Below are 228,843 nucleotides of genomic sequence, written 5' to 3' on the forward strand. Positions count from 1 at the left end.
TGTACCCCGAAGGGCCTTACCGCTCGACTTGCATGTGTTAAGCACGCCGCTAGCGTTCGTCCTGAGCCAGGATCAAACTCTCCGTTGAAGACTCTAGATTTACCCCGAAGGGCGAATCAGAAGTATCTCGAACCAGAGTCCGAAAACCTAGCAAAAATAGCCGGCTGGAAATTAGCCGACTCAAATGTCCGACCCTCACACGGGGGGTGAGAATCGGAACCAAATTTCAAAATTTGGCACTGACATTCATCGACACACTATTGAGTTCTCAAAGAACACACGCACAAACCATCTCCCGGGCTCTTAGTCCCGCTCGATCGTGAGGCAACTTTTACAGCTTAGCTCAGCCTTCACAGCGAAACCAAATCCGCTGGTCAGGTGGAACTAGTGTGATCATCAGGCGCTCCTCGTCCAACCTCGTTTCCCAGGCCCTTGGGGCTCCGGGTCGGTGTCCGTGTCGCTCTGACCTGGAATAAGTTACGTGTTGCGACGAACCAAAGTCAAATCGGCTGTCTACCTGCGCTTTTCCGGCACATCGGATGTGCGGCCCGGACGAGTCGAAGAGCGCGCGGCTCCGAATACCTCCCCACAACGCTGCCTATAGGTAAGGAGGTCTCGTGGCCGGAGCTGTTCGGGCGCGGACGGAGAGTCGCGAGGATCGGTCCGGAGTTCTGTATGCGGTGTCGCGGGCGACGGACGCCGCGCGAGCCGGCGACGTCGAGACCGCGGCACTACTACTCCGAGAGGCCGAACGGCTGGCGAGGAGAGACGACCGCACCGCGGGCAATCCGGCTGCCCACACCGCAGGAAAACGACCACTGCGGGCCGCGTTGACAAGCATCCCAGCAGCAACGATCGTCGGAGTGCGCCGTCTGACGGGGTTCTGTGCGTCATCTCGGTCTTACCCAGGGTGGTTGGCCCGGGCTCATGAGGCTCCGGGTCGGGACGAAGGAGTCTGCGTGAATTCAACGGTGGGCGAGCGAACGCCCGGCGATCAGGTGGGTGGGGCGGGCGGCCTCGTCTATGTCGTGTTCATTACCGCTGCGGCGGCCATGGGTGGGTTTCTGTTCGGGTATGACAGCTCGGTCATCAACGGTGCGGTCGAGGCGATCCGGGATCGGTACGACATCGGGTCGGCGACCTTGGCGCAGGTGGTGGCCATTGCATTGATCGGGTGCGCGGTGGGGGCGGCGATCGCGGGGCGGATCGCGGACCGGATCGGGCGCATCTGGTGCATGCGGATCGCGGCGACGCTGTTCACCTGCAGTGCGATCGGATCGGCGCTGCCGTTCGCGCTGTGGGATCTGGCGATGTGGCGTGTGATCGGTGGCATCGGGATCGGGATGGCGTCGGTGATCGGGCCCGCGTATATCGCCGAGGTGTCGCCGCCGGCGTATCGGGGGCGGCTGGCGTCGTTCCAGCAGGCGGCCATCGTGATCGGTATCGCCACTTCACAGTTGGTGAACTTCGCGATTCTGAAGATGGCGGGTAGTGAGCAGCGCGGTCACATCGCAGGGCTGGAGGCCTGGCAGTGGATGCTCGGGGTGATGGTGGTGCCGGCGGCGCTGTACGGGCTGTTCTCGTTCACCATTCCGGAGTCGCCGCGGTATCTGATCTCCGTCGGCAAGACCGACAAGGCCAAGGAGGTGCTGGCCCAGGTCGAGGGCGACAAGGGGAATCTCGACGCGCGGGTGGCCGAGATCGAGCGGGCCATGCACAGCGAGCATCGGTCGACGTTCAAGGATCTGCTGGGCGGGGGGTTCGGGTTCCTGCCGGTGGTGTGGATCGGTATCGGGCTGTCGGTGTTCCAGCAGCTGGTCGGCATCAATGTCGTCTTCTACTACTCGGCGACGCTGTGGCAGTCGGTGGGCATCGACCCGTCCAGTTCGTTCTTCTACTCGTTCACCACGTCGATCATCAATATCGTCGGCACTGTGATCGCCATGGTGCTGGTCGACCGGATCGGGCGGAAACCGCTGGCGCTCATCGGATCCACGGGCATGGCGATCTCGCTGGCACTGGAGGGCTGGGCGTTCTCCTACAAGTCCGGGTCCGGAAGCAGCGTGAGCCTGCCGCACACCCAGGGCATCGTGGCGCTCGTCTCCGCGCACTGCTTCGTACTGTTCTTCGCCATGTCGTGGGGTGTCGTGGTGTGGGTCTTGCTCGGCGAGATGTTCCCCAACAGGCTGCGCGCCGCAGCGCTCGGCGTGGCCGCGTCGGCGCAGTGGATCGCCAACTGGGTCATCACCGCCAGCTTCCCCAGCCTGGCCGACTGGAACCTGTCGGGGACCTACGTCATCTACACCGCCTTCGCCATCCTCTCGATTCCCTTCGTGCTCAGGTGGGTTCCGGAGACGAAGGGCAAGGCACTGGAAGAAATGGGCTGAACGGCTATTTGAGGATCTTGGTGATCTGGCCGGCGCCGACCGTGCGGCCGCCCTCCCGGATGGCAAATTTGAGGCCGATCTCCATGGCTATGGGTTGGATGAGGACCACCTCCATGGAGACGTTGTCACCCGGGAGGACCATTTCCACTTCCTTCGGAAGCGTCACCACGCCGGTGACATCCGTTGTGCGGAAGTAGAACTGGGGGCGGTAGTTGTTGAAGAAGGGGGTGTGGCGGCCACCCTCCTCCTTCGAGAGGATGTAGGCCTGGCCTTCGAACCGGGTGTGGGGTGTGACCGAACCCGGCTTGATGACGCACTGGCCGCGCTCCACATCTTCGCGCCGGACACCACGCAGGAGCAGGCCGACGTTCTCGCCGGCTTGGCCCTCGTCCAGCAGTTTCCGGAACATCTCGATGCCGGTGACGGTGGTCTTGGTGGTCTTCGGGCGGATGCCGACGATCTCCACCTCCGCGTTGACCTTCAGGACACCGCGTTCGATGCGGCCGGTGACAACGGTGCCGCGGCCGGTGATCGTGAAGACGTCCTCGATGGGCATGAGGAAGGGCTTCTCGACCTCGCGGGTGGGGGTGTCGATCCAATCGTCCACGGCGGCCAGGAGTTCGGTGATGGTGTCGCCCCACTCGCCGGTCGGGTTCTCCAGCGCCTGGTAGGCGGAGACGCGGACGATGGGGGTGTTGTCGCCGTCGAATTCGTATTCGCTCAGCAGGTCGCTCACCTCGAGTTCGACCAGTTCCAGGATCTCCTCGTCCTCGACCATGTCGCACTTGTTCAGTGCCACCACCATTTTCGGGACGCCGACCTGGCGCGCCAGGATGACGTGCTCCTTGGTCTGCGGCATCGGGCCGTCGGTGGCCGCGACCACCAGGATGGCGCCGTCCATCTGGGCGGCACCGGTGATCATGTTCTTGATGTAGTCGGCGTGGCCGGGGCAGTCGACGTGCGCGTAGTGGCGGTTCTCCGTCTGGTATTCCACGTGGGCGATGGAGATGGTGATGCCGCGCTGCCGTTCCTCGGGGGCCTTGTCGATGGCCTCGAAGGGTGTGAAGGGATTCAGGTCCGGATATTTGTTGTGCAGGACCCTGGTGATCGCCGCGGTGAGAGTGGTCTTGCCGTGGTCGATGTGGCCGATGGTACCGACATTGACGTGCGGCTTCGTCCGCTGGAACTTCGCCTTGGCCACTGGGAACCTCCTGTGCGCCCACGCGATTCGAGAGGGCACCGGAGGGTGGGGACACCGCGAAGTCATGCCCGACGGCGGTGTCTGTTCCAGGGTATTCAGGCGCCGGCCCGCAAAGGTCGAGAACAGCCCGAACCGGGCGTACAGGACTGTTGACGGGTGGTGTTCCGCTCGGCGAGTCCCCGGGAGACGCGCCGAACCCGCCTCGGGTGAGCAGGGGAAGTAACGTGGGCGGTTATGACAGCTGTTGCAGATCGTTCGCTCGGGCCGGAACTCGTACGCACCGTGGGCATCGGGCAGGCCGACGTCCTCGTCATCGGCCTCACCTCGACGGATGACGGGCCGGTCATCGCGCCCGCCGACGTCTTCGAGGATGTGCTGGACGGCGAGACCCGGGCGGCGCTGCTGACCGCACTGCAGGCGGTCGGGGCCAAGGGGAAGGGCGAGGAGGTCACGCGGGTGCCGGCTCCGGCCGGGCTGGGCGTCGACTACGTGCTGGCGGTCGGGCTCGGGGCCGAGGACAAGCTCGACGCCGAGCAGGTGCGCAAGTCGGCCGGTGCGGCCGGGCGGGCGCTGACCGGGGTCGCGACCGCGGTCACCACACTGTCGGGGCTCGACCTCGGCGCGGCGGCCGAGGGCTTCTACCTGGGCGCGTACCAGTTCACCACCTTCAAGTCCGCCAAGACCGCGCCCAAGGACGACGATCAGCCGGTCAAGCGCATCGAATTCCTGGTTCCCGAACCGGGATTCGGAGAAGAGTCGCTGTTCCGGGCGCAGGCCGTCGCCGAAGCCGTCGCCACCGCGCGGGATTTCGTGAACACCCCGCCCAACGACTTGTTCCCGGCCGAATTCGCCAACCGCGCAGCGGAATTGGCCAAGGCGGCGGGTCTGCAGGTGGAGATCCTGGACGAGAAGGAACTCGAATCCCAGGGCTACGGCGGCATTCTCGGCGTCGGCAAGGGCTCCTCGCGGCCGCCGCGACTGATCCGCATCACGTACGCGGGCGGCGACCCCAAAGTGGCGCTCATCGGCAAGGGCATCACCTTCGACACCGGCGGCATCTCCATCAAGCCCGCAGCGAACATGGAGAACATGACCTCCGATATGGGCGGCGCGGCGGCGGTCATCGCCACCACGCTGCTGGCGGCGCGACTGAGCCTGCCGCTCACGGTCATCGCCACCGTGCCCATGGCCGAGAACATGCCGTCGGCCACCGCGCAGCGGCCCGGTGACGTGCTCACCCAGTTCGGCGGGACCACCGTCGAGGTCATCAACACCGATGCCGAGGGTCGGCTCATCCTGGCCGACGCGCTCGTGCGGGCGGGCCAGGACGAGCCCGACTACGTCATCGACGTCGCCACCCTCACCGGTGCGCAGATGGTCGCGCTCGGCACCCGCACCCCGGGCGTCATGGGCACCGACCTCTTCCGCGACCGGGTGGCCCGCATCTCGCAGGCCGTCGGCGAGAACGCCTGGGCCATGCCGCTTCCCGCGGAACTGCGCGCCGACCTGAACTCCAAGATCGCCGACCTGCAGAACGTCGCGCCGCACCGGTGGGGCGGCATGCTGTCGGCCGGCCTGTTCCTCAAGGAGTTCGTCTCCGAGAGCGTGCAGTGGGCACACCTGGATGTGGCCGGTCCCGCCTACAACACCGGCGGGCCGTTCGGCTACATCGGCAAGGGCGGCACCGGCGTCCCGGTCCGCACCCTCATCGCGACCCTCGAGGACATCGCCGCCGAATAGCGAACAGCGGCAGTCGCACACGGACGCCCGCCCCGCTCGATGCGGGGCGGGCGTCGTCGTTCGGCGCGGCCGGACTCGCGCCGGACGTTCCGGGTCCCGGCGTCAGAGGTCCTGAGCCGCGCGGCGTTCGAGGATGCGGCGGCGCGCTTCGTAGTCGCGCATGCGCTGGGGGTAGCCGACTCGGCGGGCGTCGTAGACGGGGATGTTCAACGTGGCGGACAGGCGTTGCGCGCCGCGCTCGCCGACCGCGCGGCGGGTCCACGACCCGTCGTGGGCGACCAGGACGACCGAGACGTCGGACACGGTCGTACGCGGCTCGACGAAAGCCTCCACGCCGTAATGGCTTCGGGTCCAGGCGGCGAGATGCGCCATCGCCTCGGGGTCGGCATCACCCCGGCGCGCGGTGCCGCTGCGCCCGAACAGATCCAGGAAACCCATCCCCGGCTACCTCCTCTCCGGCCACGGAAAGACCGCCGGATAATTCGATAGTGCCAGCTCCCGGACCGTTCGCCAGTCCCCCGGCCAACCCCTAAGCAGCCCCACAGAATCCGTTCAGCCCAAGCTCAGCCCAGCGCCGGCTCCCGGGGACGACCACAGAAACGCGATTCGGCGAGCCCGGTGGCGCACTCGGCAATTCAGGGCGGGTGAGGCGATGCCGCGCGGGCCAAATCCATACGCCGACACGAGAGACATGCGAACGGGCGTTCGCGCGCCGACGGCGCCCATCGACATTGCGGCGAGGCCGTCGGCATCCTGCCTGCCCTCAACCGATTCACCACTCCCCCGCGAATTCATCACTCCCGCGACGCAACCGCCGCACTCCCCATGGACCCCCATCCATCCGGTCGGCGGGCGGCGGCGCGTTCAGCTAGCTGTCGGCTATCACGCTCAGCGTTGTCTCGACTCCCGGCCAGCGGCGCCCCGAAAAGGAGTGTCGCGCGCAAACGTGATACGTCTCATGCCATTCCCGCCAATTCACGCTCACGCCAGGGAGATCTCTTGCTCACGCGGGGGATCGCGACACTGAGAGGTCGGCGCAACGGCCGCCCTGTGACACGCCGCACCCGGACGAGTGCAAGGATGGGTGGCTGGAACAAGAACCAACACGGATCTCCGGTGCCACAGAATGATCGGTGGCCGTCGGGACGACACCGCGACCCGCGGTGCCATGCCCGCGGAGAGACGAACTGTTTAACCCGACGAGCAGTCAGAGGAGTCAACGGACATGACCTTCTCCGTCCAGATGCCGGCTCTTGGTGAGAGCGTCACCGAGGGCACTGTGACCAGGTGGCTGAAGCAGGAAGGAGACACGGTCGAGGTCGACGAGCCGCTGCTCGAGGTCTCCACCGACAAGGTCGACACCGAGATCCCGTCCCCGGTCGCAGGCGTTCTCACGAAGATCGTCGCCCAGGAGGACGACGTGGTCGAGGTCGGCGGCGAGCTCGGCGTGATCGGTGAGGCCGGTTCCGCTCCGGCCCCGGCCGCCGCCCCGGCACCCGCCGCCGCCCCTGCCCCGGCGCCCGCGCCGGCCCCCGCACCCGCCCCGGCCCCGCAGCCGGTCGCCGCCGCTCCGGCGCCGGCCCCCGCCGCGCCCGCCCCGGCCGCTGCCGCCTCCGGCACCCCGGTCACGATGCCGGAACTCGGTGAGTCCGTCACCGAGGGCACCGTCACCCGCTGGCTGAAGCAGGTCGGCGACCAGGTCGCCGTGGACGAGCCGCTGCTCGAGGTCTCCACCGACAAGGTCGACACCGAGATCCCGTCGCCGGTCGCCGGCACCCTGCTGGAGATCTCCGCGCAGGAGGATGACGTGATCGCCGTCGGCGGTCAGCTGGGCGTCATCGGCAGCGGCGTTGCTGCGGCCGCACCCGCCCCGGCCCCCGCGCCCGCTCCGGCGCCTGCCCCGGCTCCCGCTCCCGCCCCGGCTCCGGCCGCTGCGGCTCCCAAGCCCGCTCCGGTTCCGGCCGCGGCCACCCCGGCCGAGGAGCCCTCCACCAACGGCGGTCCCTACGTGACCCCGCTGGTGCGAAAGCTGGCCGCGGAGAACAACGTTGACCTCGCGACCCTCATCGGTTCCGGTGTCGGTGGCCGCATCCGCAAGCAGGATGTGCTCGCCGCCGCGGAGGCCAAGAAGGCTCCGGCCCCCGCCGCTGCCGTCGCGCCCGCCGCCGCTGCTCGGGTCGCCCCGGTCGCTGCCGCGCCCGCGGCGCGTCCGTCGCTGTCGCACCTGACCGGCACGGTCCAGAAGGCCAGCCGCATCCGGCAGATCACCGCGACCAAGACCCTGGAGTCGCTGCAGACCACCGCGCAGCTCACCCAGGTGCACGAGGTCGACATGACCAAGATCGCGTCCCTGCGCAACCGCGCCAAGGCCGCGTTCAAGCAGCGTGAGGGCGTGAACATCACGTTCCTGCCGTTCTACGCCAAGGCCGTCATCGAGGCGCTGGCCGTGCACCCGAACGTGAACGCGTCCTACGACTCCGACACCAAGGAGATCACCTACCACTCGGTGGTCAACCTGGGTATCGCGGTCGATACCGAGCAGGGTCTGCTCTCGCCGGTCATCCACAACGCCAACGATCTGTCGCTGGCCGGACTGGCGCGTGCGATCGCCGATATCGCCAGCCGTGCGCGCACCGGCGGCCTGAAGCCGGACGAGCTGGCCAACGGCACCTTCACCATCACCAATATCGGGTCGCAGGGCGCCCTGTTCGACACCCCGATCCTGCTGCCGCCGCAGGCCGCCATGCTGGGTACCGGCGCGATCGTCAAGCGCCCCATGGTGATCAGCGACGACGGCAGCGAGTTCATCGGCATCCGCTCGATGGCCTACCTGCCGCTCACCTACGATCACCGCCTCATCGACGGCGCCGACGCGGGTCGCTTCCTGACCACCGTCAAGCACCGGCTGGAAGAGGCCGCGTTCGAGGGTGACCTCGGGCTCTAATGCCGGATACGGGCGGCAGGATTGATCGGATGAAAGTCGTGATCGCCGGTTCGTCCGGACTGATCGGGACGGCACTCGTCGCGGCTCTGCGCCGCGACGGGCACGAGGTCATCCGCCTCGTGCGCCGTCCCGTGCACGCCCGCGACGAATTCATCTGGGACCCCGTCCGTTCCAATCTGGACGAGCGTGGGCTGCGCGGCGCCGATGCCGTGGTGAACCTCTGCGGCGCGGGCATCGGGCAGCGGCGCTGGACCGGCAGCTACAAACAGGAGCTGCGCGACAGCCGCATCGTCCCCACCGACGTGCTGGCCGCCGCGGTCGCCGCCGCGGGCGTGCCGACGCTGGTCAATGCCAGCGGCGTGCACTACTACGGCGGCGATCTCGGCGACCGCGTCGTCACCGAGAGTTCCCCCGCCGGAAAGGGTTTCCTGGCCGGCCTGTGCGCCGACTGGGAGGCCGCCACCGAACAGGCCGCCGACGCCGGCGTGCGCACGGTGCTGCTGCGCTCGGCGGTGGTGCTGGCCCGGCACGGCGGCATGCTCGGAATGCTGTACCCCCTCTACTTTCTCGGCCTCGGCGGGCGGCTGGGCAGCGGCCGCCAGTACGTCCCGTGGATCTCCCTGGACGACGAGGTCGGCGCGATCATCTACGCGCTCACCCACGAAAGCCTTTCCGGCCCGGTCAATATGGTCGGTCCCGCACCGGTCACCAATGCGGAGTTCACCCGCGCGCTGGGCCGCGTCATGCACCGGCCGACGCCCCTGATGGTGCCCGCGTTCGCGCTGCGGCTGGCCGTGGGCGAGTTCGCCGAAGAGGCAATCCTGCACGGCCCCAGGGCGATTCCCACCGCGCTCGAGGCCGCCGGATACCCCTTCCAGCACCCCACCATCGGCGCGGCACTGTCCGCGACGCTCGGCCAGTCCGGCTGATCCGGCCCGTTGCGGTGGGCGCGGCGCACGTCACAGCGGGCCCGTCGATACCGTGTGGAACGTGACCAATCATCCGTCCGACCTGCTGGTGCGGGATGCGCGCGAGAGCGATCTCCCCGAGATCCTGGCGATCCACAACAACGCCATCGCCGAGACCACCGCCATCTGGGATACCGAACTCGCCGACCTGGACGAGCGCAAGGCCTGGTTCGCGGCGCGGACCGGAGCCGGACATCCGGTGCTGGTGGCCGAGATCGACGGCAAGGTCGCGGGGTACGCCAGCTACGGGCAGTTCCGGCCGAAGGCCGGCTACCGGTTCGCCGTCGAGAACTCGGTGTACGTGTCAGATATATTCCAGCGGCGCGGAGTGGCCACGGCCCTGATGACCGAGCTGCTGGCTCGGGCACACCAGGGCGGCGTACACACCATGATCGCCGCGATCGAGTCGAGTAACCGCACGTCGATCGCCCTGCACGAGAGATTCGGGTTCCGGATCGTCGGGCAACTGCCGGAGGTCGGGCACAAGTTCGGCCGCTGGATGGATCTCACACTGATGCAAACCGTTCTCAATGAAGGGGTAACGTCGCAGCCGTGAGCACGAGCAGTACGGCCACCGCACCGTTACCCAGCGCGGTATCGGCCCGCTTCGACGGCACACCCCTTTCCGTCGAAAATCTGGGCCTCATCGACTATCAGGAAGCCTGGGAGCTTCAGCGCGCCATCGCCACCGAACGCGCCGACGGCATCGGGCAGGACCGGCTGCTATTGCTGGAACACCCCTTCGTCTACACCGCCGGCCGGCGCACCGAGCCGCAGGATCTGCCCTTGGACGGCAGCCCGATCATCGAGGTGGATCGCGGCGGGAAGATCACCTGGCACGGACCTGGGCAACTGGTCGGCTATCCGATCATCCGGCTGGCCGAGCCCGTCGACGTGGTGGCCTACGTACGCCGGCTGGAGGAAGCGCTCATCGCCGTCTGCGCACAGCTCGGACTGGAAACCGGCCGGGTGGAAGGCCGTTCGGGCGTGTGGGTGCCGGCAACGGAGTCCCAGCCCGAGCGCAAGGTCGCGGCCATCGGCGTGCGCGTCCAGCGCGGGGTCACCCTGCACGGCATAGCGCTGAATTGCAATTCCAGCCTGGACGGCTTCAATGCCATTGTGCCGTGCGGAATTCGCGACGCCGGGGTCACCACCCTGAGCCGCGAACTCGGGCGCGAGGTCACCGTCGACGAGGTGCGTCCCCTGGCAGCCGATGCGATCGCGCGCGCCCTCGATGGCGATCTGAAGGTGGCCGACCACACCATCTCCCACTGCGTGAAGACGTCGGCCGAATGCCCGGAACCGCTTCCCGCATCGACGACCGATCAGCTCCCGGTGGTGCCGCGAACCGTGCCCGCCAAGGCCGAATGATCATGAGCGTAGGGTGAACCAAGTGACCTCTGTCGATACCCCGGCATCCGATAACACGGCCGCACCCAATGGCCGCAAGCTGCTTCGCATCGAGGCCCGCAACGCCGAGACCCCGATCGAGCGCAAGCCCTCGTGGATCCGCACCCGCGCCACCATGGGACCCGAGTACACCGAACTCAAGGGTCTGGTGAAACGCGAAGGGCTGCACACGGTTTGCGAGGAAGCCGGGTGTCCCAACATCTTCGAGTGCTGGGAGGACCGCGAGGCCACCTTCCTCATCGGCGGTGAGCAGTGCACCCGCCGCTGCGACTTCTGCCAGATCGACACCGGCAAGCCCGCCGCCCTGGACCGGGACGAGCCGCGGCGCGTGGCCGAGAGCGTGCAGGCCATGGGGCTGCGCTACTCGACCGTCACCGGCGTCGCGCGCGACGACCTCGAGGACGGCGGCGCGTGGCTGTACGCCGAGACCGTACGCGCCATCAAGCGGCTCAACCCGCACACCGGCGTCGAGCTGCTGATCCCGGACTTCAATGCCGTGCCCGAGCAGCTGGCCGAGGTCTTCGAGTCCCGCCCGGAGGTGCTCGCGCACAACCTGGAGACGGTGCCGCGCATCTTCAAGCGCATCCGGCCGGCCTTCCGCTACGAGCGGTCGCTGGCGGTCATCACCGCCGCGCGCGAGGCCGGTCTGGTCACCAAGTCCAACCTCATCCTGGGCATGGGCGAGACCCCGGAGGAAGTCACCCAGGGCCTGCGCGACCTGCACGAGGCGGGCTGCGACATCATCACCATCACCCAGTACCTGCGGCCCTCCCCGCGCCACCACCCGGTCGACCGGTGGGTGAAGCCGGAGGAGTTCGTGGAGCACTCCAAGGCCGCCGAGGCCATGGGCTTCGCCGGGGTGATGGCCGGTCCGCTGGTCCGCTCGTCCTACCGTGCCGGTCGCCTGTACGCCCAGGCCATGCGCCACCACGGTCGCGAGATCTCTCCGGAGATGGCCCATCTCGCCGAGGAGGGCAGCGCGGCGCAGGAGGCGACCAGCGTCCTGGCGCGCTTCGGCTCGTAGCCGATCGAATTCGTGCACTGTGGCCCGGACGTCCCGTCCGGGCCACAGTGTTTTGCGACACCTCGCCAGGTGAACGCCGGGTATCGGCGCGCCATCCAAATCGGTTCGGTCGATTCGTGGACGTGTGCGCGGCGCTGGTGGGAAGCTCGAAGGACCGCATTGATCGACCCCGGGAGCGAGCCATGGTCGAGCGAACGACGACGTCGCAAGGTGTCAACGGCAGGGTGGTCGTGGCCGAAAGGCCGGCCGATATACGGAATGTGGTGCTGGTAGGGCACAGCGGGTCCGGGAAGACCACGCTGGTGGAGGCGCTCGCCGTGGCGGCCGGGGCGGTACCCCGGGCCGGGCGGGTCGAGGACGGCACCTCCGTCTCGGACTACGACGACATCGAGCAGCGACAACACCGGTCCGTGCAACTGTCGGTGGTGCCGATGGGCTGGGACCACGTCAAGGTCAATCTTCTCGACACCCCCGGCTACGCGGATTTCGTCGGGGAACTCAGGGCCGGTCTGCGAGCGGCGGACGCGGCCCTTTTCGTGCTCTCCGCCGCCGCGGGCGTGGAGGGCGTGAGCGGGGCGACGCTGGCACTGTGGGAGGAGTGCGCGCGTGTCGGCATGCCGCGCGCCATCGTGCTCACCCATCTGGACACCGCGCGCGCGGACTTCGAGGACATGACCGAGACCTGCCGCGAGATTCTGGGCGGCGGGCGGGCGGAAAGCATACTGCCGCTGCATCTTCCGGTGTACGGGCCCAAGGGCGCCGACGGGCACCGGCCGGTGACGGGGCTGATCGAACTGCTCACCCAGCACGTCTACGACTACGCCACCGGGGAACACGTGGAAACGCCTGCCTCCGAGGAGCAGCGGGAGCAGCTGGAGGAGGCGCGCAACCGGCTGATCGAGGGCATCATCGCCGAGAGCGAGGACGAGACCCTCATGGACCGCTACATCGGCGGCGAGGAGATCGACCTGGCCACGCTGGTCGCGGACCTCGAAAAGGCGGTGGCGCGCGGCAGTTTCCATCCGGTGCTGATCGCCGCACCGCCGCCGGAGGGCGCGCGGCAGGGGCTCGGGACGGTGGAGATCCTGGATCTGATCACGCGCGGATTCCCCACGCCCGCCGAGCATCCCGTGTCCGCGACCGGGTCCGGCGGCAAGGCCGCCGCGCTGGCCTGCGATCCCGCCGCACCGTTGGCCGCCGAGGTGATCCGCACCGCCTCCGATCCCTATGTGGGCCGGTTGTCGCTGGTGCGGGTGTTCTCGGGCACACTGCACGCCGACGACACCGTGCATGTGCGCGGGCACGGACAGGGCGACACCGGTGATCACGATGCCGACGAACGCGTCGGCGGGGTGTCCGCGCCGTTCGGGAAGCAGCAGCGGCCGCTGCCGCAGGCCATCGCCGGGGACATCGTGTGCGTGAGCAAGCTGTCGCACGCCGAGACCGGGGATACGTTGTCCGCCAAGGATTTCCCGCTCATCATCGAGCCGTGGGCCATGCCCGATCCGCTACTGCCGGTGGCCGTGAAGGCGCACAGCAAGGCCGACGAGGACAAGCTCTCGCAGGGCCTGTCCCGGCTGGTCGCCGAGGATCCGACGGTGCGGCTGGAACAGAACCCCGACACCCATCAGCTGGTGCTGTGGGTCCTGGGCGAGGCGCATCGCGATGTGGCGCTGGAACGGCTGCGGTCCCGGTTCGGAGTGCAGGTGGATGTCATCGACCACCGGGTGGCGCTGCGCGAGACCTTCGCCACCCAGGCGTCCGGGCGCGGGCGGCATGTGAAGCAGTCCGGCGGGCACGGGCAGTACGCCATCTGCGAGATCGAGGTGGCGCCGCTCCCCGAGGGGTCCGGGATCGAGTTCGTGGACAAGGTGGTGGGCGGAGTCGTTCCGCGCCAGTTCATTCAGTCGGTCGAGAAGGGCGTGCGCGCCCAGGCCGCGCGCGGTGTGGCGACCGGATATCCACTCGTGGATGTGCGGGTGACGCTGTTCGACGGGAAGGCGCACTCGGTCGACTCCTCCGACGCGGCCTTCCAGATGGCCGGGGCGCTGGCCCTGCGGGAAGCGGCCGCAGCGGCGCGCATCAACCTGCTGGAGCCGATATCCGAAGTGCACGTGGTGGTTTCGGACGACTACGTGGGACCGGTGCTGGTCGATCTGTCCAGCCGTCGGGGCCGGGTGCTGGGCACCGAGCCGGTCGGGCTGGGGCGCACCGCGATTCGTGCCGAGGTGCCGGAGCTCGAGCTCAGCCGCTACGCCGTGGACCTGCGTTCGCTGGCGCACGGCGGGGCCACCTTCACCCGCGCCTACGCGCGGCACGAGGCCATGCCCACCCAGCTGGCGGAGTCGATGCGGGACAAGGCCGGGAGCAACGGCTGAATCCGGCCGATCCGGCCGCCACCGATCCCACTGGGTGAGGTGACGGCCGTCGCCGCGGTACCGACCGCTCGCCATCCCGATGATCCCGTCGCGAACCGGGCGCACCCGGCCATTAAGCTGGACGCCATGGCAGCAGGCAAGGGCGGTAATCCGTCGAAGGAAGCGAAGGCCGCGGCGAAGGCGGCGCGCAAACAGGCGTCGAAGGAGCGCCGCCAGCAACTCTGGCAGGCATTCCAGATGCAGCGCAAGGAAGACAAGCTGCTGCTGCCGCTGATGATCGGCGCCCTCGTCGGCGTGACCGTGCTGTTCCTGGTGATCGGCCTGATCTTCGGCATGCAGTGGTTCCTGCTGCCGATCGGTCTGCTGCTGGGCGCGCTGGCCGCGTTCATCATCTTCGGCCGCCGCGTCCAGAAGAACGTGTACGCCAAGGCCGAGGGTCAGGCCGGCGCGGCCGCCTGGGTGCTGGACAACCTGCAGGGCAAGTGGCGGGTCTCCCCCGGCGTCGCCGCCACCACCCAGCTCGACGCCGTGCACCGCGTGGTCGGCCTGCCCGGCGTCATTCTGGTCGCGGAGGGTTCGCCGCAGCGCGTGAAATCCCTGCTCGCGCAGGAGAAGAAGAAGGTCTCCCGCCTGGTCGGCGACACCCCGATCTACGACGTGGTGATCGGCAACGAGCAGGACCAGGTGCCGCTGAAGGAACTGCAGCGCTACCTGACCAAGCTCCCGCGCAATATCGACACCAAGCGCATGGACCTCATCGAGGGCCGGCTGTCCGCGCTGGCCACCCGCGGCGGCCCGGCCCTCCCCAAGGGCCCGCTGCCGAGCGGCGCCAAGATGCGCGGCGTGCAGCGCAGCATCCGCCGCCGCTGACCCACCGGAACCTTCGAGGCCCGCGTCCCCAGGACGCGGGCCTCGTTCGTTTCCGAAATGCCTTCGGCCACAAGGCCTGACGCTCTCGCGCCGGCCGGGTCGTACCGAAGGATCAGCCGACGTAGCGGGAGAGGAAGCGGACGACGTCCGGGGTGACGGTGCGCCAGTACTCGTCGGTGTGCGTGCCCGGGGTGACCAGGCCGACCTCGGGGCGGGCGGTGGCGATGTAGCGGCGGCAACCGTCGATGAAGCGGTCGCGGTCGCCGCACCACACGCCGACGGGGGCCGGGCCCGCCTTGTCGAGGTTGCGCAGCGGGTCGAGTGCCGCCCACTGATCGGCATCGATGAAGGCGTTCCGCTTGGCCATTTCGGTCCACGAGGTGAGCAACCCCGGCGACATGGTGGCAACCGCGTTCAGCGGCCGCGCCTGCTCGAAGCGGCGGCGCGAGTACACGAGCGCGCCGAAGCCACCCATGGAGGTGCCGGTGCAGGCGAACGGCAGACCGCCCGGTGCGCCCAGACGGCGCTGCGCCAGCCACCCGGGAACCTCGTTGAGCAGCATGGACATTGGATCGTCGCCGGTGCCGTGGTCATGCCAGTAGTTGTCGCCGCCGTCGAGGGCCACGAAACCGAAGGCCGGGGACAACCGGGTGGCGACGCCGGCGGCCAGCACGTCGCCGATATTGCCGACGGCCGCGGTGCGGGCGGTGCCGTGCAGGCCGTGCAGCAGCAGCGACACGGGCAGGTTCTCGGTGGGGACGCCGGGCGGCAGGATGGTGACCAGGTCCACGTCGCGGCGGCGGGCGGCCGAGTAGACCCGTTCCACCCGGACGACGGGGGTGATGCCGGCCGCGGTCTGCCCGATCTCCGCCGGGTCGACCGCCGCATTGCCGCCCGCGCTGACGGCCGCGCAGGCGCCGGACAGGCCGAGCAGGCCGGTGGTCGCGAACAGGGACCGCCGGCTGATTCTCCACGCGGCGTCCCGGTAGCCCTCGACCATCGATCCTCCATCAGCACAGCATCAGCTATCTGCCCGACGGCAACCTGGCGGCTGCATCGCGGCAAATCGCCGCAACCATACCGATCGAAGGCAAACTGCGGTGAACATTTGGCAACGTCCTGCCACACACTGCACCAACAGCATCGCAGGTCACAGGCCCGGCGCAGACCAACGCGCGCGCTGGGCCGGGTTTCGAATCAATCCGCGCGGAAGTCCGCGGCGCGGGTCAGCGGCTGTAGACGAGGGCGGTGCCGGTGGCGCGATCGTGCATGCCGCGGCCGTCGCTGTCGGTGAACAGGGCGGGGATGACGAACAGCAGGATGAGCTGCCGGACCAGGGCGCGAATGAAACCGACCGGCGCCTCGGCATCGACCCGGCTGACCCGCAGCTTCAGGAAGTACTGGCCGGGCGTGAAGCCGAACAGCGTGACCGCGGCGATCCCCAGCACGAACCACACCAGCAGCGTCGGCGTCGACAGCGCCTGCGTGATGACCTCGAAGTGCGAGGGCGGTTGCTGGCCCTTCGGAATGGTCATCTTCGAGATGATGTGCTCGGCATCGGGCCGCACGATGATCGCGGCCAGGCCCATCGAGATGAACCAGTCGACGAGCAGCGCCAGGACGCGGCGGGTGAAGGGGGCGAGCGCGCCGCGTCCGGACGGCGGCAGGCCGAGTTCCTTGCCCTGGTAGTCACCGGGCGGGTTGTCTCCGGATTCGGCGTTCGGTCCGGACAGCCAGGAGCCGGTGATGCGAGCCATGGGCCCAGCTTATGCGGCGTCGGCGGGCCGGTTTCGCACCCCTGCCGGTCGGGGTGCGAGGACGGAACCATATATGGGTGCGTCCTAGCTGTTCACCCGGTCCCGGACGGGCGCGCAATCGCTCGGCATCCGAGATTGCCAGGTGGATGCCCGGCGGTGAGGATTGTCACGATAGCCGGGCCGGAGTTGGCAAGGCCCCTAATTTTTCAGAGTCTTAACAGCCGCTTCGGGCAGGTCGGTGGCAGGATGTCCCTGCTGGTCGAGCATTGCTCGGCGACCGCTGCGGCGTCTTCGCGAACCCGGGGGCACCGCCGAACCCCCGGCCAGCAGTGCGTGTAACACTGGCGAAACACAGCCTTGATTGCAGGGAAACACCGCGTCCATACCGTGTGGTCGCGACGAACCCATGCAGTCACCACTGGCTGGGAACCGATCCGTAAGGAGTACTAAGTGGCGTTCAGCACGGCCGACGAGGTCATCAAGTACATCAAGGAGGAGGAGCTCGAGTACGTCGACGTTCGGTTCACCGACCTCCCCGGTGTGCAGCAGCACTTCTCGATCCCGGCGAAGGCGTTCACCGCTGATCTCGCCGAAGAGGGCCTCGCCTTCGACGGTTCGTCGGTGCGCGGCTTCCAGTCGATCGACGAGTCGGACATGCTGCTGCTGCCCGACTTCAGCACTGCCCGGATCGACCCCTTCCGCGCCGCGAAGACGCTGAACATGAACTTCTTCGTGCACGACCCGTTCACCCGCGAGGCCTACTCCCGCGACCCGCGCAACATCGCGCGTAAGGCCGAGGAGTACCTGCGCTCGACCGGCATCGCCGACACCTGCTACTTCGGTGCCGAGGCCGAGTTCTACATCTTCGACTCGATCCGCTACGACTCGGCCATGAACGGCGCCTTCTACGAGATCGACTCGATCTCGGGCTCCTGGAACACCGGCGCCGAGTACAACGCCGACGGCACCCCGAACCGTGGCTACAAGGTGCGCAACAAGGGTGGTTACTTCCCGGTTGCCCCGTACGACCACTACGTCGACCTGCGCGACAAGATCTCGACCAACCTGCAGAACGCGGGCTTCGACCTGGAGCGCGGCCACCACGAGGTCGGCACCGCCGGTCAGGCCGAGATCAACTACCGCTTCAACACCCTGCTGGGCGCCGCTGACGACCTGCAGCTGTTCAAGTACATCGTGAAGAACACCGCGTGGCAGGAGGGTAAGACCGTTACCTTCATGCCGAAGCCGCTCTTCGGCGACAACGGCTCGGGCATGCACGCCCACCAGTCGCTGTGGAAGGACGGCAAGCCGCTGTTCCACGACGAGTCCGGCTACGCGGGCCTGTCGGATCTGGCGCGTCACTACATCGGCGGCATCCTGCACCACGCCCCGTCGCTGCTGGCGTTCACCAACCCGACCGTGAACTCCTACCACCGTCTGGTGCCGGGCTACGAGGCCCCCATCAACCTGGTGTACTCGCAGCGCAACCGCTCGGCCGCGATCCGCATCCCGATCACCGGCTCGAACCCGAAGGCCAAGCGCATCGAGTTCCGCGCGCCGGACTCCTCGGGTAACCCGTACCTGGCCTTCGCCGCCATGATGATGGCCGGCCTGGACGGCATCAAGCGCAAGCTGGAGCCGATGGCCCCGGTCGACAAGGACCTCTACGAGCTCCCGCCGGAGGAGGCCAAGAACATCCCGCAGGCCCCCACCTCGCTGGCGTCGGTCATCGACCGCCTCGAGGAAGACCACGACTACCTCACCGAGGGTGGCGTGTTCACCGAGGACCTGATCGAGACCTGGATCGACATCAAGCGCACCCAGGAAATCGCGCCCGTCAACCTGCGGCCGCACCCGTACGAGTTCGAGCTGTACTTCGACGTGTAAATCGTCGGGTCGCAAGCGATCTCAGGAGCCCCAGCCGCATCGCGGTTGGGGCTCCGCCCTTTTCCGGACGATGCCGGGCAGGAAGATTCGCCCTTGGTTGCGCGAAATTCACTGGGGCGCAAGGGCATTGAGGGTGGTCCAGGCATGGTCCCGGTGGGCGGGGTGGGAGGTTCGGTGGGTGGGAGGAAGCGTGGGTAGGACTGTGGGGGACGCGTAAGCACGCCTAGCGTCCCGGGCTGTGAAAACCAAACGTTTTGCACGACTTCGTGTTTCAGTATTCGCTTTGACTGCTATTGCCACTGCGGTGCTCGGTGTGGGAGGGCTGCCGACGGCCGTGGCTGCGCCGATCATGCGGGCGGATGCCACTCAGATCACGCTGCAGGGGGCGGTGAATGTCCGGGATGTGGGCGGATATGTCACCTATACCGGGGATCCGACCAGGTCCGGCAAGGTGATTCGGTCCGATGCGCTGAACAAGCTGACCGATGCCGATGTCCAGAAACTGGGCACGCTGGGCATTCAGAAGGTGATCGACTTCCGGACGCAGGCCGAGGTGCAGGCTCAGGGTGCGGACCGGCTGCCGGCCGGGCTGACCGCGGTGGCGCGGCCCATCGACGACGGCGGCATGTACCTGAAGATGGCGCAGGCCATCGGGTCCAAGGATCCGGTGCAGCAGCAGGCCGCGCTCGGGGACGGCAAGGCCGAGCAGATGATGAAGGACGCCTATGTCAGCTTCCTGAGAGCGGATTCGGTGGCCAAGTTCGGTCAGACCATCAAGGACATTGCGGCCGCCAACGGGGCGACGCTCTACCACTGCACGGCGGGCAAGGACCGGACCGGCTGGATGACGTATGTGCTGCTGCGCGCGGTAGGTGTACCGGAGACCATCGCGCGCAAGGACTACCTGCTGTCCAACCAGTACCGTGCCGCGGCCGACGCCGCCCAGCGGGCCCAGCTGAACGCGGCCGGGATCATGCAGAACCCCGACCTGCTGATCCCGCTGCAGGTGGTGAGTGACGAGTACCTGGACACCGCCGTCGACCAGATGAACCAGCAGTACGGCGATTTCGACCACTTCCTCACCAAGGGCCTGGGCCTGGACGCCGGCACCATCCTCCGGCTCCACCACAACCTGGTGGGCTGAGCCCACCACCACAACCGGGCCCCGTCGCAGCAGCTGCGGCGGGGCTCTGGTCATCCGGAAAGCGGCTCGCGGCCCGGTTGCGGCCCGATCCGCGCGAGTAGCAACAGCCGGCCGATTCAGGTATCGCGCTACCCGTGTCGGTGCGACCCGATCGGCGCAGGATCGTAGTCGTCACAACCCTGTACGTCACTCATTTCGGGGGGTATGCACCATGAAGCGTCTCTCGGAACGCCGACGGCTCACTGCCGCGGAGTTCGAGACCTGCACGGGCGAGTTCGAGCGGAGCGGTCGGTCCAGTGCCGCGACGACGCCACAGCGGACCGGTCGCGGCGTTGTCGCACTGCCGCGCCGGGGACACGGCGAGCACGTACCGGGGCAACTGGCCGGATTCCTGCCGAAGGATATGCCGGTTCACACCCGACCGCACACGGAAGCCGTTGTACTGCACGTGCATTCGCGCGGACTCACGGGTGACTGCCGGCCGCCGTTCGCGTCTTCCGGCGACGGGCGGCACCTGCTGACCGACCACACCTGGCCGTGGATTCTGACCGGGCGGGTCACCAACAGCGACGGCATGGCGGGGTCCGGCGTGCTGGTCGGCGGCCGGCTCATACTGACCGCGAACAATCTGCGGCCGAGCCGGAGCATCGCCCAGGGCAGCTGGTGGATGACCTTCTCGCCGCACTTCGACAGCGGCGCCGATCCGAACGCGCCGTTCGGTTCGAGCGATGTCAGCGATCTGGCGCACTACAACGCCGAGCGCGACACCGAATATGGTGCCGGGCACGACTTCATGCTGTGCCGGTTGTTCGAGCCCATGGGCCATCAGCTCGGGTTCCTGGGCGCCACCTCGTTCGCGGACAACTGGCGCGGGCTCCAGGTCTGGCACAGCATCGACTACCCGGCCGACGTCGGTGGCGGGACGCGTCCGGCGGTACAGATCAACCAGCGTGTGGAACACGATCACGACGACGACAGCGGGCGGTGCATCGAGGCCGGTCTCGATCACGGCAATGCGGGCGGGCTCTTCTTCTCCTGGTTCGACGACGGCCATGTCAGGCTGTGCGGTGTCGTATCGAGTGCGGAGAGCGTCGACGGCGATCTCGACCATGCCCTCGCGAGCGGCGACGACATGGTGTCCCTGATCAATTGGGGTCGCTCCACCTGGCCCGCGTGAACCGGAAGCGCCGGGTATGCCCCGCCCGCGGGCAGATCAGGGGCGGGGCGGCGCGGCGAACGCGGAGAGGTCCAGGGCGGTGGTCTCGGTCCAGCCGGTGGCGCGCAGGTCGTCGGGGGTGGGGACGCCGAGGGCCTCGTGCAGGCCGCGGGCGGCCGAGCGGGCCAGGTCCTCGAAGCCGGTGCGGGTGATCGGCCAGTGCATGGTGCGGTGCCAGTTCTCGATTTCGTGCCGGAGGGTGGGCGCGGTCCAGCCCAGTTCGCGCAGGAGGCGGTCGGCGGTCTCGGAAATCGGTTCGGCGAGATAGTAATTGCCGGTGAGTTCGGCGGAGAGTTTGATGTCGAACTGCTGGAATTGCACGTAGCGATTGCCGGTCGCGGCGAGGATGACGGTCGCGCGGGAGGGTAGTTTCGCAAGGCAGCCGGCCAGGCCGTGCACAAACACGTCCCAGTCGGTTGTGACAACTTGCAGGGGCTGGCTCCGGGTGCCCATCGCGGCCGATCATACGCCGTCAAAACATGGCGTCGGCGAAAAACCGTGGCGCCCAGTCCGATCAGCGGAAACCGCGGCGGCGTCGACTGGAGGACCGTCGCGGTTTCCGGGGTGATCGGCTTACCGCTGGTGGGGCATCGGGGCGGGGCCGAGTATGGCGAGGGGTGTGCGGGCCAGCATTCGCTGGTCGCTTTCCCGCGACGGGAGCAGCTGGCGGGCAAAGAATTCCCGTACCCGCCGCGACACCGAGTCGAAGACCGGAATCGACGCGGCCGGCACCGGAGCGGCCATTGCGTTCATTGCACTCCCCTCGACGTGTCAGGATGTTCGATAATTCATTCTGCCCATCGAACATCGGTGTGGCCGTTAATCTCTCGTGAATATTTGCTCGCCGGCGCGCGGATTGACGATTCCTTGACGCCGGCTCTCAGCCGAGCATTTCGAGATTCAGGTCGCCCAGCAGATCGGGGTCGGCCAGCATTTCGATGGCGGTGATGCGGCCGTCGACGACGGTGAAATCGAAGACGACGCGCGGGGTGCCGCCGGTCGACCACACCAGGCCGGCGAGGCCGTCGATGAGGGCCGGGCGGGCGGCCTTGGCGCGGCCCGCGAAGGTGGTCGCGACCGCCTGTGCGCCACGGACTTCGGGGTCCGCGCCCATGGTGACGCCGATGGCGTCGGCGCGCACCACCACGTCGGGGTCGAGCAGTTCCAGCAGGGCGGCGAAGTCGCCGCCGCGGGAGGCGGTCAGGAAGGCATTGACCACTTCCTGCTGGCGTTCGCGGTCGACGGCGATCTCGTCGACGCCGCGCACGCGGCGCCGGCCGCGGCTGGCGAGTTGCCGGGCGGCGGCGGGGGTTTTGCCGAGAATGGGGGCGATTTCCTCGAACGGGACGGCGAACATGTCGTGCAGGACGAAGGCCAGCCGCTCGGTGGGGGTCAGGGTGTCGAGCACCACCAGCAGGGCGGCGCCGATCGAATCGCCCAGCAGCGCTTCCTGTTCCGGGCCGAAGGTGGCCTCCGGCGCGTCGTAGTCCTCGAGCGCGTCCTCGCGCCGGGTGCCGCGCGACTGGAGCATGTTCAGGCAGACGCGGGAGACGACGGTGGTGAGCCAGCCGGCCAGATTGTCGATCCCGTCGGCCTCGGAGCGGCTCAGCCGCAGCCAGGCTTCCTGGACGGCATCCTCGGCTTCGGCGGAGGAGCCGAGCATGCGCTGCGCGAGCGCCTGCAGCCGGCCGCGCTGCAGCTCGAATTCCCGTGCCACCAGGTCCAGTTCGTCACGCTCGTTGCCCATTGCCGAAGTCTCCTCGATCACGACCGGTCGGTCCATCCGAACCGTGCGGGCACGTCCGGGAAACCGGGGCCCACACCTCCACGACCGATCAACCCGGCCGAATGTGACAGCGTCGATGAAATACCAGCTCAGAGGGGTCTCCGGTTCACCATCACCCGCGGCGAAGATCCGATCATGGACGCCGCCCACCACGTCGGCTATAACGGCAATGGCCGGAAACGTCGGCCTCGACCCGCACGGCGTGGCCGCCGTATCGCCACGGTGGAAGGAGCAGACGATCTTGTCCTCGGAACTCTCCGACAGCCCCGATCATTTCGAGGTGCGACCGGTGGGCCGGGTCCGCTCCCCGCTCATCGACCGCACCGGCGCACCGCGCCAGGCCGACGAGGACGCCCCACCCGCCGATATCGTCCTCGCCCCCGAATTCGCGGCGGCCGCAGCCGATCTGCGCCCGGGTATGCGCGTCGTCCTGCTCACCTGGCTGCACGCCGGGAGCCGCGATGTGCTCGCGGTCCATCCCCGCGGTGACCGCACGCGGCCGCCCACCGGCGTCTTCGCCACCCGCTCCCCCGACCGCCCCAACCCGATCGGCCTGCACGAGGTCACCATCACCACGGTGTCCCCGAAGGTCCTCGGTGTAGCAGGCCTGGAAGCCATCGACGGGACCCCCGTCCTCGACATCAAGCCGGTTCTGGGCGGCGTCGAAACCCGCTGACCGGCCCGGCTCGGGCGGGCGGCCGCGGGCCCGGCGTAGGTTGAGGATCATGGCGGCACCCAGGCATCCGATCCCGGCGGTCGGCACGCAGCGGCTGGCCGCGGCGTGTCAGGCCGAGGTGCCCGCATTGACCAAGCAGCTGATCGCGGCCATCTTCACCGACAATCCGGGGTGGACGGACTACACGGCGGTGCCGCGGGCGGACCTGCGGGACGGGTGCCGGCGGTATCTGACGCGGATCCTGGATCTGCTGGGCGGGCAGCCGCCGGATCCGGACGGGGACGATGTGGCCGCGGCCATCGGGCGGCGGCGGGCCGAGCAGGGCGTGCCGTTGGAGGCCATGCTGCGGACCTTCCGGCTGGGCGGCCAGATCGTCTGGGAAGCGTTGCTGGACAAGGCCGATGACATCGGTTCGGCGGAGACCCGGCAGGTCGGTTCGGCGATGTGGGCGGTGGTCGACGGCATGTCGTCGGCGCTGGTCACCTCGTACCGGAACACCGAACTCGACCGGGTGCGCAGCGACGAGCGGCGCAGGCATTCGCTGATCGAGGATCTGCTGGCGGGGCGGGCGCACGACGCCACCTTCGCCGCGCGGGCGGGACGCGAGCTGAATCTCCCCGCGAACGGGGCGTATCTGGTGGTGGTGGCGCGCGGTGAGGGCGGGCCGCGGCTGCACATGGGAGCGGAGGTGGCGCTGGGGGTGTCGGGGATCCGGTCGGTGTGGCACGAGCGGGTGGATTCCACGGTGGGGCTGGTATCGCTCGAGCATCGCGGGAGTTCGGCTGTGCTGCACCAGCTTCGGCCGCTGATCCGGGGGCGGGCGGGGGTCTCGCCGGCGGTGCCGGGCCTGGCGGGCATCGATACCGCGCACGGGCTGGCGGTGCTCGCGCTGGACACCGTGCCCGGCGATGAGCAGGGGCTGCTGGTTTCGCTGGACGAGCGCTACCCGGAGGCGCTGCTGCTGCGCTCCCCCGATCTCACCGATCTGCTCGTCGCGCGCACCCTCGGCCCGGTGCTGGAACTCCCGCCCAAGGAGCGCGACATTCTGCTGCGCACACTGACAGTCTGGCTGGCCGAGAACTGCTCGGCGGCCAATGCCGCGCCGAAGTTGCACTGCCATCGCAACACGGTCATCAACCGGCTGCAGCGCATCACCCTGCTGCTCGGCCGCCCGCTCGAGGGGCAGCGGGCCTACCTGGAGCTTTCCCTCGCGCTGGCCGCCCTGGGACTGGCCGGCGCCGACCGCGACTGAGCCGCCGGAAGCGCGCTACTCACGGGTACGAATTGTGCTCTGCGCCCAGCCGCGCCCTGTCATATATGGGCTTCCAGTGCATTGATTGTGCATTTGGTGACCGACAGACTCGATCGGAATGACTCGCATCACAACCGATGGCGGGTTACGAGAGCAATCGAGAACGAGGAGCACCACGAGTGCCGGAATTCGATCTTCTGGTGATCGGCGGCGGTCCGGGCGGTTACGTCGCCGCCATCCGCGCCGCCCAGCGGGGCCTGACAGTGGCCCTGGCAGAGAAGGAACGCCCGGGCGGCGTCTGCCTGAACTGGGGCTGCATCCCGACCAAGGCCATGCTGCGCTCCGCCGAGGTCTTCCACACCATCGCGCACGCCGCCGATTTCGGCATCTACGCCGATAACCTGCGCTTCGACTACGCCGCGGTGCGGCAGCGCAAGGACGGCATCGTCAAGGAGCTGACCGACGGTGTCGCGGGTCTGCTGAAGGCCAATGGCGTGACCGTCATCGAGGGCCACGCGCGCTTCACCTCGCCGACGACCGTCGAGGTCGTCGAGGCCGGTCCGTCGCCGATCTTCGAGGGCGGCCCGCGCTATGCCGCCGCCCCGACCGCGAACGCCGTCCGGACCGTGAGCGCGAAGGATGTCATCGTCGCCACCGGTTCGATCCCGGCCGTGCTTCCGATCCCGGGCGCGGATCTGCCGGGCGTGATCACCTCCGACGGCGCGTTCGGCCTCACCGAGGTGCCGAAGCGCCTGGTCGTGATCGGCGGCAGCGCGGTGGGCGCGGAGTGGGCCAACCTGTTCCACGAGTTCGGCAGCGATGTCACCGTGGTCGAGATGCAGGATCGCCTGGTTCCGTTGGAGGACAAGGAGATCGGCACCGCCCTGGTGCGCTCTTTCACCAAGCGCGGCATCAAGGTGCTGACCGGTGCGACGGTCACCGCCATCGCCCAGGGCGGCACTGGCCTCACCGTCACCGTCGGTGGCCCGCAGGCGCAGGAACTTGCCGCGGATGTGGTGCTGGTCGGCGTGGGTCGCCGCCCCAATACCGCCGGGCTGGGCCTGGACGTCGCCGGAATCGACACCGACGCACGGGGTTTCATCCCCGTCGACGCGCAGCTGCGCACTGCTGTCGAGCACGTCTACGCCATCGGCGATGTCACCGGTAAGGCGCTGCTCGCGCACGTCGCCTCGCACCAGGGTCTGGTCGCATCCGACACCATCGCCGGTCACGACGCCCACATCGACTACAACGTCATCCCCGCCGCGACCTTCACCCACCCGGAGATCGCCAGCGTCGGCCTCACCGAGGACGCCGCGAAAGCCGCGGGCCACGACGTCATCACCGCCAAGTTCCCGTTCGCGGCGCTGGGCCGGGCCAAGTCCTTCGGCGATCAGGAAGGCTTCATGAAGATCGTCGCGGGCCGGCAGCACCAGGAGGTGCTGGGCGTGCAAATCATCGGCCCGTCGGCCAGCGATCTCATTACCGAAGGGGCCCTGGCGATCTCGCTGGAGGCGACCCTCGACGAGCTCGCCGACACCATTCACGCCCACCCCACCCTCGGCGAGATCGGCATGGAGGCCGCCCTGGTCGGGCTGGGCCTGCCGGTTCACGTCGCGCCGCCCCGGAAGCGTTGAGGAGTTCCGTCATGACCACGACCACCGCCGCGCCGCGCAAGACGGCGCGCAAGGCGACCCGCCCGGCCGACCAGACCGCCGACGTAGCCGTATCGGAAAACGTCCTCGGCGGAGCCGATTTCGGCGGCGCGGATGCGGACACGCTGCGCGAGCTGTACACCGACATGCTGTTCATCCGCCGCTTCGAGGAGCGGACCGCGCAGGCGTACCAGCAGGCCAAGATCGGCGGCTACTGCCACCTCAACCTGGGTGAGGAAGCCACCGTCGTCGGCGTCGGAAAGGCCATGCGGCCCACCGACTATCTGTTCACCAACTACCGTGAGCACGGCTACGCGCTGGCCAAGGGCATCGAGCCCGGCCGCGTCATGGCCGAGCTGTACGGCCGCTCCACCGGCACCTCCAAGGGCTGGGGCGGGTCGATGCACATGTACGACACCGAGACCCGCCTGCTCGGCGGCTACGCCATTGTCGGCGGCCAGGTTCCGCTCGCCATCGGCGCGGCGCTGGCCATCGACTACCGCGGCGGCGACGACGTCGTGGTGTGCCAGATGGGTGAGGGCACCACCAATATCGGCGCCTTCCACGAGTCGCTGAACATCGCGGCGCTGTGGAACCTGCCCGTCGTGTTCCTGGTCATCAACAACCAGACCGGCATGGGCACCACCGTCGAGAAGTCCTCCGCCGAACCGGATCTGTGGAAGCGGGCGTCGTCCTACCGCATGCGGGGTGAGCGTGTGGACGGCACCGATGTGCTGGCCGTGCGCGAGGTCGCGAGCGATCTCATCGAGACCGCGCGTCGCGAGGGCAAGCCCGCCCTGCTCGAGGCCGTCTCCTACCGGCTGAAGGGCCACTCGGTCGTCGACCCGGCCAAGTACCGCACCGAGGACGCCGTCTCCACCGCCGTCGAGCACGACCCGATCGTGCTGTGGCACAACCGTCTTCTCGACGCGGGCGTGCTGAGCGAGGACTCCGCCGCCGCCATCGAGGCCGACGTCAAGGAACGCGTCCGTGCCGCGGTCGATTTCGCCGATCAGTCCCCGCACCCGGACCCGGCCACCCTGTTCGATTACAACTACGCGACCCCGGTCGCGGGCGATTCCCGTCGCCTGCCCGGCGATCCGCTCTTCACCGCCTAAGGACATCACCGTGGCTGTCATGACCTACCGTGAAGCGCTGCGCGAGACCCTCCGCGAGGAGATGCGGCGCGACGACGACGTCCTCCTCATCGGGGAGGAGATCGGCGTCTTCGAGGGCTCCTACAAGATCACCGCCGGCCTGCTGGCCGAGTTCGGCGAGAAGCGGGTGCGCGACACCCCGATCGCCGAAGAGGGTTTCGTCGGCGCGGCCATCGGCGCCGCCATGCTGGGCCTGCGCCCGGTCGTCGAGATCATGACGATCAACTTCTCGCTGCTGGCGCTGGACCAGATCGTCAATCACGCCGCCAAGATCTACGGCATGTTCGGTGGGCAGACGTCGGTGCCGATGGTCATCCGCACCCCCGGTGGCGGCGGCCAGCAGCTCGGCGCCACGCACTCGCAGAACATCGAGCTGTACTACGCGTTCGTGCCGGGCCTGAAGGTGGTCGCGCCGAGCACGCCCGCGGATGCGAAGGCGCTGCTCAAGGCCGCGATCGACGATGACGATCCGGTGCTGTTCCTGGAGAACCTCTCGCTCTACAACACCAAGGGCGAGGTGCCGGACGACCTGCCGCCCGCCGAGATCGGCAAGGCCGCGGTCACCCGCGAGGGCACCGACATCACGCTCATCGGTTACTCGCGCATGGCCACCGTGTGCACCCAGGTCGCGGAAAAGCTTGCCGCGGAGGGTATCTCGGCGGAGGTCGTCGACCTGCGCAGCCTGCGGCCGCTGGATCGCGACACCATTGTCGCCTCGGTCAAGAAGACCGGTTGCGCCGTCATCGGCGAGGACGACTGGCTGACCTACGGCATCGGCGCGGAGGTCGCGGCCTCCATCTCCGACGGCGCGTTCGACTACCTCGACGCCCCGGTGCGCCGGGTGGCCATGGCCGAGGTGCCGCTGCCCTACGCCAAGCCCCTGGAGAAACTGGCGCTCCCGTCGCCGGACTCCCTCTACAGGGCCGCCCTCGAAACCCTTGCCGCCGTGGGCAAGCGACGCTGAGAACCGGAAGGAATCATGCCTGAAGTAACCATGCCCCGGCTCTCCGACACCATGGAGGAGGGCATCGTCTCGGCCTGGCTCAAGCAGGTCGGCGACCAGGTCAACGCCGGCGAGATCCTCGCCGAGATCGAGACCGACAAGGCGCTGATGGAGCTCGAGGCCTACGAGGACGGCGTACTCGAGCAGATCATCGCCGCGCCCGGCACCACCGTCGCCATCGGCGAGCCGATCGCGATTCTCGGGGACGGCAGCGGGGCGTCCGCTCCGGCTCCGGCCGCGGCTCCCGCCCCTGCGGCTCCGGCCCCCGCCGCCATGACCGATAGCGCGCAGGCGAATTCGGCTCCGTCCGCCGGAAACGGCAGTGCCCCTGCGGTTCCGGCCGAGTCCGGTGAGCGCAAGAAGTCGTCGCCGCTGGCGCGCAAGGTCGCCAAGGAACTCGGCGTCGACATCGCCGCCGTGACCGGCACCGGCCCCGGCGGCCGCGTCACCAAGCAGGATGTCGAAAACGCGGGCAGCACAGTCGCTCCGGCCGCGCCCGCCGCTGCCGCCCCGGCTCCCGCCGCTCCGGCTCCCGCGATCGCTCCGGCCACCGGCGACTACGAAGAGATCCCGCTGACCACCATCCAGCGCGTCTCGGCCCAGCGCCTCACCGAGTCCAAGCAGCAGGCCCCGCACATCTATCTGACCAGTGCGATCGATGTGACCGAGCTGCTGGCCTTCCGCGCGCAGATCAACAAGACCCTGGAGGAGACCGGCTCCGGCAAGGTCAGCGTGAACGACCTGCTGGTGAAGGCGGTCGCCACCGCGCTGCGCCTGGATCCGGCGGTGAACGTCTCCTTCGCGGGCGACAAGCTGTTGCGGCACAACGCGATCAATATCGGTATCGCGGTCGCCACCGAGGCGGGCCTGCTCGTCCCGGTCATCCACGACGCCGACCGCAAGAGCGTGTCCGCCATCGCCGCCGAGGGCCGCGACAAGGCCGCCCGGGCGCGCGACCGCAAGCTGCGCGGCGAGGACATGGCCGGTGGCACCTTCACCATCTCGAACCTGGGCATGTTCGGCATCGAGCAGTTCACCGCGGTCATCAACCCGCCGGAGTCCGCGATCCTCGCGGTCGGCGCGGCCCAGGACGAGCTGAAGCTGGACGGCGAGAAGGTGGTGGCGCGCAAGATCCTTCGCGTCACGCTGTCGGCCGATCACCGTTCCATCGACGGCGCCGTCGCGGCCCGCTTCCTGCAGCAGTTGAAGGAGCTCATCGAGCATCCACTGCGCATCGTGACCTAGTCACGCCCCGATCGCCGTCCGGTTTTCGATCCAGGATCGGACGACGTCGCCCGCCACCCGGCGCGCGCGGTTACCCATGCCACGCCGCGCGACCGGCAGCCGTATTCACCCGGCGGCGGGTAGTGAACGCCGGATGGCGTGGACCGGGTTACCCGGCCGGTCCCCGCCATCCGGCTTTTCGCGTCTCTATGGCTAGCCTCGGGCGTGCATATTCTCGAATCCATGGGGTTGCGGCGGTTCCCGAAACTGACCTTCGGAGTATTCGTGGTGACGGCCGTGGTAAACGTCCTGCAATGGCTCGTACCCGGCACGCTGGCGCGCCTGGAGCGGACTTCATCAGGACTACATGGGGATTGGTGGCGCTCGGGCACAGCACTGTTCGTGCAAGATGGCGGATTCGCCGGCGCAACACTGAACCTGGCCTTCTTGCTGGCGCTCGGCATGCTTGCCGAGCAGGTGCTCCCGCAGTCCCGTTGGCTGCTCCAGTATTTCGGGATCGGGCTGGTGGTCGAGTTCATCGCGTACGCTTGGCAGCCGGTCGGCGGTGGGAACTCCATCGCCGATTGCGGTCTCGCCGGAGGGCTCGCAGTGGCGTTGTGGCGGCGGGACGAACGCCTGCCGCGTTGGTCGCTGACCGTCATAATGCTATGGAGCGCAGCCATGTTCGCCACCCTTGGAGACCGAGCGTGGTTGCCTGCGGTGTTGGGATGCGCGTTGCTCGTCGGGCCTGCAAATCTCATGGCGGCGCGTGGCCTGGACCTTCGCCGCCCGATAGCAGGCCTGCTCGCGCTTGTTGGCCTGGTCCTCGCTGCAGCTGCGAATATTCATGGCGCGGCCCTGATTCTGGGCACCGCTGCTGCGGCTGGTTCTGCCACCGGCGGTCAACACCGACGCCAGGAAACCTCCCCCTCCACGCAGGGCTCACCTGCGTAAAGCCCGGTGACGCCGGGCCTGCCGAGCCGAGGGCGGCCGTTCGAGCCCTGCTAACATCGCTGGTCGAGACGTGAATTCGCGCTGAACATGTTGCATCCCAGACGGTCGGAGAGGTGGATTGTGGGCGACGCCCGGACCGAACGATGGGCCGAACATCGGGTCGAGATGCGGCGCACTCTGATCGACGCGGCCATCCGCGTGATCGAGGCCGAGGGGCCGCAGGCCAGCATGCGCGCCATCGCCGCCGAGGCGAAGGTCTCCAAGCCCACCCTCTACCGGTTCTTCGCCGACAAGGCGGATCTGGCGCTCGCCATTGCGGATCGGGCCAAGCAGGACATCGTGCGCGGCCTGGCCGAGGTCCGCCGGCAGCCGGCGGGCAGCGCGGGGGCGATGCTGCACGCCGCGCTCACCGGATACGCCGCACTGATCGTGGATCATCCGCAGATCGCGCGGTTCCTGTTCCTCGACGCGGAGAGCCCGGGGGCCAAGTCGCTCGAGAATTGGCAGGCGATCCGCGCCGAGGTCGCCGATCTGGTGGTCCTGATCATCGAATCGTCCGGCGCCACAACGACGGGCGACGCATCCCTCTATGCCTCGATGATCGTCGGGGCGGTGGAGGGCGCAGCGAACTGGTGGTCCGCGCCCGCCGAAATGCCCGGCTCGGCCCAGGAATTCGTGGCGGCGGCGGAACCCGTGGTGCGGGCGATCATCGAGCGGGCCGCGACCGCCGCCGGCGTGACGATCGATTTCGACAGGCCACTCACCGCCGCCTCCTGACCTGCGCCGCCGACTGCACCCCGCCTAGCGTGCGACACATGTCGCCCGCTCGGCGGTGGGGCCACCGTACGGCTGCCAGATCAGGGCGAACTCGACGATGGCCCACTCTTGACTCCGCACCGGGGTCAGAACGCCGATTCTTCGAGGGTCATGATCTCGCTGTCGAGCGCGGCGAGGACCTCGAGGTCGGCGTCCAGTCCGGGCAGCACCTGCTGGGCGAAGAATGTCGCGGTGGCCACCTTGCCCTTGTAGTAGCGGCGATCGGTCTCGGCCGGGTCCGAATCGAGTGCGGTGAGGGCGGTTTCGGCGCCGGCGAGCAGGCGCCACCCGATGAGGAGGTCGCCGACGGCCAGCAGGAAGCGGACCGAGCCCAGACCGACCTTGTACAGCTCGTCCGGCTGTTCGCCGGCGGCCAGCAGATAGCCGGTCAGGATCCCCGCCATGTCCTGGACCCGTTCCAGCGCGACCGACAGCTGATCCTTGGCGAGCTTCAGCTGCTCCGGACCGTCGGCTTCCGCGGTCCGGCGCACCTGGGTGAGCACGTGTCCCAGGGCGACGCCGTGATTGCGGGCGATCTTGCGGAAGAAGAAGTCCTGCGCCTGGATCGCCGTGGTGCCCTCGTACAGCGAGTCGATCTTCGCGTCGCGAATGTACTGTTCGATCGGATAGTCCTGCAGGAAGCCCGAGCCGCCCAGGGTCTGCAGCGATTCCGCCAGATACTGGTAGGCGCGTTCGGAGCCCACCCCCTTCACGATCGGCAGCAGCAGGTCGTTGACGGCTGCGGCCAGTTCGGGGTCCGCGCCCGAAATGTGTTGCGCCACGACAGCGTTCTGATGCCCGGCCGTGTAGAGGTAGATCGATCGCAGCCCTTCGGCGTAGGCCTTCTGCAGCAGCAGGGATCGGCGCACGTCAGGGTGGTTGATGATCGTCACCTTCGGAGCCGTCTTGTCGGCCTGGCGGGTCAGATCCGCGCCCTGCACACGCTGCTTCGCGTAGTCCAGCGCGTTCAGGTAGCCGGTGGACAGCGTGGAGATCGCCTTGGTGCCCACCATCATCCGGGCTTCCTCGATCACCTTGAACATCTGCGCGATACCGTCGTGCACCTCGCCCACCAGCCAGCCGACCGCGGGAACGCCGTGCCCGCCGAGGGTCAGCTCACAGGTGGCCGAGGCCTTGAGACCCATCTTGTGCTCGACATTGGTGACGAACACGCCGTTGCGCTCACCGAGCTCACCGGTCTCCGGATCGAAGTGGAACTTCGGCACGAAGAACAGGGACAGGCCCTTGGTGCCCGGACCGGCGCCCTCCGGCCGCGCCAGTACCAGGTGCGCGATGTTCTCGAACAGATCGTCCGAATCCGCGCCGGTGATGAAGCGTTTGACGCCCTCGAGCCGCCAGGAACCGTCCTCCTGCCGAACGGCTTTCGTCCGGCCCGCACCGACGTCGGAGCCCGCGTCGGGCTCGGTGAGCACCATGGTGCCGCCCCAGTTCCGCTCCGTCATCAACTTCGCCCAGTGGCGCTGCTGCTCGGTGCCGACGCCGTGGAGGACATTGGCCATCATCGGGCCGATCAGGTACATGTAGGCGGCCGGTTGCGCACCGAGCACGAATTCCGAGATGGCCCAGGACACCATCGCGGGCGCCGGCATGCCACCGATCTCCTCGGCCTTGCCCACCCGCCACCAGTCCGCGCCGTACCAGGCCCGGACGGCCTGCTTGAAGTCTTCGGGCAGCCGCACCGCGTGTGCCGCCGCGTCGAAAACCGGTGGCGTGCGGTCGGTTTCGGCATAGGGCGCCGCCACGGGTCCCTCGGCGAGGCGGGCCGCTTCGGCCAGCATGGTGCGCACGGTGTCGGCGTCGAGGTCACCGAAGACGCCCGCGTCCAGGACGGTCCCGAGCCCGAACACCTCGAACAGGTTGAATTCGAGGTCGCGGACGTTGCTCTTGTAATGGCTCACGAGTCACCACTTTTCGAGAAACGGAACGGGCTGACAATGGCTTGTTAATGACCGATAAGTAAGGAACCGGCATCAATTCTCGCCATTCATGCACTGGTAGCAGGCAATTCGAATCGGATAAGTGAATGGCCGCTAAGTGGTGTAATTCACCGGGCCGCCGCACGGACGCTGACGGGGGCCGCCGCGATCCGCTCGTCGACCGCCACCAGGACGTCGACGAGATCGTCGCGCCACCGCAATCGCGGATTGCGGACGGCTTCGATGACGACCGTGATGGACGCGCGGATCAGCAGCCGCGCCACCGCCGCTGGGATCTCGGGCCGGACGGCTTCCAACATGCGCCCCCACTGGGCAATGCCGTCCAGGCGGACGCGCCGGTAGCGCTGCGCCGCGTCGGTGGGCAGGTAGCGGGTCTCGCTGACCGTAATGGCCAGCAGGTCCGGTTCGTCGACGCCGAATCGTGCGAAGCTGCGCATCAGCGAGCGCATCGACGCCTCGACACTGCGGGTCTCCGCAACCGCCCGTACCAGCGTCAACTGCAGCCACTCGTCCTGGCGTCGCACGATCCGATCGAGCAGCTCGGCCTTGTTCGAGAAGTGGTAGTACAGCGCGGGTCCCGAGACCCCCACCGCCGCGCCGATATCCTCGATGCCGACGGCGGCGAAACCGCGGCTGCTGAACAATTTGGCCGCCTCGGCGAGTATCCGCTCGGACCGAAGCGCTCGATCCAGTGCCGCATTCGCACCGTCGAGCCGCGCCGATCGCGCCGCCGAGCGTCCCGCCGGACGGTCCGGTAGTTCCGTCCGGATCACCTCGGCGACAACGGAATCGAGCACCTGAGCCGCGATCGGCAGAGGCAGCTCGGTCCGGTGATAGGACGGGCTGACCGCGACCGACAGCACGCACCAGCTCAGCAACTCGACATCGGCGACATTCAGTTCCGGACGACAACCGCGAATCCAGTGCCGGAGATATCCGGTGAGGCGGGCAGCGCGGACGAGCGCCGCGGTCCGGTCACCGGGCGCGAGATTGCGGAACTCCAACTGCCACAACCTGGGCAGCTCACGCAGTTCGAGAGCGACGCGGACCAGGGCGGCGGGCACGGCCGCCCCCGACGGGTCGGCCCGGTGGGCGGCGTCGACGCGCGCCAGGGTCTCGTCGAGGCCGACCAGCAGGCACTGCCCGAGCAGTTCCTGCTTACCACGGAAGTGCCGGTACAGCGCCGGTGCCGAAATGCCTACGGCCGCCGCGATATCGGACATGGAGGTGCCGTGATAGCCACCGTGCGCGAAGGCGTCCAGTGCGGCATTCAAGATCATGGAACGCCGGGCCGAGGGTCGTTTCCTGGTCGCAGCGGTTCTCGTCCGCCGGGGCGCCGGTGCCGACATCCGGTCAGGCCGTCCGGAGAGCGGCGGGCAGACGCGGCTCTGGCGGCAGCACGGTGCCCGTGGTTGCCGTGACATTCATGATGGGAAGGCTCCGTACTAGTACCGTCGGTACCGATACCGAGGGTACCACGGCGTGGCGGTTGCCACGCTCGCGACATGATGAGAAGATTCGTTAGTAAATCTCTCATCCTGTCGCCCTGTGCAGCCGGCAGGATCGGTTGATCAAAGGAGATCCACCATGACCGCCGCCGTCGCGCTCGACCACGAGTCCCGAGGTGCACGCCCCGAACGCCGCCCGTTCGGACCCGGCAGCCGGATGTGGGAGGACACCGGACTCGTCACCTTCTCACTGACGGCCGGCTCGGCATTCCTGCTGCAGACCATGGAACCCTCGATCGCCGCGGTGGTGGACGAGCACTCGACGTTCCGCACCGACGCACTCGGCCGCGCGGCCCGCAGCATCGCCTCGGTGATGATGTGGATCTACGGCGGCGAAGAGGGGCTCGCGGAAGCCGACCGGCTGCGAAAGATGCACGCCACCTTGAACTCCGCGGACGCACAGGGCGTCAAACACCGCGCCCTGTCGTCCGGCCCTTGGGCCTGGGTGCTCCACACCGCCATCTTCGCCTTCACCGAGGGCAACAAGTACTTCTCCAGCGATCAGCTGACCGAGGCGCAGAAGGAGTCCTACTACCAGGAGGTCGTGCAGCTCATGCGCAACTTCTCGGTGGCCCCCAAGGAGATTCCGCCCACTTATGCCGACTGGCTGCCCTGGTTCGAGGACCGGATCGAAAACCACCTGGTACCTACGAACGTGGCCTACGACTACCTGAAGGTGATCCGGAACATCGCCCCGCCCAAGCAGATTCCCACACCCCTGCACCCGGTGTGGCGCGTCGCGACCAAACCCGTCGGCCGCCTCCAGTACTTCTTCACCGTAGGCACCACCCCCGACGCCATCCGCGACAAGCTCGGGCTGGAATGGACCGCGAAAGACGAACGTGCCCTGCGCGTCCTGGGCTGGACCATCGGCCGCACCGTCCCGCTCCTCCCCGAGCGCGTCCGCTACTTCCCCATCGCCTACGAGGCCCGCCGCCTCGAACGCGACCGCGCCCGCCTCCGCAAGATGATCAACCTCCGTCCCGTGTAATCACCGGGATCGGGGAGCTCTCAGCATAGGAAACCGGGCGAGATGCCACGGTGAGAGCTCCCTTCCGTCAGGACAGCGGCCGGACCGGATGGCGAAGCAGGGTGCGCATGGCGGCGTCCTGGGTGCGGCGCGGGTCCGAGAGGTAGATCTCGTGGTGCCGGCCGTTCATGGTCAGGTGGTGTTCGGCCATGAAGGCTTCCATGCGGGCGAGGGTCTCGGGCTCGGTGGCGTACGGGCCGCGGTGCATGACCTGGATGGCGTCGCCCTCGGTGAGCTGTTCGAAAGTGGCTCCGGAGACCATGTCCGGGGTCACCGGGTCGGGCATGCGGATCATCATGGTCCAGTGCCATTCGTCACGCGGCACCTCCAGGGCGGGGCGGTCCGATTCGACCCACCACAGGCCCTCCAGCTTGGGAACCACGAAGTCGTTGCCCTCGGCCTTGGCGATCTTCTTGGCGCCGTAGGCCGCTCGGTACAGAGTCGAGACGGCCTCTGTGTAGGCGTCGCCGAGGGGTGCGCCGACACCGCTGACCGTCGCGTAGTTGCAGGTCCGGAAGGTGCGCAGGACGGGGTCGGTGGGGGCGTCGTAGTAGCGCCTGTCGGTCTTGGCCAGGTCCAGTTTCATGGGTGCTCCTCCCTCGGGGTCGATTCGAGAATGCGGTCTCCCGTGACGGGAGGGTCAAACCCGGCGTGGCGTGCCGACCGGGAACCGGACCGCGCACCCCGGTTCCTGGGGCTGGATCGCGGCCGCCCCAAGCACCAAGGTCACTATGGTGAGCATGCGGATGGTGTTGTGGCGCGCGTTGATCAGCGTGCTGCTACTGGTGGTGGGGGTTGTGGCGGTGCCGGGGCGGGCGGGGGCCGAGGCGCAGTATCAATGGCGCGAGGAGTTCATCACCGCACCGGACGGGACGCGATTGCACGCGGACGTGCTGCGACCGGTCGGAATCGCCGACGATGTGCGCACACCGGTGATCATGACCGTCAGCCCGTACCGGGCGCACCTCATGCGATTGAGCGAACCGCGGATCAAGGGCGGGCCGTCCACCGCCGATCTGCCGGCGTCGATGTTCCTGCAGGCCGGATACACCTACGTGATCGTGGATCTGCGCGGGTTCGGCGGCTCGAACGGCTGTCCCGATTTCGGCGGGCCGGGCGAGCGGTCGGATGTGAAGACCGCGGTGGAATGGGCTGCGGCACAGCCGTGGTCGACCGGCCGGGTCGGGCTGGTCGGCACCTCCTACGAGGGCTGGACCGGGCTCATGGGACTGGCCGAGCAGCCTGCGGGCCTGGCGGCGGTGGCCTCCTTCGAACCGGTCGTGGATCCCAGCACCTACCTCTACATGCAGGGCATCGCCTGGAAGTTCTCGCTCAAGCCGATCAGTGAGAACGGCTTCCGGCCCGGCGATCTCGCGGGCTTCGAGCATCTGATGATCGCCTCCACGCCCGCGTATCCGACCGATTCGGTCGAGTACAAAGCGAATGCTTCGAGCATCGATCCGGCCTGCTATCAGCACTACCTCGCCGAAACCACCAACCACGACGCGAATTCCGCATTCTGGCGGGACCGGGATCTGGTGGAGAAGGTGCGGGGCAACACCATTCCGCTGTTCCTCAGCCAGGGCTTCGTCGACTACAACACCCGCCCCGACCGGGTCTTCCCGCTGTGGAACGCGCTCGGCCCGGGCGAGCACAGGGCCTGGTTCGGGCAGTGGGGCCACCGCGACTGCACCGAGAAATGCGGTTCGCCCGACTTCGCCACCGAGCTGCTGGCATTCTTCGACCGGCACGTTGCGGGCAAGGACGTGACGGTGCCCGGACCCCGGATCACCGTCGGCCAGTTCGACGGCCGCTGGCGTTCGGAGACCGCGTGGCCGCCCGCCAACAGCCGCGCCATGGACATCGATCTGCGCACCGGACGCTACAACGACCGCGGCCTGATCCCGGGTGCGGACCGCGAGATCTGGACCGTGACCCAGCCGCTCGACCAGGACCAGCACCTGTCCGGTCAGGCGACGGCCACCCTCGGCCTGGACGGGCCCGCCGCGGCGGCCGTGACCGTCGAGGTCTACGACATCGACCCGGGCAACCGGGCGACCGTCATCACCCGCGGCATCGCCCCGGTCACCCCGACCGCCCAGGTCCGGCTGCTCGCCCAGGACTGGCCCATTGCCGCCGGTCACCGGATCGGCATCCGCATCACCGACGTGGTCGACGACGTGTGGGCGCATCCGCCGGCCTTCGCACCGGTCACCGTCACCACGGCCCAGATCCACCTGCCACTGCTCGCCGCGATCCGCACCCCTGATCTGCCCGGCGACATGAGCGAGGCCATTCCGAAGTGGCGGAACGAGAAGTCGGTCTCGCTGGCCCCGGATGTGGTGAACAATGCCAGTGTGACCGTGAACTTCCCACCCAGGGCCGGCGGCTAGGCCCATGACCAGCACCGCGCCGACCGACGCCCGCACCGTCGACGATGCCACCGCCGAGCGGCTGGCCGCGGCGCTACGCTGCCGAACCGTCTCCTACGAGGACCGCGATCGCATCGACCCCGCCGAATTCGACCGGTTCATCGCCCACCTCGAACAGTCCTTCCCACTGGTCCACACCCACCTCACCTGGGAAACGTTCGGCCACAGCCGCCTGTACCGCTGGGCGGCCGCCGACGGGCCGGATGAGACTGTGGCGGCGATTCTGCTGGCGCATATGGATGTCGTGCCGGTGGACGATCTGGCGGCGTGGACGCATCCGCCGTTCGACGGCGTGGTGGATGACGAATTCATCTGGGGGCGTGGGGCTATCGATGACAAGAGCCGGGTGCTGGCGATTCTGGAGGCGGTCGAGCGGGCGCTGGGTGCAGGTGTACGCCCCAGGGAAACTGTCTATCTCGCGTTCGGGCACGACGAGGAGATCTTCGGCGCCGAGGGCGCGGGACGGATGGCGCAGCGGTTGCGTGACGCCGGTGTCCGGGCCCGGTTGCTGGTCGACGAGGGCGGCGTGATCACCACGGGCGTGGCCGACGGGATCGACGTGCCGGTGGCCACGATCATGGTGGGCGAGAAGGGGTTCGCGACGGTGCGGCTGTCGGTGACCGATGTGGGCGGGCATTCGTCCATGCCGGGACGGCAGACCGCGGTGGGGCGGCTGGCGCGGGCGGTGGCGCGGATTCAGGATCATCCGTTCCCCTTGCGGTTGACGCCGGTCGCCGTCGACATGCTCACGCGGGTACGGGAATTCATGTCCGAACCGCGCCGGACGCTGCTCGGGCTGGTGCACGTGGCCGGGGCCATCGCGGCGCGGGTGCTGGCGGCCCGTCCGCAGACCGAGGCGCTGGTGCGCACCACCACCGCGCCGACCATGATCAGCGGCGGCGTGAAGCCCAATGTGCTGCCGCAGCGGGCCGAGGCGTTCGTGAACTTCCGCATCCTGCCGGGCGATTCGGTGGCCGATGTGCTGGCCCACTGCCGGAAGGTGGTGCGGGACAAGGGCGTATCCATCGAACTCGAGGGCACCACCTCCGAGCCCTCGGCCGACCCGTCGGCGGGCCCGGACTTCGATCTCGTCGCCGCCGTCGCGCGCGAGGTGGCGCCGGGCATCGCCGTCACGGTCGGCGTCGTCCCGGGCGCCACCGACTCCCGCTACTACGACGATCTCGCGGCCACCCGCTGTAATTTCGCGCCGATCATCCTGACCGCTACCGATCTGGAACGCATCCACGGCACGGACGAACGCATCTCCCGTGCCGATTACGCCCGATTGATCCGATTCAACCGGCTTCTGCTCGACCGCCTGGTCGGCTGACCCGGCAACCGCCGCTCCCACCGCGCGGATTCGCCCGTCCGGCCCCACGACGCGCCGGATGCGCGAGAATGACTCCGCCGGTACTCGACATTTCGGGCGCACCGTGTTGGGCGGGCGCACCCTCCGGCAGCGTGACGACCTGAAGGGAGCGGCGAATGACCCGCACGGAAACCGGTGAATTCCAAGGAGCGGAGGGCCGCGTGTTCTGGCAGGCGTGGCTGCCCGACGGCGAACCCCGCGCCGTCGCCGAGATCGTGCACGGGTACGCCGAGCACTCCGGCCGGTACGCGCATGTCGCGCAGCGGCTCACCGAGTCCGGGTTCGCGGTCTACGCGCTCGACCACACCGGACACGGCAGATCGGAAGGTCCGCGGGCGAATGTCGTCTCGCTGGATACCGCGGCCGACAATGTGCGCACCATGCTCGCCACCGCCACCGGACGGCATCCCGGACTGCCGAGCTTCCTCATCGGCCACAGCATGGGCGGCCTCACCACCGCCTACCTGGCCACCCGCGACCAGCCGGAGGTCACCGGCATCGTGCTGTCGGCCCCGGCCATCGATATCGAGGCGGGCAACGCGGTGCAGCGCCTGGCCGCGCCGCTGGTGTCGAAGTACCTGCCGAATCTGCCGGTGGTGAAGCTGGATTCGAAGCTGGTGAGCCGCGACCCCGATGTGGTGCGCGCCTATGACGAGGATCCGCTGGTGCACCACGGCGGCGTCCCGGCCCGCACCGCCGGTGAGATGCTGCGCGCGGGCGAGTACGTCAAGTCCCACCTGGACCGCCTGACCGCCCCGCTGCTGGTCCAGCACGGCACCTCCGACGGCCTCGCCTCGCCCACCGGCAGCGACCTGCTGGAGCGGAGCGCGGCGTCGAAGGACAAGACGGTCATCCGCTACGACGGGCTCTACCACGAGATCTACAACGAGCCCGAACAGGACAAGGTGCTCACCGACCTGGTGAACTGGCTCGAGGCGCACCTGCCGCAGAACTGAGCCGGCGGCTGTAACCGGCCGGAATCCACTGCGCCACTCCGGATTCCGGCCGTTGGTCCGCTACCGGTAAGGCTTCAGGCAGGCGTCCTCGCCGTCCAGCACCCCGGTCCGGAATGCCTCGAGCCGCACGAAGCCGCTGGGGACCACAGCGCCGTTGACGTCGGCGGCGGCCAGCCCGTCGAGCAGCAGTCCGGAGATCGCCGCGTCGAGATCGGTTGCGGAGAGCTGCAAGTCGCTGCCGGGCCGGCTGAGCTGGGTGCTGTACGCGCCCGAGAAGCAGGCGGCGCGCAGACCCGCGGTGTCGGCCCCGGTGATGCTCAGCTTCCGGGCCTGCTGCACGGCGAGCATGTAGCGGGAGACGAAGACGACGAAGGCGTTGTAGTCGCCGCCCACCATGGCGGAGAACAGATCGCCGTTGTCACCGGCGACCGCCCGTTTCGCCAGGGCAGGCACGTCGGTGCCGATGACATTGGTGCTCGGACAGTACGAAACCGGTTGGGTCGCGGTCACGTTCGGGCAGGTGCGGGTGACTCCCGTGTAGTCGTAGGCGGGTTCCGGCTGGATCGGGTAGGTGCGGGCCAGCGACTGCGCCACCAGCGTCAGGTCGGGCTGGTCCACCGGCAGCTGCTTGGCCTTGTCCCCGGGCTGGAAACTGGTGGGCAGGGTGCCGCGCCGTTTCTGAAGCTCGCTGCGGGTGATGCCCTTGCACGCGGTCGCGCCGTCGGTGTAGCCCATCTGCACGGCGGTGACCCGTTCGAACGCGGTCCCGTGCTCGTCCTGCGACGCGCCGGGTTCCCGGTCCCGGAAGGAGATGACCGCGGCCAGCACGCCGTTCAGCCCGTTGGTGGTGTTGAGGGTGAAGTGCCGCGAATTCCCTTCCGCCACCGAGCGCAGGAACACCCCCGCGAAGCAGTCGGCCTGCTGTTCGCGCACCACGCTCGAGGTGAAGAAGCCGTTCAGTTTGGCCTGCGCCTGGACGGAGTGCCCGTATTCGTGGGCCAGCACCATGACCACCGCCAGCTGCCCGAACTTCTTCACGAGTTCGGGCAGCAGGGTGCCGCGGTCCCAGCCGATGGTCTGGTCGACGCTGCAGTAGGCGGCATTGACCTCCTGATAGGTGCTGCTGCGGCAGAAATCGACGGCCCTGGCGCGGGGCGCGGTGGAATCCCAGGAGATGAATCGGGTCACCGGGGTGAAGGTGCCCGGAAAGGTCTTGGCGTACTGCCCTTTCCAGTAGTCGGCGATATCGGAGATGGCGTTCAGGGCCAGCTTGTCGATGGCCCCGCCGTCCCCGTTCTCGGCCCGCAGATCCGCGTCCGGCACCCCGGCCCGGGGACCGCTGGGCCCGCTCGCCGAAGTCTGCCCGGTCAGCTCCCACGGATTGGTCGTGGCCGGAGCCGAAACATTCTGTGCGGCCGGTCCTTTGACGGCCGAACAACCGCTGAGGACCACCCCCGCCACCAAGAGCACGACGGCCAGCCCCAGCCGCACCCGCGACGTCCCCATCTCGCCTCCCGCTTACCACTCGGGACCTGCTCCGAGTATCCACCGACATATCGCACCAAGTCCCCGGTCTCGCAACGGCCGGTGGGAATCATCGGCCCGGTCACGGCGCGCCGCTCGCGACACGCATCCGGAAAATCAGCTGAGACGGCCGCCGCATTCATGGCACAGTCGAGCATCATGAGCGACTACCGCCGCCTGAACCGGGCCAACTGGGACGATCGTGCTCCGCTGCACGCCGGTTCCGGCGAGTACGCCCTCGACAAATTCCGGACCGATCCGTCGTTCCTGAGCCACGTGGTCCGCTTCGACCTGCCGCGCCTCGGCGACATCCGCGGTCTGGACGCGGTGCACCTGCAATGCCACATCGGCACCGACACACTCTCCCTCGCGCGGCTGGGCGCCACCATGACCGGCCTCGACTTCTCCCCCGCCTCGCTGGCCGAGGCTCGCAAGCTCGCCGAATCAAGTTCCACGCCAATCGATTTCGTCGAGGCCGACGTGTACGACGCCGTAACCGTGCTCGGCGCAGCACGATTCGATCTCGTGTACACCGGCATCGGGGCGCTGTGCTGGCTGCCCGACATCCGCCGGTGGGCCGAGACGGTGGCCGGGCTGCTGCGGCCGGGCGGGCGGCTGTTCATCCGCGACGACCACCCGGTCCGGATGGCCGTGGACGAGGCCCGCACCGACGCGCTCACCCTCGGCTACCCGTACTTCGAGACGCCGGAGCCCATGGTGTTCGAGGACGGAACCACCTATGTGGACACCGATCTGGCGGTCGCGCACAGCACCACCCACGAGTGGAATCACGGCCTCGGCGAGATCGTGGAGGCCGTCCTGCAGGCCGACCTGACCCTCACCCAGCTGGTCGAGCACCACAGCGTGCCATGGGAGGCGCTACCCGGTCGCATGGTGTACGGCGAAGACTCCGAATGGCGGCTCGCCGAACACCCCGAACGGCTGCCCCTCAGCTTCACCCTCCAGGCGCGCAAACTCTGATATCGAAAAATGTTCGTGCGCATCCGGTTCCGCCCCGGATACGATCCCGGAAACCCTCAGCGCCGCGGGTAGGGGTCCATGTTGCGTAGCTGTTGCCGGTGGGTTCGTTGCAGTTCGCCCGCCCGGGTGAGGAAGCCCGCGATCATCTCCAGTTCCGCGGGATCGAACCAGCTCAGCATCAGCTGGTAGCCCTCGTCGACCAATGGTGAGATGAGTTCCTGCACGCGACGGGCGGCGAGATCTGTGGCAACCACGATCACACGGCGACGATCGGTGGGGTCCAGCGAGCGGGCGATATAGCCCTGCTTCTCCAGCCGGTTGAGCATGACCGTGACACCTGCGGCAGTGAGGCCCAGCCGTTCGGCGAGCATTCCAGGTGTCGTGGACTTCCCTTCCCCGAGGACGATTTCCAGCGCACGTCGATCGGTCTCGTTCACGCCCAGCAATCTGATCGATTCGCGGGCCAGATCCTCGATGGTTCCGTGATAGAACTCCAGGGCCTTTCTGAGCTCTACTGCGATCCGAGCGGGTTCGATTGACATCGGACGCACAGGCTCCCACCCTCGAACACTGGAAACACGAAACCTCTCAACCAAATTCACCGAGGTCGTGCCGGACATGTACTGCACGACGACACCGAAGCCGATACGATAGTCGGTATTGCACACCCCGGCCAGAGTGGCTGTCGCCGCACGAAAGCCGAAGCGCGCGAATACGATCCGGGGCGGCGAGTGTCCGATCCGATCGGACGGAACCTGGACTGGGCTGCTGGTAACAGCCCAGTCCAGGCACATTCACCACATTCGACCGGCGCGGATACTGCGCGTCACGCTGCTCCGCCTACCCTCCGGTCAGCTGACAGCCGTGGTGGTGAGGGTCGGGGATGGATTCGGGTAGCACGCGGTCGCGACACCGCCGACCCATTGCACGTTGGTCGTCATGGTCATACCGGGATTGGCATAACTGGTCCCCGCATACTTGCTGGTGATCGGCGTTCCGGGAGTCCCGGCCGTCACATTGATGGTCACCGCCGGCGGCGTGAAGCTCGAGCCTCCGGCGATCGGACCCGGCACGGTGAGAACGACATTCCCACCCGAGGTGGTGACGGTGCCGGCCACGCTCCCACCGGAAGCGGTGGCCGAGACCAGCGTCGAATTCGCCGGAGTCGGGAAGATCATCTTCAGGTTGCTGATGCTCGTCACCGTGAAGCCCGAGGCCGAACTGGGAACCGTGGATACACCGGGGGTGAGGGTAATGGCCACCGCGGAGCCGGATGCCGCCGAACCCGGCGCGGCACCATCGACCGATGTGGTCATGTTCGAGGTTTGGCCTATCCCGAAGATCGTGCCCTGGCAACTCCAGTTCACGCTCACGGGGGCGGCATTTGCGGGTGCGGCTAAACAGAAGGCAGTGGCCAGCGCCACTGGCGTAACAACTCCGGCACGAAGCAGCACGGATGCGGTCGATCTCATAACTATCTCCAAAAGGTGAAGCAACAGCACGGGCGAGATGTCGCGCCGTAACCGTAAGGGATCTAAAATATAACCTGTTCTCATCCGGCTGTGATCGAGATCTAAAATAACGTTTTGGCATCGATGGCTCGCCGGAGAGCGGTTCCGGCAGATCCTTATCCGCTATTAAATATTCAGCCTGGAAAGTTAATTCCACTAAAACTTCGACACCACCCGACCGGCACCATGCCGCCCATCGGGGTTCCGATCACGGGACGAGTCCGCGGAGGATTCGATCAAATACAAGCCCTGACCTGGTGTTACATCCGATGTCAATCAGCACCGCCATCACATGCGGTCAGCGAGTCCCAGGATTCCTTATTACAGAAACCGGTCTCTTGAAAACTGCACCCACCAACTCGCCCAACCAGAAGGTGGCTGTATATGAGATCGGAGATTTCTCCCATCAAGAGACCATTATGCGTATGCAAAGGTATTTTGCCGCGCGTTCACTCGGCGACGGAGCACCGCTCGAGCCCCTGGTGCCCCTATTCGGCTCCGAAGTTGCCGACGACGCCAGGCGAACGACCTTACTCGGCTCACTCGGCAACATCGTGAAGTAGTCTCGCCCGGCGAATATCCTTTTTCGGGCATTTCTATACCCGCGACCTGCCATGCAGTCGAAACGGCCGAGCGAGCGACGAAAGAATTCGGTTGGTGTGGCCGATCTCGTCCGAATCGGCGAATCGCGCGCGGCGGAACCGACACCCCGCCCCGGGCGTCAAAGTGGAGGAGACCGGATGATGGGAGGACGCCGATGGAACCGGAAGCCTTGCGGCGCAGGGCCCGATTGAGTCAATCGGGGGCCGAGCATGAGCAGTCACGCATCGCCATACGCGGACTCGACCCGGATTACATCCGGCAGCTGGAGCACTTCCCCCGGTTCACGCACGAGCAGATCCATTCCCGGGTCCAGGCCATGAACCCCGGCGACATGCACGCCGCCGCCCAGATCTGGGTGAGTATCGCCGACAGCATGTTCGGCGCCCTGAGCACCCTGCACGCCACCGTCCAGACCACCCTCGCCGACGCCATGTCCGGCCATCTCGCCGACGCCGCCGAGACCGCCGCCCGCCAATTCGTCCGCGACGCCACCGATGTCGCCGAAATCGCGCACAGCACCGGCCACCGCGTGATCGCCGCCGCCTACGGCGCCGAAGCCGTCCGGAAAACCGTGCCACCACCCGTATCCGACGCCGCCGCCGACATCAAAGACGAGCAGTACCACCTCGCACTGGCCGCCCTGGATGCCAACTACGTGCCGATCTACCCACCCGCCGGCACAGCTGTCCCCGCCTTCTTCGCACTCAGAGCTCCCGGCGACACCGCATCCGAAAACCTCGGCGGCACACCCGATTCCGCCCCGGACACAGGCCGGCCCGCCACCCCGCTCTCGAATACCTGGAGCGGCCCTGGTGGCGGTGACGATCCCGGACCTCAGCCTCCCGCCACCACGGCCGCCGCAGCCGATCCGGGCGATTCCCAACACCTTCCGGGCTCCGGGACAGAAGCCGATGCGCAAGATCCGGCATCCCGGAGTCCCGACCGCCGAACCCCCGGCGATCAGCCCTCGACCGACCCTCATCAGACCGATCTCGAAACCGAGCCCGCCACCACCACCCCACCCACTTCGCCGTTCACCCCGACCCCCGGCGGCCACCAGACCATCCCGCTCTCCCCCACCCCCACTACCCCCGATCCGGGTCGCAGCTTCCCCGGCCCGGCCAGCCCCGAACCCCTCACCCAGCCGAGACAACCCAACTCCCCCAACCTCTCCGCCCCACCCGGCTCAGCACCTTCGGGCATGTTCGCCCCCGCCGGCCGCCCCACCACCGACCCGGATTCATCCCACCGCACCCCACCCTGGCTCATCCGCGACCGCCAGGACGAACTCCTCGGCAACCCCCTTCCCCACGTCCCACCCACAATCGGTGCCGAATTCCCCGCAGCCCGAAACGATCTCGTGCAACCCGACATCGACGACCCAGTCTGATCCCGCGGCCGAACGTGCGCCGCGAGCCAGCGATGGAGCGTTTCCGCCGCTGCGTCGCGCGGCACGCCTGCGGCCTCGAACAGGTCCTCCACCGCGACCGCCGTTCCCCGGCAGACGAGAGGGATCTCACCGATGTGCGCCTACTGACGGCGACTGGCTGCAACGTCGCAAACAGGCAGGGCGTGAGGAGGATTCGCTCTACCGGCGGGCTCCTACTCGCCGCCGAAGACGCGTTCCACGACCGTTTTGGCGCGGCGGGTGACCCGCATGTAGTGGTCGAGGAATTCGCTGCCGTCGTCGTTGGGCCAGCCGGCAACTCGAGCTACGGCGGAGAGCAGGGTGCCGGGGCCGGGGAGTTGGTCGGCGGGTTTGCCGCGGACCAGGACGAGCGCGTTGCGGGCCTTGGTGGCGGTGAGCCAGGCGTCGCGGAGGAGGGCGGCGTCGGCGCTGTCGATCAGCTCCGCGCGTTCGATGGCGTCGAGGGATTCGAGGGTGGAGGTGTTGTGGAGTTCGGGGACCTCGTGGGCGTGCAGGAGCTGCAGGAGCTGGACGGTCCATTCGATATCGGCGAGGCCGCCGCGGCCCAGTTTGGTGTGGGTGGCGGGGTTGGCCCCGCGCGGGAGGCGTTCGGAGTCGACCCGGGCCTTGATGCGGCGGATCTCGCGGACGCCCTCGGGGGACATGCCGCCCTCGGGGTAGCGGATGGGATCCATGGTGCGCAGGAAGCGGATTCCGAGTTCGCGGTCGCCGGCGACCTGGTGGGCGCGCAGCAGGGCCTGCACTTCCCACGGTTGCGCCCACTGCGCGTAATAGGCGGAGTAGGCGGCGAGCGTGCGGACCAGCGCACCGTTGCGGCCTTCGGGCCGCAGCCCGGCATCGACCTGGAGCGGCGGGTCGGTGCTCGGCGCGCCGAGCAGTCGCTGCACCTGTTCGGCGACGCTGATCGCCCATTTCACGGCGACGGTCTCGTCCTCGCCGGGCCGCGGATCGCACACGAACAGCACGTCGGCGTCGGAGCCGTAGCCGAGTTCCATCCCGCCCAGCCGGCCCATGCCGATGACGGCGAAGGCGGCGGGCGCGGGCCTGCCGAGTTCGGCCTCACTGGCCCGGATCACGGCCTGCAGCGCCGCCTCCAGGGTGGCGATCCACACCGAGGACAGCGCCTCGCACACCTGCGGGACGTCGAGCATGCCCAGCACATCCGCCGAGGCCACACGGGCCAGCTCGTGCCGGCGCAGCGAGCGCGCGGTCGCCACCGCCCGCCTCGGGTCGTCGTAACGCCGTGCGCCGGAAAGGATTCCGCGCGCCACATCCGAGGGCTTGGTGGCCAGCAGCAGCGGCCCGTCCGGCCCGTCGGCGTACATGCGAATGGTCTCGGGCGCATTGATCAGCAGATCCGGCAGGTACGCCGAGGACCCGAGCACGATCATCAGCCGCTGCGCGATGGCGCCCTCGTCGCGGAGTTCGCGCAGGAACCAGATCTCGTTGTCGAGCCCCTCCGACACCCGTCGGTAGGCCAGCAGGCCCGCGTCGGGATTCGGTGTCTCACCGAGCCATTCGAGCAGGGTCGGCAGCAGCAGCGCCTGGATCCGCCCCTTGCGCCCGACCTCCCCGGTCAGCGCCTTCAGATGCCCGAGCGCGTTCTCCGGCGCCACATAGCCCAGCGCGGCCAGCTGCCGCACCGCCGCCTCGGGGCTGAGTCGCAGACTGTCGGCGTCCAGGCGCGCAACCGATTCCAGCAGCGGCCGGTAGAACAGTTTGGCGTGCAGCCGCCGCACCCGCACCGCATTGCGTTTGATCTCGCTGGTGAGCACCCCGACCGCGTCCTGCCGCCCGTCGGGCCGCATGTGCGCGGCGCGGGCCAGCCAGCGGATGCCCTCCTCGTCCTCTGGGGCGGGCAGGGTGTGGGTGCGCTTGAGTCGCTGCAGCTGCAGGCGGTGTTCGAGCAGCCGCAGGAATTCGTAGGAGGCGGTCAGGTTGGCGGCGTCGTCGCGGCCCACATAGCCGCCCGCGGCCAGTGCGGTCAGCGCCTCCACCGTGCCCTGCACGTGCAGCGATTCGTCGGCCTTGCCGTGCACCAATTGCAATAGCTGGACAGCGAATTCGACGTCGCGCAGACTGCCGTGCCCCAGTTTCAGTTCGCGTTCGCGCAGGTCCGCGGGTACCAGGTCCTCGACGCGCCGCCGCATGGCCTGCACATCCGCCACGAAGTCCGGTCGCTCGGAGGCCGCCCACACCATGGGCATCAGCGCGTCGCGGTAGGCGGCGCCGAGTGCGAGATCGCCAGTGGCGGGCCGCATCTTGAGCAGTGCCTGGAATTCCCAGGTGCGCGCCCAGCGCTTGTAGTAGGCGATGTGCGAGTCCAGGGTCCGCACCAGCGCGCCGGCCTTGCCCTCCGGCCGCAGCGCCGCGTCGATCTCGAAGAAGGCCGCGCTGCCCACGCTCATCATCTCGGCGGCGAGCCGGGTGGCGGTGGTATCGGCCGGTTCGGCGACGAAGATGACGTCCACATCGGAGACGTAATTCAGTTCCCGCGCACCGCATTTGCCCATGGCGATCACGGCCAGCCGGACCGGCGTCTCCCGGTCGGGGCACACCCGCGCGATCGCCACCGACAGCGCCGCGGTGAGCGCCGCGTCGGCCAGATCGGTGAGGTGCCGGCCGACCTGCTGGTACGGCAGCACCGGTTCGTTCTCCACGGTGGCGGCCAGGTCGATGGCGGCCAGCAGCATGAGCTGATCGCGATACCGCTTGCGCAGCAAGGCGATCGCCTCCGGCCCGGCCACGCCCGCCCGGTGCATCATGGGCCCGGCGTTCTCCCCGGTCTCCGGGGTGGCGTGCACGGCGTCCAGCAGATCCGCGAGCAACTCCGCGCGATCGGGCAGCGTCTTCCGCTTCAGCAGCTGCCAGGAGGCCGGATCCGCCACCAGGTGATCGGCGAAGGCGCTCGACGAGCCGATGAGGGCCAGCAGCCGCCCGCGCAGCGCGGTGTCCCGGCGCAGCTCGTAATCCAAAGCGGCCCAGTCGCTCCCGAGTTGCTCGCGCAGCCGGATGAGCGTCAGCAGCGCCAGATCGGCGTCGGGGGACCGCGACAGCGCCCACAGCAGTGGCACGCTGTCCACGTTGTCCCACGCCAACTCTCGCAGAGAGTCGGCGGCCGACGGCTCGAGCAGACCGAGCCGTCCGACACCGGGTACAGCGGAGCGAGCAGTCGGTGGCCGAACCATGCCCTTCAAATTACATGTCACGCTGATCGGACGTGCCGCCCATCCCTCTCAAACGGGACATCGTTGCCCGCTCGCAGCCGGTTCGACTCCTGAATGCACCCGCCCCGGTCCCGAAAATCCCGAGAGCACTCCACCCACAGTTCGCGGCCCGCCTCGGCCTGGACTGCGCTCCGCCTCCCCGCGCTTGGAGCGGGGGAGCGAAGCGGAGGAGCGGAGGAGGGAAGGCCGAGGTTCCGGCTCCATAGACCTGCGCCTTGGCCGCGAACCGCCCGGAGCGAAGCGGAGGGCAAAATGTCACAGCCCCAGGTATTCCTTCAGCTCGTACGGCGTCACCTGGGCACGGTAGCCCGCCCACTCGCGGCGCTTGTTGCGAAGGAAGAAGTCGAAGACGTGCTCGCCCAGCGTCTCGGCGACCAGCTCGGACTTCTCCATGGCCTTGAGCGCCTCGTCCAGCGACGCCGGCAGTTCGCGGAAGCCCATGGCGCGACGCTCGGCGCTGGTCAGCGACCACACGTCGTCCTCGGCCTCCGGCGGCAGCGTGTAGCCCTTCTCGATGCCGCGCAGGCCCGCGGCCAGCAGCACCGCGAAGGCCAGGTACGGATTGCAGGCGCTGTCAGGGCTGCGGATCTCGACGCGGCGCGAGGCCGACTTGTTCGGCGTGTACATCGGAACCCGCACCAGCGCAGAGCGATTCGACCGGCCCCAGGAGGCGGCCGTCGGCGCCTCGCCGCCGTGGATCAGGCGCTTGTAGGAGTTCACCCACTGGTTGGTGACCGCGGAGATCTCGTGCGCGTGCTCGAGAATGCCCGCGATGAACGCGCGCGCGGTCTCCGACAGGTTGTCCGGGTCGTCCGGGTCGGCGAAGGCGTTCTGCTCACCCTCGAACAGCGACATGTGGGTGTGCATGGCCGAACCCGGGTGATCGGCGAACGGCTTGGGCATGAAGCTGGCCCGCACGCCCTCGTCGATGGCCACTTCCTTGATCAGATAGCGGAAGGTCATGACGTTGTCGGCCATGGACAGCGCGTCCGCGTAGCGCAGGTCGATCTCCTGCTGGCCCGGCGCGCCCTCGTGGTGGCTGAATTCCACGGAGATGCCCATGGATTCCAGCGAGTCGATGGCGTGGCGGCGGAAGTTCGGGGCCTCGTCGTGCACGGCCTGGTCGAAGAAGCCGCCATTGTCGGCCGGGACGGGCATCGTGCCGTCGTGCGGGCCCGGCTTCAGCAGGAAGAACTCGATCTCGGGGTGCACGTAGCAGCTGAAGCCCAGGTCACCGGCCTTGTTCAGCTGGCGGCGCAGCACGTGCCGGGGATCGGCCCAGGACGGCGAACCGTCCGGCATGGCGATATCGCAGAACATGCGCGCCGAGTGCTGGTGCCCCTTCGACGTGGACCACGGCAGCACCTGGAAGGTGGACGGATCCGGCTTGGCCACCATGTCCGCCTCGGAGACCCGGGCAAACCCCTCGATGGCCGAACCGTCGAATCCGATGCCTTCCTCGAAAGCGCCCTCCAGCTCGGCGGGCGCGATCGCGACAGACTTGAGATATCCCAGGACATCGGTGAACCACAGTCGCACGAATCGGATATCCCGTTCTTCGAGCGTCCGGAGCACGAATTCCTTCTGACGGTCCATGACCGCGAGCGTAGGGTCCTGGAGTTAAATCCGTGTTACATGAACGTCAGGAGGCGCGGCGAGTCGTGCCCACTCAACACGTGAGGCCCGCCGCAGGCTCTTTCAGATCAACGAGATACGAAATCACCGGGTCGTCGACACACTGAACTCCGGAGAGCGACACGGTGTGTCGGGTGCCCTTGTAGGTGATCAGCGACGCGCCGAGCTGCTGCGCGAGGTTGACACCGGCCTGGTACGGGGTGGCCGGGTCCTCGGTCGTGGAGATCACCACGGTCTTCGGCAGTCCCTGGATCGAAAGCTTGTGCGGCGCGCTGGTATTCGGGACCGGCCAGATGGCGCACAGCTCCAGCGGCGCGGCATTGCTGCCGTGGCCGTCGTCGAGGAAGGGTGCGACGCGGCGGTAGTCGGCGTCCTGCTTGGCCGCGACGGACCGGTCGGTAATGGCCGGGTCGTCGACGCAGCGAATGGCATTGAACGCGTCGGAACTGTTGTCGTAGGTGCCGTCGTCGTGGCGGCCGTCGTACATATCGGCGAGGGCGAGCAGCGTGTCGCCGCTGCCCTGGGCCAGTTCACGCAGGCCCTTGGTGAGCGCGGGCCACAGCCGGTTGGAGTAGAGGGTCTGCTGCACACCGGTGATGGCGTCGCCGTAGTGCAGACCGCGCGGGTCCTGGGTGGGAACCGGCTTGTCCCACAGCGGATCCACCAGCGAGCGGAACTTCTTGGTGGCCTGCCCCGGGTCGTCGCCGAGCGGGCAGTTGGTCTTCTCCTTGGCCGCGCAGTCCACGGCGTAGGCGTCGAAGGCCTTCTGGAAGCTGGCGGCCTGCGCCACCGACTCCTTGACCGGGTCCTGCTCGGGGTCCAGCGCACCGTCGAGCACCAGCGCGCGCACGTGGTCGGGGAACTTCTCGGCGTAGGCGTAACCGAGGCGGGTGCCGTAGGAGTAGCCCAGGTAGGTCAGCTTCTGATCACCCAGCGCTGCCCGGATCACGTCCATGTCCTGCACGACCTCCCGGGTGCCGACGTGGGCCAGGAAGTCCTTGCCGGTGCGTTCGACGCACTTGCCGGCGAAGTCCTTGTTCTCGGTCTCCGCGGCCGCGATGCCCGCGGGCGAGTTGTCCTTGTTGGGCTCGGCGCGCTGGGCGTCGTCCTCGGCCGCGGTCATGCACTTGATCGCGGGCTGCGACGCGCCGATGCCACGCGGATCGAAGCCGATCCGGTCGAACCGTTCGGCCAGCTGGGTGCTGTCACCGAGGGTGACCATGTTCAGTCCGGTCACGCCCGGACCGCCGGGGTTGAGCAGCAGCGAGCCGATCTTGTTGCCGGTGGCCCGGACCCGCGAGATCGCGATCTTGGCGGTCGCACCGTTGGGATTGGCGTAGTCGACCGGCACCGTGACCCGCGTGCACTCGGAGTTCTTGGGCATCTCGTCTTCGCTGTAATCCGCACAGCTGCCCCAGGTCAGGGTCTGGTTGTAGAAGGAATCCATCCCCACCGGTGTGCTCGAGGTGGGCTTGCCGTCCACCACGCTGGTGCACGCAGCCGCGGTCATCGCCAACGCCGTCACCAGGAGCACGACCCGGCCGGTTCGCATCAACGCCATCCCACGATCGTGCCATCCCGCCGAAATCACCCTCGCACCCCTCGTCCGGTCCATATATCTCTCTGTTTACATTCCGGCCGCCACCGTTGTTCGCATTGCGGCCGTCACCGCTGTGTACATCGCGCTCGCCACCGCTGTGCGAAACGTGACGCATGGCACGGATTCGGCAACGGTAGAGGTTCGGAGCCGAGACCACCGAGTACGTGGGCGTTCACACGGTAAGTCCCCAGTCCGCTCTCAGAAACGGCATGCTTAATGGGAGGTGACCTGGGGGCTCTACTGATGAGGGATGCCATGACCGTGCAACCACATTCGCCGAATCGGTCCGCCGCGGCCGGATCCGGTTCATCGCGTTCACGCACCATCCGGGCCGCGGCCGCCGCGGCAGTGGCGCTGGCCGCCACCCTGGGCCTGGTGGCCTGCGGGCCGTCGACGCTGCCGGGGAATCCGATCGCACACTCGCCGGGTGGCGTCACCCAGAGCCAGCCCATCGACTTCACCACGCCCCCGGCCGATCTCGACTCCGCCGTGCAGGGCGTGGTGCCGGGCATCGTGGACGTGAACACCGAGCTGGGGCTGCAGAACGGTGAGGGCGCGGGCACCGGCATCGTGATCGGTTCGGACGGCTATGTGCTCACCAACAACCACGTGGTCGAGGGCGCGACCAAGATCTCGGTCACCGATCTGGGCAATGGCCGGACCTACGACGCCACCGTGGTCGGCTTCGACCGCAGTGAGGACATGGCGGTCATCAAACTGACCGGTGCGTCCGGTCTGCAGACCGCGCCGCTCGGCGATTCGGACAAGGTGGCGGTCGGCGACACGGTGGCCGGCGTCGGCAATGCGGGTGGACGCGGCACGCCCACCGCGGCGGCGGGCACGGTGACCGCCCTGGACCGGGCCATCACCGCCAGCGACGACTCCACCGGCAGCTCCGAGCAGCTGACCGGGCTCATCCAGGTCGCCGCCAATATCGAACCCGGGGATTCGGGCGGCCCGCTGGTGGACGCGGCCGGACAGGTCATCGGCATGGACACCGCCGCCTCCAAGGGCTTCCGTTTCAGCATCGGCGGCGGCGAGGGCTTCGCCATCCCGATCAACAAGGCGCTGTCGGTGGCCAAGCAGATCGAGGCCGGCCAGGCCTCGGACCGCGTGCACATCGGTGACACCGCGTTCATCGGCGTCTCGGTCAGCTCGGTCTCCGGCGGCGCGGAGATCCGGGGCGTAGTCCAGGGCGGCCCGGCGGATCAGCTCGGTCTCGAGGCCCGCGACGTCATCACCGGCGTCGACGACCACGCGGTCACCTCGGCCAACGCCCTCACCTCGACCATGGATCAGCACCACCCGGGCGACACCGTCACCTTGAAGTGGACCGACCAGACCGGCCAGTCCCGGTCGGCCCAGGTCCAATTGGGCAAGGGCCCGATCGGCTAGCGAGTTGCGGGGAGAAGAGGCGAGGGGTGCATCCCTCGCCTCTTTCTCTGCGCACGGTGTCTCTCATCTGCGCGCGGTGTGAGGAATTGCATCCCTGCCGGGAGCGGCCGGAATGGCAGACTGACATTCGTCAGAACAACCCGGGGACCCGGTCATGGGCCTCGAGGAACGACGAAAGGGACGATGATGTCCGTATCCGATGCGGAAACCCCTGTGTACGGGTCTGCGGCGCCGAAGACTCCCACCCGGCGGAAGACGCGGGTGCAGCACCTGCAGCAGATGAAGCAGGCCGGTGAGCGCTGGTCCATGCTCACCGCATACGACTACTCCACCGCCCGGCTCTTCGAAGAGGCCGAGATTCCGGTCCTGCTGGTCGGCGATTCGGCCGCCAATGTGGTGTACGGCTACGACACCACGGTCGCGATCACCGTCGACGAGCTCATCCCGCTGGTGCGCGGCGTGGTGCGCGGGGCGCCGCACGCGCTGGTGGTGGCGGATCTGCCGTTCGGCAGCTACGAGTCCTCCCCCGAGCAGGCCCTGGCCACGGCCGTCCGCTTCATGAAGGAGGGCGGCGCGCACGCGGTGAAGCTGGAGGGCGGCGAGCGGGTGGCCGACACCATCCACAAGCTGACCGCCGCCGGTATTCCGGTGATGGCGCACATCGGGTTCACCCCGCAGAGCGTCAACACCCTCGGCGGGTTCCGGGTGCAGGGTCGCGGCGACGGGGCCGAGCAGCTCGTCGCCGACGCCATCGCGGTGCAGGAGGCCGGGGCCTTCTCGGTGGTCATGGAGATGGTGCCCGCCGAGCTGGCCGGGCAGGTCACCCGCAAGCTGACCATTCCGACCGTCGGCATCGGCGCAGGCGCGGAATGCGATGCGCAGGTGCTGGTCTGGCAGGACATGGTCGGCTACACCGGCGGCAAGACCGCCAAGTTCGTCAAGCAGTTCGCGGATGTGGGCGGTCAATTGCGTACCGCCGCAGCCACTTACGCCGACGAGGTGCGGCGCGGCGTGTTCCCGGGTCCGGAGCACAGCTACTGAGCCGCCCGGCCGCGCAGTGATCGAGGACGCCCCCGCGAGGACCGCGGGGGCGTTTCTTTCATAGCAATAGGCTATTGGAATCTATTCGCCGCCGATCATCTCGGTCCACTGCGAACTTTTGGTGGCAGACTCGGAAGCCAACGAGCTGGATCGACCAAAGGGAAGTTCATGGATCGTGGAACGAGTCGCTGGATTCGGCGGGCGCCGCTACTGGTCGCGGCGGTCGCCACCGTCGCATTGACCGCGGCCTGCGGGGGCAACTCCTCGACGGGCTCGACGCAGCCGCAGGGCTCCTCCTCACCGCTCTCCTCGACGCCGGGCAAACCGACCACCACGGGCGGACCGACCACGTCGGCGGGCAGTGGCTCGGGGCTGACCGTCTCCGATGAGGCGGCCAAGCAGCTGTGCGACCTGATGCGGCCGCAGCTGTCGGACTGGCGGGTGCAGACCCCGACCATGGACAAGATCTCGCTGAACGCGACCGTGATCCAGTGGGCGACCCAGAACGGCTTCCTGCTGCAGTTGCCGAGCAATCGGGGCCTGGTCGACCAGGTCACCACCAAGGCCTGTCCGGATGTGCGCGCTCAGGCCCTCTCCGCGATCGAGATCCCGGATCTGGCCTCGGGCCTGGCGGCCGGCTGATGCGCACCCTCTACCCGCCGATCGAGCCCTACGAGCAGGGCATGCTGGACGTCGGCGACGGCCAGCAGCTCTACTACGAGGTGAGCGGGAATCCGGACGGCAAGCCGGCGGTCTTCCTGCACGGCGGCCCCGGCGGCGGCACGTCGCCATATCACCGGCAGTTCTTCGATCCCGATGCCTACCGCATCGTCCTGTTCGATCAGCGGGGTTGCGGCCGGTCCACGCCGCACATCGCGGACGGGGCGAGCCTCGAGCACAACACCACCAGGCATCTGGTCGCCGATATCGAAAGGCTGCGAACGCATCTCGGCGTCGAGCAGTGGCTGGTGTTCGGCGGCTCCTGGGGTTCGACGCTCGCGCTGAGCTATGCGCAGGCCCATCCGGACCGGGTCACCGAACTGGTGCTGCGCGGGATATTCCTGTTGCGGCGCAAGGAAATCGATTGGTACTACAATGGCTCCGCGGGGTACGTGTACCCCGATGAGTGGGAGAAGTTCCTGGCGCCGGTGCCGGAAGCCGAACGCGGGCAGGACCTGATCGAGGTCTACCACCGCCTGCTGCACTCCCCCGATGCCGCCCTTGCCACCGACGCGGCCGTCGCGTGGTCCACCTGGGAGGGTGCCACGAGTTCCCTGCTGCCCCAACCGGAACGGGTCGCCGAAACCGCCGACCCGCGCTTCGCGCTGGCCTTCGCGCGCATCGAGAACCACTATTTCGTCAATCACGGCTTCCTCGACGAGGGGCAGCTGCTGCGCGACATCGGGCGTATCGCCGACATTCCCGGCGTCATCGTGCAGGGCCGCCACGACGTGGTGTGCCCGGCCACCAGCGCCTGGGATCTCCATCGGGCCTGGCCCGGTTCGGAATTGCACCTGGTGCCCGACGCCGGCCACGCCGCTCTCGAACCCGGCATCACCCACCATCTGGTGGAGGCCACGGACAAGTACAGGATGTAGATGAGTACCACAGCCGGTCCCGCATTGGTCGACGCCGTAGCCGCCGATGTGGACCGGCTGTGTACCGCCGAACCCGATGTGCGCCAGGACCTTCCGGATTCCGTGCACAAGATGCGGGTCGCCACCCGGCGACTGCGCAGCGTCCTCAGGTCCTACCGCCGGGTGCTGCGGCGCAAGCCGGTCGGCGAGATCACCGACGAATTGCGCTGGCTGGCAGGACTGCTCGGGGTGGCGCGCGACGCCGAGGTGCGGGCCGATCGGTTCGCCGCGCTGCTCGGCGACACCGGGGTGCCGTTCGACGAGCAGACCGTGCCGCTGGGCGAGAAATCCGCTCCCCGAAAGGATTTCGGCCAGCGACTGGTCGACGAGGAGCGCCGGTTCTACGCCGCGGCGCACCGGGCGGCGGTCGACGCCTTCGACAGCCGCCGCTACCGCAGCCTGGTGAAGCGCCTGCACCGGCTGATCGCCGACCCGCCGCTGCGCGCCTCGCACGCCGACGAGCCGGCCCAACCGGTCTTCGCCGGCGTGCTGCGCCACGACTTCCGGGAACTGCGCCGCCTGGTGCGCACGGAGCCCGGCCTGTCCGGGGAGGAACGCGTCGAGCGTCTGCACGATATCCGCAAGGCCGCCAAGCGATTGCGCTACTCGGCCGAGGCCGCCACCGAGGTGCTCGGCAAGCCCGCCGAGGAGCTCGGCAGGAAGGCCAAACGCCTGCAGGGTGTGCTCGGCGATCACCGGGACGCCGTGGAGGCCCTGGAAACCCTGCGCACCCACGCCTCCGAGGCCGGCGAGTCCGGCTACCAGCGGCTCTGCGATGCCGAGGAGGCGGCGGCCGCCAAGGCGCTCGAGGAGTACCCGGACGCGATCGAGTTCCTGCGCGAACAGCCGCTCGCTTGACCAGCGCCCGGCCGGCTAGTTGATGCGCATGCTCGCCGGGTCACCGTGGCCCCAGCCGCTGGGATGCGCCCCCTCGACCGCGGACACCGTTTCACCGTGGTGATGCCCGTTCGGGTCGTGCTGGTGCCCGTTCGAGTCGTGGTGGTCCCGGTGCGCGCCGTGCGGCATGATGCGGTCGATCCAGGCCAGCAGCACCGCCGAAACCACGAATGCCAGGTGGATGAGCACCGGCCACAGGTAGCGCGCACTGTGCGCGCCCGGATCGGTGTCGGTGGTGATGGAGATGAACGTCTTCAGCAGGTGGATCGAGGAGATGCCGACAATGGACATGGCCAGCTTCACCTTCAGCACATTGGCGTTCACCTGTGCCAGCCACTCCGGCTGATCCGGATGCCCGTCGATGCGCAGGCGCGACACGAAGGTCTCGTAGCCGCCGACGATCACCATGATCAGCAGGTTGGAGATCATGACCACGTCGATCAGCCCGAGCACCGACAGCATGATGCTGGTCTCGACATTGCCGTCGGCGAACAGCCCGTGCACCAGATCCCACAGCTCGCGCAGGAACTGCCACACGTACGCGGCCTGCGCCACGATCAGACCCAGGTACAGGGGTAGCTGCAGCCAGCGGCTGAGGAAGATGAAATAGCCCAGACTGCGCTGCTGGGCGGCCTCGGGGGAATTCGCGTTCGGGTATGGAAAAGCCATGGGACTCAATACAGCACGCGCGAAATCAAGCACCGATCAGTAATCGATCACGACCGCGGGCCCCGCTCGGGAATTGATGTCTTCCTGATCGATCGTTGATGTGCGCGCCGATAGGTTCGCCGCGTGCAACACGGAATTCAGCAGAAACGCCGCGGCCCGCTGTGGCTGGTCGCGATCGCGGCGGCGCTCATCGTGGGCCTGGTACTCGCGCTGTCCACCTACGAGGTGGGCCGGACGCGGGCGGAGGCCTCGCATCCCTTCGGCAATACAGCGGTCAGGGATCGGGTGGACCTGGGCATCTGGGTCGCCAAAATCGACCCGGTCACCCAGACCACCACCGTCGAGGTACTGGCTACCCCGCGTGGCGCGCTGGCGGACAAGAACGGCAATTTCGCCGCCGACACCCTCATCTACACCTCGGCGCTCAAGGCCGATCCGATCAAAATCAAGGCGGGCGAACCGATTTCCGCGGCCGAGGTGAAGGTCGTGGTGGAGGGCACACTCACCGACTACCCGTTCGACGCCTACGACGCGGTGCTGGCCTTCGATGTGTTCAGCGGCGACCGGCGCCTGCCCACCGCCGCTACCGTGGCCAGCGGGGACACGCTGTTCGCGGTGAGCGAGCAACCGGAATCCGGCGCCGACGACGGCATCGATCTCGGCTTGCACGCCGCCCGGTCCGTCCCGTCGCTGACCTTCGCCCTGTTCATCATGATCCTCATGCTGGGTCTGGCCCTGGCCGCGGCTATCGCCTGCTATTACGTCCTGGCCGGTAAGCGCGGTCTGATGTTCCCGGCCGTATCCATGATGGGCGCACTGCTTTTCGCGCTGGTGCCGTTGCGCAATGCGGTACCGGGCGGCGCACCGATCGGGTCGATCATCGATTTCACATCGTTCTTCATCGCGGAGGGCATCATCTCGGCGGCCCTGGTGGGCACCGTGATCGTCGGCTACCGCGTCGAAATGGCGAAGGAACGTGAGGAAGAAGCGGCCACGCAGCATCCGACCGAGCAATTCCGAATGCTAACGCCACAGCGGTGATTCACCATTCGGCGAGCGAACCGTCCCTGCGGTGCCAGATCGGATTGCGCCAGCGGTGCCCGGTCTCGGCGGCGCGGGCGACGGCACGCTCATCGATGCGGAGGCCGAGTCCGGGTTCGCGCGGCAGGCCGACGTAGCCGTCGCGGTAGTCGAAAACCGTGGGGTCGATCAGATAGTCGAGCAGGTCGGAGCCCGTGTTGTAGTGGATGCCCAGGCTCTGCTCCTGGATGAGCAGATTCGGGGTGGCGAAGCCGACCTGCAGGCAAGCGGCCAGGGCGATCGGACCGAGCGGGCAGTGCGGGGCCAGGGCGACATCGCGGGCCTCCGCCAGTGCGGCGATGCGCCGGACCTCGGAGATGCCGCCCGCGTGGGACAGGTCCGGCTGCACCACGGCCACACCGCGATCCAGCACCGGGAGGAAGTCCCACCGCGAATACAGCCGCTCGCCGGTCGCGATGGGAATGCTGGTGCCGCTGGTGATCTCGCCGAGGCGGTCACCGGCCTCCGGCACCAGCGGTTCCTCGACGAAGAACGGCAGGTACGGCTCGAGCAGGGGCAGCACGCGCCGTGCCATGGCGACGGACAGGCGGCCGTGGAAGTCGACGGCGATATCGAAGTCGTCGCCGGTCGCCTCCCGCACGGCGGCCACCCGGTCGACGATGTCGAGGGTCGCGCGGGGCGTGTCGATCGGCTCCAGTTCGGCCGAGGCGTTCATCTTGATCGCGGTGAAGCCCTGGGCCTTTCGCTCCCGCGCGGTGGCCACGACATCGGCGGGGCGATCGCCGCCGATCCAGCTGTAGACGCGGATCCGGTCGCGCACCGCACCGCCGAGCAGCTGCCACACCGGTACGCCGAGCGCCTTGCCGGTGATATCCCACAGGGCCTGGTCGATGCCCGCGACCGCGCTCGACAGGATGGGTCCGCCGCGGTAGAAGCCCCCCTTGGTGAGGGCCTGCCAATGTGCCTCGATGCTCATCGGGTCCTTGCCGACGAGGTAGTCGGACAGTTCTTCGACGGCGGCGGCCACGGTGTGGGCGCGGCCCTCGATCACGGGCTCGCCCCAGCCGGTGACGCCTTCGTCGGTGTCGATGCGCAGGAAGCACCAGCGCGGCGCGACCAGGTAGGTGGTGAGTGCGGTGATCTTCACCGGGATTCCTTTCGCACGCTCCAGCCACCGTCGACGACCAGGTTCGCGCCGGTGATGAAGGAGGCGTCGTCGGAGGCGAGGAAGGCGACCGCGGCCGCCACCTCCTCCGGCATGCCCAGCCGATCCAGCACCGTTGCCCGAGCGGATAATTCGCGCCCCTCGGCGTCCACGTCGTCCCACACGGGCGTCAGGATGGGTCCGGGCAGCACGGCGTTCACCCGCACCCGGTCCTGCCCGTACTCGACCGCCAGCTGCCGCACCAGGGCGGTCAGCCCGCCCTTGGCCGCGGCATAGACCGGATACCCGGGCAGCCCGAACTGAGCATGCACGCTGGATACCGCGACCACATTGCCACGCTGGGCCCGCAGGTCATCGATGAACGCCCGCACACCCAGGAACAGCGGCGTCAGATTGACCGCGAGCCCGTCGTCCCACTGCCGCCTGCTCAATTCGTGCGCCGGCACGATCGCCTGCCGAGAAGCATTGCTGCACAGGAAATCCAGGGGCCCGAACCGATCGTTCACCCGCGCCCGCAACGCGTCCCACGACTCCTCGAGCGTCACATCGCACCACTGGAATTCGGCCTGCGCCCCCATCGCCCGAATCTTCTCCGCCACCTCACGCCCACCGACCTGATCGATATCCGCGACGACGACCGCCGCCCCCTCGGCCGCCAGCCGCCGCGCCGTGGCCGCCCCGATCCCCGAGGCCGCCCCGGTGACGACCGCGACCCGGTCCATCAGACGACACATGCTCTTCCCCTTCGTCCTCATCGCTGAACATCGGCCCCATCGAGCAGCCCGAGCTCGTCCCGATAGGGCAGCCCCGCCCAATCCCCCGGCACCGACACCGCGAACGCGCCGCAGATGGACGCCAATCGCAAACGCTCCGAGACAGATCCGCCGTCCAGCAGCCCGGCCAGATACCCGGCGACGAACGCGTCCCCGGCACCGATGGGATCGACCGCGGTCACCGGCACGGCCCCCTCACGAAGCAGCGTCCCATCGGCCCAGGCCGCCGCGCCCTCGGCCCCGAGCTTGAGCACGACTTCCGAAGGACCCAGGGCCGCTAGCGATTCGGCCACCCACGTAAGATCCGTCAACGCGTCCGAGTCCGGCACCCACCGCACCGAGCTAGGATCGCTCGCACGAGCGTCCATCGGAATCCGCTGGCCTGTGCCATATTTCGCCGATACTGCCAGGGCAGCAGAGCCTCCGGTCGAGTTGTCGGCCGCCGCGTGCGAAAGCTCCGGGCGGCAACCACGCAGCAGCAAGGCCGCCTCGTCCGCGCCCGCGAAGAGGATGTCGGCTCGCGACGCCAGCTCGGCCAGCTCGGCCCCCGCTCGGGCCGGTGTCCACAGTGCGCGGCGATAGTTGACGTCCAGGGATATCGGGACGCCCGCGCCGGCTGCGGTGTCTACAGCAAGATCCACTGCAGCACAGGCTGAATCGCTCAGGGCGGGGGTGATTCCCGTGATGTGCAGGACGCCCGCGGCGGCGATCCGAGCGGTGTCGATCTCGTCCACCGACAGGCGGGAACCAGCCAGGCTACGCCGGTAGTAGGTGACCCGGGTCCGGTCGGCCGTGCGGCGCTCGCGCAGCATCAGCCCGCTCGGCAGCTCCGGATCGATGCGACAGCGCGCGACGTCCACTCCTTCGGCACGCAATCGTTCCAGGATCATCCGGCCCACGGCGTCCGCGCCCAGACTGCCGATCCAGGCGCTCTCATGCCCCAGCCGCCGTACGCCGACCGCGACGGTGGCCTCCGCCCCGGCGAAATCCAGCCGCATGGGCGCGCCGGGGGCCAGCGGACCGGGGTCGGTCGCCGCCACCACGCCGAGCGCCTCCCCGAGCGTTACCAGTCCGCCCCTCATGACAGCTGGTCCCGAACGGCGAGCACGCGCTCCCGCAGCGCGTCGAGATCACCACCGGCACAGGCGTCCCCGATGAGCGGCGATCCGATCCCCAGTGCCGCGGCCCCCGCATTCAGATACGCGCGGACCGCACCGAGCCCGATCCCACCGGTGGGCACCAGCGGAATATCGGGCAGCGGCGCACGAACAGCCTCGATGTACCCCGGCCCGCCCACGGCGGCCGGAAAGACCTTGACCATGGTGCTGCCCGCCGTCCACGCACGATGAATCTCGGTGGGCGTCAACGCACCCGAGACCACCGGCACACCGAGCCGACGACCCTCGGCGATCACCTCGTCGATCACCGCCGGGGTGATCAGGTACGCCGCACCCGCCTCGACCGCGAGCGCCGCATCCTTCGCGGTGAGCACGGTGCCCACTCCGATCGGATGCGCGAAGCCCGCGCATTCACGGACAGCCTCCAACGCCCCGGCGGACGTCAGCGTGAATTCCACCGCGGTGATACCGGATTCGTGCAGCGCCGCGGTCACCTCGGCGAACCTGTCGGCGGTCGGCGCACGCAGAATCGCGATGACCGGAATCTCCGGCCGCAACGGGTCGACGGATGCCGGATCCGCACGCGGTGTCTCATCGGGCATCGGCGGAGACCAGCCTCTCGTCTGCGAACGGCGTCGACGGCAGACCGGCCACTCCGGGAACGCAGGCGAACAGCCTGCCCGCGTGGGGTTCTCGTGCGGCGTGGTCCTCGGCCGCGGTGGTTATCACCAGAACATCCAGGTCGGGTCCGGCGAAGGTGCAGCTCGAGACCTGGGAGGGGCCGACTTCGACTGTGGTGTGGGGGTTGCCGGAGGGGTCGAAGGCGCGGACCTGGCCCGCACCCCAGACGGCGATCCAGACGTTGCCCTCGGCGTCCACGGTCAGGCCGTCCGGTTCGCCGTCGGGGAAGTGCGCGAATGGCCTGCCCTCGCTGAGGGTTCCGGTGTCGAGGTCGTAGTCGAAGGCGTCCACGCGGTGGGTGGGACTGTCCGCGTAGTAGAGGGTGTGGCCGTCGGGGCTCCAGCCGAGACCGTTGGAGATGGTCACGCCCGTGCGGAGGGTGGCCAGAGTGCCGTCCGGATCGAGGCGGTAGAGGGCGGCGCTGTCCGGCACCCCGTCTTCGGACATCGTGCCGGCGAGCAGTGTGCCGCGCGGGTCGACCTTGGCGTCGTTCAGGCGACGGCGCACTCCGTCGTCCGGGAGCGGCAGGGTGACAACCGGGCTGAGTGGCCGAGCGAATGTTCCGCCCGGAGACTTCTCGAACGAGCGCTCAGCGGCGACAGGACTGTCGACGCGGAAGATGGTGTCTCCCATCGTCGCCAGCAGTCCGCCGGAGGCGCACGGCAGTACCGCGCTGACCGGCGGGTCGAGGCTGATGGTCGCCCGGAGGGCGAGGTCGGGGGTGCTGCCGGTCAGGGTGGCGCGGTGGATGTGGCCGCCGCGGATGTCCACCCACAGCAGTTCCCCGGTGCGCGGGTCCCAGACGGGTCCCTCGCACAGGCGGCCGGGCGGGGGTTCGCACACGTGTGCCCTGAGAGTTCTCATGGTGAGCTCCGGCCGCTATGTCGGCAGTCCGACGGCGCGTTCGCCGCTGCGCCGCTGTTGGATTACCACGGCCGCGACCAGCAGCGAGCCCTGGGCGACGTTCTGCCAGAACGTATTGACGCCCACCACGTTCAGGCCGTTGTCCAGCGCGCCGAGCAGGATGACGGCGAGCAGCGTGCCGCCGACCGTGCCCTTGCCGCCCTTGAGGGCGCAGCCGCCCAGCGCCGCCGCGGTGATCGCCTTGAGTTCGAGGCCCTCGCTACCGGAGACCGGCTGACCGGATCCGGTGCGGGCGGTCAGGATGATGCCCGCGATGGCCGCGACCACGCCCGCCAGCATGTACACCGCGATGAGGTACTTGTTGATGTTGATGCCGGAAAGTCGTGCGGCCGTGTCGTTTCCGCCGATGGCGTAGATATTGCGTCCGATGTCGGTGTATTTCAGCAGCACGTGCACGCCCAGCGCGACCAGGCCGAGGACGATCACCGGCACCGGCAGCCCGAGGATCTTGCCGCGCGCCAGGAAGATGAACACATCGTTGTCGAGGACGAAGCCCTGCGCCTTGCCGCCCGAGATCAACTGGGCCAGACCCTTGTACGCGGCCAGCGTGGCCAGGGTCGCGATGACGGGGTTGACCCGGCCGTAGACGATGATGATGCCGTTCGCCAGGCCCAGCACCAGTCCGACACCGATCGCGGCCAGGATCCCGGCGAAGGCGTTGCTCCCGGCCGAGGTGAAGGCCATGGCGCTGACGACCGAGGCGACACCCGCCTGCGAGCCGACCGAGATGTCCAGGGCGCCACAGATGATCACCACGGTCTGCACGACGGCGAGCAGCCCGAAAACCGTGACCGCGTCACCGATTCCGGCGATATTGCGCGGATCCAGATAGCCGTCGTTGAGCCAGGCGAAGATCGCCACGACCACCACCAGCGCGCCGATCAGGCTGAGATTGCCGGTGCCGATGAACCGGATCACCCGGCGCGGGGTGAGTGCGGTCAAACCGCCGAGGTAGCGGGCGAATACGGGTGTCGGCGCGGAAACCGCTGTCTCCGTATTCATGTCGATTCGTTGGTCGGTCATGATTTCCTAAGGTCGCTGCGCGGTCAGGTCGTCAGCCATAGCCAGGGCGAGGATCGCCTCCTCGCTGGCGTCGGCGCGGTCCAGTTCGCCGGTGACGCGGCCCTGCTGCATGACGACGATGCGGTCGGCGAGGCCGAGGACTTCGGGGAGTTCCGAGGAGATGACCAGCACCGCTACACCGGACTCCGCCAGTTCCTCGATGATGTGGTAGATCTCGATCTTCGCGCCCACGTCGACGCCGCGCGTAGGTTCGTCCAGGATGAGCACGCTGGGTTTGCGGGCCAGCCAGCGCGCCAGCACCACCTTCTGCTGATTGCCGCCGGAGAGCTTGCGCACCTCCTGCTCGATCGAGGGCGTCCGGACCCGCAGCGACTCGACGTACCGGAGCGCGAGCGCGCGTTCCGCACCGCGGCGCACGAAACGCCAGTGCCGCAGACGATCCAGCATGGCGAGCGAAATATTGTCGCGCACACCGCGATGCAGCAGCAGCGCCTGCGCCTTGCGTTCCTCGGGCGCGTATCCCATTCCGGCCCTGACCGCGTCGCGCGGCTGGCGCAGCCGCACCCGGGTGCCATCGATCCGCACCTCCCCGGACCGGATCGGCAGGTCCCCGGCCAGCGCGCCCGCCAGCTCGGAGCGACCCGCGCCGACCAGCCCGGCCAGCGCCACCACCTCACCCGCGCGCACCCGCAGGCTCACGTCACGCACATCGTCGGTGGTCACGTGGTCCACCTCGAGCAGCACCCGCCCGAGTTCGGAATGCTTGCGTGCGAACACGGTCGAGAGATCCCGGCCGACCATCATCCGCACGATCTCCTGATCGTCGGTGCCGGCCGTGTCGCGCACGCCGACCAGCGCGCCGTCCCGCAGCACGGCCACCCGGTCGGCCAGCTGGAAGATCTCCCGCATGCGGTGCGATACATAGATCACGGCGAGGCCGCGGTCGCGCAGGCGGCCGATCAGCGCGAACAGTGATTCGGTCTCGTGATCCGACAACGAGGAGGTCGGTTCGTCGAAGGCGATGACCTTGGCGTCGGTGGTCAGTGCCCGCATGATCTCCACCAGCTGCCGTTGTGCCGCAGTCAGTTTCGAGCCGAGGGTGTCCGGATCCAGATCCCGGTCGAAGCCGAGCCGGGCGAGATCCGCGCGCACACGGGCCCGCAGTGCCGCGCGATCCAGCAGCCGGCCCACGCGGCGCGGCAGCGCGCCGAGGTAGACGTTCTCGGCGACCGAGACGTGCGGCACGATCTCCGGCTCCTGGCCGATCACCCGGATGCCCGCGGCGCGCGCCGCTGCGGGACTCGCCAATTCCAGTGGCACACCGTCGAGTTCGAGGGTGCCGCTGTCGGGACGATGGTCACCGCCGAGGATCTTGATGAGCGTGGATTTCCCCGCGCCGTTCTCCCCCATCAGCGCGGTCACCATTCCGGCGGGGAAGTCCAGGCTCACCTCGCGCAGCGCGGGCACGCCCGCGAAGCCCTTGGTGAGCCCGGAGACCCGCAGTCCCGTCAGCTGCACGTGACGCCTGCCTGCTGCCAGTTGGTGGCGTCCACCATCTTGGTCGGGGCGAATGCCTCGGCGGGCATGGACTTTCCGTTCTTCAGGTAGTCGTACATGGTCTGCACGGCCAGCGCGCCGACGTCCTTGCCATTGATGAACAGGGCCGCCTTGAAACCGGTGGGCTTGCCGCCGCGCCATTCCTTGCAGGCCAGATACGCGCCGAGGCCGACGCCGAGCACATTGTCGGCGGAGTAGCCGGCGTTCTGGATGGCCGCGACACCGCCGCTGACGTTCTCGTCGTTGCAGCCCATGACGATCCAGTTCTTGACCGAGCGATTGCCCGCGACAGTGGCGGAGATCTTGTTCTGCGCGTCCGACGGGGTGTTGTCGGTGCCGACCTCGATCACCTTGACGTCGGCGCCCGAAGCATCCTTGAAGGCCTTCTGATTCGCCTTCACCCGATCGGTGCAGACCGTCACGTCCTGCTTCCAGGCATCGACGATCGCGGTGTCCTCCGCCTTCCAGCCCGCCTTCTTGAAGTCCTCGCCCGCGCGGGTGCCGACCTCGGTTCCCATTTGCGTGCCACTGAATCCGACGCGCGGCACCAGATTGTCCTTGATGCAGGAGGCCGGATCCGGGCCATTGGTGCAGACCTGGTCGTCGGAGGTGAGCAGGGCGACGCCGCCCGACTTGGCCAGCTGCGCGACCTGCGGGCCGACCGAGGGATCCGGAACGACCACGATGACGCCATTGGCCTTCTGGTTCACCGCGTTCTGCACCTCGGTGACCGCCTTGTTGGCGTCATTGCCGAGGTTGACCACCTTCAGGTCGACGCCGAGTTCCTTGGCCTTGGCCTTGGCGCCGTCGGCCTCGCCGATGAAGTACTCCTGGTCGCCTTGCTTCTGGGCGTAGACGAGGTTGATCGTGCCCGAAGTGTGCTGCGGGCCTGCGTCGTTCGAGCCGGAATCCTTGCCCGACGAGCAGGCGGTCGCGGCCAGGGCCAGAGCGGCTCCGCAGACCAGCGCGCTGGTCCATCGGCGTCGGTGGGTCCAGGACATGAGCACTCCTAGGTGATCTGCCACACAGTAGGCATCGGTAGTGATGCCGGTTACAGTAGGACTTCGGATAACTGTTGTAAATAGTGTTGGCGGAAGTAGTCTCACGAAGAGCTCGGGTATCTTCGCGAGCAGCAGCGAAAGGAGCGGGCGAGGCCGTGTACCAGTTGACCGCGCGGGATATCAGGCGCCGCAACAGGTTCTGCGTACTGCAGGCGGTGTACGCCGCGGCAGGGCACACGAGCCGGCAGGAGATCGCACAGGCCACCGGGCTGTCGTTCGCGACGGTCGGCAATATGATCGCCGAACTCCTGGACGTGGGGGTGCTCGCCGAACTCGGCTACGAGGCAGCGGGAATCGGACGGCCGCGCGCCCAGCTCGCCATCAATCCGGACCGCGGCAGGCTGATCGGCGTCGATATCGCCGAAACCAGTATCCACGTGGACGTTTTCGACCTCGCAATGTCGGTGCTGCGGTCGAGTGAGATCCCGGTCGATCCCGCCGCGACCACGCCCGACGACATCGTCGAGCTCATCGCGGAGGGCATCGAGGAGGTCATGGCAGGCGATGCCGACAAGGTGCTCGGCATCGGCCTGAGCGTGCCCGGCCTGGTCGAACCCGAGACCGGGAAGTCGGTGTTCTCACCGTACTGGCACTGGCACGACGTCCCACTCAAAGCCCTGCTCGAACAGCGGCTACCGTATCCCCTCTACCTGGACAATCCGCTCAAAGCCAGTACCGCGGCGCAACTCTGGTTCGGCGCCGGCCGCGATGTCGACGACCTCATCGTCGTCACTCTCCGCGCGGGCGTCGGCATCGGCGTCGTCATCGACGGCATGCTCTACCGCGGCGTCACCAACAGCGCGGGTGAATGGGGCCACACCAACCTGGTCCTCGACGGCCGACCCTGCACCTGCGGCCGCAACGGCTGCGTCGAAGCCTATGTCAGCGCCCCCGGAATCTCCGCGACCCTCCGCGAAATCGATTCCGCGAGTGACCTTCTCGCCGACAACGCCGCCACCACCGTCGCGGCCGTGGCCACAGCCGCCGCCCGCGGCGACGAAACCGCCCACGCCGTAATCGAAAAGACCGGCCACTACCTGGGCGTGGCCATAGCCAACCTGGTCAACCTCTTCAACCCCCGCCGCATGGTCTTCGGCGACCTGGTCGCCCGCCAGCTCGGTACCCCACTACTGGAAGCCACCCGCCGCGCCGCCGCCCACCACGCCATGTCCGACCCCTTCGCGGCCGTGACCCTCGAACTCGACACCCTCCCCCACAACCCTTCCAGCCTCGGCGCGGCAACCTTCGCCCTGGAGGGATTCCTGGCCGACCGAGAAACCTTCACCTCCATAGCCACCCGCCGTGCCCGGCGAACCGACACCCCACCTCTGACCACGGCCTGACCACAGCCGCACCCCGCCGTTGGTTACCGCCTCATGCCTCAGGTCGAGGCACGGTCAGAGATGGTCGATCTCGGTGAGGTCGATGTCGATCTCGAACGGCACGGTCAGCTGAAGCCGATCGTGATGAATTCCGGTGAGCGCGTACGCACTTGTGGCCGGATCGAGCTCATAGACGTACACCACCGGGCGCCCGTCGACATTTTCGACGCGCCAGAAATGCGATATCCCGGCTCTGGCATACAGCTGAGGTTTGCGCTCTCGATCTCGTGTTCGCGATTCCGGCGAGACGATTTCGACGACCAGCACCACATCGTCGGCCTGGTATCCGGTGAGGCCGTGATCGCCGTCGCGATCTGCGCGTACGACGATCACGTCCGGCTCAGGGCGTTGGTCTCGGTCCAGGGTCACGGTCATCTCACCTCGGACCCGCATATCAGCTGGGACGTTCCGGCGCAGCCCTGCGTCGAGAAGGATATTCGCCAAGCGGTGGAACTTCGCTTGCGGGCTCACGAAGACGAGACTCCCGTCGATCAGCTCGGTGTGCGGCGGCAGGTCGGGCAAGCGGTCCAGATCCTCAGCGACGAATCCGCCCGGCGGCGGGCGCAACCACTGCGGAAACGGTTCGACGGTCATGTGTTCGAGTATGGCATCGAAGGCGCTGGTCCGGCGGGGTAGCCGAACATGACCGTGCGGGTCGTGGGGTCGGCCGCGGCGAGTCGCACTCGTACCGTCCCGCCTTCCGGGGGTGTGCCGGTGCACTTGGCGAGGACGGGTGGGTCGGCGATGAAGATTTCGGCGGGGCGGGTGCCGTTGGCTTCGCGGAGGACCACGGCGTCGAAGTCGGTGCCGAGGCGGGGCGACAGGACGGTGGCCTCGGTGAGGTCTACGCAGGCGCGTTCGACCTTGCCGGCCATGGCGTCGGTGCGGCGCATGGTGTCGGCGACGGCGGTGAGATCATCGCGGACCCAGTGCGGGACTTCGGTTTTCGCGCAGCGGGCCAGGCAGATCTCGGTGGCGTAGCGGTCGCCCAGGCGGCGCAGGGGGGCGGTCACGTGGGCGTAGGGTGCGCCGATCGCGCTGTGCTGCAGGGCTTCCGGGGCCTGGCCGTTCAGGATGGTGTAGGACGCGCCGCGCAGCAGGCCGGTGGCCTCGGACATAAGTACCAGGGCGGCGGGGGTATTGCAGTCCAGCGTGGCCAGCATGCGGCCCGCGGACTCGTCCCGCGGCCAGGACACCCCGACCGCGGCGGCGGTGTGGCGCATCGACTCGATGGCGGCCGGGGCGGGCGGTGGCATGGTGCGCAGCAAACCCGCGTGATCGGGGTTGCCGGACCCGTTCGATTTATAGCCATCGAGCATGATTCGGGCCGCGCACATGCCGGCCAGCAGGGAGACCTGTTCGTTCCAATCGTCGACGGCGGTGCGCGGTTCGACGGCGAGCTGCCAATGGTCGATTCCGGTTTGCTCGCCGTCGCGCACCACGATCTGCGCGGGGAGCCGCAGGGTGATCGCACCGCGCTCGATTCCGGCGTCGATGCGCAGGCGGCCGAACTCGGGCAGCGCCGCGAGGGACGGGTGCAGGCGGCCGGCGTCGGCGTCGGCCTGCACACCCTGATAGTCGAGGCGGACGCGGGAGCGCACCAGGGCGCGCGTCACCGTGTAGCGCACGGGCTCGGCGTGCGCGTCGCATTCGATGGTCCACAGCGCGACCGGGCGGTCCACGCCGGGCAGCAGGCTGGCACGGCCCTCGGACAGCACCGGCGGGTGCAGCGGAACGGTGCCGTCGGGAAAGTAGAAGGTCTGGCCGCGGGCCAGGGATTCGCGGGCCAGTTGCCCGCCGGGAACGACCATCGCGGCCACATCGGCGATGGCGTAGTAGAGCAGGAATCCACCGGCCGGGGTGCGCTCCAGATACAGCGCCTGATCCAGATCCATGGCGCCGGGGGGATCAATGGTGACCAGCGGAATCTCCCGCCGATCGACTCGGGCGCCCGCGAACGCGTCCACCGCGTCGCGGGCCTCCGAGACGGCCCCGGACGGGTAGTCCGAGGCCAATCCGAACTCAGCTCGGACGACGCCGAAGTCCACCGGCGCCGACACGATCCGCTGATGCAGTTCCACTGCGGAGACTGTCCCTACTGCAGGGCCAGCATGGTGCCGTTCAGCTCGTTGAACGGACCGTACACGGTGAACACCACGCGACCGTCCGGGTACTGGGACGACATCGCGGCCGCCGAGTCCAGAGCCTCCCCGAAGGACGCGGCCGAGGGATGCGGCAGGCCCGCGATCGCCTGCCCGATGTGGGTCTGCGCCACCCACACCGTGTCCGCGGGGGTGAGATCGACCTGCACCCCACCCGGCAGCGGGGTCACGGTGGCCGCCGAGGCGGAACCGGCACCCAGCACAGCGGTAGCGGCGGCAGCGAGAAGCGCACCGACTGCCAGTTTGCGAGCAATTCGCATTGAGACGAGACCTGCTTTCCGACGATTGTTGAGCCCTTCGCCCCGTTGCGGACCGCAACGGGAACTTTCCAACGCGCAACACTTTATGACGTCGATCACGTTCGGTGCCAGTTCGGAGCAGATAACCCGCTCGACACGCCGAGCCGCGCCGCTACACGCCGTGTGGCGCGTCGCAATTCTCATCCAACCCGTCGGTCCGCGCACGCGAACGGGAGAGCGACGTCGCTCACGCCGCTCTCCCGCCGGCCATTTCTCCGCCCGTGGTCGCGGGGTCTACTTTCCGCGCAGACCGTCCGGGAACTTGGCGCTGAAGAGCTTGAATCCGTATGCGATACCGAACAGCACCACGATGGCCGCCGGCTGAATCAGACCCGACATGACTTACTTCCTCATCTTCTTACCGCCGGTCGCGCCCGGACCCGGTGCCCGCGCTACGCCGACTCCTTGCCGCCGCCGAGTTCGCCGGCCGCGTTCGTGTTTTCCTGTGCATCGGGCTCTTCCAGCGGCGCACCAGGCCGATCCAGCGCCGCCAGCGCCTCCCGGATACCGGGCTGGGCCAGCGCCGACATCAGCTCACCGACGGCCGCGGCGCCCAGGGCCGGCTGCTCGGCGGCCGGCGTCGCCTCCTCGGGTTCGGGCATTGCCGCCGCCGGCGGCCGTCCGCTGCGCTCGAGGAATCGCAGCAACTCCACCGGGAATGGGAGCACCAGCGTCGAATTCTTTTCCGCCGCAACCTGAACCACAGTCTCCAGGAAACGCAGCTGCAGAGCGGCCGGGGCCTTCGACATATTGGCGGCGGCCTCGGCGAGCTTGTGCGACGCCTGGAGCTCGCCCTCCGCGGAGATGATGCGGGCACGGCGTTCACGTTCGGCCTCGGCCTGGCGAGACATGGAGCGCTTCAACGCATCCGGGAGCGCGACGTCCTTGATCTCGACGCGATCGATGTGCACGCCCCAGTTGATGGCCGGGCTGTCGATCATGAGCTCCAGGCCCTTGTTGAGCTGCTCCCGATTCGACAGCAGATCGTCGAGCTCACTCTTTCCGATGATCGACCGCAACGAGGTCTGCGCCACCTGGGCGACGGCGAACAGGTAGTCCTGCACCTCGACGAGGGCACGCCTGGGATCGATGACCCGGAAGTACACGACCGCGTCCACCCGGACGGTCACATTGTCCCGCGTGATTCCCTCCTGCGCGGGCACCGGCATGGTGATCACCTGCATGGAGATCTTCTGCATCTTGTCCACGCCCGGAATCAGCAGCCGTAATCCCGGCTCCCGTACCTCGCGCACCCGCCCCAGCCGGAATACCACCCCCTTTTCGTACTGCGCGACCACCCGCACCCCGGCCGCGAGTCCGATACCGGCAATCACCGCAAAGGCGGCGAGCCATCCCATCAACAGATACAGAACATCCATTGTTCGCTCCGCGAAACTATTTCCGCTCCACCGGAAATCCGATGGCGTGCCTCCATCATGGCACCGGAAGATCGCCCCCGCGACGCAAAACCTCACCAGACGAGCCACCCAAGGTTCGCGGCCCGGCTCGATTCTGGACTGCGGCTTGATAGACCTCCGCCTTGGAGCGGGGGAGCGAAGCGGAGGAGCGGAGGAGGGAAGAATCGAGCTTCCGGCTCCATAGACCTGCGCCTTGGCCGCGAACCCGCCGGAGCGGCAGCGGAGGCCAAAAATACGGGCGGACGAGTCGGTCTGTAAGCCGGATCCTGTCCCCGGTGGTTACCCACCGGGTGGCGACCATCCATCTGGACACACCGTTGCCGGGTGCCTCGAGCGGTCCACCCGCAGGCTCGGGCGAGCAGCCCTCGAACACCTGCGCAGCCGCACTCTCGCGAGTGCGGCCTTCGACCTTGCTCCGGGCGGGGTTTACCTAGCCGCACCGGTCACCCGGCGCGCTGGTGCGCTCTTACCGCACCGTTTCACCCTTACCGGCGGTGCACTTCTCGCGAAGTGCGGCCCACCGGCGGTCTGTTTTCTGTGGCACTGTCCCGCGGGTTGCCCCGGGTTGCCGTTAACAACCGCCCTGCTCTCCGGAGTCCGGACTTTCCTCGGCGAGGGGCGGCGGCACATGCGTGCCCGTTCCCTTCGCCGCGGCCGCCCGACCGACTCGTCCGCGGCCACCAGGGTACGGTAGGGCCCCATGGAGCGTGTGGAGGTGGGGTTCCCTTCGGGTGGCGAGCAGTGCGCCGCATGGCTGTATCTCCCGGATGGACCGCCCAAGCCGCGCCCGCTGGTGGTCATGGGTCACGGGCTGGGGGCGGACCGGGAAATGGGGTTGGACCGGTATGCCCGGCGGTTCGCATCGGCGGGAATCGCGGCCCTGGCCTTCGACTATCGGCATTTCGGGGCCAGCGGCGGTGAGCCCCGGCAGGTGATCAATATCGCCCGGCAGCGCGCGGACTGGCATGCGGCCATCGCCTTCGCGCGCACTGTCCGGGGGATCGACGCCACGCGAATCGCACTGTGGGGCAGTTCATTCGGTGGCGGGCACGTGCTGGCGGTCGCGCCCGACGATCACTACATCGCGGCCGTGGTGGCGCAGTGCCCGTTCACCAGCGGCCGGTCCTCGGCACTGGCGAAGGGGCCGATCAGCCTGATCAAGACCGGCACGCTGGCGGTCACGGATCAGGTTGTGGGACCGATCATCCGGCGCCCGATCAATGCCCGGCTGGCGGGCAAGAAGCATTCCGCGGCACTGATGAGCGCCGCCGACGTGCCTGCCGGTTTCGGCCGCCTGGCCGAGGAGAGTGGGCAGTACCGGCCGAAGGTGGCGGCCCGCGTCGCCCTGTCGACGCTGTTCGACAATCCCATCCGGCACGTCAAGGACATCAAAGCGCCGGTGCTGTACGCGATCTGCGACAACGACTCGGTGGCCCCGGCCGGCCCGACGCTCAAGGCCGCGGAGCGCACCAAGCACGCCACCGTGAAGCGTTACCCCATCGGGCACTTCGAGATCTACTTCGACGACTGGTTCGAGAAGGCCGTCTACGACCAGACCGAGTTCCTGATGGCCACGCTGCGTCCCTGAACCCCGGTGGGGCGCAGGGGTTCAGAGGTACGAGGTGTCGTTGACCAGGCGCACCGAGGAACCGCCGTCCGGATAGAACTCGGCGATGGACAGCGACGCCAGATCCAGGTGCAGCCGGTACAGCAGCGAGGGACCCACCCCGAGCGCCAGCTGCAGCAGCGTCTTGATCGGTGTGACATGGCTGACCACAAGCACATTCGCGCCCGGATACAGCGCCACCAGATCCCGCCGCGCCGCCTCGACCCGCTCCCGCACCTGGTCGAAGCTCTCGCCACCGGGCGCCGGAATCGACGGATCCCCCAGCCAGCGGCCGTGCAGCTCCGGATCCCGCTCGCGGGCCTCCGGGAAGGTCATCCCTTCCCACGCACCGAAATCCGTCTCGGTCAACCCGTCCAGCACCCGCACCGGCAGTCCGAGCGCCCGGCCCGCCGCCTCGGCGGTCTCCTTGGCCCGCCCCAGCGGGGAGCACACGATCGCCTCGATCCCGCCCTTGCGCGCCAGCATGGCCGCCGCGTTGGCCGCCTGCTCCTGCCCGAGCGCGGTCAGCGGCGGATTTCCCCGCCCCGAATACCGCCGCTGCACAGAGAGTTCCGTCTGCCCGTGCCGGAGCAGCAGCAGCCGGGTCGGCCGTCCCACGGCACCGGTCCATCCGGGCGAGTGCGCGGTGCTCCCCGCAGCGGACCCACCGGTTTCCGGTACTTCGACGACACCGCCCGCGACCGCTGCGGCGATTTCCCCTACCGCCGAACCGCTTTCGACCGCCGCGGTTCCGGCGGCCCGATCGTTCGCCAGCGCGGTGCGGACTTCGGCGACCGTATCGGCGTCGTCCATGGCCTCATTGGCCAGGCGGTCGGCGTGCGAGTTCTCCTTGCGCGGAATCCAGGTGAAGCTCACCCGATCGAACCCGGCGACCAGCCGCCGCGCCCGATCGGCCAGCGGAATCATGGCCTCGTGCTTGACCTTCCACCGCCCGGACATCTGCTCCACGACCAGCTTGGAGTCCATCCGCACGGAAACCTCACGCGCGCCGAGCTCGGCCGCGGCTTCCAAACCCGCTATCAGCCCGCGATATTCGGCGACATTGTTGGTGGTGACCCCGAGGAACTCCTTGCGCTCGGCCAGCACCCGCACCCGCTCGGCATCCCACACCACCGCGCCGTAACCGGCAGGCCCCGGGTTGCCGCGCGATCCGCCGTCGGCCTCGACGATCACCAAGTCCACCAACGCTTCTCACCCTTCATATCGTCCGTCATCCCGCTCGCCGCGTGCTGCCGCGGCCACTCGTCCACGGCGGGCCCGGCTCAGCCGGTGCCAGCTGCCGCACCCGCGGCGGTTGCGGCCGCCGACCTCGACGAACTGCCGCACCATGAATCCTTGCGGTCGCCGATCGAGCTCATCACATCAGCTCGGCGGAACGCCGTCGAGACATTCCGGCATTGCCGCGCGCGCCGATCAGCGGTGCGCGGCGGGTTGTTACAGGCCGGACTGCTTGGTACGCACCAGGATCGCGCCGCATTCGGGGCAGCGGACCACCACGTCGGGGGCGGTCTGGGAGATGCGGGAGATCTCGCCGCGGTCGAGTTCGATGCGGCAGGCGCCGCAGCGGCGGGCCTGGAGCAGGGCGGCGCCGACGCCGTAGGTGGTGCGCTGCTTGTCGTAGGTGGTGAGCAGCTCGGCGGGGAAGGAGTTGGCGAGGGCCGCGCGGTCGGAGTCGCAGCGCTGCTGGGCGACGTCCAGGTCGGCGACCGCGTCGTCGCGACGGCGCTCGGCGTCGACCAGGTCGGCCTCGGCCTGGTCCAGGTTGGCGCCGGCGTGGTCGTGGTCGGCGGCGGCGGCCTCGCGACGCTCCATCACCTCGATGAGGTCGTCCTCGAGGACCGTGCGGCGGCGTTCCAGGCTTCCCAGTTCATGCTGCAGTTCGGAGAGCTGCTTGGCCCCGACCGACCCGGCGGTGAGCATGCCGCGGTCGCGGTCCTCGCGCTTGCGGACGGCCTCGATCTCGCCCTCCAGCTTGCGGATGTCGCGGTCCAGGTCGTCGATGAGGATCTCGACCTTCACCGCCGCGTCCTTGCGGGTGGTGCGCTCCCCTTCCAGCCGCGCCACCTCCTGCTGCTCGGGCAGCACCTTGCGGCGATGCTCGATCCGTGTCAGCTCGGCATCGACAGCGGCGAGGTCGAGCAGCTTGGCCTGGATCGATGGTTCGGCATTCAACGCGAAGGTCTCCTGAACGCTATGGACGAGTAAGACTCCCACCGTACCCGCCCGCGCGCATCCGAACCGCCAACACCGCCTGGAGCTGGACAAACGATCCGGTCGCGCGGTCAGCAGCCGGCCGCGCCGAGGGTCCACGGGTCGGTGCGCAGCGTCGAGACGCGGGTCTCGAGGCCGGGCAGTGCGGTGCGCACCACACCTTCGGCCTGCGCGCACCAGGGGAACTCGGTGGCCCAGTGGGCGGCGTCGATCAGGGCTGGGCCACCCGCGCGCAGGTGCTCGTCGGCCGGGTGGTGGCGCAGGTCGGAGGTCACGTAGGCATCGACGCCGAGGCGGGAAACCTTGCCCAGGAACGAATCTCCCGCGCCGCCGCACACCGCGACGGTGCGGATGACGCGGTCCGGGTCCCCCGCGGCACGCACGCCCCAGGTGGTGGCGGGCAGGCCGGCGCGGACGCGAGCGGTGAACTCGCGCAGGGTTTCCGGGGCGGGCAGCTCGCCGACGCGGCCGATGCCCAGGCCGGAGGGCAGCGCGGCGCGCTCGGTCACGTGATAGAAGGGTTCCTCGTACGGATGCGCGGCCCGGAGGGCGGCCAGCATGGCGGCGCGCCGGGACGGCGGGGCGACCACCTCGAGGCGGTCCTCGGTGACCTCGTGCAGCTCACCGACCGCACCCAGGGCCGGATTCGCGCCGTCGAGGGGCCGGAACTGTCCGGTGCCCGCGACCGTCCACGCCGCGTCGGAGTAGGTCCCACTGCTGCCCGCGCCCGCGGCGAACAGGGCGTCGAGCACTTCGTCGCGGTGCGTGACGGGCACCGCCACCACCCACTTGTCCAGGGCGGTCCAGGGTTTCGGATCCAGCGGCCCGGTCACGGTCAGCCCGATGGCGTGCGCCAGCGCGTCCGAGACCCCCGGGTCGGCGGAGTCGGCATTGGTGTGGGCGGTGAACAGCGCGCATCCGGAGCGGATGAGCCGGTGCAGCAGCGCGCCTTTCGGTGTATTGGCCGCGACGGTGTCCACGCCGCGCAGCAGCAGCGGATGGTGCACGACCAGCGCCTGCGCACCCCACTCGATCGCCTCGTCCACGACCGCGCCGGTGGCGTCGACCGCGAACAGCACGCGCGACACCGGCTCGTCCGGATCACCGGCCACCAGCCCCACCGAATCCCAGGATTCGGCCAGCCGGGGCGGGTACGCCGCATCCAACGCCGCCATGAGATCCGCCAGCCGCACCGTCGTCACCACAACCGAACCTCCTGTTCGCTCACCAGCCTGCGCCTCACTCACAAACCGCGTCCTGCTCACAGACCCACGTCGCGAATGGCCGCGACCAGCCGATCCACCTCGGCGGCGGGCCGCACCGCGACTCGCAGGAAAGCTGTTTCCAGCCCCGGGAACGTATCACCACGGCGCACCGCGATTCCCTTGTCCGCGAGCTTCTTTCGCAACAATTCCGCATCCGGCACCCGGAGCAGCAGGAACGGCCCGTGCGCGGGCTCGTGCACCTCGACGCCGAGTTCCCGCAACCGCGGAATCATGGCGGCCCGGTCGGCCGCGACGGTCCCGGCCCGGCGCTGCGCCTCGGCCACCGCGGCCGGTTCACTCACCGCCGCAATGGCTTCCAGTTGCAGGGTGCCCAGCGGCCAGTGCGGGCGCCCGTGATTCAGCCGCGCCAGCACCGGCGGCGCACCGAGCACATAGCCGCAGCGCAGCCCGGCCAGCGCCCAGGTCTTGGTGAGGCTCCGGAATACGAGCACATCCGGATAGCTCTCTCCGGCAAGCGATTCCGGCTCCCCCGGCACCGCGTCGGCGAACGCCTCGTCCACCACCACGATGCGGCCCGGCCGCCGCAGCGCGCGAATACTGTCTGCCGGATGCAGCACCGAGGTCGGATTGGTGGGATTGCCCACCACCACCAGATCCACGTCCTCCGGCACCGCGGCGCCGTCGAGGGTGTACGGCGGCGCGAGCATCACCCGCGCGACCGATACCCCCGCCTCCCGCAGCGCCAGCTCCGGTTCGGTGAACGAGGGATGGATCACCGCCGCCAGCCGCGACCCCAGCCGTGGCAGCATGGCGAACCCTTCGGCCACCCCGGCCAGCAGCAGCACCTCGTCGATCGCCCGCCCGTGCCGGGCGGCCACCGCGGCGCGCGCAGCCCGCTCGTCCGGCGCGCCCGGATACCGCCCGAGCTCTCCCAACCGTCCCGCCAGCCGCTCACGCAACCATTCCGGCGGTGCGCTCCCCTGGACGTTCACCGCGAAATCGACCATGCCCGGCCGCGCATCCACGTCCCCGTGGTGCCGCAGCCTGGCATGGTCGAAATCGGGAAACTCCGTGTCGTCCGGCACAGCCGTCCACCCTACGTGGCCGCCTCCCACGCCCACCGGACAGAATGGCTGTCGTGGGCGAGCTGCATGTGACCTTCATCTGCACCGGCAATATCTGCCGGTCCCCGATGGCCGAGAAGATTTTCGCCGCGCACCTGGACCGTGCGGGGCTGGCGGATCGGGTGCGGGTGAGCAGTGCCGGGACCGGCAGCTGGCATGTGGGGGACGAAGCCGATTACCGGACGAATCGGGAGCTGGCGGCGCACGGGTATCCGACCGGGCATCGGGCCGCGCTGATCGGGCCGGATCATCGGGCGGCCGATCTGGTGGTGGCGCTCGACACCGGGCACGAGCGGGAGCTGGCCCGGCTGGGGGTGCCGTCGGATCAGCGGCGGCTGCTGCGGAGTTTCGATCCGCACGCGGACGGGCGATCGGTGCCGGATCCGTACTACGGCGATCAGGCCGATTTCGCGCTGGTGCGCGAACAGATCGAGGCGGCGGTGCCGGGCCTGCTGGACTGGGTGCGCGAACAGTTGGGTGAGGTCGCATGAGCTCGGTAACCGCGCTGCTGCGGCGCTTCACCTTCCTGCTGCGACCCAGCTGGCTGATTCTCGCCGTGGTGGTCGCCGGCTTCGCCTACCTGTGCTTCACCGTGCTGGCCCCCTGGCAGCTGGGCAAGAACACCCGCACCTCCGAACGCAACGACCGCATCGCGAATTCGGTGCACGCCGACCCGGTCGACATCACCGGCATGCTGTCGGGCAGCGGCAAGAACACCGAGTGGCGACGGGTCACCGCGAACGGCGTCTACGTGCCGGATTCGACCGTGCTGGTGCGGCTGCGCCACCTCGACGGCCAGCCCGCCTACACGGTCCTGGCCGCCTTCCGCCTCGACGACGGCCGGACCCTGCTGGTGGACCGCGGCCAGGTGGCGGCGGCCGAGGGCGGCACCCATCCGCCGGTCGTCGCCGCCCCGCCCGCCGGCACCCAGCAGCTGGCGGCCCGCATCCGCGCCTCCGAGGGCGTGATCGAGAAGAAGCCCCCGACCACCGAAGACGGCTACCGCCAGGTCTATACGACCGACACCCAGCAGGAAGCCACGGTCCTCGGCATCCCCCTGACGCCCATCCCCACCGACGGCCTGGGCGGCTACCTCCAGCTCGAGTCCGGCCAGCCCGGCGCCTTCACCCCCGACCCGCTCCCCCAGCTGGACTCGGGCCCCTACCTCTCCTACGGCCTGCAGTGGCTGGCCTTCGGCGTCATGGCTCCTCTCGGCCTCGGCTACTTCGTCTGGGCCGAGATCCGCGCCCGCCGCCGCGAAAAGTTCGAAGCCGCAGCCCAACCGACCACCACCGGCGAGCCCGCCACCCCTGCCATGCCGACCGACACCCCTGAGTCGACCGATGCGGCCGCAGCCGAATCGACCACTCCCGCACGCGCGGCAAAACCCAACGACCCGGCCCCCAAGCCGAAACCCACGACAAATGAAGCTCGACTCGCCGACCGCTACGGCGGCACGCGCCGGTAGACCCGGGCTACACCGTCGGCGGCGCATTCCCCATGCGCACAGCCTCGCTCCGCGCTGCGGCTGAAGTCGGCCGGGCCCGTCGCCTCCGCTAACCTCGCCGGGTGCGAACGGGAATTGCCACAGCGGCGGGACTGCTGCTCGGGTTCGGGTTGGACCGGGCGCTGGGGGATCCGCGGCGCGGGCATCCAGTGGCCGGATTCGGTTCGGCCGCAATGAAGATGGAGCGGCTCACCTATCGGGACAGCCGCGTGGCGGGGGCTGTGCACGAGATCGCGCTGGTCGGTGTGGTTTCGGGGCTGGGGATCGGATTACGGCGAGCCGTGGCCGGACGGGCGCTCGGTGAGGCGGTGCTCACGGCTGCCGCGACCTGGACGGTGCTGGGCGGGACGAGCTTGGCACGGACCGGGCGGGAGATGGCGGATCGGCTCGAATCCGGCGATATCGACGGGGCGCGGGCGCTGTTGCCGTCGCTGTGCGGGCGGGATCCCGAGGTGCTCGACGCGGACGGGCTGGCCCGGGCGGCGCTCGAATCCATTGCGGAGAACACCTCCGATGCGACTGTGGCGCCGCTGTTCTGGGGTGCGGTGGCGGGTGTTCCCGGCTTGCTGGCGTACCGGGCGATCAACACTCTCGACGCCATGGTCGGCTACCGCAATGACCGCTACTGCAACTTCGGCTGGGCTGCCGCCCGCACGGACGATGTCGCGAATCTCGCGCCTGCCCGCGTCAGCGGTCTCATCACCACCGCGCTGGCTCCGGTAGTCGGCGGTCGCCCGGCCGATGCGTGGCGGGCATGGCGGCGCGATGCGGCCAAGCATCCGAGCCCGAATGCCGGTGTGGCGGAGGCGTCCATGGCGGGCGCGCTGGGCGTAACCCTCGGCGGCCGCACCGAATATCGGCACGGCACCGAGCTGCGGCCGACGCTCGGTGCCGGTCCGATCCCCCGGGTGCGTGATCTGCGCCGGGCGGTGCGGCTCTCGGAAGCGGTGCAGGTGGCGACCGTGGTCGCCGCCGCGACCGCCGCCTACCTGCGGCGACGCTGAACCGGCCGCGCGAATTCACGAACCGTCCGGTCGTCTTCGCTAGATTTTCCGGAAGGAATGTCACAGTTCGCCGACCTGTTTCGTCGATGCTGTGGACGGTTCGCCCCACCGGGGCGGACGTGAGTGAAGGGCGAGGGTGCGATGAGTGACGGACGGCCGGACGGGCCCGATCAGGTCGAGCTGGCGCTACGGTTCGAGGAGCATCGGGGCTATCTGCGGCGGGTCGCGTACAGCACGCTCGGCAGTCTCAGCGACGCCGACGATGTGGTGCAGGAGGCGTGGCTGCGGCTGGTGCGCTACTACGAGACCAGTCCCGAGGGCGCGGATATCGAAAACCTGCGCGCCTGGCTGACCACCGTCACCGGCCGCCTGGCCCTCGACCATCTGGGTTCGGCGCGGTCCCGGCGCGAACAGTATGTGGGCGAATGGCTTCCGGAGCCGGAGATCACCACCTGGGACGATCCGGCCGACCGCATCTCGCAGGACGAGCGCGTCACCACCGCCCTGCTGGTGGTGCTGGAATCCCTTTCCCCGGCCGAGCGCACCGCCTTCGTCCTGCAGGACGTCTTCGGCATGTCCGGCCCCGAGGTCGCCGAGGTGGTCGGCCGCACCCCCGCCGCCGTGCGCCAATTGGCCTCGCGCGCCCGCAAACACGTGGAGGACGGCACGCCCCGCTTCCCCGCCAGCGCGGACGAGCACGAGAAGGTGGTCTCGGCGTTCGCGGTGGCCTGGCGTTCCGGTGATCTGAGCGCCCTGCTCGGCGTGCTGGATTCCAATGTCACCTTCACCTCCGACGGCGGCGGCAAGGTGCAGGCCTTCCTGCACCCCATGCACGGCGCGGAGAAGGTCGCCAAGACGCTGCTCGGCTTCCTCGATGTCGCATCGAAGGTCGGTGGCGCGTGGGGCCGTTCGGTACTGGTGAACGGCCGCCCGGGCCTGGTGGTGTTCGACGGCAAGCACACCGGCGTCTTCGCGTTCACCATCGACGACGGCCGGATCACCAAGATCGACGTGGTCCGCAACCCGGACAAGCTGCACGGCGTCCCGGCCGAAGGCGCGGAGCCCGACTGGCCGCTCGGCGACACCGCCGGAGACAGCGACGCCTGAACCGCGGAAACCGCGGGCCCGCAACCGGATTCATCCGGCGGCGGGCCCGTCCTCGTCCGTCAGGACGCGACCCGCGTCACCGGCCCGAGCCCGTGCGCGGCGGCCACCTCCGGCGAGTAGAGCCGGCCGGCGTCGGCCGTGAGCCCCTGGGCCAGGCCGGGATCGGTGGCGCAGGCGCCGGACCAGCCGAGATTCGCGATGGCGCCGACATACGGCAGGGTGACATTGGTGAGCGCCACGGTGGAGGTGTGCGGAACCGCGCCCGGCATATTGGTCACGCAGTAGAACAGCGAATCCGCCACCTGGAACGTCGGTTTCGCGTGCGTGGTGGGATGCGAGCTCTGGAAGCACCCGCCCTGGTCGATGGCGATGTCGACCAGCACCGAGCCCGGGCGCATGTGGGCGACCAGGGTGTCGGGCACCAGTTTCGGAGCCCGCGCACCCGGCACCAGGACCGAGCCGATCACCAGGTCCGCCGCCAGCACCGCCTTCTCGACCTCGGCCGCGTTGGAGCCGATCGTGGTCACGCGCCCGCCGAACCGGGCGTCGAGTTCCCGCAGTCGCGCGATATTCGTGTCCAGCACGGTGACTCGCGCCCCCATGCCGACCGCGACGGCCGCCGCATTGCTACCGGCCACCCCGCCCCCGAGGACCGTCACGTCCGCCGGCACCACCCCCGGCACCCCGCCGAGCAGCAGGCCCGCCCCGCCCTGCGGCGACATGAGGTGATAGGCCCCGACCTGACTGGCGAGCTTGCCCGCCACCTCGCTCATGGGCGCGAGCAGCGGCAGCGACCCGTCGGCGGCCCGGACGGTCTCGTAGGCGATGGCGGTGACGCCGGAGCGCAGGATCGCGTCCGTGCACTCCCGCGAGGCGGCGAGGTGCAGGAAGGTGAACAGCACCTGTCCCTCCCGCATGCGCGAATATTCCTCGGCGATGGGCTCTTTCACCTTGAGCACCAGTTCCGCCGCGCCCCAGACCTCGTCCGGGACCGGCAGGACCCGCGCGCCCGCCGCGATGTACTCGGCGTCGGCGAACCCGGACCCCACCCCCGCCCCGGCCTCGACCAGCGCCTCGTGCCCGTGCCGCACCAGTTCCCCGGCGCCGGCCGGGGTGAGGGCGACGCGATACTCCTGCTCCTTGACCTCCCGCGGTACCCCGATTCTCATACCGCCATCGTTCACCTGCCGGGGCCGCGCCGCCATGAGCGCCACGGCCCGATTTCAGGAGGCGATCGCGGCGACGGCCAAGACCTCACCGGGGGTCGGAATGCGCAGCCGGTCCGCGCGGCCGGCGACGGTGAAGCGGTGGGTCAGGTGGTCGAGATGCTCGGAGAAGTGCGCCCAGCCCTCGGCGTGGACCGGCACGATCACCGCGTCACCCAGCGCCTCCGAGGCGTGGACCGCGGTGCGGCCGTTGAGGGTCAGGTCGTGATCGCCGAAGCGGTCGGTATTGGCCGCGCCCACATTGAGGATGGCGATATCGATGCGCCCGAAGCGTTCTGCGATCCGCCGCACGTAGTCGACCGAGGCGTTGTCCCCGGAGACATAGACGGTCGGCAGCCCGTCGGCCTGCAGCACGAATCCGGTGACCACTCCGGTGAACGGCTCGCAACCCTCGGGTCCGTGCAGTGCGGGCACCGCGGTGACGGTCACCGCCCCAATCTGCACCGACTCCCACTCTGCCAGTCCGCGAACGCCTTCCATGCGCCCGGCGGCGTCCGGCGTGGACAGCACGGTCTCGACGCCCGCCAGGAATTCCCGCCCGGACCGGTCGAGATTGTCCGCGTGCTGATCGTGCGAGAGCAGCACCACATCGACCCGGCCGATCTCGGCGGCGGGCACAGCCGGCCCGCTCAGCTTGTAGAGCGTGACACCACCCGGGTACTCACCCGGCTCGTCGAAGGTGGGGTCGGTCAGCCAGACCAGGTCGCCGTAGCCGAATCGCACTGTGGGGCCGCCGATGTGGAGGAGCTCGAGGGTGGAGGTGGCCGCTGCGGTGTCGATCGTGTTCGTCATGCCGACGAGTCTCGTCGCGGACCGTGGGTCGCGACAGTGGCCCGAAGGCCGCGCCTCGATAAGATCGGGCCATGACTGCTGGATCCCGCGAAGCCGACGAAGCCGAGTCCCTGCACACGGTGGCCATCGTGGTGTACGACGGGATCAGCCCGTTCCATCTGGCGGTACCGACCCTGGTGTTCGGCCGTATCGGCGCGGGCGGTCCCGCCGGCAGCCCCTACCGCGTGGTGGTGTGCGCCGAACGCCCCGGAACCATCGCCACCCCAGCGGGTTTCGATATCGTCGTCGCCCACGGACTGGAGGCGACCGAGACCGCCGACACCCTGGTCATCCCCAGCTGGGAGCGCGGTCTCCCACTGCCCGAACCCATCCGGGACGCTCTGCACCGGGCCCACGCCCGCGGCGCCCGCATTCTCGGCCTGTGCCTGGGCGCGTGGGCGGTGGCGGCCAGCGGCCTGGCCGACGGACGGGAGATCACCACGCACTGGTCGGCGGCGGTCGAGCTGGCCCGCGCGTATCCGGCGGTCCGGGTGCGCGCGGACACCCTGTGGTCCGACGACGGCGACCTCATCACCTCCGCCGGCACCGCCGCGGCCCTCGACTGCTGTCTGCACCTGGTGCGCACCGACCACGGCAGCCGGGTCGCCGCCGAGCTGGCCCGCCGGCTGGTGCTGGCCCCGCACCGCAGCGGCTCACAGGCCCAGTACATCCCGGTCGCCGTGCCCGAGGCGGCCGACCAGGACCCGATCGAGCACGCCATGGTCTGGGCCAGAACACATCTCGACCAGCCGGTGGATCTGGACGGCTGGGCCCGGACCGCCCTCATGTCGCGGCGCACGTTCACCCGCCGCTTCCGTGATCGCACCGGCACCAGTCCGCAGCAGTGGCTGCTGCAGCAGCGCGTGGACCATGCCCGGCTGCTGCTGGAATCCACCGACGACACCATGGACCGCATTGCCGCCGATTCCGGGCTGGGTACCGGTGTCAATCTCCGCCATCACTTCCACCGACTGCTCGGCACCACGCCCGCCGCCCATCGGGCCCTCTTCCGCCGGGCTTGACCGAACCGATTCCGCCGCCGCGGCTCCCCGCGGCGGCCCGGCGCCCGGCGGGGGCTAAGTTCGGGGCTATGAGGATTCAGCTGGGTGAGCACGTGCCGCAGATCGACGAGAGCGCGTGGGTCGCGCCGAACGCCACCGTGGCCGGGCGGGTGCGGCTGGAAGCCGAAGTGAGCGTCTGGTATTCGGCGGTGCTGCGCGGTGACATGGATCAGATCACCGTCGGTGCGCGCAGCAATATTCAGGACGGCTGTGTGCTGCACGCCGATCCGGGCTTCCCGTGCACGGTGGGCGAGGGAGTCTCGGTGGGGCACAACGCGATTCTGCACGGCTGCACGGTCGGCGACGATGTGCTGATCGGCATGGGCGCGACGGTGCTGAACGGCGCTGTCATCGGGGCGGGCAGCCTGATCGCGGCCAACGCGCTGGTTCCGGAGGGCGCCCAGATTCCGCCGGGCTCGCTGGTGGCGGGAGTTCCGGGCAAGGTGCGCCGGGAGCTGAGCGAGGCCGAGCGTGATCACATTCGCCTGAATGCGACCGCCTACCTGCACAACACGGCGGTACATCGCCAGGGTCAAGAGGCGTGACTGAAGGGGGCATGTGAGAATCCCCACACTGAACAAGTGACCATAAATGCCGCTGTTAGCATCGTGCGAAGCGTTCCCGGCGGCCCGGGCTGTGCCGTCGCTAGCCGGGTGCGCGCTCGGGGCTAGCAGGAGGTTTCAACGGTGTCGTACGAGCACGACGGTATGCACCGACAGCGCATCAGCGTGGCCGATATCGCCGCGCAGCCAGGGGGAATCGAGGCGCTCCAGCGCCGGGTGCACGAACTGCGTTCCAATGGCATCGATTTCGCCGCCAATGCGATAGAGAGCGAAATGGCCGCGCTCGACGTCCGCTGATCGGGCGCGGCGTTCGCTGATCGGACGGGGTTGCGACCGCAACCCTCCGGCGATGCGATAATGCGGCTCGACCTGTGCGCCACTGCGCGCCTTGGCCGTTCACCGCAATGTCGCGGTCGCCAACCGATCGACTGGAGACTCGATGCCGTCCGTGCCCACCATCCTGCAACGCATCCTGGAGAAGCCGCGGGCCGAAGGCGAACAGCTGCTGGAGAGCGCACTGTCGGCATTCCTCGACTTCGGGATCAAGCGAACCAGCATGGGGGAGATCGCGCGTCGCGCCGGCATCAGCCCGGCCACCCTGTACCGGCGCTTCGAATCCAAGAACGATCTGGTCGAAGCGGTGGGCGTACGCGAGGCGCAGCTGTTCATCGCCGAGATCGACAAGCGGGTGCAGGAGGCTACGGCCACCGGCGAATCCGGGGACGATCAGCTGGTCGAGGTCTTCGTCGCGTTCATCACCCAGCTGGCGAGCAACAAACTGCTGCAACGGCTGCTGCGCACCGAGCCCGACACCATCCTGCCGCGCCTGACCACCGAGGCCGGGCCGATTCTCGCACTCGGGCGCACCTACCTGGCCGAGAAGCTGCGCGTGCTGCAGGCTTCCGCCGACGTGCCCGCCTTCGATGCCGACCTGGTCGCGGAAGTACTTGCCCGCCTGGGTCAGTCGCTGGTGCTGACCCCGGACGGCCTGATCCCGCTGACCGACGAGACGGCCGCACGGGAGTTCGCCCGCCGCACGGTGCTGCCCATGATCGGCGTACAGCCGGCCTGACCCGCCCCGGAAACTCACGCCGCGCACCATGGCCCGGTAGCCCGGATACGGCGAACCCCCTGCCCCGTACCCGGGTCAGGGGGTTCCGGCGGCCGTATCCGGTCGGCCGCCCGCTTCTCTGTGCCCGACTATCCTCGCGGGCCTAGATATTTCCGGCGAACGCGCCCGCACTACCCGCCGCGCCCGCGGCGATCGCGCTGCCCGACATGAGACCGACGGCGGCAAGGATCAGAGCAACCATTTCATGACCTTTCGACTGTGTACTTCGAAGACGCATGGAAAGTTACTGCCGCTCAATACCCCTGGACGAGACCCGAACCCGAACTCTGGGCGGACTCCATGGCGACACCCAGCACCCTCACAGTTCACTATCCGGTTGCGGTGTGATATGCCGGGCGCGAACCCGTGACACGGCGACCGACCACTCGATACCGACGAGTCGTTATTCCAAATCGACTGGCACACAATGGAACTCACGATTTCCGAATCGGTCACTGCAACTCTGCGACCGGCGTAGCATCGACGGTATTCGGGATTGGCAAAGGCCTTCCAGTCCTGAATGATTCGCGAATTCCCTGGACCGTTGCACGGCGACGACCCGCGTCGGCCGAATTTCCACTCCGGGAGGTCTATCGCACGCTGCCCTCGAAAGTTGTTCGGAATACCGAAGATCGAAGGGATTTGTCATGTCGCAAGCTCACCCGGGTCAACTGCGCCTCTTGGCCCCGAACCAGGAATCCGATGTTCTCGCGGTCGTCGACGACCTGCTCACCGGCAATGCCACCGGAGTGCCCGAATACCTCGCCGAGGACATCGCGGCCGTCCGCAGCCGGTGCGGCATCCGCCAGGTGCAGATTCCCGGCGCGGGCGGCGTCGAACTCGACGCGCTCATCGCCTGGCCGCGTGCGGAGGGGCCGCACCCGCTCATCGTCCTGCCGGCGGGCCTCGACAAAACCGGCTGGAAGATGTACTCCGGCGCGGTCGTCCGACTGCTCTTGCGCGGTTACGCCGTGGTCGCCTACACCGAGCGCGGGCTGCCCGGATCCGGGGGCGAGCTGACCGTCGCCGGTCCCGAGGATGTGGCCGACGGATGCGCGGTGATCGACTGGGCGTTGAACCATGATGAGCTGCACGCCGATCGGGAGAAGGTCGGGATGGCGGGCATCTCCTACGGCTCGGGCATCAGCCAGCTGGTCGCCAATGCCCACCCGGACGTCAAGGCCGTGGTCGCGCTGAGCACCTGGGCGGATCTGGGTAAGGCCCTCTACGACAACGGAACCCGGCACATCATGGCTGCCGAAGCCCTCGCCGGTATCAGCGACCGTCCCAGCGAGGACTTGCAGAAAGTGCTCGAATCCTTCCGGGCCAATACGGATATCGACAAGGTGCTCGACTACGCGCGACCCCGCTCCCCTGCCGAGGCCGACCAGATCCGCCCGGTGCCAACGTTCTTCACCAGCTTCTGGCACGAGACCATCTTCCCGCAGAATCAGCTGATCGATTACTTCGACCGCTTCCCCGGGCCGAAGCGACTGGATCTGGCGATCGGCGACCATGGCGCGGTGGAGATTCCCGGCTTGTTGCTGGGCGTCTACACCCGGACCACCGAGGCGGCCTACGACTGGTTCGACCACTATCTGCTCGGCGTCGACAACGGCATCGACAGCGACGGGGTCGTACACACCGAGACCATGTACAGCTTCACGATGACCTCGTCGAACGACCTGTCCGCGTGGTCGAATCCCGTGCGCCGCTACCACCTCGCCGCTCCGTCCGGCGCGTCCCCCGACGGCACCCTGGTCACGGATCAGCCGGCGAACATGAGCCAGAGCTTCCAGGCCGGAACCGAACAGGTCCAGGCGGCCACCGAACTGGTGATGGACGGCTTCCGCGAACGCCTGCTGATGCCCAACCGCCAGCCGCTGGCCGAGGTGGACCGCACGCGGGCGGCGGTCTGGCACACGCGGGTCTTCCTCCGGCCCCGCCACATCGCGGGCATCCCCGAGATCGCGCTGACCGTCACCCCGTCCAGCACGACGGCCACGCTGATCACGTATCTGTTCGACCACAACCCGGTGACCGGGGCGCTGCGGATCATCACCCATGCCGCGGCGACCATCGCCAACCGCGGCCCGGAGCAGACCAAGACCATACGAGTTCCCCTGCAGGCCACCGACTATCGGGTCCCCGGCGGCCATCGGGTCGTACTGATCGTCGACACGAATGACCACTTCTACGGTGACGAGACCGAACCCGGGAGCGTCATCACCCTGTCCAGCGATCACGGGCCCTGCTACATCGATCTTCCGATGGTGCCCTGACCGGACCGACTCGCGGGCGGCCGTTGCATGGCGATAGCACGGCCGCACCGCGGTTACAATGCCTCGAACCAACACAAACGGGATATTCCGACCGACTCCTCGGCATCGCACCCATGTGGCAGCATCCGTAATCGGGTTGCTCGTCGGTGACTGCGAGCGGGAACGGCGACGAGCGGGTGTTGGGAAGGCGGTCTTCGGTGTCCGGAGACGGGGAAAGCGGTTGGTTTGCTGAGGATATCGCGGTGCCGACCTTCGGCCAGGCATTGCGGCGGCTGCGCGACGAACGCGGCTTCTCCCGCGAGCACCTGGCCTACACGGCGGGCGTGAGCGCCAGCTACATCACCGCCCTGGAGAAGGGCGAACGGGGAAACCCGACGCGATCGGTGGTCGATTCCCTGATGCGCTGCCTGAACCTGATGTCCCCGCTGACCCCCACCGACCGTCGGCATCTGCACGAACTGGCCGGGCTGCGCATACCCGAAACCGCCGACCCGGAGGAACTGCACGCCGCCATCACCCCGGATCAGCAACGCGCCCTGGCCCTGTTGGAACCGGCCCTCGCCGCCTACCTGGACCCGTGCGGAAACGTCCTCGACTCCAACGACTCCTGGAACGCGGCCCTGCCCGGCCTCCGCGAGGAGGGCAATGTCTTCCGCTGGATGTTCGGCAACGAACAGGCGAAAGTCATTGAGGTGGACTGGGAATCCGAAGCCCGCCAATACGTCCAATGGCTGCGCATGACGGTCGGCCGCGCCCCCGACGATCCCGTCTTCACCACCTTCGTCGCCGACCTGGCCCGCTTCCCCGACTTCCACCGCTTCTGGTCCGAGGGCGGCGTCGACTTCACCCCACCCGTCCGCACCCAACGCCTCCGCGATCCCGGCTCCGGCGAAATCCGCGAATACAGCGTCCAAGCCGGCCCGGTCCACAACGAAACGTACCCCGACCGAATAACCCTGTTGCTGTGCCTGCCACTGTGATTCGATCCGGTCCTGGAACAGCAGCGGAGTTCGTGCCGATTCGGCACGAACTCCGCTCGTAGAACTTCTTGTCCTACCGGAAATTACGCGGGGACTTCGCTGCGGTCGCCGCTCCACAGGGTGTGGTACTTGCCTTCGGCGTCGATGCGCTCGTAGGTGTGGGCGCCGAAGAAGTCGCGCTGGCCCTGGGTCAGCGCGGCCGGGAGACGCTCGGCGCGCAGGGCGTCGTAGTACGACAGCGAGGAGGCGAAGGCCGGGACCGGGATACCGAGCTGGGTGGCGGTCACGACGACACGACGCCAGCTGTCGACGGCGTTCTCGATGGCCTCGCGGAAGTACGGGGCGAGGATCAGGCTCGGCAGTGCCGGGTCCGCTTCGTACGCCTCCTTGATGCGGTTGAGGAAGCGGGCGCGGATGATGCAGCCGCCGCGCCAGATGGTGGCCAGGTCGCCGGGGTGCAGGTCCCAGTTGTATTCGGCGGAGCCCGCGGCGATCTGGTCGAAGCCCTGAGCGTAGGCGACGATCTTGGAGGCGTAGAGGGCCTGGCGGATGTCCTCGGTGAATTGGGCGACATCCGTGGGCTTTTCGCCGAGAGCGCCGGAGGCGAGGCCCTTGGCGGCGGCGCGCTGGGCGCGGGAGCCGGACAGGGCGCGGGCGAAGACGGCCTCGGCGATACCCGTCACCGGGATGCCCAGATCGAGGGCGGACTTGACGGTCCAGCGGCCGGTGCCCTTCTGCTCGGCGGCGTCCACGATCACATCGACGAGCGGCTTGCCGGTCTTGGCGTCGACCTGGTTGAGCACCTCGGCGGTGATCTCCACCAGGTAGCTCTCCAGCTCACCGGAGTTCCACTGGGTGAACACGTCCGCGATCTGCTTGGCGTCGAAGCCCAGCGCGTCCCGGAACAGGTTGTAGGCCTCGCCGATGAGCTGCATGTCGGCGTACTCGATGCCGTTGTGCACCATCTTCACGAAGTGACCGGACCCGTCGGGGCCGATGTGGGTGCAGCAGGGGGTGCCGTCGACCTGCGCCGCAATGGATTCCAGCAGCGGACCCAGCGACTCGTAGGACTCCTTCGGGCCGCCCGGCATGATGGCGGGCCCGTTCAGCGCGCCCTCCTCACCGCCGGAGATGCCCGCGCCGACGAAGTTCAGGCCGCGCGCCTTCATGGCCGCCTCGCGGCGGATGGTGTCGGTGTAGAGGGCGTTGCCGCCGTCGATGATGATGTCGCCGGGCTCCATGGCCGCGGCCAGCTCCTCGATCACGGCGTCGGTGGCATCACCGGCCTTGACCATGATGAGCACGCGGCGCGGCTTCTCCAGCGCGGCCACGAACTCCTCGACGGTCTCGGTTCGCACGAAATCACCCTCGCTGCCGTGCGCCTCGAGCAGCGCGTCGGTCTTGCCGATGCTGCGGTTGTGCAGGGCGACGGTGTACCCGTGCCGTGCGAAGTTGCGGGCGATGTTGCTACCCATGACCGCCAGGCCGGTCACGCCGATCTGAGCGCGCGCTTCCGAGGTCGCCATGAAACAGCCTCTCCGTTCGAAGATGTGATGACCGCACGAAGTCTCCTCGGCGGCGGCATCGACGGATGCGCTCCACGACGCCATACCTTTTCTACCCGGTCCGGCCTCCGCCGCACCGAGGGACCCCGGCCACGCGGCCGGGCTCAGCCCGCCAGGCGGCCGGTGACGGGCGGGATCGCGGCCGCCTCGGGTTCGCGCCGGTACGTCCAGCCGAGCCGCTCGCCCAGTACCCGCGCACAGCAGCGGATGGAGCGCACGGCCTCGGTCTCGCCGTTCGCGCGCCACAGCAGCGACCACGGATAGTGGGCGGGCTCGGCGATCGCGATCCAGCGCAGGCCCGGCAGCGGCGCACAGGACCGGGGCACGCACACCAGCGCGTGACCGTCGCGGACCAGCCGGCCCGCGCCCAGCACGCTGTGCACCGTGCCCGGGTAGGGCTTGGCCGCGAATCCCGCTGTGCGGCACAGCTCCCGGATGTACTCGTTGAATTCCGGCGCGCGGGATTCGTCGGCGAACACCAGCGTCTCCCCGGCCAGTTCGGCGAGCGGCACCGCGTGCCGGTGCGCCCAGGGATGCTCCGCGGCGACCAGCACACCCAGCCGATCCAACCGGATGACCTCCGACGCCACCCCGTCCGGCAGCTGTGTCGCGCGCCCGATGCCGACATCGAGCCGCCCCTGGGCGAGCAACCGGCACTGCTCGGGCACCCCGGCCTCGACCTGATGCACCTCGACCAGTTCCGGATGATGATGCCGGACCGCGGCCAGCACCACCGGCATGGTGTCGAAACTGGCGTCCCCCTGCGCAACCCGCAGGACGGCATCGGTCCCGGTCATGGTGCGCGCCGCGGCGGCGGCCCGGTCGACGTGGCTGAGGATCAGCCGGGCCTCGCCCAGCAGCAGCGTGCCCGCGGCGGTGAGGCGCACGTGGTGGGTGCTGCGCTCCACCAGCGGGACCCGTAGTTCGCGTTCCAGCCGCTGAATCTGCTGACTCAGCGCCGACTGGACGATGTGCTCGCGCGCCGCGGCGCGCCCGAAGTGCAGTTCCTCCGACAGCGTCACGAAGTAACGCAGTTGCCGCAGCTCCACGACCGACCCCCTCGCGCCGTTCGGCACCGGTGGTCGATGACCGGTTGCCGTCGGCAGTTTCTCCTTCTCGTGCCCATCGAATATCGCGCGCACGGCCGTCCGGGTAACGAGTGGTGGGCTACCCGATTTTCGGGGGGCATACCCCGATCAGTTCGAGTGAAGATGTTTTCGGACTTCGCTGGTTTCCGATCGCGGCGGCCCGGGCTGCACTGGAGGGCATCAGAACTCGCCCCGCCGGGCGGATTCACCGTTTCCCTCGAAGGACCGCCCGTCATGAAAGCAATCAGCATCAAGCAGAACAAAGGGCTCGGCTGGATTCCGGACCTGCCCGACCAGCGCGATCACCTCTATGCCGCGCCGGCCGCGACGATCGCCCAATTGCCGCCGTCCATCGACCTGACCTCGAAGTTCGCCCCCGTCTACGACCAGGGCAAGCTCGGCTCCTGCACCGGCAACGGCATTGCGGGGGCACTGCAGTTCGACGCCATGAAAGAGCAACTGGCCGACGTATCCGTGCCGTCCCGGCTGTTCATCTACTACAACGAGCGCGTCATGGAGGGCACGGTCGGTCAGGACGCCGGCGCGATGATCCGCGACGGCATCAAGAGCGTTGCCACCGTGGGCGCCTGCCCGGAATCCGAATGGCCCTACGATATTTCGGAATTCGCGACCGAACCGCCGCAGAAGTGCTTCACCGATGCGGCCGGGCATCGGGCCATCCAGTATTCCCGGGTGGCGCGCACGCTCTCCCAGATGCAGGGGTGCCTGGCCGACGGATATCCGTTCGTCTTCGGCTTCACCGTCTACGAGAGCATCTTCACCCCGGAGGTCGACAAGACCGGCGACATCCCACTGCCCGCCGCCAATGAACAGGTGGTGGGCGGACATTGCGTGGTCGCGGTCGGATACGACGACTCCCGATCGGTATTCCGGATCCGCAATTCCTGGGGTACCGCCTGGGGCCGGAACGGATACGGCACCCTGCCCTACGCGTACATGCTCTCGGTCAACGCGTCCGACCTCTGGACCATCCGGACTGTCACCGGCTAGCCGCCACGGACAAGCCGAAACCGCTTGTCCGCCAAGCCGGATACCCACGGCAGCGACCGCCGAAAACCGGTGGTCGCTGCCGCGTACGCACCGATACAGTGCCGGAATGACACGTTTGAATCAGATTGTCGCCGTCGAGAAAGGGATCAAGTCCCGGACCTTCTCCGACCTCACCGAGGCCCATCACAAACTGGCCAAGAACCCGCTGCTGAGCGGTATTTCGCGCACCTACCGCCCCAAGGACGAGGAGGGCGAGCAGCTGCCGCCCGAGTCGACGCGCGTCCAGGTGAGATCCGAGGAGGTCCTGCAGGCCACGGCGGAGATCCTGACCAAACTGTTCGACGTGGTGGCCACCAAGGACTGGGCGAACTGCACCGCCACCGCCGATGTGGTGGTGGACGGCCGCACCCTGGTGCAGGGCGCGCCCATCACCTACCTGCTGTTCCTGGAGAAGCAGCTGGTGGACCTGCACACCTTCGTGCGCAAACTGCCGGTGCTGGATGCCGCGGAGTCGTGGGAATACGATGCCGCTGCGGACTGCTACGCCACCGAGCCGGTACAGACGGTGCGCACCAAGAAGATTCCGCGCAACCACGTGAAAGCCGAAGCGACGGAGAAGCATCCGGCGCAGGTCGAGGTGTATCACGAGGATGTGGTGGTCGGCTACTGGCGCACCATCAGGTTCTCCGGCGCGCTGCCCGCCAAGCGCGTCAACGAACTCACCGAGCGCGTCGAAAAGCTCCAGCACGCAGTCAAGTTCGCGCGCGAGGAGGCCAACAATGCCGAGATCACCCAGCGCAAGCTGGGCGCTGAGATCTTCGGATATCTGTTCGGCTGATCCCCGCGCCGTCCACGGCCGGAGTCACCGGCGGAGCGGGCCGGGGACCGGTTCGAGATGGCCGGCAAGCTGAGCCGGGTGGGTGAGCTGCGGATAGTGTCCGGCGCCGGGCAGTTCGGTCACCGGATGGCCGACGGGCACGACCAGCGGATCGGCCGATCCGACGATGATCTCGACTGGGACACTCACCCGGCCCAGCAGTTCCCGGGACCGCGCTCGCTCGGCGTGCACGGTCCGCATTGCCTCGACTACCCGCCGCGCGACTCCCGGTCGGCGCAAATCCGCAGCAGCACTGTCGATCTCGGGACCAGCGGGAACCCCCAACATCTCGGAGAGCCGGTCGGTGGACATGCGCCGCAGGACCGACGCCGCCAGCGGTGAGCGGGCCGACTTCGGGCCGGGAGCCTGCAGGAACGGCGGTGAAACCAGAACGAGCCTGCTGATGCGGTCCGGATGCTCGACGGCATAGCGCAGTGCGGGCCCACACGCCAGCGAGTGCGCGACGAGCATCGGCCGTGTCCGGACCTGGCTCAGCACCTCCCCCAGCCACACCTCCACCGGCTGGCCGGAGGCGGCCGAGCGGCCCAGACCCGGCAGATCAGGCGCGAGGACCGAACCGTGCAGCCGAGCGGCGAGCAGAGCCCACAGATCGGCATTCATCGGAAGCCCGTGCAGCAGCACGTGATCGGGGGTGCGCCTGTCTCCGGCGATCCAGGTCCGGCTGCCCGCCACGGTATGGAAACCGTAGGGGCGCACCCAGGGTGACGTGGCACCGAAGCGCTCGGCGACCAGGTGGTCGGCCCATGTCCGCAGCGCATCGTCCGCGGCGGGCATCTCCAGACCCGTTGCGGCGGCGAAGGATCGAGCGGAAGCCGTCGGATAGCGGTCGGTCGAGAGGAAGGACAGCGTCTCGGGATCGGCTCCGGTGATCCTGCGCGGCAGGCGCCGGAGCAGACCGACGGGAACGCTGCACCGTGGCGCCCGCACCCCCATGTGGTCGGCGACCGTACGCACCAATTCGGGCAGTCGCGGCGTGGTGTCGTCGAGCACCCAATAATGTTCGCCCGCAGGCGATTCGGGAATGCACGCCAAGAACCGAACGAAGTAGTCGATGGTGACGATCGGCACGAAAACCTCCGGACCACCTGGGACCGCGGGCAGCCGCCCCTCCCACAGATCCCGGACCAGACCGGCCAGCCCGAGATGCTGCCCCGGCCCGATCACGGTGCTCGGGTTGGCAATGGTCAGCGGCACGCCGCGCTCGCGCGCCCGGTTCCGGACCGCGAGATCGCCCTCGAATTTCGATGCCTCGTACGCCCCCAGCCCGGCGTAGTCGGGCTCGCCGTCCGGCGCGCTCACCCGGTACCCGCTCACATGCACCAGCCGCCGCAGCCCGGGCAGGGTCGCGGCCCAGTCGAGCACATTGATCGCCCCGATCACATTGGTAGCCCGCGCCTCTCGCACGTCGAGCCCGAACGCGTACCGCGCCGCGGCGTTGTACACGTCGCGCACCTCGGGCAGACCCGTGAGCGGTGCGGTGATGTCGGCGGTGACGACCGTCAGCCCACCGATGTCGACCCCCTTGGCGACGAGCCACGAGGTGAGGGTGTCGTTCCGCACCGCCGCCGCCACCTGTTGCCCCCTGCCGAGCAACTCGGCGACCAGCGAACGGCCGATGAATCCGGTTGCGCCGAAGACGATTGCGTCCATGTCCACTCCTAATAGACCGGTCTATATATTCTCGAGCCAAAAAGAGAGCCGGCGATCACGCCGGCCCGCATTCACCGCAGCCAGACGGCGATCTGCCTGCCGACCCGATCCAGCGGCTCCCTGCTGCGATGCGCCCTGGCCAGCAGCAGCGCACCCTCGATCAGGGCAAGGATCGCGGTGGCGAGGTCGTCGGCGCCGGGCTGCCCGGCCAGCCGCGCACGCAGGGTTTCCTCCCACGAGGAGTAGACCTCCGAGCACGCCTGCTGCATCGAGTCATTGGCGGCGGCCGTCTCGAGCGCCACGGTGGCGACCGGACACCCCTTCCGCCACTCCGACGTTTCCAGCCTGTCCCCCAGTTGCCGCAACACCAGGTCGACGAATTCGGCGACCGGCAACTCGGAATCGGCAAGGGCCCCAAGGGAATCGCCGATCACCCCGCCGGCCCGTCGCACGGACTCCCCCACCAGCTGGTCCTTACCGCCGGGGAAGTGGAAGTACAGCGAACCGCGCGGCGCACCGCTGAGCGCGATCACCTGGTTGAGCCCCGCACCGAAGTACCCTCCGGCCTCGACCAGCTCCTGCGTAGCGTCCAGCAGCCGGTCTCGCGTCTCGGCGCCCTTCTGTCCCATGCGGAAAAACTAGACCGGTCTACATATTTCTGTCAACCCCGGGCCGCTCGGCGAGCGGATAATCGCTTGGCCGACCGCCTCGGCACCGTCTACAGTCGGCGGTGCGCAAGGAGCGCAAGCTGAAACCGAAGTTCCCTGTGACGGGCACAGCGGCCCAGTGGAGGTTCGAGTCCTCCTCCCGCCATCCACGGCGGGATAGCCCAATTGGCAGAGGCACCGCGCCCTCAAACTCACACTCTCGCTCCAGTTTCAGCATTCGCCGCCGAACGCCGAATCGAGGGAACGGATTGTCAGCGTGAAGGTTGCGGGTTCAACTCCCGCCGGCTCAGCCACCAATGGGCCGTAGCTCAATCGCAGAGCGTCACGTTAACTTCAGACTCAACCCGTTCTTAAACGTGTCGGCGTGCCGCAAATGGGCGGACACCGAAACCCCGGGGCAGGCTAGGCCCCGGGGTTTCCCATCCCGCCACCCCTCATAGAGGTGTATTCGCGTGGAACCGCCGCGGTTATTCACGTGCGGTGAGTTCACGTGAGACCAGCGCGGGCGCAACCCATCTCGAGAGATAGCCGCGAATCTCCTTGCCCCGCCGCAGTGGTCGGCCCGGATCGATGATGAAGGACTGCACGATCCGCAGCATGTGCTCGACGAGTTCGTCCAGATCGGCGCCGGAGATTCCGGCCGCGGCCCAATCCACCGAGAAACGTTCCAGTATCGAGCGCCCGAAAGACCGTGCGGTATCGGAGGTTACGCCGGCCGAGAAAGCGCCGGCCCGCCCCGATCGCAACAGCAGGCCGAGGTATTTCTCCTCCGGCAGGCGCTCGAGCGTATAGGCGATACCCTCCACCACGGCGGTCGCCGGATCGCGGATATCCCCGAGCCGCTCCGCCAGCACATCCAGGAAATGTTCCGTCTGCGCCAGGGCGGTGGCCGTCAAAAGCGCTTCGGCACTGGAGAAGTAGCGATACACCGTCTGACGTGTGACACCGAGATCGCGGGCCACCTCGGCAATGCTGAACTCGGCACCGGAACGATCGATGGCCCGCCGCGCGGCGGCCACGATGCGCTCGACGGCCTCCGTGTCATCGGCCGGCGCCGCCCCCGACCATCCATGCGTGCGCACCGGATCGCCATCCCTTCGCTCGCGATTGTCCCGGCCGAGGTTACCGTCCGGCCTTGACCATACACATGGCCATGACTGTATGGTCAGTGGACGCGAAAGGAAATCCATGACCACCACCCCGCCCCGGCCCCCGCAGCTCGACTCCCCCGTCCTGCCCAAGATCTTCAAGCGTGTCGGCCGGGCCCAGGTCTGGATCTACCGGCGCACCGGTGGCCGCATCGGCGGAAAGTGGCGCATCGGAGCGGGTTTCCGCAAACCGGTGCCGACCCTGCTGCTCGAACACCGCGGGCGCAAGACGGGCGTCGTCTACACCGTCCCGCTGCTCTACATCACCGACGGGCCCGACACCATCGTGGTGGCCTCGCAGGGCGGGCTCCCCGAACACCCGCAGTGGTACCGCAATCTGTGCGCCGATCCGGACACCCACATCCAGATCCGCGCCAACCGGTTCCCGGTGCACGCCGTCACCGCCGATCCGCAACAGCGCGCCCGGCTGTGGCCCCGGCTCGTCGAGGCGTACGCCGATTTCGACACCTATCAGGCCTGGACCGAACGGGAGATTCCGGTCGTGATCCTCCGGCCGGCCGGCTAGCCGCCGCACCGCCTCAGACGGCCAGCGCGACCGAAGCGACGATGTGGCCGGGATAGAGCTCGGTATTCAGCACGCCGACCTGCACGCGGAAGCTCCGCACCGCGCCCGTGCTCCGATCGCGCAGCCGCATGGTGTGCACGGGCGGCGCGAATCCTACGTCGCCCGTGGCCCAGAATCGCCGGAAATCCGGAAAGGCGCCGAGCTCCCGCATAATCCCGGCGAATCCGCCGGGATCCGCGGCCGACCCCGCGGTCCCGCGCAGCCAGCCGACCGACTGCCGGACATCGGATTCCCAATCGGCCATCACCTCCCGGGCCATGGGATCAGAGAACATCCACCGATAGAGATTCCCGACCTCGCGCAATCCGGGAAACGCCTGCGCCCACTCTTCGTTCCCGGCCAGCACATTTCCGCGGGTGTCGTACAGCGCGGCCAGGTTCGGCCGATGCATCGCCAGCACCCGCAGGACGTCGGCATCGATCGACTTCCGCAACTCCGCGACCGTCGGATGGCCGCCGATCTCCAGTCCCGCCAGATCGTGCAGATAACGAAGCTCCGTGGCCGACAATGGATTCCACGACTCCAGGCAACGCACCAGCGCGTCGACCACCGCCCGGGTCGGCTTGGCTTTCCCACCCTTCTCCAGCTGCGTGATATAGCTGGCGCTCACTCCGGCCGCGAATGCGAGGCGTTCCCGGGAAACGCCCCGATCGTCGCGCAACCGGCGCAGCAGTTCGCCGAACGAGGGGAGCGCGAGCGCCAGCCTCTCGTCGATACTTCCTACACGGCCCGTCATAGCCGCCCGGCTTCCTTCCCGCCCCCGCCGTATCGTCGGACAACACTCCGAGATTGCGGCCGGGGCAACGCCCAGGACGGAATGCTGCCACAATTTCCACCGTCGTGTCCCGCAACAACACCGGCAATCCGCTGAGAGCAAGGCTCGAATCAGCAATCCCACGCCATTTCGAGATCGACGTGTCACACCGACAGCGTTTCGATATCAGCGCTGCCGGTCTCCGCAATTCCAGGAATTGCCGTCATCGAACTCGGTACGGCGCAATCGAATTCGGGCGGAACAACGTCGAACTGGAGTGCCCCGAAGGCAAGTCCGGGATATCCGATCCGTCCGGTTACCGGCGTTTCCCGCGCGATCAGCAGCTGGACCATCCTGTTCCTTTGGTATGTTGCACCGAGCACGACCCTGCGGTGGAAAAGTCGTCCGAACGATTCGAACAAAGGGTGTGGGCCTTGTCCTTTCGAGCACTGCGAACATTCCGGATGGCCGGCGGCGCCCTCGCGGCCGTCGTGGCGGCCGCGACCGGAATCCTGACGGTCACCGGCGCGCCCAGTGGGCAGGCCGCGCCCGCCGACTGCCCGAGCCTCGATGTCATAGCCGTCCCCGGCACCTGGGAGACCTCCGTCGAGACCCCGAAGCAGGGCATGCTCTCGCAGGTCACCCGCGGGCTGCCCGGCACGGTGCACACCGACTACGTCAGTTATCCCGCCACCGCCTTCCCCTGGGACGGCGAGGTCTACGGCAGCTCCAAACGGGACGCCGTGAATGCCGCGCGGGCGCTGGTCGCCGGGACCGCAGCACGCTGCGCCGCAACGCGTTTCGCGCTCATCGGCTACAGCCAGGGCGCCGACGCCGCGGGCGACCTGGCCGCGGAGATCGGCACCGGGCTGGGAGTGGTCCCGCCCGATCGGGTGGCCGCGGTCGGGCTGATCTCCGACCCGCGCCGCTCCCCCACCGATGCACTGATCGGCCCGCAGGTCCCCGGCACCGGCGCGGGCGGAGCGCGCGCCGGCGGCTTCGGCTGGCTCAGCCCGAAGGTCCGCACCTTCTGCGCCGCGGGCGATCTCTACTGCTCGGTCCCCAACGACGATCTGGCCGGGCGCTCGGCCGGCCTGCTCACCCAGCTGACATCGCAGGATCCGGTCCAGATCCCGAGTTACGCGATGACCCTGCAATCCATTCTGAACGAGGCCCTCTGGCAGGGCGGCGCCGCCATCCTGTCCGCCCCGGCCGACGACCCCGCGAGCGAGCAATGGCTCCGCCAGGTCCAGGATTTCCTGGCCTCCGGCGTCCACCAGTCCTACCCGCACTACGTCGTCGACGCCGACGGCACCACGGCCACCACCTGGCTCCACAACTGGCTCGCCGACACCGCCGACCAGAAGCCCTGACGACACGAAACCCACACGGGCCGCGTCATCCCCGACCTGCAGGGTGACGCGGCCCGTGTCGTCACGCCCCCATTGGGTTCGTCTGGCGGGGAGCCTACACAAATTTCCGGAACGAGTTCATTTCAAAACAGCCCGACCGGTCCTCGCCTCGGGGTACCTTCCTGCCCGTGTCCGTCAGCGGACCGGAAGGAATTGAAAGACAGTGTTCATTGGTCAAATCGGGTCGACCGCGATCCTTGCAGCCGACTCGGCCGACTCCTCCGGCGTCTCCGCCGGCACCCTGCTGATCCCGGCGGTCGGCGTGCTCCTGCTGGTGGTGGGCCTCGTCCTGCACAATCGGTCGAAACGGCCCGCGGCCGACGCGGGCGCCTCGGCCGGGCTGCCCAAACACACCGGCACCGTCGTCGCCGTCGCGGGCGTGCTGATCCTGGCACTCGGCATCCTCGCCACCGTCACCAAGGGCACCAGCACGACCGCCACCCACGATCCCGAACTCGCCGTGGGCAACTGCGTGACCGCCACCGACTACCGCGGCGCCCAGATCGGCAAGATCCACGCCACCCCGTGTGACGACCACGCCGCCGTCTACGAGCTGGCCGCCTCGGTCACCAACGGCGCCACCTGCCCGGACGGCAAACTCCGGGACGCGGGCTACTTCGTGCTGACCGACGGCAACCACTCGCTGTGCTTCGCCCCGAATGTCAAGGTGGGCGACTGCTATTCGATGCAGGCCGATGTCAACCAGATCACGCCGGTCGACTGCGCCAGCAAGGCCGGGCCCGGCGTCACGGTCCAGATCGGCGGCCGCTTCGACGGCACCACCGACCCGAACCAGTGCGCCATCCCCGCCGGGGCGACCGTCACGCCGCAACCCGCTCGCGTGGTGTGCTGGCAGCCGGTCAAATCCAGCTAGACCCGACATGTGAACGGGGCCGGGCAGTGTGACTGCCCGGCCCCGTTCACATCGTCAACCCGGAATTACACCGCCGCGGCCACAACGGGCACGCCTTCGGCGAGGTCCTGCTCCCCCAGCCGCGGGTACGTCGGATACTCGATGCCCGAGATGTACTGCACCGTCCGCACGACCTGGCACGAATAGCCGAATTCGTTGTCGTACCAGAGATAGAGGATCGCGGTGTCACCATCCACGATGGCGGCATTGGCATCCACGATCGACGCCGCCCGCGACCCGATGAAGTCACTCGACACCACATCGGTGGCCGCGGTGAAATCGAGATTGCGGCTCAGCGGACCCGACAGCGACACCTGCCGCAGGTACTCGAGCACCTCGGTCTTCGTGGTCTCCCGCTTCAGCTGCAGGTTCAGGATCGCGACCGAAACATCCGGCGTGGGAACGCGAATCGAGCTGCCGGTGATCTTGGCCTGGAAGTCCGGCATGGCCTTCTTCACCGCGGACTGCGCGCCGGTCTCGGTCAGCACCAGGTTGAACGGCGCGGACCGGCCACGGCGATCCGACTTGTGGAAGTTGTCCAGCAGGTTCTGGTCGTTGGTGAACGAGTGCACCGTCTCCACGTGCCCGCGCACGATGCCGAACTCGTCGTCCATCGCCTTCAGCGGCGGCACGATCGCGTTCGTGGTGCAGGAGGCGCAGGAGAAGATCTGCTGCGACACATCCTGGTCGCGGTGGTTGACGCCGTGCACGATGTTCGGCACATCGCCCTTGCCGGGCGCGGTCAGCACGACCTTCGCGATACCGGGACGCAGGTGCTGCTCGAGGCCCGCGCGGTCGCGCCACTTGCCGGTGTTGTCGATCAGGATCGCGTCGTTGATCCCGTACTCGGTGTAGTCGATCTGCGCCGGGGAGTCGCTGTAGATGAACCGGATCACGTTGCCGTTGGCGATGATCGTGTTGTTCTCGGCATCGACCTTGATGGTGCCGTTGAACTGCCCGTGCACCGAGTCCCGGCGCAGCAGCGACGCGCGCTTGACCAGGTCCTCCTCGCCACCCTTGCGCACCACCACGGCCCGCAGGTTCAGCCCGTTTCCGGAGCCGGCCTTCTCGATCAGTAGCCGGGCCACCAGGCGGCCGATCCGGCCGAAGCCGTACAGCACCACGTCCCGCGGGCCCGGCGCCACGGCCTTGTTCCCGTCGAGCACCTCCGCCAGCACCGTCGCGGTGAACTCGGGAATCGACAGCCCGCGGTCGTCGGCGCGGTAGGCGTGGACCAGGCGGCCGAGGTCGATCTTGCTCGGTCCCAGATCCAGCTCGCTGAGCACCTCGAGGAAGGGCAGCGTCTCGTCGATCGACAGTTCCTCGCCCTCGATCTGCCGCGCGAACCGGTGCGTCCGCAGAATGCTGATCACCGATTTGTTCACCAGCGACCGGCTGTGCAGGAGGATCGTCACCCCCTTGTCGCGATACAGCCTGCCGATAATCGGAATCATCGCCTCCGCGGCAGCCTCGTGAGCGTTCCAGCGGTCAAGATGGTCGGTAGTCAACACAAATCCTCGGGGTTGCCTCGATGCGTACGTGCACCGATGCTATCCAGCCCCGCGGTATCACAAACCGCGGCTACCCGCATGTGAGATCCAGGTCGCGCCGGGGGCCCGCGAGGTCAGTCCCACCAGAACCACCACAGTGGCGCGGCCGCGTGCGGCTTCAGTTCGTCCAGCGTCCCCACGCCCTGATGCACCTGATCCGAGCAGTACAGGAATCGTTCGAGCGAAACGGCAAGCGCCTCTTCATCATTCTGCGGCGGACTTCCCACCCGCAGCGCGATGGTGCCCAGCCCCATCCCCATCAACTCCGCACCCCAGTGCCCCGCCCAGCGGCGCAGCATCGCGGCGTGATCGCTGCCGTCGAGGTCGTAGTTGCAGGCTCCCCACCAGTTCAGCAGGTGCGGCACCAGCCACGGCTGCGGCGCCGGGACGAGCGCCAGGTACTTGGTGTCGTCGTCGAGGACGGCCCAGGCGTCGGCCCACCCGAATCCGTCGTGATCCAGATCCGCGGCGGTGAGCACGCGCGGGCTCCGTGGAATCGAATCGACGCCCTCGGTGACCACCTGTGTCCAGGCCCGCTCCAGCCAGGCCCGGCCATCCGGTTCGGCGAGCTCGGTGCCCCGGTCGTCCGGATCGAAGTTCTCGAGCCCCTCGAGCGTGCGTTCCTCGATGAGCACCGGCCACAGCCCGGTGCGGGAATACACGGCGCGCACCCGCTCCCACGCATCGGCCGCCGGGTACCCCGCCTCGACCTCTCCCAGCCAGATCGCCCGGCCTGCAACCGTTCTACCCGCGGGCGTCAGCGGCGGGACCTGCACGCCCAGCGCGGCCAGCAACCCGGTCGGGTCCTCCTCCTCGACCAGCACGGCAACCGCGTCGGCAGCATCCCCATCCGCCCGAAACGGCGGTACACCAATCGAATTCAGCACCCCCGAATCCAATCAGCCCGGACCGACAATCCGCTGCGGCCGGGTTCCGAACCGGAGGCGGTCGCCGCGACGACGACCGCCCGCTGCCCGATTCGCCGTTGCGCTGGGCGCCTCAGCGCTGTGCGGAGAGGCTGCTGAGCACCCCGCCCGCGTAGCCGCCGCCGAAGGCGCTGCCGAGCCCCGCCGCCGCACTACCGACATCGACCGACCCGGCGCCGACGGCATTGCCCAGATCGGCGGCCGAGCCCGGCGTGATGTCGATATCCGTCAGCGGAAGCCCGTCCGCCGCGGCCGTCCCGATGCCCGCTCCGAACAGAGCACAGGCCACCGCACTCACAAGAATGGTTCGTTTCATGAAGCTGTTCCTCTTATCCACGTCGCGAAGCAGGTGCAGTTTTCCCCTGCTCCGCGCGCCAGAGCATATGAAATATCTGTAATTCAGATGAGCGTTTTGGACCGTTTGGTATGCCGACCTCGCCCGACGCTCGATCGGCCCGCGTGGATAACACTGATTTGCGAATAGATCGCCGAGGCCCGCGCCCTGCGATTCCGAGCCGTGAACACCGTGGTTCCGGCAGCACGGCCCTGACGCGGAGTCGTTGCCCTCGGCGAATACCCATAGCCGCCAGCGCATTTTGGGAAGCCGATCACATTCGTGTTGTGCCCCGCGAGCCGCCGACGATGGTGGTGTGACAGCAGATGCTTGGAAAGGCGGATAGACATGGCAGGTCGGCATCGTGCGGTGAGCAAGTCCAGCAGAGTGCTGCGCGGACTTCCGGTAGCCGTGGTCGTCCCCGCCGCGGTCGGCGTCGCCGGGGTGGGGACGGCCGCGGCCGAGCCCGCCGCCCCTCGGGTCATCGAGCCCACCGCGATGGTGAACACCGCCGCGGACGTGGCCACCGACAGCCCGGTCGCCGGGCCGATCGCGCCCGCCGCGGCCACCCAGCCATCCGCGCCGGTGGCCTTCGTCCCTGATGCCGCCGCCTCCACCCCGGTCGTCGATGCCCTCAAACCCGTTGCGTCCCAGCCCATTCCGTCCGCCACCCCGATCGCCACGGCGGCCCCGATCGCGAGCCCCATCGAGAACGGCACCTACATCGGCCAGACAGCGGGCCAGATCCTCGGTGGCATCTCCGGTGCGATCCTCGGCGGCACCGCGGGCAGCGCCCTCGCCACCGCCCTCACCGCTGGCGCGGCCCTGCCCATCGGTGCGATCGGCGGTGGCATCGTCGGCGGCGTGGCGGGCACCTACATCGGCTACTACGCAGGCTCTTTCATCGGATCCTGGGTGGCCGAGCAGGCCCCGCAACTGATCCCGAACGTCCTCCCCTGACCCGGGTCACCAACCCTGCGGCACCGGCCCCGACCACCGGAGAGTCCGCCTCCACCACTGTCCACGTGATCGTTGTGACCCACCGGGCACGTCGTGAAGAACTCGCCGAGCACTCACCGGACGCAACAGTCGCTGCGCTGGAACCGAATACCATCGCCGCCGCGGCGGAAGAACTGCTCGAGGGTTGAGCGCCGCGATCCTCTCGCTTGCTCAGCCGCGATCCGCGCGGTCGGGTTCGGGTGGCCCGAGCAGGTCCCATCGGTTTCCGGAGATGTCGAGAAAGACGGCAACCTGACCGTAGGGTTCGGTGCGCGGCTCGGTCACGAACTTCACACCGGCACCGACCATCCGGCGATACGCCCCCGCGAAGTCGACGACCCGGAGAAAGAACCCGACTCGCCCAGCGACCTGATCTCCGACAGCGCCGCGCTGCCTGTCCCCGTCCGCTTGCGCAAGCAGGATTCCGGTAGTCCCGGCGGGTGGGCGAACGACGACCCACCGTTTGGGACGTCCATCATTGGTGAGCGACGGGGAGTCCTCGATCAGATCGAAACCAAGTGTCTCAACGAAGAACTCGATGGCGGAGTCGTACTCCTCGACGATGATCGTGATCAGCTCCAGATGCACTCCGTGAGCCTAGGGCGTTCCCAGCCGGGCGTTCGGGTGAAATGCGTCAGCAGAAGTACTCGGACGGCGTGTCGGCTACGAGATGTGCCGGACGATTCCATCGGCCGCGGACTGTTCGATGGCGGCGAGGAGCCGGTGGTGGCGCAGGGCTGACTCGAAGCTGGGATGTGGTTGGCGGGCTTCGGCTATGGCTCGGGCGACTTCCTGGTAGAGGGCTGCGATATTGGCCGGCGGGCCGGACCGGACGCTGGCGGGGACGGTGCGATAGGTGTCAGGCACGGGCAAGGCTTCATCGTCGATCCGGAGGTTCCAGTCGCCCCAGTGGATGAATGTCCCGGGCTGGGCTGGGGTGGCGGTCAACGTGCCGTCGCTGCCAACGAGCTCGAGGTGGAACCCTTCTCGGGCGGGCCCGTTGCCGCCGTGCACGGCGACGGAGGCGGTGGCGCCGCCGGCCAGCAGTCCGTGCAGCAGGACGTGGCTGGGCGTGGCGTTGGGTACGGTCCGATCCGTCCCCGCGACGAGAACGCGGTCGTGCGTGCGAGGGAGTCGTGCGGTGACCTCGGTCAGCGGGCCCGCGACCCGTTCGAGTGCGGCCAGGAAATGACCGGCCATGATGGTCAAGATGTTGGTTCCTTCCGAAGGATCCAGGCTGAACACCAGATTCGGCCAAATTCGACTGCCGCCGAAGGGAGCCCCTTCCGCCACCAGCGCGACCGATTCGAGTGTGCCGATCCGGCCGTCTGCCAACAGGTCTGCGGCGAAGCGGGCACTCGGGGAATGGTGGCCCTGCAAAACGACCGCGTGAACGACGCCGGCGGCGGTGGCGGCCTCGGTCAACGCGCGCGCTTCGTCGGCGTCGACGCCCAATGGCCATTCGGACACAACGTGTTTGCCGGCGTCGAGTGCCGCCCTGATCACGGCGGCATGGCCGGAGGCCTTCACCGAGACGACGACCAGGTCGACCTCGGGGTGCGCGGCGAGTTCGCGTGCGTCGGCGAAGGCGTGCCGTGCGCCGTGGGCCGCAGCTGCCCGGTCCGCGCTGGCCTGGTTGGTGGTCGCGACCGCGGTCACGTCGAACTCCTCGAGCGCTGCGAGCGCGGGTAGGTGTGAGCTGTCCGCCCACCCGCTGGCCCCGACAACTCCGACTTGGATCATGTCCCACTCCTTAGTTATGTACCTTTCGGTAAGAAACTAAGTGGCACGGCACGCGCGCGCAAGCGGTAATGTACCGATAGGTAAAAAACATGGGAGAGAGCACGGAGAACGGCATGCCCGGCGGACGCCCACGCGCATTCGACGCAGACACCGCACTCGACCGCGCGCTGGAAGTGTTCTGGCGGAACGGTTACGAGGGCACCTCGCTGGCCGACCTGACCGCCGCGATGGGCATCAACAAACCCAGCCTCTATGCCACCTTCGGCAACAAGGAAGAACTGTTCGGCAAGGTTCTCGCCCGCTACCTCGACGGCCCCGGCGCCTACGCCGCCGACGCGCTGGACGCGCCCACCGGCCGCGAGGTGATCGAGCGGCTGATCCATGGGGCCGTCGACCTGACCGCAGGCACGAACACGCCCCATGGTTGCCTGTGCGTCAAGACCGTTCAAGCCTCAGGACCCGACGCACACGCCGTACGCCAGGAGGCCGCCACCGTACGAAAAGCCGCCGAGGCCGCGCTGCGCAGGCGGCTCGAGCAGGCCACCGACCTGCCGTCGAGCCACGAACCGGCCACCCTGGCCGCACTCGTCCACACGATCTCCGACGGCATCGCCGTCCAGGCCGCGGCCGGGCGCAGCCGCGACGAGCTGCGGCAGATCGGCAACTCAGCGCTGCGCGCCCTACTGAACGAAGGCACGTAGACCGCGCCGCCAAAAGTTCGGCGCTCCACAATGATTCAGCGGAGCACCCACACGGCAGCCCGGACAGTTCCAGGCCTCAGCACATCCCGAGGCGCAGCCCAGCCATTGACGACGCGCCATGCTGCCGAATTTCGTGCGCTTGCGGCCGAGCGGAGGTCTGAAATGATCCGGCGACCGTCGCCGAAACCGTTGTGCGCTATTGCAATTCCACTCTCGACGAGGTCGACGACCTGGCCCGCAATCAGATCGACCTGCTCGATCCGGCCCTGTCGAAACACGTCGAGCCTGATATGGCAGGCACCCTGCCCGGCGACCATCACCTGGCCAAGGGCTTCCGCTGGAAGCTCGACCTGCTGCGGGAAGCGACGTCCGCAGTCCGCGCCGGCCGCCCGACCATCCGCAATGGCGATGGCGACGAGATCTCCGCCGCGGACGCACTGACCGGCAATGTCCAATTCGTCCTGATCGAATTCCTCGCCGCACTGCTTCCCGGCTGGATCGAGCGCGGCCGGGTATGGCCCACCGAACTGGCCGAACAAGCCACGACCAACGGCTATCCGCCACTGTCCGACAACACCGCGTTGTTCGGTTCCTTCCCGGCCGAATTCCCGTCGCTGGATTGGGTACCCAACTGGACCATCCCCTCCAACTACGCAATCGGCGGCTACGCCGCGCCCTCGAACATCCAGCCCATGCGAAACTGGCTGTCCCAGAATGTCGAAGCGCTCGCCGCGGTGGGCGACCAATGGAACGATCGCCCCTACGTCCGCAAGGCCCTCCGCAAGTTCGACGAATCCTTGGCCCTGGCCGAACTGACCGGCTCCGCCTTCGTCGAAGCCGCCGAGATCTACATCCCCGGGATGGGCACCGTCAACTGACGCCCTCCCACTCCTTCGCAAACGTGCCGCCAGGCGTCCGCCTGAAGTCCGGCACTTCGTCACGCTTGCGACGCTGCTCCCGATGCGGTGGCAGGAGCTTTGGGACGGCTGATCCACCGCTCGCTCGTGCCCGATGGCCCTCGGGCAGAACGCCGCACCTCAGGCGGTCGCGAGGCGGGTGGGCAGGGGAGCCAGAGGGAAGTTCTTCCAGATGTAGGTGTCCATCTGGTGCTGGTCCAGGGTCAGGTTGTCGACGCGGTCCACTTTGCCGTCGGAGTTGAAGTGCCACACCAGCGCCCACAGGGTGTCGACCTGGCCTTCGCCTTCGGTCGAGTAGCCGCGGTGGATATCGACGACGTATTCCGCGTTGGCTTCGAGGAAGAACGTCTCGGCCTTCATGCCCGCCTTGGCGAGCTGGGCGAAGAAGGCCAGGACCTCGTCGAGGCCATGTTTGGTTCCCGAGAGCGCGTGGTGCCCGGGAATAGTCCATGCGATGTCGTCGGTGAGTACCGCCCTCATGCCGTCCAAGTCGTAGCGCGCATATGCCTCGAAGAAGTCGCTGATCGCCCGGATCTTCGGGTCCTGCTGTGTCACCGCGTGATTCCTTTCGAAGAGGGGAATCCGCAGTCTGCGTCCGGTCGCTGGCAGAACGCTGGCATCGGTTGCCGGCGACGGACGCCCACATCACGACCCAGCCGGCAGCCATCGAATGAAAAACCGGCAGATACCGTGCGGTACCTGCCGGTTCAGCGTCGGGTTCGACGAGTGGACTCGGGTGCCTCCGGGGTCAGCGGGTGGCGATGATCGCCGAGCCGTGACCGAAGAGACCCTGGTTCACCGCGATACCCGCGCGCGCGTTCTCCACCTGCCGACCGTCGGCCTGGCCGCGCAACTGCCACGTGAGTTCGCAGATCTGCGCGATCGCCTGAGCGGGGATGGCCTCACCGAAACAGGCCAGGCCGCCACTGGGGTTCACCGGGACCCGTCCACCCAATGTGGTTGCGCCACTGCGCAACAGTTCCTCCGCGCCGCCCGTTTCGCAGAGCCCGATGTCCTCGTACCAGTCCAGCTCCAGCGCGGTGGACAGGTCGTAGACCTCCGCGAAGGACAGCTCGTCCGGCCCGAGCCCGGCCTCCTCGTACGCGGCCTGCGCGATGGCGGAGCGGAACGCGTGCGGCGGGGCCTCGACTGCCACCGCGGAATCAGTTGCGAAATCCGGCAGATCGATGACGGTCTTCGGGAACGTCGGCGTAACCGTCGACAGCGCCCGGATGCGGACCGGGTCGGCGATGCCGTGCCGGCGCGCGTAGTCCATCGACGTCAGCACCAGCGCGGCGCCGCCGTCACTGGTCGCGCAAATGTCGAGCAGCCGCAAGGGATCCGACACGATCGCCGACGCCGCGACCTCCTCGGCCGCCACCTCCTTGCGATACCGGGCATACGGGTTGTTCAGGCCGTGGCGGGCGTTCTTCACCTTGACGGCGGCGAAATCCTCGAGCGTGGCGCCGTGCAGCGCCATCCGGCGGCGGGCGTAGAGCGCGAAGTAGATCGGGTTGGTCGCGCCGAGCAGATGGAAGCGCAGCCAGTCCGGATCATCTCGGCGTTCACCGCCGACCGGCTGGAAGAAGCCCTTCGGGGTGGTGTCGGCACCGATCACGAGTGCCACATCGGTCAGTCCAGCCAGGATCTGCGCACGCGCATTGGCAATGGCCTGCGCACCCGAGGCGCAGGCGGCATAACTGCTCGAGATCCGCGCACCCGACCAGCCCAGTGCCTGAGCGAAAGTCGCGCCCGCGACGAAGCCTGGGTATCCGTTCCGGATGGTGTCCGCGCCGGCGATGTACCCGACATCGAGATGGTCCACGCCGGCGTCGGCCAGCGCCGCACGCGCCGCGACCAGCCCGTACTCGACGAAATTCCGCCCCCACTTGCCCCACGGGTGCATGCCCGCACCGAGGACGGCGATGTCCCGATCGTTCGTGTCAGTCATTGACCGGCCTCCACATCCACACCGTGTGCTCTGCCTCGTCGTCCTCGTACAGCGTGCCCACGGCCAATTCCACCGGCATGCCCACGGCCAGATCGTCCACGGTGAACCCGCGCACCACTTGTCCGAGAATCACCATCTGCTCGACCTCGAGCTCCACCGCCGCCACGACATACGGCTCGAACGGATCGGCCGAGACGTAGGGCGCGGGCGGCTTGTACCGGGCGTCCGCGTACGACCAGATCCGGCCACGCGTGGAAAACAGGTATTCGGCCAGCTCGGAGCCGTCCTTCGCACCGGCACAGCGCGGGTTGCGACAGGCCAGCGTGTTCCGCGGGAAGTACGGTGTGCCGCAATCCTTGCACCGGCTCCCCTTGAGCCGCACCACACCGTCGTCCGCAGTGAACCAGTCAGCCACAGCGGGGCGTTGTTCTTTCTGCACAACCCCGACGGTATAGGAACACGTTCTACTTTGGGGCCGAATTCCACTCCGCGAATCCGCGCCCGGAGGTACGGTGACTCCAGATGGAGGATGCCCCGGCACCCTCGAGTCGATCTGGAGTACCACAACGCGATGGGCACCAAAGCCATTGACCCGCAGTCGATCCGCAACGTCACCCTCCTCGGTGACCCCGCCGACACGGCCCGAGTGGCTCACCAACTGCTCCACGGTTCCGGCACCCCCACCTCGAGCCCCGCGACCACGCTCCACTGGGCGACAGACGGCGTCGAGCACACAATCCGCCTCGCCGAGCTACCGACCCAAGCCCCCATCGCAGCCCTGCAGCGCGCCATCCGAGTAGCCGACGGCGTGATCGCGGTCGTCGACGCCGCCAAAAACCTCGCCCCCCGCCTCGAAACCATGCTCCGCGTAGCCGACGACCACCAGGTCGCCCGCCTCTGCCTCATCACCGGCCTCGACCACCCCGACGCCGACTTCGACCGCTGCGTCCGCACCATCGCAGACACCCGCGGCGCAGCCCCCCTCCCCCTCCAGATCCCCATCACCCCCGGCCCCCACCTCGAGGGCCTCATCGACCTGATCGCTCTCTGGTCCCTCGAACCCCTGGCCGCCGAAATCTACGGCAATCACTGGAAACTCGCCGAACCCTGGCACCGCAATCTCGCGACAACGGTGACAGCCCAACGCGCCAGTTCTGCTACTCCCATCACCCAGCCAGAACTCCCCCGCGAGCAGCTACATCACCGAATCCGCCATGCAACCCGCATAGGCGACACAATCCCCATCCTGTGCAGCTCCGACGCCCTCACCCCGCTCCTGGACGCCATAGTCCGCTACCTCCCGTCCCCATTGGATGTCTGCCAACCAGAACACGCCCTGGACTACTGACGGACGCCGCCCCCGCCACGAATCAACGCAGCGCTGCGCGCGCCTCCTTGATCATTCCTCTGATCTGTTGGCACAGAACGAATTTCAGAACAGCAATCCGAGTGGGGCGGGCCTGTCGGTCTAACCGGCCCAGTCGGCGCTCATCCGTGCCGGGCGTGGGTGGGTGCGTTCTCGCAAGGTCAGGTAGGAGGACAGGGCCGAGCGGGCATAACGACGGAACGGTTCGCTGCCCACCGAGCCCTGGGTGATGAGAATGCGGCGTACGCGGTGGCGGAACATCGGGACGCTGATGCCGAAGGTGGTGAGGACTTCCTCGCTGGGCGGACCGCCGAAAGGCTGCCAGGTGAGGGCGAATTCGATCAGCTGCTGTTCGTCGCTGTCCATGGAGAAGCGATCGTCTCCTCTCGGTGGGATGGTGGTCAGATCGCGACGAGGCCGATCTCGGCGCAACCTTGGAGCAGGGCCTCCCGGCCGAAGGCTTCGACGGGGCCGACGACGCCCGTGGACAGCCGTGGGCCGGTGCGGAGTTGCGCTGCGCCCCAGGCGATGAGCTCGCCGGTGAGGGTGTAGATGCTGGGGCCTTCGAGGTGGACCTCGGCCAGGGCGCCGGTCTCGTCGGAGACGACGGCGACCACATGGGTGAGGGTGCGGGCGCGTTCGGCGGTGTCGGGGCCACCGGCCGGGCCGATCATGGGCCGGCTCAGCAGATCGACCAGGGCACGACCGCCCGGAATCCGTACGGTGGCAGCCGCAATCGCGGTTTGGATCGAGATCATTCGGCTCAGTGCGGGGAACCAGCCGTTGTACACGGTGACGTTGTCGAGGGCCGGGAACGCGGTGGGCAGGTACAGCACTTCGGTGCCGGACACGAGGACTGCGCTTCTGCGGCGGCCACGCACGGTGAACGGCCGAACCTTCGAGGCGGTGCGTCCATCGGACGTCGGAATGTGGGGTGCATGACGCGGGGATATCTATGCGCCGATGTTCACGCGGGCGATCTGTCGGCTCACACGGGTCGAAATGCGGCTGATAGCGCGAAATACGTAGGCCTCCAGGGTGACCAGCGCCATCGGACGATTCCCACGGACCGCGTCGACGATCTGTTCGGCCACCTTCTCCGGCGGGAAGTTCCGGCGCTGATAGGCCGCCACGCCCTTGGCACGGATCTCAACGGTCTTCACCGCTGTTGACCCCATCGATTCGGTGGGGATGCGGTGCGCTGTCAGGCGCCGAACACGCGGCGGTCGAGGCCGGCCACGACCTTCGGATAGAGCTCCGGGAAGAGCCGGACCGCGTAGTCGAGCGCCTTTGCGTCGCGGCCCACCCGGATGCGCGGCGAGCCATGGCCCGAGCCCGGTCCGGAAACCGTCGCCCTCATCCGGCAGGCGGCACAGATCGCGCTGAATCAGCCCGCGGAGTGGCTCGAGGATCTGCACGAGGCATCCTTGGCGGGCGAGCGTATGCAGCGAATCGCGGACGACCCCGCGCACGCCGACGCCGTGCGGCGCGCCAACGTCGCGAACATCACGCACTGGGCCTGGTGCAATGTGCAGCATCCCGGCCGCAGGGTCCCGCCGAACCTCGGACCCGAAGCACTCTCTACAGCAAGGGATCTGGCGCGACGCGGACTGGACGAGGCCTCACTCGAGGCCTACCGCACCACCTACAGCGTCATTTGGAACCGCTGCATGGAGGTCTGCTTCGCGCTTACCAATGATCCCCGCCAGCTGCGTGAACTATTGGAACTCGCCTCACTGTCGATCTCGACCTTCATCGAGGACACCATCGCGGCCGTCACCGACCAGCTGAAAGCCGAGAAGGCGGACCTCACCCGGGGCACCCATGCCGAACGCCGTGCCACTGTGTCGCTGCTGCTCGAAGGCGCGCCGATCCGTCTCGTCCAGGCGGAAACCCAGCTGGGCTACCGGTTGACCGGACCGCACACCGCCGCCACCCTGTGGGCCACGTCCTCCATGGTCAGCGACCAGCTCGAGGCCGCCGCCGAACTGCTCGTGCGGATCAACGGTGCCCGGCACCGGCTCACGATCGTGGCCGGCGCTGCGGCCCTGTGGCTGTGGCTGCCCGTCGACACCGCACCCGAACTGGCCCCGATCATCGAGGGACTCGATGCCGCACCGGACATCCGCATCGCCATCGGCCGGCCCGGCACCGACCTCGACGGGTTCCGCCGCAGCCATCTCGACGCCCTCGAAACTCAGCGCATGCTCGCCCGCCTCACCTCACACCGGAGAGTCGCCCGCCACCAGGACATCCAGCTGGTCGCCGTCCTCACCAACGACCCCATCCGCGCCGACGAATTCATCACGGACACACTGGGCGACCTGGCAGGGGCCGACCCCGAGATAATCGAAACCCTCACCACCTACATCGAAGAACAGTGCAGCATCGCCCGCACCGCAGACCGCCTCTACACCCACCGCAGCACCGTAGTCCGCCGCCTGGCCCGAGCCGGCGAACTCCTACCCCCCTCGGAACCAACACCATCGCCGTCGGCGCAGCCCTCGACGTCCTCCGCTGGACCCGCTGACCACACCCTGCAGCGGTATCGGACTGAAGATTGCCCCACGAAAGCCCTTGGCAGACATACGTGTTCAAGAGACGCCCCAACAGTATTCGGCTCCGATCCCGCCGCCGAGGTCGGGATCGCCCACGTAGCCATCGAACGCAAACATTTCGCCGACTACTGGGCACAGGTGCTCTACAAATGCCCAATCGGTTGAAACCCGATTTCGCGTAAGCTGAAAGCGGACGCGCCGTACTGGTCACGCGGCGACCGGAAACTACTCGCATCGAGGTGAAGAAACATGGCCTCCGATGTTTCGCTACAGCCCAGGTGAACCGGGCCCAGTTAATTGTTTCGCCAGCAGCCGAGAACGCCAGTAGTTTCTGGTTACATCCTGCTCGGGCCGGGCCGCACCCGGAAGTAAGAACAAAGAAGAAAGTACGATCATGCGTAGAGCAACGGCGCTCTTCGCCGCATTACTGTTGGCCATCCTCTTTTCCATCACCTACGCGACGAACCCGACGGCTCGGGCCGCTGGCTGCGCCGGCGACTGGGCGATTGGAATCGGCGGCTCGGGCGACCCGTCGGTGTTCGCTCCGTACGTCGATCAGTCCGTCGGCTACGACTCCGCCGATCCGATGTCGGCGTTGAACGAAATCGACCGGCTCTTCTGGTCGCACCGCACTGAGTGTCCGCGCGATCATATCCGGTTGATCGGGCACAGCGAGGGCGCGGGCATACTCCACGCCTGGGTCACCGCCCACCAAGATGTGGGCAATGCGAACGCCATCCTGCTATCGGATCCCAAACGCGCTCCGGGACCCGGTTCGGGTGGACTGTCCTCGACTCCCGGGAATTGGCTCATCGGTTATCCACTGGCCGGCGTCGACGATTGGTTCGGCAACGTCCCGGTGCTCACCGTGTGCAACCACGACGACGAAATCTGTGACACATCGGCCGGTTGGTTGGGCTACGTGTTCGCGGGTGCGCATGATCGCTACGATTTCAATGTCTGGGACTACGGCGATTGGAATTCCGGCGTCTGGTATCGGTAGTCGATGATTTGAGGCATCAGAATCGGCAGATGCATCCAGGGACTTATGCGTAAATAAATTCGCTATGCAGCAGATCTAATTGATTTCAGCGGCCATCGGCCTACGACACGGCGCTCCGCGTGGACAAGTCCGGTGCCCCGAACGGAGCAACCTGTTGCAGGGCAAGGGTTCTCAGCGACGCTGCCGGGATGGCCAAGGCCAGTTCGACCGTGACCGGCATCGGCGGTTCGACCACACGCCGAGCACGCCGGGACCTTGGCGACAGTGCGCGATGAGATCGCTCTGGCGGCTGGTGCGGTGGTGTGGCTGCCGCGACGGTCACCGCGGGTTCGTCGCCGGACCGCACGGACTGCGATATGGCAGCATGCCGCCGCGCCGCGAATCGCTGGTCCCCGACGACGCGGGGCCCAGGCTACGACCCGGGGCTCGGACTATGGGACAGCCCTCGAGCCGGGCTATTTCGCGACAGTCAGCAGCACGGCGGCATCCTCGATCGCTTCGAGACTGTGCCGGGTATGAGGGACCACCAGCAGATCACCACGACGGCCGTCCCACGAAGCTTGCGGGGTGTGTAATCGAACTCGCCCGCGCAACACCAGCAGCGTCGCCTCATCGGTGTTCTCGTGCTCGCCGAGTGCGGCTCCGGCCGTCAGCGCGATCACAGTCTGACGCAGCTGATGCTCGTGCCCGCCGTACACAGTGGCCGACGCGCGCCGCGCCGAGACCGCGCCCGCCCGCGCCAGCAGCTCACGAGTCATCGCCTCCACCGAGAACTTCTCCATCATCGCCCCTCGCGTCGTGTCCGGCCTCGCCTCGATCACTGCCTTCCAGCATGATCCGAATCCCCGCCCCGCCGGCGCCCGGGGTAACCGGCTCTCGATGGCTCTATCGCAACCACCGGCGCTCACGAGCTATCAGGAGACCTGCTTCCGACGATCCCGAACGTAACCGCCACCCCGGTGATATCCGGCCACCGGCATATTCGACAAACCTTTGGAAGAAGATGCTCATGTCCGACCCGTTGACCGCATTGACCGAGGCTGGAGTGTCGATCTGGCTCGACGACCTACGCCGCAGACTCGGATAGCACCGACCAACGAGATCAACCATTCATCGGAACCGATGGTCGATAACCTCGCGTGGAAGCTGTTCGGGGCTCGGGTAGGTGATCAGCACTCGGGAACCGTCGGGGTCGACACCGTCGACGAAACTGATCCCGTTCGCAGTGTTGGTGTACGTGGCGGGATAGCACGCGCGCAGTCGGTGCTCGATTCGGTCCAGTTCTGCTTTACTGTCGGCGGACCAGATGATCTGTGTGACGCCCAGGTCACCAATTCTGCCCCTCACAGACGTTTCGCTCACCCGTAGGTACAGCTGGAAACCGTCGGGGGTTAAAAGCAGCGCGGCGTCGGACTCGTGAATCGCGACACTGCATTCGAATACGTCGCAGTAGAAGCGCACCGAACGATCCAGATCAGACACTTCCATCAAACACGTCGCGGCCCGGACGGTATCCATCTGCTCCCCTTTCGCAAACCCCGCCCGATCCCCACGTTACCGGCCGCCGCACCGTAAAATCGACGACATCGAGTGCCGACGCCACCATGCTCGACACGGGCACCTCATGCGTGAGCTGGCCGCCGTCGGAGTCGAAGGAATCATCAGCTTCCACACCTCCTCCGCCGCCGACGTGTTCACCGCACTAAAAACACCAAACCCGCAGAATCGAGCAGCAATAAAACCGGGGATCGATGATGACGACTCGACGCACCGTGCAAATCCGCAGAATCTATGACGACCCGACCCCGCATGACGGCACCCGTGTCCTCGTGGACCGGCTCTGGCCCCGCGGCGTCAGCAAAACCAGAGCCCACCTCGACGAATGGTGCAAACAGATCGCTCCGTCCACCGAACTGCGCAGATGGTACGGCCACGACCCGGAACTTTTCGATGAGTTCGCCCGCCGTTACCGCGACGAACTCACCGAACCCGAGCGCGCTGATGCGCTCGCCCACCTGCGCGAACTGGCAGACCAGAACAAACTCACGCTGCTCACCGGCACCAAGAAAACCGACATCAGCGAAGCCGCCGTACTCGCCGATGCCGTCGCACGACTGGAGTGACAGGCTACGACGCGACACAGGTTCACCGCTGAAACGCACCCGCGCCATACGCATCGACGGCGTCTACAGGTAGAGGCTTTGTCGCACGGGGGCGCGGCACTGGAAATCTCACCTCGTCAATGCGACGCGGGTCGCCGGCTCGCGCTGGTGTTCATCCCGATGGACCGCTCGACGAAATGGCCCGACTTCCTTGTCCGCGAACATCTGTCGGCCGCCTGAATGCACTGCACCTTCGGTTCGACACAGGAGCGGCTCGTGGTGACATTGGACCGGTTGGCGAACGTACTGGGTGGCTATGGGATCCGTTTGCGGTTGTGTTCGGTTCCCCGGTCCACCCAATTGCGCAGTGTGGTGATCCACGGGGCCGATCAGGACCCCACGGAAGCCGGTGATGTGCTGCTCGGGATCGGGGCACGCTCGGTGTCGGAGGTAGTGGACTGGGCAATGTCGGCGCGGGCTGTTGTCGCGCTCATCCGTGGGGGTGAGCAGACTGCGGACGAGCCGGAGATCGAGGGGGTGGCGGTGATGGTGGTCGATCCTGCGGTGGCCTGGAGTGAGGTTGCCGCGGTGGTCTACGGGTTGGTGCTGGAAGGCCGCGAGACCGAGGCCGGTCGCGGCCCAACCGATTTGTTCGCCTTGGCCGACAGTCTGGCCGACGCGGTCGGGGGTGCGGTGACGATCGAGGACCGCCGGTCTCGGGTGCTGGCGTATTCGAGGCTGCAGCAGCACCTCGACCCCGCACGGGTCGAGACGATCCTGAGCCGGGAAATGCCGCAGTGGTTACGGGCCCTGTTCGATGCAAACGGTGTGTTCGCACATTTGGCGGTCTCGGATGAACCGTTGTTCGTTCCTGCGCAGGCAGAGCGTGGTTTGACGGGGCGGATGGTCGTGGCCGTGCGCGTGGGCCGGCAACTGCTGGGCTCGGTATGGGTGTCATGCCCGGCACCGTTGCACGGGGCTCGACGGATCGCCTTGGCCGACGGCGCGCATACGGTGGCCCTACACCTGTTGCGGTCGCGGGCCAGCGCGGATCTGGAACGTCAGGTGGAATCCGAACTGGTGATCAGTTTGCTGGAGGGCGCCGCGGACGCGGCGACGGTGGCCAGCAGGCTGGGGTTGGCGCCGGAGAATTTGCGGGCGATCGCGCTGCGTGCACGGATCGCCGACGAGCAGCACGCCGCGCTGCTGCAGGTCTTCGAGCGAGCAACAACCGGATTCGGCTGGTCCCGTTCGAGCCGCAGCGCCTTGGTCGGCGACACCATCTACACCGTGCTGCCCGCCGATCAGGCGGCGACGGCACGCCATTGGATAAGCGAGCTACAGGCGGCACTGCCAGTGCAGATGACGGTGCTGGCCGGCATCAGCGGTGTTGCCCGGGCCACAGAATTGGCGTTGGCGCGCCAAGAGGCCGACGAATGCCTGGCGCTGCACGAGACCCACTCATCAGGTGCTGCGCCTCCCGCCTACGACGAGTCGTGGGACGAAATCCTGCTGCAACGGTTGCGCACCGCTGGGCTTTCTGGACGCACCCCCGCACGGGGGCCGGTGTCGCAGTTGCGACACCACGACCGCACCAACTCCACCGAGTACGTGGCAACGCTGCGCGCCTGGTTGCAGGCCCAAGGCGACCCCGCACGGGCGGGCGCACAGCTGGGCGTGCACGAGAACACCGTCCGTAACCGGCTGCGCAAGATGGCAGAGGTGACCAACCTCGGCTTGGACGACCCCCGCAAACGACTCGCCATGATGATCGAACTCGCCGTCACCGACAACGACTGACTGTGCTGTGCCATCGCCACAAATCTCGACCCCTCGATTGTCGGGTCAGCGCAACTGATCGCCCCGACAACCACGCCATCCTGGAGTTGACAAGAAAGCCGCAGGTAGCAGCAGCGAAATGGTGAGCATCGATCGGCCCGACAACCGACCATAGCCCCCAGTGCCGCTGAAGACACAGCCGGCCACAGACCTGACGCGCCGCACGAACCCAATCCGATTCGGCACAGCATCCGCGATCCACGCGGGTCCCACCGACTCAGACTCGGCCCGACATCAGGGCCTGCGCGTTGTCAGGGGCGCACCGCCGCCTTGGCCCCACCCCTGACGACAATCTCCAACCCAGCCAGAAAGGAAGGGACACAAGCACATGACCAACACCGCAGGTGTCTGGATGACATCTCGAGCCCATGATCTGCTTCAGACCGAATTGCAGGAACTGCTCGCGCAACGCCACATCGAAATGCCCGATGGGGACAGTGGCGACTACGCACGCAACCAGGCCCTGCATTCCGCACGCCAGGCACGCATCCGCCGGATCCACCACCTGCTCGGCAACGCCCTCATCGGCCAGAACCCACCCGACGACGGAATCGCCGAGCCCGGCATGGTCTTGACCGTCCGCTACGACGACACCAGAGCGGTCGAGACGTTCCTGCTCGCAGTACGCGAGGCCGAAGACAACGAGATGGAGGTCTACTCCATGCAATCGCCATTAGGCCGCGCCATCGCCGGAGCGCGACCGGGCGAACGCCGTACCTACCGGGCCCCCAGCGGCACGACCATGGCAGTGACGCTGCTACACGCGGTCCCCTACGCGCCGACCGACCCAGCCCCCGGAGAACACGAGAACAGTCCAGCGAAGGATCTGCCCTGTCGTGCCGAGCCGGAAACTAGTTGAACGGAGTTGAACGGAATGAAGAACATTCGGGTATTCGAGGTCATGCAACGACCGATCATCGCGGTGCGGCACGACAACACGGCACGCGAGGCTGCGCTGATGCTCGCCGAACTGGGCTACGCCGCGTTGCCCGTTCTCGATCAGGACGATCGCCTGATCGGGGTGATCACCAGCGGTGACCTCTTGCGGGCCGGCGAACTCGACGACACGGCCAGTGCGGTGATGACCACACCAGCGGTCTCGGTCCCCGACAACGCGGCACTGGCCGAGGTCATCAGCAGGCTGGTAACGCACGGACTGCGCAGTCTGCCAGTCGTCGATGCCGACGGCCGCGTGATCGGCATGTTCAGCCGCGGCGACGCGTTGCGAATCATGCTCACCCCCGATGACGCACTCACGGCCGATGCACAAAGCCTCCTCGATCAGTACATCGGCGCACGGCGTTGGCCTGTCACCGTCCGCGAAGCCGACGCCACCATCTCCGGCCGGTTCGCCGACGAATCCGAACGGCGGATCGCCATCGCCCTCACCCGCACAGTGCCCGGCATCCGCACCGCGACCATCGCGACCACACCGGCCGCCGCGGACGCAGCCGTACACTAACCCGCAACAGTCCGAATCCAACCTTGACGCAAGCGACGCACCGCCACATCGATGGATTCAGGACTGCGGCGCCGAACCTGGACAGACTGCGGCCACCGCACGAGACGCGCTGGAGTATTGGCGCACTGGCGACCGCCGGCGGTCGCCGAAATCGAACGGGCACTGCGGGCGCGATTGCGCGCGATCTCGCGTCAGCATCCGCGGTGGGGTTGGCGCAAGGCCCATGCGCTGTGTCGCGGTGAAGGACTGGTGACCAACCATAAACGGACGCAACGCCTCTGGCGGGAGGAGGGATTGAAAAGACCCAGCCGGGCGCGTAAGAAACGTCGCATCGGACCGGGCCGGAATCAACGCTTGAAGGCATCATTCCCGGATCAGATGTGGGCGTTGGACTTCCAAGTCGATGTCACCGTCGACGGCCGCCAGGTGCGGTTTCTCAACATCATCGACGAGTTCACGCGAGAAGCGCTGGCCACCAGGGCATTCCGATCGTGCACCGCCGACCGTCTCGTCGCTGTCCTCGACGAGATCATCGCGGCCACCGGTCGAAGACCCAGGCATATCCGCATGGACAACGGCACCGAGATGACCGCGCACGCGATGACCGACTGGTGCCGATTCACCGGCGTCGACGCCTCGTTCATCGACCCGGGATCGCCCTGGCAGAACGGGATCTGCGAATCGTTCAACGGCCGTTTCCGCGACGAATTCCTGTCCTGCGAGGTGTTTCATTCCCTGACCGAGGTACAGGTCCTTGCCGAGGACCGGCGCATCGAGGGCAACAGTTACCGGCCACACGGATCGCTGGGTTTCCTTACCCCGCAAGCATTCCCGCAGCAATGGTCACCGACCGAGTTCGAGCAACGACTACGACAAGAGTCCCTGCATCGACATAGTGCTGCCGAAGCCCGGACCATCTCCGGAGCGCCATCCAGAAGACGACGAAATCAGAGCGCTCCGTGCACCTCTCGAATCATTCGACCAACTGATCGTCGATGTCCTTCTCGGGACCGGAATGCGAGTGGGCGAAGCACAGGGTCTGCACAAGGAGCACATCGACCTGAAGCGCAAGACGATCAGCATTGAATGGGCATGGGACAAGGCCGACAAGCGCATGAAGGCTCCCAAGGACGCCGAGCGGCGCGTGATCCCGATCGGTGAGGCACTGGCGAAAACCCTTGCAGCCGCGATCAAGCACGATGGGCTCGGGACTCCCGCACCCATACCCTACGTCGATGACGGACGGAAGGTTCGCAGCGGCCTCCTGCTGGCTCATGTCGACCAGCGTCCGTTCGATCAGGACAACTTCAACAAGCGTTTCGACCAGAAGCTACTCGGCCACGCGTCGATCAGAACCACCCAGAGATACGCGAGCCTCGGTGAAAGTCAGTGGTCCTTAGTACGGCTAGTTCTCGGCTAGCGCTGACTGCCCCACATTTGCCCCACGAAATGACCATAAGGTCGACATTGCCCCATGAAATACAGGCCGTGAACCGGCCTTTCTAGTGTGGGCGCAGAGGGGATCGAACCCCCGACCGCTGGTGTGTAAAACCAGTGCTCTACCGCTGAGCTATACGCCCCAACTGCCCGGGCGGGCCCGGGGTCGGATCGGTGCGCCGGATGTGGATGTCCGGGCAACGGGTTATGAATCTAGTGTGGCGAGGGCTTTTTCCCAAGCGTGCTGGTCACGGGGCTCGCCGGGGCCGTTCATTTCGGCGAAGCGGACGATGCCGTCCTTGTCGACGACGAAGGTGCCGCGGTTGGGGTAGCCGGATTTTTCGTTGAAGACGCCGTAGGTCTGGGCTACGGCGCCGTGCGGCCAGAAGTCGGAGAGGAGGGGGAAGGTGTAGCCCTGTTCGGCTGCCCAGATCTTGTGGGTGGGCGGGGGGCCCACGGAGATGGCGAGGATCTCGGCGTTGTCGTTCTGGAACTTGGGGAGTTCGTCCCGGACCTTGCAGAGTTCGCCCTGGCAGATGCCGGTGAAGGCCAGGGGGTAGAAGACGATCAGGACGTTCTTCTCGCCGCGGAAGCTCGACAGCGTGACTTCCTGATTGTTCTGGTCCTTCAGCGTGAAGTCCGGTGCGACCGAACCGACCTCGAGCGGCATACCTTCCCCTCCATCCTCATGTCCTGAGCGCAGCACCGAGCGACGCGGCGTGGAGACACGCGGAATCCACCGTTTGTCACTCGGCTTACCTGAAACCTTAGTGGAGGCCTCAGCGCTGCTTGGAAGGTGTCTTGGGCTGGGTGAGTTTGGTGCCCGTCCAGGTGCCCAGGGAGACCGGGGTGGTCGCGGTGAGGCCGGCGGGGGTCGCCGACTCGCCGATTTCGCTCGGATCGACATGGCCGGGTTGACCGGTCTTGGGGGTGAGCACCCAGACGACGCCGTCGTCGGCTAGCGGGGTGATCACGTTCAGCAGCTCGTCCACCAGGTCACCGTCACCCTCACGCCACCACAGCAGCACGACGTCGACCACCTCGTCGGTGTCTTCGTCGAGCAGCTCGGAACCGGTGGCTTCCTCGATCTCGGCGCGAAGCGCGTCGTCGGTATCTTCGTCCCAGCCCAGTTCCTGAACCACCATGTCGTGTGAAATGCCAAGCTTCTGAGCGTAGTTCTGCGCGTCCGCCGCGGCGACCACGGTGGTGTCCTCCTCAACTCCAGACAATAGGTAGTTGCAAGCGAACATGGTAAAAGCCCCCAGCGCAAGCCGATCGGCCGAAATCGCACCCTAAATGTCGTATGTGAGACCAGTGAGATCCATTGGACAGCCCGGTTTCACATCATGTGAACGGCCCGATTCACTTGGCCGGGCAGGCGTTCCGGACCGCGGTCAGAGCATCGTTGACCTTGCGACTCGCGTCGTTCAGCGGCGACACCGACGAGCTGGCCGTCATCTTCCGCACCTCCGCGGCCAGCGACCGCGCCGCGGTCACATAGTCGGTGAACTTCTGCCCCAGATCCGCCTGCAGGTCCGCGCCCGACGCACCCACCTGAGTCTCGACCGTCTTCGCGGCGTCCTCGAGCGCGGACGCCGCCGTGTCGCGTTTGGCGATCTGGTCGGCCGCGTTCCCGTCGTGCGCGTCGACGAACTCGTTGTAGCGATCGACAGCGGTCCCGGTGATCTTGCGGAACGGATCGCAGTTGTCGGCGGTCGCCTTGGCGGTCGCCGCGGCCGCCTTCGAAGAAGCGGCAGCCGCCGAGGACGACGCGGCCTCGGCCCTGTACGACGTCACCTGAACCTGATTCACGGTCGGAGTACCCTCGACCGTGTTCGCGCACCCGGCGAGAACCAATCCCCCCGCCACCGCCGCGGACGCGCACACTAGTCCGAACCCCCGCGGGTTCAGCAGCTTCACGTGTTTCCTCCCCGATCCAGCCCGGCGGTGTTGGATGGCGTCGCGAGCGGCGCGATTCCCTGCGCAACCGTACTGGATTTCCGGCTGACATGATGACCTGGGCCGCATCATCGGCAAGGATGTGAGATGCGCCCCAGACCAATCGTTACGGGTATGCCGCCCACCAGCGGATATCCGGGGTATTGACGCCACACCAGATGTCCCACCCCATGTGTACGAGGAGCAAACGTCTTGACCGACTTGATGCACCCGACTTCGTCGAATTCCACCAATGGATCGGCACGCAAATCCCCGGCGGGAGGCCGGGTTCGAGTGATTCGCGAGGGGGTGGCGTCATACCTGCCGGACATCGACCCGGAGGAGACCAGTGAATGGCTCGACTCCTTCGACGAAATGCTCACCCGCGAGGGCCCCGGCCGCGCCCGCTACCTCATGTTGCGCCTGCTCGAACGCGCCGGTGAGCGCCATGTCGCCATCCCCGCGCTGACCTCCACCGACTACGTCAACACCATCCCCACCGAGAACGAGCCGTGGTTCCCCGGCGACGAGGAGGTGGAGCGCCGCTTCCGCGCCTACATCCGCTGGAACGCCGCGGTCATGGTGCACCGCGCCCAGCGGCCGGGAATCGGTGTGGGCGGCCACATTTCGACCTACGCGTCCTCGGCGGCGCTCTACGAGGTCGGTTTCAACCACTTCTTCCGCGGCAAGGACCACGCGGGCGGCGGCGACCAGGTGTTCATCCAGGGGCACGCCTCCCCCGGCATCTATGCCCGCGCCTTCCTCGAAGGCCGCCTCACCACGGACCAGATGGACGGCTTCCGCCAGGAGTACAGCCACGGCGGCCCGGGCCACGGCCTGTCGTCCTACCCGCACCCGCGCCTGATGCCGGACTTCTGGGAATTCCCCACGGTGTCAATGGGTCTGGGCCCGATGAACGCCATCTACCAGGCCCGCTTCAACCACTACCTGCACGACCGCGGTCTCAAGGACACCTCCGACCAGCACGTCTGGGCGTTCCTCGGCGACGGCGAGATGGACGAGCCGGAGTCGCGCGGCCTGATCCAGGTGGCCGCCAACGAGGGCCTGGACAACCTGACCTTCGTCATCAACTGCAACCTGCAGCGCCTCGACGGCCCGGTTCGCGGCAACGGCAAGATCATTCAGGAGCTGGAGTCGTTCTTCCGCGGCGCTGGCTGGAATGTCATCAAGGTGGTCTGGGGCCGGGAGTGGGACGCCCTGCTGCAGGCCGACCGCGACGGCGCGCTGGTGAACCTGATGAACAGCACGCCCGACGGTGACTACCAGACCTACAAGGCCAATGACGGCGCCTACGTGCGCGAGCACTTCTTCGGCCGCGACCCGCGCACCAAGGAACTGGTCAAGGGCCTGTCGGACGCCGAGGTCTGGAACCTCAAGCGCGGTGGCCACGACTACCGCAAGATCTACGCCGCCTACGCCGCGGCCATGGCGCACAAGGGTCAGCCGACGGTCATCCTGGCCAAGACCATCAAGGGCTACGGCCTGGGCAAGCACTTCGAGGCCCGCAATGCCACGCACCAGATGAAGAAGATGACCCTCGACGATCTGAAGGCGTTCCGCGACGTGCAACGCATTCCGATCACCGACGCCGAGCTCGAGGCCAACCCCTACCTGCCGCCGTACTACCACCCCGGCCAGGACGCGCCCGAGATCCAGTACATGATGGATCGCCGCAAGCAGCTGGGCGGTTTCGTCCCCGAGCGCCGCACGCTGGCAAAGCCGCTGCAACTGCCCGGCGACGAGGCCTACCGTTCGGTCCGCAAGGGTTCGGGCAAGCAGTCGGTGGCCACCACCATGGCCTTCGTGCGCCTGATGAAGGAGCTGTTGCGCGACAAGGAGATCGGCAAGCGCATCGTCCCGATCATCCCCGACGAGGCCCGCACCTTCGGTATGGACTCGTGGTTCCCCTCGTTGAAGATCTACAACCGCAACGGCCAGTTGTACACATCGGTCGACGCGGATTTGATGCTTGCCTACAAAGAGTCGAGCATCGGCCAGATCCTGCACGAGGGCATCAACGAGGCCGGTTCCACCGCGAGCTTCACCGCGGTCGGCACCTCCTACGCCACCCACGGCGAGCCGATGATCCCGCTCTACATCTTCTATTCGATGTTCGGCTTCCAGCGCACGGGTGACGGCCTGTGGGCGGCGGCGGATCAGATGGCGCGCGGCTTCGTGCTCGGAGCTACCGCCGGGCGAACCACGCTCACCGGTGAGGGCCTGCAGCACAACGACGGTCACTCGCTGCTGCTGGCGTCCACCAATCCGGCCTGTGTCGCCTACGATCCGGCCTTCTCCTTCGAGATCGCCCACATCGTGCGCGACGGCATGCGCCGCATGTACGGCGGCGGCCCGGCCCAGGGCTACCAGGAGGCGCTGCCCGGCACCGATCCCGAATCGCGTTCGGTGCACCACGAATTCGGCGGCGAGGACATCTTCTACTACATCACCCTCTACAACGAGCCCTACGTCCAGCCGGCCGAGCCGGAGAACCTGGACGTGGCGGGTCTGCTCAAGGGCATCTACCTGTACCGGCCCGGCGGCGCCGGCGACCTGCGCGCCAACATCCTGGTCGCGGGCGTCACCATGCCCGACGGCATGCGCGCACAGGAGATGCTGGCCCAGGAGTGGGGTGTGCAGGCCGACGTCTACTCGGTGACCTCGTGGGGCGAGCTCCGCAAGGAGGCCCTCGCGAAGGAGATCGCCAAACTCCGTCACCCCGACCAGGATCCGGGCCTGCCCTACATCACCGAGGTGCTGTCCGAGGCACAGGGCCCGGTCGTCGCCGCCTCCGACTGGATGCGCGCGGTGCCCGACCAGATCCGCCAGTGGGTGCCGACCGAATACATCACCCTCGGTACGGATGGTTTCGGTTTCTCCGACACCCGCCCGGCTGCGCGCCGCGTCTTCAATGTGGATGCCGCGTCCATCGTGGTCGCCGCGCTGCAGGGTCTCGCTGCTCAGGGCCGGATTTCACCCGCCACGGTGGCCGAGGCGGCACGCCGCTACGCCATCGACGACGTGAACGCCGCGCCGAAGGCGGCACCCGGTACCGAAGGCGGCGACGCATAACCGAACATAAATACCGTGGAACGTAAACCGCCGAGGCCGCGCCGGATCAACGAAGAGGGCACCTCCTCCCACGAGGTCTATCTCCCGACCGGCGCGCTCTCCCCGAATCGGCAGACGCGCGACCCGCTTCCGGACACCCTCCTGAAACGGGTCAAGCAGTTCTCCGGTCGCCTGTCCACCGAGGCCGTGGCCTCGATGCAGGACCGGTTGCCGTTCTTCGCCAATCTGGATGCCGCCCAGCGGGCCGGCGTCCAGATGCTGGTGCAGACGGCGGTGGTGAACTTCCTGGAGTGGCTGCAGGACCCGGAGTCGGATATCCGCTTCAGTCTCGATGCCTTCCAAGTGATTCCGGACGATCTGGCGCGGCGGCTGACGCTGCGCCAGACCGTCGACATGGTCCGGGTGGCCATGGAGTTCTTCGAGCAGTGGCTGCCGGCCCTGGCGCGCAACGACCGTCAGCTGGTGGCGCTCACCGAGGCGGTGCTGCGGTACGGGCGGGAGCTCGGTTTCGCCGCCGCCTCGGTGTACGCCTCGGCCGCGGAGTCGCGCGGCGCGTGGGACACCCGATTGGAGGCCCTGGTCGTCGATGCCGTGGTGCGCGGCGACACCGGCCCCGAGATGCTCTCCCGTGCGGCCACTCTCAATTGGGACGCGACCGCCCCGGCGACGGTCCTTGTGGGCACCCCCCCTAAGGACCAGGTGGCTGTTGTCAGTTCCGTACATAGTGTGGCCGGCCGGCACGGCCGCAACGCGCTCGCCGTGGTGCAGGGTTCGCGGCTGGTGATGGTAGTCAGTGGACATCTCGGCGACCCGATGTATCCGTCGCAGTTCCTGGCGGACCTGCTCGCCGAGGCCTTCTCCGAGGGCCCGGTGGTGATCGGCCCGACCATGCGGGCGCTGTCCGCCGCGCACGTCAGCTCGGTGGAGGCGATGGCCGGCATGGAGGCCGTGGTGGGCTGGCGGGGTGCGCCACGCCCGGTGCACGCCTCCGAACTCCTGCCCGAACGCGCCCTGCTCGGCGACCGCGCGGCCATAGACGCCCTGAACGAGCACCTCGTGCTACCGTTGGCCGCCGCCAGCGCCGATCTATCGGACACGCTGGACGCCTATCTGGATTGCGGTGGAGCCGTCGAGACCTGCGCCCGCCAGCTGTTCGTTCATCCAAATACGGTGCGCTATCGACTCAAGCGAATCGCCGACATCACGGGCCGGGATCCAATGAACCCGCGCGATGCCTATGTGTTACGTATCGCGGCCACAGTAGGTCGGCTGACACGAACTCGTAACGAATCACCTACTCCCGCCACTGATGTGACTCCCATCACAGATGCTAAGGATGGGGTGTAACGAGATTCGAGGATCAGGCGATCCGGACAGCCCACTTGGTCTTTTGTGGACTCCTCACAAAACTGCCAAGCAAGCTTCATTCGCGCCGACATCTCGTGAGAGCGGCCTCACAGTGTTTTCTTGAGTCGTGATCGCATTGCTCGCCCCTGGACAGGGCTCTCAGACTCCCGGCATGCTCACCCCTTGGCTCGAACTTCCCGGCGCTGCGGACCGCATCGCGCTGTGGTCGAAGGCCGCGGGGCTGGACCTGCTGCGGTTGGGCACGACTGCGACCGCCGAAGAAATCGTCGACACGGCTGTCACCCAGCCGCTCGTCGTCGCGGCTGCCCTCATGGCTTTCGCGGAAATCCCGCAGGATTCGCTTCCCGCGGATACAGTCGTCGCCGGACACTCGGTCGGCGAATTCGCCGCCGCTGCCGTCGCCGGAGTCATCTCCGCCGATGACGCGGTGGTCCTGGCCGCCATCCGCGGAGCGGAAATGGCCAAAGCTTGCGCACTCGAGCCGACCGGTATGTCCGCGGTGCTCGGTGGGGACGAAGCGGAGGTGCTCGCTCGTCTCGATGAACTCGGTCTGATTCCGGCCAACCGCAATGCGGTGGGTCAGATCGTGGCCGCGGGTAAGCTCGAGGCGCTCGAAGCCCTTGCTGCGAACCCGCCCGAAAAGGCCCGCGTCCGTGCACTGCCGGTCGCCGGCGCCTTCCACACTGCGTTCATGGCTCCCGCCCAGGACGCGGTCGCGGAGGCCATTGCCAAGATCGCGCCCAGTGCGCCGGTCCGGACCCTGCTGTCGAACTTCGACGGGCAACCGGTCAGCTCCGGCCAGGACGCGGTCGACAAGCTCGCTGCCCAGGTCACGCGCCCCGTGCGCTGGGATCTGTGCACTGAAACGATCCGTGCGGCAGGGGTTTCCGCGGTGGCAGAGTTGCCGCCGGCGGGCACCCTGGTCGGCATCGCCAAGCGGGAGCTCAAGGGCACCCCGAATCTGGCGCTGAAGACACCCGCGGACCTCCCCGCGCTCGCCGAACTCACCGCGGCAAGCTAGCTTGGCTCGCGGCCCGCTCCTATCAACGGCGATGGAGCAACCGGGTCGCAAACAATTGAAAATCCACCCTCTACAGGAAATAAGAAGGGAGCCACCACAGTGGCCGCTCTGACCCAGGAACAGATCGTCGAAGAGCTCGGGAAGATCATCGAAGAGGTGACCGGTATCGAGCCCTCCGAGGTGACCATCGAGAAGTCCTTCGTCGACGACCTGGACATCGACTCGCTGTCGATGGTCGAGATCGCCGTCCAGACCGAGGACAAGTACGGCGTCAAGATCCCCGACGAGGACCTGGCGAGCCTGAAGACCGTTGGCGACGCGGTGGCGTACATCCAGAAGCTCGAGGCCGAGAACTCCGATGCGGCCGCTGAGCTGAAGGCCAAGTTCGGCGCCGAGGGCGAGTAGGAACCGACACCGTGACCACTCCTTCCACCTTGAACGGGAACTTTCCCAACGTCGTCGTAACGAGCATGGCGGCGACCACGTCGATCGCCGGTGACGTCGATGCGACGTGGAAGGGCCTCCTCAATGGCGAGAGCGGCATCGACACTCTCGAGGACGACTTCATTGCGGAGTACGACCTTCCAGTTCGAATCGGCGGCCACCTGAAGGTGTCGCCGGACACGCTGCTCGATCGGGTCGAGATCCGTCGCATGGCGTACGTCGAGCGACTGGCGACCGTGCTCGGTCGCGAGGTGTGGAAGAACGCCGGCTCTCCCGAGGTCGACCCGCTGCGGCTGGGTGTGGCCATCGGCACCGGTCTCGGCGGCGGCGACGCGCTGATCGATTCGGTGGACAAGCTGAAGAACGGCGGCTATCGCAAGATTTCGCCGCTCGCTGTTCAGATGGTCATGCCGAACGGCCCGTCCGCCGTGGTCGGACTCGAGCTCAAGGCCCGGGCGGGAGTGGTCACTCCGGTCTCGGCATGCTCGTCGGGTTCGGAGGCCATCGCCAACGCGTGGCGAATGATCGTCATGGGTGACGCCGACATCGTCGTCACCGGCGGCGTCGAGGGCTTCATCGACTCGGTGCCGATCGCCGCGTTCTCCATGATGCGGGCCATGTCGACCCGCAACGACGATCCGAAGGCGGCCTCGCGCCCCTTCGACAAGGATCGCGACGGCTTCGTCTTCGGCGAAGCGGGCGCGCTCATGGTCATCGAGACCGAGGAGCACGCCAAGGCTCGTGGCGCCACCATCCACGCCCGGCTCATGGGCGCGGGTATCACCTCCGACGGGTTCCACCTGGTGGCCCCCGATCCGGAGGGCAGTGGTGCGGCTCGCGCGATGCAGCGCGCGATGCAGACCGCCGGGTTGTCCCCCAAGGACGTGACCCATGTCAACGCCCACGCGACTGCCACCCCGATCGGTGACACCGCGGAGGCCAACGCGATTTACAAGGCCGGCGTGCAGCATGCTTCGGTCTACGCCCCCAAGTCGGCTCTGGGCCACTCGATCGGTGCCGTCGGCGCCCTCGAGTCGGTACTCACGGTGCTCAGCATCCGGGATGGCATCGTCCCCCCGACGCTGAACCTGGACAACCAGGATCCGGCGATCGATCTGGATGTCGTGCACGGCGAGGCTCGCCGTCAGGACATCGAGTTCGCGATCAACAACTCCTTCGGTTTCGGTGGGCACAATGTCGCGCTCGCCTTCGGCCGGTACTGACACGGATTCATCCCGGTAAACCGGAAATCCGGCTCAGCTTTACCGGTCAGTAAGACAAGCGGTCCCGGCGGGGGTTTTCGGATGGTCGATCCCGCACCCGAAAATCCCCCCGGGACTTAGACATTCGCAGCCGCTCTCAGCGACCGCCTTTCCCCCATGAGGAGAGTTTGCGATGACCATAATGGCCCCCGCTCACGCCGACACCGCTACCGATCCCCGTGACCCGCTGGGTCGGTTGCAGCGCTTCTTCGATCCCGGAACCGTTCTCCCGCTCCACCCGCGCGACAAGTCCGGTGTGCTCGCCGCCATCGGTGAGGTCGACGGCGTCCGCACCGTCGCCTACTGCTCCGACGCCACCGTGATGGGCGGCGCCATGGGCGTGGAGGGGTGCAAGCACATCGTCGACGCGATCGACACCGCCATCGATTCCCAGGTTCCAGTTGTGGGCCTGTGGCATTCGGGTGGCGCCCGGCTGGCGGAGGGCGTCGAGGCCCTGCACGCCGTCGGCCTGGTCTTCGAGGCCATGGTCCGCGCGTCCGGCCAGGTCCCCCAGATTTCCGTGGTGCTCGGCTTCGCCGCCGGTGGCGCCGCCTACGGCCCCGCGCTGACCGACATCGTCATCATGGCTCCGGAAGGCCGCGTCTTCGTGACCGGCCCGGACATCGTGAAGACGGTGACCGGTGAGAGCGTGGACATGGCGACCCTCGGTGGTCCGATCACCCACGGCAAGAAGTCCGGCGTCTGCCACATCGTCGCCGACGACGAGCAGGACGCGATGCACCGTGCGCGCCGCCTGGTTTCGATGTTCGCCGAGCAGGGCGAATTCGACCTGGCCGCAGCCGCGCACGGCGACGTCGACCTCAAGGCCATGATGCCGGAGTCGGCCAAGCGCGCCTACGACGTCAAGCCGATCATCCACGAACTGCTCGACAACGTCGACGGCGAGAGCACCTTCGAGGAGCTGCAGGGCGGCTACGCCCGCTCCATGGTGGTCGGTCTGGGTCGGCTCGGCGGCCGCACCGTCGGTGTGCTGGCCAACAACCCGATCCGCCTGGGTGGCTGCCTCAACTCCGAAAGTGCCGAGAAGGCTTCGCGTTTCGTGCGCCTGTGCAACGCCTTCGGTATCCCGCTGATCGTCGTCACCGACGTGCCGGGCTACCTGCCGGGCGTCTCGCAGGAGTTCGAGGGCGTGGTGCGCCGCGGCGCCAAGCTGCTGCACGCCTTCGCCGAGGCCCGTGTCCCCCGCGTCACCCTGGTCACCCGCAAGATCTACGGCGGCGCCTACATCGCGATGAACGCCCGCTCGCTGGGCGCCACCGCCGTGTACGCCTGGCCGGGTTCCGAGGTCGCCGTCATGGGCGCCAAGGCCGCGGTCGGCATCCTGCACAAGAAGGCTCTCGCGGCCGCCCCGGAGGAGGAGCGCGAGGCCCTGCTGGAGCGTCTGACCGAGGAGCACGAGCGCATCGCCGGTGGCGTCCAGCGCGCCATCTCGATCGGTGTCGTGGACGAGGTCATCGAGCCCGCCAAGACCCGCTCCACCATCGCCGCCGCCCTGGCCGCCGCCCCGGCACGGCCGCAGCACAACAAGAACATTCCGCTGTAATCGGTTACACGGCAACGCGATAGCGGGCGGTCTCCTCGGAGACCGCCCGCTTTTGTTGGCTGGGAACGGGTTTCGCTGTCAGGCGGGGGGAATGTTGGCGTTGTGATGGAAGACGTTGTCGGGGTCCCAGGCGGCTTTGAGGGCGACGAGGCGGGAGTACTTGTCGCCGTAGGATTCCCGGATACGGCGCTGGTCGTGGTCGACGAGGAAGAAGGGCTCGGGCGGGCCGCTGACCGCCAGGATCGCGGCGCAGTAGCCGGTGGGGAGGGAAGCGATCAGATCGCGTCCGGCGGCGAGGCCGGCGACGGCGTCGGCGGGCGTCCAGCAGAGCATGGCTCACGGTGGTCATGGTCTCGCTCCTCCGATGGTTTCCGCCGCCACAGCGAACCCCGGGCCATGTCCCGTGACCGCGCCGGACCAACGGCGCCGCACCGTATCGACAGCCATCGGTGTCCTGCCGCTACCCCGGCGTTACGCACGGGAGACGCCGAGGGTTCATCGCGGGTCCCGCGTCAGGACTGGAGGCGGACCTTCTCGGCGGACTCGTTCTGGCTGGCGCATTCCTGATAGGGATTGGGGGTGGCGGGGCGTTCGCCGCAGACCCAGCGGACGGTGCCGACGGTGACGGCGATGTCGCCGGTGGATTGTTTGGCGCGCTGGTCGGCGTAGGCGGTGACGACGGAGAGCGCGGTGGGGCAGAAGCCGGCGCCCTTGGCGGTGGAGACCACGACCGCCAGGCCCCAGGGACCGGCGCCGCACTGGACGGCCTCGTGGCCCGCGGCCGGGAAGGCGGCGGCGGAGGGGGTGGGATGGGACGAGGGGCCCGAGGCGACGGTGGGGCTGTTGTCGTTGCAGGCGGTGAGGACGAAGGCCGTCGCCATGGCCAGGGCAGTACCCGCGATCGCTGTGGTCCGCACGAATCCTCCTCGTATCAGCCGACGTCGCGGCGCAGCCAGGTGACTTCCGCGCCCTCGCCGCCGAGGCGGTAGGGCTCGAGGATATCGTCCCAGGCGGTGCCGAGGGCGCGGTCGATGTCGGCGGCGATCTCGGCGGCGGAGCCGCGGCCGTGGGCGCGGGCCTCGGCGACGATGGCGCGCAGATGCATCTCACCGACCATGACGTCGCCGCAGGCGCCGGTGGCGCCGCTCCAGAGGCCGAGGCCGGGGACGAAGCTGAAGCGGGCGCCGTCGACGCCCTCGCTGGGGTCCTCGGTGACTTCGAAATACAGCACGGGCCAATCCCGCAATGCTCTGGCTAATTTCCCTCCGGTACCAACCGGGCCGCACCAATCGGTGGTGGCACGCAGCTGTCCGGGATCGGCCGGCTGCGCGGTCCAGCGCAGTTTCGCGGGGGCCTTGAGAGTGGAGGTCAGAGCCCATTCGACATGCGGGCACAGCGCAGCCGGCGACGAATGGATATAGACGACTCCAGACGTCGCCTCCGCGAACTGACTAGACGCGTGCACCACTGACACCTCCGGCTCGACGAGGGACGTCTTCCCCAACGGCCCCTTCTGAGCTCGGCGTTGCCCGAGTTTACTGGAGTGCCCGGTGTTGCGTGTGTTACTTGATGCCTGTGTCGGCCGCTACGCGAACTCCGCGATTACGGCGTCGCTGAGGGGCGGCCACGCCGCTCGGGCCCAGTCCCCGAAATTTTCGTCCGCCAGCGCGAGACACGCCATGCCGACTTCCGGATCCACCCAGAGGAATGTGCCGGACTGCCCGAAGTGCCCGAAAGTCCGGGGCGAGTTCGCGCCACCGGTCCAGTGCGGCGATTTGTGGTCGCGGATTTCGAAACCCAATCCCCAGTCGTTGGGGCGCTGCGACCCGTAACCGGGAAGGACACCATTGCATCCCGGGAATTGCACTGTGCTTGCTTCGGAAACCAATTCGGCACTCACGACAGCAGGTTCCAGCAATTCCTCGGCGAATCGCAAGAGATCTGCGACCGAGGAGCGGCCGGCATGTCCGGCCGAACCGACCAGCGCCGAGGAGTTCATGCCCAGCGGCTCGAAGACGGCCTCGCGCAGGTACTGGTCGAACGGGATACCGGTCTGCGCCGCAACGAAATCCGCGAGCACCTCGAACCCGGCGCTGGAGTAGATCCGCTTCGCGCCGGGCCGGGCCAGCACCACTGTGGTGTCGAAGGCCAGGCCGGAGGTGTGGGCGAGCAGGTGCCGCACTGTCGATCCGGGCGGCCCGGCGGGCTGGTCCAGCTCGATCGCGCCCTCCTCGACGGCCACCAGAACCCCGTAAGCCACAAGGGGTTTGGTCACCGAGGCGAGCGGGAAGACATGCGCGCTGTCACCCTCGGCGTCCACCACGCCCTTGCCGCGGACGACGACACCCGCCGCCGCGTTCCGGACCGGCCACTGTCGAATCTGCTCCAGCGCTCGCACACATCGAGAGTACTGCGTTTGATTTTTCCCTCCGCTTCGCTCCGGGCGGGTCCGCGGCCCCGAGGTCTCGATTCTTCCCTCCCTCCACTCCTCCGCTGCGCTCCGTCGCTCCGGTCAGTCCAGAATCGAGACGGCCGCGAACCTTTGGGCTGTCCGCCGGTTACGAATGCGCCTGCGAGGTAGCGGTTTCGGCAGGCATGGCATTGTTCAGGGCTGACCTCGGCCGCCCGTAGCCGAAGTACACCACCAGCCCGACCGCCGACCACAGCGTGAACGCCAGCCAGGTCACCCCCGGCAGGTGGATCAGCAGCCATACGCACATGGCCACGCCGATGACCGGCACCAGCGGCACCAGGGTCCGGAACGACCGCGGTAGCTCGGGTTTGGTGCGGCGCAGCACCAGCACGCCGATGTTCACCAGCCCGAAGGACACCAGCGTGCCGATATTGGTGGCGTTCACCAGTTCGCCCAGCGGCACCAGCGCCGACAGCACCGCCACTACGCCGCCCACGATGAGCGTGTTGACCGTCGGTACGCGCTTCTCCCCGACCCGCGACAGCACGGCGGGCATGAGCCCGTCGCGGGACATGGAAACCAGGATGCGGGTCTGCCCGTAGAGCACGGTCAGCACCACCGAGGCGATGGCGATGACCGCGCCGCCCGCGAGGATGGTGGCGGGCCAGCCGCGCCCGGTGACCTGTTCCAGCACGGTGGCCAGCGACGCGCCCGAGCTGCTGACGGCGTCCACGCCGACCGCGCCGACGGCGGTCAGCGCCACCAGCACGTACACCAGCGTCACGATCCCGAGCGAAATGATGATGGCGCGCGGCAGATCTCGCTGCGGATTCTTGGCCTCCTCGCCGGCCGTGGAGGCGGCGTCGAAGCCGATGAAGGAGAAGAACACCATCGAGGCCGCCGCCCCGATGCCCGAGACGCCGGCCGGCGCGAAGGGGTGCAGGTTCGAGGAGTGGAAGGCGGTGACCGCCACGGCCACGAAGAACACCAGCACCGCGATCTTGATCATGGTGGTGACGGTGGTGACCCGCGCGCTCTCCCGGATGCCGCCCAGCAGCACCACGGTGGCCAGCACCACCACGATGGCGGCGGGCAGATTGATCACCCCGCCGTCGCCCGGCGGCTGCGCCAGCGCGTCCGGAATCCGCCAGCCGATGGTCGATCCCAGGAACTCGTTGAGGTACGCGCCCCAGCCGACCGCGACCGCCGCCACCGACACGCCGTACTCCAGCAGCAGGCACCACCCGCAGATCCAGGCGATGATCTCGCCCAGCGTCGCATAGGTGTACGAGTAGGCCGATCCGGACACCGGCACCGCGCCGGCCAGTTCCGCGTAGGACAGGGCCGAGAACAGCGCGGCCAGTGCGGCGATGACGAAGGAGACGACGACGGCGGGCCCGGCCAGCGGTGCGGCCTCGCCCAGGACCACGAAGATGCCGGTGCCGAGGGTGGCGCCGACCGACAGTGCGATCAGCGAGATCAGGCCCATGCTGCGCCGCAGTGCGGTGTGTTCTCCGTCGGAGGTGAGCCGTTCGACGGGCTTGGTCCGCAGCAATGATGCGGTAATCCGCTGGAGTCCGGGCATGTGCGGCCACGCTACCGGGTCGGACCGGCCGAAATGGCATCAGGGTCGCTCGTCCGCCAGGGGATGCGCACTGCTCATAGCTATGTACTGGCGTCGCAGTGGTATTCACCATCGTCACTGCGACCCCGCACAGACCGTATGCCCGGTTACGATCGGCCCCATCATGAGTGAGCAGGTCACGATCCATGGCGAGGTGGACGCGGGTTTCGGCCCGGTCGCCGACGCGTTCCGCCGCAACTTCGGCCGGCACGGGGAGATCGGTGCGGCGGTGGCGGTCTACGACGGGGATCGGCCCGTGGTGGATCTGTGGGCGGGGCATCGCGATCGCAAGCGCCGGGTGATGTGGGAGCGCGACACCATGGCCCCCGTGTGGTCGTCGACCAAGGGCATGACCGCGTTCGCGGTGGCGTCGGTGGTGTCGCGGGGGCTGCTGGACTACGAGGATCCGGTGGCACTGCACTGGCCCGAGTTCGCCGCGCACGGCAAGGAGTCCATCACCGTGCGGCAGCTGCTGGACCATCAGGCCGGGCTGGCGGCGCTGGATCGGCCGTTCCGGCTCGCGGATATGGCCGATCTGGATCGGATGGCGGTGGTGCTGGCCGAGCAGAAACCGTTGTGGCGGCCGGGAACCCGGCACGGCTATCACCCGATCACGGCCGGGCTGTATCAGGGTGAGCTGCTGCGGCGGGTCGATCCGGAGCATCGCACGCTGGGCCGCATCTTCGCCGAGGACATTGCCGGACCGCTGGACGCGGAGTTCTATATCGGCCTGCCGGACGAGGTTTCGCTGGATCGGGTGGCCGCGCTGTCGGCGACCGAGGGCCTCGACATTCTGCGCTATGAGCGAGATCTGCCGGTGCGCATCGGCATTCAGCTCTACAGCAAGCGTGGCCTGTCCTTCCGCGCGCTGAACAGCCCGCAGGTCGGTGCGCCCGCCCGGGCCGCCCGGCGCGAATTCCTCGCGGTGGAGAGCCCGGCCGCCGGTGGTGTCGGCACCGCGCGGGCGCTGGCGCGGGTGTACGGCGCGGCGGCGGGGCGGACCGGTGAGCTGCCTATCGAGCCGAGCCTGCTGGACCGCCTGGGCTCCCCCGACACCGCCGACGACGTCCCGGCCGAGGACCTGGTGCTACTCACCCCGAGCCGCTACCACCTGGGCTTCCGCCGATCGCGCGGCGGTTTCCGGTTCGGCTCCGACAAGCGCGCCTACGGCACCACCGGCTATGGCGGCTCGTTCGGATTCGCCGATCCGGCAACGGGTCTGGGGTTCGGCTATGTGATGAACCGCCTGGGTATGGCGGTGCTCGACGATGTCCGTTCGCGCAATCTCCGTGAGGCCCTGCTCCGCTGTCGCTGACCGAACCGCCATCGTCACCGAGAGCTGCGTGCTAAACGACAATCGCAATCCCGGCTGGCAGCGCGAGGAGGTGGAGGCGGAACTGGCTCGGCTGCTGCGGATTTCGAAGGTCATCTGGCTGCCCGGCATCGCCGGTTACGACGTCACCGACGGGCACACCGATTTCTAGTGTTCGACGTCGTGCACGTGGTGCACGAGGTCGTGCAGGAAGTACCGCGCCATGGAGTCGATGGTGAACGCGGAACCATTGCTGCGCAGTGCGGCCCGGTCGAGTTCGGTAACCGGCACGGCTTCGAAGGCGCGAGCGGCGGTCTCGGCGGCGGCCGTGAGTTCGACTGCGACGGTGGCCGTTTCGGCGGCGGTGTAGTCCGCGGCGATGGCGGTGGCGTCCTGGTCCCAGTTGGCGAACATGGGAATGCCGTTGTCCCCCACGGTGACCGCGGTGTCGTAGGCGGGGATCACCGGGCCGGGGCGGGGCCCGCCGATGCGGGCGATGTCGAGGCGGTGGGTGAAGATGAGGCACACGTCGCGGACGTGGGCCGCGTACTCGAGCGGCGACCATGTCGATTCATCGGGCCGTTGCCGGGCGTCGGGTCGCTCAAGGGCGGCGGCGAGGCGGGCGGCACTGGCGCGGGCCGACCCCGGCACCGCCGCGAAGGCGGTGGCGGCGGGGTCGAATCCGCACTCGGCGCAGGCGCGTTCGAGCACCCACGTCCAGTCCTTGGCATCGGGAACGATCGGCATGACGACCAACTTACGGTGTCGTCACTCCATCAGCTGGTGTGCCTTCTCGAACAGTTCGAGGGTGATGGCGTGCAGGAAGTCGCCGACCTGCTTGGGGGCCTTGCCCGCGCAGGCCCGGGCGTGCGTGCCCTCGAGCACGATGCCGAGCTTGAAGCAGGCCAGCACGGTGTACCAGGTGACGTGGGTCAGGTCGCGGTCGGAGAACTTCGCGTAGTGGGCGATCATCTCCTCGGGTGTGGGCAGGCCGCCGACCGCGCCGAGAGAGCCGACCAGTGCCGCGCCGGTGGTGCCGGGGACCGGGCGGGTGGCGATCTGCCAGCCCAGGTCCAGGAGCGGGTCGCCGATGGTGGACATCTCCCAGTCGACCATGGCCACCACCTCGGGGCCGTCGTAGGAGAACATCATGTTGGCGAGGTGGCAGTCGCCGTGCAGGATGCCGGCTTTCGGCTGGGCGGGGCGGTTGCGGTCGAGCCAGTCGCCGACCTGGGCGACGCCGGGGATCTCCGGGCCGGGGTAGCCGTCGTTGACGCTGTAGGAGTCGAGTTCCTTGAGCCAGCGCGGCACCTGGCGTTCCAGGAAGCCCTCCGGTTTGCCGTAGTCGGCCAGGCCGAGCGCCTCGTGGTCGAGCGAGCCGAGGCGGGCGATGGCCTCGACCGCGGACAAGCCCATCTGCCGGCGCACCTCGGGGTCGGAGGCGTGCGGTTCGGGCAGCTCGTTCTGCGGGTTGAATCCGACGATCGGTTCCATGAGGTAGAAGGACGCGCCGAGCACGGATTCGTCGGGGCAGGCGGCGATCACCTTGGGGGCGCGGATCTCGGTGTCGCCGAGGGCGCCGAGGATGCGGGATTCGCGCTGGATGACGGTGTTGCTGGCGGACCGCAGATGCTTGGGCCCGCGTCGCAGCACGTACTCGCGGCCGCCGCGGCGGAAGCGGAGCATGATGTTCTGGGTGCCGCCGCCGAGCGGCTTCACCTCCTCGAACTCCCCGCCGGGCAGGCCCTGCTCTTCCATCCACTTTCCGACGATGGCGAAATCGACGACGTCACGATCCACTTCGACCGGCTGCGCAACAGACATGCCGCCTATTCTGCCGTAGCGGTCCACACGAACTGAAGGCAGTCGCCAGCAGTAACCGTAATGGGCAGAGCGTAATGTGCGTGGTCAAATGCGCACCCTGTTGATCGACAACTACGACTCGTTCACCTACAACCTGTATCAGCTGATCAGCGAGGTGAACGGGGTCGAACCCGTGGTCGTGCGCAATGACGAGGCGGCCTCGGTCGAGGAGCTCGGGCTCGGGGAGTTCGACAACATCGTCATCTCCCCCGGGCCCGGACGGCCGGATGTCCCGCGCGATTTCGGCATCTCGGCGGCCTTGATCACTGGGGCCGAGCTACCGGTGCTGGGAGTGTGCCTGGGGCATCAGGGCATCGTGATCGCGGCGGGTGGGCAGGTGGTCGCCGCGCCGCAGGCCCGGCACGGGTACCCGGATCTGATCAGCCATGACGGGCGGGAGCTGTTCGCCGGTGTGCCGCAGGGCTTCTCGGCGGTGCGCTATCACTCGCTGTGTGCGGTGCGACCATTGCCGGAGGACCTCGAGGTCACGGCGACCACGCCGGACGGGGTGATCATGGGCGTGCGGCACCGCACGCGGCCGCAGTGGGGCGTGCAGTTCCATCCCGAGTCGATCTCCAGCGAGCACGGGGAACTGCTGCTGCGCAATTTCGCCGAGTTGACCGCGGAATATCAACGGCGGCAGGAAATTTCCCGACAGCCCACACGAACGATGCCGGCGCGCCCCCGGATCGGAGCCGAGACTTCGAGACCGCCCGCCGCCGGCGCGCCCGTCCGCTATCGGGTCGAGCAGACGGTCGTGGAGCGGGCCGTCGATGCCGAGGCGGTCTTCGACGCGCTGTATGCCGTTTCCCCGCATGCCTTCTGGCTCGACAGCGAGCATGTGGAGCCGGGGCTGGATCGCTTCTCGTTCCTGGGTGACGCGTCCGGGCCGCTGGCGGAGGTGGTGCGGTATCGGGTCGGCAGCGGCCGGGTCGAGATCGAGTCGGCGGCCGGGCCGCGCACGGCGCCGGGCGGGGTGCTCGACTATCTATCCGCGGAGCTACGCCGCCGGGAGATCGAATTCCCCGATGTGCCTTTCGATTTCGCCGGTGGCTATGTCGGCTATCTCGGCTACGAGATGAAGGCCGACTGCGGCGCCGAGGCCGTGCATCGCGCGGCCACACCCGACGCCCAGTGGATCTTCGCGGACCGGCTGATCGTGGTCGATCACGAGGCGGGCCGCACCCATCTGCTGGCGCTGGCCGAGCCGGATGCCGCTGCCGCCGCACAGGATTGGCTGGCCGCCACCCGGGCCGTGGTGGAAACCCTTCCGACCTGGGAGAATCCGCCGGACCTCGAGCTGCGCGCCGACGAGGGCACGGTCGCGCCGTTCCTCACGCGCGGCCGGGAGCGCTATCTCGCCGATGTGGCGGCCTGCCGGGAGCAGCTGCTCGCGGGCGAGTCGTACGAAATCTGCATCACCGACAGCGCTCATCCTCCGGGCGACGCCGACGGCCTCTCCGTGTATCGCACGCTGCGCCGGTGCAATCCGGCCCCCTACGCGGCCTTCCTGCGCTTCGCCGGGCTGGAGGTGGCGTGTTCCTCGCCGGAGCGCTTCCTCAAGGTGGATCACTCCCGCACGGTGGAGAGCAAGCCGATCAAGGGCACCGCCCCGCGCGGTGGCACCGCCGCCGAGGATGAAGAGCTGAGAGCCGAGCTGGCCCGCAGCCCCAAGACCCGCGCCGAGAACCTCATGATCGTGGATCTGCTCCGCAACGACCTGGGCCGGGTCTGCGAGATCGGCTCGGTGCACGTCCCCAAGCTCATGGCCGTCGAGACCTACACGACGCTGCACCAGCTGGTCTCCACCGTGCGCGGCACCCTCCGCCCCGACCTGGACGTCATCGACTGTCTCCGAGCCTGTTTCCCCGGCGGCTCCATGACCGGCGCTCCCAAACTCCGCACCCTCGAAATCATCGACTCCCTCGAAACCGAGGCCCGCGGCATCTATTCCGGCACCATCGGCTTCCTCGGCCTCGGCGGCACCGCCGACCTGAACATCGTCATCCGCACCGCCGTCCGCCACGACAATCGCTGGCGAGTCGGCGCGGGCGGCGCGGTCGTCCTCGACTCCGACCCGGCCGACGAGTACCACGAAATGGTCTGGAAGGCCGCCGCCGCGCTGCGCGCCCTCCCAGGATTGGGCGTCCCGCCCCGCGACCGCATTCCCTCGGCCAGGTAGATCCGGCGCAATGGCGTCGTGCGACGTCACTTGCGGCGGGAGCGGCGGGACTTGCCTTCGGGCGGTTCAGGTTCCGGGTTCTCGCGGGTTCCGGTGAGGCGGCCGAGCAGGGAGACGCCAGGGAGTTTGTCGAGGCGCGTGAACACCTCCTCGCCGAGGGCGGTGACCGCCTCGAGCCGGGTGAGGATCTTGTCGTAGGCGACGAAGGCGGGTTCGGCCAGGGCGAGGGTGCGATCGAGGCGGTCGATGGTGGAGTTGAGGCGCTCGACGGCGATGGTGAGGCTCTGGATCAGGTCGGGCAGCTGGGCAGCGAGCTGAATGGAGGCGGGCGGGAGGCGGACGGCGGTGTCGAAGGCGGTCGACGCGGTCACCTGGGCGGAATCCAGGGCCTGACCGGCCGCGCTCTGGGCGGCTTCGACCGCGGCCTGGGCCGCCGCCAGGATGTCCCCGGCGGTGGGGACGCGCGAGGTCGAGGGTTTGGCGGGCTGACGGTCGCTCCCCTTGGGGTTGGTCATACCTCTACTGTGCCGCACGATTTTCAGATTTGCCGGGAGGGCCTGGCATGCGGTTTTGTCGGAGGGTCGTGGCATAGTTCGACCACGATGAAACTGACCATGGGTGGCCATACAACGGTTCCGACATCGCTTCTGACGGTTGTGCTTTCGTGGCGGTCGGAGCATGCGGTGCGGGCGCAGGCCGTGCTGGTGGCGGAGCACGGGCGGGCCCGGTCGGACCGGGATTTCGTCTGGTTCGACGCGCCCCGGCACGTCTCGCAGGCGGTAACGCTGGATCGGGAGCCCGCACCGGGGACGGCGCGGCTGTCGGTCTCGCTCCCGCGCACCGGGCCGGACGTGGCGGGGATCGTGGTCATCGGTTCGGCGCCAGGCGGTTTCGCCGATGTCGCGGGCCTGCGGCTGACCGTGTTCGACCACGACCATCCGGTCGCTTGGTACGACATCGACACGCCGGACCCGGCACCGGCCCTGGTGCTGGGTGAGTTCACGCGCGCCGAGGAGGGCTGGGAGTTCCGGGCGCTGGCCGACGCCGGGGTCAGCCTGGCCGGGCTGGTGCGCGAGTTCGGGGTGCGGATCGATCCCGCGCACGGCTTCGAGCCCGAGCCGCGTCGCACGCCGCCGCCCCCGGATCCCGAACGGGCGGAATGGCATCCGGATCCTCGCGATCCGGCCCGCCTGCGCTGGTGGGACGGCACGACGTGGACGGCGTCGGCCCGCCCTGCCCCGCCGCAGGATGCCCGCCACTGCCCGCGCTGCGGGGCGCCGCGCCGCCGCCTGTTCGGCGCGGCGCTGTTCGGCGCCACACCGCTGTGCCGCGAATGCGCCACCGAGACAACCGAATACCTGCGCACCTGGCGTTCCCGCGCCGAGCGTGCCCTGCGTGGCCTCTCCCCGCACGACGACTGGGAGACGCTCTGGGCCGCGCTGCGCTTCCAGCGCGTCGACCGCGCCGCCGCCCTGGATCTGCTGCGCCCGCTCGCTCTCGATCAGCTGGAACGCCTGGTCGCCTTCACCTTTGCCGACGGCGTCGTGGACGAGTCCGACGTGGACGACCTCGAGGACACCGTCGCGGAGCTGTCCCTGTCGGGCTCGGCCATCGAGGATCTGCGCCGCCGCCTGCACCGCGGCCGCCTGCTCACCCGGCTGCGGTCCGGCGAGCTGCCGCAGCAGCCCACCACGGGCCTGCACCTGGACCCCGACGAGCGGGTCCACCTGAACCTCCCCGCCGTGCACATCCGGCAGCTGGCCCGCGGCCCCAAGCGCACCGAGGGCCGTCTGATCGTCAGCAACCGCAAGCTGCGCTTCACAGGCGCGGACACCGGCACCGAAATACCTTGGGCCCGCGTGGTTTCGGTGACCGCCGCCGATGGCCTGGTCGAGGTGTCGGCCACCTCCTCACGCGGCGGCGCGATCCTCGAGGTCGCCGATCCCGACTTCGTGGCCGCCGCCATGGAGGGCGCGCTGCGCATCGCCAAGCGCCTGGCCCTCACCCCGGGCCGCCGCGACACCCGTTCCATCCCACCGGATGTCAAGGCCGTGGTCTGGCAGCGCGACGGCGGTAAATGCGTCGAATGCGGCGACAGCCACTATCTCGAATTCGACCACATCATCCCGATCAGCCGCGGCGGGGCGACCAGCCCCGCGAACCTGCAGATCCTCTGCCGCGCCTGCAACCGCACCAAGGGCGCGCACATCTGACCCCGCGAAGCCGCGCATCCAACCCCATCGACGCGCGGGGCACGGGCGAATGTGGGGAATCCGACGCCATGCGATGAATCATGTTGAGCGGCACACGGTGTGGTTCTAGCGTCCGAGGAAGGCCGGTCGAGGAAGGGGATCCGACATGCAGGTGGCGGTTGTGGGCGGTACCGGGACGCTGGGCGCGCCGGTGGTGCGGGATCTGGTGGCGCGCGGGCATACGGTGCGGGTGCTGAGCCGGTCCGCGCCCGCCGAGCCGGTGCCGGGGACCACGCATCACGCGGTGGATCTGGTCACCGGTGCGGGGATGGACGCGGCGCTGGAGGGTGTGTACGCGGTGGTGGACGCGGCCTCCCATCGCGGGCTGCGCAGCTCGCGGGTGATGGTCGACGGTGTGCGCACCCTGCTGGCCGCCGAGCAGCGCGCCCGGGTCGGCCACCATGTGGAGATCTCGATCGTCGGCTGCGAGCGGGTGCCGTTCAGCTACTACCGCACCAAGGTCGCGCAGGAACGGGTGGTCACCCAGGGCCCGGTGCCGTGGACCCTGTTGCGCGCCACGCAGTTCCACGAGCTCGTCGACGAAATGGTCGGCGCGGCAGCGAAGTTCCGCATCGCGCCGCGCACCGGCATGCGGTTCCAGCCGGTCGACGTGGTCGCGGTGGCAGGCCGGCTGGCCGACGCGGTCGAGGCGGGCCCGTCCGGCCGGGTCCGCGATCTGGGCGGTCCGGTCGTGCAGACCCTCGGCGAGCTGGCCGAGCTCCGCCGCCACGCTCTCGGTCAGGCGCTGCTGCCGCTGCCGGTGCCGCCGGTCGGCCGGATCGTGCGACGGCTGCGCGACGCTGCACTGTGCCTGGATGCCGATGGCGAGACGGTGTCGTACGACTATGCCGAGTGGCTGCGCCGCCGGTATTCGAAGCCGGTGAGCTGACCTGCGTCAGCGCCTCACCCGGAGCACAGTTGGTTCGGCGCAGAACTGCCCGGTTGCTTGATCCAGGGTGAGACCGATGCGGTTCAGCCCGCCGCTGTCGATCACCGTGCACTCGCTGCCGCCGACGCGCCCGGTCCCGTCGTCGAGGAGCCGGACCTGGGCGGTGACCAGGGGTTGCAGTTTCTCGGCGTCGAAGGTCCAGAATTCGATGTTCCAGAGTTCGTAGCTGTCGCGCGCGGTGACCACGGTGTAGCCGGCCGCGGAGGTGTCGATGCCGATGCCCGCGAGTTCGCCCGCGCGCTGGAGCTGCCCGTCGCCGGCCGCGTGGTAGATGACGTAGCGAGTGTTGGCGCTGGCCAGCATGATCGGGATGATCAGCTCGTCGCGGCCGTCGTTGTCGAGGTCGCGCAGTCGTGGCTCGGTGGTGCCGACGGCCTGTTCGGTGAGGGTCTGCAGCTGTGCGCCGACGGGGTCCAGCACGGTGATGGCGACCGACCCCTGCTGTCCGGTACCGCGGTGCCGCACTTCGAAGGTCAGCCCGGCGGCGTCGTGGGATTGCAGGTAGCAGTCGGGAGGCGTGGCGGCCGAGGCGATATCGCCGCAGGGCGGGAGGGCGGAGACGGGGGTGACCGGACCGGGGACGACGTGATCGCTGGTGTGCGGGGAGAGGTTGCCGGCCATGGGTGCGGTGGCGGGGTGTTGTGCGCACGCGGCCAGCGTGAGCGTGGCGGCAGCCAGGCCAGCGGCCACGAGATTCCTCCCCATGGGAGCGAGGATAGCGACGAATGCGCAGCAATCGGACCAAGCGAGGCCGACCACACAGATATATCCGACATCATGTGCACAACTGCGCACATATAGGCTTATAGTAACTGTGTGCTCGACGTGCTCCGCGATCCCCGGTTCCGCAAGCTGTTCACCGCCCAGGTGGTCGCCCTGATCGGCACCGGACTGCTCACCGTGGCCCTGGGCCTGCTCGCCTACGAGGTGGCCGGGGGCCAGGCGGGCGCTGTGCTGGGCACCGCCCTGGCCATCAAGATGGTGGCGTATGTGGCTGTCGCGCCGGTGATCTCGGCGCTCACCCTGCGGCTGCCCCGGAAGCTGGTACTGGTGTCGGCGGACGCGATGCGCGCGGGGATCGCGCTCATGCTGCCGTTCGTCACGCACACCTGGCAGATCTATGTGCTGATCGCGCTGCTGCAGTCGGCCTCGGCCACCTTCACGCCGGCGTTCCAGTCGCTGATCCCCTCGATCCTGGTCGACGAGGAGGACTACACCCGCGGGCTGTCGCTGTCGCGGCTGGCCTACGACATGGAGTCGCTGCTGAGCCCGGTGCTGGCGGCCGCGCTGCTGACGGTCATCAGCTATCACTCGCTGTTCGTGGGCACCGCGGCCGGTTTCGTGGCCTCGGCGCTGCTGGTGGTGACCACCCGGCTGCCCCGGCTCGCCGCGCCCGAGCGGTCCGCCCCGCTGTTGCGGCGCATCACCGAGGGCGCCCGGATCATGGTGAACCGGCCGGTGCTGCGCGGGCTGCTGGCCATGAACATGGTGGTGGCCGCGGCCACCGCGCTGGTGATCGTGAATACCGTTGTGTACGTGCGGGATCAGCTGGGTGGCTCCAATACCGCGGTGGCACTGGCGCTGGGCTGCTTCGGATTCGGCTCCATGGCGGTGGCGCTTTCGACCCCGCGATTGCTGGCGCGGGTGCCGGACCGCAGTCTCATGATGACCGGCTGCGCGCTGCTGCCACTGGGCCTGATCGCGGCATCGGTGCCGACCCTGCTCCCCCGCGGGGCCGGTGCGCTCGTGCTGGCGGTGACCTGGGTGCTGCTGGGCGCGGGCACCTCGATGATCAACACCCCGTCCGCCCGCCTGTTGCGCGCCCAGTCCGAACCCGGCACCCGCACAGCCGTTTTCACCGCGCAGTTCTCCCTCTCGCACGCATGCTTCCTGGTGACCTACCCGGTCGCGGGCAAGCTGGGCGCGCTGGCGGGCCTGCCGACCACGGCGATCGTGCTGGCCGCCCTCGCTACACTGGCAGCTACGACGGCGGCCCACGCCTGGCCCGCACACGTGCCGACGGGCCCCGAGGCGGTGACGGCGGCGGCAGGAAGGTGAACTGGTGAGCGAGGAGACCGAACCGGCACCTGCCGCACCCAGCCTCATCCACCCGGTCCGTCCGGATCAGCCCCATCTCGACGTGGCCACCGCCACCTTCCGCATGCTGTCTGATCCGACCCGCCTGCACATCCTCTGGATCCTCGCCTCCGACGAGGCCGATGTCACCGCCCTCACCGAGGCCTGCGGCGCCTCCCGCACCGCGGTCAGCCAGCATCTGGCCAAACTCCGCTTCAGCGGCCTGGTCGACACCCGCCGCGAGGGCCGCCGCATCATCTACCGCATCCGCGACGGCCACCTGGCCCGCCTGGTCCGCGAGGGCTTGAACCACGCCGATCACATCGTGACCGGCGAACCATCGCACGAATAGCGAACATTTCCCGGGACTCGGCTCCTGGTCAGTGGGACGTGGTATCGCCGAGTGCCCGCATGCGCCGTGACGATATGCCTATTCGAAATATCTCGAGACGAATAGTGAGAGGTCGCGCATGCATCCCGAGCAGGGCAGCCCATTCGATGTGATCATCATCGGTGCCGGATTCGCCGGACTCTATGGCGTCCACCAGGCGGCGAAGGCCGGATTGAACGTGCTCGGCCTGGAGGCGGGCGAGGGTGTCGGCGGCACCTGGTTCTGGAACCGCTACCCGGGTGCACGCTGCGACGTGGAGAGCGTCGACTACTCCTACTCGTTCGACGAGGACCTGCAGCAGAGCTGGACCTGGACCGAGCGTTTCGCCGCCCAGCCGGAGATCCTCGCCTACATCAACCATGTGGCGGACCGCTTCGAGCTGAAGCAGCGGTACCGGTTCGGTCAGCGCGTCGTCGGCGCCCGCTTCGACGACGAGGCGGCCGTCTGGACGCTGCGCACCGAGGCCGGCGACGAATTCCGCTCGCAGTTCGTGGTTTTCGCCACCGGCTGTCTGTCCGCGCCGATCAAGCCGAACATCCCCGGCATCGAAACCTTCGCGGGCGAGGAGCTTTTCACCGCGCAGTGGCCGGAGCAGGGCGTGTCCTTCGAGGGCAAGCGGGTCGGCGTCATCGGCACCGGCTCCTCGGGCATCCAGGTCGCGCCGATCATCGCGCGGGAGGCCGAGGCGCTCACCGTCTTCCAGCGTTCGGCCAACTTCAGCGTCCCGGTGCCCAACCGGCCGTGGACCGACGAGGAGCAGGGCGAGATCCGCGCCACCTACCGGCAGCGGCGCGAGAACTCCTACTACGCACCGGCCGCCACCCCGCACCGCTCGCTGGAGAGCAAAGCCCTGGATCTGACCGCCGAGGAGCGCGAGCAGGCCATGCAGGACCGCTGGGACGGCGGCGGCGTGCTGTTCAACAAGGTCTTCCCCGACCAGAACAGCGATCTGGCCGCCAATGAGCTGGTGCGCGAGTTCGCGGTCGCCAAGATCCGCGCCAAGGTGGACGACCAGGCGGTGGCCGACGACCTCATCCCCTACGACCACCCCATCGGCACCAAGCGCATCTGCACCGACTCCGGCTACTACGAGATGTTCAACCGGCCGAACGTGTCGCTGGTGAACCTGCGCCGCGAGGCCATCGAGGAGGTCACCCCGACCGGCATCCGCACCGCCGACAAGTTCATCGAACTCGACGCGCTGGTCTACGCAACGGGTTTCGACGCCATGACCGGTGCGCTGCTGCGTATCGACATGCACGGCGCGCGGGATGCCCGCCTCGGTGAGCTGTGGGCCGACGGGCCGGTCACCTACCTCGGCTTCGGCATCCCCGGTTTCCCGAACATGTTCAGCATCAACAGCGTCGGCACCCCGTCGGTGATGGCGAACATGGTGCTGCACTCCGAGCAGCAGCTGGACTGGGTGCTGGCGCTGGTGGAGCACTGCCGCGCCAACGGGATCCGCAAGGCCGAGGCCCGCACGGAGGCGGCGGTCAAGTGGACCGATCACCTGCTCGAGGTCGCCGAGGGTACGCTGTTCGTGAAGGCCAATTCCTGGTACATGGGCGCGAACATCGAGGGCAAGAAGCGCGTATTCATGCCCTACATCGGCGGTTTCGGCAACTACCGCCGCTACTGCGACGACGAGCGCGACAACGGGTACCCGAACTTCGAGCTCACCGCGTAGTCAGCCTGGACCCGGCGAAACCGGCGCGCTTCCCCTTGGCGGCCAGCCGGTTTCGTCGTCCGCGGTCAGGCGGGCAGGCCCAGACCGGCAGCCAGGACGGGCCACGACCGCTTCATCGCGTCTTCCCAATAGCCCCACGAGTGGGTACCGGTCGGCGTGAAGTCATAGGTGGCCGCGATGCCGAGGCCGTCGAGCTTGGCCTTCAGATTGTGGCTGCAGAAGTCGGTGGCGGCCTCGATCCCGCCACCGATGGTCAACTGCTGGAGCCAGCCGTCCGTGCCCGGCAGGGTGTGCGGGCCGCCGGGGGCGTCCCACCGGCCCGGCAGCCCGGAACCACTGGAGATGAACAGATTCAGGCCGCGCAGCTGGTCGGCGTGCACATAGGGATCGTTGACGGCCCACTCGGGATCACCCTCGGGGCCATACATGTTCGCGCTGTCCCCGCCGCCCTTCGTGACCACGTCATTGGCGAAGTGATATCCGATGGGGTCACTGATCTGGGCACAGCCGCTGTAGACCGCAACCGACCGATACAACCCTGGCGCGGCGATGGCCAGCTGCAACGCCGAGGTGCCCGCCATCGACAGACCCGCGATCGCGTTGCGCCCGTTGGCATTCAGCGCCTCGTCGACGAGCGGTGGCAACTCCTCGGTCAGGAAGGTCTTCCACTTGTTCACGCCCAGAGCGGGATCCGGGGCGCGCCAATCGGTGTAGTAGGTGAAATCCCCGCCGATCGGCTGCACCACATCGACGTTCTTCTCGGCCAGAAAGTCCAGCACATCGGTCTGCGTCTGCCAGGTCACGGCGTCGGCGGCACCCGCGCCACCGAGCAGGTACAGCACCGGGGCGGGCTGGAAGGTGCCGGCCGGACGGTGCACATCGACCAGAATGCTCTTGTCCATGGCGGCCGAATAGACCTGCAGAGTCACGAGACGGGTGTCGGTGGTCGTGCTGGAGACGATGCGCGAGCCGTCGGCGGAAGTCCCGGTGTAGGTCACCGGGGTGTCCGGTTGGGCGGAGGCCGTGCCCGCGGCCATCGACACCAGAATGGTTGCGGTCAAGGCCGATACCGCGCTGCCCAAGGTAATTGCGGAACGCACGCTGTCTCCTCCGGCAGGTTCCCGGTTGTCACGAGTCAGCACTTCAGCGTGCGGAGCGGCTTCGGAAAATGCTGGCCCGGAACTGAACTGACTCCGAGAGTACGGTTCCGGCCGTAGGGTCAGGGCGCGATTCCCACCCTCGTTACCACACGTGTACACAAGACGAAACCGGCTCGCTTCCCCTGAAGGCGTGCCGGTTTCGTCGATGTACCGGTCAGGCCGGCAGGCCCAGACCGGTCGCCAGGACGGGCCACGAGTTCTTCAGCGCGTCCTGCCAGTACCCCCACGAGTGGGTGCCGGTGGGCGTGAAGTCGTAGGTGGCCGGAATACCGAGGCCGTCGAGCTTGGTCTTCAGGTTGTGGGTGCAGTAGTTGGTGGCGGCCTCGAGCGTGCCGCCCAGGGCCACCTGGTTCGCCCAGCCGCCCGCGCCGGGCAGGGTGTGCGGGCCGCCGAGGGTGTCCCACTGGCCCGGCAGGCCGGAACCGCTGGAAATGAACATGTTCAGGCCGCGCAGCTGGTCGGCGTGCACGTAGGGATCGTTGGCGGCCCACATGGGATCGCGCTGCGAGCCGTACATGTTCGCGCTGTCGCCGCCGCCCGCGGCGACCACGGTATTGACCATGCTGTAGCCGAGCAGATCGCTGATCTGGGCGCAGCCGCTGTAGGCGGCCACCGACTGGTAGAGGCCGGGCGCGGCGATGGGCAGCTGCAGCACCGAGGTGCCGGCCATGGAAAGACCGGCAATGGCATTGCGGCCGTTGGTGTTCAGCGCCTGGTCGATGAGCGGCGGCAGTTCCTCGGTGAGGAAGGTCTTCCACTTGTTCACGCCCAGTGCGGGATCCGGCTCGCGCCAGTCGGTGTAGTAGCTGAAGCCGCCCCCGACCGGCTGCACCACGTTGACGTTCTTGTCGGACAGGAAGTTCAGGACGTCGGTCTGCTTCTGCCAGGTCGCGGAGTCGGTGCCGCCGCCCGCGCCGTTGAGCAGGTACAGCACCGGGGTGGGCGCCGAGGTATCGGCGGCGCGCTGCACATCGACCTCGATGTTCTTGTCCATGGCCGCCGAATAGACCTGCAGGTTCAGGGTGCGTGCGTCGGCGACCTTGCTGGAGGCGATGCGAGAGCCGTCGGCGGAGGTGCCCGCGAAGTTCAGCGAGGTCCCCGGCTCGGCGGAGGCGGCACCCACGGCCACCGGTAGCAGAACGGTTGCGGTCAAGGCCAATACCGCGCTGCCCCAGGTCTTCGTTGAACGCACGCTTTCTCCTTCGGCAGTTTTCTCTGGCGTGACGAGTCGTTTGTGCAGGTGTCACGAATCAGGCCCCCACATTGCCCACAGCCTCTTAGCAATTGCTGACTCGAAGCTGAGCTGCGGCTGAGAGGGTGGCGAGACCCCGGTCGGAGCCGGAAACCGGCTCGGGTGACTTCACTCACAGCCGCCGCTGACCGGGATCCACGCCACTGACGGGCGGCGGTCAGCGCACTGTCGGTGGGCTGTCAGCGCGGGTCGGCATCGTCATGGACACACACGAACAGCCACCACCGAAAGGCACCGCAAATGTCCGCGAACGCGCACACCGATTCCGCCCTCGCCGAGTTCGTCGCGGCCACCGCCGCCGAGTACGGGATGCCCGGCATCGCCGTCGGCATCTGGGTCGACGGGCGGGAGATCCACGCCAATGTCGGTGTGACCAGCACCGAGAACCCGGTGCCGATCACCGGGCACACGATCTTCGCGATCGGCTCGACCAGCAAGACCTTCACCACCACCGCCCTGATGCAGCTGGTCGCGGCGGGCCGGGTGGATCTGGACGCGCCGGTGCGCACCTATGTGCCGGAGCTGGAGCTGATCGACGAGAAGTCCGCGGCGACGATCACCGTGCGGCAGCTGCTCAACCACACCGCCGGGCTGGACTGGAACATCATCAACGACACCGGCGACGGCGCGGACGGGCTGGCCGCCTTCGTGGCCACGCTGGCCGAGCTGCCGCTGATCGGCGCGCCCGGCGAGCGGGCGTCCTACAGCCAGGCGGGCTTCAACCTGCTGGGCCGCGTCATCGAGAAGGTGACCGGGGAGTCGTTCGAAAAGGTCGTCGCCGACACGGTTCTGGAGCCGGTGGGGCTGGCCGAGAGCTTCTACTTCCAGGGCGATGTCATGACCCGCCGCTTCGCCGCCGGGCACGAGCGGCAGCAGCACGGTGAGCTCGAGGTGTCGCGGGCCTGGAAGGGCACCCGCGCCAACAACCCCGGCGGCGGGCTCGGGTCCACGGTGTCGGATCTGTTGCGCTGGGGCCGGTTCCACCTCGGTGACGGCCGCACCGAGAGCGGCGCGCCGGTGCTGCCGGCCGAGCTGATGCACCGGATGCAGCAGCCGACCGTCGAGCTGCGGGCCAGCACCCTCGCCGACGCCTTCGGCCTGTGCTGGATGCTGCGCGAGGTGGACGGGGTCCGCACGGTCGGCCACGACGGTTCCGGCTTCGGCCAGTTCGCCAATTTCCAGCTGGTGCCCGAACGCGATTTCGCGGTGGTCGTGCTCTCCAACGCCAGCCCCGACGGCATCCCCGCCAACCAGGCCATCATCCGCTGGGCCCTGGAGCACTACCTGGGCGTCGTCGACCAGGACCCCGAGCCGGCCCCCTTCGACGCCGCGCGCGCCCCGGAACTGTTCGGCGTCTACGACATCGACGCCATGACCATGACCTGCTACGCCGACGGCGACCAGCTCTACCTCGACTGCAAGGTCAAGCCCGAAATCCGCGCCGCCGCCGGCGCCGAGATCCCCCAGGACCACCCGCCCTTCCCCTTCGGCCTCCTCCCCGGCAGCGACGAGTACGTCATCACCGACGGCTCCTTCAAGGGCCAGCGCGGCTACTTCACCCGCGACACCAACGGCGACATCACCGCCATCGATCTCGCAGGCCGTGTCTTCACCCGAGCCTCCTGACACCGCTGAACGAGAGGGCGCCCCCGATACCGGGGGCGCCCTCTCCTTTGCGCGTCGAGAGCCGGCGGACGCTGCCGGTCGCCGAGTGCGTCCCCGCTCAAATCTGGGCGGGGCGGGCGCCGCGGCGGCGTGGCCGCATCTGGTACAGGCGATACCAGGCCAGCGCGAGGAAGATCGCCGCCAGGCCGGCGACGACTCCCATATCGAGCAGCCACGTGCCGATGGTGTGCTTCCACAGCGGGTCGGGCCCGCCATCGTGCGGCGAGAGGGTGTCGAGGTCGATGCTGGCCGCTGCAGCGCCGTAGCCCCAGCGGGACGGTGACAGGTAGGACAACTGTTGCAGAACGGGCGTGCCGGGAAGCCGCACCAGCCCGCCGGTGAGCACCAGTTGCGCCATCGACAGCACGATCAGCAGCGGCAGTGTCTTTTCCGAGGTGTCCACCGAGGCGGACACCAGCAAGCCCAACGCCAGCGACGCGATGCCCAGCACCGCCATCGCCAAGATCAACTCCAGCTGGACCGAGGTGAATATCCCTTTCGGCGGGACACTCGTACCGATAGTGCCGATCAAGAACAGCACCGCCGTCTGAAGGACGGTGATCACGCCCAAGACCAGCAGTTTCGACATCAAATAGACCCCGGCCGACAGTCCTGCCGCGCGTTCTCTGCGATAGATCGTCTGTTCCTTGACGATCTCGCGAATCGCGTTGCCGGTGCCGACGAAGCAGGCACCGAATATCAAGATCATGAGCTTGGTCGAGGCATCGGTGTTGGTTCCCGGCGCCCCGGTGAAACCGGCGCCCGACGGCACCGCGGCGATCAGACCGCCCAGCAGCAGCGGCATCGCGCCGAGCAACGCCAGATAACTGCGGTCCGAGGCGATCACCGCCAGATAGCGCCGGCACAGTGTGCTGAGCTGGCTGAGCTTGGACTGCGGCGCGGGCGGCGGTGCCGGTGCGGGTACTTCCACCGGTCCGGTCTCGTTGGGCTGCTCGACAGCGACGTAGTTCTCGTAGCGCGGGGAGTTCCGGAACTCACCGGCCCAGTCGCGGTCCTCCTCCCGGTCGAATGCTTGGAACACCTCGGCCCAGGTGCGCTGCCCGAACTCCTGCAAGCCCTCTGCGGGCGGCCCGTAATAAGCAAGCTTGCCGCCGGGCACCAGCACCAGCAGGCGGTCACAGGAATCGAGATTCGCCACGCTGTGGGTGACGACGATGACGGTCCGCCCGTCGTGGGCGAGTTCGGACAGCATTTCCATGACCGTCTTGTCCAGGCCGGGATCCAGGCCGGAGGTCGGTTCGTCGAGGAACAACAGCGACGGTTTGGTCAGCAGTTCCAATGCGACGCTCACCCGTTTGCGCTGCCCGCCGGAGAGCCGATCGATGCGGGTGTCTGCATGCCGCGACAGGCCGAGTTCGTCGAGGACTTCGTCGACTCGCTGCTCGCGCTCCTCGCGGGCTGTGTCACCGGGGAAGCGCAGCTCGGCCGCGTAGAGCAGGGCGCGTCGCGTCGGGAGCTGGTTGTGCAGGATGTCCTCCTGCGGAACCAACCCGATCCTGTGTCTCAGCTCGTCGTAATCGGTGTACAGGTCGCGTCCGTCGTAGCGGACGGTCCCCTCGGTCGCAGGCTGCAGCCCGGTGACCGCGCCCAACAGCGTCGACTTGCCCGCTCCGCTGGGTCCGATGACCCCGACGAGTGAGCGCTGCTCGATGGGGAAGGTCACGTCGTCGAGCAGCACTTTGCCTTCCGGTGTCCGCACGATGAGGTTCTGGACACAGACCGAGATGTCACCGGTGTCGACGGACTCGCGCAGTTCGTTGCCGACGAACCGGTAGGTGGTGTGTCCCATGCCGATCAGGTCGGATTCGGACAGGTCCGCGGTCTCGATCCGGTGGCCGTTGACGTAGGTGCCGTTGTGGCTATCGAGGTCGACGACTCGATATTTGCCTTCGGCGATCACCTGTAGTTCGGCGTGATGGCGAGAGACCATGAGGTCGGGCACGACGATGTCGTTGTCGGCGGCGCGCCCGATCCGGAGTGTGCCCGAGATGGTCCGTACCAGCGCGCTGGGGTGATCGGCCGGAGGCGCCGACCGCGACACTCGCCGGGGCAGGCCCGGCTCGAACTTGGTGACCGTGGCTTCATCGTCGAGGTCATAACCAGGATTCGGGACGATCATCGTGTCCCCACCGCTATCGTCCTCGGGCTCGGGGCCGGAGTCGGGTGATGTTTCCAGCGAGCAGGACAACTGCGCACCGTATTTGGCATGCCCGAGCTGGAAGGTCTCGTCGTGGTCGATCACCATCCGCTCGACGCGGTGACCATCGAAAAAGGTGCCGTTCAGGCTGTGCGCGTCCTCGATTTCCCAACCGTGGGATCCCCGCTCCAGCACGGCATGCAACGCCGAAACACGCGGATCGGTGACAACAATGTCGGCGGTCGGATCGCGGCCGATGTTGTATGCGCCCTCGGGGCGTAGCCGATAGACGTGTTCTCGCGTATGTACCACAAGAACCGGGGACTCGGATAATTCCGTGGAGGACCGCTCACCCGCCATAGCGGAAGTATACGACCGTACCGGACTGTCGCGGCGAATGCTGATGGGATTCGAAATACTAATCCGATAGAACCCGACGCAAGATCGAAGCCGAATATTTCTCAATTTGTTTCATGTACCGAATTTCGTTACATCCCATATGCAGGCTCAGCGGCGCTTTTCGGCGCTCACGTAGTGCGCCTGCTGCATGAGGTCGAGCAGTTCGGCGGGCATGTCGGTGATCGGGTGGCCGTAGCCGGCGGCGAGGTCGACGGGGGCGGTGCTCTGGACCGACCAGCCGTGCCGTGCCAGCCAGTCGCCGGGAACAGCGCGGGCATCGTCGTACCAGAGGTCGCTCACGTCCAGGTTCCCGAAGGGGTTGCTGCCGAAGAACTTCTCCTCCGTGTCTTCGAAGCGTTGCGGGTCCAAGCCGCGGCCGAAGTCGTCGGTGGCCACGCTGCTGCCGGGCGCGGAGAGGGCGTCGATGCGTTCGAACAATGCGTCGTGTGCCGAACCCGGCAGGAACGGCAACAGCCCCTCGGCCGACCACGCCGTCGGCCGCTCCGGATCGAATCCCGCGGCGGTGAGCGCAGCGGGCCAATCGTCGCGCAGATCGACCGCCACCACGCGCCGATCGGCCTTGGCCACGGCAGCGTGCTCGGCGAGAACCTGGTCCTTGAACTCCAGCACCCGGGGCTGATCGATCTCGAAGACGACCGTGCCCGCGGGCCAATCCAGCCGGTACGCGCGCGCATCCAGACCGGACGCCAGGATCACCGCCTGCCGCACCCCCTGCTGCCATGCCGTGGCGAAGAACTCGTCGAAGAACCTCGTCCGGACACCCATGAACCGCCCGAACCGCGTCATGTCGCCCACGGACGCCGGGTCCTCCAGCATCTGTGTGAAGTGCGGTTCACCCGCCGCCTCGACGAACCACGCCGCGTAGTCGTCGCGGATCATCGGCTCGGGATCGATCGTCTCGAGTGCGCGAAACGTGGCAACGCCCAGGGCGGTCAGCCCCACGCTCGTCACGATGTCCCAGCTGTCCCCGTCCATTCGCATCAAGGTCACCTCGTGGTGTCATCGATCACCTGAACTATCTCGACCGGAGCCGACGCCCCGCTTCCACCCGCTCGATTCTGCTCCCATGCGGAACCTTCAGGCAACCAACTGGTTATCACGCCCTGGCCGAGTCGACTGCGATGACCAGAGCGTCAGCCCACGTCCTGAAGCAGCAGGTGCCGCGCGTTGAGCGGACCGTCCAGCTGCATCAGCTGTCCGCCCGCGCGCAGACCACCGAGGTCCAGACCGGCGAATCCGAACTCGTCCAGCAATCCGGCCACGGCGGCTTTCGCATCGGCATCGTCGCCCGCGTAGAAGATCACCTGCCGGCCTTCGGCATGCTGCGGGTCCGCGGCGATGAATGCGGCGAACAGGGTGTTGAATGCCTTCACGATCCGCGCGCCGGGAAGGCGCTCGGCGACCCACTCGCTGCCCGTGAGGTCACCGACGTCGTAGCGGCCCCGCCAGGGGTTCGCTGCGGCGAACTGATTCGTCGTGTCGACGACGATCTTCCCGGACCAGTCGGTGAGCCCGGTCAGATCCGGCACGGCGAAGAACGGCAACGCGAGGAACACGAGTTCCGCCTGCGCCGCCTCCCCGGCCGTCACCGCGTGGGCCTTCGGCCCCAACTGCTCCACGACGGCCCGGAGCGTCTCCGGGCCCCGGCTGTTGCCGATGAGTACCTCATGGTCGTGACGGACGGCCTTGTCGGCGACCGCCTGGCCGATATTTCCTGCTCCGAGAATGCCGATGGTGCTGTGTGTGGTCATTGCGCTCATCCTCGATCGTGTCAGGCCCGTCGGCGCTCACGAGCGATGCGGGTTGAAGTCCAGGAGGACCTTGCCGTTCTTGCGATGAAGAACGAGCTTGGCATTTGTAGTGGACGGAGAATCGCTGCAGGCCCCGTCGGCAATCGACCGACGCCACCCGGATGGAGATTGTCGGTTGCGTCTCTACCAATTTCCCGATGCCGCAAGACGTAATTCATCGAGGGGCGGCGAGCCCTGGTGATCAGGATACAGCGTCCAGCGTTTGGAAAGTCGCGGGTCGACTTCTTGGTTTCGATTACGGGGCAGGGGTGGCCTCTGTTGCGAGGCGGGCCAGGGCCTGTGGTCTGGGGAGGTCTGCGCCGAGGTGATAGGTGCGGTGGTATTCGGTGTCGCCCAGGAGGTTTGTGAGGGTCGCGGTCAGGGTGGTGATTTCGGGCTCGCCGTGGTCTGCGGTGCCGCGGATGACTTGGCCGAGGCCGAGGGCGGTGGCGGCAGCGGACGGGTTGTCTTCCAGGAGACGGAGTTTCGCGAGGAGTTCGGCGGCGTGGGCTTGGGCCTGGGCGGTGGCGGCGGAGTCGCCGTAGGTGAAGGCGCCTTCGATGGAGCGGGGTAGCAGGGCGCGGGCCGCGGCGGGTGAACCTTCGGTGAGGCGGTTGCGGAGGCGGGCGACCGTTATGTGGTTGGCGGCCATGGCCTCTGGATAGGGCAGGTGGCGGAAGCGATGCTCGAGTTGGTCGAGTTCTCGGTCGGAACGGGTGATATCGCCGGTGCGGCGGTGCAATTCGGCGCTGGTGAGGAGGATGACGGCGGCGAGGCGGGGGAAGCCTTGGTCGGCGGCGAGGCGCTGGGCGGCGTCGATGTCGCGGGCGGCTTCGGCGAGTTCGCCGGCGCGCATGCGTTCGTCGGCGAGGGCGGTGCGGGCGGCGACGATGTCGTCCTCGGTGCCGAGTTCGGAGGCGAGGGTGACGGCACGGGCGTAAGCAGCGCGGGCCTGGTCGTGGTCGCCCTGCAGCGAGTGGGCGCGGCCGACGGCGAGGAGCGCCATGCCCAGACCCCAGCGGTCGCCGACGATTTCGAAGCCGCGCAAGGCTTCCCGTCGCGCGACGGCGCCCTCGTGCAGGCGCCCCTGCCCCGTCAGGGCGATGTCGCGGGCGAGCTGCGCGCTGGCCCGCACCCACGGGTCCGGCCAGGTCAGCGCCTGTTCGAGCTGCCGTTCGGCCAGCTTCTCGTCGTCGGCGCGCGCCGCCAGGAGCGCCGTCCACAGTGGTACGGCCGCATGGAATTCCAGTCCGCCGGCCTGCACGCAGTCCTCGATGAGCGCGGTCAGCGAGCTCCCCGCGGGCGGCGAACCGGCCATCAGCGCGATCACCCGGAAGGCGGCCCGCGCGGCCGCCGGGAGCTCGTCCCCGAACCGCAGCACCGCGTCGAGCGAGCTCTCGAACTGGCTGCTCATCCCCCGGATTCCCCAGTACCAGAACATGGACCGCACGAGCCGCATCGCCGTCTCCGGGTCGGGGCTGGTACCGAGGGCGGTACGAAGTGCCGCAGCGAGGTTGGCGTGTTCGGCGTCGAAAAGGGCGATGGCGGTGAGCTGTTCGGTGCCGCGGAGGTGGGGTTCGGCCTGTTCGGCGAGGGTGAGGTAGTAGTCGGTGAAGAGCGGGGTCAGGTCGTCGGGTGAGCGGGTGAGCTGGTCGGCGGCGTAGGCGCGGATGGTTTCGAGCATGCGGTAGCGCGGCGGGTCGCCGGGGGTGACGGTGACGAGGGACTTCTCGACCAGGGCGTCGAGGAGGTAGACGATGTCCTCGATGGGGAGGTCGCCGTCGGCGCAGATGGCTTCCACGGCCTCGGCGGTGGCGCCGCCGGGAAAGGCGGAAAGCCTTCGGGCCAGGATCTTTTCGGGTTCGTCGAGGAGATCCCAGCTCCATTCCACCAGAGCGAGCAGGGTGCGCTGCCGGGGCAGGGCGGTGCGGCTGCCGGAGGTGAGCAGCCGGAAGCGGTCGCCGAGCCGCCGGGCGACCTGGTCGACACTCATGGCGCGCAGTTTGGCGGCGGCGAGTTCCAGCGCCAGTGGGAGGCCGTCGAGTTGGCGGCAGATCTCCACCACGGGGGCGACGGTGGCGTCGTCGAGGGTGAAGCCGGGGCGGATGGCGGCGGCGCGGTCCGCGAACAGCCGCACGGCCGGTGCACTCTGGGCCACAACGGGATCCGCTGTCTCGACCGGAACGCCGAGCGGTCCCAGGTGGCACAGCGCCTCGCCGGTGATGGCCAAGGGTTCCCGGCTGGTGGCCAGTACGCGCAGCTGCGGCAGCCGATCCAGCAGCTGTTCGGCGAGGGCCGCGGCGGCCGCGATGACGTGCTCGCAGTTGTCGAGCACCAGCACGGCGGGCCCGACGTCCAGTAGTTCGGTCAGCCGGGCGGTCTTGTCCGGCCGCTCGGCCGAGTCGCTGTCGAGCGCCCCGGCCACCGCGTCCGCGAGCTGGTCGGGCGCGCCCAGTTCGGCCAGCGGCACGAAGAACACCGCCCCGGTGGCCTGCCGGTCCATGGCTTCCAGCGCGAGCCGGGTCTTGCCCGCTCCGCCGGGTCCGACAATGGTGACCAGCCGCGAATCCGCCAGCAGCCCGGCCAGTTCCGTGAGTTCCGCCTCGCGCCCGATGAACCCGGTCAGCCGTACGGGCAGCGTCCGGGTCACAGCTTCCCTACGCGGAGCGGGAATTTCGAGCTCTCCCCGGAGCAGCGCGAGATGCGTGTCCCGCAGGATGGCCCCCGGGTCGATGCCGAGTTCCTCGTCCAGCCGCTCCCGCATCTCCTCGTACACGGCCAGCGCGTCCGACTGCCGTCCCGCCGCCGCCAACGCCCGCATGCGCAGCGCGGCCAGCCGCTCGCTGAGCGGATTGTCCCCTCCGGCGATCTCGAGATCGGTGAGCACGTCGGCGTACCGGCCCAGCCGCAGCTCGGCGTCGAACCGGTCCTCGACCGCCGCGGCCCGCAAATCGTCCAGCCTGGTCGCGGTGGCTTGGGCGAACGGTGCGTCCAGCACATCGCCGAGCGCGGGTCCGCGCCACAGTGCGAGAGCCTCGCCCAGCCGGCGGGTGGCCGCCTCCGCCCGCCCGGCGGCCAGCTCCTGACGACCCTGCCGCACCAGGTCCTCGAACCGATCGGCGTCCACCGTCACCCCGGGCAGCCGGTAGCCGCCGGTCCCGAATTCGATCCTGCCCACGCCGCGCAATGCCTTCCGCAGCCGCGACACCGCGGCCTGCAATGCTCCGGCCGCCTCAGCGGGCGGCTCCTCACCCCAGAGTCCGTCGATGAGCGCGTTCACCGGCACGTCCCGCCCCGATTCCAGCGCCAGCCGAGCGAGCAGCATCCGCACCCGCACGCCGGGGATCTCCACCGGCGTCCCATCCTCCGCATGGACCCGAACGGGCCCCAGCACACCAACCTGCACTCCTCCGCCTCCCCGAGCCTTCAGCGGACAGCTGAGAGCCGCTATCTGTCGCGCACCCGTGCCGGCGGTTGTGCGCCGAACCAATTCTGGACGTACCCGGTGAGTTACCCCGACCGTCACGAAATCAGCTGTCACTCTGACATACGCAAATCCGATTACCTGTAAGGTAATCGACTCGCGGCTCAGCGTCGGGCACAGTCGATCTCATGACCGACACCGAGATCACCACCGCTCCGACGGGCGCCCAGCTGTTCGCCACCATGCCGTTCACCGAGGGCCTGGGCGTCCAGGTCCTCGAATGCGGCCCGGAGCTGGTGCGCAGCCGCCTGGAGTGGCGCGAGAACCTGTGCACCCTGGGCGGATCGATGCACGGCGGCGCGCTCATGTCGCTGGCCGACGCCACCGCCGCGGTGTGCGCCTTCCTGAATCTGCCGGCGGGCAAGCAGGGCACGACCACGGTGGAGTCGAAGACGAACTTCCTGCGTGCCCTGCGCTCGGGTCACGCCACCGCCACGGCCCGTCCGCTGCACGCCGGGCGCAGCTTCATCGTGGTGGAGACCGAAATCCGGGACGACGCGGGCAAACTCGTCGCCAAGGTGACCCAGACCCAGGCGGTGCTGTAGCCGGGCGTCCGCCTACCCGACGAGAATCGGCACCAGATATGTGCGCGCGAATTCCCCCAGCTCGTCCGGGGTTTCGAGGGTGGCCGCGCCGCCGCCGACGAGAATCAGCGAATGCACTATGCGGCAGCCGATTTCGGTGCGCGCGGCCAGATCGGCCGGGGCCTCGAACAGGCCCCGGGCGGCGGCCCGCTCCAGGATCTGGATGGTGGCCGCCACGGACATGGCGAAGGTGGTCGCGCCTTCGACGGTGAGTTTCACCAGGATTCGGTCGGGCTCGACCGCGAGCAGCCGTTCCACCAGCGGATGCGCCCGCCAGCGGGTGATGACGGTGACGAATATGTCGGCAACCAGTCCGGGCAGGTCGTCGTGCCGGTCCGGCATGCTCGACAGTTCGGCCAGCAGGTTGCCGACCTCGCGGCTGACGACGGCCTGCACCAGGTCGTCGCGGGAGCCGAGCCGGCGGTAGACGGTCACCCGGTCGACGCCGGCCTGCTTGGCGACGTCCTCGATCGTCGTCTTCTTGACCCCGACCTTCTGGAACTGCACGAGTGCCGCGTCGAGGATGCGCGTCTCGATGTCATCGGCGGCATCCGTGCGGGTCAGCGGGTTTTTCGACGCGGTCGTCACCGGATCCACGCTAGCAGGCGCTACCCCCGATGCAACAATCTCGGACAATTTGTAGCTGCAACATTGCAATAGGATTTGTTGCGCTGTACGGTTCGGTCATGGCTGACAAGGCTGGCGCGACGCAGCGCCACTACCGCGACGAGGCGCACGCCATCTCCGCCCGCGATGTACGGTTCGATTTCGATTCCGTTCCGCTGCACTACATTCCGGGCGAAGTCCTGGCAACCCACATCGTCGATGTCATGCACCTGGTGCTGCCGGAGGGCGAACGGGCCATGGCGCAGACGCTGGCGGAGGCCCTCCCCCACATCCACGACGAGCGGCTGCGGGAGGAGGTGACCGGGTTCATCGGGCAGGAGTCCATGCACGCCAGCAGTCACGAGGCGGCGCGCCGGCACCTGCGGTCCCTCGGGCTGGACGTCGACTCCTATGTCGATGCCATCGCCTGGCTGGTCGATCGGATTCTCGGCGATCACGGACTGAGCGGCCGGGCGCGCGAGGAGTGGCTCAAGGAGCGGCTGGGCCTGTTCGCCGGGATGGAGCACTACACGGCCGTCATCGGCGAATGGCTGCTCAATGCCGACATTCTGGAGGCCGAGGGCATGCATCCGGCCATGCTGGACCTGGTGCGCTGGCACGGGGCCGAGGAGGTCGAGCACCGCAGCGTGGTCTACGACGCGTACATGTACCTCGACGGCGGGTATCTGCGGAAGGCGCGCACCGCGGTACTGGCCAGCGCGACGCTGCTGCCGCTGTTCATCATTTCGGCCGGATATCTGTACCGGAAGGATCCGTCGCCGCAGAAGGGGCGGTCCTGGGCGCGGCAGTTCCTGAGCGCGACGCGGCGCGGCGTGATTCCCAGCTGGACGGTGTTCTTCACCGAGATTCCGCGGTATCTGCGGCCGGGCTTCCATCCGTCGCAGCTGGGTCCGATGGATGTGGCGCTGCGGTATCTGGCGCATTCCCCAGCGGCACGGGCGGCTGCCGAGTGAGCCCGGAGGAAAGCGTGAGCACACGAATCCAATTGCGCGCCAAGAGCCGAACGGCCGTCCCGGCCCGGGTCGGCGCGGCGCACCGGTCCGGCAGCCCGGACCGGGCGAGCACGACCGGTCGGGCGCATGCGGTCGACCCCGTGGATGCGGGGACGATGCCCGCGAGCCTGCGGATGCTCGGCGGGATGATGGACGCCTACAAGCAGCTGTTCGTGAGCGGCCGCGCGGCGCGGCTGTTGTCTCCGTCGAACCCGGTGCGCCACAGCGGGTTCGAGCTGGACACGGTGGTCGAGAGGCTGGAGCGGCCCGCGCCCGATGTGCTCGCGGTGACGCTGCGGGCCCCGGACGGGCGGGACCTGCCGAGCTGGCGGCCCGGAGCGCACGTGGACGTGTTCCTGCCGTCGGGGCGGCAACGGCAGTACTCGCTGTGCGGAGATCCACGGGATCGGACGCGGTATCGGATCGCGGTGCGGCTGATTCCGGACGGCGAAGGCGGGTCGCGCGAGCTGCACGAGTCGCTGTGGGTCGGGGATCGCATGCGAATTCGCGGGCCGCGCAATGCTTTCACGCTGGTGGACGCGCCGTCGTATCTGTTCCTGGCGGGCGGGATCGGCATCACCCCGATCCTGCCGATGGTGCGGGCCGCCGGGTCGCGCGGGCGACTGGTGTACGCGGGGCGATCGCGGGCGACGATGCCGTTCTTGAACGAGCTGCCCGACGCGGAGATACGGCCCGACGACGAGGTCGGACCGCCCGATATCGACGCGATCATCGCGAGCGCGGCACCCGGTGCGGCCGTGTACGTGTGCGGTCCGCCCGCCATGCTGGCGGCGGCGCAGCGCTGCCGGTTCACACTGGATCCGACGGGATCGCTGCACACGGAACGCTTTTCGGCACCGCCCGTGGTCGACGGGCGGACCTTCGACATCACCCTGGCGCGCAGCGGCCGGACGGTCCGCGTCGGCGCGGAGGAGACGGCGCTCACGGCGGTGCGGCGAGTGCTGCCCGATGTGAACTACTCCTGCCGCCAGGGCTTCTGCGGCACCTGCAAGGTCGGGGTCCGCGCGGGCGACGTGGACCACCGCGACCGGCTGCTCACCGCGGCCGAGCGGGAGAACCGGATGCTGCTCTGCGTGTCCCGCGCCTGCGGCGACGCGCTCGTGCTCGATCTCTGAACGCGGGGAACACTCATGTCGATTGATACGGAAACAGCTGTGGCCGAGCCCGATTCGGCACCGTCCGAGCATGTCGGGATCGCTGTCGTGGGGGCGGGATTCGGGGGCATCGGCCTGGCGATCAAACTGCGCGAGGCCGGGTTCGAGGACCTGGTGATCCTCGAGCGCGCCGGGGATCTGGGCGGGACCTGGCGGGCCAACACCTATCCCGGCTGCGCCTGCGATGTCCCCTCACAGCTCTACAGCTACTCGTTCGCCCCGAATCCGGACTGGTCGCGGACCTATGGGCGGCAGGCCGAGATCCTGGAGTATCTGCGCCGGGTCGCCGCGGACCACGATGTGGTGCGGCACATCCGATTCGGTGCCGAACTGCTGGACGCCCGCTGGGACGAGGCGCACTCGCGGTGGCGGGTGGAGACCAGCCGGGGTGCGCTCACCGCCGATGTCCTGATCTCCGCTGCGGGCATCTTCGCTGAGGCCAAGTATCCAGAGCTGCCGGGGCTGGATCGGTTCGCGGGCAAGGCCTTCCATTCGCTGCACTGGGATCACGGGCACGATCTGACCGGCGAGCGCGTGGCTGTGATCGGCACGGGCGCGTCCGCGGTGCAGTTCGTGCCGGAGATCCAGCCGGTGGTCGACCGACTGCTGCTGTTCCAGCGCTCCGCACCCTGGATCGTGCCACGGATGGATCGGCGCACGCTGGGTCTGGAACGGACGCTACTACGTCGGATTCCCCTCGCCCAGAAAGCGATCCGTGGTGGCTGGTACGCCGCCATCGAGGGCTTCGGCCTGATCTCGCTGGTGGACAAGCGGTTCCGGCATCCATACGAGGCGCTGGGCCGGTTGCAGCTGCTACGGCAGGTGCGCGATCCGGCGCTGCGCAAGACCCTGACCCCGGACTATGTCATCGGATGCAAACGCGCCATCTTCTCCGACGCCTATCTGCCCGCGCTGGATCAGCCGAATGTCGAGGTAGTCACCGACGGCATCGCCGAGGTGCGCCCGCATTCGATCGTGCTGTGCGATGGCACCGAGCACGCGGTCGACACCATCATCTTCGGCACCGGCTTCACCTCGATTCCATCGGCGTATCACCGCTATATCGGACGGCACGGACAGTCCATCGCGGACCTGTATCACCATGAGCCGCAGAGCTATCTGGGCGCGGCCGTCGCAGGATTCCCCAACTTCTTCTGCACGCTGGGCCCGTTCGGCGCGGCCGGGAACCAATCGGCCGTCTACATGATCGAATCCCAGATCGCCTACATCGTGGATGCGGTGAAGACCATGCGCGACAGGGGAATCGACCGAATCGAGCTGCGTCCCGAGGTGCAGGACGACTTCCTCGACGAGATGGACCGCCGCAGCGCCGACACCGTGTGGCTGACCGGCGGCTGCCAGAGCTACTACACCACCGCCGACGGCCGCAATGCCGGCCTGTACCCCAACTGGAGCTTCGAATACCGCTGGCGCACCCGGCGTTTCGACTCCGACTCCTACGAAATGAGCCGCTGATGTCCACTCCGCGCTGTCTCCCCGGTCCCGGCCCCTTCCGTCCCGAGGGGCGGGTGGCCCTGATCACCGGGGCCGGTCAGGGTATCGGCCGCGAACTCGCCGGGGTGCTGTACCGGCGGGGCGCGTCGGTGGCCATCGTCGATGTCGATGCCCGGGCCGCCACCTCGCTGGCCGCCGCCCTGGGTGATCGGGCGCTGCCGGTGATCGCGGATGTCTCCGACCGGGCCGCCATGGCCGAGGCGATTCCGCAGGTGGTCGCCTACTTCGGGCATCTCGACATCGTGGTGGCGAACGCGGGCGTGGTGCCGCCGCCGGCGACGCTGCGGACCATGGAGCCCGCCGAGTTCGACCGGGTCATCGGCATCAACCTCACCGGGGTGTTCAATACCGTGCACCCGGCGCTGGACCACATCATCACCGCGCGCGGGCATGTCGAGGTCGTGTCCTCGTGCGCCGCTTTCGCTCCGGGGATGGGCGGCGCGCCGTACATGATCAGCAAGGCGGCGGTGGAGCAGCTCGGCCGGGCGCTGCGGGTCGAGCTGGCGCCGCACGGGGCGTCCGCGGGCGTCGCCTATTTTGGGATCGTCGACACCGAGATGACCCACTCGACCCTCGACCGGGACGAACTCGGCCGCCGCATCGAGGCGCTGCTGCCGTGGCCGCTGAGCACCCGCATCACCGCCGAGCACGCCGCGCGCACCATTGCCGACGCCATCGAGCACCGCGCACCGCAGGCCATCTCGCCGCTGGCCTGGATGCCCTACTCGCTGCTGCGCGGCGTGATCAATACCGTGCTCGATTCCCGCCTGGCCCGTGACCCCCGGGTGCACGCGCTGCTGCGGGAAGTCGAGCGCCGCAGTGTGACATCGCCTGGTTCAATTCCATTGCAGGTCCGGCGAATACAGATCCAGCCAGGTGCCGATATCGATGGCACGGTCGAGACCGACGCGGACCTGCGGGGCCATGCGGGCCGGATCCTGTTCCACGGCCCGCAGTAGCCACTCACGGTCGAGGAGGTCGAACAACAGCGAATCGTGTTCCATCAGGCGTTCTTTCACGTGCTGCTGCAGATTGGCGGCGTATCCGGGATCCTGGGTGGACGGGTACGGGCTCTTGACGCGGTCCACGACCGATTGCGGCAGCACGTGTTTCGCCGCCGCACGCAGCAGGCTCTTCTCGCGGCCGTCGAAGGTCTTGAGTTCCCAGGGCGTGTTGTACACGTACTCGACTAGCCGGTGGTCGCAGAACGGCACGCGCACTTCGAGTCCCACCGCCATGGACATGCGGTCCTTGCGGTCCAGCAGCTGGCGGACGAAGCGGGTCAGATGCAGATGGCAGACCGTCCGCATGCGGTGTTCGAGGTCGGATTCACCCGGGAGGTGATCGACCTCGGCGACGGCCGTCGCGTACTGGTCGGCTACGTACTCGGGGAGGCGCAGGCGGCTACGCAGGTCGGGATGGAGGATGTCCCAGCGGGATTCGAGGGTGAAGGCGGAATTGAAGGCGAGCCACGGGAAGGTGTCGGCCTTCAGGGCCACGCCGTCGTGGAACCAGCGGTAGCCGCCGAATACCTCGTCGGCGGATTCGCCGGACAGCGCCACCGTCGACTGTTCCCGGATCGCGCGGAACAGCAGGTACAGAGAGCTGTCCAGATCGCCGAGGCCGATCGGGAGGTCGCGGGCGCCGATCACCGCCCGGCGCACCGAAGGATCGGAGAGCTCGGCCGGATTCAGCACCACATCGCGATGCTCGGAACCCACCAGGCTGGCGACATCGCGGACGAACGGGGAATCCGGGGTGTCGCGCATCTCGTCCGGGACGAAGTTCGCCTCCTGGTTCACGAAGTCCACCGAGAAGGTGCGCAGCCGCTCGCCCCGGCGGGCGAGTTGCCCGGCGGCGAGGCCGGTGATGGCGCTGGAATCCAGGCCGCCGGACAGCAGCACGCAGCGCGGCACGTCGGAGACGAGTTGCCGATCGACGATGTCGGTGAGCAGGTCGCGCACCTTCTCCACAGTCCGCCCGGTGTCGTCACAATGCTCGCGGGCCGTGAGCCGCCAGTAGGGGCGCCGGCGAATTCCCCTGCGGTCCACCGTCATCACCGTGCCGGGTAGCAGTTCGGTCATCCCCCGCCACAGCGCCCAGTCGGGAGCCTTGGTGAACGCGAACAGCTCCCGCATCCCGTCGATGTCGACGGCGGTGCGGACGAGCGGATTGGCCAGGATCGCCTTCGGTTCCGATCCGAATATCACCCCGTCCGGCGTCGGGTGGATGTACAGCGGCTTGATCCCCATCCGATCCCGCACCAGCACGAGTTTCTCGCCCTGCTGATCCCAGATCGCGAACGCGTACATGCCGTTCAGCCGATCCACCACCCCCTCGCCCCACTCCAAGTACCCCCGCAGCACCACCTCGGTATCACTATCGGTCCGGAACGAATGCCCCAATCCCCTGAGCCGAGCTCGCAATTCGCGATAGTTGTACGCCTCCCCCGAGTACACGATGGCCACCTGTCCCCCACCGGTCTCGGCCACCATGGGCTGCGCCCCACCGGGCAGGTCGATTACCGCCAGCCGCCGATGCCCCAATGCCACATGCTCGCGCACGAACGTCCCCCGCGCATCCGGCCCCCGGCACGCCATGGTCTCCGTCATCCCGTCCACCACCCCCTGCCGCCGCGTCAGATCCGCCTCGAACGACACCCACCCTGCAATCCCACACATTCGGGGACCTCCAGATTGTTAGCAACATGAACTATCTGTAATTCCGTTGTAACACACCGAAACCAACATGAACCGCGATCCACAGAAACCTGTTGCAATCGAGACTTGTTGCCATGCAATAGCTTTGATCATGCTCGCGTCCGAAAGACCGGATCCACCCCGAACCCTCGCCATTCCGTGCGAGCCTCGACCACCCGCTTCGAATGAGTAGGCGCGGTGAGTAGTTCGGCGGACGTCCGGAACCGGCAGCTGTCCATACGCTTCCCGGCAGCACCCACAGTTGGGTGTCTCGCCAGAGGAGGAAACAGTGTCCCGCTCGAACAGCGCGCGTCTCGCGCCCCTCGCCGCCGTCGCCTTGACCTTCGGCGCGCTCACCGCCACATCCCTGGTTGCCGCGACCCTCGCGCACGCCTACGCCTACGACTGCCCCGGTGGCCTGTTCTGTGGATGAGAGGGCCGCGACGGCACCGGAAACCTGGTTGTCCAGGCCAACTCCGAGTGCTTCCTCCACGACATCGGGAATGCCGGAAAGGGTGACCTGCTCACCTCGTACTGGAACCGGACCGGCAAGCAGGTCACCCTCCTCAACTGGATGGGCGACCATTGGGAGACCCTCGCGGTCATCCAGGACAGCGAGCGAGGCACCCTCTCGCGCTATGCCGACAAGAAGACCGACGCGGTCCGCCTCTGCGACTGACCAGGAACTTCGCGCAGCCGGACGGCCGCCGGTCCGGCTGCTGCGAATCAGGCTCGGCCGATTCTGAAGCATGTTAATTTCACTATCTCGGCGTGGTCGCGGACCGCGTCGGATGTTCGTGACCGCGTGGACATCTCGTAGTGAAAGGGACGCCATGACAACACCCTGGGTGCGTCGCGCGAAACTCGCCGTGACGGCGATCGCGGGCACGGGCGCGCTGCTGCTGGCCGCGGCTCCGGACGCCGCGGCCGCCGGCATCGGCGACGTGACGCTGAAGGGCTCGAACCCGCAGGCCGGGTGCAGCTACACGCTGACCAGCGGCGACCTGGTCGGCGGCGGCAGCAGCGCGTTCAACGAGATGCCCGTCACCTTCTACGACAACGGGGCCACCATCGGCACCGGGAAGGTGGGCACCAGCCTGCTCGGCAACCCGGCCGAAGTCTCGTGGACACCGGCCACCCCGGGCCAGCACGTCCTTACCGCCACAGCCGGTTTCAGCTTCAACACCCCCATGCCGCTGACACCGTTGACCGTCCAGGTCGGCGCAGCCAGCTCCACCGGCAGCTTCGGCTGCCCGCTCCCCAGCATCTCCGGCTAGCCGAAGATTCGGCCGACCCGGAACCCTCGGTCCGGCAAGAAGAATCAGCAGACGCCCGCTCCCTCGGCTCTGACAGGGAGCGGGCGGAACCTTCGAACCAGTCTCGGACCATCAACGAATCCATCTCCGCCACGCCATGATCCGTACCACCGACATCACGCGCGGCCACAAGCCCACATCGGTGTCGCTACGGTGACGGGCCCTCGGAAGTTGCGCCTCAGGCCGAAACCCGATGATCTACTTGACCGGTCACCGCAGCATCAGGGCGATCCAGGTCAGGCCGGATGACCGAACTTCCCGCCGACCACACCGGACGTGAAGGCATCCCACTCCCCCGGCCCGAAGACCAGAGCCGGACCGGTCGGATTCTTGGAATCGCGGACACCGACCATGCCGCCGTCCAGATGCGCGACCTCGACGCAATCACTTTGGCTGCCGCTGTGACTGCTCTTGAACCACAAGGCCGCGGATAGGTCAATGCTGGTCATGCTCAAACTCCTTCGTCACCCGGCGAACCAACTCTCGGGTCGGCTGGTCCTCCAGTGCGGCGTCTCGGATCGCCGAAGCAAATTCACTATAGAGCCGCACATCATCAGGCTTTTCGAGGTACACATCCTGACCCGGGCCACCTTCGATGAACACGATCGGCGGCTCGACGGGCCCGTCCGTGGTGGTGGTGGTGGTGTCGAACTCGAGGATCGTGAACGACCCATGCCGCATTCCCCAAGCCAATCCCGCGGAATACGGGTGGATGCGCAGAATAACATTGGGCAGCTTGGAAACCTCGGCCAGGTGACGCAACTGAGCCTCCATGGTCCGTCGGCTGCCGATCACTCGATGCAGCGCAGACTCGTGCAGAAGTACCTCCAGCGCAACCGGATTGGTCTTGCGGGTAATAATTGCCTGCCGCTTCATACGGTACTCGACACGACGATCGACGTCGTTGCTGCTGACGAATCCCGGGTACGCGCCGATCACCGCGCGGGCATAGTCGGAGGTCTGCAGCAGTCCAGGTACATGTTCGTGGTAGGTGATCAGCCGCCGGGCGGCGGCCTCGAGACCCACATACATATTGAACGCATCCGAGTACAACCCACCGTAGGCGTGATACCAACCTTGCATCCTGGCGATCGTTGCCAGATCAATGGCAGCAGCGGTTTCGGATGAGCCGACGCCGTAGACGTCGCAGAGTGCGCGCACATCCTGTTTGCGAACCTTTTGCGTCTGTCCGCCTCGATGCGCTGCAGCGCCGAGGCGGATAGATCAACCAGCTTCGCAGCAGCCGCGAGAGTGAACCCGTTGGCTTCACGCCACTCCCGCAGAAACCGTCCCAACTGCCGCCGCGGAAGCGTCGAACTCGGGGCGAACTCAGTGTCGTCATCGCAAGTACCGGGCATATCGGCGTCCCATCATTACGCGAAATCGGGTTGATTGGATCGCGAAATCGGGTGTGATCCACTGCCTTTCCGAATCTGTCCATGCCGATTCGAACGACATGTGGCCGGGAACCCGATATCACTGTATCCGCCACGCGTCGCTGGTGGTGTGCTGAAACCACAACGACGGCAGGGAGGTAGCGAGATGTCCTACGACGGCCCGTGGTCGGTGCAAGCCATCATCGACCGCATCGAACATGAGAAGCAGCTGGCCGACGCCGAACGCGCAACGGCCGGCGAGACCAAGGTCGGCTATTCGGTACGCGGGTTGTGGTCGTGCTACTCGGATCCGGGCGAACTCACTGCCGCGCAAGCGCATACGGCCATGCAGCTGCATCTCGGGTGTGGGGTGGATACCTGCCGGGTGCGGCGGCGGGCACGCACCGCGCTGGTCGCGGCCGGACGCATGGTGCTGGACCCGCGTGCCACGCGCACCAGGGCAGCCCGGAGATCACCACTCGCCGTGCTACGCGACGCGCTCTCCGGTTGGGGTGCACTGTTTCTCGGCGGTCGCCATGCCCTGCGATGACTGCGACCGGGATGACTACGACCGAGTCGAGATTCAGGTGATCAAGGATGTTCTCGATATCGTCGAGGTCCGCTTGCGCGAGCGCGAACGGTGCGGGTGGCGACTGACCGTGCCCCGCTCCCAGATCTACGCAACCGTCCTGCACGCGGTCATCGTCAGCGCGCGTGAATCACACCGAGTCCCGGCCACTCTCGACCGGGCCGCCATCCTCGACTCCATTCTCGACGGCGCCGATCCCCCGGATTCCGGCCCGGCCCGGCACCCGGTCGACGACGTCATCCGACACCACATCGCGAACATGAATTGACCCGCAAAACTCATCGAGTAGTCGACCGCGATTCCTGCGTGGTCAGTTCTCGGTGTCCTGCTGGCAGGCTGGGCACAGTCCGTGCAGGGTGAGTCCGCCGGTGTCGGGCAGGGCGAAGCGGCTGCCGTTGCGTGCTTCGGCCAGGGCCACGGTGAGATGTGCCGAGGGGACCTCGTCGATCGCGCCACACCGGGTGCACACCGCGTGGTGATGCGGGATGTCGGTGAGTCCGTAACTGGTGATCCGTTCATCGATGACCAAGGCGTGCAGCACTTCCGCGTCGACCAGGGTCGCCACAGTCCGGTAGACGGTGGTGAGGTCGACCTCGTGGCCGGCCGAGGCGAGACCCTGCTGGATCTGGGCCACGGTCAGGTGTCCCTGCTCGCGCGAGCCGTCCAGGATCGACAGCACAGCCAGTCGCGGTGCGGTGCACCGCAGTCCGTGGCTACGCAGCAAACGGCGAGCATCGTGCTGACCGGTCGGCGCCGGGGCGTGAGTGAGGTGCGAAACGCGCGCCATGGCCCCCAGTCTGCCGTTTCGACCCGCTCAACCGCCAACCCCCGTCTTGCCAATCAGTTGCAACAAGGCGGGATGCGTTCTACCTTCGATGAATTCGACTCGTGCGGAGAGGGCATATCGTGATGTCTGCAATCCTGAAACCCTTTCGCGCGGTCACCGATCGGCTGGCGTTGACCCGCCCGGAATGGCTGCGGCTGGCCGCGATGGCCGGGGTCATCATCGGCTTGCACGTGCTGGGCTGGTTCACCCTGGTCGCGTTCGTCGCTCCGCAGCATTTCAGCCTGGGCGACCGGACCCTGGGTGTCGGCGTCGGCTTGACCGCCTACACGCTGGGCATGCGGCATGCCTTCGACGCCGACCACATCGCCGCCATCGACAACACCACCCGCAAGCTCATGCACGACGGGCAACGACCGCTGTCGGTCGGATTCTTCTTCTCCCTCGGCCACTCCAGCGTCGTCTTCGGTCTGGCGCTGCTGCTCTCGATCGGCGTGAAGGCCATCGTCGGGCCGGTCGAGGACGACTCCTCGGCGCTGCACCACTACACCGGACTGATCGGAACGACCATCTCGGGGACGTTCCTCTACGTCATCGCGATCATCAATATCGCTGTGCTGGTGGGCATCCTGCGTGTGTTCCGGCGCATGCGCGGCGGGCAGTTCGATGAGGTCGAGCTGGAAAACCAACTCGCACAACGCGGTTTGGTGAACCGGCTGCTGAGTCCGGTGATGAAGTCGGTGACCAAGCCTTGGCAGATGTACCCGATCGGGCTGCTGTTCGGCCTCGGGTTCGACACCGCCACCGAAGTCGCGCTACTGGTCCTGGCCGGCACCAGCGCCGCGGCGGGCCTGCCCTGGTACGCGATCCTGTGTCTGCCGATCCTGTTCGCCGCCGGCATGAGCCTGCTCGACACCATCGACGGCAGCTTCATGAACTTCGCCTACGGCTGGGCCTTCGCCAAACCCGTGCGCAAGGTCTACTACAACATCACCATCACCGCGCTCTCGGTCGCGGTCGCCCTCATCATCGGCACCGTCGAACTTCTCGGCCTGCTCGCCGACCAATTCGGCTGGACCGGGGGCTTCTTCGATTGGATCAGCGCCCTGGACCTCAACCTGATCGGCTACCTCATCGTCGGCCTGTTCGTCGCGACCTGGGCCATCGCCATCCTCGCCTGGCGCTATGGAAGCATCGAAGAGAAATGGACCGCCGGGCTCCAGCCGCGAACCGACCACCACGACTGACCGGCTGACGCCCAGCCACACCCGAGCGGTGTTCCCGCGCGGTTCGGCTCAGTCGTGGGTGTGTGAGTGATCGTCGAGTAGATCGCTTTGATGCACATGGCGATGCGAATGCACGGTCCCGTCCTCGTGTGTATGGGTGTGTTCGTGTTCGCTGTGGTCGTGCTCGTGCGCGCTGTGGGCGTGGGTATGGGTCTGGGTGCCGTGACTGTGTGGGTGGGTATGGGGCTCGACGTGGGAGTGTTCGTCGGTCATATCCCGGTTCCTTTTCTGTATCGGGTGAGTTTTACGGCAATGCATGCATACCAGCACGCCGCGGTGATATCCGGGATGCCCGTACCGTCGGCGGGTGCGCACGAGTTGCGCCCTCATTTCCGACTCTGCCTGCAAGCGGCCGCCGAAGTCTTTTCGCCCCAAAGCGGACCAAATGGTCTTGTATTGGGTTCGACACACTTATGCTGGGGCGTCGAAGCGCGTCGACCGGGAAGGGCGCGGTTGTCGCAGAATGCGCGAAATACCTTACCTGCGAGGAGGATTCGTGTGACGACCAGCAAACTCGATATGTCGCGGGCGCGGTACTGGGTCGGCCGGTGGGATCGTCAGCAGGAGCACTACATGCCCGATCGCGAACAGCGGTTCGAGGTGATCGGTGACGTCCTGACCGAACTTGCCGACCGGACGGACCCGTTGATCGTCGACCTCGGCGTCGGGCCGGGAACGCTGTCGGACCGGCTGCTCACGCGAATGCCTGCCGCCACCATCGTCGGCGTGGACGTGGATCCGCTGCTGCTGACGTTGGCCGAGATGACCCTGGGGTCACCGCGATTCCGTACGGTGAACGCTGATCTGCGCGAGCGCGGTTGGCTCGACAGACTCCGCTTGCATCGAGTACCCGACGCGTTCGTGAGCACCACCGCTCTGCACTGGATGAACCGTGAACCGCTTCGCGCGCTGATCCGGACCTGCGCGGACACACTCGCACCCGGCGGTCTGTTCATCGACGGGGACCATCTCCACGAAGGAGCCACCGCCCCGCGATTGGACGCACTGGGCGAGGCCATGACCGCCCGCCGCGCCCAGCGCATGGGAACCGCGAGTACGGAGGACTGGGACGCGTGGTGGGCCGCGGTCGACCACGCTCCCGAACTGGCCGACCTGGTCCGCCTGCGCGACGGCGGATTCGCCCACCCGGTCGACGACCGACCTACCGTCCACGACTACCTCGCCTTCGCACGCGAGGCGGGCTTCGCCGAATCCGGAATCGTATGGCAGTACGGCGACGACCGCGTGATCGTCGGGATCCGATAACCCGTGTGAGCAACGGCCGCTGGAGGTCCGCACTCGCCACCGACGATCAAACGATGAGGTCGTGGGCGGTGGTCCGCAGGGTCCAGGCGGGGGCGCGATGGTGGAGCGTGGTGGCCGTCAACGGCGGAATGTCGATGCGCCAGAAGGACTCCGCGGGGGCGTTCAAGGTGAGCAGCACCGCGGCTCGGACCACGGCGGGGTGGGTGATCGCGACGATGCGGTCGCCGCGGCCGGTCAGCGAGGTCAGCCAGGAGCCGACGCGGTCGAGGAGGCCGATGATGGATTCGCCGCCGTGGGCGCGGTAGGCGGGATCGGTGAGCCAGGCCATCAGCTGGTCGGGCGGGAGTGCGTCCATCGACCGGCCGCTCCACGTGCCGTGGTCGATATCCCGGAGGGCCGGCTCGGGAGTTCCGGTCAGGCTCAGACCGTGAGTGGTTTGGGCCGTACGGATTTCCGGGGCGTGGTAGACGTCGGCGGGTTCGAGGCCGGGGAGGCCGCCCGCTTTCTCTACCGACCGCGACCCGAGCGGGTTGAGCGGTTCGTCGGCCGGGAAGCGGGCGGCCTGCACGGCGTCGGTGATCGCGTGCGTCACCAGGGCGAGGCGGGTGACCGCACTCATGCGGCCAGTTCGGTGGTGGTCGAGCGGTCGCCGAGCAGGCGCGGGGCGAGCCAGGCGAAGCCGACGCCGATGACCGCCCACAGGATCAGCTGGGCGGCGAAGGAATACAGCCGGAAGTGATAGAGATCGTCGGCGGGGAAGCCGGGGTACACGATCGTTCCGGACGGATCCTTCAGCGGCTGCGGGGTTTCGGTGGCGAAGTCGCCGTACTCCTTATTGGCCGAGAGCTTCCCGAGGGAGGGGAGCAAGGCCATGACCGCGCCCATGACCACCACGAAGGCTGCGGAAGCCGCGATGGTGGCGGTCCAGTTGCCCAGCCGTGCCGCCAGTTTGCGGCCCAGCCAGATAGCGGCGAGCAGGGCGACCGCACTGATCACGATCATGCCCACGAACAGCGCCGTTCGTTCCTTGATGGTCTCCGGATGCCCGATCGAGGGCGGGTTGGCCGGGTATTTCAGGAACGGCACCGCGTACAGCACCAGGAACATGCCGCCCGACACCAGCAGCGCCAGATTGCGGGGGGCGATCTTGCCGGCCTTGCGCAGCACCAGGAAGTAGACGACCGCGAACAGCGCACCCAGCGCCGCGCCGAACACGATCACGCCGAAGCCCAGCCCGATGTTCTCCTGCTGGGTGCGGGTGAAGAGTTCGGGGCCCATGTCGGCCATGGGTTTTCCGGCGGCCTTGTCGAGGGCCATCTGCGCGTCGTCGCGGCCGGATTCGTAGTCGATGGCCCGGTTGATGATGGGCTCGGCCAGGATCCGGGCGAAGACGAACGCCAGCAATCCGCCGAGTGCGCCCAGCAGGACTCCTCGGCCGATGATTCGCTTTTCCATTGTGGTGACTCGATTCCCGCGACTAGTGGCAGGGGAACCCGAGGAAATGCCGTCCGTCGTGCACGAACTCGTGGACGTGCATGTCACTGCCGAAGATCGACACCGCACCCTGGTCGATGCCGATGAAGTAGATCGCCAGCAGCGCGAGAAGGGTGGTGCCGACCAGCCACAGGGCGGTGGTGGGGAGGGCGAGAGCGCCGGTGCCGAGACCGGAACGAGGAGCGTAGGACGTAGCCACGGTGACCCCTTTGAGTCAGGGGGATTTCGCGTCCCCACAGTCGATCGAATTCACGATGCGAGGGTCTGACTCGCACCCCTACCGGGATGCTCACAGTGGCGCGACCGCTCCGGAATTGCACCGGATTCCTCAGGACATCGTCGAACAACCATACGAGGGCACATCCACGCTGGTCAATCCGGGTGCGCTCGACCGTCCAGCTGATGGGATCGCACCGGCCGCGCAACGGGTTCGTGAGAACCTTCGCTATATTCGCCATCGCAGCTGGTTCGCCGGAGGTGGAGTCGAGGAGCCCCTGATCCATCCGATGGCGTCGAAGCCCGGCGGCGCGTTCGCGTGCCGAGCGGGTGAGAGGGAACCCGGTGAGAATCCGGGACTGTCCCGCAGCGGTGAGTGGGAACGACAGCCGTCATTCGCACTGGGCGCAAGAAATGATGCCTGGGAAGCGACGGCCAGTAGGACAAACCCCGGCCTCGAGCGCCGGGGCCGACCCTTCCGGGTCGATGCCCACGAGTCCGAAGACCTGCCCGTTGTGCCGGATACGCCGTATCCGGCGGTCGTCGCCTCGTGGATTGGGCGGTACGCCGAGTGGGACCTGGGCACGGGATCGATGCTTTGCGGGCTCCGTCAGCGTGCGTTCTTTAAGGGCGGCGGCCATCGGCTACTGACCAAGGAGTTCATCAATGCTGAACCCTGACAACACTTTCACCGCCACGGTGCTCGGATTGCCGCGCATCGGGCCCAACCGCGAGCTCAAGCGCGCGGTCGAGTCGTACTGGGCGGGGCGGATCGACGCCGCCGCGCTGCACGATGTCGCGGCGGGTCTGCGTGCCGCACAGCTCGTGCGGATCCGCGACACCGGCCTGGATTCGGTTCCGGTGGGAACCTTCTCGTACTACGACCATGTGCTCGACACCGCGGTGCTGCTGGGCGCGCTGCCCGACCGGGTGCGCGGCATCGAGGACGAGCTGGACCGGTACTTCGCCGCCGCGCGCGGCACCGCCGAGGTCGCGCCCTTGGAGATGACCAAATGGTTCGACACCAATTACCACTACCTGGTGCCGGAGCTCTCGGCCGCTACGGAGTTCTCACTGCATCCGGCCAAGCCGCTGGCCGAACTGAAAGAGGCGCTGGCACTGGGTGTTCCGGCCCGTCCTGTGATCGTCGGACCGATCACGTTCCTGAAACTGGCGAAGTCGGTGGACGGCGGTGACCTGCTGGACCGGCTGCCGGATCTGCTGCCGCTGTACGAGCGGCTGCTGGGCCTGCTGGTGGAGGCGGGCGCGCGCTGGGTGCAGCTCGACGAACCGGTGCTGGTCACCGATCTGAGCGAGACCGAACTGGCGCTGGTGCACACCGTCTATCGCCGGCTGGCCGAGGCATCCGCACGGCCGGCGCTCCTGGTGGCCTCGTATTTCGGCCGCTTGGGTGAGGCACTACCGGTGCTGGCGGCGACCGGTGTCGAGGGTATCGCGGTCGATCTGGTCGCGGGCGGCGACGCGGATGTGGTTGCGGCGCAGTCGCTTCGGGACACGCTCGTCGTGGCCGGCATCGTCGACGGCTACAACGTGTGGCGCGTCGATCCCGATCGCGCGCTGCCCGGGCTGGCCGCCCTGCGCGAGGGCGGTGCCCAGGTCGCCGTATCGAGCTCCTGCTCGCTGCTGCATGTTCCCTACAGCCTGGACGCCGAGACCGCACTGGAGCCCCGGCTGCGCTCGTGGCTGGCCTTCGGCGCGGAGAAGATCGCGGAGATCCGGATGCTCGCGCGCGCCCTGCATGAGGGGCAGGACGCGGTCGGCGAACAGCTGGAGATCGCACGAACGGCCGCGCGGGACAGGCGATCCGACACGCGGCTGCACAACGCGACCGTGCGGGCCCGCCTGGCCGGTGCAACCGACGTCCGGCGTGCCCCGGCTGCGGAGCGCCGGACGGTCCAGCAGCAGCGACTGAACCTGCCCCTGCTGCCGACCACGACGATCGGCTCGTTCCCGCAGACCGGCCGGATCCGGGTGGCGCGCGCGGAGCTCTCCCGCGGGGAGATCGATCAGGCCGAGTACGACGCGCGGATGCGAGCAGAGATCGCCGAAGTCGTTGCGCTGCAGGAAGAAATCGGCCTGGACGTGCTGGTACATGGCGAGCCCGAACGCAATGACATGGTGCAGTACTTCGCCGAGCAGCTCGACGGATTCGCCGCCACCGTGAACGGCTGGGTCCAGTCCTACGGCACCCGATGCGTCCGGCCCCCGATCCTGTTCGGCGACGTGGTGCGCCCTGCGGCCATGACGGTCGGCTGGAGCACCTACGCGCAGACGCTCACCGCCAAGCCGGTCAAGGGCATGCTCACCGGGCCGGTCACCATCCTGGCGTGGTCCTACATCCGCGACGATCAGCCGCTCGCGGACACCGCACGCCAGATAGCGCTGGCGATCCGGGACGAGACGGTGGATCTCGAGGCCGCGGGTATCGGCATCATCCAGGTGGACGAGCCCGCGCTGCGGGAACTGCTGCCGCTGCGCCGCGCCGACCAGGCCGCCTACCTCGGCTGGGCGGTGGACGCGTTCCGGCTGGCGACCTCCGGCGTCGCGGACGCCACGCAGATCCACACGCACCTGTGCTACTCGGAGTTCGGCGAGATCATCGGCGCCATCGCGGAATTGGACGCCGACGTCACCTCGATCGAGGCCGCGCGCTCGCACATGGAGGTGCTCGACGACCTCACGGCCGCAGGCTTCGACCTGGGTGTGGGACCGGGCGTGTACGACATCCACTCGCCGCGCGTGCCGAGCCCGGACGAGATCGAGCAGTCGCTGAGTCTGGCACTGAAAGCCGTTCCGGCCGAAAGGCTCTGGGTCAACCCCGACTGCGGTCTGAAGACGCGTCACACCGATGAGGTGACCGCTTCGCTGCGCAATCTGGTCGCGGCGGCACAGGCGCTGCGCTGACCGCGCGCCGGGGCGCTCCGCACCGCGGGCGCCCCGGCGTGACGTCGGGGCGAGCGGTTCCACGAAGGACCGCACCGCGCGCATCACCGGGCAGCTGGCGCAGCAGACCACGCTGCTGCCGGTCGCGCACCTGACCGCGGTCGGTCACAGCGTCGCCGAACTGCGCGCGCCCCTGAGCGCCTGACCGCTACGCCACAGTCGGCACGTAGGGAATGTGCTGGGAACTGTTGTCGTCCACCCGGATCGGGCGACCCAGCTGCGGGAAGGCGCGCTGGGCGCAGTCGGTGCGCTCGCACACCTTGCAGCCCGCGCCGATCGGGACCGCCGTACTCGGGTCGTCGACGGCAAGTCCGCTCGAGTAGACGAGCTTGTCTGCATAGGCCAGATCGCAGCCCAGCCCGATGGCGAAATCTCTTTTGGGCGAGAGGTATCCGGGTGTCCGCTCATCCGTGGTCCGGGCCAGCCACAGATAGTTGCGCCCATCGGGCATCTGCGCGATCTGGGTGCGGATGCTCCCCGGCGTCGAGAACGCCTCGTGCACCACCCACAGCGGGCAGCTGCCACCCACCCGGGAGAAGTGGAAGGCCGTGGCGGACTGCCGCTTCGAGATATTGCCGGCGCGGTCGGTGCGCACGAAGAAGAACGGCACCCCGCGCCTGCCCGGGCGCTGCAGCGTGGACAGGCGATGGCAGACGGTCTCGAAGCCGACCTCGAACATCGCGGCCAGCAATTCGATGTCGTAGCGCAGGGTTTCGGCCGCATCCCAGAACTGGGTGTAGGGCAGGACGAGCGCGCCCGCGAAGTAGTTGGCCAGCCCGATGCGGAGCAGCCCGCGCGAGTGCCCGGGCATGGCCTCGGCTTCGTCGATCAATGCGGCGATGGGCTCGGCCTGGGTCAGAAAGGCCAGCTGCGTGGCCAACTGGAAGGCACGCTGCCCGGGGGTGAGCCGTCGAGCCAGTGTCAGTACCCGGGCGGCCGGATCGTAGACCCGTTTGGGCCCGGGCTTGTCGGGGTCGTCGGTGCGGATCGTCACCGCGATGCCGTGCTGTTCGCGCAGCAACCGGCTCAGTTGCAGATCCAGCCCGCCCAGGCTCAGACCGTTGCACGCGAACAGTTCCTCGGCCGCGCTGTCGAGAACCGGAATGTGATTGCGGCGATCGTAGAAGTAGTCGCGCACATCCTCATAGGGCAAGGCGGCGGAACCTCTTGCATCCCCGTCGATTCCGGCGGAGAAGCGCTCCAGCTGCTCGGTGGCCCCGCGCAGTCGCCGGTTCAGGCCGACCAGCAGGCGCGCGGCCGCCGGGACGCGGGCGACGAGGTCGTCCATCTCGGCGGTGGTGATGGTTGCGCCCTCGGGGTCCTCGGCGAAGACATCCTGCAGGTCGGCGATGAGCCGGGCATCGGTGTCCGCGGCGAAGAACCCCATATCGAGGTCGAACCGGGCATTGAGGCGCAGCAGCACCGGCACGGTCAGCGGGCGCTGGTCGTGCTCGAGCTGGTTGACGTAGCTCACGGATAGCCCGAGCGCCTTGGCCCAGGCCGACTGGGTGAACCCCCGCTGTTCCCGGACCGTGCGCAATCGCGCACCCGCGTACATCTTCTGCATGGGTTCAATCTAGCAATTCCCATTTTCACAACTTTTACAAATTCACGGGATGGTTCCACAAAAATCGGCATTTGCGGGGTATTCCAGTCGAATACAGCGCTGTGTAGCGTGCGAAATGTACCGGTGAAATCGACGCCCTGGAGGACTCCGACAGTGAAGCACCATCTCGTCCGCACCCACCGCTCCGCCGAGCACTTCCCCCGAGAGGAGCACCTCGCCTGGCGGATCGCCGAGGTTGCCGCGGATGCCGTGGAGGTCGCTCCGGAGGTGGAGGCGATGATCGTCAACCGGATCATCGACAATGCGGCGGTCGCGGCGGCCTCGATCGCCCGCCGCCCGGTCGCCAATGCCCGTGCGCAGGCGTTGGCCCACCCCTACCGGCCGGGCGCCACCATATTCGGGGTCGAGGGCTCGTACTCCCCGGAGTGGGCGGCGTGGGCCAATGGGGTCGCGGTGCGCGAACTCGACTTCCACGACACCTTCCTGGCCGCCGAGTACTCGCACCCGGGCGACAACATCCCGCCGATCCTGGCCGTGGCGCAGCACACCGGACGCACCGGCCGCGACCTGATCCGCGGTCTCGCAACGGGTTACGAGATCCAGGTCGACCTGGTGCGCGCGATCTGCCTGCACGAGCACAAGATCGACCATGTCGCCCACCTGGGCCCGTCGGCGGCCGCCGGTATCGGCACCCTGCTCGGCCTGGACACCGAGACCATCTACCAGGCCGTCGGTCAGGCGCTGCACACCACCACCGCGACCCGTCAGTCCCGCAAGGGTGAGATCTCGAGCTGGAAGGCGTATGCACCGGCCTTCGCCGGGAAGATGGCCGTGGAGGCCGTGGATCGCGCCATGCGCGGCGAGGGCGCGCCCGCACCGATCTGGGAGGGCGAGGACGGTGTGATCGCGTGGCTGCTGGGCGGCCCGAACGCGGAATACTCGGTGCCGCTGCCGGGTCCGGGTGAGCCCAAGCGCGGGATTCTCGATACCTACACCAAGGAGCACTCGGCCGAGTACCAGAGCCAGGCCCCGATCGATCTGGCGCGGCGAATGCGGGAGCGGATCGGCGACCTGGACCAGATCGCGTCGATCGTGCTGCACACCAGCCATCACACCCACTACGTGATCGGCACCGGGTCGAACGATCCGCAGAAGTTCGACCCCAAGGCTTCTCGCGAAACCCTCGACCACTCGGTCATGTACATCTTCGCGGTGGCGCTGCAGGACGGCACCTGGCATCACGAGCGCTCCTACGCGCCGGAGCGCGCGCAGCGTCCGGACACGATCGAGCTGTGGAACAAGATCTCCACCGCCGAGGATCCGGAGTGGACGCGGCGCTATCACTCGACAGACCCGAACGAGAAGGCGTTCGGCGCCCGCGCCGAGGTCACGCTGAAGAGCGGTGAGGTGATCATCGACGAGTTGGCCGTCGCCGATGCGCATCCGCTCGGTGCGCGTCCCTTCGCCCGGGATCAATACATCGCCAAGTTCCGTACTCTCGCCGAGGGTGTCATCGCGCCCGCCGAGCAGGACCGCTTCCTCGAGGTGGCCCAGCGTGCGGGCCAGCTGTCCGCGAACGAGCTGTCGGAGCTCACGTTCACCGTCTCGTCGGACGTGTTCGCCCGCGCGCCCCGGTCACCCAAGGGGCTGTTCTGATGACCGGCCTGCTCGCCGCCGCCACCTCGGCCGCAGACAAGCGCGCAGCATTCAAAGCGGGGCTGCGCTCCGGCAAAATTCAGCGGTTCCCCGGTGCGTTCAATCCGTTGGTGGCCAAGCTGATTCAGGAGATCGGCTTCGAAGGCGTCTACGTCTCCGGCGCGGTGCTCTCCGCTGATCTGGGCTTGCCCGATATCGGGCTCACCACGCTGACCGAGGTGGCCGGGCGCGGTCAGCAGATCGCCCGGGTCACCGACCTGCCCGTGCTCATCGACGCCGACACCGGATTCGGTGAACCCATGAGCGCCGCGCGCACCGTCACGGTCATGGAGGACGCCGGCATCGCCGGCCTGCACCTCGAAGACCAGGTGAATCCCAAGCGCTGCGGCCACCTCGACGGCAAGGCCGTGGTGCCCACCGCCGACATGGTGCGCCGCCTGCGTGCGGCCGTGGCTGCCCGCCGGGACCCGAACTTCGTGATCTGTGCGCGCACCGACGCCGCGGGCATCGAGGGCATGGACGCGGCCATCGACCGGGCCAAGGCCTACGCCGACGCCGGTGCCGACCTGATCTTCACCGAAGCGCTGCACACCGAGACCGACTTCGAGAGGTTCCGGGCCGCGATCTCGATTCCCCTGCTGGCCAACATGACCGAGTTCGGGAAGTCCGAACTGATTCCGGCCCAGACGCTCGAGTCGATCGGCTACAACGCGGTCATCTACCCGGTGACCACGCTGCGGCTGGCCATGTTCGCCGCTGAAGCCGGATTGCGGGAGATCGCGGCGACCGGTACCCAGTCCGGGCTACTGGATCGTATGCAACACCGCAGCCGGCTCTACGAGCTGCTGCAGTACGAGCGCTACAACGAATTCGATTCCGACATCTTCAATTTCACACTGGGAAGGAATCAGTAATGACGGAGACCGCGATACCGACCATTTACAAGGGTCTCGCAGGCGTCGTCGTCGACACCACAGCGATCTCCAAGGTGGTGCCGGAAACCAACTCTTTGACCTACCGCGGCTACGCGGTCCAGGATCTGGCCGCGCACTGCAGCTTCGAACAGGTCGCCTACCTGCTCTGGTACGGAGAACTCCCCAACGACACCCAGTTGGCCCAGTTCCTGCAGCAGGAGCGTGCCTCGCGGCGCGCGGACCGCTCGCTGCTGTCGCTGGTGGCCAAGCTGCCCGACAACTGCCACCCCATGGACGTGGTACGCACCGCCATCAGCTATCTCGGCGCCGAAGATCCCGCTGAGGACGACAACTCTACGAAAGCCAACCGCGCCAAGGCACTTCGCATGATGGCGGTGCTGCCGACCATCGTGGCCGCCGATCACCGCCGCCGCCGCGGCCTGGATCCCATTGCGCCGCACTCACATCTGGGCTTCGCCGAGAACTTCCTGAACATGTGCTTCGGCAAGATCCCGGCACCTGAACTGGTGAAGGCCTTCGAGGTCTCGCTGATCCTGTACGCGGAGCACAGCTTCAACGCCTCCACCTTCGCCGCCCGCGTGGTCACCTCGACACTCTCGGATATCTACAGCGCAGTCACCGCCGCCATCGGCGCACTCAAGGGTCGGCTCCACGGCGGGGCGAACGAGGCGGTCATGCACGACATGCTCGAGATCGGCGATCCGGCGCTGGCCGAGGAGTGGATGCGCAACAAGCTGTCCCAAAAGGAAAAGGTCATGGGCTTCGGCCACCGGGTGTACAAGAACGGTGACTCCCGGGTGCCCACCATGAGAAAGGCCTTCCTCGACATCGCCGCCGCCACCGACGGCGGCGCCTGGGTGCGGATGTACGAGATCCTCGAACGCACGATGAACGAGGCCACCGGCATCAAGCCGAACCTCGACTTCCCCACCGGCCCCGCCTATTACCTGCTCGGCTTCGACATCGAGTCCTTCACCCCCATATTCGTCATGAGTCGCATCACCGGCTGGACCGCCCACATCATCGAACAGGGCGCCTCCAACGCCCTGATCCGCCCCCTGAGCCAATACGTCGGCGTCCCACAACGTTCCGTCGTCGCCTGACAGAGTTGCCGCGAGGCTTCCAGCAGGGCTGTAGCGAGGGCGTAGGGAGAGTGGACCCGGGGTTCGTAGGTTCGGGCTATGACTACTTCGACTCATGGCACCGCAGTGTCGTTCGATGGGGCCGAGCTGGCGTTCGAGGCGATCGGATCGGGGCCGCCGTTGGTGGTGGTGCCGGGCGGACCGCGGGATTCGCGGTATCTCGAAGACCTCGGCGGGCTCGCCGAGAGCCGGACCCTGATCCGGTACGACGCGCGGGGCACGGGATCCACTGCAGCCCCGGACAATCCGGCCAAGTACGCGTATCCGTCGCTCGCCCGCGATGTGGACGCGCTGCGATCCCATCTCGGGGTGGAGACGATCGATGTGCTCGGCCATTCGTCGGGGGCGGTGGTGGCGGCCGTGTATGCCGGGCACCATCCGGATCGGGTGTCCCGGCTGGTGCTGGTCGTGCCGGGACCGGACTTCTTCGGCGGGGGTGGCGATATCGGGAGCCTGCTGAATGCCCGCGCGGACGAGCCGTGGTTCGACGAGGTGCGAACCGCCGCCGGGGAATTGGCGGCGGCCGGGCCGCAGGATCCGCCCGAGGCTGTGCTCGACCTACTTGACCGTTATGTCCCGGCCGCGTACGGCGGGTGGGGTGAGCGGCAGCGCGCGCATGCCGCGACACAGCGCGAGCAGTTCTCGCTCGAGGCGTGGAAGCACTTCCACGGCAATGGCGATCGCACCGAGCCCGAACGCTTCCTGCCGACGTTCGGGCAGGTCACCGCACCCGTCCTGGTCGTGACGGGCGCCGCGGACGCGCTGACCGGTGTGGAGGCCGGAAACGCCGCCGCCGCACTGTTCCCGGTTGCGACGCACGTGTCGATCGCGGGAGCGGGCCACTATCCGTGGGTCGACAACGCGCCCGAGTTCAGCTCCGTCGTCGAGACATTCCTGGCCCGCGGCCGATAGCCGCATGCACGAAAGCGGGGTGGTCACCGATCGGTGACCACCCCGCTTTCGCATGTCCTAGTCCCGCGTGGCGAATTCGTCGACATCGAACCCACCCGGGTCCGACAGCGGGAAGACCTCGAACTCCAGGTGCGAGGACAGCGGGTTGCCGTACAGCGCGTCGGTGAGTTCCTCGTGGCTGGCCACCTCGTAGACATTCAGCCCGCCGGACTGTCCGGCAATGATCCAGCTGTGCTTGATGATGCCACGCTTCACGAGATCGACGTGGTGGGCGAATCCCTCCGGCAGCCGGTGCCGGAATTCGTCGGCGCTGATGCCGATGGGGTGCTGCTTGGTGAAAACGGCGAAGAGCGCCATGCTCGAAACTCCTTCTGGTGCGGGTGTTTTCTATCGGCCCGGCGCGACGGCCGCGGCCGCGACGCCGGGAGCTGTGCCGTCGAGTGCGACGGGCGTCGAGAAGTGCGGCAGCACGTCCTCGGCGAAGAGTTGCACCGAGCGCCGCACGACGGCCTCGGGCGCGGTGCTGGGCGGCGTCTGCAGGCTGATCGTCACGTCGCCGAACGCCTCTCGGATACGAGCGATCTGATCGACGACCTGGGCCGGCGTCCCGACGATGGTCTTGTCGGCGGCGAGCTGGGCGGCGAAGGTCCCGCCCGCGACCCGGTCGACGATCTTCTCGTACCCCTCGTACTGGGTGCTGCGGGCGGTCGACCAGCCGGAGACGGCCCGGGCCAGCGCACGGTGGTTGGTGTTCGCGAACTGCTCGCCGAGGCTGCGCGCCTCGTCCGCGTCGTCGGCGAGAAACGAGCTGTAGCTCAGATGCACTTCGGCTGTGGCGGGGTCGAATCCGGCGGCCTCCCGGGCCACCCGATACCTGGCGATGATGTCCTGCACCTTCTCCCGCGGATTGATCGACGGCACCAGCAGCAGCCCGTACCCGGCCGCACCGGCCCGCTCGGCGGACTCCGGGGTGATCGCCGTGGCCACCAGGATGCGCGGGTGCGGACTCTGAAACGGACGCGGCTGCAGCGTCACCGGCCCGAACGAGTGGAAGCCGTTGTCGATGGTCACGTCGGATCCCGTCCACAGCTCGACGATCGCCGCCACGGTGGCGTCGAACCGTGGCCGCGAATCATCCAGGGACAGTTGGAAAGCCGCGAACTCGTCCGGCAGGAATCCACGTGCGACACCGACATCGAGCCGCCCGTGGCTGATGTTGTCCAGCACCGCCAGCCGCGCCGCGAGTTTGATCGGATGATCGAACGCGGGCACCACAGCGCCGGTGATCAACCGGATCCGCTCCGTCCGGGCGGCGACGGCGGTCAGGAAGGTGGTCGGATCCGGGCTGTAGCCGCCGTATTCGAAGAAGTAGTGCTCGACGGTCTTGACGTGGTGGTAGCCGAGCTCTTCGGCATAGACCGCGATCGACAGCGCGTGATCGTAGTAGTCGACCGGCGCCTGGTCGTGCGGGCCGACGGTGGGAAAGAGGTTGATGCCGAACTTCATCGCGTCACGTCCTGGAGTGAAGAGGTGGCGGCCGGCAGCGCGAACTCGGCGGCCAGGAGTTCATAACTGCGCACCCGCGCCTGATGGTCGTGCACCGTGGTGACGACGATGATCTCCTCGACGTCGAGACTCGAGGCGAGCGAACGGATTCGGTCACCGACGCGGGCGGGCGTGCCCCAGAAGTACCGGGGCCATTCGAAATTCTCGTTTTCGAGGATGTCGCCGTAGCGGGCCAGCTCCGCCAACGCGGTGTCCGGCTCCGGAATCGGCCGGACATCGTTGCGGAACAACCGATTACGCACCGCGCGTTGGGCCGAGTACAGTCGCGCGGCCTCGGCCTCGGTATCGGCGACCACCGCCGTGATCGCGACGATCGGCGACCGCCCGGGCGCGAGCCGGTGGTACGCCTCGATGGACTCCCGGGTCGCCCCTGGATTGATGAAATGCGCGAACGCGTAGTCGATGCCGGCCCGGCCCGCCGACACGGCGCTCCCGGGGCTGCTGCCCAGCAGCCAGATATCCGGTGCGGGCGCGTCGAGCGGGACCGCGAGCGGGGCGCGGCGCGCCCCGTCGACGGCCGGGGAGCCGGCCAGATACGCGCGCAGCTGTTCGACCTTCGCGTCGATCGACGGTCCGCGTCCGGCCTCGGGCACCGGTCGCAGTGCGAGGGTTTCGACCTCGTCCGCGCCCGTGGACCGTCCGATGCCGAGGTCGATGCGGCCCGAATGCAGGGCCGTCAGCGTCCGGAACGTCTCGGCCACCTTGAACGGGCTGTAGTGCGTGAGCAGCACCCCGCCCGATCCGACCCGCAGCGTCGAGGTCGCCGAGGCGATCGCGGTCACCAGGATCTCGGGCGCCGAGATGGCGTGCGAGTACATGGCATGGTGTTCGGCGACCCAGTAGCGGGTGTAGCCGAAGCGTTCGGCGTGGCGGGCGAGGTCGAGAGAATTGGCCAGAGCCTGCGACTGGAGCGTGCCCTCGGGGACCGGAGCCTGGTCGAGGATGGACAATCTGATGGTCATAGCGCCTCCAGGGTTTCGTCGAGCAGGGCTACCGCATTGCGGTGCAAGGGAAATGGCGTATCCGAGGGCAGTCCGGTGCGCGCCGCGCGGCGCGTCACCGCCGCGGTGATGAGCGCGAATTTGAATCCGGCCAGCACCTCGTAGAAGGTGAGATTGCGCAGGGTCCGGCCGGACAGCGCGGCGTACGCCTCGACGGTTCGGTCCCGGTCGGGCAGCCCGTACAGTCGCTGTGCGCCGATCCCCCGGCTCAGGTGCCGGTCCAGGTACAGGAACCAGGCGAGATCACTCTCGGGCTCGCCGTATCCGGTCATCTCCCAGTCGACGAGGGCGGCGACCTCGGTATCGCGGTAGATGATGTTGCCGAGCCTGGCATCACCCCACAGCAGCACGTACGGCGACCGGTGAACCGGGATATTGCCCGCCAGCCACCGCTGGGCCCGCCGGATCACCGGATCGTCCGCGCAGCGATAGAAGTCCAGCGCATCGCTCCAATACCGCACCTGCGCAGCGGGACCCGCAGGACCCAGATCGGGCAGATCGGCGGTGTCCGCTGTGATCGAATGCAGTCGTTCGAGCGCGGTCAGGGCCGCCCACCAGACCGCCGTGCGTTCGCTGGGCACCAGGTCGGCGACCCAGCCCGACCGGTGGTAGGACGGAAAGTCCGGCGGGACCCGGCCGTCGACGAACTCCATCAGGAAGAACGGTGCGCCCAGCACGGTGGCATCGGGTTCGACGGCCAGCACCTCGGGCACGGGCACATCGCTGTGGCGGCGGACCGCCCGCAGCGCATCGGCCTGCGCCACAATCGATTCGGTGGGATAGATCCGCTCTCCGGTGGCGCCGACCCGGATGATCGAACGGTGGGTGCCGCCCGCGATATCGCGCGCGGTCACCTGAATGGTCTCCGCCGAGAAACCGTTGCGCGGCAGCGAGATATCGACGCTGTCCGGATCGATGTCGTACCCGGTCGAGGTGCGGGACAGCCAGCCCAGCACCAGATCCCGAGTGCTATTCGGCGATCGCTGCAGTGGCACCGCCATGATGTGGCCTTTCGCCGGTGATGAGCGTGGATGTCGGACCGAGCGGAGCCGCGGCGATATCAACGAATCCCGCGGCGCGCAGCCAGGTTTCGGCCTCCGCGACGGTGTACTCGCTGCCGCCGGAGGACCACACCAGCATGTTCAGGCTGGCGAGCAGGGCCGGTGGGGTGGGGCTGACCGGATCGAGCACCGGGTCGTAGATCGCGATGGTGCCGCCCTCCGGCAGCGCCGCGTAGGCGGCGGCGATGAGCTGCTGCCGCCGATGGACGGGCCAGTTGTGCAGGACGTGCCCGAAAATGAGCACATCGGCGCTGGGCAGCGGATCGGTGAAGAAGTCACCGGGCCGGAAGGCGATCCGGTCGGTCAACCCCAGTTCGGTGATGTGGGCGTCGAATTCGGGCTCGACCTCGGGCAGGTCGAAGACCTGTGCCGTGAGGTGTGGGTGGGCTCGCACCAGTTCCGCGGCGATATTTCCGCGCGCGCCGCCGATATCGGCGAAGGTGGTGCGCTGGGACCAGTCCAGCCGGGACAGCGCCGCGCCGATGGGGGCGTTGAGCACATCCATCGCCTCGAAGAAGGCGCGACGATCGTCGGCGTCGGTGAACAGGGTGCCGTATGGATCACCGTCCGCCGCATCGGAATTGGCCGGCTTCCCGGATTTCAGGCTGACGGCGAGCCCGGTCCAGGCCGGATGCAGGGTCTTGTCGAGGAAACGCAGGAATCCGCCGAGATAGTGGGGGCGGCCACGTACCAGATAACGGTGCGCATCGGGACTGTTCGCGTAACGACCGTGATCGGTGATGAGCAGTCCGGTGGTGGCGACGGCATCGAGGAAATCGCGCGACCATTCGGGTTGAATTCCGGTGATCGCGGTGATTTCGGCTGCCGGAAGCTCTTTTTCGGCCAGTGCGGTGAACAGGTCCAGCTCCACCGCGGCCAGCACCACCTGGGCGCGGCGGGCCCCGGAGACCAGGCCGAGAATGTGTGCGGGCGATCCACCGGAATCGGTGTTGTCGAGGGTCTCACCGGGAGCGGGGATCAGCGGTGTGGAGACGTGACTCATCGAGTTCTCCTGAGGTTTGGCGTCGGAATCGACCGTAGAAAGCGCTGCTGCACGGCTCCTGGAGGATCTCTGGAGCGCTGATCCGGCATTCGACCGTGCGCCCGAATTGCCGGATACGCTCCCGCCGTCGCAGTGAATCGCGTTGCAAGGGAGATGATTCGTATGATTCTCGTGGTCGGAGCCACCGGTATCGTCGGCACCGCGACGGTGCGGGAATTGTCGCGGCAGGGCGCGAAGGTCCGCGCCCTGACCAGGGATCCCGGCCGGACCGCCCCGGTGGCGGGCGTGGAATTCGTGGCCGGGGACCTCGATGTTCCCCGCACACTGGATCCGCTACTGGAGGGCGTGGATTCGGTCTTCATCGCGACCTCCGGCCATCTGAAGGCGAGGCAGGACGCCACCGTGGTCGCGGCCGCCGCGGCGGCGGGCGTGCGGCGGGTGGTCACGGTCTCGTCGCTGGCAGTGGACGAGAATCCGGACGGCGCGCTCGGCGGCTGGCATGCCGCGGGCGAGCGAGTGGCCGTCGAGTCCGGTATTCCGTCGATCGTGTTGCGGCCGAACGGGTTCTATTCCAATACATTCGCGTGGATCCCTTCGATTCTCGGCACCGGCGTGGTCGAGGTGGCGCTGCCCGATCTGCCCGCGGCCCACCTCGATCCCCGCGATATCGGGCGGGTGGCAGCCCGGGCGCTGTCTACGGAGACCGACCCCGCCGGCGCACCGGTGCTGCGGCTCAGCGGCCCGCAGGCGGTGAGCCCGCGTGAGCAGGTGGCCGTTCTCGCCGAGGTGCTCGGCCGGCCGATCGCCGTGCGGGAGATCTCGATCGACCAGGAGCGGGAGCGGCTGGCCCGCCGGTTGCCCGCGGCGGTCGCGGACGCGGTCACCGCCGCCCGGGCCGCCGCGGGACCGGTCCGGGGCCGGATCTTCGATGACGTCGAAATACTCACCGGAACACCGCCGATCAGCTACGAGGAGTTCGTGCGCGACCACCGGGCGAGGTTCCTCGGCGACTCGTGAGGACCCTCGCCCGGCATCGGTCACGGGCGGGCGGGACTGCTTTCGGTGGTCTCCAGAGCGGCATCGGACTCAGGTGCGTCGATCTCCGGCTCCGCCGGGGTCGCCGCCGCCGGTGCGGGCGGCGCGGCGGTCCGCAGCCCGAAGGTGAACACCAGCGCCACCACCGCGAAGACCGCGCCGACACCGAACGCGGCGTGATAGCCGGACAGCAACTCAGCGTGCGACGGCGGGTGGCCGCCACTGCCGGAACCGGTCCGCGAGGCAGCGATGGTGGCCAGCACCGCCAGGCCGATGGCTCCACCGAATTGCCTGGTGGTGTTGATGATTCCGGAGGCCACGCCGGCCTCGGCGGGCGCCACGCCGCCGGTGGCGGCAATGACCAGAGGCACCATCACCAAGCCCGCACCGAGGGTGATCAGGACCTGGGGGATCAGCACATGCAGCGCGAAGGAGCCGTGATCCGGGACGAACGCGAGCCAGAGCAAGCCGAGCGCGCTCAACGCGGGCGCGCCGGTCAGCAGCGGGCGGACGCCCCCGAATCGCTTGACCAGCGGCGGACCCGAGTACGCGCCGATGGTCATCGCCACCGCGCCGGGCAGGAACGCGATGCCGGTGCGGAAGGCGTTGTAGCCCAGGATGTTCTGCATGTACAGCGACAGGAAGTAGAAGTGCGCGATCACCGCCGCACCGATCCAGAACATGACGATATTGGCGAAGGCGACCGACCGGATCTTCAAGACGTACAACGGAATCAGCGGCGCGGCCGCGACCTTCGCCTCGTGCAGCGTGAACCAGACCAGCAGCACGGCCGCGCCTGCGATCGGCCCCCACGTCGAGGGTGCGGACCAGCCGTGGTTTTGCGAGTCCACCGCACCGAACACCAGCGCCACCAGCGCCGTGGTGACGAGCACCGCGCCGACCCCGTCGAGCCGCTTACCCGCCGCGCCCCGGCTCTCACCGAGCAACGGATAGGTCAGTGCCAGGGCCAGCGCACCGAGCGGGATATTGACGTAGAAGATCCACTGCCAGCTGGCGATATCGGTCAGCACCCCGCCGAGCACCGACCCCAGTGCGGCCCCGGCCCCGGAGATCGCACCCCAGGCCGCGGTGGCACGGGCCCGTGCCTTGCCCTCGGTGAAGGTGGTCGACAGGATCGCCAGGGTGGCGGGCGAGAGCAGCGCGCCGCCGAAACCCTGGATGACGCGGGCGATCACCAGCCATTCCGACGATCTGGCCAGTCCACCGGCCAGGCTGGCGAGGGTGAAGATGGTGAGGCCGATGAGGAACACCCGCCGGCGGCCGATCAGGTCGGCGACCCGGCCGCCGAGCAACAGGAAGCCGGCGAAGGTGATGGCGTAGCCGTTGACCACCCATTGCAGTCCGGCGTCGGAGAAGTCGAGCGAACCCTGGATGGCGGGCAGCGCGACATTGACGATCGAAAGGTCGAGGACGACGATCAGCTGCCCCAGGCAGAGCAGGCTCAGCACCGCCCAATCCGGCGGACGGGAAATCCGGGACCGTGTGGTGTCGAGCGACGGAGACGGTGTGGACATGGATTGGGCTCCAATTCCCTTGGACACAAAGGTGATTCAAGTCCGGTGGACTCATGGGTCCAATATCTGGACTCATGAGTCCACCGTCAATCCGGCTCCAGCGGGACTCCAGCAAGACTCCAGCGGGACTCCAGTGGCGCTGCAGATCCCGCGCACATGCTGGAGACACGTGTTCGATCGATGAGAAGTGAGGACGATCGGTGTCCGATCCAACGACCGACCCGGTAGCGGCCGGGCAGCAGTCCGAGTACGTCTTCGTGAACGTCCTGCGCCTGGCAGGTCCGGCGGAGCGATTCGAATCGATCTATGCCGATGTCGCGGACTATTTCTCGCGGCAACCCGGCTTCCGGCATTACGAATTGCTCAAATCCGAGAGCGATCCGGACGTCTACATCAATATCGCTCGCTGGTCCGGCCGCGAGGCATTCCTGCGCGCGACCTCGAATCCGGAATTCCGCACCCGCACCCGGGTCGGCGAGGTGGCGGCCGGAGATCCGCAGCTGTGCCGGATCATTCGATCGGCCGGGCAGTCGGGGTGAGTGCACTCGACGAGGTCGCCGACGGCGTCTTCGCCTATATCGAGCGCCCCGGCGGCTGGTGCGTGAGCAATGCCGCGCTCGTCCGCGGCGGCGGCGAATCCGTTCTGGTGGACACGCTGGGCACCGAAAGCCGGGCCCGCGGTTTGCGTTCCGCGCTGACGCGGATCGGCGCGGGCTCACCGGCGATGGTGATCAACACCCATTGGCACGGGGACCACACGGCGGGGAACGCGCTGTTCGCACCGGCTCCGGTCGTCGCGCATCGGCGGTGCCGGCCGACGATGGCTCGCAACGGCTGGGCGGTGCGGGCCCTGTGGCCCGAGATCGATTGGGGGGACCTGCCCTTGGTGCTGCCCGGTGTCGGGGTGGGTGATCGGGCCGTCCTGCACGCCGGTGAGCGCGAGATCCACCTGCTCACCGGGGGTATCGGACACACCGACGCCGATCTGGCGGTGTGGGCGCCGCACGCGCGGGTCCTCATCGCGGGTGATCTCGTCATGCCCGGCACGACACCGTTCCTGCTGTCGGGTTCGGTGCACGGCATGCTCGACTGGATCGATCGGCTGCGGGACCTCGCGCCCGAGACCATCATCGGCGGCCACGGCGAGGTCGCCGGCCGTCACATCCTCACCGAGACCCGTGACTATCTCGACTGGCTGCTCGCGGTGGCCCGGGACGCGATGCCGTCCGGCGCGACGCCACTCGAGGCGGCCCGCCAGGTCGATCCGGCGCGACTGGGCGACCATCCGTGGTCGTCGTGGAATGAACCGGAGCGTTTGGTGGCTAATCTCCATTGTGCGTACGCCGAGATCGCGGACACCGCCGCGCCGATCCGCTCGGGACCGGTCCTGGCGGATATGGCGGCCTTCCTGGGGCATTCGATCCCGGCCTCCGCCTGACCTCGGCACACCCACCCGCCGATTGCCGACCTGTCACCAATTCGACTGTGCCGTAACAGATTATGAAATACTGACGAAGCCTTCCGATCACGGCGAGCGGGACGATTCCGCACCCGGCGGACGCTGGCTAGCCTGTGGAATCGGATCGCATTTCGAATGAAGGAGTGTGCCCATGGTGTCAGCTTCGTCCCGGGCCGCAGTCGCGCTGGATTCACGCGCGGCGAGCAAGCGGTCGGTGATCGTGGATGCCGCCACGGACTCGTTCCTCGAATTCGGTTACGAGCGAACCAGTGTCGAGGCCATCGCCGAGCAGGCCGGCGTGTCCAAGCAGACGATCTACAACTACTTCGGCGACAAACGGACCCTGTTCCGGGTGGTACTCGCCGGGGTGCGGGCGGCGGCCGATACGGCCGACGAACTCGATCCGCGCCTGCTGCGGAATCCGGACACCGTCTTCGAGGATCTGGTCACGGTGGGGCGTTTGTTCCTCGCGGTGACCCTGTCCGAGCGGGTGTCCGCGGTACGGCGGCTGATCGTCGGTGAGGTGGCACGGCACCCGGACCTGCATCAGGTCTGTGCCGACCAATCCGTGGCGCAGGGGCCGCGGATCGCCGGGTGGCTCGCCCATCGCCTCGAAGTGCTCGCCGCGGCGGGCATTCTGGAGACGACCGAACCGGCGGAGGTGGCGGGCCAGTTCTTCGCGCAGCTGTCCCACGACGGCCAGCAGGCCTCGGCCTTCGGCACCATCGCGCTCACGCCGGACCGGGCCGCAGAGATCTCGGCGCGCGCCGCACGACTGATTCTGCGCGCCTACGCGATCGAACGACCAGCGTGACCGGATTTCCGGCGCGCTGAAATCTTCATACAGCTCGGGAGCTACACATGATCAAATTCGGGGTATTGGGATCACTGCAGTGCTGCATCGACGGTGTCGGCGCAGTCCCGAGCGCACCGAAGCAGCGCCAACTGCTCGCCCTGCTGTTGATGAACGCGAACCGGGTGATCTCGGCCGACTACTGCATCGAGGAACTGTGGGAGTCGGCGCCGCCGTCCTCGGCGGCCTCCACGCTCCAGACCTATGTCATGCAGTTGCGCAAATGCCTCGGCGAGCACAGCTCGAACCTGGATCGGGGCGAGTCCCGGCTGGAGACCCGCGAACGCGGCTACCTCCTGCATGTGGGCCCCGGGGAATTCGATGTCGACGTCTTCGAGGACAAGGTCCGGCTGGCCCGGATGGCACTGGCGGCCGAGGACGACGACAGCGCCGACAGCGCGCTGCGCGCGGCCCTGGCGGTGTGGCGCGGCCCGGTCTTCACCGACATCAAACCCGGTCCGGTGCTGACCATGTGGGCCACCAGCCTGAACGAGGTGCGGCTGTCGATCCTGGAACATCGCATCGAGGTGGATCTGCGGCTGGGCCGCCATCGCGAACTGATCGGTGAACTCAGCGGGATGGTGCAGCGCTCGCCGCTGCTGGAGAGCCTGCACGCGCATCTGATCATCGCGCTCTACCGCTCCGGCCGGCAGGCGCACGCGCTGCAGGTGTACGAGCGGTTGCGGCACCGGCTGGCCGAGGAGCTGGGCTTGGAGCCCACCCCGGCGCTGCAGCAACTGCACCACAAGGTGCTGCGCAGCGCTCCAGAGTTGGCTCCGCCACCGAAAATCGTTGCCGCCTCGCGCTATTCGGCCGAGCTCATCGCGGGTCGACTGCGACCGCAGGTGGATTCGCTCTGCGGCTGAAGCCGGACCGCGGCGAGCAGGGCCCGGGTGACGTCGTGCTGCGGGGTGTCGAAGACCTGGTCGACACTCCCCTGCTCCACGATCCGGCCCGCGGACATCACCGCCACGGAGTCGCTGAGGTGCTGCACGACCGCGAGATCGTGCGAAACGAACAGCATCGACAGTCCCCGTTGGGCTTTCAGATCCGCGAGCAGATCCAGGATCTGCGCCTGAATGGTGACATCCAGGGCGGAGACCGGCTCGTCGCAGATCAGGACGGCGGGATCGGAGGCCAGGGCGCGGGCGATGGCCACCCGCTGGCGCTGCCCGCCGGACATCTCGCCGGGCCGCCGCCGTTCGAAAGCTTGTGGCAGACCCACGGAATCGAGCAGGCCCAGGATTCGCTTGCGCTGATCGGCGGCGCTGCGCCCGCGCGCGGGCAGGGCCTCACCGATGATCCGGGTGACGTCCCAGCGGGGATCGAACGAACTCGCCGGGTCCTGCCAGACGACGCCGACCTGCGCCCGCCGGGCCCGGCGGGCGCGCTCGGGCAGAGCGCTCCAGGGTCGGCCGCCGAGGGTGACGGTGCCGGCGTCCGGTCGCAGCAGGCCGAGAACCAGTGCGGCGGTGGTGCTCTTGCCGGAGCCGGATTCGCCGACCAGGCCCAGCGTGGTGCCGACCGGCAGCTCGAAGCCGACCTCGGTGACGGCCGCCACCGACCGGCCGCGGGCCACGCGGAACGACTTGCACAACCCCGTCACGGACAGGGCGGGCGGCGCGGATTCGGTCCCGGCGTCGGCGCGGACCGCCGGTTCCGATCGCGCGGCAGTCCGGCCATCCCCGGACAGCCGCCTTCCCCGTTTGTCGGGAGTCGGGACCGCCGCCAGCAGCCGCCGGGTGTAGGGGTGCTCGGGTGCGCCGAGAACCCGTGCGGCCGGGCCCTGTTCGACAATGCGGCCCTCGTGCATGACCGCGACCCGGTCGGCGATTCCGGCGACCACCGAGAGGTCGTGGCTGACCAGCAGCAGGGCCGTGCCGTCATCGCGCAGGGCGGCCAGCAGTGTCAGGATCCGGGCCTGCACGGTGGCGTCGAGGGCCGTCGTCGGCTCGTCGGCGATGATCACCTTCGGCCGCCCCGCGAGGGCGGACGCGATCAATACCCGCTGCCGCTGCCCGCCCGAAAGCTGGTGGGGGCGCAGGGTTCTGTGTAGTTCCGGATCGTCGATGCCGACCGATCTCAGCAACTCGTCGACCCGGCGGGCGCGCTCGGCCGCGGAGCGCGCGAGCCGGTGCGCGCGGAGCGTGTCGCCCACCTCGGCCGCGACCGGCCGCAACGGGTCCAGCGAGATCAGCGCGTCCTGCAGGATCAGCGCGATCTCCCGGCCGCGCACGGAACGCCACTCCCGCACGGACAATCGATCCAGATCGATGTCGCGCAGGCGCAGGGACCGGGCGGCGACCGTCGAGCCAGGTCCGGTCAGGCCCAGCAGCGCGCGGGCGGTGACGCTCTTGCCGGACCCGGATTCCCCCACGATCGCCAGGCATTCACCGGCCGCGAGCTCGAAACCGATGCCGCGCACCGCCGCTACCCGGTCACCGCCCCGGCCGAAGGAGACGTGCAGATCATCGACGTGCAGAACGGGCAAGGCCGCCCTCCCAACGTTGTTGCAGTGCCCGGCCGAGCACGGTGACGGTGACGACGGTGAGGGTGATGGCGGCTCCGGGCGGAACGGCCACCCACCACGATTTGGACAAGAGTTCACGGCCCGCCGCGAGCATCGAACCCCATTCGGGGGTGGGCTCTTTCGGGCCGAGCCCCAGGAAGCTCAGGGCCGAACCGATCATGATCGAGCTACCGACGCCGAGGGTCGCCAGCACGACGGTCGGGCGCAGCGAGTTCGGGACGATGTGGCGGGCGATCCGATATCCGGGCGAGCGGCCCAGCGCGATCGATGCCCGCACGTAGTCGGCGTTCCGCACCACCAGGGCCTGCGACCTGACCAGCCTGGCGTATGAGGCGGATTCGGCGATGGCGATCGCCGCGATCAGACTGTCGGCCCCCTGCCCGAGCATCGCGATCACCAACAGCGTCAGCAGGACGCCCGGAAACGCCAGCACGATGTCCAGCCCCCGCGCGATGACGGTGTCGATGAGCCGGCCGCCGAGCGCGGCGCACAGCCCGATCAACGTGCCGCCGAGCACGGCCAGCAGGGTCGCGGTGAGACCGACGAGGATCGAATAGCGGGCGCCGAAGACGATGCGCGCGAAGATGTCTCGTCCGAGCTGATCGGTGCCCAGGAAGTGGTGGCGGCCGGGCGTCGCCAGCGCCTGACCGAGATCGACCTCGATGGGCGATCGCGTCGCGATCCAGCCGGGCACGAGGACACAGGCCGCCAGCACGGCTGCGATGAGGCCGGGCAGGACGAGCCGCGCGTTCCGCGTCGCGGTCACCGGGCCACCCCCGAGGGCGTCGCCGAGCGCGGATCGATGACCCGGTAGGCCAGGTCCACCACGGAATTGACGACGATGAACAGCAGCGAGCCGAACATGACCAGCGCGATGACAACCGGAAAATCGTGAGTGGTGACCGCCGACAACAGAACTCGCCCCAGACCCGGGCGCGCGAACACCGTCTCGACCAGCACCGCGCCGCTGAGCAGACCGCCGACCAGCCAACCGCTGACCGTGACGGCGGACAGCAGCGTGTGCCGCAGCGCGTGATGGATTCGGATGTCCAGCTCACCCAACCCCCGGGCGCGGGCGCTGAGCACGAACGGGGACAACATGACCGCGTCCACGCCGTCCCGCATCACCTGGGCGAGCAGCGCGCCGATGGGCACGGCCAGGGTGGTCGCGGGCAGGACCAGGGCCGCCGGACCGGACCCGGTCGAGGGGAACAGATGCAGGCGGAACGAGAGGCCCGCCAGCAGCAGGGTGCCGGTCCAGAAGGTCGGCGTGGAGACCGCGATCAGCTCCAGCGCATGGGCGATCGCCCGCGGCGCGCGGCGTGTCCCCGAGGTCGCGACCACCGTGACCAGCGCACCCGCGACGCCGAGGGTGATGGCCGCTGCGGCGAGTTGCAGTGTCGGAGTGAGCTGTTCGCCGATCACATGCAGTACCGGCTGCTGTCGTTGGAAGGATTCGCCGAAATCGCCGCGGGCCAGGCGGCCCAGATAGTGCAGAAACCGCTGCGGCAGTGGCTCGTCCAGGCCCATCTGCGCACGGATGGCGGCCAGGGTCGCCGGGGTCGCGGGCGCGTTGCCGAGCATGGCGTAGGCCGGATCGCCGGGCACGAGCGCCATGGCCAGGAACGTCACGGTCGCGACCCCCGTGAGGATTCCGGCGATTCCGAGGACCCGGCGCAGGATCGCACCGGCGACGGTCACCAACGCGGCCATCAGCTCAGCCACGCATCGTAGAAGACCGGGTACGACGCCGGGGCGGGGGCGATACCGTGCACCCGGGTGCGGGTCGCGACCTGGCTGGCGGGCACGAAGATCGGAACGAGCACCGCCTGATCGATGGCCCAGTGCTGGGCGGCGGCATAGTCCGCGCGCTGCGCGCCCGCGTCGAGGGTGCGCGCGGCATTGCCGACCCACGCGTCGACCTGCGGGTCGTTCACCCACGAAATATTCTGTCCCGCCATCGGTTTGGCGGTGGAAAGCAGGAAGCTGCGCATGATGTCCGGCGAGTTGGATGACCAGCTGGTGTCGAACAGGTCGTAGTCGCCGCGCGCGACGAGCTGGAAGAGCTCACCGGTCTGGACATTGGTGCGGACGATCTCGATGCCGACCTTCTCGGCCGAGGCGACGATGGCCAGCCCGACCAGACCCCGATAGTTGGATTCGTCCTGTGCCCTGGTGGTCGTCCAGGTCGCGCGGAGCCGGACGCCATCCTTGACCCGGTAGCCCGCTGCGTCGCGCTGGTTCCACCCGGCCTCGTCGAGCAGCCGGTTGGCCTCGTCGGTGCTGTAGTTCCACGAATTCTCCAGTGCCGCATCGTAGAACTGGGTGGCCGGGGTCAGGATGCTCCAGGACCGGCTGTAGACGCCGAAATAGATCGAGGACAGGATCGCGTCGACATCGGTCGATCGCTGCAACGCCCGGCGAACGCGTGGGTCCTGCCACGGGCCCCGCCGCGTATTGATGTAGACGCCGTAGCCGGTGCCCTGTGCGTCGTAGCGGGTGTACCGGAGCGAAGGATCCGCCTTCAGGTCGCTGACGTTCTGCGCGGGCACCGACAGCAGTCCGTCGATCTGGCCGCTGGTCAACGCCCCGATGCGGGTCGAGTTCTCCGGCACGAAACGGAACTCGACACCATCGAGGTGCGCGGGCCCCGCATGCGCCGACGTCTCCGGGGCCCAGCCGTATCCGGCGAACTTGGCCAGGCTGACGCTCTGCTGCGCGGCATGCCCGGCGAAGGTGAACGGACCCGACCCGACCACGTGATCGCAGAGCTTGCCGGCGTTGTCGGCGAAGTTCTTCGGCGACTGGATACCCAGGGCGGTGGTGCTCGCCGCCGCGAGGAACGGTTGGAAGGGCTCGGTGAACGCCACCTCGACGGTGTGCTCGTCGATCACGGTCGACCGGCTGTACGGTCCCAGCAGCGTTGCCGCCCATTGGGATTTGGTGTTCGGATCGACGATCCGGTCGAAGTTCGCCTTGACCGCGGCGGCATCGAGCCGGGTACCGTCGTGGAACACCACATCGTCGCGCAAGGTGAAGACGTACCGCGTCAGGTCATCGCTGATCGTCCAGCTCTTCGCCAGCCAGGGGTGGAAAGTGTTGTCATTGCCCTGCGCCACCAGGGAATCCACCACACCGCGATCGATCAGAGCGGTGGCGTCGGCGGGACTCACCCCCGGGTCCAGGCAACTCGGCTCCGAGGGCAGCGCGAAACGCAGCGTGCCGCCGGCCACCGGCGGCCCGTCCGATCCCCCGCCATCCGTACCCGGGGAGCAGCCCGCGACCAGCGCGGCAGCGGTCAACAGGGCGGCCAGCGGCCACACGGTTCTACCCATCATGGTTCGCAGTGTTGTCGCCGCTGATGCAGCCGCACTCCGGCGCCGCTGGAGGAACGCTGGAAGGCGTCCGGCGCTTGCTGGACAGCGCTGCGCGGCAGTCGTTTTGCTGGATCGCGTGAAGACACGAGACAGGACGGGTGCGCTATGAGAGCGGTAGTGACCACCGGCGACCGGCAGACGCCGACGCGGCTGATCGAGGTCGACGAGCCGACGCCGGGGCCCGGTGAGGTGCTGGTCCGGGTGCAGGCCATCGGGATCAACCGGGGTGAGCTGACCCGGGCGGAGCGACTTCCGGCGGGATCCCGGCTCGGCTGGGACATTCTCGGCACGATCGAGGACGCCGACGCGGACGGGCCGGCGCACTCGCGGGCCGTCGTCGCGCTCGCGCGCGGCGACGGGTGGGCCGATCGGGTCGCCGTACCGCGCCGCGACGTCGCGGTCATCGACGACCCCGGCGCGGCCGTCGATCTCGCCGCGCTGCCCGTGGCCGGGTTGACGGCGCTCGCGGCCATCCGGCGGGCCGGGCCGATCATCGGCAGGACCGTGCTGGTCACCGGAACGAGTGGCGGCGTCGGTGGGGTGCTGGCGCAACTCGCCCACACTGCCGGGGCCGAGGTGCTGTCGGTCCGGCACCGGTTCACCGGCACCGGGCTCGAAATCACCGGTGCCGGGCTCGATGTCGTCTCTCCGGAGGGCGAGCCGATCGCACCGCGGCCGGTCGACGTCGTGTTCGACAGTGTCGGCGGACCGACGCTGCAGGCGGCGTTCGAGCTGCTGAAACCGCGAGGCGTGCTGGTGAGTTTCGGCAATACCGTCCGCGCGCCGCTCGAGCTGCCGGTCGATTGGGGACATCGGCGGCCCGGGGTGAGCCTGAGCTACGTGAACCTGTTCGACGAGCTCGATGCCGGGACCGGGGCCGCCGACGATCTGCTCTGGCTCGGACGGCGCTGGGCTGCAGGGGATTTGAGCCTCGCCGTGAACCGAACCGGGCCGCTGGACACGCTCGACGACACGCTGACCGCACTCCGGGAGCGGACCTTTCACGGCAAGGCGGTCCTGCACTGGTAGCAGGCGTCAGAACGCGAGGCCGCCGTTCACCTCGAGCACATGGCCGTTGACGTAGTCCGAGTCCGGACCCGCAAGGAACCGGGCCACACCGGCGATCTCCTCGGCCCGCCCCGGCCTACCCGCCGCGATGGTCGGTAGGTACCGGCCCCACACCGGTGGATTCGCGATGAGATCGCGGCCCATCCCCTCGTCGATGAAACCGGGAGACAGGGCGTTCACCGAGATGGATTGCGGCGCAAGCTCTATCGCCGCGATGCGGACCAGGGTCTCGATGGCCGCCTTGCTGATCGAGTAGGCGCCCGCGCCCGGCGCGATCCGCTGCGCCAGGGCCGACGACAGGGCGATGAACCGGGCGGACCCGGAGTCGGCCAGATAGGGCACCGCCGCCTGCAGGGTGAGAAACGTTCCGACGACATTGGTTTCGAGCACCGTAATGAAATTTTCCGGCGGCGTGACCGCCAAGGGGCCGGGGCGGCTCACGCCGGCGTTCGCGAACACCACATCGACACCGCCGAGCCTGCTGCCTGCCTCGGCGAAGGCCGCCGCCAGCTGCGCGGCGTCGGTGACATCCGCAGTCACGGCGCTCCCGGCGGGATGCTCCTGAATCCACTGTGTCGCAGTCGATTCCCTGCCGACGATCACTACGCGCGCGCCGTGGCGGAGCAGATCCTCGGCCACCACGCGGCCCAGCCCGCGGCCACCGCCGGTGATCACGATGCGGCGTTCGGCCAAACCATTCGGCTGCACAGTCATTACTTCTCCTCCAGGTGGACAGTCGTCGCTCGACTGTGCCCACACCCGCCCGACAACCGCCTACAGGATCGCTGGAGCAGCCGATTCCAGTGGTCCTCCAGCATTCGTCGGCGTCGCCTCCAGCAGCCGATGCGAGTGTCGACGCCACTGACACGAAGTCGTGGCGATCGCCGGCAGTTGTTCCGAACTCGAAAGGATGGAACATGGCATACGTTGGGACGCAAGCAAAGACAACAAAGGCGCACGGACCGCGCCGGGTCGCGATCACGGGAATCGGCGTACTGGCTCCCGGAGCGGTCGGCACCGGCCAGTTCTGGGACCTGCTCACCGCGGGCCGCACCGCCACCCGCCGGATCAGCTCGTTCGACACCGGCGGCTACCGGTCCCGGATCGCAGGCGAGATCGACTTCCGGCCCTACGACCACGGATTGAGCCGGCGCGAGGAGCGGGCCTGGGATCGGGTCACCCAGTTCGCGGTCACCACCGCCCGGGAAGCCTTGCAGGACAGTGGATTCGATCTCGGCACCGTGGACCCCGCGCGGATCGGCATCAGCATCGGCAGTGCGGTCGGATGCACGACGGGCCTGGAACGCGAGTACTCCCTGGTCAGCGATCAGGGCCGGGAATGGCTGGTGGACCCGGCCTGGGCGGTGGCGCAGCTCTTCGACTACCTGGTGCCCAGTTCCATTGCCGCGGAACTGGCTTGGACGATCGGCGCCGAAGGACCAACCTCGGTGGTCTCCACCGGTTGCACATCCGGGCTGGACGCGGTCGGCCACGGCGCCGATCTGATCCGCGAGGGCGCCGCCGATATCGTCGTGACCGGCGCCAGCGAGGCCCCGATCTCACCGATCACGGTGGCCTGCTTCGATGCCATCAAGGCCACCAGCCCCAACAACGACGACCCGGAACACGCGTCGCGTCCATTCGATCGGGATCGGGACGGCTTCGTCCTCGGCGAGGGTTCCGCGACCCTGATCCTCGAGGACTGGGACCGGGCCCGCGCCCGCGGCGCGCACATCTACGCCGAGTTCGCCGGATTCGCCACGCGCGGCAATGCCTTTCACATGACCGGCCTGCGGCCCGACGGAGTGGAGATGGCCGAGGCCATCGGCGCCGCGCTGAACCAGGCCCGGGTGGACCCCACCGCGGTCGACTACGTCAACGCCCACGGCTCCGGAACCAAACAGAACGACCTGCACGAGACCGCCGCGGTGAAAAGGGCGCTGGCCGACCATGCCCGGCGCGTTCCCATGAGCTCCATCAAGTCCATGATCGGGCACTCGCTCGGCGCTGTCGGCTCCCTCGAGCTGGCCGCCTCGGCGCTGGCCATCGACACCGACGTCATCCCGCCGACCGCCAACCTGCACAACCCGGGCCCCGGCTGCGATCTGGACTACGTGCCGCTGACCGCGCGCGGCCAGCGCACCGACACCGTGCTGAGCGTCGGCAGCGGATTCGGCGGATTCCAGAGTGCCGCAGTGCTGGTCGCGCCATGACCGGACTCGCGGCCACGGTGGAGCCCGCCGTCACCGGCATCGGCGTCCACGCGCCGACCGGTGTCACCGTGGCGGATTACTGGCGCAACACCCTCGCGGGGCGCTCGGCGATCGACCGGATCACCCGCTTCGATCCCAGTCCGTACACCGCCACCCTGGCCGGGGAGATTCGCGACTTCGACCCCTCGCCGCTGTCCGGCCGCCTGCTTCCGCAAACCGACATTTCCACCCGGCACGCCCTGGTGTCCTCCGACGCCGCGCTGCGCGACGCCGGCATCACCCCGGACGACCGGGACGACTTCGAACTCGGAGTGGTCACCGCCAGCACCAGCGGCGGCTTCGAGTTCGGGCAGAAGGAGCTGCAGAAACTATGGGCCCAGGGCAGTCGCCATGTCAGCGGGTATCAGTCTTTCGCCTGGTTCTACGCCGTGAACACCGGGCAGCTCGCGATCAGGCACGGCGCGCGCGGACCCTCGAGTGTCGTGGTGGCCGACCAGGCGGGCAGCCTCGACGCGGTCGGTAAGGCGCGCCGGCTGGTGCGTGCGGGCACCCCGCTGGTGCTCACCGGCGGTTTCGATTCCGTACTCTCGCCGTGGGGCTGGCTGGCCACGCTCGCCGCGGGCAATGTCAGCACGAGCACCGACCCGAAACGGGCCTACCAGCCATTCGCCGACACCGCCGAGGGTTTCGTACCCGGCGAAGGCGGCGCCTTGACCGTCCTCGAACATCCGGACCGGGCACGCGACCGCGGTGCGCGCGTCTACGCCCACATCAGCGGGTATGCCAGCGGTTTCGATCCGCGGCCCGGCTCACCGCGGCCACCGGCGCTGGCCCGGATCATCCGGGCCGCGCTCGCCGACGCCCGCGTCGCGCCCGGGGAGATCGGGGTGGTGTTCGCCGACGCGGCCGGAGTCCGCGAACAGGACGATCACGAAATCGCCGCGCTCGACACGGTATTCGGCGCGCACAGGGTCCCAGTGACCGCACCCAAGACCGGGACCGGACGACTGTTCGCGGGCGGCGGGGCGCTCGATATCGCCGCGGCCGCCCTCACGCTGGACAGCCGCACCATCCCGCCCACCCCCGGCCTCGAGCACTATCCCTGCCCCACCCGCCTGGACCTGGTCCGGGAGCCGCGTGAGCTGGCCACACCGGCCGCGCTCGTGCTCGCCCGCGGTGGGCGCGGGTTCACCTCGGCGGTGGTGCTGCGCGGCGTCCGATGAAAACCCCACTCCCCAACAGCACCCGACCGAGAAGGGAAGCACATGGTGTCCGCCAACCCAGCCGTGACCACCGACCAGCTGCGCGAAGTACTACAGCGGGTCGCCGGCGAAGACGAGACCATCGACCTGAGCGGAGACATCACCGACCGCTCATTCGAAGACCTGGGATACGACTCCCTCGCGGTCCTGGAACTGTCCAACCAGATCGAAATCCGTTACGGGATCAAGCTTCTCGACAGTTCCGTGGTCGACGCCGTGACCGTTCGAGATTTTCTCGAGCTCGTCAACACCACCCTCGCGGAGCAGGCCGGCCAGGACGCCGGCGCTTCCGACCCATCCTCAGGAGCACTCGCATGAGCAAGCACGCCATCGTCACCGGAGCCACCAGCGGAATCGGCCTCGAGATCGCCCGCACGCTGGGCCTGGCCGGATATCAGGTCTTCATCAACGCCCGCGATGCGGACAGGGTCAAGAGCACGGTCGAGGAGCTGAGCGCCGAAGGCATCACCATCGACGGCATCGCCGCCGATGTCCGATCGACCGACGACGTGCGGGCGTTCGTCGCGGCGGCGGTCGTGCGATTCGGACCGGTCACGGTGCTGGTCAACAACGCGGGCCGTAACGGCGGCGGCGTCACCCGGGACATCGACGACTCGCTGTGGCAGGACGTGCTCGACATCAACCTGACCGGAACCTTCCGGGTGACGCGAGAAGTGTTGTCGCACGGCGGGATTCTCGACGCTCAGGACGGCCGCATCATCAACATCGCCTCGACCGGCGGTAAGCAGGGCGTGGTGCTCGGCGCGCCCTACTCGGCGTCGAAGCACGGCGTCATCGGATTCACCAAGGCGCTCGGACTGGAACTGGCCAAGACCGGGGTGACGGTGAACGCCGTCTGCCCCGGATACGTCGAAACCCCACTGGCCGAACGGGTCCGACGCGGCTATGCCGAGGTGTGGAACACCACCGAGGCCGCCGTACTCGAGAAGTTCGAGGCCAAGATCCCGCTGGGGCGGTACTCGACTCCGCTGGAGGTCGCGGGACTGGTCGGCTATCTCACCACGACCGCGGCCGCGCCGATCACCGCGCAGGCCATCAATGTCTGTGGCGGACTGGGCAACTACTGAGCCACCGAGAGATTGGGAGGTGGCTCGGATGAGCCTCCATCATACCGAACACGCCATCACGATCGCGGCGCCGGCCCAGGCGGTGCACGACGCGCTGCGCTCGGTCGTCAACTGGCCCAACATCTTTCCGCCGACCATCCACGCGGAGACGCTCGAGCACGATGCCTCCGGCGACCACATCCGGCTGTGGGCCACCGCGAACGAGTCGCTGAAGACCTGGACCTCGCGCCGCACCTTCGACCCAGAACAGCGCCGGATCACCTTCCGGCAGGTGGTCTCCGCTCCCCCGGTCGCCTCCATGAGCGGGGAATGGGTGGTGCAGGAGATCGACGCCGACACCAGCCGAGTGCTGTTGCTGCACAGCTTCTCTCCCGACGACAGCGCGGGAGCCCGGGAATGGATCGAGGCCGCGGTCGACACCAACTCGACCCGGGAGCTCGAATCGCTCAAGTCCGCGGCCGAGGCGCTGGCCCGGCGACCCGAGGCCACCGTCACCTTCGCGGACTCGCTGTGGATCGACGCCGAACCGGCGCGGGTCCGGGAATTCATCGACCGCGCCGACCTGTGGGCGGAGCGACTCGCCCACGTCGACGCCGTCACCCTCACCGAACCGGTACCCGGACACCAGTTTCTGAGCCTGGACACCCGGACACCGGACGGTGACGTCCACACCACCGCCTCGTGGCGCGTGGTCCTCGACTCCGGCGACATCGTCTACAAGCAGACGCGGCTGCCCGCGCTGCTCTCCCTGCACCGCGGTCGCTGGAGTTTCACACCGCGCGACGGGGGGACGCTCGCGACCTCCGAGCACACCGTCGCCCTCATCACCGAGGCGATCCCCTCGATCCTCGGCACGGGCAAGACCCTCGCCGATGCCACGGCCTTCATTCGAAACGCCCTGGGCCGCAATTCCCTGTCCACCCTCGAGAACGCGAAGAAATGGGCCGAATCCACCGAACGGGGCTCCGATGTCCGACGCTGACCGCACCCGACAGCTCTATGTCGACCTCCAGCAGTTCTATGCCGCGCACCTGCGCCTGCTCGACGACGGGCGCGTCGACGAATGGGCGGCCGAGTTCGAACCCGACGGGCTGTTGATCCATCCGCAGCGGGCCGCCACCCACACCGGGCGGGCCGAGATCGCCGACGGGCTGCGCCGCACCGCGGAGCGACTCCGCGCCGCGGGCCTCGTGCGCCGCCATTGGCTGGGCAACCTGACCATCGAAAACGACGGCGCGGCAAAAGGAACCATCCGCACCCGCTTCTACTCCCTGGTCGTCGAAGCCGGCCCCGGGCAGCCCCGCGGCTGCACCTGAGCACCGATATCCGCGATCACCTCGTTCCGCACGGTGCCTCGTGGCTGGTCCGCGAACGCAGCATCACCCACGACCCCATCCTCACCACCCCGAATTGAAAGTCATCCTCTTGCACAAGAACATCGGCCTCGCCCTGCTCACGGCCACCGCCCTGACCGCCCTACCCGCCACCGCCAACGCCGACTCCGGTACCGCGCATGCCGACTCCGGCACCACCGGCCAAGTCGACTACACCGCAGTCCGCACCGACAGCGCGCTGACCGTCACCACCGACGCCGGCTCCCTGGTTAACGACCACGGCACCTTCAAGATCAAAGCCGCCGACGGCACCACCCTCGCCGGCACCGAATTGTCCTTCCGCGTAGACGATTTCGTCTTCCCCATCACCGCCGACATCACAAACCGCACTGCCGTCCTCACCCCACGCTTCGACCTCGACCACGCGGTCTACCAACCCGTCGCCCTCCCCTACGAGAACCAGGCGCCCTGGAAAAACGAATACGACCGTGAACAAGCCGCCTGGGCCCGCCTGGGCACCACTCTCGTCACCGGCGCCGCCATCGGCACCCTGGTAGGCGGCCTGGGCGGTGCCGCCGTCGGCTGCCTCCTGGGCGGCGCAGCAGGCGCGGCAGCCGCCTCCGCCACCATCGTCGGCCTCTTCGGCCCCTTCCTCCCCGCCGCCGCCGTCGGCTGCATCGGCGGCATCGCCGCCATCGCCCCCCTCGGCACCGTAGCCGGCCTACTCCTCGTCACCGCCCCGGTAGCCATCCTCGCCGCCGCCCAATACTTCACTACCATCAACCAACCCTTCACCCCACCGGCCACCAAGTAGCCCGAACCCCAAGAAGCCGCAGGTCCCCCTGCGGCTCCTTCGATCGCGCCAACTTGCGCTGGTGGGCAGCGAGCATGGGGTCTGGTGACCGGCCGACCTGGACGAGGTCGAGCCCGAGCGAACCGGAATTGCTGATCGCTCAGAGTGTGGCCTTCTCGGGTTGGGTGGTCACCACGATGACCGTGGTGGTGCCGGATTCGAGCGCGAGCCGGAACTCTTTTTCGAGGTCTCCGGCGGAAGTGACGTCGACGGAATGGCAGCCCTGTAGCAACTCGGTTCCGGCAGGCAGGATGTCGCCGGGTACGTAGGGGTAGTAGCGGAAGACCTCGGCCCCGATCACCACGACGAGATCGTGTCCGGCCAGCCGTTCGCCGATGGCCTTGACCGACATACCGACCGACCCCTGGAACAACGGGTGGTCCTCGGGGAAGGAGGCACGATCCGGAAGCGGAGGACTGTACACCGCAGCCCGCAACTTCTCCGCCAGCGCGATGCCGGCGTCCCACCCGCGGGCCCGGTCCACGTCGGGCCCGAAAATCAGGGCGGGCCGCCGACTCACCATGATGCGCTCGGCGAAGCGTCGCAGACGCTCCGGGTCGGGTGCGTAGGTCGTGCTGACATCCCGCAGTACCGCGGGCCCTTCCAGTGGCTGGTTCCAGTCGTCGAGCGGGATGGACAAGAACACGGGTCCGGCAGGAGGCTGCACGGCCGGTCTGGGCGAAGCCGTCCGCCATGGTGATGACAGATGCTTCCTGCAGCCCCAGAACGTACGTGAAATCATCCGGGAAGTTCTTGAGAAATGTCTCCTCGGTCGAACCCGGATTACCGAAGATCGTTGTGAGGCGCAGCGACCTCACCAAATCGTATGTGAAGCTCTGTACGGACGATTTCGTGGTCATGATGATCGATCAGCCCCTTTCTCCAGTGGGTACCGGAAATTGAGCGTGCTATCCATGCGGGCGCGGGATCAGCGGACGAAGAATTTCGCCCAGGGATCGTCGGCTCGTGCGGTCCAGTAGTTGCTGAACAGGAACTGTGCTGCCGCGATGTCTTCTGGCGCCGGCTCTTCAGTTCTCGGGGGAAGCTCACGCTTCGGTGCCGGTCGCGCGAGCCCCTTGATCACTTGCTCGAAACCGGCCGGGGTATAGCCGTTGAGCACACGGCAGACATCGCTCGTGACGTTGAAACTGTGCACTGTGCCCCGAGGAATCCACAGCGAGTCGCCATCTTGCCCCGACGACGTCTCGCCCTCGAGTTCGAAGTCGACGGTGCCGTCGAGGACGTAGAACCACTCGTCGACATTGTGCACGTGCTTGGTATGTGCGCCAGAGTCTTTCGGCATCCACTGCTCGGTGACCGAAAACACGCCCCCGGTTTGATGGGCCTCCAGGAGCGGAATCCACAACAGATCGAGCATCCAGAACGCCGGTGCGTCTCTTCCGCTGCTCAACAGGGCGGGAAGTTGTGCCTCTAAGAACGAGGGTGTGGTGGGGGGGCATCGGCCTGCCTTCCAGGAGTTGGAGTCAAACCAAATGGACGGGTGCGAAGTCAGCTACCTGCGGTACCGGCTTCGTCAGTGGGGGCCGTCAGCGGCGCCTCGTCTTGCCCGATTTGCCTCATCAACGCGTCGAGATCTGTGTAGTCCCAGACCTCGGCGAACTTGCCGTCTTCGAGGTGATAAAGAGTGAACTCCGAAATAGTCACCCGACGGCCGGTCGCCTCAATTCCCTGGAAAGTCCCTCGATGGGTACCGGTTACCGTGAAGTGCACCGCGATATAGTTGCCATCGACAACGAGGTGCCGTATCTCCCAATGCCAATCAGGAAATCCGGAGACAAGAGGAGAGAATTGTGCCGTAACAGCGGCTGGATCCATAGGGACGTCATCGACTTTGATGGTCGATGTATAAAACGACGCCATACTGTCAAAATCGTGCTCATTGCAGTACCCGAGATAAGACAGGTACAGGGATCGGCTTTCGTTGTCCTGGGTCACCATATGCTCGCCGCCTCACGTGGTCGACTCACTTACCCTCGCAAGCATCCTAGCCTCGATCATTCTTGCGGGTGTGGCTAGTCGTCCCGTGTCAGCCGGCGACCGCCGGGTTCCACGGGATTAGACCGAATCATGTTCCCTACCACCAGTTTTCACGACCACCGTCCAATCAGAACCTTTGACAGATACGCATCAATACCGGCCGGGGTGCCCGAACACACTGAGACGCGAAATCCTTTGTTGTGTCAAGGATTTCGCGTCTCGTATTTCCGAACCCGAATTGAATCCCCATCAGGATAGGGAGGGGTCAACGGGTGGATCGAGATTGGGTCATCGGGTCCAGATCGGCCCGCGTGCCTCGTATTCCAGGATCTCCTCGACGCGGGTCGCGGTTTCGGCGCTCAGCTCGCGGCGCACCAGCCAGAGGGCCAGGTCGATTCCCGAGGTTATGCCGCCCGCTGTCACCAGATCGCCGTCGTCGACGACGCGTGCCTTCGTAAGGACGCCACCTTGTTGTTTCAGTGTGTCGAGAGCACCGTGATGGGTTGTGCAGGGGCGGCCGTTGATCAGCCCGGCTGCGCCCAAAAGCAATGCGCCAGTGCACAATGAGCTGATCGTCAGTCCGGCGCGGGGCGCGGCGGCCAGGGCTTCGGGTAGGACGCCACGATTGATCTCGGCCCAGACGCCCGGCGCGTCGCGGTGTGTGTAGCCGCCGCCGGGTACGACGAGCACATCGGCGTTCTGGGGCGCCCACGGTTCGGTGACTTGCACGACGGTGCCGTAGGAAGCGCGGATCGTTCCGGGTTGACCGGTAGTCACGTACCGCAGGTCCACGCCACGCTCGGCGAGCATCGCGGCGAGCGAGAACACCTCGAAGGGTCCGATGAAATCCTGTTCTTCGACACCGTCGAACATGACGATATGGACGCGGAGAGGCCCGGCTGGGCCTTGTCCGTCCGCCTTCGCTTCCGGTGCGCCGCTCCTGGGCAAGGTGGTTGCGAACGTGGCGGCGCCGCCGGCAGCCATTAGCGCTCGCAATACGACTCGTCGTTCCAATTGTCCTGTCCTCCAGTCCTGCTCATCCCCGAGGGGCGCTTGTCAGTGCCTGCGATCCGCGGCCGGGGCGGGTCGGCGCATCGATGTGCCGATTACGCGGGCGGTCGTGGCGATGACCAGCAGGAAGGCGAGAACGACGGCGGCGGTGCGGATGTCGTGGTGGGTGTCGAAGCAGTGCAGCATGGTCAGGTAGTCGGCGGGCGGACTGTTCGGGTTCCACGAGCGAACCTTGTTGTTGATAAGGACGTTTCCGAACTGCGCGTGTATCCCGGTGCGCCCACGGCATTTTCGGCGGCACGAGATCGTCGGCGAGGCGGCGGGTCTCGAGGATTCGATACTCGGCCGCCAGACCGGCCATGACCGCTGCCGCTCAAACGGAGAGGAACGACCGGATGGCTCGGGCTATGTCATGAACGTGGGTTTCGAGGGCGAAGTGGCCGGTGTCGTAGAAGTGGATCTGGGCCTCGGGGAGGTCGCGCCGGAAAGCCTCGGCACCGGCGGGGAGGAAGAAGGGATCGTTCTTGCCCCACACTGCGAGGAGTCGGGGTGTGTGGGTGCGGAAGTAGGACTGGAATTCGGGGTAGCGGGCGACGTTGCTGCGGTAGTCGAGGAACAGGTCCAGTTGCACGTCGTCCGCGCCGGGGCGGGCCAGGTAGTGGTTGTCGAGGGCGATGCCGTCGGGGGAAACCAGGGCATCGTCGGATACGCCGTGGGTGTACTGCCAGCGGGTGGTTTCCGGTGCGAGGAACTGCCGCAGCGCTTGGCGATTGGCGTCCGAGGGGTTCTCCCAATAGGCGCGGATCGGGTTCCAGCCCTCGCTCAACCCTTCGACGTAGGCGTTGCCGTTCTGGGAGACGATGGCGGTGATGCGGTCGGGATGTTCGACGGCGAGCCGGAATCCGGTCGGGGCGCCGTAGTCGAAGACGTACATCGCGTACCGGTCGAAGCCCACCACTTCGGTGAAGCGGTCGATCACCTCGGCGATGTGGTCGAAGGTGTAGGCGAACTGCTCGTGCGGCGGCATGTCCGAACCGCCGAAGCCCGGCAGGTCGGGGGCGATGAGGTGCAAGTCGTCAGCGAGCAAGGGGATCAGGTCGCGGAACATATGGCTGGACGTCGGAAAGCCGTGCAGTAGAAGCAGTTTGGGCTTTCCTGGCGTGCCCGCCTCGCGGTAGGACACACGAAATCCGTCGACATCGGCCTGCAAATATCGGATCGCGGACATGACTGGGTGACCCACTTTCTTCAGGGATGCGGAAATCGAGGTGTTGCGATCACCGCACCCGCATAGGCATGGCCCACAAGAACTTTCGGTCCGGCGATCGAGTTCAGCGTTTTGCCCAGGGCGGCCACATCGTCTGGCGTCCTTTATGAGAACAGCTCCGGGTGTTCGGCTATGTACTGACCGACCGTGGATGGCGGCTGTCCCGTAATCTTTTCGACGTCGTCGGTGGCTCGGTCGTAGCGTCCGGCGCGGTGTAGCAGTGCCAGTGTGGTCAGATGCTGCTCGACGTGCGCGGGCAGACCTCGGGGCTCGAGGACCTCCTGGACCCAGGTTTCGTGGGGAATGTCGGTGCCGCGAATCTGCCGGTTGAGTCCCCGGGTGTACTCGGCGGCCAGGCCATCGATGTCCAAACGCGCCGGGCCGGTCAATTCGTAGACGTCACCGATGCGGTGGGTGGGGTCTACGAGCACTGCCGTAATCGTGCGCGCCACGTCGCTGGTAGCTATCGGTGATGTACGACCCGTTCCGAAGGGGAGAGCCAACAGATTCTGCTCTCGCAGCGACGGTACCGCGAGTCCGGTGAATATCGGATTGTCCAGGAACACCGTCGGCCTGATGTGCACGACCGGAACACCCGACCAGTTCAAGACGTGCTCGGCGAGGTAATGCAGTCGATGTTGACGAGACTCTCCCACACTGGTCAGCGTCATTTGAGAAACAGTCATCTGGGACATGTTCACGACCACCTCGAGGCGGCCGTACTCCAACGCGGCGTCGCAGACGACTACCGTTGCCTGCAGGTAGTCCGGAGAGACACCCATCGAAAAGAACATGCGATCGGCACCGGCCATCGCATCGACCACATCTCGCGGATCGGTCAAATCTCCAACTACGACATCAGCGCCGAGTGCACGTAACGGCTCAGCTCGGACGTCGTCGCGGTGCACCAACGCACGAACGCGATCCCCGCGTTCCCGCAATTGCTCGATCACCTGCCGGCTCACGCCACCGGTGCCACCACCCGCCCCGGTGATCAGGTACAAGGGCGCATTCATACTCGCTCCTCAAGGTGTGTTTTCCCAGTGCTTGGCAAGGGGTGTGCCGGCGAACCTCTCGAGCATCAAGCGGGACAACAGCAGCACCGAGCTGCGTGGACGGTGGTTCACCACGAGGCGCTGGGCCTTTCCGGCGGCGTTGAAGGTGACCAGGACGATGACGTGAATCGGTACGCCGCGTACAGATGAGGTGTAGTCCTCGAGGAAACTGTTCTCGCCACAGGGGCCGGCGTAGTGAAAATCTTGGAACTCGTATATTTCGCGGGCGGCAACCACGACTTCATGGACGGCCTCTGCGCCCTCTATGACACCGTCCCACGCGGCGCCTTCCCCGGTTACGTCGTCGGCCAGGTTATCCAGCCACGCTGGGTAGTACGGCTTCCCCAAATACGTCGATGTCATGCCGCGCCTCCCGTGAAATCCGGCAGCGAGCCGGCTCGCCGACGCGCGCCCACGATGTGTGACCAATGACCATGCAACCTTATAGCCCGGCAGCCCGGGTTATGGGTAATCCATGCGGACATTGCGGTACAGCGCAGCCACAGACCGCCGACAGCACCCGTGGGCTTCGGTTGGAACACCGCCGGACCCATTCAAAGCGGTGAGTCTCGGTGAGAGACTCCCAGTTCTCGCTGATCCAGCGACTGCCGGGAGACGGTGAAACGTAGGGCAATGTCGGGTTCCCTTGGACTTCACCGAGCCGACGGTCACCTGAGACGGCTATGCACCGCTGCCGGTCTCGAAGATGTGCTACTTCGGATCGCCCGCGGCGGCGGGCTTGAATTTCGCGCTGACCTTATGCGTCTGCGCTGAGGAGATCCCGCCGCCGATGGCGACGACGTACGCCTTGATGCCCGCCTCCCCTTCGTCTTTCACGGCGATGTTCAGCTCGATGGCGCATTCGTCGAGCGTCAACTTGGATCCGTCACCCGAGCCCGCTTGGGCCGCGGCCAGCTCGGACTTGAGGAAGCGGATCATGTCCGAAAGTTCGATTCTGCCATCGGCTGGAATGGTCATGCCGCACTGCCTCTCGCTTGACGGTTCTTCTCGAGCCAGTTCCAGGGTCGAACCCGAGAATATTGGACCGCCGCCCCGACGTACCTCGAGACGCGCCGGATCCCGCCTTCGTAACGCCGTTCGCGTCTTGTCACCGAACGGTACCGATCGGGGTCGCCGGCCCTTCCCGATGACGAGCGTGGCGTGTTCCGAGAAGCCGAGATCATCGATGTTCAGTCCAGCCACTTCTCCTGCGCGGCAACAAGTGTCGGCGAAGAGTCGGGTGGTAGCTGTGTTTCGTAAGGCGTTGAAGTCGGTGCCAGCACATTCTGAAAGGCTCGTAGTGCCTCGTCGGCAGGAACGGGAACCAGCCGTTCGGGCACATCGGGCAGTGCCATCTTGTCGAACCGGTCGTCGGTTTCGATGATGTCTTCTGCGGCAAGGAGATTGTCCGGTTCCAGCGCCCCCATGCGAGCCGCTTCCATGCGCAGAATACAAAGCTGGAGGTGCTGTGTACCCGACCGCCTCGACAGAATGAGGCGGAGTATCCGCAGGTGAAAGGGTTTGTGGGGCGGGCGGGGCTCGAACCCGCGACCAATGGATTATGAGATCAAACACTGTCAGCTATGTGCAGACCAGCAAAGTCCCTGCACGTCACGGAGTATTTTTCCATAATCTATTGGTTTACAATCTGGCAGGATTGCGACCCACGCGCACCAAACTCCATCGTGACCTACCACTCTACGGCGCTCTCTCAGCCCTGCCCCACACCGGCATCGGGCACCGCCCACCTATCAGCCGGGTTCCGCTGAACACCTACCGACTCACCGATACAAGAATCGTTGCGCCCGTCATCCCGCTAATCGCGCCCGAACAGCTCGCACTCGATCTCGACACCGTGGAATCAAACTTCATGAGACACCACAGCTAAGTATCAAATCTGCACACTCCCACAGCCGAGACTGCCAGCCGGAGATCAATCCTGCGCGTCCGGGGACAGCCTGCCGCCCAGACTCATCCCAGCCAGGACTGCGACCATCCGGACACACTCGGTGAAGCAGTCGAAATCCTCTGTCGCTTCGGACCAGAGCGCTCTCGCGGTGTCGGCATCGTTCGTGACTCGTGCGTCGAGCGTCCGTAAGGCCCACCGCTGAGGAGGCGCCATGCCCGTCGGCCAAATATGCGGCATCGGAACAGGGTTGGCTCCGGCCGTCGACGGAGATCTGTCGATCAGACTGTCGAGCCAGAACAGCAGCGCAAGTGTGATTCCGTCACTGCCGACCGCATCGTCCTCGATGAGCTCTGCAACCTCATTCCCGACTGTCGGTGCCCCCGATATTGCTGCCGTCAGCGTGGCCCGCGCACGCTGCAACCAGACCGGATCTGTCATTGCTCCCCCAGCGAAACCCGAAAACATACTCGTGGACCGCGTTTTTTGACCCACACCGACTCTAACGGGCACCGCAAGCCGATTACCTGCCTGATTTGTGCCGTAGGCGCCGAAGCAGCTAGATGTGCTGCCTCAGGTCTTGGTGTCGGCAGGTGGACGTGGCGGTAGATCGTCCGTGTCGTGAGCCAGCCAGCGCAGGAACGCCACTACATGCGCATTGAGGTTGGAGTCAACCAGCGCGACAGCTGCTTTGGCGCGCTCGTGTAGGTCCGGGTCCGCGCGGACCGTCATGACCGGACAGCGGGGCATCAGCAGCACGAGCGACTCCCATACCGTGGGATGCTTCGTCGGAAGCTCGTCGGCGAGAGCAGGTGTAGCGGGCTCAGCCGGTGGGGTGTCGAGGCCGATCCGTCCGACTGCGTAGGCGAGGATCACGCTGAACAGGGCTATCGTGGTCAGGCCCGTGAACATCTCGATTATTCGCGCGAGTACCGAGTCGGCGTCGTAGGCGTTGCCGAGCGTCCCCATGGTGTTCCACGTCAGATAGACGGCGTCGAACGGTGTTTCGGGGTGATGGCCGCCGGCGGTGGTGAAACCGCTGGCGCACAGCAGTGCCAAGATCGAGAAGATCAGTACTGTCTGCGTGACGTACACGACGATCACTGCGAGGACCGACAGGTACCGCATCGTCAGTCGACCAAGGATCAGCTCGAGGGTGGCGGTGACGATTTCGAGCCAACGCAATCCCACGAGAGCCACGAGGAAGACGTACACGGGTATGCGGCCCCAGGACCAGGTCGGCGCACACCACGCTAGAAACAACCCGCCGAGAAGTGCGGCGGTGACTAGCAGGATGTAGCACTCGATGACGACGTCTGTCTTGGCCGCGAGTTCCGGGTCCTCCCGAGGACCAGGCGGCGGGGCGTTCTTCTTCATTCGTTTGATCAGAAACGTTGTCGGCGACACTCGCTCGGTCACGCCGAAGAACGCCACCAACACGCTGTTCGTCAGCAATGCGGCCCGGAATTGGCGCGGCGGTGTACTCAGCCGTTCTGCGCCTCGACGTCGCATCACCACAGATCCCTCCCATCGCCGTCAGCACTGGAATTCGACTACACGGGTCGGTGGCGAGGTCCAACACTTATGTGTCGAGGGCCCTGCCAAGTGAAGCATTTCATCCTTGTCGGTATGGGGCACTCAATACCGTCTAGCCGGTTCAGGCCGCGCCGCTCCAGCATCCCGGTAGACGGTCGCCGGAGCCACGACAATGCCGTGCTCGGTGTCCAGGACGGCCGCGAGGTGGGCGGGACCGAACATGCGCTTCCGGCGTTCTTGTGCTGGCCGGTTCACGACACCGACGACCTACCGCCGGGGCCGGTCGTCGGTGACACCAATCTCACGAGATAACACAGCTAGCGGATCGCGCGGTACCGGGGTGCCCAGTCGGCGATAGTTGGTTCCAGCCGAGCGGGAAGGTGCTCGTTTTGCCATTGCTCGCCAGGGGCCAGCATCTGAGCCTCGAACAATGCAACTGCGGTTTCAGTCAGCAGCACCGCGCTCATGAGCAGGTCAGCGACCAATCCGTACTGCTCGTCCTGGTTGTTGAGCACATTCAGCGTCCAACTGTAGCCGTGGGTGAAGCTTGAGCCGATCGCGTACGAAGCCTTCGTCATCAGTTCGAAAGGCCGCCCGCTCAGCAGTCCATCCGCATGCTTTGGCGGATTCGCGTCGATCCACGCAGCCCCAAGGGCGGTCATCGCGGTAAACCCGGGTGCCGTGATCCCCCCGCTGGACGCCTTCGCCTTCGAGATCGCGGCTTCCAGCTTTTCCACCGTCTCCTCGAACGTCGCCACATCCTGCCCGTCACCGACACTCGCATCGCGATCCTTCTCGGCCCACCTGAGCATCTCGCCCAACTCTTTGGCGACCTCGGCCGCGCAACGTTGGCGCCTTACCTCTCGACTGGGGTCGCCGATGAGCCAAATCGTGCGGGCGGCGGCTTCCATCGCGGATCGACACAGCACCAGCACCGAGGACGGCCAGGATCGCGACGCGGCCGGCGGTGGGACCGCCCCGTTGAACCAATCCGACACGAGCACTTCGGCGGCCGCCAGGTGCTCGGCCGCGGACGAAACCGGGAACCGAGCGTACTGAGCCATCGGATAGGCCGTTCCGATTTCTTGCAGGAACCCCTCATCGTCCAGTTGCATCGAGCTTCCATTCGGGGGATCTGTCAATGTGACGGCCCACTGTCGAAACTCGGCCCCACGTGCTGCTCGCTCAGTAATCCGCGTCTGAACAGATGACTTGAACAGCGCGGCGAGAGCCGCCGCCATCAACTCCGGTGTACTCATTCACCGATCATGCCCACCGATCGATATGACGCGAGTACTTGGGAGCTTCTTCGGAGCCACGTCAGAGCAATCTTGCTGGTAAGCGGGACAGCGGAGGGAAGGACCGCGTCGCGCTCCGCACCTACCGGCTCGTCGACACCGCAATCGCCATCCCAACGAGCCCACGGTCCGATCCCGAACAACTCGCTTTCTAGATCACCTCGTGGAACCAACGTCCTGAGACACCACACCTAGCGGTCTCGTCGCAAGTCTCGGTCCGGCCCTGAGTCTCGCTCGGGGCCTGTGATCAGAGGATGCTCCAGTGCGTAGCGCCGAAGCTCAAGCTCCTTGAACGCCGTCCAGCTGTCTCTGTTCAGTCGTTCCCGTCGCTCGGGCGGCATGTCGGTGCGGCGCACTCGGTGGTCCACAATCTTGATTTGCTGTCGGATCAGAAGAATCTCCACCCGCGGAGTGCGGGCGTTGACTCGCTTCGCCTTTGCGGTGAGGTCCGCGTATTGCTCTTCGAAGCTGCGCATGTCGCTGATCCCCCGATCCCCAGCGGCGAAGCTGATCAGAAGCAGCACCGCCGGATGCCGCTTGCTCGTTCTCCGATCCAGGGTGACACATCGAACCGACATCGCCACGCGCAGAAGCGAATACACGATCTCACTCGCTCACCGCGTAAGAGGTGAAACACGCTCGCCAGCCTGACGCGCCCGGCCGACCCGACCGGCATCCCTGCGGGAGTACAGGATCCGCACTCCGAATTCCGTACGGTCCAATCCCCTGTCCACCAGCATGTTTAGGGATGTCGGGGTGCGGGTGCTTCGCCGCGAATTGGCGCCCACATCCACGGCTCCCCTCCGGTCGCACGCCCTCACCTGTGCGGACCGCAGCGCTGGCGGGTTCTTTGCCCCTGGGTGGTGGCGCTTGCGCCTCCACCCGGGCAGGCCCCGGCCTGCCCGTTAACGCCTGCTCTTCTCGCGCAGAGGCTCGACGGTCAAGGGTGGCCGCAGGCCATCGCCGCAGGCGACGCGACGAAGGAGCGCCCTTGAGGGGCGAGGGGCGCGGGAACACAATGCAGGCGCCACCACCCAGGGGCACACGGCCGCCAGGCCGTGCAGTTCTTCCACCCGACCCTTCCCGCGCCGACCTCCGTGTTGATCACGAATCATCCACTGTACCAAGCGATCTCTAACGCGTAAGAGGTAAAGCGGATAGAATCGGCCTATTCCCTTCTCCTTCTGACCGGGTTCCCGGTTTCCCCTCCTACGCGGGAATTTCCTTCTTACGCGGTGACTTCGGAGGTCACGATTATGGCTATCGGTGGTCCGTTGGCGACGGCGCTGGACGAGGCGTGGGAATCCATTCGTGTCCGGCATCCGGATGTGCCCGATGTGGTGGTCGCGATGGCCTCCGGGCCGCAGGGCCGCGGGCGAGAGCGACAGCTTCCCCTCGACCGCAGAGCCCGAGAACGAGCCCGACTCCGACGGTGAGTCCGAGGCCAAGTCCCGTGATCGCAACGGCCAGCCCCTCACGTGCGTGTGCAAGCCACCGCGGCGGATCCGTGCGCACAAGAAGATCATCGACGCAGGCCCGATCCTGTGCGGACTCTGCCGAGAACCGTTCTCCCGCTGACGATCCCACGTACACCTGTCACCGCCGATCGTCGGTCCTGAACAACTCGCCTTCGAGATCGACACAGTGGAACCAACGTCATGAGACACCACACCTAGCTCCGATTGATCTGACGCGAAAGGAGCAGTTCAGTGGGAGGAGTAGTTGATCGTGAGGATGGCGACAACTCGATGAGCGTCTCCGTCTCGCCCTGTGAAGGCTTCGTTGTACGAGAAGTCGACTCGGCACATGCTGCTGGCTTCATAGTGGTAGCGGGCAGACCAACCGGCTGCGTGCGGTCTCCCGGCGCTTCCTCGAAGTCGGGTGGAGCTGCCGATCGACGGCGGCTTGTTCGGGCTGGTAGCAAGGTAATCCCATAGCCGCTGCGCAGATTGAAGCCCAACCCGCTCCACCAGTTCGTCGTACTTTGGTTTGAACTTCTGATGGACCAGCACGCGCCAGGCCGGCTGCGCAGACGGTTGCCCGCCAGGCCGTCGCGCTGGAACCATGGGCCGATAGGACTCACTCACCATCCGATACATCCTCGGCGTCATCTGTGTCAGCCGGACGTGTCGCGTCTACGAGATCCGCTTCACTGATCGGCTCAAGTAGAACGCTGCGGCGCAAGGGATCTGATAGTTGCTTGGCCGTCAGACGCCAAGCAGCTAGCACCTCATCGGCAACCTCAGTGTTTTCGTCACCTCTTGCTGCGATCAGTGCATCTTCGAGCTCTTGTGTGAACTCTTTGAGGTCATCGAGATCGAAGACCCTCAGCCAGGAGTGATCTCCCAACTCCTTGACCGAAGGCCGGCGGCCAGCCGTAACCAGATGGTTCACCCGGAGGTGGAGCCCGACAAGATCCTGCAGTTTCTGCAGGTAGTCGAGCCTGGCTTCGGGAAGCATCACGAGGCTCGTCCCATCTTTGTCCCGAAGCCTCGCCATGCCGTTTCGGGCTTCGTCTATGAACTCTGTTCGGTTGTTGGCCAGATCCGTCACCTGGAACACCCTGCTGTTCACGATGGACACCCTCCATTCAAGCTATGCCATAATAGTACATAGAATCATGGCATTCAGCGGTAGTGAGAGGTTGCAAGCTTGTCACGAACCTTCGACGCAGGGCAGATGGTCCTCGAACTGCAGGGCGCTGGTGAGCCCATAACAGCCTGGCCGACTGCCGCACTCCTCCGGAGGCTGTGCGAGCTTCTGCTGGCCCCACCGTGGCTGGAGCTGGATCCCGAAGCCAGGCTGACCACCCTGGTGGAACTGACTACGACGATTGAAGATCGCGGCCTGGATGTTTCGGCGATCATCAGGCTCGGTCTCATCGACCGTTTCATGCGGGCCTTCATGACCGGGATCATGGTCGGCAGCCTAGTTTTGTCCATTCGCGGCCAAGAAGGGACACAGAGCGCCGACGATGCCGGACACGGTGCCCGAGCAGAATTCCTGCGTCAGTGGGCCACTGTGGGCGAGGCGGAGACGCGCACACTCACGTCCCGGCGTCTGGACAGCAGGGTCCTCGGCCTGTTGATCGACGAGGATGCACCCTACCTACTCCGGACCGACTCCGAAATGAGAGGCCGACCTCACGAGATCGACCCCAAGTTCAGGCCTGTACTCGACAGCCTGATCGACAAGACATCACGCCAGTTGATGACCCCGGCCGCAACCAAGCACCTGCTCGAATGGATCGGTGCCGCACCGCTGGAGTCACTGTTGGCCTGGCAGAACGTGGAGGTGCCCGCCGCAGCGACCATGGCACACCATGTCGAGTACGAGGTTGTCACTCTCTACCGATGGCTGGTTGACCGGCTAGCACTCACCTACCTGGCTGACTGGAATTCCGAATCACTGCTTCTGGAGTGGCGTTGGGTTCACGGCGAGCTAGCGGCGCCATTCGAAGTAGCCGTTCTTGACGAGCGGGAAGTTGACCCACTGGAGCTGAATAACGAGATTGCACGCAGATCCGTCCGCGGACCCACGCTTGAACTCAGGCTTGCCCTTGACCAAGCGAAGGATCAGGCTCTCAAGCTACTGAAAAGCGGTGATCGACGCTCAGCCGCAGAATTGTTCCGCCGGGCCTGCCACCGATGGCCTAACAGCAGCGAAGCACACAACAACCTCGGATTCTGCCTTCTGCCTGATGATCCCACAGAAGCTGTCGCCCATCTCACCCAGAGCGGCAACATGGACTTAGATCAACAAGCCCCCAACGCCGTCAACCTCATGCAGGCACACCTTCTCAACGGCGAAAGCAGGCTGGCGCTCAACAGGGTGCCCACCGTGTGGGAAAACTGGGAGGCCAGCACTCCGATTGTGGGGGCGTGGCACTGGGTCCTCGGCAGAGTTCCCGAGCTCCTCTTTGTTCCAGATTCCAGGTTGCCTGTTCTCCTGCTCGCGGCAGAAGCTGCGACACGGCTTGGACTTTCAGTCGCAGATGAGTGGCGTGATCGACATGCCAATCTATGCATGGATAGCAGCTGCAACTGTCTAAAGTTGGTCCCCGGTCGCATCTCGTGACGACCGACAACTCGCCGCCAAGCCTGCTCACCGACACCAGTTTTGCGAAACAACGCAGCCTACGCCAGCGCGATGATTACGGCGACCGTCGCCAGGACCGCGATCACCACCAAGCATCCACTCAACACCTCGGGTGCCAGCTCGTTCTCGGACTGACAGCCCGATGGGCTCGGCGAAGGCTGCGCGCTCTTGATGGACCGCAGAGGCGCCTTCGGCGCTGGCACCGGCGGTCGGGGGCTCGCCAGCAGCGCGGGTGGCTTGCTGCGTGCCTGGCATGCCGCACGAACACTGTCCAGTTCCCTCGGGCGGATCCAGCCGGGCCGGCGTCTGCCGTTCTGGTTGACCGGCATCCCGTCCTGCCCGCGCGGAACCCGCTGCCGCTGTTCCCGCGTCCGCGCTCGCCGCAGAGCGCGATGGTGCGGCATCACCTGCCAGTCATCCTGATCGAGCACCCGCAGGACCGATCCCGGCCGGTCCCGCAGCACGGCATGACATTTGCTTTCCCGCGACAACCGCGGCGCATGGTGCTCACTCCCCACCCCCCGAGTTGGACCACCGGCCACCGACATCGGAGACCGATGAAAATTACTGCCTAAGAAGGAATTTCCCCGGTTCACTGCATAAGAGGTGAGCTGCGGGCAAGGTGACGATCCGGGTACAGCCGCTCGGACGCTGTGAATCTCCCCGCGTAAGAGGGAATCTCGGATTCCGGGGTCTCGGACTAGGTGAAACCTGCCGACCAGCCTTGTGGTCGCGCAAGCGTCAGCTTGCGATCGACGGCGCCCTACGCCGTCGTATCCCCGCCTAAGTGCCATCTCATGAGGTTGGTTTCACCTTTGGGTGGGCCCGGTGCAGGTGCTTGCTCGGCATAGGTAACAGTCGTTTCATTCAGAACTTTGTTCGCGTCCAGCGGCGTGATCTGTTGCACTGACGGACTCGCCGTAGGCAAAGTACGGGATCGGATAGTCGGGCCGCGGTGGCAGCTCATCGGTTTCGCGCATGAACCAGCGCAAGAACGCCAGGACGTGCTCGCGATAGCTGGAATTCACTGCGCGTAGCGACTTCTCCACCCGCTGCTTGAACTCCTCGTCCACAGTGAGAGTGAGCGCGGGCTTGCGAACGCGCTTCGAAACAACCCGTAGCTGGTCTCGCCGGTACTGCGCTCGCAGGTTGTCGGCCCATTCCTGTACGTCCGGCTGTAACTCGGCGACAAGCTCTTCGGCCGGTTCCCAGTAGCACTTCGACAATGCATCCCAGTGGACTGGCACCAGACCTGCCTTCGGCGGTTCAGTAGACTTCACGTCTGGTTCGCCAGGTTCGGATGCGTCCTGGTCGATGGCGGGAGTGCCTGGAGGCATGATGATCCCGAACCCGAAGTTTGGATCATGGGACTTGCTCACGATGTATGCCTCATCGAACCACCACACTCTGGTGCCCGGCTTCCAGTCCTTGGAATCGCCAGTCATGTAGTCCCCCAAGCAGATTGAGCTGTTACCAACAGAGCTGCGCACCTCCAACTGAGCGTATCGAAGAGCGGAAGCCCTCGCCGCTCGATTGACCGACCCAAGCCCCCAGCTGCTCCCGGATCCGAAACTCGAGGAATCCGTACTCAATCGGCCGGCCACAACTGACGATTCACCGCAATCCGGCCCGGACGCGAACCCAACCGTCCGGGCCGGGCTCGTCCGGCCAACCGATTGGCAGTTTTAAAACTGCTAATGGAATTGGCAGTTCCAAAACTGCGCGCCGGATACAAGGAGGAGTCCCGATGACAGCTCTCGCCGAAATCCTGACCGAGGACCAGCGCCTGCTGCTCGCCGCGGCCGGTACCTCGACGCTCCTGCGCATGTTCACCGATCCGGACTACGGGATTGCCTGCTTGTTCGATTCGCATCGCGTCTGCACCATCACTGATGAGGCGTACGCGCCGCGCCCGGAGTGGAAGGCCGCGCGCGTGTCCTTCGCCGTGGATCCCAAGCATGGCGTCCACCTGATGCGCTCGCTCCCGCGCGACAGTCCCGATGCCCCGAAGGTCTCGATCTCGCGCAAACGGCTGCACGCGTACGCGGCGAGCCTGCCGCCGGCGTGGATCGAGGCGTTGCGCGGATTGCGCGGCTCCTACCGCCTGACCGTCGATGACGCGGTATGGCAGGCGCTGCTGCTGCCGGGTCGCCCCTGCCGAGATCAGATGGAACAGATCAACGCTGGCAGTTCTAAAACTACCCATGCTGCTACTGTAGATCGCATGCCGGACGAGCATGAGTACGAACCGGTCGAAACCGTGGCGCTGGGCGACAAGGTGGCCGAACTGCTTACCGCTTGGGAGTCCGGGGAGCCGTTGACCGGGGGGCAGTTGTTCGGCCTGCCGCCGCTGGACGGGGACGTGTGGGTCGATATCGCCGGCGCATCGGTGATCACCCGCGTCGAGCCCAAGACCATCACGTCGTTCCTGTCGCGCGGCAAACCGAAGGCGTGCCCGTTCCCCACCCCGAGCAAGTTCCTCGGACGGCTCTACTGGCCCGCCACCACGTTGTTGTCGTGGACCACCCAATACAAGCTGGTCCGCCGTACGGAACAGACAGGGTAGAAGTTTCCGCAGGTAGGAGGGCAAAGACCGTGCGTGTGTCGCCTATATGCCCAGAGCAGCCGGATCCAGCTGCGGCATAGCGGCGATGGCCTGCCGCAGCGAGTCCACTACAGCGGCGGCCTGCGGACTGGTCGCGGCCACAGCGTCGGCGACGTCCGAAACCTGCTGCTCGATGCTGCCCACCACGGCCGCAGGCTCCGGAGCCACGACATTCACCAACGGCTGCGGGTCAGCCGGTTTCGGCACATCCACGCCGGCGCCGAGCGCGCCCGCGCTCGCACCGCCGATTCCCGCCCCGACAGCGGCGCCCACCGCGACGGCCGGGGCCGCAGCGACCACCGCACCGACCATGCAGCCCGCTGTACCTCCGACCGCAGCGCCGAGCACTGATGCCGCACCCGCGGTGGGAACGCCCGCAGCGATTCCGCCGGCCACACCGCCAACGACCATGCCAACACCGCACCCGGCAAGCGACAGCGGCGCAAGGGATATCGCGCCCACGTACGCGCCG

General features: G+C 67.7%; 215 protein-coding genes, 1 tRNA gene, 1 rRNA gene, 1 other RNA gene, 7 pseudogenes and 2 riboswitches (1 of these 227 only partly in view). Of the genes and pseudogenes, 110 read left to right on the forward strand and 115 right to left on the reverse strand.

Annotated features, from left to right (window positions below; genetic code table 11):
* Positions 1-88, reverse strand: a 16S ribosomal RNA gene (locus ACFXHE_RS00005); the annotation flags it as partial.
* Between the two features lie 871 nt (positions 89-959).
* On the opposite strand from ACFXHE_RS00005, the gene ACFXHE_RS00010 reads away from it, so the two are divergent.
* Positions 960-2,387 (forward strand): sugar porter family MFS transporter, encoded by a 1,428-nt coding sequence (locus ACFXHE_RS00010; RefSeq protein ID WP_379378259.1) that lies wholly within the window; start codon positions 960-962, stop codon positions 2,385-2,387.
* A gap of 4 nt (positions 2,388-2,391) precedes the next feature.
* On the opposite strand, the gene tuf is transcribed toward ACFXHE_RS00010, so the two are convergent.
* Positions 2,392-3,588 (reverse strand): elongation factor Tu, encoded by a 1,197-nt coding sequence (tuf, locus tag ACFXHE_RS00015; RefSeq protein WP_379378261.1) that lies wholly within the window; start codon positions 3,586-3,588, stop codon positions 2,392-2,394.
* Positions 3,589-3,822: 234 nt separating this feature from the next.
* Here tuf and ACFXHE_RS00020 point away from each other — a divergent pair, with 234 nt between their 5' ends.
* Positions 3,823-5,328 carry a leucyl aminopeptidase gene (locus ACFXHE_RS00020; RefSeq protein ID WP_379378263.1) on the forward strand — a complete coding sequence of 502 codons (1,506 nt, stop codon included), beginning with the start codon at positions 3,823-3,825 and terminating at the stop codon, positions 5,326-5,328.
* 102 nt (positions 5,329-5,430) lie between these two features.
* On the opposite strand, the gene ACFXHE_RS00025 is transcribed toward ACFXHE_RS00020, so the two are convergent.
* Complete coding sequence (locus tag ACFXHE_RS00025) at positions 5,431-5,766, reverse strand: oxidoreductase (protein WP_379378264.1); 336 nt, start codon at positions 5,764-5,766, stop codon at positions 5,431-5,433.
* A 787-nt stretch (positions 5,767-6,553) separates the two neighbouring features.
* Between ACFXHE_RS00025 and sucB the strand changes: the two genes are divergently transcribed.
* The 7 genes from sucB (at position 6,554) to ACFXHE_RS00060 (ending at position 14,922) form a co-directional block, all read left to right on the forward strand.
* Positions 6,554-8,272 carry a 2-oxoglutarate dehydrogenase, E2 component, dihydrolipoamide succinyltransferase gene (sucB, locus tag ACFXHE_RS00030; protein ID WP_379378266.1) on the forward strand — a complete coding sequence of 573 codons (1,719 nt, stop codon included), beginning with the start codon at positions 6,554-6,556 and terminating at the stop codon, positions 8,270-8,272.
* A gap of 29 nt (positions 8,273-8,301) precedes the next feature.
* Complete coding sequence (locus tag ACFXHE_RS00035) at positions 8,302-9,201, forward strand: TIGR01777 family oxidoreductase (RefSeq protein WP_379378268.1); 900 nt, start codon at positions 8,302-8,304, stop codon at positions 9,199-9,201.
* 82 nt (positions 9,202-9,283) lie between these two features.
* Entirely contained in the window at positions 9,284-9,796 is a 513-nt protein-coding gene (locus ACFXHE_RS00040; protein ID WP_379380302.1) for a GNAT family N-acetyltransferase, read from the forward strand.
* Positions 9,793-10,611: a lipoyl(octanoyl) transferase LipB gene (gene lipB, locus ACFXHE_RS00045; protein WP_379378270.1), complete on the forward strand. Its 819-nt coding sequence runs from the start codon at positions 9,793-9,795 to the stop codon at positions 10,609-10,611. Before ACFXHE_RS00040 ends, lipB begins: the two co-directional genes overlap by 4 nt.
* Positions 10,612-10,633: 22 nt before the next feature.
* On the forward strand, positions 10,634-11,674 hold the full coding sequence (gene lipA / locus ACFXHE_RS00050) for a lipoyl synthase (RefSeq protein WP_354838470.1): 1,041 nt from the start codon (positions 10,634-10,636) through the stop codon (positions 11,672-11,674).
* A 182-nt stretch (positions 11,675-11,856) separates the two neighbouring features.
* A complete protein-coding gene (locus ACFXHE_RS00055; RefSeq protein WP_379378272.1) occupies positions 11,857-14,052 on the forward strand; it encodes an elongation factor G-like protein EF-G2 in 2,196 nt (731 codons plus the stop codon).
* Positions 14,053-14,178: 126 nt separating this feature from the next.
* Positions 14,179-14,922 (forward strand): DUF4191 domain-containing protein, encoded by a 744-nt coding sequence (locus ACFXHE_RS00060; protein WP_379378273.1) that lies wholly within the window; start codon positions 14,179-14,181, stop codon positions 14,920-14,922.
* 112 nt (positions 14,923-15,034) lie between these two features.
* On the opposite strand, the gene ACFXHE_RS00065 is transcribed toward ACFXHE_RS00060, so the two are convergent.
* Positions 15,035-15,922 (reverse strand): alpha/beta hydrolase, encoded by an 888-nt coding sequence (locus ACFXHE_RS00065; RefSeq protein WP_379378274.1) that lies wholly within the window; start codon positions 15,920-15,922, stop codon positions 15,035-15,037.
* A gap of 226 nt (positions 15,923-16,148) precedes the next feature.
* Positions 16,149-16,679 carry an RDD family protein gene (locus ACFXHE_RS00070; RefSeq protein ID WP_354838458.1) on the reverse strand — a complete coding sequence of 177 codons (531 nt, stop codon included), beginning with the start codon at positions 16,677-16,679 and terminating at the stop codon, positions 16,149-16,151.
* 450 nt (positions 16,680-17,129) lie between these two features.
* On the opposite strand from ACFXHE_RS00070, the gene glnA reads away from it, so the two are divergent.
* The 3 genes from glnA to ACFXHE_RS00085 all read left to right on the forward strand — a co-directional run bounded on the left by glnA (position 17,130) and on the right by ACFXHE_RS00085 (position 20,887).
* A complete protein-coding gene (gene glnA / locus ACFXHE_RS00075; protein ID WP_357010665.1) occupies positions 17,130-18,566 on the forward strand; it encodes a type I glutamate--ammonia ligase in 1,437 nt (478 codons plus the stop codon).
* Between the two features lie 283 nt (positions 18,567-18,849).
* A complete protein-coding gene (locus tag ACFXHE_RS00080; protein ID WP_379378277.1) occupies positions 18,850-19,710 on the forward strand; it encodes a tyrosine-protein phosphatase in 861 nt (286 codons plus the stop codon).
* A gap of 211 nt (positions 19,711-19,921) precedes the next feature.
* Positions 19,922-20,887: a hypothetical protein gene (locus ACFXHE_RS00085; RefSeq protein ID WP_379378278.1), complete on the forward strand. Its 966-nt coding sequence runs from the start codon at positions 19,922-19,924 to the stop codon at positions 20,885-20,887.
* A gap of 36 nt (positions 20,888-20,923) precedes the next feature.
* Here the strand turns inward: ACFXHE_RS00085 and ACFXHE_RS00090 are convergent, their stop codons facing one another.
* From ACFXHE_RS00090 to ACFXHE_RS00100, 3 genes are all read right to left on the reverse strand, one after another.
* Positions 20,924-21,379 carry a hypothetical protein gene (locus ACFXHE_RS00090; RefSeq protein ID WP_379378280.1) on the reverse strand — a complete coding sequence of 152 codons (456 nt, stop codon included), beginning with the start codon at positions 21,377-21,379 and terminating at the stop codon, positions 20,924-20,926.
* Between the two features lie 120 nt (positions 21,380-21,499).
* Complete coding sequence (locus ACFXHE_RS00095) at positions 21,500-21,679, reverse strand: hypothetical protein (RefSeq protein WP_379378282.1); 180 nt, start codon at positions 21,677-21,679, stop codon at positions 21,500-21,502.
* 127 nt (positions 21,680-21,806) lie between these two features.
* Positions 21,807-22,673 carry a sigma-70 family RNA polymerase sigma factor gene (locus ACFXHE_RS00100; RefSeq protein ID WP_379378284.1) on the reverse strand — a complete coding sequence of 289 codons (867 nt, stop codon included), beginning with the start codon at positions 22,671-22,673 and terminating at the stop codon, positions 21,807-21,809.
* Between the two features lie 208 nt (positions 22,674-22,881).
* On the opposite strand from ACFXHE_RS00100, the gene tsaA reads away from it, so the two are divergent.
* From tsaA to ACFXHE_RS00140, 8 genes are all read left to right on the forward strand, one after another.
* Positions 22,882-23,388 carry a tRNA (N6-threonylcarbamoyladenosine(37)-N6)-methyltransferase TrmO gene (gene tsaA, locus ACFXHE_RS00105; RefSeq protein ID WP_379378286.1) on the forward strand — a complete coding sequence of 169 codons (507 nt, stop codon included), beginning with the start codon at positions 22,882-22,884 and terminating at the stop codon, positions 23,386-23,388.
* Positions 23,389-23,437: 49 nt separating this feature from the next.
* On the forward strand, positions 23,438-24,640 hold the full coding sequence (locus ACFXHE_RS00110; protein ID WP_379378288.1) for a PucR family transcriptional regulator: 1,203 nt from the start codon (positions 23,438-23,440) through the stop codon (positions 24,638-24,640).
* Positions 24,641-24,819: 179 nt separating this feature from the next.
* Positions 24,820-26,277, forward strand: a complete 1,458-nt coding sequence (lpdA, locus tag ACFXHE_RS00115; RefSeq protein WP_379378290.1) for a dihydrolipoyl dehydrogenase — start codon at positions 24,820-24,822, stop codon at positions 26,275-26,277.
* Positions 26,278-26,288: 11 nt separating this feature from the next.
* Positions 26,289-27,413, forward strand: a complete 1,125-nt coding sequence (gene pdhA / locus ACFXHE_RS00120) for a pyruvate dehydrogenase (acetyl-transferring) E1 component subunit alpha (protein WP_379378291.1) — start codon at positions 26,289-26,291, stop codon at positions 27,411-27,413.
* Between the two features lie 19 nt (positions 27,414-27,432).
* The gene (locus ACFXHE_RS00125) at positions 27,433-28,416 is read left to right on the forward strand and encodes an alpha-ketoacid dehydrogenase subunit beta (protein ID WP_379378293.1); all 984 of its coding nucleotides are present in this window, start codon (positions 27,433-27,435) and stop codon (positions 28,414-28,416) included.
* A gap of 15 nt (positions 28,417-28,431) precedes the next feature.
* On the forward strand, positions 28,432-29,700 hold the full coding sequence (locus ACFXHE_RS00130; RefSeq protein WP_379378295.1) for a dihydrolipoamide acetyltransferase family protein: 1,269 nt from the start codon (positions 28,432-28,434) through the stop codon (positions 29,698-29,700).
* A 204-nt stretch (positions 29,701-29,904) separates the two neighbouring features.
* Positions 29,905-30,633: a rhomboid family intramembrane serine protease gene (locus ACFXHE_RS00135; RefSeq protein WP_379378297.1), complete on the forward strand. Its 729-nt coding sequence runs from the start codon at positions 29,905-29,907 to the stop codon at positions 30,631-30,633.
* A gap of 165 nt (positions 30,634-30,798) precedes the next feature.
* Positions 30,799-31,410 (forward strand): TetR/AcrR family transcriptional regulator, encoded by a 612-nt coding sequence (locus ACFXHE_RS00140; protein ID WP_379378298.1) that lies wholly within the window; start codon positions 30,799-30,801, stop codon positions 31,408-31,410.
* Positions 31,411-31,535: 125 nt separating this feature from the next.
* Here ACFXHE_RS00140 and ACFXHE_RS00145 read toward each other — a convergent pair whose 3' ends face one another.
* On the reverse strand, positions 31,536-33,368 hold the full coding sequence (locus ACFXHE_RS00145) for an acyl-CoA dehydrogenase (protein WP_379378300.1): 1,833 nt from the start codon (positions 33,366-33,368) through the stop codon (positions 31,536-31,538).
* A gap of 146 nt (positions 33,369-33,514) precedes the next feature.
* The gene (locus tag ACFXHE_RS00150; RefSeq protein WP_379378302.1) at positions 33,515-34,687 is read right to left on the reverse strand and encodes a TetR/AcrR family transcriptional regulator; all 1,173 of its coding nucleotides are present in this window, start codon (positions 34,685-34,687) and stop codon (positions 33,515-33,517) included.
* A 307-nt stretch (positions 34,688-34,994) separates the two neighbouring features.
* Here ACFXHE_RS00150 and ACFXHE_RS00155 point away from each other — a divergent pair, with 307 nt between their 5' ends.
* Entirely contained in the window at positions 34,995-35,906 is a 912-nt protein-coding gene (locus tag ACFXHE_RS00155; protein WP_379378304.1) for an oxygenase MpaB family protein, read from the forward strand.
* 67 nt (positions 35,907-35,973) lie between these two features.
* On the opposite strand, the gene ACFXHE_RS00160 is transcribed toward ACFXHE_RS00155, so the two are convergent.
* Entirely contained in the window at positions 35,974-36,531 is a 558-nt protein-coding gene (locus tag ACFXHE_RS00160) for a GyrI-like domain-containing protein (protein WP_379378306.1), read from the reverse strand.
* Positions 36,532-36,685: 154 nt separating this feature from the next.
* Here ACFXHE_RS00160 and ACFXHE_RS00165 point away from each other — a divergent pair, with 154 nt between their 5' ends.
* The 3 genes from ACFXHE_RS00165 (at position 36,686) to ACFXHE_RS00175 (ending at position 40,702) form a co-directional block, all read left to right on the forward strand.
* Positions 36,686-38,338, forward strand: a complete 1,653-nt coding sequence (locus ACFXHE_RS00165) for a CocE/NonD family hydrolase (protein WP_379378308.1) — start codon at positions 36,686-36,688, stop codon at positions 38,336-38,338.
* A 4-nt stretch (positions 38,339-38,342) separates the two neighbouring features.
* Positions 38,343-39,707, forward strand: a complete 1,365-nt coding sequence (locus tag ACFXHE_RS00170; RefSeq protein WP_379378310.1) for a M20/M25/M40 family metallo-hydrolase — start codon at positions 38,343-38,345, stop codon at positions 39,705-39,707.
* 155 nt (positions 39,708-39,862) lie between these two features.
* Positions 39,863-40,702: an alpha/beta hydrolase gene (locus ACFXHE_RS00175; RefSeq protein ID WP_379378312.1), complete on the forward strand. Its 840-nt coding sequence runs from the start codon at positions 39,863-39,865 to the stop codon at positions 40,700-40,702.
* Positions 40,703-40,762: 60 nt separating this feature from the next.
* Here the strand turns inward: ACFXHE_RS00175 and ACFXHE_RS00180 are convergent, their stop codons facing one another.
* Positions 40,763-42,208 carry a metallopeptidase gene (locus ACFXHE_RS00180; RefSeq protein ID WP_379378314.1) on the reverse strand — a complete coding sequence of 482 codons (1,446 nt, stop codon included), beginning with the start codon at positions 42,206-42,208 and terminating at the stop codon, positions 40,763-40,765.
* A 177-nt stretch (positions 42,209-42,385) separates the two neighbouring features.
* Here ACFXHE_RS00180 and ACFXHE_RS00185 point away from each other — a divergent pair, with 177 nt between their 5' ends.
* Entirely contained in the window at positions 42,386-43,207 is an 822-nt protein-coding gene (locus tag ACFXHE_RS00185) for a class I SAM-dependent methyltransferase (protein ID WP_379378316.1), read from the forward strand.
* 56 nt (positions 43,208-43,263) lie between these two features.
* Here ACFXHE_RS00185 and ACFXHE_RS00190 read toward each other — a convergent pair whose 3' ends face one another.
* Complete coding sequence (locus ACFXHE_RS00190) at positions 43,264-44,001, reverse strand: MarR family winged helix-turn-helix transcriptional regulator (protein WP_379378318.1); 738 nt, start codon at positions 43,999-44,001, stop codon at positions 43,264-43,266.
* 57 nt (positions 44,002-44,058) lie between these two features.
* Positions 44,059-44,409: a hypothetical protein gene (locus tag ACFXHE_RS00195; RefSeq protein ID WP_379378320.1), complete on the reverse strand. Its 351-nt coding sequence runs from the start codon at positions 44,407-44,409 to the stop codon at positions 44,059-44,061.
* On the opposite strand from ACFXHE_RS00195, the gene ACFXHE_RS00200 reads away from it, so the two are divergent.
* Both ACFXHE_RS00200 and ACFXHE_RS00205 read left to right on the forward strand, forming a co-directional pair.
* Positions 44,393-44,698 (forward strand): hypothetical protein, encoded by a 306-nt coding sequence (locus tag ACFXHE_RS00200; protein ID WP_379378322.1) that lies wholly within the window; start codon positions 44,393-44,395, stop codon positions 44,696-44,698. The two genes, ACFXHE_RS00195 and ACFXHE_RS00200, sit on opposite strands and share 17 nt — an antisense overlap.
* 777 nt (positions 44,699-45,475) lie before the next feature.
* The gene (locus ACFXHE_RS00205; protein WP_379378324.1) at positions 45,476-46,711 is read left to right on the forward strand and encodes a hypothetical protein; all 1,236 of its coding nucleotides are present in this window, start codon (positions 45,476-45,478) and stop codon (positions 46,709-46,711) included.
* Between the two features lie 212 nt (positions 46,712-46,923).
* Here ACFXHE_RS00205 and ACFXHE_RS00210 read toward each other — a convergent pair whose 3' ends face one another.
* The 3 genes from ACFXHE_RS00210 to ACFXHE_RS00220 all read right to left on the reverse strand — a co-directional run bounded on the left by ACFXHE_RS00210 (position 46,924) and on the right by ACFXHE_RS00220 (position 53,173).
* Positions 46,924-49,938: a bifunctional [glutamine synthetase] adenylyltransferase/[glutamine synthetase]-adenylyl-L-tyrosine phosphorylase gene (locus ACFXHE_RS00210; protein WP_379378326.1), complete on the reverse strand. Its 3,015-nt coding sequence runs from the start codon at positions 49,936-49,938 to the stop codon at positions 46,924-46,926.
* 294 nt (positions 49,939-50,232) lie between these two features.
* Positions 50,233-51,573 carry a glutamine synthetase family protein gene (locus ACFXHE_RS00215; RefSeq protein WP_354838380.1) on the reverse strand — a complete coding sequence of 447 codons (1,341 nt, stop codon included), beginning with the start codon at positions 51,571-51,573 and terminating at the stop codon, positions 50,233-50,235.
* A gap of 73 nt (positions 51,574-51,646) precedes the next feature.
* Positions 51,647-53,173 (reverse strand): alpha/beta hydrolase, encoded by a 1,527-nt coding sequence (locus tag ACFXHE_RS00220; protein WP_379378328.1) that lies wholly within the window; start codon positions 53,171-53,173, stop codon positions 51,647-51,649.
* A 294-nt stretch (positions 53,174-53,467) separates the two neighbouring features.
* Between ACFXHE_RS00220 and ACFXHE_RS00225 the strand changes: the two genes are divergently transcribed.
* From ACFXHE_RS00225 to ACFXHE_RS00245, 5 genes are all read left to right on the forward strand, one after another.
* Complete coding sequence (locus ACFXHE_RS00225; RefSeq protein ID WP_379378330.1) at positions 53,468-54,607, forward strand: S1C family serine protease; 1,140 nt, start codon at positions 53,468-53,470, stop codon at positions 54,605-54,607.
* A gap of 186 nt (positions 54,608-54,793) precedes the next feature.
* Positions 54,794-55,648, forward strand: coding sequence for a 3-methyl-2-oxobutanoate hydroxymethyltransferase (gene panB / locus ACFXHE_RS00230; RefSeq protein ID WP_364615871.1), 855 nt, complete (start codon positions 54,794-54,796; stop codon positions 55,646-55,648).
* A 168-nt stretch (positions 55,649-55,816) separates the two neighbouring features.
* Positions 55,817-56,290: a hypothetical protein gene (locus ACFXHE_RS00235; protein WP_379378332.1), complete on the forward strand. Its 474-nt coding sequence runs from the start codon at positions 55,817-55,819 to the stop codon at positions 56,288-56,290.
* A complete protein-coding gene (pip, locus tag ACFXHE_RS00240; protein WP_379378334.1) occupies positions 56,290-57,246 on the forward strand; it encodes a prolyl aminopeptidase in 957 nt (318 codons plus the stop codon). Before ACFXHE_RS00235 ends, pip begins: the two co-directional genes overlap by 1 nt.
* On the forward strand, positions 57,247-58,143 hold the full coding sequence (locus tag ACFXHE_RS00245) for a CHAD domain-containing protein (RefSeq protein ID WP_379378336.1): 897 nt from the start codon (positions 57,247-57,249) through the stop codon (positions 58,141-58,143).
* Positions 58,144-58,158: 15 nt separating this feature from the next.
* Here ACFXHE_RS00245 and ACFXHE_RS00250 read toward each other — a convergent pair whose 3' ends face one another.
* Positions 58,159-58,851, reverse strand: coding sequence for a TIGR00645 family protein (locus ACFXHE_RS00250; protein WP_379378338.1), 693 nt, complete (start codon positions 58,849-58,851; stop codon positions 58,159-58,161).
* A gap of 123 nt (positions 58,852-58,974) precedes the next feature.
* Between ACFXHE_RS00250 and ACFXHE_RS00255 the strand changes: the two genes are divergently transcribed.
* Positions 58,975-59,892: a DUF4436 family protein gene (locus ACFXHE_RS00255; protein WP_379378340.1), complete on the forward strand. Its 918-nt coding sequence runs from the start codon at positions 58,975-58,977 to the stop codon at positions 59,890-59,892.
* A 1-nt stretch (position 59,893) separates the two neighbouring features.
* Here ACFXHE_RS00255 and dgoD read toward each other — a convergent pair whose 3' ends face one another.
* Genes dgoD through ACFXHE_RS00295 form a run of 8 tightly spaced genes read right to left on the reverse strand, consistent with a single transcriptional unit; the run spans position 59,894 to position 68,134 of the window.
* Complete coding sequence (dgoD, locus tag ACFXHE_RS00260) at positions 59,894-61,039, reverse strand: galactonate dehydratase (RefSeq protein ID WP_379378341.1); 1,146 nt, start codon at positions 61,037-61,039, stop codon at positions 59,894-59,896.
* A complete protein-coding gene (locus ACFXHE_RS00265) occupies positions 61,036-61,791 on the reverse strand; it encodes an SDR family NAD(P)-dependent oxidoreductase (RefSeq protein ID WP_379378343.1) in 756 nt (251 codons plus the stop codon). Before ACFXHE_RS00265 ends, dgoD begins: the two co-directional genes overlap by 4 nt.
* Before the next feature lie 17 nt (positions 61,792-61,808).
* Positions 61,809-62,912: a sugar kinase gene (locus tag ACFXHE_RS00270; protein ID WP_379378345.1), complete on the reverse strand. Its 1,104-nt coding sequence runs from the start codon at positions 62,910-62,912 to the stop codon at positions 61,809-61,811.
* On the reverse strand, positions 62,909-63,550 hold the full coding sequence (locus ACFXHE_RS00275) for a bifunctional 4-hydroxy-2-oxoglutarate aldolase/2-dehydro-3-deoxy-phosphogluconate aldolase (protein ID WP_379378346.1): 642 nt from the start codon (positions 63,548-63,550) through the stop codon (positions 62,909-62,911). Before ACFXHE_RS00275 ends, ACFXHE_RS00270 begins: the two co-directional genes overlap by 4 nt.
* Positions 63,540-64,493, reverse strand: a complete 954-nt coding sequence (locus ACFXHE_RS00280; RefSeq protein ID WP_379378348.1) for an SMP-30/gluconolactonase/LRE family protein — start codon at positions 64,491-64,493, stop codon at positions 63,540-63,542. Before ACFXHE_RS00280 ends, ACFXHE_RS00275 begins: the two co-directional genes overlap by 11 nt.
* 15 nt (positions 64,494-64,508) lie before the next feature.
* Positions 64,509-65,576 carry an ABC transporter permease gene (locus tag ACFXHE_RS00285; protein ID WP_379378350.1) on the reverse strand — a complete coding sequence of 356 codons (1,068 nt, stop codon included), beginning with the start codon at positions 65,574-65,576 and terminating at the stop codon, positions 64,509-64,511.
* Between the two features lie 6 nt (positions 65,577-65,582).
* Positions 65,583-67,094 (reverse strand): sugar ABC transporter ATP-binding protein, encoded by a 1,512-nt coding sequence (locus tag ACFXHE_RS00290; RefSeq protein ID WP_379378352.1) that lies wholly within the window; start codon positions 67,092-67,094, stop codon positions 65,583-65,585.
* On the reverse strand, positions 67,085-68,134 hold the full coding sequence (locus ACFXHE_RS00295) for a substrate-binding domain-containing protein (RefSeq protein ID WP_379378354.1): 1,050 nt from the start codon (positions 68,132-68,134) through the stop codon (positions 67,085-67,087). The genes ACFXHE_RS00290 and ACFXHE_RS00295 overlap by 10 nt, the downstream gene beginning before the upstream one ends.
* Positions 68,135-68,289: 155 nt before the next feature.
* Between ACFXHE_RS00295 and ACFXHE_RS00300 the strand changes: the two genes are divergently transcribed.
* On the forward strand, positions 68,290-69,537 hold the full coding sequence (locus tag ACFXHE_RS00300) for an ROK family protein (protein ID WP_379378356.1): 1,248 nt from the start codon (positions 68,290-68,292) through the stop codon (positions 69,535-69,537).
* Between the two features lie 54 nt (positions 69,538-69,591).
* Here ACFXHE_RS00300 and ACFXHE_RS00305 read toward each other — a convergent pair whose 3' ends face one another.
* The 5 genes from ACFXHE_RS00305 to rnpB form a co-directional block, all read right to left on the reverse strand.
* Positions 69,592-70,170, reverse strand: coding sequence for a Uma2 family endonuclease (locus tag ACFXHE_RS00305; RefSeq protein ID WP_379378358.1), 579 nt, complete (start codon positions 70,168-70,170; stop codon positions 69,592-69,594).
* Positions 70,167-71,657, reverse strand: a complete 1,491-nt coding sequence (locus ACFXHE_RS00310; protein ID WP_379378359.1) for an RNB domain-containing ribonuclease — start codon at positions 71,655-71,657, stop codon at positions 70,167-70,169. The genes ACFXHE_RS00305 and ACFXHE_RS00310 overlap by 4 nt, the downstream gene beginning before the upstream one ends.
* Before the next feature lie 14 nt (positions 71,658-71,671).
* Positions 71,672-71,998 (reverse strand): hypothetical protein, encoded by a 327-nt coding sequence (locus ACFXHE_RS00315; protein WP_354838327.1) that lies wholly within the window; start codon positions 71,996-71,998, stop codon positions 71,672-71,674.
* A gap of 431 nt (positions 71,999-72,429) precedes the next feature.
* Positions 72,430-73,416 (reverse strand): slipin family protein, encoded by a 987-nt coding sequence (locus tag ACFXHE_RS00320; RefSeq protein ID WP_379378362.1) that lies wholly within the window; start codon positions 73,414-73,416, stop codon positions 72,430-72,432.
* A gap of 278 nt (positions 73,417-73,694) precedes the next feature.
* Positions 73,695-74,125: RNase P RNA component class A (gene rnpB, locus ACFXHE_RS00325), an RNA gene on the reverse strand.
* A gap of 30 nt (positions 74,126-74,155) precedes the next feature.
* On the opposite strand from rnpB, the gene ACFXHE_RS00330 reads away from it, so the two are divergent.
* Complete coding sequence (locus tag ACFXHE_RS00330) at positions 74,156-75,043, forward strand: alpha/beta hydrolase (RefSeq protein WP_379378364.1); 888 nt, start codon at positions 74,156-74,158, stop codon at positions 75,041-75,043.
* A 21-nt stretch (positions 75,044-75,064) separates the two neighbouring features.
* Here the strand turns inward: ACFXHE_RS00330 and ACFXHE_RS00335 are convergent, their stop codons facing one another.
* The 4 genes from ACFXHE_RS00335 to cobC form a co-directional block, all read right to left on the reverse strand.
* Positions 75,065-76,264, reverse strand: a complete 1,200-nt coding sequence (locus ACFXHE_RS00335) for a bifunctional RNase H/acid phosphatase (RefSeq protein WP_379380304.1) — start codon at positions 76,262-76,264, stop codon at positions 75,065-75,067.
* A 252-nt stretch (positions 76,265-76,516) separates the two neighbouring features.
* Complete coding sequence (locus ACFXHE_RS00340; protein ID WP_379378366.1) at positions 76,517-77,254, reverse strand: zinc ribbon domain-containing protein; 738 nt, start codon at positions 77,252-77,254, stop codon at positions 76,517-76,519.
* Between the two features lie 110 nt (positions 77,255-77,364).
* Positions 77,365-78,495, reverse strand: coding sequence for a Nif3-like dinuclear metal center hexameric protein (locus ACFXHE_RS00345; protein ID WP_379380306.1), 1,131 nt, complete (start codon positions 78,493-78,495; stop codon positions 77,365-77,367).
* A 59-nt stretch (positions 78,496-78,554) separates the two neighbouring features.
* Positions 78,555-79,604 (reverse strand): Rv2231c family pyridoxal phosphate-dependent protein CobC, encoded by a 1,050-nt coding sequence (gene cobC, locus ACFXHE_RS00350; protein WP_379378368.1) that lies wholly within the window; start codon positions 79,602-79,604, stop codon positions 78,555-78,557.
* 44 nt (positions 79,605-79,648) lie between these two features.
* On the opposite strand from cobC, the gene ACFXHE_RS00355 reads away from it, so the two are divergent.
* The 4 genes from ACFXHE_RS00355 to sigJ all read left to right on the forward strand — a co-directional run bounded on the left by ACFXHE_RS00355 (position 79,649) and on the right by sigJ (position 83,261).
* Entirely contained in the window at positions 79,649-80,134 is a 486-nt protein-coding gene (locus ACFXHE_RS00355; protein WP_379378370.1) for a low molecular weight protein-tyrosine-phosphatase, read from the forward strand.
* Positions 80,135-80,151: 17 nt separating this feature from the next.
* Positions 80,152-81,111, forward strand: a complete 960-nt coding sequence (locus tag ACFXHE_RS00360) for an SURF1 family cytochrome oxidase biogenesis protein (protein ID WP_379380308.1) — start codon at positions 80,152-80,154, stop codon at positions 81,109-81,111.
* A gap of 101 nt (positions 81,112-81,212) precedes the next feature.
* Positions 81,213-82,154 carry a cobalamin biosynthesis protein gene (locus ACFXHE_RS00365; RefSeq protein WP_379378372.1) on the forward strand — a complete coding sequence of 314 codons (942 nt, stop codon included), beginning with the start codon at positions 81,213-81,215 and terminating at the stop codon, positions 82,152-82,154.
* Between the two features lie 141 nt (positions 82,155-82,295).
* On the forward strand, positions 82,296-83,261 hold the full coding sequence (gene sigJ, locus ACFXHE_RS00370) for an RNA polymerase sigma factor SigJ (RefSeq protein WP_379378374.1): 966 nt from the start codon (positions 82,296-82,298) through the stop codon (positions 83,259-83,261).
* Between the two features lie 59 nt (positions 83,262-83,320).
* Here sigJ and ald read toward each other — a convergent pair whose 3' ends face one another.
* A complete protein-coding gene (ald, locus tag ACFXHE_RS00375; protein ID WP_379378376.1) occupies positions 83,321-84,430 on the reverse strand; it encodes an alanine dehydrogenase in 1,110 nt (369 codons plus the stop codon).
* Positions 84,431-84,484: 54 nt separating this feature from the next.
* Positions 84,485-85,279, reverse strand: a complete 795-nt coding sequence (locus ACFXHE_RS00380; protein ID WP_379378378.1) for an MBL fold metallo-hydrolase — start codon at positions 85,277-85,279, stop codon at positions 84,485-84,487.
* A 71-nt stretch (positions 85,280-85,350) separates the two neighbouring features.
* Here ACFXHE_RS00380 and ACFXHE_RS00385 point away from each other — a divergent pair, with 71 nt between their 5' ends.
* From ACFXHE_RS00385 to ACFXHE_RS00410, 6 genes are all read left to right on the forward strand, one after another.
* Positions 85,351-86,340 (forward strand): GlxA family transcriptional regulator, encoded by a 990-nt coding sequence (locus tag ACFXHE_RS00385; protein WP_379378380.1) that lies wholly within the window; start codon positions 85,351-85,353, stop codon positions 86,338-86,340.
* A gap of 68 nt (positions 86,341-86,408) precedes the next feature.
* Positions 86,409-86,924: a gamma carbonic anhydrase family protein gene (locus ACFXHE_RS00390; RefSeq protein ID WP_354838296.1), complete on the forward strand. Its 516-nt coding sequence runs from the start codon at positions 86,409-86,411 to the stop codon at positions 86,922-86,924.
* Between the two features lie 141 nt (positions 86,925-87,065).
* Entirely contained in the window at positions 87,066-87,239 is a 174-nt protein-coding gene (locus ACFXHE_RS00395; protein WP_354838293.1) for a hypothetical protein, read from the forward strand.
* A 142-nt stretch (positions 87,240-87,381) separates the two neighbouring features.
* A complete protein-coding gene (locus tag ACFXHE_RS00400; protein WP_379378382.1) occupies positions 87,382-88,014 on the forward strand; it encodes a TetR/AcrR family transcriptional regulator in 633 nt (210 codons plus the stop codon).
* A 686-nt stretch (positions 88,015-88,700) separates the two neighbouring features.
* On the forward strand, positions 88,701-90,335 hold the full coding sequence (locus ACFXHE_RS00405) for a CocE/NonD family hydrolase (protein ID WP_379378384.1): 1,635 nt from the start codon (positions 88,701-88,703) through the stop codon (positions 90,333-90,335).
* 242 nt (positions 90,336-90,577) lie between these two features.
* Positions 90,578-91,315 carry a helix-turn-helix domain-containing protein gene (locus tag ACFXHE_RS00410; RefSeq protein WP_379378386.1) on the forward strand — a complete coding sequence of 246 codons (738 nt, stop codon included), beginning with the start codon at positions 90,578-90,580 and terminating at the stop codon, positions 91,313-91,315.
* Between the two features lie 83 nt (positions 91,316-91,398).
* Here the strand turns inward: ACFXHE_RS00410 and gndA are convergent, their stop codons facing one another.
* Together gndA and ACFXHE_RS00420 are read right to left on the reverse strand one after the other, a co-directional pair.
* Entirely contained in the window at positions 91,399-92,841 is a 1,443-nt protein-coding gene (gndA, locus tag ACFXHE_RS00415) for an NADP-dependent phosphogluconate dehydrogenase (protein ID WP_379378388.1), read from the reverse strand.
* A 143-nt stretch (positions 92,842-92,984) separates the two neighbouring features.
* The gene (locus ACFXHE_RS00420) at positions 92,985-93,929 is read right to left on the reverse strand and encodes a LysR substrate-binding domain-containing protein (RefSeq protein ID WP_379378390.1); all 945 of its coding nucleotides are present in this window, start codon (positions 93,927-93,929) and stop codon (positions 92,985-92,987) included.
* Positions 93,930-94,202: 273 nt separating this feature from the next.
* Between ACFXHE_RS00420 and ACFXHE_RS00425 the strand changes: the two genes are divergently transcribed.
* Positions 94,203-94,979 (forward strand): C1 family peptidase, encoded by a 777-nt coding sequence (locus ACFXHE_RS00425; protein WP_379378392.1) that lies wholly within the window; start codon positions 94,203-94,205, stop codon positions 94,977-94,979.
* A gap of 106 nt (positions 94,980-95,085) precedes the next feature.
* Positions 95,086-95,817 carry a hypothetical protein gene (locus ACFXHE_RS00430; RefSeq protein ID WP_364615762.1) on the forward strand — a complete coding sequence of 244 codons (732 nt, stop codon included), beginning with the start codon at positions 95,086-95,088 and terminating at the stop codon, positions 95,815-95,817.
* A gap of 24 nt (positions 95,818-95,841) precedes the next feature.
* Here ACFXHE_RS00430 and ACFXHE_RS00435 read toward each other — a convergent pair whose 3' ends face one another.
* From ACFXHE_RS00435 to ACFXHE_RS00445, 3 genes are all read right to left on the reverse strand, one after another.
* Complete coding sequence (locus ACFXHE_RS00435; RefSeq protein ID WP_379378394.1) at positions 95,842-97,527, reverse strand: alpha/beta fold hydrolase; 1,686 nt, start codon at positions 97,525-97,527, stop codon at positions 95,842-95,844.
* A gap of 71 nt (positions 97,528-97,598) precedes the next feature.
* A complete protein-coding gene (locus ACFXHE_RS00440; RefSeq protein ID WP_379378395.1) occupies positions 97,599-98,156 on the reverse strand; it encodes a TetR/AcrR family transcriptional regulator in 558 nt (185 codons plus the stop codon).
* A gap of 506 nt (positions 98,157-98,662) precedes the next feature.
* Positions 98,663-99,277 (reverse strand): TetR/AcrR family transcriptional regulator, encoded by a 615-nt coding sequence (locus ACFXHE_RS00445; protein WP_379380310.1) that lies wholly within the window; start codon positions 99,275-99,277, stop codon positions 98,663-98,665.
* 106 nt (positions 99,278-99,383) lie between these two features.
* On the opposite strand from ACFXHE_RS00445, the gene ACFXHE_RS00450 reads away from it, so the two are divergent.
* Positions 99,384-99,869, forward strand: a complete 486-nt coding sequence (locus ACFXHE_RS00450) for a nitroreductase family deazaflavin-dependent oxidoreductase (protein ID WP_379378397.1) — start codon at positions 99,384-99,386, stop codon at positions 99,867-99,869.
* Between the two features lie 13 nt (positions 99,870-99,882).
* Here ACFXHE_RS00450 and ACFXHE_RS00455 read toward each other — a convergent pair whose 3' ends face one another.
* On the reverse strand, positions 99,883-100,665 hold the full coding sequence (locus ACFXHE_RS00455) for a helix-turn-helix domain-containing protein (protein WP_379378398.1): 783 nt from the start codon (positions 100,663-100,665) through the stop codon (positions 99,883-99,885).
* Between the two features lie 182 nt (positions 100,666-100,847).
* Positions 100,848-101,036 (reverse strand): hypothetical protein, encoded by a 189-nt coding sequence (locus ACFXHE_RS00460; protein WP_379378400.1) that lies wholly within the window; start codon positions 101,034-101,036, stop codon positions 100,848-100,850.
* 81 nt (positions 101,037-101,117) lie between these two features.
* Between ACFXHE_RS00460 and ACFXHE_RS00465 the strand changes: the two genes are divergently transcribed.
* Together ACFXHE_RS00465 and ACFXHE_RS00470 are read left to right on the forward strand one after the other, a co-directional pair.
* Positions 101,118-102,056, forward strand: a complete 939-nt coding sequence (locus tag ACFXHE_RS00465; RefSeq protein ID WP_379378402.1) for a cutinase family protein — start codon at positions 101,118-101,120, stop codon at positions 102,054-102,056.
* Positions 102,057-102,258: 202 nt separating this feature from the next.
* Positions 102,259-102,969 (forward strand): hypothetical protein, encoded by a 711-nt coding sequence (locus tag ACFXHE_RS00470; protein ID WP_379378404.1) that lies wholly within the window; start codon positions 102,259-102,261, stop codon positions 102,967-102,969.
* Between the two features lie 65 nt (positions 102,970-103,034).
* On the opposite strand, the gene ACFXHE_RS00475 is transcribed toward ACFXHE_RS00470, so the two are convergent.
* From ACFXHE_RS00475 to ACFXHE_RS00485, 3 genes are all read right to left on the reverse strand, one after another.
* A complete protein-coding gene (locus ACFXHE_RS00475) occupies positions 103,035-104,516 on the reverse strand; it encodes a glyceraldehyde-3-phosphate dehydrogenase (protein ID WP_379378406.1) in 1,482 nt (493 codons plus the stop codon).
* Positions 104,517-104,632: 116 nt separating this feature from the next.
* Complete coding sequence (locus ACFXHE_RS00480) at positions 104,633-105,445, reverse strand: DUF4253 domain-containing protein (RefSeq protein ID WP_379378408.1); 813 nt, start codon at positions 105,443-105,445, stop codon at positions 104,633-104,635.
* 112 nt (positions 105,446-105,557) lie between these two features.
* Positions 105,558-105,800, reverse strand: coding sequence for a hypothetical protein (locus ACFXHE_RS00485; RefSeq protein ID WP_379378410.1), 243 nt, complete (start codon positions 105,798-105,800; stop codon positions 105,558-105,560).
* A 366-nt stretch (positions 105,801-106,166) separates the two neighbouring features.
* Between ACFXHE_RS00485 and ACFXHE_RS00490 the strand changes: the two genes are divergently transcribed.
* Together ACFXHE_RS00490 and ACFXHE_RS00495 are read left to right on the forward strand one after the other, a co-directional pair.
* A complete protein-coding gene (locus ACFXHE_RS00490; protein ID WP_379378412.1) occupies positions 106,167-106,778 on the forward strand; it encodes a hypothetical protein in 612 nt (203 codons plus the stop codon).
* Between the two features lie 65 nt (positions 106,779-106,843).
* Positions 106,844-106,966 (forward strand): hypothetical protein, encoded by a 123-nt coding sequence (locus tag ACFXHE_RS00495; RefSeq protein ID WP_379378413.1) that lies wholly within the window; start codon positions 106,844-106,846, stop codon positions 106,964-106,966.
* A 22-nt stretch (positions 106,967-106,988) separates the two neighbouring features.
* Here ACFXHE_RS00495 and ACFXHE_RS00500 read toward each other — a convergent pair whose 3' ends face one another.
* Positions 106,989-107,405: a VOC family protein gene (locus ACFXHE_RS00500; protein WP_379378414.1), complete on the reverse strand. Its 417-nt coding sequence runs from the start codon at positions 107,403-107,405 to the stop codon at positions 106,989-106,991.
* A 75-nt stretch (positions 107,406-107,480) separates the two neighbouring features.
* Positions 107,481-108,560, reverse strand: a complete 1,080-nt coding sequence (locus tag ACFXHE_RS00505; protein ID WP_379378416.1) for a Gfo/Idh/MocA family protein — start codon at positions 108,558-108,560, stop codon at positions 107,481-107,483.
* An 89-nt stretch (positions 108,561-108,649) separates the two neighbouring features.
* On the opposite strand from ACFXHE_RS00505, the gene ACFXHE_RS00510 reads away from it, so the two are divergent.
* Together ACFXHE_RS00510 and ACFXHE_RS00515 are read left to right on the forward strand one after the other, a co-directional pair.
* Entirely contained in the window at positions 108,650-109,261 is a 612-nt protein-coding gene (locus ACFXHE_RS00510) for a TetR/AcrR family transcriptional regulator (protein WP_379378417.1), read from the forward strand.
* 191 nt (positions 109,262-109,452) lie between these two features.
* The gene (locus ACFXHE_RS00515; protein WP_379378419.1) at positions 109,453-110,139 is read left to right on the forward strand and encodes a hypothetical protein; all 687 of its coding nucleotides are present in this window, start codon (positions 109,453-109,455) and stop codon (positions 110,137-110,139) included.
* Positions 110,140-110,298: 159 nt separating this feature from the next.
* Here ACFXHE_RS00515 and ACFXHE_RS00520 read toward each other — a convergent pair whose 3' ends face one another.
* The 3 genes from ACFXHE_RS00520 to ACFXHE_RS00530 form a co-directional block, all read right to left on the reverse strand.
* Complete coding sequence (locus tag ACFXHE_RS00520; RefSeq protein ID WP_379378420.1) at positions 110,299-110,733, reverse strand: nuclear transport factor 2 family protein; 435 nt, start codon at positions 110,731-110,733, stop codon at positions 110,299-110,301.
* Positions 110,734-110,926: 193 nt separating this feature from the next.
* Positions 110,927-112,129, reverse strand: coding sequence for a lipid-transfer protein (locus ACFXHE_RS00525; protein WP_379378422.1), 1,203 nt, complete (start codon positions 112,127-112,129; stop codon positions 110,927-110,929).
* Positions 112,122-112,568, reverse strand: coding sequence for an OB-fold domain-containing protein (locus ACFXHE_RS00530; protein ID WP_354838229.1), 447 nt, complete (start codon positions 112,566-112,568; stop codon positions 112,122-112,124). The genes ACFXHE_RS00525 and ACFXHE_RS00530 overlap by 8 nt, the downstream gene beginning before the upstream one ends.
* Positions 112,569-112,700: 132 nt before the next feature.
* On the opposite strand from ACFXHE_RS00530, the gene ACFXHE_RS00535 reads away from it, so the two are divergent.
* Positions 112,701-113,477, forward strand: a complete 777-nt coding sequence (locus tag ACFXHE_RS00535; RefSeq protein WP_379378424.1) for a GTP-binding protein — start codon at positions 112,701-112,703, stop codon at positions 113,475-113,477.
* 120 nt (positions 113,478-113,597) lie between these two features.
* On the opposite strand, the gene ACFXHE_RS00540 is transcribed toward ACFXHE_RS00535, so the two are convergent.
* The 3 genes from ACFXHE_RS00540 to ACFXHE_RS00550 all read right to left on the reverse strand — a co-directional run bounded on the left by ACFXHE_RS00540 (position 113,598) and on the right by ACFXHE_RS00550 (position 114,658).
* Positions 113,598-113,861, reverse strand: a complete 264-nt coding sequence (locus ACFXHE_RS00540) for a hypothetical protein (RefSeq protein ID WP_379378425.1) — start codon at positions 113,859-113,861, stop codon at positions 113,598-113,600.
* Positions 113,862-113,896: 35 nt separating this feature from the next.
* Positions 113,897-114,346 (reverse strand): hypothetical protein, encoded by a 450-nt coding sequence (locus tag ACFXHE_RS00545; protein ID WP_379378426.1) that lies wholly within the window; start codon positions 114,344-114,346, stop codon positions 113,897-113,899.
* 102 nt (positions 114,347-114,448) lie between these two features.
* Positions 114,449-114,658, reverse strand: coding sequence for a hypothetical protein (locus ACFXHE_RS00550; protein ID WP_379378428.1), 210 nt, complete (start codon positions 114,656-114,658; stop codon positions 114,449-114,451).
* Between the two features lie 147 nt (positions 114,659-114,805).
* Between ACFXHE_RS00550 and ACFXHE_RS00555 the strand changes: the two genes are divergently transcribed.
* On the forward strand, positions 114,806-116,218 hold the full coding sequence (locus ACFXHE_RS00555; RefSeq protein ID WP_379378430.1) for a PucR family transcriptional regulator: 1,413 nt from the start codon (positions 114,806-114,808) through the stop codon (positions 116,216-116,218).
* A 229-nt stretch (positions 116,219-116,447) separates the two neighbouring features.
* A complete protein-coding gene (locus ACFXHE_RS00560; protein WP_379378432.1) occupies positions 116,448-117,056 on the forward strand; it encodes a hypothetical protein in 609 nt (202 codons plus the stop codon).
* Between the two features lie 455 nt (positions 117,057-117,511).
* Here ACFXHE_RS00560 and ACFXHE_RS00565 read toward each other — a convergent pair whose 3' ends face one another.
* A complete protein-coding gene (locus ACFXHE_RS00565) occupies positions 117,512-117,838 on the reverse strand; it encodes a LuxR family transcriptional regulator (RefSeq protein WP_379378433.1) in 327 nt (108 codons plus the stop codon).
* Positions 117,839-118,166: 328 nt separating this feature from the next.
* Positions 118,167-118,574: a VOC family protein gene (locus ACFXHE_RS00570; protein WP_379378435.1), complete on the reverse strand. Its 408-nt coding sequence runs from the start codon at positions 118,572-118,574 to the stop codon at positions 118,167-118,169.
* Between the two features lie 236 nt (positions 118,575-118,810).
* Here ACFXHE_RS00570 and ACFXHE_RS00575 point away from each other — a divergent pair, with 236 nt between their 5' ends.
* From ACFXHE_RS00575 to ACFXHE_RS00600, 6 genes and pseudogenes are all read left to right on the forward strand, one after another.
* Positions 118,811-119,179: a DUF488 domain-containing protein gene (locus ACFXHE_RS00575; protein ID WP_379378437.1), complete on the forward strand. Its 369-nt coding sequence runs from the start codon at positions 118,811-118,813 to the stop codon at positions 119,177-119,179.
* A 255-nt stretch (positions 119,180-119,434) separates the two neighbouring features.
* Complete coding sequence (locus tag ACFXHE_RS00580; RefSeq protein WP_379378439.1) at positions 119,435-120,958, forward strand: PucR family transcriptional regulator; 1,524 nt, start codon at positions 119,435-119,437, stop codon at positions 120,956-120,958.
* Positions 120,959-121,325: 367 nt separating this feature from the next.
* Positions 121,326-121,856: a GreA/GreB family elongation factor gene (locus ACFXHE_RS00585; protein WP_379378441.1), complete on the forward strand. Its 531-nt coding sequence runs from the start codon at positions 121,326-121,328 to the stop codon at positions 121,854-121,856.
* A 15-nt stretch (positions 121,857-121,871) separates the two neighbouring features.
* A complete protein-coding gene (locus tag ACFXHE_RS00590; protein ID WP_379378443.1) occupies positions 121,872-122,459 on the forward strand; it encodes a CBS domain-containing protein in 588 nt (195 codons plus the stop codon).
* 51 nt (positions 122,460-122,510) lie between these two features.
* Positions 122,511-123,230 (forward strand): annotated as a pseudogene (locus ACFXHE_RS00595) (IS3 family transposase); the annotation flags it as partial.
* A gap of 124 nt (positions 123,231-123,354) precedes the next feature.
* Positions 123,355-123,879, forward strand: a complete 525-nt coding sequence (locus tag ACFXHE_RS00600; protein ID WP_379378445.1) for a tyrosine-type recombinase/integrase — start codon at positions 123,355-123,357, stop codon at positions 123,877-123,879.
* 88 nt (positions 123,880-123,967) lie between these two features.
* Here ACFXHE_RS00600 and ACFXHE_RS00605 read toward each other — a convergent pair.
* From ACFXHE_RS00605 to ACFXHE_RS00620, 4 genes are all read right to left on the reverse strand, one after another.
* Positions 123,968-124,039 (reverse strand) — tRNA-Val (locus tag ACFXHE_RS00605).
* A 62-nt stretch (positions 124,040-124,101) separates the two neighbouring features.
* Complete coding sequence (locus ACFXHE_RS00610; protein WP_354838203.1) at positions 124,102-124,566, reverse strand: peroxiredoxin; 465 nt, start codon at positions 124,564-124,566, stop codon at positions 124,102-124,104.
* A 109-nt stretch (positions 124,567-124,675) separates the two neighbouring features.
* Entirely contained in the window at positions 124,676-125,098 is a 423-nt protein-coding gene (locus ACFXHE_RS00615) for a DUF3052 domain-containing protein (protein WP_354838512.1), read from the reverse strand.
* A 160-nt stretch (positions 125,099-125,258) separates the two neighbouring features.
* Positions 125,259-125,693 (reverse strand): hypothetical protein, encoded by a 435-nt coding sequence (locus ACFXHE_RS00620; RefSeq protein ID WP_379378447.1) that lies wholly within the window; start codon positions 125,691-125,693, stop codon positions 125,259-125,261.
* A 366-nt stretch (positions 125,694-126,059) separates the two neighbouring features.
* Here ACFXHE_RS00620 and aceE point away from each other — a divergent pair, with 366 nt between their 5' ends.
* The 6 genes from aceE (at position 126,060) to ACFXHE_RS00650 (ending at position 134,586) form a co-directional block, all read left to right on the forward strand.
* The gene (gene aceE, locus ACFXHE_RS00625; protein WP_379380312.1) at positions 126,060-128,927 is read left to right on the forward strand and encodes a pyruvate dehydrogenase (acetyl-transferring), homodimeric type; all 2,868 of its coding nucleotides are present in this window, start codon (positions 126,060-126,062) and stop codon (positions 128,925-128,927) included.
* 15 nt (positions 128,928-128,942) lie between these two features.
* Complete coding sequence (locus ACFXHE_RS00630; RefSeq protein WP_379378448.1) at positions 128,943-130,274, forward strand: PucR family transcriptional regulator; 1,332 nt, start codon at positions 128,943-128,945, stop codon at positions 130,272-130,274.
* A 127-nt stretch (positions 130,275-130,401) separates the two neighbouring features.
* A complete protein-coding gene (locus ACFXHE_RS00635) occupies positions 130,402-131,316 on the forward strand; it encodes an ACP S-malonyltransferase (protein WP_379378450.1) in 915 nt (304 codons plus the stop codon).
* A gap of 99 nt (positions 131,317-131,415) precedes the next feature.
* Positions 131,416-131,721 (forward strand): meromycolate extension acyl carrier protein AcpM, encoded by a 306-nt coding sequence (gene acpM, locus ACFXHE_RS00640; RefSeq protein WP_033086997.1) that lies wholly within the window; start codon positions 131,416-131,418, stop codon positions 131,719-131,721.
* A gap of 11 nt (positions 131,722-131,732) precedes the next feature.
* Positions 131,733-132,983 (forward strand): KasA/KasB family beta-ketoacyl-ACP synthase, encoded by a 1,251-nt coding sequence (locus ACFXHE_RS00645; protein WP_379378452.1) that lies wholly within the window; start codon positions 131,733-131,735, stop codon positions 132,981-132,983.
* A 172-nt stretch (positions 132,984-133,155) separates the two neighbouring features.
* Positions 133,156-134,586 (forward strand): acyl-CoA carboxylase subunit beta, encoded by a 1,431-nt coding sequence (locus ACFXHE_RS00650; protein ID WP_379378453.1) that lies wholly within the window; start codon positions 133,156-133,158, stop codon positions 134,584-134,586.
* Positions 134,587-134,664: 78 nt separating this feature from the next.
* On the opposite strand, the gene ACFXHE_RS00655 is transcribed toward ACFXHE_RS00650, so the two are convergent.
* The 5 genes from ACFXHE_RS00655 to ACFXHE_RS00675 all read right to left on the reverse strand — a co-directional run bounded on the left by ACFXHE_RS00655 (position 134,665) and on the right by ACFXHE_RS00675 (position 138,584).
* Positions 134,665-134,919 carry a BBE domain-containing protein gene (locus ACFXHE_RS00655; protein WP_379378455.1) on the reverse strand — a complete coding sequence of 85 codons (255 nt, stop codon included), beginning with the start codon at positions 134,917-134,919 and terminating at the stop codon, positions 134,665-134,667.
* Positions 134,920-135,098: 179 nt separating this feature from the next.
* A complete protein-coding gene (locus ACFXHE_RS00660; RefSeq protein ID WP_379378457.1) occupies positions 135,099-135,503 on the reverse strand; it encodes a hypothetical protein in 405 nt (134 codons plus the stop codon).
* Positions 135,504-135,517: 14 nt separating this feature from the next.
* Positions 135,518-136,051 (reverse strand): DUF3145 domain-containing protein, encoded by a 534-nt coding sequence (locus tag ACFXHE_RS00665; protein ID WP_379378458.1) that lies wholly within the window; start codon positions 136,049-136,051, stop codon positions 135,518-135,520.
* A 120-nt stretch (positions 136,052-136,171) separates the two neighbouring features.
* Positions 136,172-136,984, reverse strand: a complete 813-nt coding sequence (locus tag ACFXHE_RS00670; protein ID WP_379378460.1) for a serine hydrolase domain-containing protein — start codon at positions 136,982-136,984, stop codon at positions 136,172-136,174.
* A gap of 160 nt (positions 136,985-137,144) precedes the next feature.
* Positions 137,145-138,584, reverse strand: a complete 1,440-nt coding sequence (locus ACFXHE_RS00675) for an amino acid permease (RefSeq protein WP_379378462.1) — start codon at positions 138,582-138,584, stop codon at positions 137,145-137,147.
* A 163-nt stretch (positions 138,585-138,747) separates the two neighbouring features.
* Between ACFXHE_RS00675 and ACFXHE_RS00680 the strand changes: the two genes are divergently transcribed.
* Both ACFXHE_RS00680 and ACFXHE_RS00685 read left to right on the forward strand, forming a co-directional pair.
* The gene (locus ACFXHE_RS00680) at positions 138,748-139,938 is read left to right on the forward strand and encodes a serine hydrolase domain-containing protein (RefSeq protein ID WP_379378463.1); all 1,191 of its coding nucleotides are present in this window, start codon (positions 138,748-138,750) and stop codon (positions 139,936-139,938) included.
* A 4-nt stretch (positions 139,939-139,942) separates the two neighbouring features.
* A pseudogene (locus tag ACFXHE_RS00685) lies at positions 139,943-140,104 on the forward strand (agmatine deiminase family protein); the annotation flags it as partial.
* Here ACFXHE_RS00685 and ACFXHE_RS00690 read toward each other — a convergent pair.
* Positions 140,104-140,682: a DinB family protein gene (locus ACFXHE_RS00690; RefSeq protein WP_379378465.1), complete on the reverse strand. Its 579-nt coding sequence runs from the start codon at positions 140,680-140,682 to the stop codon at positions 140,104-140,106. The pseudogene ACFXHE_RS00685 and the gene ACFXHE_RS00690 overlap by 1 nt on opposite strands.
* 21 nt (positions 140,683-140,703) lie before the next feature.
* Positions 140,704-141,759 (reverse strand): phosphotransferase family protein, encoded by a 1,056-nt coding sequence (locus ACFXHE_RS00695; protein WP_364615571.1) that lies wholly within the window; start codon positions 141,757-141,759, stop codon positions 140,704-140,706.
* A gap of 88 nt (positions 141,760-141,847) precedes the next feature.
* On the opposite strand from ACFXHE_RS00695, the gene pabB reads away from it, so the two are divergent.
* Positions 141,848-143,980 (forward strand): aminodeoxychorismate synthase, encoded by a 2,133-nt coding sequence (gene pabB / locus ACFXHE_RS00700; protein ID WP_379378467.1) that lies wholly within the window; start codon positions 141,848-141,850, stop codon positions 143,978-143,980.
* A gap of 26 nt (positions 143,981-144,006) precedes the next feature.
* Here pabB and ACFXHE_RS00705 read toward each other — a convergent pair whose 3' ends face one another.
* Complete coding sequence (locus ACFXHE_RS00705; protein WP_379378468.1) at positions 144,007-144,495, reverse strand: hypothetical protein; 489 nt, start codon at positions 144,493-144,495, stop codon at positions 144,007-144,009.
* 99 nt (positions 144,496-144,594) lie between these two features.
* On the opposite strand from ACFXHE_RS00705, the gene ACFXHE_RS00710 reads away from it, so the two are divergent.
* Both ACFXHE_RS00710 and ACFXHE_RS00715 read left to right on the forward strand, forming a co-directional pair.
* Entirely contained in the window at positions 144,595-146,193 is a 1,599-nt protein-coding gene (locus ACFXHE_RS00710) for an HNH endonuclease (protein ID WP_379378470.1), read from the forward strand.
* A 145-nt stretch (positions 146,194-146,338) separates the two neighbouring features.
* Positions 146,339-147,121, forward strand: a complete 783-nt coding sequence (locus ACFXHE_RS00715) for an SDR family oxidoreductase (RefSeq protein ID WP_379378472.1) — start codon at positions 146,339-146,341, stop codon at positions 147,119-147,121.
* Positions 147,122-147,127: 6 nt separating this feature from the next.
* On the opposite strand, the gene ACFXHE_RS00720 is transcribed toward ACFXHE_RS00715, so the two are convergent.
* Complete coding sequence (locus ACFXHE_RS00720; RefSeq protein ID WP_379378474.1) at positions 147,128-147,886, reverse strand: hypothetical protein; 759 nt, start codon at positions 147,884-147,886, stop codon at positions 147,128-147,130.
* A gap of 111 nt (positions 147,887-147,997) precedes the next feature.
* Here ACFXHE_RS00720 and ACFXHE_RS00725 point away from each other — a divergent pair, with 111 nt between their 5' ends.
* The 3 genes from ACFXHE_RS00725 (at position 147,998) to ACFXHE_RS00735 (ending at position 151,335) form a co-directional block, all read left to right on the forward strand.
* Positions 147,998-149,239 (forward strand): MFS transporter, encoded by a 1,242-nt coding sequence (locus tag ACFXHE_RS00725; RefSeq protein WP_379378475.1) that lies wholly within the window; start codon positions 147,998-148,000, stop codon positions 149,237-149,239.
* Positions 149,240-149,243: 4 nt separating this feature from the next.
* The gene (locus ACFXHE_RS00730) at positions 149,244-149,609 is read left to right on the forward strand and encodes an ArsR/SmtB family transcription factor (protein ID WP_379378476.1); all 366 of its coding nucleotides are present in this window, start codon (positions 149,244-149,246) and stop codon (positions 149,607-149,609) included.
* Between the two features lie 118 nt (positions 149,610-149,727).
* A complete protein-coding gene (locus tag ACFXHE_RS00735) occupies positions 149,728-151,335 on the forward strand; it encodes a flavin-containing monooxygenase (protein ID WP_379378478.1) in 1,608 nt (535 codons plus the stop codon).
* A gap of 65 nt (positions 151,336-151,400) precedes the next feature.
* Here ACFXHE_RS00735 and ACFXHE_RS00740 read toward each other — a convergent pair whose 3' ends face one another.
* A complete protein-coding gene (locus ACFXHE_RS00740; protein WP_379380314.1) occupies positions 151,401-152,372 on the reverse strand; it encodes an alpha/beta hydrolase in 972 nt (323 codons plus the stop codon).
* A gap of 277 nt (positions 152,373-152,649) precedes the next feature.
* Positions 152,650-153,687 carry an alpha/beta hydrolase gene (locus tag ACFXHE_RS00745; RefSeq protein ID WP_379378480.1) on the reverse strand — a complete coding sequence of 346 codons (1,038 nt, stop codon included), beginning with the start codon at positions 153,685-153,687 and terminating at the stop codon, positions 152,650-152,652.
* 300 nt (positions 153,688-153,987) lie between these two features.
* On the opposite strand from ACFXHE_RS00745, the gene ACFXHE_RS00750 reads away from it, so the two are divergent.
* The gene (locus tag ACFXHE_RS00750; RefSeq protein ID WP_379378482.1) at positions 153,988-155,373 is read left to right on the forward strand and encodes a serine hydrolase domain-containing protein; all 1,386 of its coding nucleotides are present in this window, start codon (positions 153,988-153,990) and stop codon (positions 155,371-155,373) included.
* A gap of 97 nt (positions 155,374-155,470) precedes the next feature.
* Here the strand turns inward: ACFXHE_RS00750 and ACFXHE_RS00755 are convergent, their stop codons facing one another.
* The 4 genes from ACFXHE_RS00755 to ACFXHE_RS00770 all read right to left on the reverse strand — a co-directional run bounded on the left by ACFXHE_RS00755 (position 155,471) and on the right by ACFXHE_RS00770 (position 163,174).
* Positions 155,471-158,035: an FHA domain-containing protein gene (locus ACFXHE_RS00755; protein ID WP_379378483.1), complete on the reverse strand. Its 2,565-nt coding sequence runs from the start codon at positions 158,033-158,035 to the stop codon at positions 155,471-155,473.
* A gap of 42 nt (positions 158,036-158,077) precedes the next feature.
* A complete protein-coding gene (locus ACFXHE_RS00760; RefSeq protein WP_379380316.1) occupies positions 158,078-158,974 on the reverse strand; it encodes a class I SAM-dependent methyltransferase in 897 nt (298 codons plus the stop codon).
* 149 nt (positions 158,975-159,123) lie between these two features.
* The gene (locus ACFXHE_RS00765) at positions 159,124-159,741 is read right to left on the reverse strand and encodes an NADPH-dependent F420 reductase (protein ID WP_379378485.1); all 618 of its coding nucleotides are present in this window, start codon (positions 159,739-159,741) and stop codon (positions 159,124-159,126) included.
* 295 nt (positions 159,742-160,036) lie between these two features.
* A complete protein-coding gene (locus tag ACFXHE_RS00770; RefSeq protein ID WP_379378487.1) occupies positions 160,037-163,174 on the reverse strand; it encodes an ATP-binding protein in 3,138 nt (1,045 codons plus the stop codon).
* A gap of 218 nt (positions 163,175-163,392) precedes the next feature.
* Between ACFXHE_RS00770 and ACFXHE_RS00775 the strand changes: the two genes are divergently transcribed.
* Positions 163,393-163,809 carry a PaaI family thioesterase gene (locus tag ACFXHE_RS00775; protein WP_354838146.1) on the forward strand — a complete coding sequence of 139 codons (417 nt, stop codon included), beginning with the start codon at positions 163,393-163,395 and terminating at the stop codon, positions 163,807-163,809.
* 12 nt (positions 163,810-163,821) lie between these two features.
* Here ACFXHE_RS00775 and ACFXHE_RS00780 read toward each other — a convergent pair whose 3' ends face one another.
* Positions 163,822-164,436, reverse strand: coding sequence for a TetR/AcrR family transcriptional regulator (locus ACFXHE_RS00780; RefSeq protein WP_379378488.1), 615 nt, complete (start codon positions 164,434-164,436; stop codon positions 163,822-163,824).
* Between the two features lie 98 nt (positions 164,437-164,534).
* On the opposite strand from ACFXHE_RS00780, the gene ACFXHE_RS00785 reads away from it, so the two are divergent.
* The 4 genes and pseudogenes from ACFXHE_RS00785 to ACFXHE_RS00800 all read left to right on the forward strand — a co-directional run.
* Complete coding sequence (locus tag ACFXHE_RS00785; RefSeq protein WP_379378490.1) at positions 164,535-165,428, forward strand: metal-dependent hydrolase; 894 nt, start codon at positions 164,535-164,537, stop codon at positions 165,426-165,428.
* 155 nt (positions 165,429-165,583) lie between these two features.
* Positions 165,584-166,603 carry a PDR/VanB family oxidoreductase gene (locus ACFXHE_RS00790; protein WP_379380318.1) on the forward strand — a complete coding sequence of 340 codons (1,020 nt, stop codon included), beginning with the start codon at positions 165,584-165,586 and terminating at the stop codon, positions 166,601-166,603.
* Positions 166,604-166,618: 15 nt separating this feature from the next.
* Positions 166,619-168,118 carry a flavin-containing monooxygenase gene (locus tag ACFXHE_RS00795; protein ID WP_379378492.1) on the forward strand — a complete coding sequence of 500 codons (1,500 nt, stop codon included), beginning with the start codon at positions 166,619-166,621 and terminating at the stop codon, positions 168,116-168,118.
* Positions 168,118-168,987, forward strand: a pseudogene (locus tag ACFXHE_RS00800) (short-chain dehydrogenase/reductase); the annotation flags it as partial. The gene ACFXHE_RS00795 and the pseudogene ACFXHE_RS00800, both read left to right, overlap by 1 nt.
* A 6-nt stretch (positions 168,988-168,993) precedes the next feature.
* Here the strand turns inward: ACFXHE_RS00800 and asnB are convergent.
* Complete coding sequence (gene asnB / locus ACFXHE_RS00805; protein ID WP_379378494.1) at positions 168,994-170,838, reverse strand: asparagine synthase (glutamine-hydrolyzing); 1,845 nt, start codon at positions 170,836-170,838, stop codon at positions 168,994-168,996.
* Between the two features lie 307 nt (positions 170,839-171,145).
* Here asnB and ACFXHE_RS00810 point away from each other — a divergent pair, with 307 nt between their 5' ends.
* Both ACFXHE_RS00810 and ACFXHE_RS00815 read left to right on the forward strand, forming a co-directional pair.
* Positions 171,146-171,289, forward strand: a complete 144-nt coding sequence (locus ACFXHE_RS00810; RefSeq protein WP_379378495.1) for a hypothetical protein — start codon at positions 171,146-171,148, stop codon at positions 171,287-171,289.
* 400 nt (positions 171,290-171,689) lie between these two features.
* The gene (locus ACFXHE_RS00815; protein ID WP_379378496.1) at positions 171,690-172,133 is read left to right on the forward strand and encodes a hypothetical protein; all 444 of its coding nucleotides are present in this window, start codon (positions 171,690-171,692) and stop codon (positions 172,131-172,133) included.
* 275 nt (positions 172,134-172,408) lie between these two features.
* Here the strand turns inward: ACFXHE_RS00815 and ACFXHE_RS00820 are convergent, their stop codons facing one another.
* From ACFXHE_RS00820 to ACFXHE_RS00830, 3 genes and pseudogenes are all read right to left on the reverse strand, one after another.
* Positions 172,409-172,621, reverse strand: a complete 213-nt coding sequence (locus tag ACFXHE_RS00820; protein ID WP_379378498.1) for a DUF397 domain-containing protein — start codon at positions 172,619-172,621, stop codon at positions 172,409-172,411.
* The gene (locus tag ACFXHE_RS00825; RefSeq protein WP_379378500.1) at positions 172,608-173,333 is read right to left on the reverse strand and encodes a DUF5753 domain-containing protein; all 726 of its coding nucleotides are present in this window, start codon (positions 173,331-173,333) and stop codon (positions 172,608-172,610) included. Before ACFXHE_RS00825 ends, ACFXHE_RS00820 begins: the two co-directional genes overlap by 14 nt.
* 32 nt (positions 173,334-173,365) lie before the next feature.
* A pseudogene (locus tag ACFXHE_RS00830) lies at positions 173,366-173,530 on the reverse strand (helix-turn-helix domain-containing protein); the annotation flags it as partial.
* A 184-nt stretch (positions 173,531-173,714) separates the two neighbouring features.
* Between ACFXHE_RS00830 and ACFXHE_RS00835 the strand changes: the two are divergent.
* Together ACFXHE_RS00835 and ACFXHE_RS00840 are read left to right on the forward strand one after the other, a co-directional pair.
* A complete protein-coding gene (locus ACFXHE_RS00835; RefSeq protein WP_379378502.1) occupies positions 173,715-174,098 on the forward strand; it encodes a hypothetical protein in 384 nt (127 codons plus the stop codon).
* Between the two features lie 37 nt (positions 174,099-174,135).
* Positions 174,136-174,405, forward strand: a complete 270-nt coding sequence (locus ACFXHE_RS00840; RefSeq protein WP_379378504.1) for a hypothetical protein — start codon at positions 174,136-174,138, stop codon at positions 174,403-174,405.
* A 42-nt stretch (positions 174,406-174,447) separates the two neighbouring features.
* Here the strand turns inward: ACFXHE_RS00840 and ACFXHE_RS00845 are convergent, their stop codons facing one another.
* Positions 174,448-174,924, reverse strand: a complete 477-nt coding sequence (locus ACFXHE_RS00845) for a Fur family transcriptional regulator (RefSeq protein WP_379378506.1) — start codon at positions 174,922-174,924, stop codon at positions 174,448-174,450.
* Positions 174,925-175,046: 122 nt separating this feature from the next.
* Between ACFXHE_RS00845 and ACFXHE_RS00850 the strand changes: the two genes are divergently transcribed.
* Complete coding sequence (locus tag ACFXHE_RS00850) at positions 175,047-176,168, forward strand: HoxN/HupN/NixA family nickel/cobalt transporter (protein ID WP_379378507.1); 1,122 nt, start codon at positions 175,047-175,049, stop codon at positions 176,166-176,168.
* 48 nt (positions 176,169-176,216) lie between these two features.
* Here ACFXHE_RS00850 and ACFXHE_RS00855 read toward each other — a convergent pair whose 3' ends face one another.
* Positions 176,217-176,420 (reverse strand): zinc transporter Slc39a7, encoded by a 204-nt coding sequence (locus ACFXHE_RS00855; protein WP_379378509.1) that lies wholly within the window; start codon positions 176,418-176,420, stop codon positions 176,217-176,219.
* A gap of 285 nt (positions 176,421-176,705) precedes the next feature.
* On the opposite strand from ACFXHE_RS00855, the gene ACFXHE_RS00860 reads away from it, so the two are divergent.
* Positions 176,706-177,473, forward strand: coding sequence for a class I SAM-dependent methyltransferase (locus ACFXHE_RS00860; RefSeq protein WP_379378511.1), 768 nt, complete (start codon positions 176,706-176,708; stop codon positions 177,471-177,473).
* 46 nt (positions 177,474-177,519) lie between these two features.
* On the opposite strand, the gene ACFXHE_RS00865 is transcribed toward ACFXHE_RS00860, so the two are convergent.
* Genes ACFXHE_RS00865 through ACFXHE_RS00875 form a run of 3 tightly spaced genes read right to left on the reverse strand, consistent with a single transcriptional unit; the run spans position 177,520 to position 179,166 of the window.
* Complete coding sequence (locus tag ACFXHE_RS00865; protein WP_379378513.1) at positions 177,520-178,092, reverse strand: histidine phosphatase family protein; 573 nt, start codon at positions 178,090-178,092, stop codon at positions 177,520-177,522.
* Positions 178,089-178,928 carry a CbtA family protein gene (locus ACFXHE_RS00870; RefSeq protein ID WP_379378514.1) on the reverse strand — a complete coding sequence of 280 codons (840 nt, stop codon included), beginning with the start codon at positions 178,926-178,928 and terminating at the stop codon, positions 178,089-178,091. The genes ACFXHE_RS00865 and ACFXHE_RS00870 overlap by 4 nt, the downstream gene beginning before the upstream one ends.
* Before the next feature lie 22 nt (positions 178,929-178,950).
* On the reverse strand, positions 178,951-179,166 hold the full coding sequence (locus ACFXHE_RS00875; RefSeq protein ID WP_354838114.1) for a CbtB-domain containing protein: 216 nt from the start codon (positions 179,164-179,166) through the stop codon (positions 178,951-178,953).
* Positions 179,167-179,204: 38 nt separating this feature from the next.
* A riboswitch (cobalamin riboswitch) is annotated at positions 179,205-179,347 on the reverse strand.
* A 136-nt stretch (positions 179,348-179,483) separates the two neighbouring features.
* Positions 179,484-179,712: riboswitch (cobalamin riboswitch) on the forward strand.
* Between the two features lie 137 nt (positions 179,713-179,849).
* Between ACFXHE_RS00875 and metE the strand changes: the two genes are divergently transcribed.
* Together metE and ACFXHE_RS00885 are read left to right on the forward strand one after the other, a co-directional pair.
* Complete coding sequence (gene metE, locus ACFXHE_RS00880; protein WP_379378517.1) at positions 179,850-182,108, forward strand: 5-methyltetrahydropteroyltriglutamate--homocysteine S-methyltransferase; 2,259 nt, start codon at positions 179,850-179,852, stop codon at positions 182,106-182,108.
* A gap of 46 nt (positions 182,109-182,154) precedes the next feature.
* Positions 182,155-182,289 (forward strand): annotated as a pseudogene (locus ACFXHE_RS00885) (5,10-methylenetetrahydrofolate reductase); the annotation flags it as partial.
* Between the two features lie 6 nt (positions 182,290-182,295).
* On the opposite strand, the gene ACFXHE_RS00890 reads toward ACFXHE_RS00885, so the two are convergent.
* Positions 182,296-183,714 (reverse strand): short-chain fatty acyl-CoA regulator family protein, encoded by a 1,419-nt coding sequence (locus ACFXHE_RS00890; protein WP_379378519.1) that lies wholly within the window; start codon positions 183,712-183,714, stop codon positions 182,296-182,298.
* Positions 183,715-183,867: 153 nt separating this feature from the next.
* On the opposite strand from ACFXHE_RS00890, the gene prpD reads away from it, so the two are divergent.
* The 4 genes from prpD (at position 183,868) to ACFXHE_RS00910 (ending at position 188,359) form a co-directional block, all read left to right on the forward strand.
* On the forward strand, positions 183,868-185,370 hold the full coding sequence (gene prpD, locus ACFXHE_RS00895) for a 2-methylcitrate dehydratase PrpD (protein ID WP_379378520.1): 1,503 nt from the start codon (positions 183,868-183,870) through the stop codon (positions 185,368-185,370).
* The gene (prpB, locus tag ACFXHE_RS00900; RefSeq protein ID WP_379378522.1) at positions 185,370-186,284 is read left to right on the forward strand and encodes a methylisocitrate lyase; all 915 of its coding nucleotides are present in this window, start codon (positions 185,370-185,372) and stop codon (positions 186,282-186,284) included. Before prpD ends, prpB begins: the two co-directional genes overlap by 1 nt.
* Positions 186,284-187,408, forward strand: coding sequence for a bifunctional 2-methylcitrate synthase/citrate synthase (locus ACFXHE_RS00905; protein WP_379378524.1), 1,125 nt, complete (start codon positions 186,284-186,286; stop codon positions 187,406-187,408). The genes prpB and ACFXHE_RS00905 overlap by 1 nt, the downstream gene beginning before the upstream one ends.
* A gap of 78 nt (positions 187,409-187,486) precedes the next feature.
* On the forward strand, positions 187,487-188,359 hold the full coding sequence (locus ACFXHE_RS00910) for an alpha/beta fold hydrolase (protein ID WP_379378526.1): 873 nt from the start codon (positions 187,487-187,489) through the stop codon (positions 188,357-188,359).
* Between the two features lie 57 nt (positions 188,360-188,416).
* Here ACFXHE_RS00910 and ACFXHE_RS00915 read toward each other — a convergent pair whose 3' ends face one another.
* Genes ACFXHE_RS00915 through ACFXHE_RS00935 form a run of 5 tightly spaced genes read right to left on the reverse strand, consistent with a single transcriptional unit; the run spans position 188,417 to position 192,990 of the window.
* Positions 188,417-188,716, reverse strand: a complete 300-nt coding sequence (locus ACFXHE_RS00915; RefSeq protein WP_354838102.1) for a muconolactone Delta-isomerase family protein — start codon at positions 188,714-188,716, stop codon at positions 188,417-188,419.
* A 30-nt stretch (positions 188,717-188,746) separates the two neighbouring features.
* The gene (locus ACFXHE_RS00920) at positions 188,747-189,865 is read right to left on the reverse strand and encodes an LLM class flavin-dependent oxidoreductase (RefSeq protein WP_379378528.1); all 1,119 of its coding nucleotides are present in this window, start codon (positions 189,863-189,865) and stop codon (positions 188,747-188,749) included.
* Positions 189,862-190,887, reverse strand: coding sequence for an MsnO8 family LLM class oxidoreductase (locus ACFXHE_RS00925; protein ID WP_379378529.1), 1,026 nt, complete (start codon positions 190,885-190,887; stop codon positions 189,862-189,864). The genes ACFXHE_RS00920 and ACFXHE_RS00925 overlap by 4 nt, the downstream gene beginning before the upstream one ends.
* Complete coding sequence (locus tag ACFXHE_RS00930) at positions 190,884-191,927, reverse strand: phosphotransferase family protein (RefSeq protein WP_379378531.1); 1,044 nt, start codon at positions 191,925-191,927, stop codon at positions 190,884-190,886. The genes ACFXHE_RS00925 and ACFXHE_RS00930 overlap by 4 nt, the downstream gene beginning before the upstream one ends.
* The gene (locus ACFXHE_RS00935; protein WP_379378533.1) at positions 191,896-192,990 is read right to left on the reverse strand and encodes a methyltransferase; all 1,095 of its coding nucleotides are present in this window, start codon (positions 192,988-192,990) and stop codon (positions 191,896-191,898) included. Before ACFXHE_RS00935 ends, ACFXHE_RS00930 begins: the two co-directional genes overlap by 32 nt.
* A gap of 162 nt (positions 192,991-193,152) precedes the next feature.
* On the opposite strand from ACFXHE_RS00935, the gene ACFXHE_RS00940 reads away from it, so the two are divergent.
* Positions 193,153-194,007, forward strand: coding sequence for an NAD(P)H-binding protein (locus ACFXHE_RS00940; protein WP_379378535.1), 855 nt, complete (start codon positions 193,153-193,155; stop codon positions 194,005-194,007).
* Between the two features lie 20 nt (positions 194,008-194,027).
* Here the strand turns inward: ACFXHE_RS00940 and ACFXHE_RS00945 are convergent, their stop codons facing one another.
* Complete coding sequence (locus ACFXHE_RS00945; protein ID WP_379378537.1) at positions 194,028-195,560, reverse strand: MFS transporter; 1,533 nt, start codon at positions 195,558-195,560, stop codon at positions 194,028-194,030.
* Positions 195,561-195,760: 200 nt separating this feature from the next.
* Between ACFXHE_RS00945 and ACFXHE_RS00950 the strand changes: the two genes are divergently transcribed.
* The 4 genes from ACFXHE_RS00950 to ACFXHE_RS00965 all read left to right on the forward strand — a co-directional run bounded on the left by ACFXHE_RS00950 (position 195,761) and on the right by ACFXHE_RS00965 (position 198,738).
* Positions 195,761-196,099, forward strand: a complete 339-nt coding sequence (locus ACFXHE_RS00950; protein ID WP_379378539.1) for an antibiotic biosynthesis monooxygenase family protein — start codon at positions 195,761-195,763, stop codon at positions 196,097-196,099.
* Positions 196,096-196,998: an MBL fold metallo-hydrolase gene (locus ACFXHE_RS00955; protein WP_379378541.1), complete on the forward strand. Its 903-nt coding sequence runs from the start codon at positions 196,096-196,098 to the stop codon at positions 196,996-196,998. The genes ACFXHE_RS00950 and ACFXHE_RS00955 overlap by 4 nt, the downstream gene beginning before the upstream one ends.
* Before the next feature lie 172 nt (positions 196,999-197,170).
* Complete coding sequence (locus ACFXHE_RS00960; protein WP_379378543.1) at positions 197,171-197,833, forward strand: TetR/AcrR family transcriptional regulator; 663 nt, start codon at positions 197,171-197,173, stop codon at positions 197,831-197,833.
* A gap of 47 nt (positions 197,834-197,880) precedes the next feature.
* Entirely contained in the window at positions 197,881-198,738 is an 858-nt protein-coding gene (locus tag ACFXHE_RS00965) for an AfsR/SARP family transcriptional regulator (protein ID WP_354838082.1), read from the forward strand.
* Here ACFXHE_RS00965 and ACFXHE_RS00970 read toward each other — a convergent pair.
* The 4 genes from ACFXHE_RS00970 to ACFXHE_RS00985 are packed head-to-tail and all read right to left on the reverse strand — an operon-like array spanning position 198,678 to position 203,740.
* Positions 198,678-200,363 (reverse strand): dipeptide ABC transporter ATP-binding protein, encoded by a 1,686-nt coding sequence (locus tag ACFXHE_RS00970; RefSeq protein ID WP_379378545.1) that lies wholly within the window; start codon positions 200,361-200,363, stop codon positions 198,678-198,680. The two genes, ACFXHE_RS00965 and ACFXHE_RS00970, sit on opposite strands and share 61 nt — an antisense overlap.
* Positions 200,341-201,168 carry an ABC transporter permease gene (locus tag ACFXHE_RS00975; protein WP_379378547.1) on the reverse strand — a complete coding sequence of 276 codons (828 nt, stop codon included), beginning with the start codon at positions 201,166-201,168 and terminating at the stop codon, positions 200,341-200,343. The genes ACFXHE_RS00970 and ACFXHE_RS00975 overlap by 23 nt, the downstream gene beginning before the upstream one ends.
* Entirely contained in the window at positions 201,165-202,127 is a 963-nt protein-coding gene (locus ACFXHE_RS00980) for an ABC transporter permease (protein WP_379378548.1), read from the reverse strand. Before ACFXHE_RS00980 ends, ACFXHE_RS00975 begins: the two co-directional genes overlap by 4 nt.
* Complete coding sequence (locus ACFXHE_RS00985) at positions 202,115-203,740, reverse strand: ABC transporter substrate-binding protein (protein ID WP_379378550.1); 1,626 nt, start codon at positions 203,738-203,740, stop codon at positions 202,115-202,117. The genes ACFXHE_RS00980 and ACFXHE_RS00985 overlap by 13 nt, the downstream gene beginning before the upstream one ends.
* A 144-nt stretch (positions 203,741-203,884) precedes the next feature.
* Here ACFXHE_RS00985 and ACFXHE_RS00990 point away from each other — a divergent pair, with 144 nt between their 5' ends.
* Positions 203,885-204,808, forward strand: coding sequence for a zinc-binding dehydrogenase (locus ACFXHE_RS00990; RefSeq protein ID WP_379378552.1), 924 nt, complete (start codon positions 203,885-203,887; stop codon positions 204,806-204,808).
* Between the two features lie 6 nt (positions 204,809-204,814).
* Here the strand turns inward: ACFXHE_RS00990 and ACFXHE_RS00995 are convergent, their stop codons facing one another.
* Positions 204,815-205,561, reverse strand: coding sequence for an SDR family NAD(P)-dependent oxidoreductase (locus ACFXHE_RS00995; RefSeq protein WP_379378553.1), 747 nt, complete (start codon positions 205,559-205,561; stop codon positions 204,815-204,817).
* Positions 205,562-205,764: 203 nt separating this feature from the next.
* On the opposite strand from ACFXHE_RS00995, the gene ACFXHE_RS01000 reads away from it, so the two are divergent.
* The 7 genes from ACFXHE_RS01000 to ACFXHE_RS01030 all read left to right on the forward strand — a co-directional run bounded on the left by ACFXHE_RS01000 (position 205,765) and on the right by ACFXHE_RS01030 (position 211,558).
* On the forward strand, positions 205,765-207,060 hold the full coding sequence (locus ACFXHE_RS01000; protein ID WP_379378555.1) for a beta-ketoacyl-[acyl-carrier-protein] synthase family protein: 1,296 nt from the start codon (positions 205,765-205,767) through the stop codon (positions 207,058-207,060).
* Positions 207,057-208,283 carry a ketosynthase chain-length factor gene (locus tag ACFXHE_RS01005; RefSeq protein WP_379378557.1) on the forward strand — a complete coding sequence of 409 codons (1,227 nt, stop codon included), beginning with the start codon at positions 207,057-207,059 and terminating at the stop codon, positions 208,281-208,283. The genes ACFXHE_RS01000 and ACFXHE_RS01005 overlap by 4 nt, the downstream gene beginning before the upstream one ends.
* Before the next feature lie 42 nt (positions 208,284-208,325).
* Positions 208,326-208,640, forward strand: coding sequence for an acyl carrier protein (locus ACFXHE_RS01010; RefSeq protein ID WP_379378559.1), 315 nt, complete (start codon positions 208,326-208,328; stop codon positions 208,638-208,640).
* A complete protein-coding gene (locus ACFXHE_RS01015; RefSeq protein ID WP_379378560.1) occupies positions 208,637-209,410 on the forward strand; it encodes an SDR family NAD(P)-dependent oxidoreductase in 774 nt (257 codons plus the stop codon). The genes ACFXHE_RS01010 and ACFXHE_RS01015 overlap by 4 nt, the downstream gene beginning before the upstream one ends.
* 28 nt (positions 209,411-209,438) lie before the next feature.
* A complete protein-coding gene (locus tag ACFXHE_RS01020) occupies positions 209,439-210,392 on the forward strand; it encodes an aromatase/cyclase (protein ID WP_379378562.1) in 954 nt (317 codons plus the stop codon).
* The gene (locus ACFXHE_RS01025; RefSeq protein ID WP_379378563.1) at positions 210,379-210,726 is read left to right on the forward strand and encodes a nuclear transport factor 2 family protein; all 348 of its coding nucleotides are present in this window, start codon (positions 210,379-210,381) and stop codon (positions 210,724-210,726) included. The genes ACFXHE_RS01020 and ACFXHE_RS01025 overlap by 14 nt, the downstream gene beginning before the upstream one ends.
* A 103-nt stretch (positions 210,727-210,829) precedes the next feature.
* On the forward strand, positions 210,830-211,558 hold the full coding sequence (locus ACFXHE_RS01030) for a hypothetical protein (RefSeq protein ID WP_379380320.1): 729 nt from the start codon (positions 210,830-210,832) through the stop codon (positions 211,556-211,558).
* Positions 211,559-211,820: 262 nt separating this feature from the next.
* Here the strand turns inward: ACFXHE_RS01030 and ACFXHE_RS01035 are convergent.
* The 15 genes and pseudogenes from ACFXHE_RS01035 to ACFXHE_RS01105 all read right to left on the reverse strand — a co-directional run.
* A pseudogene (locus ACFXHE_RS01035) lies at positions 211,821-212,457 on the reverse strand (hypothetical protein); the annotation flags it as partial.
* Positions 212,458-212,525: 68 nt separating this feature from the next.
* Entirely contained in the window at positions 212,526-212,975 is a 450-nt protein-coding gene (locus ACFXHE_RS01040; protein WP_379378565.1) for a cupin domain-containing protein, read from the reverse strand.
* A 131-nt stretch (positions 212,976-213,106) separates the two neighbouring features.
* A complete protein-coding gene (locus ACFXHE_RS01045; protein WP_379378567.1) occupies positions 213,107-213,556 on the reverse strand; it encodes an ester cyclase in 450 nt (149 codons plus the stop codon).
* 327 nt (positions 213,557-213,883) lie between these two features.
* Complete coding sequence (locus ACFXHE_RS01050; RefSeq protein WP_379378569.1) at positions 213,884-214,579, reverse strand: DJ-1/PfpI family protein; 696 nt, start codon at positions 214,577-214,579, stop codon at positions 213,884-213,886.
* 72 nt (positions 214,580-214,651) lie between these two features.
* Complete coding sequence (locus tag ACFXHE_RS01055) at positions 214,652-214,792, reverse strand: hypothetical protein (protein WP_379378570.1); 141 nt, start codon at positions 214,790-214,792, stop codon at positions 214,652-214,654.
* A 187-nt stretch (positions 214,793-214,979) separates the two neighbouring features.
* A complete protein-coding gene (locus tag ACFXHE_RS01060; RefSeq protein ID WP_379378572.1) occupies positions 214,980-215,834 on the reverse strand; it encodes an alpha/beta fold hydrolase in 855 nt (284 codons plus the stop codon).
* A 143-nt stretch (positions 215,835-215,977) separates the two neighbouring features.
* The gene (locus ACFXHE_RS01065; RefSeq protein ID WP_379378573.1) at positions 215,978-216,877 is read right to left on the reverse strand and encodes an NAD(P)H-binding protein; all 900 of its coding nucleotides are present in this window, start codon (positions 216,875-216,877) and stop codon (positions 215,978-215,980) included.
* A 21-nt stretch (positions 216,878-216,898) separates the two neighbouring features.
* On the reverse strand, positions 216,899-217,291 hold the full coding sequence (locus ACFXHE_RS01070) for a hypothetical protein (protein ID WP_379378575.1): 393 nt from the start codon (positions 217,289-217,291) through the stop codon (positions 216,899-216,901).
* A gap of 348 nt (positions 217,292-217,639) precedes the next feature.
* Complete coding sequence (locus tag ACFXHE_RS01075) at positions 217,640-217,906, reverse strand: trypco2 family protein (RefSeq protein WP_379380322.1); 267 nt, start codon at positions 217,904-217,906, stop codon at positions 217,640-217,642.
* A 162-nt stretch (positions 217,907-218,068) separates the two neighbouring features.
* Positions 218,069-218,503: pseudogene (locus ACFXHE_RS01080) on the reverse strand (hypothetical protein); the annotation flags it as partial.
* 358 nt (positions 218,504-218,861) lie between these two features.
* Complete coding sequence (locus tag ACFXHE_RS01085; RefSeq protein ID WP_379378577.1) at positions 218,862-219,275, reverse strand: hypothetical protein; 414 nt, start codon at positions 219,273-219,275, stop codon at positions 218,862-218,864.
* A 132-nt stretch (positions 219,276-219,407) separates the two neighbouring features.
* Complete coding sequence (locus ACFXHE_RS01090; RefSeq protein ID WP_379378579.1) at positions 219,408-220,352, reverse strand: hypothetical protein; 945 nt, start codon at positions 220,350-220,352, stop codon at positions 219,408-219,410.
* Between the two features lie 335 nt (positions 220,353-220,687).
* Entirely contained in the window at positions 220,688-221,629 is a 942-nt protein-coding gene (locus tag ACFXHE_RS01095) for a hypothetical protein (protein WP_379378580.1), read from the reverse strand.
* Positions 221,630-221,859: 230 nt separating this feature from the next.
* On the reverse strand, positions 221,860-222,270 hold the full coding sequence (locus tag ACFXHE_RS01100; protein ID WP_379378582.1) for a hypothetical protein: 411 nt from the start codon (positions 222,268-222,270) through the stop codon (positions 221,860-221,862).
* Between the two features lie 1,477 nt (positions 222,271-223,747).
* Positions 223,748-224,242, reverse strand: coding sequence for a hypothetical protein (locus ACFXHE_RS01105; protein WP_379378584.1), 495 nt, complete (start codon positions 224,240-224,242; stop codon positions 223,748-223,750).
* Between the two features lie 78 nt (positions 224,243-224,320).
* Between ACFXHE_RS01105 and ACFXHE_RS01110 the strand changes: the two genes are divergently transcribed.
* On the forward strand, positions 224,321-225,745 hold the full coding sequence (locus tag ACFXHE_RS01110) for a hypothetical protein (protein WP_379378586.1): 1,425 nt from the start codon (positions 224,321-224,323) through the stop codon (positions 225,743-225,745).
* 884 nt (positions 225,746-226,629) lie between these two features.
* Here the strand turns inward: ACFXHE_RS01110 and ACFXHE_RS01115 are convergent.
* Complete coding sequence (locus tag ACFXHE_RS01115) at positions 226,630-227,211, reverse strand: hypothetical protein (RefSeq protein WP_379378588.1); 582 nt, start codon at positions 227,209-227,211, stop codon at positions 226,630-226,632.
* Positions 227,212-227,513: 302 nt separating this feature from the next.
* On the opposite strand from ACFXHE_RS01115, the gene ACFXHE_RS01120 reads away from it, so the two are divergent.
* Positions 227,514-228,332, forward strand: a complete 819-nt coding sequence (locus tag ACFXHE_RS01120; RefSeq protein ID WP_379378590.1) for a hypothetical protein — start codon at positions 227,514-227,516, stop codon at positions 228,330-228,332.
* A gap of 42 nt (positions 228,333-228,374) precedes the next feature.
* Here the strand turns inward: ACFXHE_RS01120 and ACFXHE_RS01125 are convergent, their stop codons facing one another.
* Positions 228,375-228,843, reverse strand: the 3' portion of a protein-coding gene (locus tag ACFXHE_RS01125; RefSeq protein ID WP_379378592.1) for a hypothetical protein. Its footprint extends 497 nt past the window's final position; only the last 469 of its 966 coding nucleotides appear in the window; its start codon lies beyond the right edge, outside the window; its stop codon occupies positions 228,375-228,377.

This window comes from Nocardia sp. NPDC059229, from assembly GCF_042754165.1.
Lineage (GTDB): Bacteria > Actinomycetota > Actinomycetes > Mycobacteriales > Mycobacteriaceae > Nocardia.

Coding starts and splice junctions, on each gene's coding strand:
- ACFXHE_RS00380 (WP_379378378.1), bottom strand. CDS start 85,279: ATGACGAACACGATCGACACCGCAGCGGCCACCTCCACCCTCGAGCTC.
- ACFXHE_RS00070 (WP_354838458.1), bottom strand. CDS start 16,679: ATGGCTCGCATCACCGGCTCCTGGCTGTCCGGACCGAACGCCGAATCC.
- ACFXHE_RS00065 (WP_379378274.1), bottom strand. CDS start 15,922: ATGGTCGAGGGCTACCGGGACGCCGCGTGGAGAATCAGCCGGCGGTCC.
- ACFXHE_RS00100 (WP_379378284.1), bottom strand. CDS start 22,673: ATGGGCAACGAGCGTGACGAACTGGACCTGGTGGCACGGGAATTCGAG.
- ACFXHE_RS00430 (WP_364615762.1), top strand. CDS start 95,086: ATGACACGTTTGAATCAGATTGTCGCCGTCGAGAAAGGGATCAAGTCC.
- ACFXHE_RS00250 (WP_379378338.1), bottom strand. CDS start 58,851: ATGGCTTTTCCATACCCGAACGCGAATTCCCCCGAGGCCGCCCAGCAG.
- metE (WP_379378517.1), top strand. CDS start 179,850: ATGCTGAACCCTGACAACACTTTCACCGCCACGGTGCTCGGATTGCCG.
- ACFXHE_RS01050 (WP_379378569.1), bottom strand. CDS start 214,579: ATGGCTGCCGGCGGCGCCGCCACGTTCGCAACCACCTTGCCCAGGAGC.
- ACFXHE_RS01055 (WP_379378570.1), bottom strand. CDS start 214,792: ATGCTGCACTGCTTCGACACCCACCACGACATCCGCACCGCCGCCGTC.
- ACFXHE_RS00355 (WP_379378370.1), top strand. CDS start 79,649: ATGGCTGTCGTGGGCGAGCTGCATGTGACCTTCATCTGCACCGGCAAT.
- ACFXHE_RS00735 (WP_379378478.1), top strand. CDS start 149,728: ATGCATCCCGAGCAGGGCAGCCCATTCGATGTGATCATCATCGGTGCC.
- ACFXHE_RS00510 (WP_379378417.1), top strand. CDS start 108,650: ATGGGAGAGAGCACGGAGAACGGCATGCCCGGCGGACGCCCACGCGCA.
- ACFXHE_RS00160 (WP_379378306.1), bottom strand. CDS start 36,531: ATGAAACTGGACCTGGCCAAGACCGACAGGCGCTACTACGACGCCCCC.
- ACFXHE_RS00055 (WP_379378272.1), top strand. CDS start 11,857: ATGGTCGAGCGAACGACGACGTCGCAAGGTGTCAACGGCAGGGTGGTC.
- ACFXHE_RS00035 (WP_379378268.1), top strand. CDS start 8,302: ATGAAAGTCGTGATCGCCGGTTCGTCCGGACTGATCGGGACGGCACTC.
- ACFXHE_RS00570 (WP_379378435.1), bottom strand. CDS start 118,574: ATGGATACCGTCCGGGCCGCGACGTGTTTGATGGAAGTGTCTGATCTG.
- ACFXHE_RS00985 (WP_379378550.1), bottom strand. CDS start 203,740: ATGATGGGTAGAACCGTGTGGCCGCTGGCCGCCCTGTTGACCGCTGCC.
- ACFXHE_RS00220 (WP_379378328.1), bottom strand. CDS start 53,173: ATGGCGTTGATGCGAACCGGCCGGGTCGTGCTCCTGGTGACGGCGTTG.
- ACFXHE_RS00775 (WP_354838146.1), top strand. CDS start 163,393: ATGACCGACACCGAGATCACCACCGCTCCGACGGGCGCCCAGCTGTTC.
- ACFXHE_RS00850 (WP_379378507.1), top strand. CDS start 175,047: ATGTCTGCAATCCTGAAACCCTTTCGCGCGGTCACCGATCGGCTGGCG.
- asnB (WP_379378494.1), bottom strand. CDS start 170,838: ATGTGTGGGATTGCAGGGTGGGTGTCGTTCGAGGCGGATCTGACGCGG.
- ACFXHE_RS00320 (WP_379378362.1), bottom strand. CDS start 73,416: ATGGATGTTCTGTATCTGTTGATGGGATGGCTCGCCGCCTTTGCGGTG.
- ACFXHE_RS00490 (WP_379378412.1), top strand. CDS start 106,167: ATGGCAGGTCGGCATCGTGCGGTGAGCAAGTCCAGCAGAGTGCTGCGC.
- ACFXHE_RS00090 (WP_379378280.1), bottom strand. CDS start 21,379: ATGGGCACCCGGAGCCAGCCCCTGCAAGTTGTCACAACCGACTGGGAC.
- ACFXHE_RS00650 (WP_379378453.1), top strand. CDS start 133,156: ATGACCATAATGGCCCCCGCTCACGCCGACACCGCTACCGATCCCCGT.
- ACFXHE_RS00455 (WP_379378398.1), bottom strand. CDS start 100,665: ATGACGGGCCGTGTAGGAAGTATCGACGAGAGGCTGGCGCTCGCGCTC.
- pip (WP_379378334.1), top strand. CDS start 56,290: ATGCGCACCCTCTACCCGCCGATCGAGCCCTACGAGCAGGGCATGCTG.
- ACFXHE_RS00150 (WP_379378302.1), bottom strand. CDS start 34,687: ATGATCTTGAATGCCGCACTGGACGCCTTCGCGCACGGTGGCTATCAC.
- ACFXHE_RS00235 (WP_379378332.1), top strand. CDS start 55,817: ATGGATCGTGGAACGAGTCGCTGGATTCGGCGGGCGCCGCTACTGGTC.
- aceE (WP_379380312.1), top strand. CDS start 126,060: ATGCACCCGACTTCGTCGAATTCCACCAATGGATCGGCACGCAAATCC.
- ACFXHE_RS00525 (WP_379378422.1), bottom strand. CDS start 112,129: ATGACTGACACGAACGATCGGGACATCGCCGTCCTCGGTGCGGGCATG.
- ACFXHE_RS00905 (WP_379378524.1), top strand. CDS start 186,284: ATGACGGAGACCGCGATACCGACCATTTACAAGGGTCTCGCAGGCGTC.
- ACFXHE_RS00995 (WP_379378553.1), bottom strand. CDS start 205,561: ATGACTGTGCAGCCGAATGGTTTGGCCGAACGCCGCATCGTGATCACC.
- ACFXHE_RS00935 (WP_379378533.1), bottom strand. CDS start 192,990: ATGAGTCACGTCTCCACACCGCTGATCCCCGCTCCCGGTGAGACCCTC.
- gndA (WP_379378388.1), bottom strand. CDS start 92,841: ATGGCGACCTCGGAAGCGCGCGCTCAGATCGGCGTGACCGGCCTGGCG.
- ACFXHE_RS00815 (WP_379378496.1), top strand. CDS start 171,690: ATGACAACACCCTGGGTGCGTCGCGCGAAACTCGCCGTGACGGCGATC.
- ACFXHE_RS00225 (WP_379378330.1), top strand. CDS start 53,468: ATGACCGTGCAACCACATTCGCCGAATCGGTCCGCCGCGGCCGGATCC.
- ACFXHE_RS00920 (WP_379378528.1), bottom strand. CDS start 189,865: ATGAAGTTCGGCATCAACCTCTTTCCCACCGTCGGCCCGCACGACCAG.
- ACFXHE_RS00715 (WP_379378472.1), top strand. CDS start 146,339: ATGCAGGTGGCGGTTGTGGGCGGTACCGGGACGCTGGGCGCGCCGGTG.
- ACFXHE_RS00245 (WP_379378336.1), top strand. CDS start 57,247: ATGAGTACCACAGCCGGTCCCGCATTGGTCGACGCCGTAGCCGCCGAT.
- ACFXHE_RS00655 (WP_379378455.1), bottom strand. CDS start 134,919: ATGCTCTGCTGGACGCCCGCCGACGCCGTCGCCGGCCTCGCCGCCGGA.
- ACFXHE_RS00820 (WP_379378498.1), bottom strand. CDS start 172,621: ATGACCAGCATTGACCTATCCGCGGCCTTGTGGTTCAAGAGCAGTCAC.
- ACFXHE_RS00890 (WP_379378519.1), bottom strand. CDS start 183,714: ATGCAGAAGATGTACGCGGGTGCGCGATTGCGCACGGTCCGGGAACAG.
- pdhA (WP_379378291.1), top strand. CDS start 26,289: ATGACCACGACCACCGCCGCGCCGCGCAAGACGGCGCGCAAGGCGACC.
- ACFXHE_RS00940 (WP_379378535.1), top strand. CDS start 193,153: ATGATTCTCGTGGTCGGAGCCACCGGTATCGTCGGCACCGCGACGGTG.
- ACFXHE_RS00215 (WP_354838380.1), bottom strand. CDS start 51,573: ATGGACCGTCAGAAGGAATTCGTGCTCCGGACGCTCGAAGAACGGGAT.
- ACFXHE_RS00385 (WP_379378380.1), top strand. CDS start 85,351: ATGACTGCTGGATCCCGCGAAGCCGACGAAGCCGAGTCCCTGCACACG.
- ACFXHE_RS00565 (WP_379378433.1), bottom strand. CDS start 117,838: ATGGAGAAGTTCTCGGTGGAGGCGATGACTCGTGAGCTGCTGGCGCGG.
- ACFXHE_RS00680 (WP_379378463.1), top strand. CDS start 138,748: ATGAGTGAGCAGGTCACGATCCATGGCGAGGTGGACGCGGGTTTCGGC.
- ACFXHE_RS00785 (WP_379378490.1), top strand. CDS start 164,535: ATGGCTGACAAGGCTGGCGCGACGCAGCGCCACTACCGCGACGAGGCG.
- ACFXHE_RS00020 (WP_379378263.1), top strand. CDS start 3,823: ATGACAGCTGTTGCAGATCGTTCGCTCGGGCCGGAACTCGTACGCACC.
- ACFXHE_RS00185 (WP_379378316.1), top strand. CDS start 42,386: ATGAGCGACTACCGCCGCCTGAACCGGGCCAACTGGGACGATCGTGCT.
- ACFXHE_RS00910 (WP_379378526.1), top strand. CDS start 187,487: ATGACTACTTCGACTCATGGCACCGCAGTGTCGTTCGATGGGGCCGAG.
- ACFXHE_RS00535 (WP_379378424.1), top strand. CDS start 112,701: ATGGGCACCAAAGCCATTGACCCGCAGTCGATCCGCAACGTCACCCTC.
- ACFXHE_RS00590 (WP_379378443.1), top strand. CDS start 121,872: ATGAAGAACATTCGGGTATTCGAGGTCATGCAACGACCGATCATCGCG.
- ACFXHE_RS00485 (WP_379378410.1), bottom strand. CDS start 105,800: ATGAAACGAACCATTCTTGTGAGTGCGGTGGCCTGTGCTCTGTTCGGA.
- ACFXHE_RS00460 (WP_379378400.1), bottom strand. CDS start 101,036: ATGGTCCAGCTGCTGATCGCGCGGGAAACGCCGGTAACCGGACGGATC.
- ACFXHE_RS00575 (WP_379378437.1), top strand. CDS start 118,811: ATGACGACTCGACGCACCGTGCAAATCCGCAGAATCTATGACGACCCG.
- ACFXHE_RS00270 (WP_379378345.1), bottom strand. CDS start 62,912: ATGAGGGGCGGACTGGTAACGCTCGGGGAGGCGCTCGGCGTGGTGGCG.
- ACFXHE_RS01040 (WP_379378565.1), bottom strand. CDS start 212,975: ATGCTCGATCTGTTGTGGATTCCGCTCCTGGAGGCCCATCAAACCGGG.
- ACFXHE_RS00450 (WP_379378397.1), top strand. CDS start 99,384: ATGACCACCACCCCGCCCCGGCCCCCGCAGCTCGACTCCCCCGTCCTG.
- ACFXHE_RS00140 (WP_379378298.1), top strand. CDS start 30,799: ATGCGGCGCACTCTGATCGACGCGGCCATCCGCGTGATCGAGGCCGAG.
- ACFXHE_RS00110 (WP_379378288.1), top strand. CDS start 23,438: ATGGCGGCACCCAGGCATCCGATCCCGGCGGTCGGCACGCAGCGGCTG.
- ACFXHE_RS00865 (WP_379378513.1), bottom strand. CDS start 178,092: ATGAGTGCGGTCACCCGCCTCGCCCTGGTGACGCACGCGATCACCGAC.
- ACFXHE_RS00765 (WP_379378485.1), bottom strand. CDS start 159,741: ATGACCACACACAGCACCATCGGCATTCTCGGAGCAGGAAATATCGGC.
- ACFXHE_RS00870 (WP_379378514.1), bottom strand. CDS start 178,928: ATGGAAAAGCGAATCATCGGCCGAGGAGTCCTGCTGGGCGCACTCGGC.
- sigJ (WP_379378374.1), top strand. CDS start 82,296: ATGAGTGACGGACGGCCGGACGGGCCCGATCAGGTCGAGCTGGCGCTA.
- ACFXHE_RS00790 (WP_379380318.1), top strand. CDS start 165,584: ATGCCCGCGAGCCTGCGGATGCTCGGCGGGATGATGGACGCCTACAAG.
- ACFXHE_RS00945 (WP_379378537.1), bottom strand. CDS start 195,560: ATGTCCACACCGTCTCCGTCGCTCGACACCACACGGTCCCGGATTTCC.
- ACFXHE_RS00925 (WP_379378529.1), bottom strand. CDS start 190,887: ATGACCATCAGATTGTCCATCCTCGACCAGGCTCCGGTCCCCGAGGGC.
- ACFXHE_RS01000 (WP_379378555.1), top strand. CDS start 205,765: ATGGCATACGTTGGGACGCAAGCAAAGACAACAAAGGCGCACGGACCG.
- ACFXHE_RS00540 (WP_379378425.1), bottom strand. CDS start 113,861: ATGGACAGCGACGAACAGCAGCTGATCGAATTCGCCCTCACCTGGCAG.
- ACFXHE_RS00835 (WP_379378502.1), top strand. CDS start 173,715: ATGTCCTACGACGGCCCGTGGTCGGTGCAAGCCATCATCGACCGCATC.
- ACFXHE_RS00305 (WP_379378358.1), bottom strand. CDS start 70,170: ATGACCGTCGAACCGTTTCCGCAGTGGTTGCGCCCGCCGCCGGGCGGA.
- ACFXHE_RS01045 (WP_379378567.1), bottom strand. CDS start 213,556: ATGGTGACCCAGGACAACGAAAGCCGATCCCTGTACCTGTCTTATCTC.
- ACFXHE_RS00130 (WP_379378295.1), top strand. CDS start 28,432: ATGCCTGAAGTAACCATGCCCCGGCTCTCCGACACCATGGAGGAGGGC.
- ACFXHE_RS00330 (WP_379378364.1), top strand. CDS start 74,156: ATGGAGCGTGTGGAGGTGGGGTTCCCTTCGGGTGGCGAGCAGTGCGCC.
- ald (WP_379378376.1), bottom strand. CDS start 84,430: ATGAGAATCGGGGTACCGCGGGAGGTCAAGGAGCAGGAGTATCGCGTC.
- ACFXHE_RS00440 (WP_379378395.1), bottom strand. CDS start 98,156: ATGGGACAGAAGGGCGCCGAGACGCGAGACCGGCTGCTGGACGCTACG.
- ACFXHE_RS00295 (WP_379378354.1), bottom strand. CDS start 68,134: ATGTCCTGGACCCACCGACGCCGATGGACCAGCGCGCTGGTCTGCGGA.
- ACFXHE_RS00965 (WP_354838082.1), top strand. CDS start 197,881: ATGATCAAATTCGGGGTATTGGGATCACTGCAGTGCTGCATCGACGGT.
- pabB (WP_379378467.1), top strand. CDS start 141,848: ATGCGCACCCTGTTGATCGACAACTACGACTCGTTCACCTACAACCTG.
- ACFXHE_RS00750 (WP_379378482.1), top strand. CDS start 153,988: ATGTCCGCGAACGCGCACACCGATTCCGCCCTCGCCGAGTTCGTCGCG.
- ACFXHE_RS00190 (WP_379378318.1), bottom strand. CDS start 44,001: ATGTGCCTGGACTGGGCTGTTACCAGCAGCCCAGTCCAGGTTCCGTCC.
- prpB (WP_379378522.1), top strand. CDS start 185,370: ATGACCGGCCTGCTCGCCGCCGCCACCTCGGCCGCAGACAAGCGCGCA.
- ACFXHE_RS00400 (WP_379378382.1), top strand. CDS start 87,382: ATGCCGTCCGTGCCCACCATCCTGCAACGCATCCTGGAGAAGCCGCGG.
- ACFXHE_RS01075 (WP_379380322.1), bottom strand. CDS start 217,906: ATGACCATTCCAGCCGATGGCAGAATCGAACTTTCGGACATGATCCGC.
- ACFXHE_RS00095 (WP_379378282.1), bottom strand. CDS start 21,679: ATGAACGCAATGGCCGCTCCGGTGCCGGCCGCGTCGATTCCGGTCTTC.
- ACFXHE_RS00675 (WP_379378462.1), bottom strand. CDS start 138,584: ATGCCCGGACTCCAGCGGATTACCGCATCATTGCTGCGGACCAAGCCC.
- ACFXHE_RS00740 (WP_379380314.1), bottom strand. CDS start 152,372: ATGGCCGCGGGCACGGCCTCCGCCCAACCGGACACCCCGGTGACCTAC.
- ACFXHE_RS00315 (WP_354838327.1), bottom strand. CDS start 71,998: ATGCGAATTGCTCGCAAACTGGCAGTCGGTGCGCTTCTCGCTGCCGCC.
- ACFXHE_RS00610 (WP_354838203.1), bottom strand. CDS start 124,566: ATGCCGCTCGAGGTCGGTTCGGTCGCACCGGACTTCACGCTGAAGGAC.
- ACFXHE_RS00170 (WP_379378310.1), top strand. CDS start 38,343: ATGACCAGCACCGCGCCGACCGACGCCCGCACCGTCGACGATGCCACC.
- ACFXHE_RS00930 (WP_379378531.1), bottom strand. CDS start 191,927: ATGGCGGTGCCACTGCAGCGATCGCCGAATAGCACTCGGGATCTGGTG.
- ACFXHE_RS01015 (WP_379378560.1), top strand. CDS start 208,637: ATGAGCAAGCACGCCATCGTCACCGGAGCCACCAGCGGAATCGGCCTC.
- ACFXHE_RS00720 (WP_379378474.1), bottom strand. CDS start 147,886: ATGGGGAGGAATCTCGTGGCCGCTGGCCTGGCTGCCGCCACGCTCACG.
- ACFXHE_RS00690 (WP_379378465.1), bottom strand. CDS start 140,682: ATGCCGATCGTTCCCGATGCCAAGGACTGGACGTGGGTGCTCGAACGC.
- ACFXHE_RS00275 (WP_379378346.1), bottom strand. CDS start 63,550: ATGCCCGATGAGACACCGCGTGCGGATCCGGCATCCGTCGACCCGTTG.
- ACFXHE_RS00405 (WP_379378384.1), top strand. CDS start 88,701: ATGTCGCAAGCTCACCCGGGTCAACTGCGCCTCTTGGCCCCGAACCAG.
- ACFXHE_RS00210 (WP_379378326.1), bottom strand. CDS start 49,938: ATGGTTCGGCCACCGACTGCTCGCTCCGCTGTACCCGGTGTCGGACGG.
- ACFXHE_RS00285 (WP_379378350.1), bottom strand. CDS start 65,576: ATGACCGACCAACGAATCGACATGAATACGGAGACAGCGGTTTCCGCG.
- ACFXHE_RS00155 (WP_379378304.1), top strand. CDS start 34,995: ATGACCGCCGCCGTCGCGCTCGACCACGAGTCCCGAGGTGCACGCCCC.
- ACFXHE_RS00795 (WP_379378492.1), top strand. CDS start 166,619: ATGTCGATTGATACGGAAACAGCTGTGGCCGAGCCCGATTCGGCACCG.
- ACFXHE_RS00085 (WP_379378278.1), top strand. CDS start 19,922: ATGAAGCGTCTCTCGGAACGCCGACGGCTCACTGCCGCGGAGTTCGAG.
- ACFXHE_RS00560 (WP_379378432.1), top strand. CDS start 116,448: ATGCGTAGAGCAACGGCGCTCTTCGCCGCATTACTGTTGGCCATCCTC.
- ACFXHE_RS00855 (WP_379378509.1), bottom strand. CDS start 176,420: ATGACCGACGAACACTCCCACGTCGAGCCCCATACCCACCCACACAGT.
- ACFXHE_RS00960 (WP_379378543.1), top strand. CDS start 197,171: ATGGTGTCAGCTTCGTCCCGGGCCGCAGTCGCGCTGGATTCACGCGCG.
- ACFXHE_RS00990 (WP_379378552.1), top strand. CDS start 203,885: ATGAGAGCGGTAGTGACCACCGGCGACCGGCAGACGCCGACGCGGCTG.
- tsaA (WP_379378286.1), top strand. CDS start 22,882: ATGGCCGGAAACGTCGGCCTCGACCCGCACGGCGTGGCCGCCGTATCG.
- ACFXHE_RS00175 (WP_379378312.1), top strand. CDS start 39,863: ATGACCCGCACGGAAACCGGTGAATTCCAAGGAGCGGAGGGCCGCGTG.
- ACFXHE_RS00705 (WP_379378468.1), bottom strand. CDS start 144,495: ATGACCAACCCCAAGGGGAGCGACCGTCAGCCCGCCAAACCCTCGACC.
- ACFXHE_RS01115 (WP_379378588.1), bottom strand. CDS start 227,211: ATGACTGGCGATTCCAAGGACTGGAAGCCGGGCACCAGAGTGTGGTGG.
- ACFXHE_RS00280 (WP_379378348.1), bottom strand. CDS start 64,493: ATGAGAACTCTCAGGGCACACGTGTGCGAACCCCCGCCCGGCCGCCTG.
- ACFXHE_RS01095 (WP_379378580.1), bottom strand. CDS start 221,629: ATGAGTACACCGGAGTTGATGGCGGCGGCTCTCGCCGCGCTGTTCAAG.
- ACFXHE_RS01070 (WP_379378575.1), bottom strand. CDS start 217,291: ATGACATCGACGTATTTGGGGAAGCCGTACTACCCAGCGTGGCTGGAT.
- ACFXHE_RS00695 (WP_364615571.1), bottom strand. CDS start 141,759: ATGTCTGTTGCGCAGCCGGTCGAAGTGGATCGTGACGTCGTCGATTTC.
- panB (WP_364615871.1), top strand. CDS start 54,794: ATGTCCGTATCCGATGCGGAAACCCCTGTGTACGGGTCTGCGGCGCCG.
- ACFXHE_RS00555 (WP_379378430.1), top strand. CDS start 114,806: ATGCGCGGCGAGCCATGGCCCGAGCCCGGTCCGGAAACCGTCGCCCTC.
- ACFXHE_RS00060 (WP_379378273.1), top strand. CDS start 14,179: ATGGCAGCAGGCAAGGGCGGTAATCCGTCGAAGGAAGCGAAGGCCGCG.
- ACFXHE_RS00265 (WP_379378343.1), bottom strand. CDS start 61,791: ATGTGTCGTCTGATGGACCGGGTCGCGGTCGTCACCGGGGCGGCCTCG.
- ACFXHE_RS00585 (WP_379378441.1), top strand. CDS start 121,326: ATGACCAACACCGCAGGTGTCTGGATGACATCTCGAGCCCATGATCTG.
- ACFXHE_RS00915 (WP_354838102.1), bottom strand. CDS start 188,716: ATGGCGCTCTTCGCCGTTTTCACCAAGCAGCACCCCATCGGCATCAGC.
- ACFXHE_RS00180 (WP_379378314.1), bottom strand. CDS start 42,208: ATGGGGACGTCGCGGGTGCGGCTGGGGCTGGCCGTCGTGCTCTTGGTG.
- ACFXHE_RS00425 (WP_379378392.1), top strand. CDS start 94,203: ATGAAAGCAATCAGCATCAAGCAGAACAAAGGGCTCGGCTGGATTCCG.
- ACFXHE_RS01120 (WP_379378590.1), top strand. CDS start 227,514: ATGACAGCTCTCGCCGAAATCCTGACCGAGGACCAGCGCCTGCTGCTC.
- ACFXHE_RS00205 (WP_379378324.1), top strand. CDS start 45,476: ATGGAACCGGAAGCCTTGCGGCGCAGGGCCCGATTGAGTCAATCGGGG.
- ACFXHE_RS00025 (WP_379378264.1), bottom strand. CDS start 5,766: ATGGGTTTCCTGGATCTGTTCGGGCGCAGCGGCACCGCGCGCCGGGGT.
- ACFXHE_RS00710 (WP_379378470.1), top strand. CDS start 144,595: ATGGGTGGCCATACAACGGTTCCGACATCGCTTCTGACGGTTGTGCTT.
- ACFXHE_RS01085 (WP_379378577.1), bottom strand. CDS start 219,275: ATGACAGATCCGGTCTGGTTGCAGCGTGCGCGGGCCACGCTGACGGCA.
- ACFXHE_RS00505 (WP_379378416.1), bottom strand. CDS start 108,560: ATGATCCAAGTCGGAGTTGTCGGGGCCAGCGGGTGGGCGGACAGCTCA.
- ACFXHE_RS00165 (WP_379378308.1), top strand. CDS start 36,686: ATGCGGATGGTGTTGTGGCGCGCGTTGATCAGCGTGCTGCTACTGGTG.
- ACFXHE_RS01005 (WP_379378557.1), top strand. CDS start 207,057: ATGACCGGACTCGCGGCCACGGTGGAGCCCGCCGTCACCGGCATCGGC.
- ACFXHE_RS00390 (WP_354838296.1), top strand. CDS start 86,409: ATGAGGATTCAGCTGGGTGAGCACGTGCCGCAGATCGACGAGAGCGCG.
- ACFXHE_RS00125 (WP_379378293.1), top strand. CDS start 27,433: ATGACCTACCGTGAAGCGCTGCGCGAGACCCTCCGCGAGGAGATGCGG.
- ACFXHE_RS00845 (WP_379378506.1), bottom strand. CDS start 174,924: ATGGCGCGCGTTTCGCACCTCACTCACGCCCCGGCGCCGACCGGTCAG.
- ACFXHE_RS01060 (WP_379378572.1), bottom strand. CDS start 215,834: ATGTCCGCGATCCGATATTTGCAGGCCGATGTCGACGGATTTCGTGTG.
- sucB (WP_379378266.1), top strand. CDS start 6,554: ATGACCTTCTCCGTCCAGATGCCGGCTCTTGGTGAGAGCGTCACCGAG.
- ACFXHE_RS01025 (WP_379378563.1), top strand. CDS start 210,379: ATGTCCGACGCTGACCGCACCCGACAGCTCTATGTCGACCTCCAGCAG.
- ACFXHE_RS00435 (WP_379378394.1), bottom strand. CDS start 97,527: ATGGACGCAATCGTCTTCGGCGCAACCGGATTCATCGGCCGTTCGCTG.
- ACFXHE_RS01020 (WP_379378562.1), top strand. CDS start 209,439: ATGAGCCTCCATCATACCGAACACGCCATCACGATCGCGGCGCCGGCC.
- ACFXHE_RS01010 (WP_379378559.1), top strand. CDS start 208,326: ATGGTGTCCGCCAACCCAGCCGTGACCACCGACCAGCTGCGCGAAGTA.